This window comes from Pseudomonas sp. JDS08PS003, from assembly GCF_045013505.1.
GTDB lineage: Bacteria > Pseudomonadota > Gammaproteobacteria > Pseudomonadales > Pseudomonadaceae > Aquipseudomonas > Aquipseudomonas protegens_B.
On sequence record NZ_CP120724.1, the window covers coordinates 3010410 to 3236471 of the forward strand.

A 226062-nucleotide genomic window follows, 5' to 3' on the forward strand; every position below is an offset into this window, starting at 1 on the left:
TTCCGCCCAGCCGCGCCACTGGTGGAAGGCTTCCAGCAACGACTGCTGGGGGTTGGGAATGACGAAGTCGATGATTGAGGTGGTACCCCCCGCCAGACCCGCCGCCGTGCCGCTGAAAAAGTCTTCGCTGGCCACGGTGCCCATGAAGGGCAGTTGCATGTGGGTATGGGGGTCGATGCCGCCGGGCATCAAGTATTGGCCGCTGCCATCGAGCACTTCGCAGCCCGCGGGAATATCCAGATTGTTGCCGATGGCGCGAATCACACCCGCTGCGCAGAGTACATCGGCCTTATAACTTTCATCATGGGTAATAACGGTGGCGCCACGGATCAACAGAGACATTCCGAGTTCCTCGCAGGCATGACCGACTTGTGCCGGTTCTAACTTTTTTATTGAACGCGCTGACAACTTAAACAATCCTGTCAGCGGTGACAGGATTAGAAGCTAGTCGCACTTCAAAGAAACAGCAAGAATATTTTTTATAAGCTTATACCAAAGATAAGTTATTGAAATATAACGATTAAAAATAGAAATTCGCAAAATGGTGCAGCGCCTCACCATTTTGACGCACTTGACAGGATCGAAAAATAGTCGAGATTTCCTATGTCAAATCAGCTGCTTGAGGAGGCGCTGCGAAGACCAATAGATAACCAGGAAAATAACCGTGCACTGCTTTGGGTCCTGACCGAATGGACAACTTGCCAAACACCCGGCCTGAGTGAATTGGCAACTAACCGAGGACTTCAAAGTTAATTGAATAAAACTGAGTGGCATCAGTTGTTTACATGGATTTCGCACACTGTGCAGTAGCGAGTTCGGCAGTTGTTGGCATCTTTATTGAGTGCCGCCGCAGATCGCTGGCCAGGAGGGTGGAAGTCGTAAGTTCTCCGGCCATCGTCCGGCGCGCTGTTCCTGGGTGCGCCGGCCTGATGAGCAAAATAATCAGAACAACAGTGGAGCGGCCATGCAACAGATCAGATCCCAGGTGACCGAGCGCGCAGGCTTGTACGAGCTGGACGCCGGCAGCGACGTGCTCGACAGCCCCCGTTACAACCATGACATTGCACCGACCAAGGTCCAGGAACGCACCTGGAACAAATGGCACATCACCGCACTGTGGATCGGCATGTCGATCTGTGTGCCCACCTACACCCTGGGCGGGGTGCTCACCGCCTACTTCGGCCTCAGCGTCGGCGAGGCGCTGCTGGCGATCCTGCTGGCCAATATCGTGGTGCTGATTCCCCTGACCCTCAACGCCTTTGCCGGTACCAAGTACGGCATTCCGTTCCCGGTGCTGTTGCGCTCGTCGTTCGGCATCATCGGCTCCAATGTGCCCTGCCTGGTCCGCGCCCTGGTGGCCTGCGGCTGGTTCGGCATCCAGACGATGTTCGGCGGGCTGGCGATCCACCTGTTCCTGGGCTCGATCTTCGAGGGCTGGAAGGCCCTGGGCGGCACCGGTGAGGTGATCGGCTTCATGATCTTCTGGACCCTCAACCTGTGGGTAGTGCTGCGCGGCGCCGAGTCGATCAAGTGGCTGGAAACATTGTCCGCGCCGCTGCTGGTGGCGGTGGGCATCGGGCTGCTGGTGTGGGCCTTGCCCAGCGTGTCCCTGAGCGAGTTGCTGGCGATCCCGCCCAAGCGTCCCGAGGGCGCCAGCGTCACCGGTTACTTCATGGCCGGGCTGACGGCGATGGTGGGCTTCTGGGCCACCTTGTCGCTGAACATTCCCGACTTCAGCCGCTACGCGAAAAGCCAGAAGGACCAGATCCTCGGGCAGATCTTCGGCTTGCCGCTGACCATGTTCCTGTTCGCCGCCCTGGGAGTGGTGATGACCGCCGCCTCGGTGAAACTGGTGGGGGTCACCGTCTCCGACCCGGTGAGCCTGATCGGCCATATCCAGAGCCCGGGCTGGGTGGCCCTGGCCATGGCGCTGATCATCATCGCCACCTTGTCCACCAACACCGCAGCCAACATCGTCTCGCCCACCAACGACTTCCAGAACCTGGCGCCGAAGCTGATCGGCCGTACCACGGCGGTGATCCTTACCGGCCTGGTGGGGCTGGTGCTGATGGGCCACGAGTTGCTGAAAAAGCTCGACCTGCTGATTTCCGACGTCAGCCTGGAGACCGTGTATTCCAACTGGCTGCTGGGCTACTCCAGCCTGCTGGGGCCGATTGCCGGGATCATGGTGGTGGACTACTTCATCATCAGGCAACAGCGCCTGGACCTGGCCGGCCTGTACCGCGACGACGTTTATCCGGCGTGGAACTGGCACGGCTTCATCGCCTTCGGCGTGCCGGTGGCGCTGACCCTGATGTCCCTGGGCAGCAGCGCCTTCAACTGGTTCTACAGCTACGGCTGGTTCACCGGTTCGGCCCTGGGCGGGCTGATCTACTACGGCCTGTGCACTTGGCGCAGCCCCCAGGTGGCGACCGCCAAGACCCCAGCATGAACACCCAGCCAGCGCTCACGTGCTCACCACATACGCGCGGTTTTTTGTAGGAGCTGGCTTGCCAGCGAAGGCGTCGGCACGGGCGACGCACATCTTGCGGGCCCCTTCGCCGGCAAGCGGAACACCATCCGGCCTGCTCCTACCTATTGTTGCCAGGCCGTTATCCCGGGAGATTGCGTCATGCATCCCCCGACAAAATCAGAAGAAACGCCTGAGGAGATCACCATGAACGCTGCCGTCGAGGTTCTGCAATCCAGCCATCAGCACATCAACCGCGACCGCCTGTGGCAGTCGCTCATGGAACTGGCCAAGCTCGGCGCCACGGTCAAGGGCGGGGTCTGCCGTCTGGCCCTGACCGACCTCGATCGCCAGGCCCGGGATCTGTTCGTGAAGTGGTGCGAGGAGGCCGGTTGCACCGTCACCGTGGACGGCATCGGCAACATCTTCGCCCGCCGCCCCGGGCGCAATCCGCAGTTGCCACCGGTGATGACCGGCAGCCATATCGACACCCAGCCCACCGGCGGCAAGTTCGACGGCTGCTTCGGCGTGCTGGCCGGGGTGGAAGTGCTGCGCACCCTCAACGACCTCAAGCTGGAAACCGAAGCGCCCCTGGAAGTGGTGGTGTGGACCAACGAAGAAGGTTCGCGCTTCCCGCCGTGCATGATGGGCTCCGGGGTGTTCGCCGAGAAGTTCACCCTGCAAGACACCCTGGCCAAGACCGACGTCGATGGCATCAGCGTCGGCGCGGCCCTGAACGCCATCGGCTACGCCGGCACGCGCCCGGTCAGCGGGCATCCCGTGGGTGCCTACTTCGAGGCGCATATCGAGCAGGGGCCGATTCTTGAAGACGAGCGCAAGACCATTGGCATTGTCCTCGGCGCTCTGGGGCAGAAATGGTTCGACCTCAAGCTGCGGGGTGTCGAAGCCCATGCCGGCCCGACCCCCATGCACCTGCGCAAGGACGCCCTGGTGGGCGCTGCGGCCGTGGTGGCGGCGGTCAACCGCGCCGCACTCGGTCACCAGCCTCACGCCTGCGGCACCGTCGGCTGCCTGCAAGCCTACCCGGGTTCGCGCAACGTGATTCCGGGAGAGGTGCGCATGACCCTGGACTTCCGCCACCTGGAGCCGGCGCGCCTGGATTCGATGATTGCCGAAGTGCGCCAGGTGATCGACAACACCTGCCAAGAGCACGGCCTGAGCTTCGAACTGACCCCCACCGCGGACTTCCCGCCGCTGTATTTCGACCCCGTCTGTGTCGACGCCGTGCGCGGTGCCGCCCAGGGGCTGGGCCTGTCCCATATGGACATCGTCAGCGGCGCGGGGCACGACGCGATCTTCGTCGCCGAGCTGGGCCCGGCTGGGATGATCTTCGTGCCCTGCGAAGGTGGCATCAGCCACAACGAAATTGAAAACGCCGACCCCGACGACCTGGCCGCCGGCTGCGCCGTGCTGCTGCGCGCCATGCTCGCCGCCTCCCAATCCATCGCCCACCGCCAACCGTAGGAGCCGGCTTGCCGGCGAAAGAGCCCGTAAGATTTGCAGCGATGCTGCCGACGCTTTCGCTGGCAAGCCAGCTCCTACACGGGGCTTATGGTGTTTTACGAATCCGCCCACACCGCCATTCCCGTAGGAGCCGGCTTGCCGGCGAAGAGGCCCGCAAGACATGCATCGCCAGTGCCGGCGCCTTCGCTGGCAAGCCAGCTCCTGCATGGGGCATCGTCAGGCGCTTGGCTGGCGTACACTGGCGAACTTTTCGCACGGGATGCCGAATATGCACAGGATGGCGCTTTGTCTGGCCCTGGCTCTGAGCCTGGGTGGCTGTATCGATTACAAATGGGGTCACGATTGGAAGGCTGACCGCCTCGGCGGTTGGCAGGACGCCAGCACCGGCCAGTATGACCAGGGCACCTCGTTCAAGCTGGCCTGCGGGCCCGAACCGCTCTATGTAACGGTGACCTCCGCGCCGTCCCACCACCTGATGTCGCTGCTGTTCATTCCTCTGGTCCCCGCGGCCACCGGCGATGACAACCACCTGGACATCAAGGCCAGCCACCCAAGCCTGACGGCGTGTTCTTCGTCTGCTCAGAATCCCCTGGTGCTGAAGCTGGATAACCAGGTGATCGACAATGTCGAGTACCTGTCCCGTAACCAGGTGGGCTCCTGCCAGATAAGGCTTGACGCTCGCCAGTTGCAGGGCGAACGGGTGTCAATCGAGGTCAATCAGGCTGTGCTGCCTTGCACGGTGGCTCCTCTGACCCTGAAGAAAAACGGCTACTTCTGCCTGCGGCAAACCCAGTTCGGCGGTTCCGCGCCCTGCGGCCGTTAGCAGCGCGTAGATGCACGAACCTAAGCTAATTCCTAAAAAGTATTTATTTTCGATTTGTTAGATCGATTAGCTTTTAGCGACTTTCCTGTCTCCGAGAAGGTCCGCCCCCATGCGCCTGCCCTTTGCTTTGCGTCGTAGCTTGTCGATCACCGCCCTGGCCGGTCTGGCGCTGGGCATGGCCCTCAATGCCCAGGCCGACACCAACCTGCGTATCGGCTACCAGAAATCCTCGACCCTGCTGGCGCTGCTCAAGGCTCAGGGCACCCTGGAAAAACAACTGGCGGGGCAGGGCGTCAACATCACCTGGCACGAATTCACCAGTGGCCTGCCGCTGGCGGAATCGCTGAACGTGGGCAACGTCGACATCAGCGCCGATGTCGCCGACACGGTGCCGGTCTTCGCCCAGGCGGCCGGGGCCAAGCTGACCTATTTCGCCACGGAAACCCCATCGCCTGCGGCCCAGTCCATCGTCATCCCCAAGGATTCGCCGCTCAAATCCCTGGCTGACCTCAAGGGCAAGCGCGTTGCCGTGACCAAGGCCGCCGGCAGCCATTACCTGCTGATCGCCGCCTTGCGCCAAGCCGGGCTGAGCTTTGCCGATATCCAGCCGGTGTACCTGACCCCGGCCGACGGTCGCGCGGCTCTGGAAACCGCCAAGGTCGATGCCTGGGTCACCTGGGAACCCTTCGTTGCCAGCGCCGAACGCCAGCAGGGCGCGCGGGTGTTGCATGACGGCCAGGGGCTGGCCAGTTATCGCCGTTACTACCTGGCTTCCAACGATTACGCCAAGGCCCATCCCGAGGTGCTGAAGCAAGTGTTCGCCGAGTTGCAGAAGACCGGCGCCTGGGTCAAGGCGCACCCGGCCGAGGCGGCAAAACTGCTGGGCCCGCTGTGGGGCAACCTGGACGTGCCGACCGTGGAACTGGCCAACAGCCGCCGCACCTACCAGGTGGAAGTGGTGAAGCCGGAAGCCTTGGGCGAGCAGCAGAAAATCGCCGATGCCTTCTACCAGGAAAAGCTATTGCCCAAACCGGTGGATGCCCGGGCCGTGCAGTTGTGGAGCCCCAAATCGTTGTAAGTGACCGTTAGATCGCTTTCGCCTGTAGGAGCCGGCTTGCCGGCGAACAGGTCCCCCCCCTTTTTTCTTGTTCACCGCCGGCTACGCCATCCCGCGCCCGGCGTCAGGAGTTCCCGTGTCTGCCGTTCACCCCCAACAGGCCTTCGCCGTCCCGGCCCCGGCCGCCACTCCAGCGAACCACGCCGACGTGGTGCTGGAGCTGCGTCACTTGACCAAGACTTACGGCCGCCGCCGTGGCCCGTCCGCTCCGCCTGCGGTACAGCAGGTCAGCCTCCAGGTACGCCGTGGCGAGGTGCTGTGCCTGATGGGTACCTCCGGCAGCGGCAAGTCCACCTTGCTGCGGCATATCAACCGGTTGATCGAGCCCAGCAGCGGCGAGGTGCTGATCGACGGCCAAGCTATCAGCCGACTCTCGGCTCAGGAGCTGCGCACCCTGCGTTCCCGGCGCATCGGCATGGTCTTTCAGCACTTCGGTCTGTTGCCCCATCGCAGCGTGCGCGACAACGTCGCCTTGCCCCTGGAACTGCGCGGCGAACCCGAGGCCCTGCGCCATGCCGCGGCGGATCTGCAGTTACACGCCATGGGCCTGGACGGCTGGGGCGATCACTATCCCCATGAACTGTCCGGCGGCATGCAGCAGCGGGTCGGGCTGGCCCGGGCCCTGGTCAGCGAGCCGGACATTCTGCTGATGGACGAACCCTTCAGCGCCCTGGACCCGACTATTCGCCGCGACCTGCAAAGCCACTTTCTGCGGGTGGTGCGCGAGCGCGGCATCACCACCTTACTGGTGACCCACGACCCGGCCGAAGCCCTGCGCCTGGCGGACCGCATTGCCGTATTGCGCCACGGCCAGCTGATTCAACTGGGCACGCCCGAGGAACTGCTGGAACAGCCAGCGGATGCCGAAGTCGCGGATTTCTTCCAGGAGCACGGCGCCCGCAGCGGCACGCCCGTGGTGGCCGCGATTGCGCCGAGCAAAGCTGTGGCTGCACCGGCTCCGGTCAGCCCCGGATTGTCCTTTGCCCAGGCCCTGCTGTTGGGGCCGGCGGCCCTGGCCGCCAGCGGTCGCGGTAGCCTGTACTGGCTGGGCTTTGCCCTGGAACTGGGCGCTGCTGCAGCCTTGGGTCAGGGGCTGGCCACGGCCAGTTTCGCCTGGGCCGCCTTGGCGATCATCGGCTTGCTGTTCAGCCGTCTGTTGAGCCTGACCCTGGCCCGCCGTCCCAGCCGCCTGGGCCGTTCCGACTGGCGCTTGCCGTGGTTGGTGTTGCTGCTGTCCCAGGCCCTGGTGTTGTGGCGGGTACTGGCCGCCGATGCCTCTGGCCCCTGGCTGCAATTTCCCGCCGACCGCCAAGTGCTGCTGGGCACCGCGGCGGCCATCGACCAGTTGATCGGCTGGTCCCAGGTCACCTTTGAAAGCACCTTCGTCGGCGTGATAGTCGCCGTGCGCACGGTGATCGAAAGCATCGAAAACCTGCTGGGCTGGTTGCCCTGGCCAGTGCCGGCCCTGGCCCTGGTCCTGCTGGCCTGGCGCAGCGCCGGCGTCGCCCTGGCCCTGACCAGCGCCGCCGCCTTGCTCTACATCGGTCTGTTCGGCTTCTGGGAGCGGACCATCGCCACCCTGGCTCTGGTGGGCTCCTCGGTGCTGATCTCGCTGCTGATCGGCGTGCCCGCCGGCATCCTCCTGGCCAAGCGCGCCCTGGCCCGGCGCCTGATCACCCCGCTGCTGGACGTGATGCAGACCCTGCCGACCTTCGTGTACCTGATTCCGGCAGTGGCGTTCTTCTCGGTGGGCAAGACCCCGGCGGTGATCGCCACGGTGATCTTCGCCCTGGCGCCGATGATCCGCCTCACTGCCCTGGGGATTCAGGAAGTGCCCAAGACCGCTGTCGAAGCAGCCCTGGCCCACGGCGCCACGCCGTGGCAGATCCTGACCAAGGTCGAACTGCCCCTGGCCGCCGGCTCACTGCTGCTGGGGATCAACCAGACCCTGGTGATGAGCCTGTCGATGGTGGTAGTGGCGGCGCTGATCGGCGCCGGTGGCCTGGGCTACGACGTGATGACCGCGCTGCGCAACATCAAGGGCGGCGAGGGCATGTTGGCCGGCGCCGCGATCGTGTTCTGCGCGCTGATTCCCGATCGAATCATTCAAGCGACCCTGCGCCAGTGGGATCGCACTTTGCATCAATCATGAGGTGTCCCTTGAACAAGTCGTTTACCCGTACCCTTGGCGCCGCCGCGCTGCTGTTGGGTTTGTCCCTGCCGGTGCTGGCTAAGGACAAGATCGTCATTGGCGAACAGAACTGGACCGGCGCCATCGCCATCCAGAACATCCTCGGCGAAGTGATCAAAAGCCGCCTCGACGGCGACGTTTCCTACCTGGCCGGTGACGTGCCGGTGCTGTTCGCCGCCGCTGCCAAGGGCGACGGTTCGGTGGACGTACTGACCGACATCTGGCTGCCCAACCAGTCCGCCGCCTGGGCCAAATACGTCACCGGCGGTACCCGTTCCCTGGTGCCCAACAAGCAGCCGTACCTGGGGGTGCAGGGCTTCTACATTCCCGGCTACCTGCAAGACAAATACGGGGTGAAATCGGTCTACGACCTGCAAAAGCCCGAGGTGGCGAAACTCTTCGAACCCCTGGGCGGCGGCAAGGCGCAGCTGCTGGTGGGTCCGGCGGGCTGGGAGTCGACCTACATCGGCGAAATCAAGGCCAAGGACTTCGGCTTTGCCGACAAATTCGAGTCTGTGTCCACCGAAGCCTCGGTGACCTACGCCAAGCTCGCCGCGGCCTACAAAGCCCAGCGCGGCGTGGTGTTCTACGCCTACACCCCGGACTGGATCTTCTCCGCCTTCGACCTGCGCCGCCTGGATGAACCGGCATTCGACGGCTACGCCCAGGACAACAAGAAGGGCGACCCGCTGTACAAGGCCGATGGCTGCTGGAAATTCATCAGCCCGACGGTGGATGCCGATTGGCTGAGCAAGAGCAAGATCACCTGCGCCTACCCGGATGCACGGGTCTATGTCCTGGCCTCCAGCGCCCTGCAAAAACGCGCACCACGGATCGCCGCGTTCCTGGAGAACTTCAGCATCGAACCCCAGGCTTTGAATGACCTGATCCTCAAGATCGAAAAGGAACAGCAACCGGCGGCGCAGGCGGCCAAGGAATGGGTCGCGGCGCATCCGCAGATCGTTGATGGCTGGCTGGGTGCCAGCGGTGAGAAAGTGGGAGTGGCGCAATGAGCGGGGCGCCGGTGAATAGCCTCGAACAGGCGACCTTCGGCGCCGGTTGTTTCTGGGGCGCGGAAGCCGCGTTCCGGGCGCTGCCGGGGGTCGTGGACAGCCGCGTCGGCTACGCCGTGGAAGCGGCGGATGAAGCCTTGCAGATAGAAGTGGTGCAGGTGGATTTCGACCCGCAGGTGCTGGCGTATACCCGCCTGATCGAACACTTCTGGGACCTGCACGATCCGACGTCGGTGGACCGCCAGGGCGAACATGGCGGGGTGAAATATCGCTCGGCGATCTTCCACACCAACGCCGCGCAAGCCGAACAGGCGAGGGCGGCCAAGACCGCCCTGCAAGACTCCGGACGCCTCAACAAACCCGTGGCCACGGTGATCGTGCCCCTGGGCCGCTTCGACCTGGCGGATGAAGCGCACCAGCGTTACCTGGAGAAGAATGGCTTGAGCAGTTGCCACATCTGATCGTTTGCAGGTGCGCCGGCTTTTGTAGGCGCTGGCTTGCCAGCGAAGAGGCCCGTAAGACCGCCTTCGCCGGCAAGCCGGCTCCTACGCAACCCTCCACTGAATCACTTCCAGCACCGCGCAGCCTTCTCGTGTCAGCAGATGCACGCCGCGGGTGATGCGGGTCAGGTCGCAATCGCTGATGTCTTTCAGTTTCAGGGTGGACAGGCTGTCCATCAGGTCGCGAACCACGGTGAAACGGTGGGCGGCGCTGCTGGCCAGGTCGCTCAAGGGGGCTTCGGTATCGAGGTAGAACACCGGGTGTTCGGTGTCGTGGGTGTCGATGGGGGTAAAGCGGGGGAGGTGATGGTCAGTCATAGGTATGGCTCCTGCTCATAGAGCAATCACCTTGGTTGTCGACCGAAAGAGCTGGGGCAGTGGTACGCGAGCAGGTTGGCCGAGGAAAGGGCAACAGCACACCCTGAGGTGTCCCGCGCAGCACCGTCGTAACTCCTGATCGCGGGAACAAAAGCGACTGCCAGAATGTTTGAAAGTGGATGCGTTCCTATATTCGACCGGCCAAGGTCGCTCGCGGATTTTGCCGCGTGGGCGAACTATAGGGGGGATGCCAGAGCGGTGCAATTGGGCATTGAAGGTGATGTTTGAGTGGTTGTGTCGACTGTTGGTGGCTGGTTTTGATGGAGTACATATCCATTGCTGCGGGTGTTGCGGCTGGCGGTTTCGCCCTTACGGCGACTCACTTTGGAAAAGCCCCAAAGTAACCAAAGGGCTCCTGCCCCCGCATCCGGCGCCTCGCCTAGGCTCGGCGTTCCCTCGCTCCGGCATTGCTCCGGGGGCACGCCGCCACAGGCCATCCATGGCCTGATGGCGGCTAGCTCGGCATCCATGCCGAGCTGCCCCCTGCGCAATGCCTACGCTCGGCCTCCTGAAGGGGCAGGAAGATCAAAAGCAAAAGCAAAAGCAAGATCAAAAGCCCAAGCGCGTTGTACGCGCTTCCGTAGGAGCCGGCTTGCCGGCGAAGAGGCCCGCAAGACATGCGTCGCCCTGGCGGACGCCTTCGCTGGCAAGCCAGCTCCTACAGGGGGGCGGTGCACACCGATCAATCTCCAGGCCGGCCGGCAGGCCGCCGTCAGATTTTGCCTTTGCTTTTGATCTTGCTTTTGATCTTCCTGCCCCTTTAGACACGATGGCCGAACGCAGGCATTGATCCGTGGGTAACCCGGCAGGACGCCGGGTTAGCCGCACTGGGCCAGGGATGGCCCAGTGCGGCGGCCCACGGATCAATGCCGGAGTGAGGGCATGCCGAGCCTAGGCGAGGCACCGAGTGGAGGGGCAGGAGCCCTTTGCTTACTTTGGGGCTTTTCCAAAGTGAGTCGCCGTAAGGGCGAAACCCTAAGCGGCCGTAACCGCAGCAAAGGATATGTACCCAGAACTCGCGGTAAGAGCGAATCACTTTGGCAAAGCCGGAATGCCGGTCCAGCCCAGAATAACCAAAAGGCTCCTGCCCCAGCATCCGGCGCCTCGCTCCGGTCTCCTGACGGGAGAGCAAAGCCAAAGCCTGAACCCTCACCCTTTCAATCAAAACCCTCAAACGCCCTGCAAGACCCTCAACGCAGCCTGAGCCAAAAAGCCCGATCGGCTTTTCTGTTCCGGATGATGTTTCACATATTCATCAATTCGATTCAGCAAATAGCCCGGCAGCGTGATGTTGAGTTTTTCCGCCTTGCCCATGTAGCGAGTGATGTCGATATCAATCACGGCCCAAGTGCAGCCTTGATACTGGGGATTGGCGGCGTGGAGGGTCACTGTGCGCGCGGTGGGGATGGCTGCTCCTTCTTCGGCCAGTAATTCCAGGTGGCCTTCGATGGCTTCGCGGGCCATGGCCATGGCGTCGTCGAGGTCGTCACCGGCGGAGAAGCAGCCAGGAATATCGGGTACTTCCACACCCCAGGCGTGTTGGTCGTCACCGGGGAGAATGGCAATGGGATAGAGCATGGACTGATCCTCCTTCGGACCTGGGAGCGTCGAGCCTGGGTGGTTAGAGCCGGGCTTGTTTCAATATGCTGCTTACCGTTTTGGCCAGTAGATCTTTTTTGGGATGGGGAATGGTGACCAGGCCTGGCTTGGTTGGGTGTTTGAAGTGGTGGTGACTGCCCTTGACCCTGACCAGATACCAACCATCTGCTTCGATCTGGGCAATGAGTTGCCTGCTGTTCACATCGCTTTCAACTGCCTGTCGTGGTGGTGGGTATGATAACTACTTTTTGGCGCTCAACGCTATCAGCAACGGTTGGCGACGCATAGGGCGAGGCGGCAAACCTCACGCTTTTAGCTTGCCGCTTGCCGCTACAAACTTGACGCTGACTCTCCTCCACCCAACGCCACCACCAACCCCACACTCGCCTGCAACTCCCTGGTCTGCACCGCCTGCAACCCCCGTTGCGCCTGCAAGGCCGCGTTCTGCGCCGTCACCACATCCAGATAACTCACCGCCCCGGCCTGATAGCTGTTCATGGCCAAGGTCTGGGTATGCAGCGCCGCATTCACCGCCGCTTGCTGATCCAGCGCCTCCTGGCGCAAATCCCGCAGTTGCCCCAGGTTGTCTTCCACCTCCCGCACCGCCCTCAGCACCTGCCCACGGTAATGGGCGGCAGCTTCTTCGAACTCGGCATGGGCCTGGCGCTCATTGGCGCTCAGCCGCCCGCCATCAAAAATCGGCAGGTTCACCAACGGCCCCAAGGCCCAATAGCGATTACCCGCCGCCAGCAGATTGCCCACGCCCTGGGTCTGCCCACCGAGCATCCCGGTCAGGCTGAAATCCGGATACCAGGCCGCGCGGGCGATGCCGATGCCGGCATTGGCGGCGTACACCCGGCGTTCGGCGGCGGCAATGTCCGGCCGGCGCTGCAGCAGGGTGCTGGGCAGTTGCTGGGGAATGCCCGGCAGGCTCAGCAGTTGCGTCGAGGGCGCCAGGCTGAACTGGCTGGCCGGCGCCCCCACCAGTTCGCCAATGGCGTGTTCGGTGAGGGTGCGTTGGGCGCGCACTTCGTCCAGTTCCGCTTCGGCGCTGGCCAGTTGGCTTTGGGCCCGGGTCAGGTCCAGTTGCGAGGCGATCTGCCCTTGATAACGGTCGCGGGTCAGTTGCAGCGCTTGGCCGTAATCCTCCAGGGAGCGGCTCAAGATTCGGCGCTGGGCGTCCAGGCCATTGAGTTGCACATACAGGCTCGCCAGTTGCTTTTGCAGGCTCAGGCGCGCCGCCGCCAGGTCGTCGCCGGAAGCCTGTGCCTGGGCATCACCGGCCGCCGCCTGATTGCGGATCCGCCCCCAGAGGTCGAGGTCCAAGCCCAGGGCAAAACCGGCGGTGTTGCTGTTGTAGATCGACGGTTGCGTGCTGCCGCGCAGGGGGCGGCTGTCCGACTGACGCTGGCGCAACGGCTGGGCGCTGGCACTGATCTGCGGGAATAGCCCGGCATGCAACTGGCTGGCGTAAGCCTGGGCAGCGTCGTAGTGGGCCAGGGCCGCCGCGAGGTCCGGGTTGGCCTGGAGCAGGCGCTGTTGCAGGTCGTTGAGACGCGGGTCCTGGTACAGCAGCCACCATTGCTCGGCGATCATCTGGGGCGTGGCGGCCGGGTGCCAGGGGCCATCGCTGCTCTGTTCGCGATACTGCGCCGGCAGGTCGATGGGCGGCACTTGGTAGTGGGGCGCCAGGGAGCAGCCGTGCAGGGCCAGCAACAGCAAGGCGGCGAGGGGCTTAAGCCTTGGGCGCATGCTCACCTCCGGCGTCCGCCAGTTGCACAAGGTCGCCTTCGCGCAGGGCGTCCGGCGGGTTGTCGATGACGTGATCGGTGGTGTGCAGGCCCTGGTCGATCACCAGCCGTTCGCCCAGGTCGAGGCCGATATGGATGCTGAGCAGGTGCACGCGTTTTGCACGGTCGATCACCGCCACTTGGGTGCCCTGGGCACGGAAAATCAGGGCGCTGGCGGGGATGCTCACACCGTGGGTGTCGGCGGGAATTGCCAGTGTGGCTTCGGCGTAGTCGCCGGGCATCAGCGCGCCGTCGGGGTTGGCGGCGACGAACTGCGCCAGCAGGGTGCCGGAGCGCGGGTCGATGGCGGTGGAGTCGCCCACCAGTTGCGCGCTGAAGTGCTGACCAGGGTGCTCGGGCACAGTCAGCTGCGCCACCAGGCCGGGGCGGATGACGCTGGCGTAGTTCTGCGGAATCGGCACGTAAAGCCGCAGCTTGTGGGTGTCCGCCAGGTCGAACAGCTCCGGGTCGCTGTCGTTGTCGGCCTTGATCAACTGGCCGATGTCGGTGTGGCGCGCGGTGAGGGTGCCGGCAAACGGCGCGCGAATGGTCTTGTAGTCTTCCAGCGCCGAGAGCCGTGCATAGTCGGCAGCGGCTGCCTCGGCATTGGCCTTGGCCGCAGCGGCGTTGGAGCTTTTTTCATCGGCTTCCTGGCGCGATACCGAGTGGCTGGCCAAGAGGTGCTGCCAGCGTTCGGCGGTGGTCTGGGCCAGCCGTGCATTGGCCTGTTGCTGGACCACCCGTGCCCGGGCCTGGGCCACTTGCTGGTCCAGGTCGGGGCTGTCGATATGGGCCAGCACTTGCCCGGCGACCACCTTGGCGCCGATGTCCTGGGTCCAGTCCTTGAGGTAGCCGCTGACCCGGGCATGGATCGGCGCCTTGCTCCAGGCTTCCAGGTGCGCCGGCAGGCGCAGGGTGTCGCCCAGTACGTTGGGCTGCGGCTGGAACACCAGCACTTGGGGCACGGCGGCGGTTTCGGTCCAGGCGGCGACGGCCTGTTCATGCCGGGTACGCGCCGCCAGGCCGCTGGCCACCAGTAGGGCAGCCAGGCTCAAGCCACCGATGCCCAGCAGCATCAGGCGTTTGCGCGAAGGGGTGTGATCAGGCGACATGGGTGTTTTCTCCAGCAACAGCGGATTGGGGAGGGCGACCGTGGACCAGGCTGAAGACCACGGGAACAAAGATCAGGGTGGCCACGGTGGCGAGGAGCAGCCCGCCGATCACCGCACGGCCCAGGGGCGCGTTCTGTTCTTCGGACAGGGCCAGGGGCAGCATGCCGATGATCATCGCCAGGGCGGTCATGCACACCGGGCGAAAGCGCGTGTAGCCGGCTTCCAGAGCGGCCTTGAGGGCATCGCCGTGTTCTGCCAGGCGCTCGCGGCAAAAACTCACCACCAGGATCGAGTTGGCGGTGGCCACCCCCATGCACAGGATGGCCCCGGTCAGCGCCGGCACCGACAGCGAGGTGCCGCTCAAGAACAGCATCCAGACGATCCCGGCCAGGGCCGCTGGCAGCGCGGTGATGATCACGAACGGATCGACCCAGGATTGGAAGTTGACCACGATCAGCAGGTAGATCAGCACCACCGCCCCCAGCAGGCCCAGGCTCAGGCCGCTGAAGGCTTCGTGCAGGGCGTCGATCTGCCCGTGCAGGCTGACCGTGGCGCCCTTGGGCCGCAGGGCTGCGGCGTCGTCCAAGACCTTTTGCATGTCGTGGGCCACGGCGCCGAGGTCGCGGCCTTGCACGTTGGCGTACAGGTCCAGGGTGGGCTGGATGTTGTAGTGGCTGACCACCGCCGGGCTCTCGACCCGGGAGATGTCCGCCAGGCCACCGAGGATCTGCGACTGGCCGTTGCTGCCTGTCACCGGCAGCGCTTCCAGGGCCGGCAGGCTGTCCAGGCGGTACTGCGGGGTGGCCGCGACGATGGAATAGGACACGCCGTTCTTCGGGTTGAGCCAGAAGGTCGGCGCCACCTGGGAGCTGCCGGCCAAGGACGCCACCATGCTGTTGGTCACGTCACGCTCGGTGATCCCCAGGCCGTTGGCCCGCAGGCGGTCGACCTTGACCTGCAGTGACGGGTAGCCGGTGGACTGCTGGATCCGCAGGTCGGCAATGCCCGGCACATGTTGCAGGCGCCGTTGCAGTTCCAGGGCGTAGGCGCGGTTGGCCGCGTCATCGGGCCCGGAGATTTTCACGTCCAGCGGGGCCGGGGCGCCGAAGTTGAGGATCTGGCTGCTGATGTCCGCCGGCAGGAAGGCGAACTGGCTGCCGGGGAAGCTTTCCGGCAGGGCTTCGCGCAGCTGTTTCTCCAGGTCGGCGCTGGGGGCGTGGCCGGGCTTGAGGGTGATCTGGATGTCGCCGTCCTGGGGCCCGATGGTGCCGCTGTTGCTGTAGGCCATGTCGATGCCGCTCAGGGGGATGCCGATGTTGTCGATGATGCTGTCCAGTTGCTCGGCCGGGATCACCTCGCGGATGCGCCCTTCGATACGGTCGAAGGCCGCCGCGCTTTCCTCGATCCGCGTGCCCAGGGGCAGGCGCACGTGCAGGGCCAGGGCGCCGGCGTCGGTGGCGGGGAAGAAATCCTGGCCCAGGCTTGGCAGCAGGGCGAAGGAGGCCAGCACACAGGCGAGGAAGCCGAGGATGAAGGTCTTGCGTCGGCCCAGGGCCAGGTGCAACAAGCCGTGGTAGGTGTCGCGCACAGTGGAGAAACGCGCCTCAAAACCCTGTTGAAAGGCCAATAGTCCGCGCACCAGGGCATTGCGCGGCTTGGCGTGCTGCTCGCCCTCGTGATGGTTGATGAAGGCATCTTCCGGGTGATGCCCGGGGCCTGCCTCCGGCGTATGGGGCTTGAGCAGGTACATCGCCAGGGTCGGCACCAGGGTCCGGGAGAGGATGAACGAGCTGGCCATGGCGAAGATCACCGCCAGGGCCATGGGCCGGAACAGGTAGCCGGCGATGCCCTGCAACAGGAACATCGGCACGAAGACGATGCAGATGCACAGCAGCGAGACGAAGGCCGGGCCGACGATCTGCTTGGCGCCGTCAAGGATCGCCACCTTCACCGCCTTGCCCTGTTCCAGGTGCCAGTTGATGTTCTCGATGGTCACGGTGGCATCGTCCACCAAGATCCCCACTGCCAGGGCCAGGCCGCCCAGGGTCATCACATTCAGGGTCTGGCCGCTGAGCGCCAGCAGGGCTATGGCCGAGAGCACCGCCAGGGGAATCGACGCGGCGATGATCAGTGTGGAGCGCCAGCTGCCGAGGAACAGCAGGATCATCGCGCTGGTCAGCAGGGCGGCGATGATGCCTTCCTGGGCCACGCTGCCCACCGACTGTTTGACGAACACCGAGGCATCACCCAGCAGCGAGGTCTTCAAGGACGGCGGCAGGGTTTCATTGATCCGTGGCAGCATCTGGCGGATGCCATCGACGATGGACAGGGTGGAGATATTGCCGTTCTTCAGCGCCGGCATCAGCACCGCCCGGCGTCCGTCGACCCGCACGATATTGGTCTGCGGCGGTGAGCCGTCGCGCACGTGGGCCACCTGGCCGATGGTGATCAGCGCGCCGTTCACGGTCTTGATCGGCAGGTCGTTGAGTTCGTCGATGGCCTTCGGGCTGTTGTTCAGCAGCACCGTGTATTCATTGCTGCCGAGCTTGGCGGTGCCCACCGGGATGATCTGGTTCTGCGCCGCCAGGGCATTGCCCACGTCTTGCGCCGACAGGCCTTTGGCGGCCAGGGCTTGCGGGTCCAGGTCGAGGGTGATCTGGCGCTGCTTGCCGCCCATGGGCGTGGGCATGGCCAGACCGGGCAGGGCGCTCAAAGGCAGGCGGATATTGTTCTGCACCAGGTCGCGGATCTTCGCCTCCGACAGGGTCGGGCTGGAGAAGGCCATTTGCAGGATCGGTACCGTCGAGGCGCTGTAGTTGAGGATCAGCGGCGGGGTGATGCCCGGCGGCATTTGCTTGAGCACGGTTTGTGACACCGCCGTCACCTGGGCGTTGGCGGTGCGGATATCGACCCCGGGCTGGAAGAAGATCTTGACGATGCCCATGCCCGGCAATGACTGCGACTCGATGTGCTGGATGTCATTGACCGTGGTGCTCAGGGAGCGCTCGTAGGTGTAGATCACCCGCCCGGCCATGGCGTCCGGCGACAGGCCGTTGTATTGCCAGACCACCGCCACCACCGGGATGCCGATATCGGGGAACACGTCGGTGGGGGTACGCAGGGCCGCCAGGGGCCCGATGATGCAGATGAATATCGCCAGCACGATGAACGTGTAGGGCTTGAGCAGTGCGGTCTTGACCAGCCCGAGCATGCCGAAAACCTCCGAGGGAGTGGGGTTGCAAACCTCGGCAGCCTGCAGCGACCCACCTAACACGCGGCTTTCAGCCAGGTGAAGGAAGTTTTAGGTAAGGCCTGTATTTCCTTTCATGTGGATTCATTTGTTCTTGCTTCGGGGCCTCGACACGCTTGATGGGCATCGACGCAGCCGATTGTCCTGGGCTTGCGTCGCACTCATTTCTGTTATTGGCGAGGTACGTTTTCATGAGACTCAAACCGCTGTTGCTGATTCCCGCCCTGGGTCTTGCCTGCTTGCTCAGCGCCTGCGCCGGGCCGATGCCCCAGCCCGATCCCAGTGAGGCCTGGATTGGCCTGGAGGAAGAGGCGCCCAACGACCTGATGGCCGAACGGGTGGACGGGAAGACGGTCGACGATGGGCGTTATTTTGAGGTCAAGCCCGGCGCTCATCGCCTGGACGTGACCTTGTTTGAAGAGAGCGTCGGCGACTCCAATCAACAAGACTGCAATGGCCATATCAGCTACAGCGGTTTCAAGGCCGGTGAGCATTACAAACTGGTGGAGTCGAGCCTGGGGACCGAGGTGTCGGTTCGCTTGTATGACGCCAAGGGCAAGCAGGTCGCCAGCACCCATGGCTTTGCGTGCATGCCTGGCTGACGGGGCTTTTTGCGTCACTGAAACAAGGACGTTTCGCTCAAGCTAAAGAGACGGGGCCGACTATAGCGGCACGGTGAGCCGGGTGATGATGGAGGCCTTTATCCAGGCAACCGGGCGTTCGTCATGAAGCAAGAGGCTGAAGCGGCCGTCACCTCCACCGAGGTGGCATTCAACGAAGTGGCGCTAATGATCACCGCCGCACGGCAGCGGGCGGTGCGGGCGGTGAATACTGAACTGGTGGAGTTGTATTGGCAGGTCGGGGCCTATATCAGCCGCAAGATAGAGGCGGCGGAATGGGGCGATGGCGTGGTCCAGCAATTGGCGGATTACCTGGCGCGGCAGCAGCCGGGGCTGCGGGGGTTTACCCGGCGTAACCTGTTCCGCATGCGTCAATTCTATGAGGCCTATCGAGGGGAGGAGAAAGTGTCAGCAGTGCTGACACAATTACCCTGGACCCAGAATCTGATCATTCTTGCGCAAGGTAAATGCGCGCAAGAGCGCGAGTTTTATCTGCGCATGGCCATTCAGGAGCAGTGGTCGACCCGAGAGCTGGAACGGCAGATCAAATCCGCGCTGTTCGAACGCACGCTGACTCGCCCGGCCAATGCCTCGGCAACCTTGAAGCAGGCCCGTCCCGAGGCCCTGAAGGTCTTCAAGGATGCCTACATGGTGGAGTTTCTCGGCCTGGCCCAGGGGCATGATGAAGTCGATCTGCACCAGGGGTTGGTGCGCCAGCTCAAGGATTTTCTGATCGAGATGGGCCGAGATTTCTGCTTTGTCGCGTCTGGCTATCCCCTGCAGGTTGGCGGGCGGGATTTCGTCCTGGATCTGCTGCTGTTCCATCGTGGATTGAATTGCCTGGTGGCCGTTGAACTCAAGGTCGGGCGCTTCGAACCGGAGTACCTGGGCAAGCTGGACTTCTACCTGGAGGCCCTGGACCGCCAGGTGCGCAAACCCCATGAAAACCCGGCCCTGGGCGTTCTGCTCTGTGCCAGCAAGGATGACGAGGTGGTGGAATATGCCCTCAACCGTTCACTGTCGCCGGCGTTGATCGCCGAGTACCGGACCCAGCTGCCGGACAAGAAACTGCTGCAGGCCAAGCTGCAGGAGTTTTATGCCCTGGACACGGAGGCGCGATGAAGCTGGCGGCAAGTTTGTGCGGGCGTGTTTAAGTGCTTTGGTGAATCGGGTGAGCACCGAGGACCGCCCCCCAGCCGTTGCGTCTGCCCCTTGCTCAGTCTGGTTCACTGCCGAACCAGTCCGCCAGGCGTGCGCTGGCTTGCTGCTTGACCTCGGCGTTGATGTGGGCAGCCACGGCCAGCACTGAACTGGCCAGCAGCCCAAGGTCATCCACGTACCCAGCCCCGGGGATCAGGTCCGGGATGATGTCCACTGGCAGTATGAAGTAACCCAGGGCCGCGTAGATGGTGGCCTTGGCCCAGATCGGGGTTTGCGGGCGTTGCGCGGCGTAGTAGAGCCACAGGGCTTTTTGGATCAGGGTCCGGCCGATGCGCGAGGCGTAGCGGCCGATCTTGCGCCAGAGGCACTGTTCAAGGGATTGGGCTGTCGACATGGCGCGCTCCTGGGGGATGCAAGTCCAGGCCATAGTCGTCACCTGCGCCTCTGAACGGCAGAGGCCAATATTTCCCCGGTGGTTCTCCACGTAGGAGCCGGCTTGCCGGCGAAGAGGCCGCTCGTGGCGCCGCTATTTTTCCCTTGCAACGCCAGCGTCGGTGAGGACGCCTTCGCGGGCAAGCCAGCTCCTACGGGTGGCGGTGCGTATGTTGGTGTAGGAGCCGGCTTGCCGGCGAAGGGGTTCAACGGGATAGCCAGCCCAAGGCGCCAGCCGCCAGCAGCAGCCCGGCCAATATGCCGGTGAGGGCGAACAGTTGTTGCAGGCGCGGACCCGCCAGATGGCTGGCCACCTGGCGGCCCAGCACCAGGCCCACCACCGCGCCCAGGGCAAAGGGCGCACCCACGGCCCAGTGCATCACGCCGCTGAGGCTGGCGGTGACCACGCTGCCCAGGGACACCAGGGCAATCACCGCCAGCGAGGTGGCGACGATGCTCTTGCTGTCCAGGTTGGTGTAGCGGCTCAGGGCCGGGATGATCACGAAGCCGCCGCCGACGCCGAGCAACCCCGAAAGCAGTCCCGAGAGCATGCCGGTGAAGGTCAGGGCCCGGGCGCAGGGCAGGGTCCAGCGCAAACGACCCTGGACCGGGTTGAGCACACAAGGCAGGAACGCCGGGCGTGGCGCGACCTGGCCCTGTTTCAATTCCAGGCTGGCCTTGCGCAGGATGCGCCCGCAGGCATAAAGCAGCACCAGGGAAAACAGCAGGGCCAGGGGCAGGTTGGGCAGGCGGTGGGCCAGCCACAGCCCCAGCGGCGCCATGAGGATGCCAATGCTGGCGACAAACCCCGCCGCGCGGTAGCGCACGATGCCCTGGCGCAAGCCCAGCACTGCGCCGACGCTGGCGGCCAGACCCACCGCCAGCAGGCCGATGGGAGCAGCCTCGACCATGCTCAGGCCCAGGCCGAACACCAGCAGCGGCACCGCGAGGATGCCGCCGCCGGCGCCAGTCAGCGCCAGGATCGCGCCAATGACCGCCCCCAGCCCAGCGCCCAAGAGACTGTGTTCATTCATGTCTTCGGGGTGTCCGTGGCCAGGGTCGGTTGTGCCAGCCATTCATGGCCCTTGAGCATGCCGCGCCAGTACAGCGGCGGCAGAATCCGTTCCTTCAGCCACCAGGCGCGACGGGTCGCCTGGCGGCCGTCCAGCAGCCAGCGCGGGAAGCTCGGCGCCAGCTTGCCGCCGTAGGTGAATTCGGCGAGGACGATCTTGCCCCGTTCCACGGTCAGCGGGCAGGAGCCGTAGCCGTCGTACTGGGCCAGCCGGGTCAGGCGCTTGAGGGCCACCAGCACGTTGTTGGCCACCACCGGCGCTTGCTTGCGCGCCGCCGCGGCGGTCTTGGCATTGCTGGTGTTGGTGGCGTCTCCCAGGCCGTGGATATTGACGAAACGCTTGTGGCGCAGGCTGTGGGGATCGACATCGACCCAACCGGCAGCGTCGGCCAGGGGGCTTGCGCGGATAAAGTCCGGGGCGCATTGCGGCGGCACCACGTGCAGCAGGTCGAAGGCGCGCTCCAGGGTTTCCTGACGGCCGTCGGCCAGGGTGCGGACGAAGGTCGCGCGCTTGGCCGGGCCGTTCACCGCCACCAGGTTGTGGCCGAAATCCAGCTCGATGCCGTACTTCTTCACGTATTCCATCAGCGCCGGCACGTAGTCCGCCACGCCGAACAGCACGCCGCCGGCATTCAGGAAGCGCGGCTTGATCTGTCCCAGGCGGCCGTTGCGCCGCCAGTGGTCGCAGGACAGGTACATGGCCTTCTGGGGCGCCCCGGCGCATTTGATCGGCATCGGTGGCTGGCTGAACAGCGCCTCGCCCTGTTGCAGCTGCTGCACCAGTTGCCAGGTGTAGGGCGCCAGGTCGTAGCGGTAGTTGGAGGTCACGCCGTGGTTGCCCAGGGCCTCGGGCAGGCCGTCGATGGCCGCCCAGTCGAGCTTGAGCCCGGGGCAGACCACCAGTTGGTCATAGGCCAGCACGCGGCCGTCATCCAGCACCAGGGCATTGTTGTCCGGTTCGAACAGGCTGACAGCGTGCTGCAGCCACTTGACGCCCTTGGGCATCAGCGCGGCCATGCTGCGTTCGGTGGACTGGGCGCTGAACACCCCGGCGCCCACCAGGGTCCAGCCGGGCTGGTAGTAGTGGCTGCCGGCGGGGTCGATGATCGCCACGTCCAGGTGTGGGTCGCGGGACATGAGGCTGGCGGCGACGGCAATGCCGGCGGCACCGCCGCCGACGATCAGCACCTGGTGGCTGCCGTCGACGGCGCGCAGGGCTGGGTTGATGGGACGCATGGCAAGGTTTCCGTGTGGAGTAGTCGTTATAGGGTATTGAGGGGGATCTTCAGGTAGCTGATGCCGTTGTCTTCGGGCTCGGGAAAGTGCCCGCTGCGCATGTTGACCTGCACCGAGGGCAGGATCAGCACCGGCATGTCCAGGGTGGCGTCGCGGGCTTCGCGCATCTTCACGAAGCTGTCTTCGTCGACGCCCTGATGGATGTGGATGTTGTTGGCGCGCTGCTCGGCGACGGTGGTCATGTACTGCAGCTCGCGGCCGTTGGGCAGGTAGTCGTGGCACATGAACAGCCGGGTTTGCGGGGGCAGGGCGAGGATCTTGCCGATGGAGCGGTACAGGGTCCGAGCATCGGCCCCGGGGAAGTCGCAGCGGGCCGTGCCGTAGTCGGGCATGAACAGGGTGTCGCCGACAAAGGCCACGCACTCGTCGCCCACCTGCACCAGGTAGGTCATGCAGGCCGGGGTATGTCCCGGGGTGTGCAGTGCCCGGGCGCTGAGGCCGCCGATGGCGAACTCGGCGCCATCTTCGAGCAGCACGTCGAACTGGCTGCCGTCCCGGGCAAAGGCCGGCGCTTCGTTGAACAGCGCGCCGAAGACTTTCTGCACCCGGGTGATCTGATTGCCGATGGCCACCTGAGCCCCCAGTTGCTGCTTGAGGTAAGCCGCGGCGGACAGGTGGTCGGCGTGCACATGGGTTTCCAGGACCCAGTCGACCCGGGCGTCCAGCTCGCGTACCCGGTTGATCAGGCGGTCGGCGGATTCGGTGCGGGTGCGGCCGGATTTCGGGTCGTAGTCCAGCACGCTGTCGATCAGCGCACAGCGGCGGCTGGCCTGGTCCATCACCAGGTAGCTGATGGTCCAGGTGTGAGGGTCGAAAAAGGCTTCTACACGCAGCGTGTCGCTGATGATCATGGGGCACTCCAGGCAATGAAGGTGAGGGCAGTCTGCGCTGTCGCTCGTCCCTTGGACTGTCAATAAACGTGCCAACCCGTGACGCCCGGATTGGCTACCTGTTCATTGAAGTAGAAGGTTGCAGAGGCTGCCATCAGGCGTTTTTCGACGCGACTGCCAGCGGTATTTGGCAGTGATATGGCAGTTGGTGGCAGAGCATGGCAGAAAGCCGCGCCGTGCTTTAAGCTGCCGCCATTGCCCCGGAGTTGCCCATGTCCCTGATCGCCACCGACCTTGCCCAGCCGTCCATGGCTGCCCTGGTGTCCTACCTCGAACACGATCCGCAACCGACCATCGTCCTCGACACCGACTACAACATCATCGCCGCCAACACCGCCTACCAGCGTCAGTTCGGCGTGGCCGGCAAGCCTCATGTGGGCGCCAAGTGCTACCGCGTATCCCACCAGTTCGCCGTGCCCTGCGACCAGGCCGGGGAGCATTGCCCGATGCGCAAGGCTCATGACAGTCGGGTGCCGGAGCGCATGCTGCACATCCATCACACACCTCGCGGCCCGGAGCACGTGGACGTGGAACTGCGGCCGATCATTGGCGAGGCCGGCACCGTGGTGGCTTACGTCGAGCGCCTGAGTTCAGTGGCGGTGGCTTCGGTGCAGCCCCAGCAGAAGGGCCTGGTGGGACGCTCGCCGGCCTTCAACGAGGCCTTGAGCGCCCTGCAGCGGGCGGCCCCGGCCCCGATTCCGGTGCTGCTGCAGGGCGAGTCCGGCACCGGCAAGGAATTGTTCGCCCGTGCCCTGCACGATGGCAGCCCCCGGGCCAGTGGACCGCTGGTGGTGGTGGACTGCACCGGGCTTACCGAAAGCCTGCTGGAAAGCGAGTTGTTCGGCTATGAAAAGGGCGCCTTCACCGGGGCTCTGCAACGCAAGATCGGCCTGGCGGAAGCGGCCCATGGCGGCACCCTGTTTCTTGACGAGATCGGCGAGGTGCCCCTGGCCATGCAGGTCAAGCTGCTGCGCCTGATCGAGTCCGGCAGCTTCCGGCCGGTGGGCAGCCTGCGCACCGTGCACTCGGATTTCCGCCTGGTGGCGGCGACCCACAAGCCGCTCAAGGAAATGGTCGCTGCCGGCACCTTCCGCCAGGACCTGTACTACCGCATCAGCGCCTTCCCGATCCGCCTGCCGGCCCTGCGCGAACGCAGCGACGACCTGCCGTTGCTGATCGACAGCCTGTTGCGCCGCCTCGATCCCGGGGTGGTGCCACGGGTCGACCCCCAGGCCCTGGAGCAATTGCGCCTGTACACCTATCCGGGGAATATCCGCGAGCTGCGCAACATCCTCGAACGGGCGCGGTTGTTCAGTGATGATGGGGTGATCCGCCTGCAGGACCTGCCGGCAGAACTGCGCAGCCCACAGGCACCGGCCCCTGTGATTCGCCGTCGCGCCGGCAAGGACCTGGAACAACTGGCCCATGCCCTGGAAGTCTTCGACGGCTCGCGCAGCGAGTTGGCCAAGGCCCTGGGGCTGAGCGAGCGGACCCTGTACCGGCGGCTCAAGGCCCTGGGCTTGTAGTGGCGGGCAGGGGCGGGGAAGGCCGCCTCAGCCCTGGGCGGAGTGCTCCTTGCGGGGCAAGTCGCAGGCCATCACCCACATGCCGATCTGCTCCAGGTCGGTGCTGAACGGCACCTCGTCGACCTGCCGCAGGCCGGCGCTTTCATAAAAGCGCCGGGCGCCGCTGTTGCTCTTGAGTACGTCCAGCCACAGGCAGGATTCCCCGGCGGCGCTGGCCCGTTGCAACACATGCTCGAGCAGGCGCCGGCCATGGCCCTGGCCGGCCTGGGACTTGAGCAGGTAGATCTTCTGCAGTTCGGCCCCGGGCCGGCCGCTGCCCGGCGTCGGGCGCGCCCAGTTGAGTTTGGCGAAGCCGATGGGCTGGTGCTGCGCGTCCAGGGCCAGCAGCCACAGGTGCTGGTCCCGGGCCGCCAGGGATGCTTCGAGGTTGGCGGGGGAGAAGTCCTGGTCGAGAAACTGCTGCATGCCGTCACTCGTCCAGATCGCCGCAAAGTGTTCGCGGTAGGTGGCGCAGCCTATGGCCTGCAGTGCATCGATATCGCGGCTGTCGGCTTCACGGATGGTGATCATGCTTCACTCCTTGAGGGCGGTCGGACCGGGCGCAGCAGCTTAACCCTTCGCGCTGGGTGGCTCCAGTGCGCAGGGTTACGGTGCAGGGCACGATGGCGAGCGGCCGTGGTCGTAGTGTTCAGCCCCTTTTTTCCGGCGCGCGGCCTGTCCGCTGTGGCGCCGGGTCCTATTGGAGATGCCATGAGCCAGGCCGTACTTGCCACTGAAACCAATCGCCGCCAGTTGCAGCAGATCATCGCCGGTCTGTCCGACGGGGTGATCCTGATTGAGATCGACAAGGCTCGCAGCCTGCTCTGGGCCAATGAAGCGGCGCTGGCCATGCACGGGGTCGGCGAGGTCGGCGAGCTGGGGGCCAATGTCCGTGAATACGCCCGGCGCTATGCCTTGCGCTACCGCAACAATCACCCCCTGGCCCTGGAGGCCTATCCCATCAACCGGGTGGCCGCCGGTGAAACCTTCAGCGACGTGGTGGTGGAGGTGCAGGCCGAGATCGACGGCGAACCGCGGCACTGGGTGCACCGGGTGCGCAGCATGATCCTCACCGATCGCAGTGGCGCGCCCGAGTCCCTGGTGCTGATCCTCAGCGATGCCACCGACTGGGCCAGCGCCGAACAGCGCTTCGAAAAGACCTTCAACGCCAACCCGGCGCCGGCGGTGATCTGCCGCCTCAGTGACCTGCGTTACATCAAGGTCAACCAGGGCTTTGTGGAAATGACCGGCTATGCCCGGGATCAGGTGATCGGCCGTTCGGTGTACGAGCTGGATGTGCTGGAGGACGCCGAGCACAAGGACCTGGCCATCGAGCGCCTGGGCCAGGGCGCGACCATTCCGCAGATGCAGGCCGAGCTGCGCCTGCCGGACGGCGGCAGCAAGCTGGTGATCGTCGCCGGCCAGCCCCTGGACATCAACGATGAAGACTGCATGCTGTTTTCCTTCATGGACCTGGAGCCGCGGCGCAAGGTCGAGATTGCCTTGCGCCAGAGCGAGGAGCGCTTTGCCAAGTCGTTCCGCCTGACCCCGGTGCCGACCCTGGTGTGCAGCGCCGAGCAGCAGATCGTCGACGTCAACGAGGCCTTTCTCAACACCTGCGGCTACAGCAGCGAGGAGTTGCTGGGCAAGACCATTGCCGCCACCGGGTTCATCGCTGAAGCCGCGGCGGCCACGCAACTGTTCAATCAACTGGAGAAGGCCGGCAATGTCGATGGCCTGGACCTCAAGGTGCGCCAGAAGAGCGCCGAGCTGATCGATTGTGTGGCCTACGCCGACACCGTGCTCATCCAGGACAGCCCCTGTTACCTGCTGGTGCTGATGGACATCAGTGAGCGCAAGCGTTCCGAACTGGAGCTGGTGGGGGCCATCGAGGAGGTGATGCGCGACGCTTCCTGGTTCAGCCAGACCCTGATCGAAAAACTGGCCAACGTCAGAAGCCCGAAGACCCAGGACACCCCCGGGGTTTCCTCTGCCGACCTGACGGCCCGCGAGCGGGAGGTGCTGGGGCTGATCTACCAGGGGCTGGCGGACAAGGAGATTGCCGCCCAGTTGAAGCTGGCGCCCAACACCGTGCGCAACCATGTTGCCACCCTGTATTCCAAGCTGGGCGTGCACAGCCGTGGCGAAGCCGTGGTCTGGGCCCGGGAGCGCGGACTGTTTGTCGGCACGGCTGCGGGCCGGGGGCGCTGAGCCGGTGCAAATGCACCAGTGTGACCAGTGCAAATGCGCCTTCTGCGGGCGACGCGGCTTTTCTACGCTGTGATTCTGAGCAAGTCCCGCTACGGGCCTTGGCACTGCGAACCACAGCAAAAGGACAGCCAGCATGGGCAATCGACAAATCAAGGGCAGCGTTGGCGCGGTCGCCGGCCCCGGCGGGCTGGCGCGTCTACTGCTGGGGTGTCGCTGAGGTGCCGGCCGTGATCACCCAGGCCCGGTTACGTGCCTGTATCGAACAGCGGCTGGCGCCCTTGGCCTGCAGCTTCAGCAATGCCGGCGACGGCACTCTGACCCTGCGGGTGTTCGAGCCCGACAGTGGCCGGGTCGACCTGGTGGTGACCGGACTGAGCAGCAAGTCCCTGCACAGCGAGGCCGACATCGAGAGGATCATCGACGAGTTGCTCTACGAGCTGGACAGCAACTCCCTCAAGCAACTCGATCTTTCGTCCTGAGTCCGGTCCGGCCTTCAGCCTTCGCTGATCAGGCTCGGCCGGCAATCCAGGCTCAGGCGCGCGCCGCCCCGTTCGCTGCTGCCCACTTCGAGCTTGAAGCCGTGCAGGCTGACGATGGCGGCAACAATCGACAGGCCCAGGCCGAAGCCGCCCTGGGCGTTGCTTTCGTCCACCCGGTAGAAGCGTCGGAACACCGCCGCCCGTTCCGCCGGGGGAATGCCCGGGCCTGTGTCCAGGACTTCCAGGCGCGGGCTGCCGCCATCGTCGAGGCCGCGCAGTATCACTTCACCCCCCGGCGGGGTGAACTTGATCGAGTTGCTCAGCAGGTTGGCCAGGGCCTCGAACAGCAAGGCGCGGTCACCGGTGAGCCGGGGCAGGCTCGGCGGTACATCCAGCACCAGGGTCAGGCGACCTTCTTCGGCCAGGGGCAGGTAGAAGTCGTGCAGTTCCTGGAGCAGGGGCAGGGGATCGAGTTCGAGGAAGCCCGATCGCCGTTGCTGGTCTTCCAGTTCGGAGATGCGCAGCAATCCGCGAAAGCGCGCCATCAGGGTGTCGGCCTCGGCCAGCAACTGGTCCATTTGCAGGGCCTGGGGCGAACCTTCCTCGGCCTGTTGCTGCAGGCGATAGAGCTGGGCCCGCAGGCGGGTCAGCGGGGTGCGCAGGTCGTGGGCGATGTTGTCGCACACGCCCTTGACCTCGTGCATCAGCCGCTCGATGCGTTCGAGCATGGCGTTGACGATGGCCGCCAGCATGTCCAGTTCGTCACGCCGATCCGACAGTGGCAGGCGCCGGGTCAGGTCGCCGGCGACGATGGCCTCGGCGCTGGCTTGGATCTGACGGATGCGCCGCAAGGGCCGGCGGCGCAGCAGGTGCCAGCCGGCGACCCCGGGAATGATGGTCAGGGAAATCCCCCACAGCAGCGCGTGGAGAATGATCCGGGTCACCGCGAACAGCGAGCCGTTGTCGCGCACCAGCACCAGCCAGCGGCCGTCCCGGGTGTGGGTGGCCACGGCGTCGCAGCTGTCCCGGGGCAGGCTCGGGTCGTCGGAGTCGATGCAGTTCTTCAGCTCGTGGATCTTGCCGTCCAGGGGCAGGTCGTCGGGGATCTGGCGGATCGGTCCGCTCAAGGGCCGGCGCTGTTCGTCGAACAGGCCGTAGGCGTCGATGGCGCGCATGTCGAAGGTCATGCTGGTGGTCAGGGCCTCCACCAACTGGTCGCCTTCGAAGCGGGCGAACAGGTGCTGGCGCTGCATCAGCGAGTGCTTGGCCAGGCTGTCCAGGTAGGTGGAGACTTCGTAGTACAGCACCCCCATGAGGATGCAGCTCCAGGCCACGAACAGCGTGCTGTAGAGCGCCAGCAGGCGGCTGCTGGAAGAGCGCCAGCCCTTAGAGGGGTTCAGCAATGACATAGCCCGAGCCTCGCACGGTGCGGATCAACGGGGTCATGCCGGGCGGGTCGATCTTCTTGCGCAGGCGGCCGATGTGCACGTCGATCAGGTTGGTCCCCGGGTCGAAGTGATAACCCCAGACCTCCTCGAAGATCATCATCCGCGAGAGGATCTGCCCGGTGTTGCGCATGAGAAATTCCAGCAGTTTGTACTCGGTGGGCAACAGGCTCAGCAACTGGTCGGCGCGGGTCGCTTCGCGGCTGATCAGGTTCAGCTCCAGATCGGCCACCCGCAGGCAGGTGTCGAAGTCCTTGACCGTGTTCTTGCGCCGCAGCAGCACCTCGACCCGGGCGGCCATTTCGTCGGAGGCGAAGGGCTTGGTCAGGTAATCGTCGCCGCCGGCCCGCAGGCCGCGCACCCGCTCATCGACATCGGAGAGGGCGCTGATCATCAGGATCGGCGTCGACACACCGATGGTGCGCAGGGTGGTGACAATGGCCAGGCCGTCCAGCTCCGGCAGCATGCGGTCCAGGGTGATCAGGTCGTAGTCGCCGCTCACGGCGCGCACCAGGCCTTCGCGACCGTTGTCCACCCAGTCCACGTCAAGGCCGTGGCTGCTCAGTTCGGCGACGATCTCCCGGGCCGTTACGGCGTCGTCTTCGATGGTCAGAATGCGGGTCATAGGCGTTACCTGCTTAGCGGTTCGTGACACAGGCGGGCATTTTGCCAAGAAACTGTGGCCGGGATTCTAAATAAACTTTCATCTGGCTTGGCGTCTGGTCCGCGCAGCCCGAGTCAGGGGTGTTGAAGCTTGATATCATCCGGCCACTTTTTTGCCAGGAGGCGTCACCATGAGTGCCCTGACTCGGGTCGGCTGGAAGCCCTTTGTCGTTGTATGCCTGATGCTGCTGTGCAGCGCGGCGGCCCAGGCGGCCAATCAACCCTGTTCCGGAAACAAAGGCGGCATCGCCCGTTGTGACGGCGAGCTGTTCCTGTGCAACGACGGCTCCATCAGTGCCTCGAAGAAGAACTGCGCGCTGATGTTCGGCCAGCGCTCCTCCACCCCCCGCGCCGAACCGCTGCTGCGCGATGCTCAGGGTTGTACCTGTGGCAGCGGCAGTTTCTGTACCGGACCGCGGGGCGGGGTCTACTGCCTGACCCCCAGTGGCAATAAAAGCTACAAGCGGCGTTGAAGCCCCGATTGAGCTTCTCTGTATCAAGGTGTCATGCAATGAAATACGCATCACGTTTCAAGGGGCTGTTGTGGCTGGTGGTGGCTAGCCTGCTGTTGAGTCTCGCCGTGGATCTGGCGCTGCGCCTGCCGGGCTATCTGCAGGCCTATGCCGCCGATCCCCGCTATGCGCGGTGGATGCTGGGGTATCGCGCCCTGGACGTCTTGGTCATTGCCCTGATGGCGGCGATAGTGCCGGGCATCATGCGGCTGCTGGATTTTCGCCGGTCCGCCTGGCTGGCATTGCCGCTCTTTACCTTGTGGGGGCAGGGCATCGCGCAATTGACGCTGGCGGGCAACCTGCTGCTGGCGCTGTGGGTCCTGGGCCTGCTGGGGCACTGGTGCTATACCCGGGGCCGGGAGCTTTACCTGAGCAAGCGCGCCTGAGGGCGCCGCCGTGCAGAACGCCCGCCACAAAACCCCCTGGCCGGTAAAATGCACGATCCAGGTGTGGCAATTAATCGCAAGCCATTGAAATACATCGGTTTATAAAGTTCGTGCAACTGGCACGGTGACTGCACTTATCCCTTCGAGACGTGTAACACCCTCTTTCATGCCTGGAGCAGAACAACAATGAACAGACCCTCTGAACACCTGCTCGCCACTGCGGACGCCTCGAGTCATTACTCGGGGGTGTCCTGGGCGGCGATCTTCGCCGGCGCCGCGGCGGCTGCAGCCTTGTCCCTGATCCTTTTACTGCTGGGCTTCGGCCTGGGCTTTTCCGCGGTTTCGCCCTGGGCCGGCAGTGGCATCAGTGCCAAGGGGCTGGGTATCTCCAGCATTGTCTGGTTGGCCCTGACGCAGATTCTGGCCGCCGGGTTGGGCGGCTACCTCGCCGGGCGCCTGCGGGTGAAGTGGGCCAACCTGCACGGCGATGAAGTGTATTTCCGTGACACGGCCCACGGCTTCCTGGCCTGGGCCGTGGCCACCCTGGTGACCGCGACTCTGGTGGTGGGCTCGGTGACGAGCGTCATCAGCGGCGGCGTGCAGGCCGGTGCCCAGGTTGCTTCCGGGGCCGCCAGCGCCGCGACCCAAGTGGCCGGTCATGCGGCGGCCCAGGGCTCCCAGGACGATTACGGCTATTTCGTCGACAGCCTGTTCCGCGATGATCGCCCGGTGGCGGTCAGCGACGATGCGGCGCGGGGCACGGTGTCGCGGATCTTCGTGCGCACCTTGAGCAACGACGGTCAGCTCTCGCCTGAGGACCGCAGCTACCTGGCGCAACTGGTGGCCCAGCGCACCAACCTCAGCCAGGCCGAAGCCGAGCGTCGGGTGGACGAGGTGTACGCCAAGACCCAGCAAGCGGTGCATGAAGCCAAACAAGCCGCCCGAGAGGCCGCCGACAGTGCCGCCAAGGTGGCTGCCTGGTCGTCGTTGTGGATGTTCATCGCACTGCTCTGCGGGGCCTTCTTCGCCAGTCTGGCGGCGACCTTCGGCGGCCGTCGCCGGGATGCCGTGGTCTGGTTTGAAACCGACGTCCAGCCGCGCACCGTGGCCCCGACTCCCGTTCACTGACCCAGGAGAACTCCCATGCGCTCATTACTGTTGTGGTTCCTCGGTGTGCCGATCCCGGTGATTATCCTGATCGCCATTTTCGTGCACTAAGCATCGTCTTCGACGCGGGCTGCCCGTTGTCCATGCGCCGCTGCCGGCTTCTGCCGGTAGCGGCTTTTTTGTGGCCTGTGTCGCAAGTCTGAGAGAGGGGGGGCGGTGCTTGGGGGCGCACCGGCCTTTTGCTTGGCCCAGATCAATATTCCTGTCGGACAAAAGTACTAGATTGGCCCGCGCTCGGTTCTGACAGAGTCTTCGGAACCGCGGTGTTACCACGTCCTCGCCCCAGGATTGCGGGCGGCAGGATGCCGGTACCCCACTCACTTCTCACGGATGAACCGCAATGCGTCAGATAGACCGCAATTTTGATATTCAGCCGCTGCAGCATGCGGACATGACCATCAGTCTCAACGGCCAGCCGGTCACTGCCGCCCTGGGTGAAACAGTTCTCAGCGTGATCCAGGCCACCGGCCTGCGCCAGGTGGCGCGCAACGACCACGGGCAACTGGTGGGTGCCTACTGCGGCATGGGCGTGTGCCATTGCTGCCTGGTGCAGATCGACGGCCGTCACAAGCGCCGCGCCTGCCAGACCCTGGTCAAGCCGGGGATGCAGGTGCAGACCCTGAGCAACCGCATCAGCGAGACGGAGCCCACGGTATGAGCCTGAACCCGGTAATTGTCGGCGGTGGGCCGGCGGGCATGGCGGCGGCCATCGAGCTGGCCGAGCACGGCGTGCGCAGCACCCTGATCGAAGAAGCCTCGCGCCTGGGCGGCGTGGTCTTTCGCGGCCCGCTGCGCGATGGCGTGCAACTGGATTACCTGGGACCGCGCTACTGCGACATGCTGGCCAAGCTGCACGGGGATTTCGGCGATCACGAACAGATGATCGAGGTGCGCCTCAACAGTCGGGTGATCGGCGCCGAGGGCTTCGACAGCCTGATGCTGCTGGATGCCGACGAGCAGGTGCAGCAGGTGACCTATGGACAATTGTTGCTGGCGGCCGGCTGCCATGAGCGCAGCGTGCCGTTTCCTGGCTGGACGCTGCCGGGGGTCAAGTTGCTCGGTGGCCTGCAACTGCAGATCAAGAGCGGCGTGGTCAAGCCGCAAGGTCCGGTGGTGATCGCGGGCACCGGGCCCTTGTTGCCATTGGTGGCGTGCCAGTTGCACGCCTCGGGCGTGCGGGTGGCCGGGGTCTACGAGGCCAGTGCCCTGAGCAAGATCGCCAAGCAGAGCCTGGCCCTGCTGAACAAGCCCCAGCTGTTTCTCGACGGTCTGAGCATGCTGGCCTACCTCAAGCTCCACGGCATCCCCCTGCGCTATGGCTGGGGCGTGGTGGAAGCCCAGGGCCAGGATGCCTTGAGCGTGGTCACGGTCGCCCCTTATTCCGCCGACTGGCAGCCGGACATGGCTCAGGCCCAGCGCATTGCTGCCCAGACCCTGGCGGTGGGTTATGGCTTCATTCCCCGGACCCAACTGAGCCAGCAAATGGGCCTGGATCACGGCTTCAGCGACGACGGCTATCTGCGGGCTAGCGCCAACGCCTGGCAGCAGAGCAGCGAGCCGCACATCCACCTGGCCGGCGACATGGGCGGGATTCGGGGCGGTGAAGCAGCGATGCTTACCGGCCGCATTGCGGCGCTGTCGATCCTCATGCAGCGCGATGTACTGACCAACGAGGCGGCCTTGCAACGGCGCCAGGGCTACCAGCGCAAGCTGGCCTCGATCCTGCGCTTTCGCGGCGCGGTGGACCGCTATACCGCACGTGGCACCGGGCAGATAGACCTGCCCAAGGGCGACACCGTGATCTGCCGTTGTGAACACACCACCCGCAACGATATCGAGCGCGCCCTGTCCCAGGGCGTGCAGGACATGGCCAGTCTGAAGATGCGCACCCGGGTGAGCATGGGCGACTGCCAGGGACGGATGTGCGTCGGCTATTGCAGCGACCGCCTGCGCCAGGCCACCGGACGCAAGGATGTGGGCTGGATTCGCCCGCGCTTCCCGTTGGACCCGATTCCGTTTTCCGCCTTTGCCGCACCTGACCAGGAGGTCCCCGGACATGAGTAAGTATTACGACGTGGTGATCGCCGGTGGCGGCGTGATCGGGGCGTCCTGCGCCTATCAGCTGTCCAAGCGCAAAGACCTCAAAGTGGCGCTGATCGATGCCAAGCGTCCAGGCAATGCCAGCCGGGCCTCGGCCGGTGGCCTGTGGGCCATTGGCGAGTCGGTGGGCCTGGGTTGCGGGGTGATCTTCTTTCGCATGATGTCGGCCAACCGCAAGCGCGAGGCCCAGGGTTCGGCGGTGGTGGTGGACTCCAGCACTCCGCATATCCTGCCGCAGTCGTTCTTTGACTTCGCCCTGCAGTCCAACGAACTGTACCCGCGTCTGCACCGTGAACTGATCGGCTTGCACGGCATGGACTTCAAGTTCGAACAGACCGGGCTCAAGTTCGTCATCTATGACGACGAGGACCGCCTGTACGCCGAGCACATTGTCGGTTGCATCCCGCACCTGTCCGATCAGGTGCGCTGGCTCGACCAGGCGGCCCTGCGCGCCGCCGAGCCGAAGGTCAGCCACGAAGCCCAGGGCGCCCTGGAATTCCTCTGCGATCACCAGGTCAACCCCTTCCGCCTGACCGATGCCTACACCGAAGGCGCCCGGCAGAACGGCGTGGATGTGTACTTCAACACCAACGTCACCGGAGTTTTGCACCAGGGCAGTCGGGTCAGTGGGGTGCAGACCGCCGAAGCCGGGCTGTTCCATTGCTCGACCCTGATCAATGCCGCCGGTGCCTGGGCCGCCGAGCTGAGCCTGCAGGCCACTGGGGTGGAGATTCCGGTGAAGCCGGTGAAGGGCCAGATCCTCCTCACCGAACGCATGCCCAAGCTGCTCAATGGCTGCCTGACCACCAGCGACTGCTACATGGCGCAGAAGGACAACGGCGAGATCCTGATTGGCAGTACCACCGAGGACAAGGGTTTCGACGTCAGCACCACCTACCCGGAAATCAATGGCCTGGTACAGGGCGCGGTGCGCTGCATCCCTGAGCTGGCCCAGGTCAACCTCAAGCGCTGCTGGGCGGGCCTGCGCCCGGGCTCGCCGGATGAGCTGCCGATTCTTGGGCCGATGGACGGGGTCGAGGGTTACCTCAACGCTTGCGGACACTTCCGTACCGGCATCCTGACCTCGGCGATCACCGGTGTCCTGCTGGACAAACTGGTGAACGACGAAGCCCTGCCGCTGGACATCACTCCGTTCCTGGCCCGGCGCTTTGCCACGGCCACGGCCACGGCGAAAAAACTGCCCGAACCGGCCTGACAGATCCCCGCGGGGAACTGCCGGACCGTCGTAGGAGCTGGCTTGCCAGCGAATGCGTTTCCAAGAGCGCCACAAGGCTTACGGGTCGCTTCGCCGGCAAGCCGGCTCCTACGGTGAGGGCGGTGTGGAGGTCAGGTGGCGGGGGTGGCGAGGAACACCGGCAGGTGTTCGGCGTATTCGGTATAGCTGCGTACCGCCGGGAATTGCTCGGGACCGAACTGGTCCGCCACCATCATCTGGCTGAAACTCCAGGCCACCGCCAGGCTGATTCCGGCCTGGCTCAGGGAGCCGTCCCGGGGCAAGGGGCGTTTCTGCAGTTCCTGTTCCAGCTCGGTATAAGCGGCCTGCAACTGGCCGCCCACCCGTTCCAGCCAGGGTCCATGCTGTTTCTCGGCCGGGCGCAGGTTTCTTTCGTAGACGATTTGCACCGACTTCTCACAGGCCGCCAGGGCCAGGCCAATCAGCCGCAACTCATGCAAACGTTCCGGCAGGGCCGAGGGCATCAGGCTCCTGTGCGGGCCGGCCAGGGTTTCCAGGTAGTCGAGGATCAGGCTCGAATCCATCAGCACTTCACCCCCGTCGCAGACTAGGGTCGGCGCCTTGACCACCGGGTTGATGGCCTTGAACTGCTCGAAGGTGCTGAACACCGAGACCGAGTGGTGTTCGAAGGGCAGGTCCAGGCATTTGAGGCTGATGGCGACGCGGCGTACGAAGGGCGAATCGAGCATTCCTATGAGTTTCATCACGTATTTCCTTGTCTTGAACGGCACAACGGATGGGAACGGCGCGGCTAATGTAGCGGCATTGGTTTCGTGTTGAACAGGGCCACTTTGCTACTTGCGCACCAGTCACCGGTGCAGGCGCCATTCTGCCTCAGCCGGCTCCAGCGCCTAGCGCTTCCGAGGCCGCAGGTACCACCAGACCAGGCCCAGGGCGACGCTGAACAGGCCGGTCAGGGCTTGCAGCGATCCGGCCGGGCTGTCTGCCAACAAGCTGGCAAGCAGCCCGCAGCCGGCGGTCATGGCCATCTGGATAAAGAAGAACAGCCCCGAGGCGGTGCCCGCCACCGCCGCATAGGGTTGCAGGATCGCCAACTGGCAGGCGGGAATCGCCAGGCCCACCGAGAGCATCAGCGGCAGCATCGGCAAGACGATTGCCCACAGGCTGTCGGGCCACAGGCTGCGGGAGATCAGCAGCAGGCCGGCGCCAGTCAGGTTCAGCAGGCAGGCCCCGGCAATCAGGCGGTCGGCGGGGTGGCGTACCCCCAGGCGCTGGAACAGTCGGGAGCCGAGCAGGTAGCCGGCCACGGTGGCGGCGAACACCAGGGCGTAAGTGCTGGAGGACAGCCCCAGTTGGCGCTGCAACAGTGCCGGCGATTGCAGGATAAAAGGGAAATAGGTGCAGTACAGGCAGCCGATGACCAGGGAGTAACGCATGAAGTAGGCCTCGCCCAGCAGGCGCAGGTACAGGCGCGGCAAGCGTTTGGCGGCCACGGGGGAGAGCTGCGGCGGGCGGGTTTCGGCAAGGCGCTTGTACATCAGCAGCCAGGCCGCTGCGGCCACCAGGCTCAGGCACAGAAACAAGCCGCGCCAGCCCAGCAGCTGGTCGATCAGGCTGCCCAGCGGCGGCGCCAGCATGGGCGACAGGGCAATGCCCATGGACAACAGCCCGAGCAGTCGCGGCTGCTCCTCGGGCGCGCAGCGGTCGCGGACCATGACCCGGCCGATCAGGGTGCCGCAGCAACCGCCCAACGCTTGCAGCAGACGGGCGACCATCAGCACCTCGACGCTGGCGGCGAGCATGCAGGCCAGGCTGGCCAGCAGGAACAGCGCCGTGCCCGCCAGCAGCACCGGGCGCCGTCCATAACGGTCGCACAACGGCCCGCCCAGCAGCATCGACAGGGCATAGCCGAGCATGTACAGGCTCAGGGTCAGTTGCAGCTGGGCGTCGCTGGCCATCAGCTCGTCGGCCATGGCCGGCAGCGCCGGCAGGTACAGGTCGATGCTGATCCTTGGCAGGCAGACCACCACCAGCAGCAACAAGGTCCAGAGCCAGGGGGCGAGGGTGGGTTCAACAGCAATGGAGCGGGTCGTGGAGGGGCTAACGGGTGGCATGGCAGGCTCGGGGCAAGGGGGCACGGCGCTGAAATTAAGGTGTTTATGGTTTAATGCCGAGCACCGTTTAGAGTGCTTTTGACTGGACCACTATGAGTCGTGGAAAACACCCCGTGCCCCTCGACCTGCCCCTGCCACAGCGCATGGATGAAGCCCTGGGCAAGCAGGACAGCGCCTACGGCGCGTTGCGCCAGGCAATCCTGGAAAAACGCCTGCCGGCCGGCTGCCGCTTGCCCTCGACCCGCACCCTGGCCCAGCGCTGGGGCATGTCCCGGGGCACCCTGGAAGTGGTCTTCGACCGCTTGCGCAGCGAAGGCTATGTGAGCCGGGCCAGCGGTTCCGGGACCCGGGTCTGCGCGGTGGTGCCGGACCTGTATCTGAGCGCCCCGGCACGGGTGGCACCCTGCGCCGCCAGTGACAACCAGCCCTCGTATCCGCCGCTCGGCGTGCGTGCCGGCCAGCCCTTCGTTGCCCGGCTGGCCGATCCGGCGCTGTTTCCCCTGCAACGCTGGACCCGCTCGCTGACCCGGGCGCTGGGCAGTGCCTCGGCGCAATCGCTATGCGATGCCGACCCCGCCGGCCTGCCGGCGCTGCGCCAGCAGATCGCCGAGTACCTGGGGCAGCACCGGGGCATCGCCTGCCATGCCGGGCAAGTGATGATCACCACTGGCATCCGCCACGGCCTCGACCTGCTGGCCCGCAGCCTGCTCAATGCAGGGGACAAGGTCTGTATCGAAGACCCCGGCTACCTCTCGGCCCAGAGCCTGTTTGCCCTGGCCGGGGCCCGGTTGGTGCCGATCCCGGTGCAGGAAGAGGGTATCGACGTGACGCAACTGCAAGGCCACGGCGATGCACGCATGGTCTACGTGACCCCGGCCCATCAGGCGCCCCTGGGCATGACCATGCCGGTGTCCCGGCGCCTGGCGCTGCTGGAGTGGGCCCGGCACAGCGACACCTGGGTGGTGGAAGACGATTACGACAGCGAATTCAACTACCAGAGCGCGCCCCTGGCAGCCCTCAAGTCCCTGGACCCTGATGACCGGGTGATCTACTGCGGCAGTTTCAACAAGACCCTGTTCGCCGGTTTGCGCGTGGGTTTCATGCTGGTGCCCGAGGCGCTGCGTGCCCGGCTGCTGGCCACCTTGCAGAACACCGGGCGTTCGGTGGGGGTGATCGAACAGCTGGCCCTGGCCGACTACATCGCCAGTGGCGCCTTTCTGCGCAACCTGCGGGCGGCGCGCCAGGCCTATCAGGAGCGCCGCGACCTGCTGCTGGCGATCCTCGCCCGGGAGGCGGCGGGCTGCTACCGGGTCAGCGGCCAGCAAGCCGGGCTGCACCTGCTGCTGGAATTGCCGCCGGGCAGCGATGAGGCGGGGTTCCGTCAGCGAGCCGCGCAGCAAGGTCTGCTGCTGCAGGGGGTGATCGAGCACTGCCAGCAGGTGCGCCGGCCGGCGGCGGTGATCGTCGGCTACGCGGCCCTGAGCCTGGCGCAGATCCGTTTCAGCGGCGCGCGGCTGGCGGCCCTGCTGGTGGCCGAAGCGGGGCAAGAGCCAGAAACATGAACACCGACTGTCATCTGGCTGTCATCTCGCTCGGGCACCCTCGGCGCCCCGGCCTTCGGCCTTTGTGGATTACACGGACGTCATGATCATTGTCACCGCCGGTGCGGCCTATCTGGATATCGACGCCTACGCCGGTTGCATCGCCTACGCCGAGTGGCTCAACCTCAGCGGCCGCCCGGCTCGGGCCCTGAGCAGCGCCCCGCTCAACGAGAGCATCCCGGCCGACTTCCGCCAGCGCCTCAAGGGCCTGGACAGCCACGTCCCGGAGGGCGCCGATCAGTTCGTGCTGGTGGACATTTCCAATCACCTGCACCTGGACCCGCTGGTGGACCTCGCCCGGGTGGTGGAGGTCATCGACCATCACCCCGGGTTCGAGGCCTTCTGGGACGAGCGCCTGGGCAAATACGCGGATATCCGCCCGATCGGCGCCGCCTGCACCCAGGTCTATGAGCGCTGGCGCGATTCCGGGCTGCTGCCGAAGATCAGCCGCGACAGCGCGCAACTGCTGGCGGCGGGGATTCTCGACAATACCCTGAACTTCAGCGACCAGGGTTGTACTGCGGCGGACCGCCAGGCCTACGCGGCTCTGGCCGCGCTTGCCGACCTGGGCCCCGAGTGGCCTGAAGAGTATTTCAAGCAGTGCCAGCAGCAGATCGAAGCGCAACTGCCCGAGGCCCTGCTCAAGGACCTGAAGCTGCTCGAACCTTCCAGCAACCTGCCGCGGCGCTTTGCCCAACTGACCCTGTGGCAGGGCCAGGGCCTGCTGGCGCGCCAGCGCAGCCTGATCGAGCAGGTGCTGGGGCAGTGGGGCGATGACTGGCTGCTGAACCTGATCAGCCTCAGTGAGGGCAAAAGCTACCTGCTGACCGGCAGCCCGGGCAGTGCCCACAAGCTGGAGCGGCTGCTAGAGTGCAGCGCCCTGGACCGCGTGCATTGCCTGGCCCGGCCGATCCTGCGCAAGGAACTGCTGCGCAAGGAACTGCTGCGCAAGGGCCTGGCGCTCCAGGCCCCGTCCTGAATCCGGAGAACCCCATGGACCTTGAACAACGCTTGCAGCAGGTGCATGACGAGCAGAGCTTCCTCGACTTCGTCCAGGCGCTGATTGCCGACCGCCGCGAGGCGCAGCGCAGCACCGAGGCCGGCGCGGCCGACAGTTGGCACAACCATTCCATCGAAGACTTTCTCGACGGCGCCCACGCCTGGGCCGAGGCCACCGGCGTCGGTGCCACCCAGGGGCTGGTGGAGGCCTCGCCCTGGCAGCGTTTCGCGGTGTTCCTGTACTGCGGCAAGATCTACGAGTAGCACCGCTCGGGCGGGCTAGTCGTCGAAGCCGCCTTGCTCATGAATCTCGTCCACTTTCAATTCCAGGCGGTACGCCACGGCGATAAACAGCGCCTGGCACAGGCACAGGGTGGCGCTCAGTGAGCGGAAGGCGAAGGAGCTGCCTTCATTGACCAACAGCACGCTGTTGGCGCGCTTGGCCAGGGGCGACAGGGTGCTGTCGGTGATGATCAGGGTCTTGGCCTGGTTGTGCTGGGCAATGCGCAGGCAGTGCTGGGTCTCTTTGCCATAGGGGGTGAAGCTGATGGCGATCACCAAGTCGTTGGGGCGGATGCTGCGCATCTGCTCGCGGTAGCTGCCGCCCAGGCCCGACACCAGATGAATGCGCTTGTTGGTGTGCTGCAGGTTGTACACCAGGTAGTCGGCCACGGCGAAGGAACGGCGCACCCCGACCACGTAGATGTTGTCGGCATTGACTACCAGGTCCACGGCCTTGTCGAAAGCCACGTCGTCCAGTTCCAGGCCCAGGCGTTCGATGCCCGAGAGGGTGGCGTTCACGCATTCGCGAGCCAGGTCGCCACCGCTGGCTTTCTGCGACTTGTTGGCAATCATGCTGCGGATGCGCTGCTGGTAGTTCTGTACCGGCGTGGCCTTGTGGGTGTAGGCCTCGCGAAACAGCGCCTGCATTTCACTGAAGCCGCTGAAGCCGAAACGCTGGGAGAAGCGCACGATGGCCGAGGGATGCACTTCGCATTCCCGGGCGATGTCGCTGATGCGGTCGACCATGATCCGGTCGCTCTGCTGGCTCATGTAGCTGGCAATGCGCTTGAGCTGGCGTGGCAGGCTCTCGTATTCCTCGGTGATCAGTTGCAGCAGGCGTTCGGCATTGATCGGGGGGCTGACGAGGTCGCTCTCGGGCGTGCTCTCGGACAAGGCCGGCTGATCGGTGCGGGACATAGAAAATCCTTCTGGCTTGTGCTTATGGGAACGGCCTGTGGCTCCGTCCCCTGACAATAGGTGGGCAGTCGGCAGTCTACAGGCTAGGGGCCCATAAAATCTTCGGGCTGATGCCGGGCGGCGCCTTGCTGAAACGATGCACGACCTCTGGCTCAGGCTTGAAAAAGTTTAATGGAAAAAATATTCCACGTAAAAAACTTATAGAAAAAATATTGATTGGCGCCGAGAGACGTTTTAGTCTGCATCCACCAAGAGTGCTCGACGCCCTCCAGCGGCGGCGAGCACAGGCTGATAAAAATAACAGGAGCCAGCATGGGCCAGACTCGTTTTGCCAGTGGGCGTCAATTGGATCTGATTTGCCTCGGACGCCTGGGCGTCGATCTCTATGCACAGCAGGTCGGTGCGCGGCTGGAGGACGTCAGCAGCTTTGCCAAGTACCTCGGCGGCTCGTCGGCGAACATTGCCTTCGGCACCGCGCGCCTGGGCCTCAAGTCGGCGATGTTGAGCCGGGTTGGCGACGATCACATGGGGCGCTTCCTGGTGGAGTCCCTGGTGCGTGAAGGCTGTGACGTCAGCGCCATCAAGGTCGACCCGCAGCGCCTCACCGCCATGGTCCTGCTGGGCCTCAAGGACCGCGAAACCTTCCCCCTGGTGTTCTACCGCGAGAACTGCGCGGACATGGCGCTGCGCGCCGAAGACATCAACGAAGCCTTTATTGCCTCCAGCAAATCTTTGCTGATCACCGGCACCCATTTCTCCACCGATGGCGTCTACCAGGCCAGCATCCAGGCCCTGGACTATGCGCAAAAACACGGGGTCAAGCGGGTCCTGGACATCGACTACCGGCCGGTGCTCTGGGGCCTGGCGGGCAAGGCTGACGGTGAGACCCGGTTTGTCGCCGATCACCAGGTCAGCCAGCATGTGCAGAGCATCCTGGCGCGCTTCGACCTGATCGTCGGCACCGAAGAAGAATTCCTGATTGCCGGCGGCAGTGAAGACCTGCTGACGGCTCTGCGTACCGTGCGTTCCCTGAGCCGCGCAACCCTGGTGGTCAAGCTCGGCCCGCAAGGGTGCACGGTGATCCACGGCGAGATTCCGCAGCGCCTGGAAGACGGGGCGATCTACCCCGGTGTGCGGGTGGAGGTGCTCAACGTGCTGGGCGCCGGCGATGCCTTTATGTCCGGCTTCCTCAGTGGCTGGCTGGAAGACGCCAGCGATGAGCGCTGCTGCCAGTTGGCCAACGCCTGCGGCGGTCTGGTGGTGTCGCGCCATGCCTGTGCTCCGGCGATGCCGACCCGTGCCGAACTGGATTATCTGTTCAGCAGCCCGGTGCCCATTACCCGTCCCGACCAGGATCCGATCCTGCAACGCCTGCACCGGGTCAGCGTGCCGCGCAAAGCCTGGAAGCAACTGTTCGTCTTTGCCTTCGACCATCGCGGGCAACTGGTGGAACTGGCGCAACAGGGGGGGCAGGACCCGGCGCGTATCAGCGCCCTCAAGCAGCTGTTTATCCAGGCGGTGGAGCGGGTCGAGCACCAGTTGGGCGAGCAGGGCGTGGAGGCCGATGTCGGTCTGCTGGCCGACCAGCGCTTTGGCCAGGACGCACTGAATGCCGCCACCGGTCGCGGCTGGTGGGTGGCGCGGCCAGTGGAGGTCCAGGGCTCGCGGCCACTGGCCTTCGAACATGGGCGCTCGGTGGGCAGCAACCTGATTGCCTGGCCCCAGGAACAGATCATCAAGTGCCTGGTGCAATATCACCCGGACGACGAACCCTTGCTGCGCCTGGAGCAGGAGGCGCAGATCATGGGCCTGTACCAGGCATCCCAGGTCAGCGGCCATGAACTGCTGCTGGAAATCATCCCGCCCAAGGACCTGCCCGGCGCGCATCCCGAGGTGCTCTACCGCAGCCTCAAGCGCCTGTACAACCTGGGCATTTATCCGGCGTGGTGGAAGATCGAGGCACAGTCGGCCGAGGAGTGGAAAAAGCTCGACGAGCTGATCCAGGAGCGCGACCCGTATTGCCGTGGCGTGGTGCTGTTGGGCCTGAATGCGTCGGCCGAGTGCCTGGCCGAGGGCTTCCGGCAAGCGAGCCATAGCCAGACCTGCCGTGGTTTTGCCGTGGGCCGGACGATTTTCCAGGAGCCGAGCCGTGGGTGGCTGGCGGGGGAGATCGACGACGAAACCCTGATCCGGCAAGTCCAGGGCACCTTCGAACAACTGATCAACGCCTGGCGCAGCGCTCGCCCCCTGTAGGAGCCGGCTGGCCGGCCAAGAGGGTCTTGAGCCTGGTGCCAGGCTCGCCGGCGCCCTCGCTGGCAAGCCAGCTCCTACAAGTACAAGGCCGTTCTCCACGCTTTCATGAATAACAACAAAAGGTGCAGCCATGCCCGCCATCCGAATTGGCATCAACCCGATCTCCTGGAGCAACGACGACCTGCCGGCCCTGGGCGGTGAAACGCCCCTGAGCACCGCCCTGAGCGAAGGTAAGGACATCGGCTACGAAGGCTTTGAACTCAACGGCAAGTTCCCCAAGGACGCCAAAGGCGTGGGCGATGTGTTGCGCCCTTATGACCTGGCGCTGGTCTCGGGCTGGTACTCCAGCCGCCTGGCCCGGCGCTCGGTGGCGGAGGAAATCGACGCCATTGCCAGCCACGTCGAACTGCTGAAACGCAACGGCGCCTCGGTGCTGGTCTACGGCGAAGTGGCCGACTCTATCCAGGGTTCACCGGTGCGCCTGATCGAGCGCCCGCGTTTCCACAGTGAACAGGCCTGGCAGGATTACGCCGACAAACTCACGGAGCTGGCGCGCTTCACCCTGTCCCAGGGCGTGCGCCTGGCGTATCACCACCATATGGGCGCCTACGTCGAGTCCCCGGCGGACATCGACAAGCTGATGAGCCTGACCGGCGAGGAAGTCGGCCTGTTGTTCGATTCGGGCCATTGCTACATGGGCGGCGGCGAACCCCTGGAGGTGCTGCGCAAGCATATCCAGCGCGTCTGCCACGTGCACTTCAAGGATGTGCGCAAGCCGGTGGTGCAACTGGCGCGCAACAACCTGTGGAGCTTCCCGGATTGCATCGTCAACGGCACCTTCACCGTGCCCGGCGATGGCGACATCGACTTTGCCGCCTTGCTCGATGTGCTGCTGGCCGCCGACTACCACGGCTGGCTGGTGGTGGAAGCCGAGCAGGACCCGGCCGTGGCGCCGAGCTACGTCTACGCAAAAAAAGGTTACGACACCCTGCGGGCCCTGCTGGACGCCGGCCTGCAACGCAGGAGGACTGCCCAATGAGCCTGCTGGTTAAAAGCGCCGCCAAGGGCCGGACCATGGTCCAGCTGCAAGAGGGCGCCCTGGAGTATGTGGGGTTCAGTGCCTACCGCCTGAGCCTGGGGGAAAGCCTGCCGGTCAGCGCCGGCGACAAGGAGCTGTGCCTGGTGCTGCTCAGCGGCCGCATCGACGTACAGGGCGAAGCCCCCCAGGGCGCCTTCCAGTGGGACAACCTGGGCGACCGGCAATCGGTGTTCGAAGACAAATCGCCCTTTGCCGCCTACCTGCCGCCGGGCAGCCAGGCCCAGGTCACCGCCTTGAGCGACGTGCAGATCGCCGTGTGTGCCGCCCCGGGTGATGCCGCCGCTGGCCTCGGCCCACGGCTGATCCGCCCGGAGCAGTGCAAGCGCAGCGTGCGCGGCAAGGGCGCCAATACCCGCTATGTCTGCGACATCCTGCCCGACAGCGAGCCGGCCCATTCCCTGCTGGTGGTGGAGGTGCGCACGCCGTCCGGGCATTCCTCCAGCTACCCGCCGCACAAGCACGACACCGATGACTTGCCGCACCAGAGCTTTCTGGAAGAGACCTATTACCACCAGGTCAACCCGCCCCAGGGCTTTGTCTTCCAGCGGGTCTACACCGACGACCGCAGCCTCGACCAGGCCATGGCCGTGGAAAACAGCGACCTGGTGGTGGTGCCCAAGGGCTATCACCCGGTCAGCGTGCCTTACGGCTACGAGTCTTATTACCTGAACGTCATGGCCGGGCCGAAGCGGGTCTGGCAGTTCCATAACGACCCGCAGCACAGCTGGCTGCTGGATCTCTGAAACCCCGAACTCAGACGGCAACCCTTTACGGAGAACAAGAACAATGAACGATACCCCGGTAATAGGTCATTACATCGGCGGCCAGGTGCAGGATGCCGGTGAGCGTTTCAGTCAGGTGTTCAACCCGGCCACGGGTGTGGTCCAGGCCCGCGTCGCCCTGGCCAGCCAGAAGACCGTGGACGAGGCCGTGGCCTCGGCGCTGAAGGCCTTCCCGGCCTGGTCCGAACAGTCCTCCCTGCGCCGCGCGCGGGTGATGTTCAAGTTCAAGGAACTGCTGGACCAGCACCACAAGGAACTAGCGCAGATCATCACCCGCGAGCACGGCAAGGTGCTGTCCGACGCCATGGGCGAGGTGACCCGTGGCATCGAGATCGTCGAGTACGCCTGTGGCGCGCCGAACCTTTTGAAAACCGATTTCAGCGACAACATCGGTGGCGGCATCGATAACTGGAACCTGCGCCAGCCCCTGGGCGTGTGTGCCGGGGTCACACCGTTCAACTTCCCGGTGATGGTGCCGCTGTGGATGATCCCCATTGCCCTGATTACCGGCAACTGCTTCATCCTCAAGCCGTCCGAGCGCGACCCGTCCGCCAGCCTGCTGATGGCGCGCCTGCTGACGGAAGCCGGGTTGCCCGAAGGGGTGTTCAACGTGGTCCAGGGCGACAAGAGCGCCGTGGACGGCTTGCTCCAGCACCCGGACATCGAGGCGATTTCCTTTGTCGGTTCGACGCCGATTGCCGAGTACATCCACCAGCAGGCCAGCGCCCGAGGCAAGCGTGTGCAGGCCCTGGGTGGGGCCAAGAACCATATGATCGTGATGCCCGACGCCGACCTGGACCAGGCCGCCGACGCACTGATCGGTGCGGCCTACGGCTCGGCCGGCGAGCGCTGCATGGCGATCTCCATCGCCGTGGCGGTGGGTGACGTGGCCGACGAATTGATCGCCAAGCTGCTGCCGCGCATCGATCAACTCAAGGTTGGCAACGGCTTGCAGGGCGACAGCGACATGGGGCCGCTGGTGACCGCCGAGCACAAGGCCCGGGTTGAAGGTTTTATCGACCAGGGCGTGGCCCAGGGTGCGCAGCTGCTGGTGGACGGTCGCGGCTTCAAGGTGCCGGGGGCGGAGCAGGGCTTTTTTGTCGGCGCCACCCTGTTCGATCACGTCACCACCCAGATGAGCATCTACCAGCAGGAAATCTTCGGGCCGGTGCTGGGCATTGTGCGGGTGCCCGACTTTGCCAGCGCGGTGGAGCTGATCAACGCCCATGAATTCGGCAATGGCGTGTCCTGCTTCACCCGCGACGGCGGCGTGGCCCGGGCCTTTGCCCGCACCATCAAGGTGGGCATGGTCGGCATCAACGTACCGATCCCGGTGCCCATGGCCTGGCACTCCTTCGGCGGCTGGAAGCGTTCGCTGTTCGGCGACCACCATGCCTACGGCGAGGAAGGCGTGCGCTTCTACAGCCGCTACAAGAGCGTGATGCAGCGCTGGCCCGACAGCATCGCCAAGGGCCCGGAATTCAGCATGCCGACGGCCAAGTAACTTTCTCGACGCGATGGATTTTGGAGAACAGCCAGCATGAGCCAGCCCCTGCGTTTCGCCCTGAATCGTATGGTTGCACCGCGTTTGTCACTGCCGGAGTTTATTGACCTGGCGGTGACGCTGAAGGCCGATGCCATTGAGATCCGCAACGACCTTGCGGGCGTGGAAATCGAGGACGGCACGCCGCCGGAACGGGTCCGTGAATTGTGCGCGGCCCAGGGTATCAAGGTGTTGTCGATCAACGCCCTGTACCCCTTCGACGTGTGGAACGACGAGCGTCGCCAGCAGACCTTGAAACTCGCCGCCTATGCCCGTGCCTGTGGGGCCGAGGGGCTGGTGATGTGCCCGCTCAATGAGCGTGCCGACCCGCGCACTGAGGCCCAGCGCATCAGCGGTTTGCGCAGCGCTTTGAGCGAGCTGGCGCCGATCCTGCGGGATCACGGCCTGCTGGGGTTTATCGAGCCCCTGGGCTTCGAAGAATGCTCGCTGCGGCGCAAGCGTACGGCGGTGGATGCGATCCGGGCCATCGGCGGCCTGGACGTGTTCCGTCTGGTGCACGACACCTTCCATCACCACTTGGCCAGCGAGCATGAGTTCTTCCCCGAGCTGACCGGGCTGGTGCACATCTCCGGTGTCGAGGACCGCCAAGCGCCGCTCAACAGCATTCGCGACGGCCATCGGGTGCTGGTGGGCGAGGCGGACATCCTCGGCAATGCAGCGCAGATCGACACGTTGCTGAGCAGTGGCTACAGCGGCTACCTGTCGTTCGAACCCTTTGCCGAGAGTGTGCACGGGCTGGCGGATATCCAGCAGGCGATTGGCGCGAGCATTGCCCACCTGCAGCAATCCCTGACTTGACGCCGCCAGCGTGCAGGAGCCGGCTTGCCGGCGAAGGGGCCCTTGCAGAGGGCGCAAACATTGAGCGTGCTTTCGCTGGCAAGCCAGCTCCTACGGGAGTGTTGGCGACACATCAAAATTAAGGTGCAAACCATGAGTACGACACGCTTGACCATGGCCCAGGCCCTGGTGAAATTCCTCGATAACCAATACGTCGAGGTGGATGGGGTCCAGAGCAAGTTCATCGCCGGGGTCTTCACCATTTTCGGCCACGGCAACGTGCTCGGCCTGGGCCAGGCCCTGGAACAGGACAGTGGCGACCTGGTGGTGCACCAGGGCCGCAACGAGCAGGGCATGGCCCACGCCGCCATCGGTTTCGCCAAGCAGCACCTGCGGCGCAAGATCTACGCCTGCAGCTCTTCGGTGGGCCCCGGCGCGGCCAATATGCTGACCGCGGCGGCCACCGCCACCGCCAACCGGATTCCCTTGCTGTTGCTGCCTGGGGACGTTTACGCCAGCCGCCAGCCGGACCCGGTGCTGCAACAGATCGAACAGTTTCATGACCTGAGCATCAGTACCAACGATGCCTTCAAGGCCGTGAGCAAATATTGGGACCGCATCAACCGCCCAGAGCAACTGATGAGCGCGGCGATCCACGCCATGCGCGTGCTCACCGACCCGGCGGAAACCGGCGCAGTGACCCTGGCCTTGCCCCAGGATGTGCAGGGCGAAGCCTACGATTACCCGGACTACTTCCTCGCCAGGCGCGTGCATCGCATCGACCGCCGTCCGGCCACCGAGGCCATGCTCGGCGATGCCCTGGCGCTGCTCAAGGGCAAGCGCAAACCGCTGATTATCTGTGGCGGCGGGGTCAAGTATTCCGGGGCCAACCGGGCGTTGCAGGTCTTTGCCGAACGCTTTGGCATCCCCTTTGCCGAAACCCAGGCGGGCAAGAGCGCGGTGGTTTCCGAGCACCCATTGAACGTCGGCGGGATCGGCGAGACCGGCTGCCTGGCGGCCAACCTGCTGGCCAAGGACGCCGACCTGATCATTGGCATCGGCACTCGCTACAGCGACTTCACCACCTCGTCGAAGTGGCTGTTCCAGCACCCCGAGGTGGAGTTCCTCAACCTCAATATCAGCCCCTGCGACGGCCTCAAGCTGGATGGCGTGCAGTTGCTGGCCGATGCCCAGCTCGGCTTGCAGGCCCTGAGCGAAGCCTTGGGCCGCAGTGGCTATCGGGCGGCCTGGGACGGGCAGATCAGCGCGGCCAAGGCTCAGTTGGACGCCGAGGTGGACCGGGTCTATCAGGTGCAATACCAGGACCAGGGTTTTGTCCCGGAGATCAACGACCACATGGACCCGGCGGTGCTGCGGGAATTCATCGAGCTGACCGGCTCCTGCCTGACCCAGAGCCGGGTGCTCGGGGTGCTCAACCAGGCCTTGCCCGAGGACGGCATTATCGTCGCCGCCGCCGGCAGCCTGCCCGGCGACCTGCAGCGCAGCTGGCGCAGCAAGGGGGTCAACACCTACCACGTGGAATACGGCTATTCGTGCATGGGTTACGAGGTCAACGCGGCCCTGGGGGTCAAGCTCGCCGAGCCGGATCGCGAGGTGTACGCCCTGGTGGGCGACGGTTCCTACCTGATGCTGCATTCGGAGCTGGTCACCTCGATCCAGGAGCGGCGCAAGATCAACGTGGTGCTGCTGGACAACATGACCTTCGGCTGCATCAACAACCTGCAGATGGGCCACGGCATGGATAGCTTCGGCACCGAGTTCCGCTACCGCAACCCTTCGAGCGGCAAGCTCGACGGCGGCTTTGTGCCGGTGGACTTCGCCATGAGCGCCGCGGCCTACGGCTGTAAGACGTACAAGGTCAGCACTGAGGAACAACTGCTGGCGGCCCTGGCCGATGCCCGCACCCAGACGGTCTCGACCCTGATCGACATCAAGGTCCTGCCCAAGACCATGATCCACAGCTACCTGTCCTGGTGGCGGGTGGGCGTGGCCCAGGTGTCCACCAGCGAACGCACCGATGCGGCGGCCAAGATCCTTAATCAACGCCTGGCCCAGGCCCGGCAGTACTGATTGCTCTGCAACGCACAACAACAGGAGTATCTGCATGTCTTTGAAACTTGGTGTTATCGGTACCGGCGCCATCGGCCAGGATCACATCCGTCGTTGCAGCCAGACCCTGCTGGGCAGCCAGGTGGTGGCGGTCACCGACATCAACCTGGCGTCGGCGGCCAAGGTGGTCAGCGACCTCAAGCTCACGGCCGAGGTCTACCCGGACGGCCACGCGCTGATCAAGGCGGCGGACGTCGAGGCGGTGCTGGTCACCTCCTGGGGTCCGAGCCACGAGGAGTTCGTGCTGGCGGCGATTGCTGCGGGCAAGCCGGTGTTCTGTGAAAAACCCCTGGCGGTGACCGCCGCCGGCTGCCGCCGCATCGTCGACGCCGAAGTGGCCCACGGCAAGCGCCTGGTGCAGGTGGGTTTCATGCGCCCCTACGATTCGGGTTACCAGGCCTTGAAGGCGGTGATCGACAGCGGGCAGATCGGCGAGCCGCTGATGCTGCACTGTGCCCACCGCAACCCGCGGGTGGGTGAGAACTACAAGACCGACATGGCCATCACCGACACCCTGATCCACGAACTGGACGTGCTGCGCTGGTTGCTGGCTGACGACTACGTGTCGGTGCAAGTGGTGTTCCCGCGCAAGACCAGCAAGGCCCACGCTCACTTGCGGGACCCGCAGATCGTGCTGCTGGAAACCGCCCGTGGCACGCGCATTGACGTCGAGGTGTTCGTCAACTGCCAGTACGGCTACGACATCCAGTGCGAAGTGGTGGGGGAGAGCGGCATCGCCAAGCTGCCGGAGCCGTCCCAGGTGCAATTGCGCAGCGAAGCCAAGCTGTCCAACGCCATCCTGATGGATTGGAAGGACCGCTTTATCGCCGCCTATGACGTGGAGTTGCAGGCCTTTATCGACGGCGTGCGCGCCGGCCAGGTGGGCGGACCATCGGCCTGGGACGGCTTTGCCGCCGCCGTGGCGGCCGATGCCTGCATCGAAGCGCAGGGCAGCGGGCAGATCGTCAAGGTCGAGCTGCCAGAGCGCCCGCGCTTCTACGGCTAACCCCACCCTGTAGGAGCCGGCTTGCCGGCGAAAGGGCCTGTGGATGCTGCGCATGTCTTGAGGACGCTTTCGTTGGCAAGCCAGCTCCTACGAGGGCTGGCGTGAGGGAGGCGATGCTGGGGAGTGAATGGATGGAGGGTGTATGCGTATAGGTCTGGTGGGTTACGGCCATGGCGGTCGTCATTTTCATGCGCCGCTGATTGCCAGTCTGGCCGGTGCGCGTTTTGTCGGGGTGGTGACCCGCTCCGCAGAGCGCCGGCGCTTGCTGGCCGATGATCATCCGGGGGTTGCGGCGTTCGACAGCATGGGCCAGTTGGCGGAGGCCGGGGTCGATGCCTTGGTGATTTCCACGCCCCTGGATGGGCGCCCGGCCTTGGTGCTGGAGGCCATTGAACGGGGCATCGCGGTGGTCAGCGACAAACCCTTCGCCGCCGATGCAGCCGAGGCCGAAGGGATGATCCAGGCCGCCGCCGCGCGCCAGGTGCCGCTCAGCGTCTATATGAACCGGCGTTGGGATTCGGACTTTTTGACCTTGCGCAAACTCCTCGACAGTGGCGCGCTGGGTCGGATCACCCGCTACGAGTCGCGGGTCGAGCGCTATGCCCCGCAAGCCGTGGGCAATGCCAGTGGCGGTGGGTTCCTGCGGGACCTGGGTAGCCATCTGGTGGACCAGGCCCTGCAGTTGTTCGGGCCGGTGGCCCGGGTCTATGCCGAGCTGCAGTACACCCCTGAAGAAGCCGTGGTCGACCACGGCTTTTTTGTTTCCCTGACCCACGTCAGCGGCGTGGTTGCACATTTATGGGGCAGTTGCCTGCAGAACAGCCAGGGGCCGCGGTTTCGGGTCAGTGGCAGCGCCGGTTGTTACACGGTTGACGGCCTCGACGGCCAGGAGCAGGCGTTGGTGGCGGGTCGCTCGCCGAAAACCGAGGGCGAACGCTGGGGCGTGGAGGAGCATCGGCGCTGGGGCTGGTTCGAACAAGGGGATGAGCGCGAGCGCGTAACCTCGGAGCGAGGTGCCTGGCAGCAGTTCTATCAGCAGCTGCAACAGGCCCTGGAAGGCCAGGGCGCGCTGCCTGTCACGGCCGCCGACGCGTTGGCCACCACCCAGGTGCTAGACGCCGCGCGCTTGAGTGCGCAGCAGTCTCGGGTGGTATCGATGACGACGTTTTCCGAGGGAAAAACAGATTTAGAATAAAATTCTAAAATGAGTTGATATAGAAATTATTTTCCAATAAAGTCATTTCCAGGTTGCCGACTAGCTAGGTTCCGAACCCCTCAAGCACGCCTTGAGACCGGTGCGGGCCGACTAACAAAAACAAACAGGTACCGTCGATGAAAACCTTCAAATCTGTTGTACAGGCTGTACGTTCATTGTTTCGCCATCCTCACGCGCCAGCCGCCGTCCTGCCTCGGGCCAGCCGTTCTGCCGTCCTCCTGACTTGCCTCGGCTTTCTGTGCGAAGAGCGCAACGGTTCACTGGTGTGCTGCGTACCCGGTGCCCCGATCGTGCATCTGCCGCTCTGAGTTTTTCTGCGCTTTATCCATAAAACCTACAAGAATGTGGAGAAAGACCTGTTATGAACACCAAGATCCGTTTTGCCTCTCTTGCGCTGTCGATGCTGCTGGCCAGTGGCGCCGCGCTCGCCGACATCAAGATCGGCGTGAGCATGTCGCAGTTCGATGACACCTGGCTGACCTATCTGCGCGAGTCGATGGATCAGAAAGCCAAGTCCCTGCCCGATGGCGTCAAGCTGCAGTTCGAAGACGCCCGCAGCGATGTGGTCAAGCAATTGAGCCAGGTCGAGAACTTCATCAGCCAGAAAGTCGACGCGATCGTGGTCAATCCGGTGGACACCGCCGCCACCAAGAAAATTACCGAGGCTGCGGTGAAGGCCGGTATTCCCCTGGTGTACGTCAACCGCCGCCCGGATGACCTGAACCTGCCCAAGGGCGTGGTCACCGTGGCCTCCAATGACCTGGAAGCCGGGAAAATGCAGATGCAGTACCTGGCCGACAAGATGGGCGGCAAGGGTGACATCGTGATCCTGCTGGGCGACCTGGCGAACAACTCCACCACCAACCGCACCAAGGGGGTCAAGGAGGTGCTGGCCCAGTACCCGGGGATCAAGGTCGACCAGGAACAGACCGGGGTCTGGCTGCGGGACAAGGGCATGACCCTGGTCAACGACTGGCTGACCCAGGGCCGCAAGTTCGACGCAGTGGTGTCCAACAACGATGAAATGGCCATTGGTGCCGCCATGGCGCTGAAGCAGGCCGGGGTCGAGAAGGGCAGTGTGCTGATCGCCGGTGTCGACGGCACCCCGGATGGCTTGCGCGCGGTGAAGAAGGGCGAGTTGGCGCTCTCGGTGTTCCAGGATGCCAAGGGCCAGGCGGACGGTTCCATCGATACCGCGGTGAAGATGATCAAGCATGAGCCGGTGGAGCCGGCGGTGTGGGTTCCGTATCGGCTGATCACCCCGGACAACGTCGACCAGTTCAAGTAACGGCTCAGCTTCCAGAGCAGTTCCAGAAGAACCTGTTCTCGATCTAGCGAGCGCCGCTCAGGCAAGCCATGTTTAACGCCGCATGAGCTAAGCGCAGCAGATCGTGAACAGGCGCTAACAATAATAAGTGGCAAGGTGGCCTCGGGCAGCCTTGCCAATGGAGTACCTGATCATGTTCTCTCGCGCGACTGCCTCGAGCACCCCGCTGGCGGGTATCCAGCCTGCCGCCCCATCGATTGAAGAGCCCTATCTGCTGGAAGTCATCAACGTCAGCAAGGGCTTTCCCGGTGTGGTCGCCTTGGCCGATGTGCAACTGCGGGTACGCCCGGGAACGGTGCTGGCGCTGATGGGCGAGAACGGCGCCGGCAAGTCGACCCTGATGAAAATCATCGCCGGCATCTACCAGCCGGACGCCGGCGAGCTGCGCCTCAAGGGCCGGCCGGTGGTGTTCGAAACGCCCCTGCAGGCCCTGCAATCGGGCATCGCCATGATCCATCAGGAACTCAACCTGATGCCGCACATGAGCATTGCCGAGAACATCTGGATCGGCCGTGAGCAACTCAATGGCCTGCGCATGATCGATCACCGCGCTATGCACCGCTGCACCGCGCAGTTGCTGGAACGCCTGCGCATCAACCTCGATCCCGAGGAGCAGGTGGGCAACCTGAGCATCGCCGAGCGGCAGATGGTGGAGATCGCCAAGGCGGTGTCCTACGACTCCGACGTACTGATCATGGACGAACCGACCTCGGCCATTACCGACAAGGAGGTGGCGCACCTGTTCTCGATCATTGCCGACCTCAAGGCCCAGGGTAAGGGCATCATCTATATCACCCACAAAATGAACGAAGTGTTCGCCATCGCCGATGAAGTGGCGGTGTTCCGCGACGGTGCCTACATCGGCCTGCAACGGGCCGACAGCCTGGACGGCGACAGCCTGATCTCGATGATGGTGGGGCGTGAGCTGAGCCAGCTGTTTCCCCAGCGCGAGAACCCGGTCGGCGACCTGCTGCTCAGGGTCCGCGACCTGCGCCTGGACGGGGTGTTCGACAGAGTGTCGTTCGACCTGCATGCCGGGGAGATCCTCGGCATCGCCGGGCTGATGGGCTCGGGGCGGACCAATGTCGCCGAAGCCCTGTTCGGCATCACCCCCAGCGACGGTGGCGAGATGGTCCTCGACGGCCAGCCCCTGCGCATCAGCGACCCGCATCAGGCGATCGAGAAGGGCTTTGCCCTGCTGACCGAGGATCGCAAGCTCAGCGGGCTGTTTCCGTGTCTGTCGGTCCTGGAAAACATGGAAGTGGCGGTGCTGCCGCATTACGCCGGCGGCGGTTTTGTCCAGCAGAAGGCTTTGCGTGCCCTGTGCGAGGACATGTGCAAGAAGCTGCGGGTCAAGACTCCGTCCCTGGAGCAATGCATCGACACCTTGTCCGGGGGCAATCAGCAGAAGGCCCTGTTGGCGCGCTGGCTGATGACCAATCCGCGAATCCTGATTCTCGATGAGCCGACCCGGGGCATCGACGTCGGTGCCAAGGCCGAGATCTACCGCTTGATCTCCTTCCTCGCCAGCGAAGGCATGGCGGTGATCATGATTTCCTCGGAGCTGCCCGAGGTGCTGGGCATGAGCGACCGGGTCATGGTCATGCACGAAGGTGAGCTGATGGGCACCCTCGACCGCAGCGAGGCGACCCAGGAACGGGTGATGCAATTGGCATCAGGGATGTCGCTGGTGCACTGATTTTTCAATCGATGGCGGCCGGCGGCGCGTTGATTCGCCGCGGCCAGGCACTAACTAAGGTGAGTGGTTATGAACGTGATGTCTGAAAACAAACCGGCCGCGGCGCCCGCTAGAACGCGCCGGCGCTTTCCCACTGAACTGAGTATTTTTCTGGTCCTGATCGGCATCGGTCTGGTCTTCGAACTGTTCGGCTGGATCGTGCGTGACCAGAGCTTCCTGATGAACTCCCAACGCCTGGTGCTGATGATCCTGCAGGTGTCGATCATCGGCCTGCTGGCCATTGGCGTGACCCAGGTGATCATCACCACGGGCATTGACCTGTCCTCGGGCTCGGTGCTGGCACTGTCGGCGATGATTGCCGCCAGCCTGGCCCAGACCTCGGACTTTTCCCGGGCGGTGTTTCCGTCCCTGACCGATTTGCCGGTGTGGATACCGGTGGTGGCCGGGCTGGGGGTGGGCCTGCTGGCGGGGGCGATCAACGGCAGCATCATCGCCATTACTGGCATTCCGCCCTTTATCGCCACCCTGGGCATGATGGTTTCGGCCCGCGGTCTGGCCCGCTACTACACCGAAGGCCAGCCGGTGAGCATGCTCTCGGATTCCTACACCGCCATCGGTCACGGGGCGATGCCGGTGATCATCTTCCTGGTGGTGGCGGTGATCTTCCACATCGCCCTGCGCTACACCAAGTACGGCAAATACACTTACGCCATCGGCGGCAACATGCAGGCGGCGCGCACCTCGGGGATCAACGTCAAGCGCCATCTGGTGATCGTCTACAGCATCGCCGGGCTGCTAGCGGGGCTGGCCGGGGTGGTGGCCTCGGCGCGGGCCGCCACCGGACAGGCGGGAATGGGCATGTCCTATGAACTGGATGCGATTGCCGCAGCCGTGATCGGTGGCACCAGTCTGGCCGGTGGCGTGGGGCGCATCACCGGCACGGTGATCGGTGCGCTGATTCTTGGTGTCATGGCCAGCGGCTTCACCTTTGTCGGGGTGGATGCCTACATCCAGGACATCATCAAGGGCCTGATCATTGTGGTGGCGGTGGTCATCGACCAGTACCGCAACAAGCGCAAGCTCAAACGCTGATGCGCCTGGCTGTTGCAGGCGCTGGCTTGTCGGCGCAGGGGTCCACAAGATGGTTATTCGCCGGCAAACCGGCTTCTACGGGGGGTGAGAAATGGGGGTAAAAGGCTCGAATCCGCCGTCCGGTACTGCCGTTTGTCTTCTAACAGACCTGCTCGTATGGAATTTTTTGTTATAAAAGCACTCTGACAAGCGCCACCAAAGCCCGCAATTGCGGGCTTTGTGCGGTTTGTCGGACAGATTCGCTGTCATTTCAGTTGCTGCGCCCTCAAACCGGCCTTAGACTGCCGCCCCTCGTAAATTGAGTGCCGGGTGGCGCTTGGAAGGTATGGCGCCTTTCTGATGACCTGACGGGTCAACCGGAAACAGTTTGAATTCGCCTTAATGCACGTATTTTTTATAGAGAAATCAATGACCAAGGATAAGTTGCTGGCCATGCCGGCGGATGACTACATGAATGCCGAGCAGCACGCTTTTTTCAGCGACCTGTTGCAAGCCATGAAGGTGGAAACCCACGAGCGCATCGAGCAGAACCGGATCGCCATTGAAAGCCTGGACACCCCGGCTGACCCGGCCGACGCCGCTTCCGTCGAAGAAGAGCGCACCTGGTTGGTCAACGCCATTGATCGCGACCAGCGCATGCTGCCGCAACTGGAGCAGGCCCTGGGCCGGATCAGTGACGACAGCTTCGGCTGGTGCGACGACAGCGGCGAGCCGATCGGCCTCAAGCGCCTGCTGATCAGCCCGACCACCAAGTACTGCATCGAAGCCCAAGAGCGCCACGAGCAGATCGACAAGCATCAGCGTCAAGCCTGATCGCCAGCCCCCGCCACAGCGGGGGCTTTGTTTTTCCGGGTACGGCTCCATACCCGCTCATTCCCTTGATCTACTGCAAACCCCCGACTAAGGGACCATGGATAATGGCCTTCTAGTGGCGTCTAATGCCGAAAATAATTAGAACGATGTGGGGTGCTAAACATGTCAAGAGATGGATCTCTAGCGGTGCCGCTCGCGCAACCGCTGGCAACAACACCCGCCGCTGCCCGTTGGTGGGCGCCGACTTTGCAGAGCGCGGCCTTGATGGGCTTGCTGGGCGGCCAGGCACTGGGTGACTGGCCGCTGTACCTGTGCCTGCCCCTGGCGGTGCTGGTGGTCTGGCTGCCCCGGCTGAGAGGCCGCAAAGTGCCCTTGGCGCCGGCAACAACGGCCGACAGTGAACTGTCGACGCTGACCCGCGACCTCTCCTACAGCACCACCCATAACGCCCTGTCCGCTGCTGGCGTGGCCTATTCGGTGACGCAACTGGCGGGCAAGCTGCAATCCCAGCTGGATGCCGCGGCGCGCATCGTCGGCAACGCCGAAGTGATGATCAAGACCGAACAGGCCACCTCGCAACTCAGCCGGCAAGCCCTGGAGGCCGCCAGTGAAGCCCACGCCAGCAGCGCCGAAGGGCGCACGGTGCTGGGGGAGTCCATCAGTCGCATGCACTCCCTGAGCGAACGGGCCAGTGGCAGCCGCGAGCTGATCGAGGCCCTGAGCCAGCGCAGTGAAGAGATCCAGCGGGTGACCCTGGTGATCCAGTCCATTGCCAGTCAGACCAACCTGCTGGCCCTGAATGCGGCTATCGAAGCAGCCCGGGCCGGGGAACACGGGCGGGGTTTTGCCGTGGTCGCCGACGAAGTGCGCGGGCTGGCCGGACGCACGGCCACGGCCACCGATGAGGTCGGGGTGATGGTGGCCGATATCCAGCAACGTACCAGCGATGTGGTGGAGCAGATCCGCCAGCTGTCCGACGACCTGAACCTGGGGGTGGAACAGGTGGAACACACCGGCCGGCACCTGGACAACATCGCCCGGCTGGCAGCGGGGGTAGAAGGCCAGGTCAGCGAGATTGCCCGGGGCGCCGAGACCAACCGCGAACAGTTGGACAGCCTGTTCCATGCCGTGGAGCAGATGCGCAGCGATCTGGCGGTCAGCGATCAGCAGACCCGCAGCCTGGCCCAGGCCGCGGTGCAGATGGAAGGGCAGGCGGAAACCATCAGCGAACGTCTGGCGGCTGTGGGACTGGATGACTACCACCAGCGTATCTATGACCTGGCCCGTGAAGGCGCCCGGCGTATCGCCGAGCAGTTCGAGACCGATCTGGCGCAGAACCGCATCAGCCTCGACGACCTGTTCGACCGCCATTACCAGTTAATCGCCAACACCGATCCGGCCAGGTACCAGACCCGTTTCGACCGCTACACCGACCAGGTACTGCCGCCGATCCAGGAATCCCTGCTGCCGCGCCATGACGGCCTGGTGTTCGCCATCGCCTGTACCCAGGAAGGTTATGTACCGACCCACAACCAGGCCTTCTCCCAACCGCTGACCGGCGATCCCGTGGTGGACAACCTGCATAACCGCAGCAAGCGCAAGTTCGCCGATCGCACCGGCATTCGTTGTGGCAGTCACCAGCAACCGTTGTTGCTGCAAACCTATACCCGGGATACCGGCGAACTGATGCATGACTTGTCGGTGCCGATCTGGGTCCAGGGGCGGCATTGGGGTGGGCTGCGCCTGGGCTACAAGCCCGAGCAGGCGCCGCCCCAGCGCAAGGGCTGAGAGAACATTGTTACCAGGGGCGTAACACTGCTGTGCAGAATCTGACTGTTCCAGGCGCCGGGAACTGACTAGTATTCCCTATATTGTTAGGGAGCTAACTAATTCCCGGAGGTTCTCCATGCACAGCAAGGTTGATGTAGCAGTGATGATCGGCAGCGGTGTTCCCCCCATGCTGCGGGATCTGGGACGCAAGGCGTGCTGGGTGGTGCTGGTCAATGGCGAACAACGTGGCACTGCCTTTGCCAGCCGCGTCGAGGCCGAGGAGTGCCGGCAGGCCTGGCAGACGCAATTGGCGCAGTGCCGGTCCGGGCGCCATGCGCTCCAGCATTCGGCTTGATGCCTGGGTGGCGGGTAGCGTCTTGAACGGCAGGGGCGGATGTAGGGATTCAGGTTGTTGCAGGCAGGGCCCGAAGGCGAGTCGGTGGTTTTAAGTTAATCATCATGATGCTCTTAAACGGATCTCGCCTGGGTCACGGTGGCGCCGCTGGGTCCCTGGGCGGCGCGCTGGGGCGGGTATCAGGCGTTCAGGGCGCCCTGGTCGATGGCCAGCTTGAGGGCCTTGGCGGATTCCCTGGCCGCCGCTGCAGCTTCTTCTGAGGTCTTGAACCAGCGGTCGCGTTCTACCTGGTGGAAGGTGATCTGGGTCAGTGGGGGTTTGGCGCGCATGGCAATCACGGCCTGGAATTCGCCTTCGACTTCTCTGCACTCGCCACGAATGAAAAACTCGCCAATATCTAGTTCGGTCACTTCTAGCCTTCCCTTGGAGATGAGTGAGTGCTTGAACACCGCGTGCTGCGGTCATTCAACCAGTGGCGGAGTATGGCAGTTGTTAGGTGGTGACGGGCTGAGTTATGTCACCTTGCTCTAGGTAAAGATTATTCTGAGGTTCTAAGCTGAAACTTCCTATGCGCAAATCCTTATGCAGAACTCCGGCAATTCAGCCCACTGCATCAGAGTATTACTGGCTAGAATGTCCGGCCGTCGAGCACAGACTCCCGGCAACATTACCGGCTGATGTCCAACAGCGGTCTTTGTATGACTAGTCGCCCGACTAGTGCTCGGTTGCTTTAAATAGTCGAAATGCACAAAGTTGCTCTAGAATTACCTCTGCAACCCGAAGTGGCTGCCGATCTGGGGAATCATGATCAGGGTGTATCCGGCCAGCAGGCCGGTTTCAGTACCCACTCCAGTTAACGCGCCGCCACGCTTTGCGGGATGTCAGAGCCAACTCCTACAGCCTTCGACATGAGCCTGATGCATCGGCGAAATGCCCGTTGCTCAGCGCCGGCGTCAGCGTCGTGGCCAGGAGTGCCGGGTTCACTTGTGGGTTTTTTGGGTCACTGATTGGGTTGACTACGCCGTCATGGCGATTTTTTTGTGCTGTCCGTTTTTCCTCGGACGGCACCATTTTGAGTATCGGGGAGTGTTCCTTGGCAGTAAGTAATCTTGAAATGCATGCGTTGTTCGTTTTGGGTGATTTGCGCGCAAAGCTGGTCAAGCAGTTCCAATCTCGTTTTGTCTACATCACCGAACAGTCCGCCGAAGGCATCTACATCGCCGAGATCGATACCGAGTCCGCGTTGGTGGTGGACGACAAGCCTCGGCTGGAACTCAAGGTGGGCGATCATTTTCGCGCCGCCGTGCTGCCCAGCCGTGAAGGCGGCAAGCTGGAGATCCGCTTTCGCGAGATCAAGCTGACGGTCTATGGCTTGGGCGACTATGCCTTTGTCAGCAGCTCCCAGGGGCAGGGGATAGTGTTCAGGGAAGGTCACTCGGTGGTGATGGTCTTCGCCGCCAACGAGCAATTGCAGGAAGGCTTGAGCAAGACCCTCAAGGCGGTCAGCGCCAAGGCTGCCAAATTCCGCAAGGGCGAACTGGTGAGCTTCAAGGCCAGCGAGTGATGAGCCAGAGCCGCGCCGAGTTTCACCAGCAGCACCAGCAGGCCGCGTGTGACGAAGCTCAACGCCTGTTCGCCGAGAAGGCGCGCTTGCAGGGCGCCTGGCTGAACTGGGTCGCTGGCCAGTTGTATCACCTGCGCCCGGCGGCTTACGCCAGCATGGTGCGCCGCGAGTTGCAGCGGCTGCAGGAGCCGGCGGCCCCTTGAGGGGCGATCCGGGCCTGGCCCTCGGTTGAAAAAACGGAACCTCTACTACAGTCAGTTGACTGAATGCTTCAGGGGCCTGGCGTCTTTGCGCTGCGCGTCCCTATTGCCCTGGTTCCGACCCGAGAGGTGCACCCCATGAAAGGATTTCGAGCGCTGCTGGCCAGCAGCCTGTTGGCCCTTGCCGCCTTGAACGCGCCACCGTTGGCAGCGGCCCCCGCGCCGATTCACTTCGCCGACCTGAATTGGGAAAGCGGCAGCCTGATTACCGAGATCCTGCGGATCGTGGTCGAGAAGGGATACGGCCTGCCCACTGATACGCTGCCCGGCACCACCATCACCCTGGAAACCGCCCTGGCCAACAACGATATCCAGGTGATTGGCGAAGAATGGGCGGGTCGCAGCCCGGTGTGGGTCAAGGCCGAGGCCGAAGGCAAGGTGCTGGCCCTGGGGGACACGGTCAAGGGCGCCACCGAAGGTTGGTGGGTGCCGGAGTATGTGATCAAGGGCGACCCCGCCAAGGGCATCGTGGCCCTCGCGCCGGAGTTGCGCAGCGTCACCGACCTGGTGCGCTACAAAGATGTGTTCAAGGACCCGGAGAGTCCGAACAAGGGGCGCTTTCTCAACAGTCCGATTGGCTGGACCTCGGAGATCGTCAACCAGCAGAAGCTCAAGGCCTATGGCCTGGAGGACAGCTACGTGAACTTTCGCAGTGGCTCCGGCGCAGCCCTGGATGCTGAGATCAGTTCGTCGATCCGTCGGGGCAAGCCGATCCTGTTCTACTACTGGTCACCGACGCCGCTGCTGGGGCGCTTCAAACTGGTCCAGTTGCAAGAGCCGCCCTTTGATGCCGAGGCCTGGAAGACCCTGACCGACGCCGACAACCCCAACCCGCGTCCGACCCGTTCCCTGGCCTCGAAACTGTCCATCGGCGTGTCTGCGCCATTCCACAAACAGTACCCGCAGTTGGTGAACTTCTTTAGCCAGGTGGACCTGCCCATCGAGCCCCTCAACCAGGCCCTGGCGCAGATGAGCGAAAACCACAGCGCCCCCCGTGACGCGGCCCGGGCCTTCCTCAAGCAGCATCCTGACCTCTGGCGCAACTGGGTGCCCCAGGACATCGCCGCCAAAGTCGCCGCCGCCCTGTAGTAGGAGCCGGCTTGCCGGCGAAAGGGCCCGCAAGCCTTGCACCGTCCATGGCGACGCCTTCGCTGGCAAGCCAGCGCCTACGGCCGCCCTGACACCGCACGATATTCCCGTAGGAGCCGGCTTGCCGGCGAAGAGGCCCTCAAGCCGGTCAGAAACGGGTCTGCACCGCCAGTTCGAAGGTGCGTGGGGTGCCCAGGTAGTAAGCCGGGGAGACATGGGCGAACCTGCCGTAGACCTCGTTGGTCAGGTTGCGCACCCGGCCGGTGAGGGTGGTGTGGCTGTCGACCTGGTAGCGCAGAAAGCTGCCGTACAGGGTGTAGGCCGGTAGGGTCTGGGTGTTGGCGTTGTCGGCGTACACCGAGGCCACGTAGCGGGCATCGACGCCGGTCTGCCAGCTTGGGGCCAGGTCATAGGTCAGCCACAGGTTGGCCACCCGCTCGGGGACGTTGGTCGGGGTGTTGCCCTTGCGTGAGACCACGGCGCCGCTGGCGATCTTCTCGTTGAATTCGTCATATTCGGCGTCCACCCAGGCGAAGTTGGCCTCTGCCAGCAGCTTGGGGGTGACCCGCAGGGAACTGGCCAGTTCGATGCCCTTGGAGGTCTGCTGGCCCACGGGAATGCTGTTGGTCGGGTCCTGGGGATCGGTGACGGCAAAGTCCTTGCGTTCGATGCGGTAGGCCGCCAGGGTCGCCGAGCCGCGCCCGTCCAGGTAGTCGAACTTGCTGCCCACTTCCCATTGCTTGCCGGTGGACACGTCGAAGTTCTGGGTGCCGCTGGGCTGTTCGGCGGCCGTGCTGTATTGCACGTAGACGTTGGCGCTGGGCAGGAACTGCCAGGTCAGCCCCAGGCGCCCGGTGACCGGTTCCCAGCTGCGCTTGAGATGTCGCGGGTTGCTGGCGGTGATCACTCGGTGGTTGGTCACGTCCAGGTCGATGGCGTCATAGCGCAGGCCGCTGAGCAGGGACAGCTCGTCGGTCAGGGCCAGGCGATTTTCGATGAACAAGGCACGGGTGGTGACCTGGTTGGTCTTGTCCTTGACCCAGCTCTGACGGGTGCCCTTCAGGTCATAGAAGTACCCCGGCTGGAAATGGCCGGGGTCCACGCTGTTGTTGGCCGACACGTTCCACGGTGAGCTGGTAGTGCTGTTGACCTTGTATTCGAACCCTCCGGACCAGGTGGTGTCGAGGCCGAACAGTTGATCGTCATGACGCAGCTCGAACTGGTTGCCGTCCTGCTGGCCCTGGTGCCGCACCAGATAGGCGGTGGAGCGGTTCACCCGGCTGTTGTCGGCGTTGTACTGGTAGGTCTCCAGGTTGCGGTAGTCGCGCTGGCTGTCCAGGTGATAGAGGGTGTTGCGCAGGCTGGTGCTGGGGTTGATCCGGTAGTCGATGATCGAGCGCAGCCAAACCGTGCGCTGCTCATACAGGCCGTCGGCGACGTTGTAGTTGTTGAAGCGGTTGTGTTTGTCGATCTTCAGCTCGCCGGCCTTGGGATTGAGTACCGGGGTGCCCCAGTAGGGGCTGTCTTCGTGCTCGTCCTGATACTCCACGGCCAGGGTGTGGGACAGGTCCGGGGTCAGGTCGCTGAGCAGGGAGAACGCCAGGCTCCAGGCATCGCGCTGCTGGCGGTCGATGTAGCCGTTGCTGGTGTTGTGGCTGACATCCAAACGTGCGTAATGCTGCACCTCGGCCCCCGCCGGGCTCAGGGCGTGATTGACCCCGAAGGCGGTTTGCGTGGTGTCGTAGCTGCCGTAGCTGAGCAGGCCCTCGGCCGCCTGTTCGCGGCGGTCCGCCAGTTTGGTCACGTAGTTCAGCGAGCCGCCGACGGAGCCGGCGCCATTGATCAGCGACGAGGGGCCGCCCACCAGTTCCACCCGGTCATAGATCCAGGCGTCCACCGGCCGCGCCAGGCCGGTGGCGACGTTGATGCCGTTGAACATCTGGGTGATCTGGCTGCTGGTGAAGCCGCGGTAGGAGATGAAACCGCCGAATCCCGGCGGTGCGCTGGCGTTGACCCCGGGCAGGGCATTGGCGGCGTCCTGGAAGGTCTGGGCACCACGTCGCTCGATGTCCTGGCGGCTGGCTATCGCCACCGAGGCCGGGGTCTCCCGCAGGCTCAGGCCCAGCCGCGAGGCCATGCCGCTCGACTGCTCCAGGGACAGGCCGGGCTCCGCGTCCGTCTCTTCGGCATTGACGGTGGCCGGGGCCAGCTCGAGGCCGGATTTGCCCCAGGCGTTGACGGACAGGCAGGCCAGCAGGCTCGCCAGTAAAGGAAGGTGTTTCATGGGTGCATCCTGAATTCTTGACTAGGAAAAGGCCCACGACAGCGCGCCGCGCAGCAGCGCAGTGGGCGGGTTGAGCACGAGCAAGAATCAGGCGTGGGGCGGGGCCCGAGGATGGGCGGCGGGCCAGGTGAAACGGGCGGGAAGTTCGGGCAGGAACTGGCGCGCCAGCGGCGGTGCCTGGGGTTGGGGCAACAGCGCCAGGGTGACGCTGGAGTTCAGTGCCGGACCCATGCCGCCGGTGGAGCACAACGGGCAACCGAAGGCCTTGGACAGGGTGGGCAGGGAGTCCTGGTCGGCAGGTTGTTGCAGCGGTGCCTGGGTGTTGGGATCAATGCTGCAGAACTGCCCGCCGATGCCGTTGAGCTGCATGCCGAGCATCTGTCCGTGGCCGATGCTGCAGGCGAACACGTTGAACAGGACGCAGCAATAGAGCATCCAGGCAACGAGTGAGCGATCGGAACGGGTCAATTTCATGGGGCGGCACTTTATCATCGAAGGCGACGAACGTACTTACAAAAACGAGCAATCGGGTCCATTCTTCAGCGACATTTTCAACACGGATGTCTGAACATGAATCTTCTGCTTGCACAGGGGATGTCCGGCACTTTTCTGTTCATCAGCCTGATCCATCTGTACTGGGCCGCCGGTGGCAAGCGCGGCAGCGACGCGGTGATCCCCGAAGTCCCGGGGCCGGCTCCCGGGCAGAGCCAGCCGGCGTTCCGGCCACCGGCCCTGGCCACGCTGCTGGTGGCGGTGGGGCTGTTGCTGGTGGCGATGCTGGTGTGCCTGCGGGTCGGGCTCTACCTGCCGACCGTGACCCATCCGTCCCTGCAATGGGTGATCAGCGCCATTGCCTTGCTGATGTTCGCCCGGGCCATTGGCGACTCCGAGCTGGTGGGTTTCTTCAAGCAAGTGCACGACTCGAAGTTCGCCCGTCTCGACACCCTGTTCTATTCCCCGCTGTGCGTGGTGCTGGGGGCCGGGCTGCTGGTGCTGGCCTGGGCCTGAAGGGCCGCCAGCTCGCTGCAGGCGCTGGCTTGTGTAGGAGCTGGCTTGCCAGCGAAGGCGTTTTCGAAGTCGCTGCAAGGCTCACCGGCCTCTTCGCCGGCAAGCCGGCTCCTACCTAGGGTGGCAGTGCTCAGCTGCCGGTTTCGCTGCGTTTGCTGCTGACTTCCGCCGGCACATCGTCACCGGCCATGCGCTTGCGGAACAGCGCCGCCCGGGCCAGCAGCAGGGTGGTGACCGGCACGGTGATCGACAGCAGGATCGGGATCAGCCAGGCGTGCAGCACCGGCCCGGACTTGAGCGCTGAAAAATACAGGATCGAGGCCAGGGCCACTGTCCAGGAGCCCATGGTGGAGGCCAGGGCCGACGGGTGCATGCGCTGGAAGTAGCTCTTCATGCGCAGGATGCCCAGGGCGCCGATCAGGGCGAAGACGCTGCTGATCACCAGCAGCACGGCCACCAGGATCTCCACCCAGAGTGGCAGTTGCTCCAGGCTGTTCATTCGATCACCTCGCCGCGCAGAAGGAATTTGGCCAGGGCGAAGGAGCCGACAAAGCCGAACAGGGCGATCAGCAGCGCCGCCTCGAAGTAGGTGTCACTGGCGTAGCGGATGCCCAGCACCAGCATCATCAGCATCGCCAGGATGTACAGGTAGTCCAGGGCCAGGACCCGGTCCTGGGCCGAGGGACCCTTGAACAGGCGCACCAGGGTCAGGACCATGGCCAGGGAAAACAGGAACAGGCTCAACAGGATCGCATTGCTCAAGAGGACGCTCATTCGAAAATCTCCATCAGCGGGCGCTCGTAGGTCGCCTTGAAGTGCTGGATGAATTGCTCTTCGTCCTGCAGATCGAAGACGTGCAGCAAGAGGATGCTGCGGTCCAGGGACAGCTCGGACCAGACCGTGCCCGGCACCACCGTGGTGATGGTGGACAGCGCCGCCAGGCCGTTGGCGTCGCGCAGGTCCAGGGGGATCTTGACGAAGGCCGAGCGCACCGGTCTGCGCCCGTTGTTGAGCACGCCCCAGGCCACGATCAGGTTGGAGACCACCACATCGCAGCCCACCCGCAGCAGCAGGCGCAGGATGGTGCCGGGGCGGCGGATGCGGATCGGCAACGGCCGCAACGGGCGCATCAGCAGCGGTGCGAGAAAGCCCAGAATCGCCCCCAGCAGCAGATTGCCGGGGCTGATGGACAGGTTCAGCACCAGCCACAGCAGCCACAGCGCCAGGGACAGGAAGGGCGCCGGAAACAGACGCTTCATGGTTGCACCTCCGCCGCCTGGGTGGCCTTGGCTTCAGGGCTGAGCACAGTGCGGGTGCCGAGTACGGCCATCACATAGTGCTCCGGGTGGTTGAGGCTGTCGGCGGTGGCCTGGGTGAAGCGCAGCAGCGGCTCGGCCTTGAAACTGAGCAGCACGCAGAGCCCGAGCAGGGCCACGATCGGCACGCACTCCAGGCGCCGCAGGACCGGCGAAGGCCGCTCCTCCGGACTCCAGAAACGCTGGATGCCCAGCCGCGCAAAGGCCACCAGCGAGGCCAGGCCGGAGAGGATCAGCAGCGCCAGGAAGCACCAGGCCGCCACTGGGATCGGCGCACCGTCGCTGACCCCCAGACCCAGGGGATTGAGCAGGGCGGCGATCAGGTTGAGCTTGCCGATAAAGCCCGACAGTGGCGGCATGCCGATGATCAGCAGGGCACAGGCAATGAAGCTCAGGCCGAGGAAAGCCATGGTCCAGGGGATCACCTGGCCGACCACCACTTGTTGCTCGTCGTCGAGGTTGCTGCCCCGGGGCGGCGGCTGCGACCCCAAGGGCCGCGGCAGGACTTCGCCTTCGTCTTCCAGGGGAACTTCAACGGCCGAGCGCGAACGCTCGATCAGCTCGGCCAGGAGGAACAGCGCGCACAGCGCCAGGGTCGAGCTGAACAGGTAGAACAGCGCCGCACCGGTGAGCGCCGGCTGGGCGAAGCCGATCACCGAGATCAGGATGCCCGCCGATACCAGGATGCTCAGGCTGGCCATGCGCTCCAGGCGCTGGGCCGGGAGAATCGCCAGGGCCGCGCAGAAGATCGTCGCCATGCCGCCGTAGATCAGCCACTGGTTGCCGAAGTAGGCCGAGGCCCCGGCCTGCCCGGAGAACAGCAGGGTCCACAGGCGCAGTACGGTATAGATCCCGACCTTGGTCATGATGGCGAACAGTGCCGCCACCGGAGCGCTGGCCGAGGAATAGGCCGGCACCAGCCAGAAGTTCAGCGGCCACATCCCGGCCTTGGCCAGGAAGGCGATGGCCAGGATTGCCGTGCCGGCATGCAGCAGGCCGCGATCGGCTTCCGGCACCAGGGGGATCTTCATCGCCAGGTCGGCCATGTTCAGGGTTCCGGTGACCCCGTAGATCATTGCCGTGCCGATCAGGAACAGCGACGAAGCCAGCAGGTTGATGGTGATGTAGTGCAGCCCCGACGATACCCGCGCCCGTCCCGAACCGTGCAGCATCAGGCCGTAGGAAGCCGCCAGCAGCACCTCGAAGAACACGAACAGGTTGAACAGGTCAGCGGTGAGGAAGGCCCCATAGAGGCCCATCAGCTGGATCTGGAACAGCGCATGGAAGCTGGCACCGGCGCTGTCCCAGCGGGCCATGGCGAACAGCAGTGCGCTGACCCCGATGATCCCGGTGAGCACCATCATCAGTGCCGACAGGCGATCCACCACCAGGACGATGCCGAAGGGCACCTGCCAGTTGCTCGGCAGGTACACGCCGAAGGAGCCGGTAGCGCCCTGGACCTGGGTCCAGTACAGCAGGTACGCCGCCAGGGCCAGGCCCAGCAGGCTGGAGAACAGGTTGATCCGCGCCTTGAGCGGGCGGTGTTTCTCCCCCAGCAGCAACATGATGGCTGCCGTCAGCAGCGGCAGGAGGATGGGGGCGACGATCAGGTGGGACAACGAACTCATTCCTTGGGCTCCCGGCCGTCGACGTGGTCAGTGCCGGTCAGGCCCCGGGAAGCCAGGAGCACCACCAAAAACAGCGCGGTCATGGCGAAGCTGATGACGATGGCGGTGAGCACCAGGGCCTGGGGCAGCGGATCGGTGTAGTGCAGCAGGTCCTGGGGCACGCCGTCCTTGACGATGGGCTCCTTGCCGATGAACAGGCTGCCCATGCTGAAGATGAACAGGTTGACCGCGTAGGACAGCAGGCACAGGCCCATCACCACCTGGAAGGTCCGCGGGCGCAGTACCAGCCAGACTCCGGAAGCGGCGAGGACTCCAATGGCGATTGCGATGACTTCTTCCATCAGGCGGCTCCGCTCTTGATCAGGGATTTGGACTGGCTGGCCGGCTTGTGGGCCCGCACCGATTGGTGCGCCAGGGCAGTGAGGATCAGCAGGGTCGCGCCCAACACCACCGCGTAAACGCCAATGTCGAAGAACAGGGCGCTGGCGATGTGGATATCGCCGAACAGCGGCAGGTCCACATGCACCGTGTGGGTGGTGAGGAACGGATAGCCCCAGGCCAGGGCGCCCAGGCCGGTGGCCAGGGCGAACAGCAGACCGGTGCCCATCCAGCGCAACGGCCGCAGGCTCATCTGGGCCTCGACCCATTGGGTGCCCGCCACCATGTACTGGAGGATGAAGGCCACCGACATCACCAGCCCGGCGACAAAACCGCCGCCCGGCAGGTTGTGCCCGCGCATGAACAGGTAGAAGGACACCACCAGGGCAATCGGCAGCAGCAGGCGCACCAGCACCGCCGGCACCATCATGAAGCCCAGGGCGGTGTCGCTGGCCTGGCGTGGGTTGACCAGATCGGTGACCACGTCCGGTGCCAGCAGACGCTGTTGCGCCGGCAACTGCATGCTTTCCTTGGGCGGGCGGAAGCGTCGCAGCAGGGCGAACACGGTCAGGGCCACGGCCGCCAGTACGGTGATCTCGCCCAGGGTGTCGAAGCTGCGGAAGTCCACCAGGGTGACGTTGACCACGTTGGTGCCGCCGCCTTCAGGCAAGGCCCGGCTGAGGTAGAACGAGGAAATGTCGTTGGGAGTGGGGCGGGTCAGCATGGCGTAGGACAGCACTGCCATGCCCAGGCCCACGGCGATCGACAGGCTCAGGTCGCGCAGGCGGCGGATGCGTGCCTTGGGCACGCTGCTGGGCAGGGGCGAGACATCCTCGATCCGCCGTGGCAGCCAGCGCAGGCCGAGGAGGATCAGCACCGTGGTCACCACTTCCACCACCAGCTGGGTCAGGGCCAGGTCCGGCGCCGAGAACCAGACGAAGGTCACGCAGGTCATCAATCCGCAGACGCTGACCATGGTCAGGGCCGCCAGACGGTGGTACTTGGCCTGCCAGGCGGCGCCCAGGGCACAGGCGATGGCCAGCAGCCAGAAGGTCACGAAGACGATGGAGCCGGGGATCTTCGGCCGGTCGCCCCAGGTCAGCTGGCTGTAGAGCATGGGGATCAACCCGGCAATCACCGCTGCCAGCACCAGCACGAACAGCTGGGTCTGCAGGCGCTTGGTGCTCAGGCGCCGCTCCAGGCGCCGGGCCAGGCGGGTCATGCCCACCAGGCTGCGTTCGAACAACAACTTGCCGTTGAGACGACCCACGCCCGGCGGGTAGGCGAAACGGCCCGCCACCAGCGGCTTGTGCAGCAGCAGGTAGAGGACGATGCCGCAGGACATGGCGATCAGGCTCATGATCATTGGCGCATTCAGGCCATGCCAGATGGCCAGGCTGTACTCGGGCAGGGTCCCGCCCACGACCGGCAGCGCCGCAGCGGCCAGCAGCGGACCGATGATCTGCGCCGGGAAGATCCCCACCAGCAGGCAGGTGAACACCAGCAGTTCAACCGGGGCGCGCATCCAGCGCGGCGGCTCGTGGGGCGTGTGGGGCAGGTCGGTGGCCGGTTCGCCGAAGAACACATCGACGGTAAAGCGCAGGGCGTAGGCAACGCTGAAGGTCCCGGCGATGGTGGCGATCACCGGCAGGGCGATTTCCACCCAGGCGCTGGAATTGATGAACACCGTCTCGGCGAAGAACATCTCCTTGGACAGGAAACCGTTGAGCAGCGGCACCCCGGCCATCGAGGCACTGGCCACCATGGCCAGGGTCGCGGTGAAGGGCATCAGCTTGATCAGACCGTTGAGCTTGCGGATATCGCGGCTGCCGCTCTCGTGGTCGATGATGCCGGCGGCCATGAACAGCGAGGCCTTGAAGGTGGCGTGGTTGAGGATATGGAACACCGCGGCCACGGCCGCCAGGGGGCTGTTGAGGCCCAGCAGCAGGGTGATCAGGCCCAGGTGACTGATGGTGGAGTAGGCCAGCAGGCCCTTGAGGTCGTTCTGGAACATCGCGCAGTAGGCGCCCAGCACCAGGGTGCAGGCCCCGGCGCCGCTGACGATGTAGAACCATTCTTCAGTGCCGGACAACGACGGCCACAGGCGGGCCAGGAGAAACACCCCGGCCTTGACCATGGTCGCTGAGTGCAGGTAGGCCGAGACCGGCGTCGGTGCGGCCATGGCGTGGGGCAGCCAGAAGTGGAAGGGGAACTGGGCGCTCTTGCTCAGGGCGCCCAGCAGGATCAGTGGTAACAGGACCGGGTACAGGGCGTGGGCCCGGATCTTGTCTCCGGCAGCCAACACCTGATCCAGGTCGTAGCTGCCTACCACATGGCCCAGCAGCATGACCCCCGCCAGCAGGCACAAGCCCCCGGCGCCGGTGACCATCAGCGCCATGTAGGCACCGCGGCGGGCATCGGAGCGGTGATGCCAATAGCCGATCAGCAGGAAGGAGAAGAGGCTGGTGAGCTCCCAGAAGAACACCATCTGGATCAGGTTGCCGGAGATCACCAGGCCGAGCATGGCCCCCATGAACGCCAGGAAGAAGGCGAAGAAGCGCGGCACCGGATCTTGCGGCGACATGTAGTAGCGCGCATACAGCGCCACCAGGCTGCCGATGCCCAGCACCAGCAACGAGAACAACCAGGCGAAGCCGTCCAGGCGCAGCACGAAGTTCAGCCCCAGGCTCGGCAGCCAGGTATATTCCTCGCGGATAATTCCGCCGTCGGCGATCTGCGGGTACAGCAAAGCCACCTGGATGGTGCCAATGAGTGCCACCAGACCAGCCAGCAGAGATTCGGTGTTACGTGCGTTGTGCGGCAACAGGGCCGCCAGACAGCTGCCTATGAATGGCAGAAGCAGTAGAACTATCAGGGACATAGGCTTCTAATCTGCGGAAAAGTATGACGCATAATACGTGCCAGGCCCTCGATCACCAACCGCCATGCGCGGCCCGGCCCCCCTAAGAAATGTTACATACGCTTTCAAAGGTAGGAGAGAAATGCCTGATGCGCCCGTTCACCGGGCGCTGTGGGGCCAATGTCCTGCCCAGGTCAAATCACCACAAGGATCGACAAGGGTGCACACGATAAAAGGATCGGCCATGGGTCGGCTGTTTCGACGGGGCGGTTTCGCCTTGCTGTTCACTGCCTTCGGCGCCGGGTTGGGGATAGCTGTGGAGCATTATCTCGACCGCCCCGACATGCTCAAGACCCGCCAGGCGCTGATCATCGAAGGCCCGATGGGGGATGATCGGAGCTACCGGCTGCCAGCGGGTACGGTGCTCTATTTCGATCGTGCCTTTGCCGAGGGGCACGTGCTCTACCACGCCTATTTCTATTTCCATGGCGAGCCCGAAAATGACCGGGTGCTGTTGGAGCCCAAGCACAAGGGTTCGTTGACCGTCCCCACCTGGCTCTACGCCCCCGGCGACCCCGCGCTCTAGGTGCAAGACCGCCTTCGCCGGCAAGCCGGCTCCTACACGCTGTCCGCTGCCTGGTCGGTCAATGCCGGTTGATCGGCATCTGCGGCCCGGCCCTTGGGCTTCCATTCGCTGATGATCACCGCCAGCACGATCAAGGCCCCGCCCAGCAGCGCCAGTGCGGGCAGGCGTTCCCCGGCGATCCGCCCGACAATCCCGGCCCACACCGGCTCACCGGCATAAATCAGGGTGGCGCGGGTCGGCGAGACGCTTTTCTGTGCCCAGTTCATTGCCACCTGAATCGCCGCACTGGCGGCCCCCAGGCCCAGGGCGCTGGCCAGCAACAACCAGGAAAACCCCGGCAAGGCTTCCCCGGTCGGTAGCACCATGGCAAAGGCCAGCAGCGAGGTGACCGCCAGTTGCACCACGGTGACCCGGCGCACATCCACCCGCCCGGCAAAGCTGCTGATCAGGATGATTTCCGCAGCAATGGCCACTGTGCTGATCAGGGTCGCGATCTCCCCGGGGCTGAAATCCAGCGAGGCGCCGTTGGGCCCGGACAGCAGCATCAGCCCGGTAAACGCCAGCATGATGCCGATGCTCGGCAGCAGCCCCGGGCGCTTGCCCATGAACAGCCATTGCAGCAGGGGAACGAAGGGGACATAAAGGGCGGTGATAAACGCCGACTGGCTGCTGGGAATGCTTTGCAGGCCCACGGTCTGCAAGCCGTAGCCGAGCATGATAGCGGTGCCGATAAAGGTCCCGGCACGCAGTTCGAACAGGGTCAGCCCGCGCAGGTGGCGCAGTGAAAACAAGGCGACGATGCAGGCCGCCGCGGCAAAGCGCAGACCGACGAAGAACATCGGCCCGCTGACGCTCATGGCCTTCTGTACCAGCAGGAAGGTGCCGCCCCAGATCATGGTGATCAGCACCAGGACGACTTCGGCCTTGCTCAGTTTGAATTGCAATCCGCGGGAGGGTGTAGAGGTCATGGCCTTGCGTGCTACCTGGGGGGGACGCACAATGCGCCGAATGTTGGGCAGTATACTGCGCAGAACCAGGGAGTGAGCAATATAGTGCACAAAGATAATGTTCAGCGGGCTTCGGTCCTGCAACACGTCAGCCTCAATGTGCGACGCCTGCGTCATGCCGCAGGCTTGAGCCAGAGCGCTCTGGCGGAAAAGTCCGATGTCAGCCGGAGGATGCTGGTGGCCATCGAGGCGGGGGAGAAGAACGTCAGTCTCGGCACCCTGGACCGAGTGGCAGAAGCCTTGAACGTGGCCTTCAGCGACCTGATCCAGGCCCCGGATGCCCGGGACCCGAGCCGCATCAATGAACTGGCCTGGGCCGGTGCCATCCCGGGCAGCAAGGCGGTGTTGTTGGCCAAGGCCGAGGCCAGCCGTGAGGTGGAGCTGTGGGAGTGGCAGCTGGAGCCCGGCGAGGTCTATCACTCGGAATGCGATGCTAAAGGCTGGAGCGAGCAGATCTACGTCTTCGAGGGCTGCCTGACGGTGTTCTTTGGTGACACTGAACGGCGCCTGGAAAGCGGCGATTTCTTCATGTTCGCCAGTCATGTTCCCCACGGCTATCGCAATGACGGCGCCCAGGCCACGCGCTTCGTGCGCAACGTGGTGTTCTGATTGCCCTCGCGTGCAGGCCACTGTTGGCTGACCAACAGTGGTTGAACATTTTGCCTTTTTTCAGTTGATGAGCTTTCTCTAAATAACTCATTAACTTACTGATAATTAAAGAAATTATATTTAGGCACGACTCCTGCAATTGTCCTGATAGCGAGCACCTGAACGGTGTTCATCTTGATCTTCAGGACACGGAGTCGGCCCATGACAGTCCCAGCCCAACCCTCTTGCAGTGCCCACATCATCCGCAGCGATGCCGAGGCCATCAGCGTTGCCCGGGCCCTGGCCCAGCGCTTTGCCGTGGAGGCTGCGGTGCGCGACCGCGAACGGCGCCTGCCGGTGGCGGAGCTGGACGAGTTCTCTGCCAGCGGCCTGTGGGGCATCACCATTCCCCAGGCCTATGGTGGCGCCGGGGTGTCCTACGTGACCCTGGCCGAGGTGATCAAGATCATCTCCGCCGCCGATCCATCCCTGGGCCAGTTGCCACAGAACCACCTCGGGGTGGTGGACATCCTGTTGCAAACCGCCAGCCAAGAGCAGAAACAGCACTACTTCGCCAAGGTGTTGCAGGGCTACCGCTTTGGTAACGCGTTTTCCGAGGCCGGCAGCAAGCACGTCGGCGCCTTTGAAACCCAGATCCGCTTCACCGGCGACCAGGCGCGGATCGATGGCGAGAAGTTCTACTGCACCGGTGCCTTGTTCGCCCACATCGTGCCGGCCGTGGCGGTGGACGAGCACAACCAGGCCCACATCGCCTTTATCGAACGCCACAACCCCGGCCTGAGCGTGATCGACAGTTGGGACGGCTTCGGCCAGCGCACCACCGCCAGCGGCGGGGTCAGCCTCAAGGCCGTGCACGTGCCGCGCAGCGCGGTGATCCCGGCCCATCGGGCCTTCGACCAGCCCACCGCCGATGGCCCGATCTCGCAGATTATCCAGGCCGCGGTGGACACCGGCATCGCCGTCGCCGCCCTGGAGGATGCCAAGCACCATGCCCGCCAGTCCCGGCCCTGGATCGACAGCGGCCTGGATCACGGTTGGCAGGACCCCTTTACCCAAGCCGCCATCGGTGATCTGGAATGGCGGGTCCATGGCACCGAAGCCATCCTGGCCAAAGCCGCCCAGGCCATCGACCAGGCCTTGCTCAAGCCCGATGAAGACAGCGTCGCCCACGCCTCGCTGCTAGTGGCCCAGGCCAAGGTGCTGTCGGCAGAAAGCGCTTTGCTCGCCGCCAGCAAGCTGTTCGAGCTGGCCGGCACCCGCTCGGTGTCGGCCAAGTACAACCTCGATCGCCACTGGCGCAACGCGCGGACCCACACCCTGCACGACCCGGCCCGCTGGAAATACCACCTGATCGGCAACTTCCTGCTCAACGGCATCAAGCCGCCCCGTCACGCCTGGAACTGAAAGGAATCGGATATGAACGCATTGACCCACGCCCACCGCTTCCAGGCCGACCTGGCCCGCAGCAGCGATGACCTGCAACGGGCCCGCAGCCTGCTGCAGACGACCCTGGACTTCGTCCGCGACCAGGCCCGGCCCTGGGCCGGCAGCGGCCTGGACAGGGCCAGCGACGACCCGTATGTGATCAGCCGCTTTGGCGATCTGCAGATCCGCATCGAAGTGGCGGTTGCCCTGCAGGAGCGGGCCCAGCACCGGCTGCAAGAGGATCAGGACCCGGCGGAGATCGCCATCGCCCTGGCCGAGGCGGCGATCGCTGCCGCCGAGGCCCTGGTGGCGGCCGGCAACGCCGAATTCGAACTCACCGGCCAGCGCACCCCGCAGCCACAGGCCCTGCAAGACCCGCTGCGCTGGAAGTATCAACTGATCGGCAACTACCGCCTCAATGGCGTGCTACCTCAAGGTTTCAGGAGTGCTGCGTGATGTCCCGTGAAATTCGCCTCAATGCCTTCGACATGAACTGTGTCGGCCACCAGTCACCGGGGCTCTGGGCCCATCCCCGGGACCGTTCCTGGCAGTACAAGGACCTGGAGTACTGGACCGACCTGGCCAAGATCCTTGAAAAGGGCAAGTTCGACGGGCTGTTCATCGCCGACGTACTGGGCATCTACGACGTCTACAACGGCAATGGCGACGCGGCGATCCGCCAGGCGGCCCAGGTGCCGGTGAACGATCCGCTGCAATTGATTCCGCCCATGGCCCTGGTCACCGAACACCTGGGCTTCGGCCTCACCGCATCGCTGTCCTTCGAGCATCCATATCCCTTCGCTCGGCGCCTTTCCACCCTCGATCACCTGACCCGTGGCCGCGCCGGCTGGAACATCGTCACCTCCTACCTGGAGAGCGGGGCGAAGAACATCGGCCAGCAGACCCAGACCGAGCACGATGCGCGCTACGACTACGCCGAGGAATACCTGGAGGTCTGCTACAAGCTCTGGGAAGGCAGTTGGGAGGACGGCGCGATCCTGCGGGACAGGGAGCGGCGGATCTTCAGCGACCCGAGCAAGATCCACGAGATCCGCCACGCGGGCAAACACTTCCAGGTGCCGGGGATTCACCTGTGCGAGCCTTCGCCGCAACGCACCCCGGTGCTGTATCAGGCCGGTGCGTCGAGCCGGGGCAAGCAGTTCGCCGCCGAACAGGCCGAATGCGTGTTCGTTGCCGCGCCGTCCAAGGTCCTGCTGAAGAAGACCGTGGCCGACATCCGCCGCCGAGCGGCAGAGGCCGGGCGCGATCCCTCGAAGATTCTGATCTTCAACCTGCAGACGGTGATCCTCGGCGAGACCGACGCCCAGGCCAAAGCCAAGTTCGAAGAGTACAAATCCTGGGTCAGCTATGAAGGCGCCATGGCGCTGATTTCCGGATGGACCGGCATCGACTTCAGCCGCTTCAAGCCGGACGAACCCCTCAAGCATGTGCACACCAACGCCATCCAATCGGCGGTGGAGGCCTTCTCCACCGCGGACCCGAACAAGGTCTGGACCCCTCACGAACTGGCCGACTGGGTGGGGATCGGCGGCTTTGGCCCGCTGTTTGTCGGCAGTCCGGAAACCGTTGCCGACCTGCTTCAGGAGTGGGTGGAGGAGACCGATGTCGACGGCTTCAATCTGGCCTACGCACTGACCCACGAAACCTTTATCGATGCCGTGGAGCTGCTGGTGCCCGAGTTGCAGAAGCGCGGGGTCTACAAGACCGAGTACGCCCCGGGCACCCTGCGAGAGAAGCTCTTTGGCGCTGGTCCTCGGCTGCCGCTGAACCACCCGGGCAGCGCCTGGCGCGACCTCGGTACCCGGCTTCAGCCGCAGCGCGCCCGCGCCTGACCCCGGCGCTTCCCGTAGGAGCTGGCTGGCCAGCGAAGAGGCCCGCAAGAGCGGCGCCCGATTTACCGGCGCCTTCGCCGGCAAGCCGGCTCCTACAGAGATGCCGCCGACCTGCATGTAGGAGCTGGCTTGCCAGCGAAAGGGCCCCGTAAAGCCCGTCAATGTCCAGCCAGCGGTCCACCGCACGCTTTGCCAAGCCATAGAGGTCCATCCATGAGCGTGCATGAACTCAACCCCCCACCGATTGCGGATGCCCCCCCGTTCCCGGCCCGGCTGCAGTTGTCCGGCGCCCTGGAACAACTGCGCCACTGGGCCCAGGTCAGTCCGCTGGACAACGCCCTGCGCCACAAGCGCCATGGGCACTGGTACGCCTGGCGCTGGATCGATGCCCTGCGCGATGTCGAGCGTCTGGCCGACGGCCTGCGCCAGCAGGGCTTGAGCCGGCACTCAAGGCTGGCCCTGAGTGGGCTGTTCGAGCCGGACCTGCTCCTGCTGGCCCTGGCCGCCCACAGCATCGGCGCCCAGGTGCTGAGTGTCGCCGCTGATCTGCCCACTCCAGCCTTGCGCCAGGCGCTGTGGCGCCTGCAGCCGAGCCATGCTTTCGTGCAGTCGCGCCAGCAGGTCCTGAGCTGGGTCGCGGCGGGGCAAGGCAGCCTGGCTCCGCAACGGCTGATCGCCCAGCAATCCCTGCCCCGATTGCCCCCAGGCTCGCACCAGCCAGTGCTGTCGTTCAGTGAGCTGCTGGGGCCCCTCGAAACACCCCAGCGCCAGTTTTACTGGCGCCATCCACCCACGGTTGCCCAACTGTGGAGCGAGGAGGGCACAGAGTGGCAGGACGGCCTGACAGTGTTGCTGGATCAGTGGCTGAGCAGCGGCCACAGCCTGGCCTTTCCCGAAACACGGGGCTCATGCGCTCGCGACCGCCGCGAGGCGGCTCCCAGCGGCCTGCTGCTTTCGCCCTCGCGCCTGCAGCACCTGGCGGATGAAATCGAGAGTCGCCTGGCCCCGCCTGGCAGCTGGCGCCGGCGCCTGTGTGAATGGGCCATCGCCCACCCGCAACAGCCGCTGCCCCGGCTGCTCAAGCAACGGATACGCCGGCTGCTGGGTTTTGCTCGCCTGCAGTTCATCTGGCAGCCGCCCCAGGCCACGGCTCAACCTGCAACCCCGGCCTGGGTCGCCGAATTCACACGGAACATCGCATGACGCCAACCGAGCCCATCCTACTTTGGTACTGCTGGATGAACCTTCCATGGGCTTGGCGCCTATCATCGTCCAGGAGATTTTTCAGATCGTTGCCCAGCTTGATCGTGAGGCGGGAGTGAGCTTTCTGCTCGCCGAGCAAAGCATTAATCTGGCGCTCAACTACGTTTCCCATGCCTGGCTGCTGGACACCGGCCGGGTGGCCCTGCCCGGCACCGCCGAGCCACTGCTGGCCCGGGGCGATCTGCAGAACTTCTAACTGGGCAAACACTGCGCGTGAGTATTCCATGAGCCAAAACCACAGCGGACAGGCAAACCCTGCCACCCGTGATGCTGAAATTCTGATTGTCGGTGGCGGCCTCAGTGGCGCCTTGCTGGCGGCGCAATTGCTGCGCCTGCCGGGGCGGCGGCGGATTCTGGTGATCGAGCCCCGCAGCGAGCTGGGCCGGGGCGAGGCCTACAGCGCTGTCGAACTGGGGCATACCCTGAACGGTAACGCGGCACGGATGAGCGTCGATCCGGACAATGCCGACGACCTGACCCAGTGGCTGACCCGGTACATTGCCGACGGCGGCTGGCCGGAATCGCGCCTGCAGCCGGTGCCGGTCAGCGAACTGTTTCCACCTCGGGGGCTGTTTGGCGTCTATGTGCAGCAACGCCTGGCCGAGGCGCTGCAGTTGGGCCTGGAGCAGGGCTCCAGCCTGAGCCACGTGCACGGCGAAGCGATGGACCTGGACACCGACAGTGACGGTGTCTGCCTGACGTTGGCGGACGGCCGTCAGTTGCGTGGAGGGGTGGCGGTATTGGCCACGGGCATGTTCCCGGCGGCGCGCACACCGCAGACCCGATCCAGCGGCCTCAACGCCGCGGCCCTGGACCCTTGGGACGTGGCAGCCATGGCCCGCCTGGACCCCGGCGCGCGGGTGCTGATCATTGGTTCCGGGCTGACCATGGTGGACGCCGTGGTGTCCCTGGAGCAGGCCGGGCATCGCGGGCCGATCGAAGTGTTTTCCCGGCATGGTCTGCTGCCTCATGTGCGACGTCAGCCGCCGGCCTGGGTGGACTTCCTCGCCGCCGACCTCAATCTGCGCAGCCCGCGACAACTGCTGCGGGAGGTGCGGCGCCAGTGCCGCGAGGCCCAGGCCCGGGGCATCGACTGGCAAGCGCCGCTGGACACGGTGCGGGTGCATATCGGCCGATTGTGGAGCCAGGCCACGGATGTCCAGCGACGCCAGTTCGTGCGCCACGTGCGGCCGTGGTGGGAGAGCCATCACCATCGCTCACCGCCCTTGAGCGCCGAGTTGGTGGCGCGTCTGCACGCCGAGGGGCGCTTGCGGATTCATGCTGCGGCCTACCAGGGACTGGAACCTTCGGTTGCTGGTCGCCTGACGATCCGCCTGCGTTATCGCGGCACCGAGCACAGCGAACGCCTGGAGGGGGACGCACTGATCAACTCCAGCGGCATTGAATATGACTGGCGCCGGGTCGCGCGGCCCTTGCCGCAGCACCTGCTGGCCCGTGGCCTGGTTACACCTGGACCCTTGGCCCTGGGCATCAGCGCCACGGCAGAGGGTGCCGTGCACAATGCCCGTGGCCAAGCGTCCGAGCGCCTGTTCGCCATGGGACCGCCGTTGCGTGGCCTGTGGTGGGAAAGCACCGCGGTCACCGACGTCGCCCTGCAAGCCAAGGCCCTGGCCGCCCACCTTGCCAGCCACCAACTGTAGGCGCTGGCTTGTCAGCGAAGAGGCCTGCAAGATCGCCTTCGCCGGCAAGCCGGCTCCTACAGTGTCACCCAGCGCTGTTCCTGGGCGGCAATGCGGATCGCCGCCGCCAGTCGCTCCACTTCCCAGGCTTCCTGGAAGTCCGTGCCGTCGCGCCCCTGTCCACTCAGGGCCATGATCAGTTCCTGCACCTCCAGGGTCTTGAGTTCGTTGTAGCCCAACTGATGCCCCGGCGCCGGGCTGAAGGCCGCATAGCCCGGCAGCTCGGGCCCGGCCAGCAAGCGCTGGAAACCCTTCTGGCCGACCCGGTACAGGCGCAGCTCGTTCAAGCGCTCCTGGTCGAAGGCGAGGGTGCCCAGGGTGCCGCTGATCTCGAAGCTCAGGTGATTTTTGTAACCATGCTTGATCCAGCTGCTGCTCAACGTACCCCGGGCACCATTGGCGAAACGCAACAAAGCGTGGACCTGATCATCCACACCAATGTGGCGCCGTTCCTGGCTGCCGGCGTGGGTCGGTCGTTGCTGATGCACCGTCTGCACATCGGCGGACACCGCCTGCACCGGCCCCATGAGAAAGCGCGCCATGGCCAGCAGGTGGCTACCCAGGTCTGCCAGGGCGCCCCCGGCGTGCTGCGGATCGCAACGCCAGGACCAGGGCGAGTCCGGATCGGCCATGAAGTCCTCGCTGAACTCCCCCTGGAAACTCACCAGTTGCCCCAGCTCGCCCTTGCCGATCAGCTCACGGGCCAGGGTGATCATTGGATTGTGCTGATAGTTGTAGCCGACCCGAGTCACCACCCCGGCCGCCTGGGCGGCGTGGTGCATCTGCCGGGCTTCTTCGACGCTGATGGCCAGGGGCTTTTCGCAGTACACCGCCTTGCCCGCCGCCAGGGCCGCCATGGCCATGGGGAAGTGCAGGTGGTTGGGGGTGGTGATGGCCACCAGATTGACCCGGGGATCGGCGATCAGACGCTGCCAGTCACTATGGGCGCGAGCAAAGCCCCAGGCCCCGGCGCAGTGTTCGGCACGCTGAGCGTCGGCATCGGCCAGCGCTGCCAGGTGCAGGCGCACCGGCAGTTCGAACACCGCGCTGACATTGCGAAACGCCAGGGCGTGGGCCCGGCCCATGAAGCCGGTCCCGATCAAGCCAATGCCAAGTTCATCCATAGCCGCACCTGCAGAATTATTGTTTTAGGAGCGGCTAGTTATGGAATAAATATTCTTTAATTGCAATTGCTGGAATTAAAATTTTGACGGACGCTGTAGACGCCGGCTTGCCGGCGAAAGGGGGCGCTTGGGTTGCGCCGGGTTCAAGGCCCTCTTCGCTGGCAAGCCAGCTCCTACAGAAATGAAAAAGGCAGCCCGGAGGCTGCCTTTTCGGTAGTGCAAGCGGGCCTCAGGAGAGGAAGCCCCCATCCACGTTCAGCGAAATGCCCGTGGTGTAGCTGGAGGCGTCGCTGGCCAGGTAGAGCACCGCGCCGGCCATTTCGCTCGGGTCGGCCACGCGCTTGAGGGGGATCTGCGCCAGGGCGGTCTTGAGGATCGCGTCGTTCTTCACCAGGGCCGAGGCGAACTTGGTGTCGGTCAGGCCCGGCAGCAAGGCGTTGCAGCGGATGCCGAACGGCGCGCATTCCTTGGCGAAGACCTTGGTCATGTTGATCACCGCGGCCTTGGTCACCGAGTAGATGCCCTGGAAGATCCCCGGCGAGATGCCGTTGATCGAGGCCACGTTGATGATGCTGCCGCCGCCGTTGTCGCGCATCAGCTTGCCGGCTTCCACCGACATGAAGAAATAGCCGCGGATATTGACGTCGACGGTCTTCTGGAACGCCCCCAGGTCAGTGTCCAGGACGTTGCAGAATTGCGGGTTGGTGGCGGCGTTGTTGACCAGGATGTCCAGGCGGCCGAACTGCTCGCGAATCCCGGCGAAGACCTGGCTGATCTGCTCCATTTCACCGATGTGGCAGGCAATCGCCGTGGCCTTGCCACCGGCGGCGATGATGGCGTCGGCCACGTGCTGGCAGCCTTCGAGCTTGCGGCTCGACACGATCACGTGGGCCCCTTGCTGGGCCAGGAGTTTGGCGATGGCCTCACCGATGCCGCGGCTGGCGCCGGAGACGAAGGCGATCTTGCCGTCGAGGTCGAACAACTGAGTCTTGGACATGGTTTTTCCTTGCTGGGCTGTCGAGCGCCGGGGCGCGGTCAGAGGCTGGATTTGTCGATGACCTGCAGGCTCATCTGCTCCAGCAGTTTGTTCATGTGAATGAACTGCGCGAAGCGTTTGTCCTGGGTCTGGCCGTGGTAGAAGCGGTAGTAGATCTGCTGCACGATGCCGGCCAGGCGGAACAGGCCGTAGGTGTAGTAGAAGTCGAAATTGCCGATCTGGATGCCGGCGCGTTCGGCGTAGTAATCGACGAACTCCTGTCGCGTCAGCATGCCCGGCGCGTTGCTCGGCTGGCGACGCATCAGTTGCACCGGCGCCGGGTCGGCGGCCTCGATCCAGTAGGCCAGGGTGTTGCCCAGGTCCATCAGCGGATCGCCCAGGGTGGTCAGTTCCCAGTCCAGCACGCCGATGATCTGCATCGGGTTGTTGGGGTCGAGGATCACGTTGTCGAACCGGTAGTCGTTGTGGACGATGCTCGATGTCGGGTGGTCGGCGGGCATCTTGTCGTTGAGCCAGGCCTTCACGGTTTCCCAGTGCGGCGCATCAGGGGTCAGGGCTTTCTCGTAGCGCTCGCTCCAGCCCTTGATCTGACGCTGCACGTAGCCTTCGGGCTTGCCCAGGTCGCCCAGGCCGCAGGCGTTGTAGTCGACCCGATGCAGTTCGACGAAACGGTCGATGAAGCTCTTGCACAGGGCTTGGGTCTTGCCGGCATCCAGGCCCAGTTCCGCCGGCAGGTCGGACCGCAGGATGATGCCCTTGACCCGCTCCATGACATAGAACTCGGCGCCGATCACCGACTCGTCGGTGCAGTGCACATAGGCCTTGGGGCAGTAGGGGAAACCATCCTTGAGCTGGTTGAGAATGCGGAACTCGCGGCCCATGTCATGGGCAGACTTGGCCTTGTGGCCAAATGGCGGGCGGCGCAGGACGAATTCCTGGTCGGGGTATTCCAGCAAGTAGGTGAGGTTCGAGGCTCCGCCCGGGAACTGGCTGATCTGCGGCGTGCCGCTGAGGCCGGGAATATGCGCCTTGAGGTACGGATCGATCAGGTTGGCATCGAGCTCCTCGCCGGAGCGAGTACGGGTGGATTGGTCTGTAAGCGCCATGCTTATCCCTTCTGCTTATTCTGGAGGCCAGAGATTATTGACTAATCTAATGCGCCTACCGGCCCCTCACAATCGCGGCGGGCCTTTATAGGTGCGCGTGTTGCTGGACAATCATTGCTTTTGATACAAGCGTTTGAATTTGCCCCTGTGTTTCTACGACCCGGTGGCATCAAGCCCCCGTAGGCGCCGGCTTACCGGCGAAGGGAGCGTCATGACAGGCGCAGGGTGGGAGGCGGCTTTCGCTGGTAAGCCAGCTCCTACACAAGCCGACAGAGGTTGTCCGCCCCACGAGCATAGGCGTTGCCCGGGGACGGGTCAGTTCGGTGCCGGCAGCGTTAGCGGGGTCAGCAGGGGCAGACCCTCGAAGTGGGCCAGCAGGTTCTTGCCGACCATGTCCACGGTGTCGCGGCTGGCCTGGGGCGAAAGGCCGGCGACATGAGGGGTCAGCACCACATTGTCCAGCGCCTTGAAAGCGTCCGGCACTTGCGGTTCGTCATCGAACACGTCCAGGGCCGCGCCGGCAATCCGCCGCTGTCTCAGGGCCTGCAGCAGGGCGTGGGTGTCCACCACGCTGGCCCGGGCGATATTCACCAGGAAGCCTTCGGCGCCAAGGGCCTCCAGCACCGGCTGGTCCACCAGGTGCCGGGTGTCGGCGCCGCCCGGGGTGGCAATCACCAGGGCGTCCGAGTCTCGGGCCAGTTCCACCAGGGTCGGGCAAAAGCGGTAGGGCTGGTCCGGCCGGGGCTGGCGGCTGTGGTAACTCACGGTCATGTCGAAACCCAGGGCACAGCGCTGGGCGATGGCCTGGCCCACGGCGCCCAGCCCGAGGATGCCCAGGCGCATGCCGGCCACGGAAGGGCGCAGGACTTTCGGCCATTGCCCCTGGCGCACGGCGGCATCGGCCTGGGGGATGCCCCGGACCAGCGACAGCAGCAGGGCCAGGGCATGGTCGGCCACGGACGAGGCGTTGACCCCAGCACCATTGGTCACGGCAATCCCGCGGTTGCTCGCTGCTTGCAGGTCCACCTGCTCATAACCGGCACCGATCACGCAGATGATCTGCAGTCGGGGCAGGGCGTCGATTTCCGCCGCAGTCAGCCCCAGTGGGCCGCGGGTCAGCACGGCGTCGATCTGTGGGGCGTGGGTCTTGATGGTCTGGGCCCGTTCGGCGGGAGTGGGGGCCAGGATCAGGTTGAAGCCCAGCGCTTCGAGCAAGGGCAGGTAGGCGTTGACGTTCTCGACCAGGACCAGGACGGTGGCGCGCATGACGGTTCCTCAGCAGTTAATGGGGCAGGGGCTGGCGCAATTGAAAGATGTTGCCTTCCGGGTCGACGCCGTCGCAGACCCGCGCGCCCTTGAATTGCCATTCACGCTCGGCTTCGTACAACCGGCCCCCGGCGCTGGCGGCCCGTTGCCTGGCCTGATCCAGATCGTCGACCTGGAACAGCGGCTTGCATGCGCTATCGCTGCGAGGCAGTGGCGGCTCTTGCACGACAATGCGCGCAGCAATCGCTGGAGGCACCTGGACCAGAGTCAGCTCGAAGCCCTGATGGACCAGTTGCTGGTAATCCGCTTGTTGCTCGGTGATGGGCCAGCCCAGCAGGTCTGCATAGAAGTGGGCGAGTGACGGCGGGTCAAGACTGTAGAGGATGCAGCCGGCGATCGTGGTGGCGCTCATGGAGGATTCCATACAGGCAGGGACGAAGGCTCAAGGGTGCGGGTTGCGAGGGGTTTTGGCAATGCTCGCCGGCACCGTTCCCGGGAGGAATCACGCCATGTTCGGCGTGCCCGGGGCGGTGTGGGGGCGATGGGGTCAGAAGGTCACATCGGCGGTTGTGGCCAAGCGCACGAAGGGGCCGTTCAGGGTGGCGTTATGGTGGGCGATGATGGTTCTTGCGCCGATCAGCGGTGTGTCCATGCAGGTATGGGCGTCCTCCACCAGCACGGCGGCAAAGCCCAGGTCGCCGGCGGCGCGGCAGGTAGCATCGACGCAGTACTGGGTCTTCATGCCGACGATCACCAGTTCATTGACCTGGGCCGCCTGCAGGCGCTCCGCCAGCCCGGTGCCGACAAAACAACTGGGGCGGGTCTTGTCCAGCACGCAGTCCAGCTCTTCATCCACTTCCAGGGTCGGCAGCAGTTGCCAGAACGGGCTGCCGGCGGCAATCGGCGATTCGGCGGGGCCGGTATGGCGCACGGCGAAGATCGGTGCCCCGGCCTGGCGAGCACGGCGGATCAGTTGGTTGATGTTTTCCAGGACTTGTTCGCGCTTGTAGGGCTTGTCCGGTCCATTGAACAACCCGACCTGCATGTCGATAACCAGCAGGGCGGCACGCTTGGCATTGGATGAAGGCATCTTGTCTCTCCTTGTAGTGCCAGGTGGACGGAGAAACAAAAGGCCCCGTCCATTGCTGGCGGGGCCTTGGTTTTACTGTGCTTGCATCATCCCGCACAGCCACCACACGACCCGCCGTAGGCAGTCGTGGTGGTAGAGGTAGGGTTGAGCGCGTAGATATTCATGGGGTCCGATCATGCCGTCTGCCCGTGAAGCTTGTCAACGCAGCCCGGTAGGCGCCGGCTTGCCGGCGAATGGCGTCTTCAGGCGGGCGCCTTCGCTGGCAAGCCAAGCTCCTACGGAACCCGGATTGAGCGGGAGAGGGCCGGACCAGACGCCTCGCCACGGCGGAAAAATAAATCTGCACCGTATAAACCGTTCCTCAGCTAAGTCTATGCAGCGCCCTTGGAATCCCGGACAATCGCGCCCCCTCTGTTTCGGTCGGGGCTCTGTCTGTCGGGTATTCCGACGCGCCCTGATCGAATGGCAAACGACCGGAATGTGGAGATCCCACCGGATGAATGATCAGGCCAACAGCGTTGATCAACGCTTTGAAACGGCGACCCCAGCGACCCTGAGTAGCTGGAACCGCCAAGACACCACCTGGATGCTCGGCCTGTTTGGCACGGCCATCGGTGCCGGTACCCTGTTTCTGCCCATCAATGCCGGTATCGGCGGTTTCTGGCCGCTGTTGATCCTGGCGCTGCTGGCCTTCCCCATGACCTTCTATGCACACCGCGGTCTGACCCGCTTCGTGCTCTCCGGTCGTGACGGTGCGGACATCACTGACGTGGTGGAGGAGCATTTCGGCCTCACCGCCGGTGCCCTGATCACCTTGCTGTACTTTTTGGCGATCTTCCCGATCCTGCTGATCTACAGCGTGGCCCTGACCAACACCGTCGACAGCTTCATGACCAACCAGCTGCACATTGCGCCGCCACCGCGGGCGATCCTGGCCCTGGTGCTGATCTTCGGCCTGCTGGTGGTGGTGCGTTGCGGCGAGCAGGTGATCGTCAAGGCCATGAGCCTGATGGTCTATCCGTTCATCGTGGCCCTGCTGTTCCTCGCGGTGTTCCTGATCCCGCACTGGAATGGCGGCATCCTCGCCACCGTCAGCGATGTCCCGGCGCCTTCGGCCTTCCTGCATACCCTGTGGCTGGCGATTCCGGTGATGGTCTTCTCGTTCAACCATTCGCCGATCATCTCGGCCTTTGCCGTGGACCAGAAGCGCCGCTATGGCGTGCACGCCGAAGAGCGCAGCTCGCAGATCCTCTCGCGCGCCCATCTGCTGATGGTGGGCATGGTGCTGTTCTTCGTCTTCAGCTGCGTACTGACCCTGAGCCCGGCGCAACTGGCCGAAGCCAAGGCGCAGAACCTGTCGATCCTGTCCTACCTGGCCAACCACTTCCAGAATCCGACCATCGCCTTCGCCGCGCCGTTGATTGCCTTCGTGGCCATCGCCAAGTCCTTCCTGGGTCACTACATCGGTGCCAGCGAAGGCCTCAAGGGCCTGATCGGCAAGAGTGGCCGGCGTCCGGGGACGAAAACCCTGGACCGGGTCACCGCCGCCTTCATGCTGGTGATCTGCTGGGCCGTGGCGACCCTCAACCCGAGCATCCTGACGATGATCGAGACCATGGGCGGCCCGGTGATTGCGGCGATCCTGTTCCTGATGCCGATGTACGCCATTCGCAAAGTGCCGGCCATGGCCCGCTATCGCGGTCAGGCCTCCAACGTCTTCGTGACTTTGGTGGGGCTGGTGGCCATTACGGCGCTGGTGTACTCCCTGGCCTCGTGAGTTGTGCGGCGCGCTTGCGCGCCTTCGCTGGCAAGCCAGCTCCTACGCGACGCTCACCGCCTGGAGCCTCTTGCCGGCGAACAGGCCTTCAAGCCTGACGCAATCGCTGGCAACACAAACAACGCCGCCGGTGCTCACAGCACCGGCGGCGTTGTCGTTCAAGGCATTAACCAGGATCGTTTGCTGCCTTGAATAAAGGGCTAAGCTGGTGCTCTTATTGCTGCCAGGAACCTGCCCATGGTCATTCCCGCCCCTCTGGCTGCAAGCCTGCCCAAACGCGTTGATGCCGTTGGGCAACACCCCCTCGAATCTGGATTTGCCTTGTCACGGATGAACCCGATTGGCCACTGAACCCCTGACCATCCCCACCGCTGCACCGAAGCGCACCCGCGATCTGCTGGCCGGATTGTCCATCGCCGGCCTGTTGCTGCCGGAGGCCGTGGCCTATTCCGGTATCGCCGCCTTGCCGCCCCAGGCCGGGGTCATTGCCCTGTTCGCCGGATTGCTGTGCTACGGCCTGCTGGGCAGCAGCCGCTTTGCCATTGTCTCGGCCACGTCCTCGTCGGCGGCGGTGCTGGCCGCCGCCACCCTGTCCCTGGCTGAGGGCGACGTACAACTGCGCCTGAACCTGGCTTTCGCCCTGGTGCTGCTGACCGGGGGCTTCTTCCTCCTGGCGGGGCTGTTTCGCCTCGGCGGCGTCACCGCGTTCATTGCCAAGCCGGTGCTGCGGGGCTTCGCCTTCGGCCTGGCCGTGACCATCATCCTCAAGCAGTTCGCCACCGTCGTGGGGGTGCACTTGAGCACCGGCAACCTGGTGCGCTTTCTGCCGCAGTTGCTGGAGCAGTGGCCGCAGTGGAACTGGGCCGGTGCGGCGGTGGCGGCATTGGCCTTGCTGGTGCTGGCGATCTGCTCGCGGATTCCCTATGTGCCCGGTGGGCTGGTGGCGGTGGTGATCGGCATTGGCGCCGGGCAATGGCTCGACCTGCCGGCTCATGGCGTGGCCCTGATCGGGGTGATCGAACTCAAGCTGCAGGTGCCGAGCCTGCCGGACCTGCCCTTTGCCGACTGGCTGCGTCTGGGGGAGCTGGCGTTTGCCCTGGTGATGATCCTGTATGCCGAGTCCTATGGCTCCATCAGTTCCCTGGCGCTCAAGCATGGAGACCGGGTGTCGTCCAACCGCGACCTGCTGGCCCTGGGGGCTGCCAATCTGCTCTCCGGTCTGTTTCATGGCATGCCGGCCGGCGCCGGTTACTCGGCGACGTCCGCCAACGAAGCGGCCGGGGCCCGCTCGCGTCTTGCCGGGCTGACCGCGGCTGCGGTGATGCTGATCATCGTCCTCACGGTGCTGCCCTACATCGCCCTGACCCCGGAGCCGGTGCTGGCGGCGATCGTCATCTACGCCCTGGGCCATGGCCTGAGCCTGCAACCGCTGGGGCGATATTTCATCTGGCGCAGGGATCGTTTGCTGGTGATCTGTGCGGTCACCGCCGTGCTGGTACTGGGGGTACTCGATGGCATGCTGCTCTCGGTGGGGGTGAGCATTCTGTTGATGCTGCGCCAGCTGTCGGCGGCGGATATCCAGATCCTCGGTCAACTGGGCAGCGGTCATGATTTTGTCGACCTCAGCCGCCATCCCCAGGCGCGGCAGGTGCCGGGGGTGCTGATTCTGCGTCCGGGTGAGGCGCTGTTCTTCGCCAACGCCGAGCGCATCCTGGGCGGCGCCTTGCACCTGATCCGGCACGTGCAGGCGCCGATTCACAGTGTCATCCTCAGCCTGGAAGAGTCGCCGAACCTGGACGGCACCAGCATCGAGGCCCTGGACGAGTTCTTCCGCCAGGTCAATCAGGAAGGCAAGCACCTGGCCCTGGCCCGACTCAAGCACAGGGCCAAGGATGCCCTGGCGGCCTTGCCGTCGAGTACCCGCTATCAAGTGTTGCTCAGCGGTACCAGCGTCGACGATACGCTGCAGGAAAGCCTGCAGAGCTGGAGCGGTCAGGCTCAGGCCGGGCTCTGGCATTGAGCCTTGGCACTTGGGCGTACCACGCCTGGCCTCAGGCGCCGGGCCCCACGGCGAAATAGCGGGCAGGGGAGTCGGCCCGGGCGACAGGCATAAAAAAACGCCGCGTATCGTGGAATACGCGGCGTTCTTTTTTACAACGCTACAGCCTTAGGCTTGCACCACCGGGATGTTGGCGTTGGCGGCCGCTTCACGGAACTCGGCGATCTGGTCGAAGGACAGGTAGCGGTAGATATCGGCCGCCATGCTGTCGATCTTGCCAGCGTATTCCATGTACTCCTCGACGGTCGGCAGGCGACCCAGGATCGAAGCCACCGACGCCAGCTCGGCCGAAGCCAGGTAGACGTTGGCGCCATCGCCCAGACGGTTCGGGAAGTTACGGGTCGACGTCGACACCACAGTGGAGTTCGGCTCAACACGTGCCTGGTTACCCATGCACAGCGAGCAGCCCGGCATTTCCATGCGCGCGCCAGCCTTGCCGTAGATGCCGTAGTAGCCTTCTTCGGTCAGTTGGTGAGCGTCCATCTTGGTCGGCGGCGACAGCCACAGACGGGTTGGCAGCTGACCCTTGACCTGATCCAGCAGCTTACCGGCCGCGCGGAAGTGACCGATGTTGGTCATGCACGAACCGATGAACACTTCGTCGATCTTCTCGCCAGCAACGCTGGACAGCAGACGGGCGTCGTCCGGATCGTTCGGCGCGCAGAGCACAGGCTCGCTGATGTCGGCCAGGTCGATTTCGATGACTTCGGCGTATTCGGCGTCGGCATCGGCCTCCATCAACTCAGGGTTGGCGATCCAGGCTTCCATCGCTTGAGCGCGACGTTCCAGGGTACGTGCGTCACCGTAGCCTTCGCCGATCATCCAGCGCAGCAGGGTGATGTTGGACTGCAGGTACTCGGTGATCGACTCTTTCGACAGCTTGATGGTGCAACCGGCAGCCGAACGTTCGGCCGAGGCGTCGGACAGTTCGAACGCCTGTTCCAGGGTCAGACCTTCCAGGCCTTCGATTTCCAGGATGCGGCCGGAGAAGGCGTTTTTCTTGCCTTTCTTCTCGACGGTCAACAGACCCTTCTGGATGGCGAAGTAAGGAATGGCATGCACCAGGTCACGCAGGGTGATGCCAGGTTTCATTTTGCCTTTGAAGCGCACCAGGATCGATTCCGGCATGTCCAGCGGCATGACGCCAGTGGCGGCGGCGAACGCCACCAGACCGGAACCGGCCGGGAACGAGATGCCCATCGGGAAACGGGTGTGGGAGTCACCACCGGTACCGACGGTGTCTGGCAGCAGCATGCGGTTCAGCCACGAGTGGATGATGCCGTCGCCCGGACGCAGGGAAACGCCGCCGCGGGTCATGATGAAGTCAGGCAGGGTGTGGTGGGTGGTCACGTCGATCGGCTTTGGATACGCCGCGGTGTGGCAGAAGGACTGCATCACCAGATCAGCCGAGAAGCCCAGGCACGCCAGGTCTTTGAGTTCGTCACGGGTCATTGGACCGGTGGTGTCCTGAGAACCCACGGTGGTCATCTTCGGTTCGCAGTAGGTGCCAGGACGAACGCCTTTGCCTTCTGCCAGACCGCAGGCCTTGCCGACCATCTTCTGCGCCAGGGTGAAACCCTTGGTGCTTTCAACAGGGGCTTCGGGCTTCTTGAACAGATCGAAGGCAGGCAGACCCAGTTCGGCGCGAGCCTTCTCGGTCAGGCCACGGCCGATGATCAGCGGGATACGGCCGCCGGCACGGACTTCGTCGAGCAGGACCGGGGTCTTCATTTCGAAGGTGGCCAGGACTTCGTCGGTACCGTGCTTGCAGACTTTGCCAGCGTGCGGGTACAGGTCGATCACGTCGCCCATGTTCATCTTCGACACATCGAATTCGATCGGCAGGGCGCCGGCGTCTTCCATGGTGTTGTAGAAGATTGGAGCGATCTTGCTGCCGAAGCAGAAGCCGCCGGCACGCTTGTTCGGAACATAAGGCACGTCGTCGCCGAAGAACCACAGCACCGAGTTGGTGGCCGACTTACGGGACGAACCGGTGCCGACCACGTCGCCGACGTAGGCGATCGGGAAGCCGTCGTTGCGCATCTGCTCGATCTGTTTCATCGGGCCGATGGAGCCTTGTACGTCAGGAACGATACCGTCACGGGCCATTTTCAGCATGGCCAGGGCGTGCAGCGGGATGTCCGGACGGGACCAGGCGTCAGGGGCAGGGGAGAGGTCGTCGGTGTTGGTTTCGCCGGTGACCTTGAACACCCGCAGGCTGATCTTGTCGGCCAGTACCGGGCGGTTCTTGAACCACTCGCCGTCGGCCCAGGATTGCAGTACGCCTTGGGCGTGAACGTTGCCGTTCTTGGCTTTTTCCGCGACGTCGTGGAAGGCGTCGAACATCAACAGGGTGTGCTTGAGTTGAGCGGCGGCGACAGGTGCCAGCTCGGCGTCGTCCAGCAGGTTCACCAGGGTCACGATGTTGTAGCCGCCCTGCATGGTGCCCAGCAGTTCAACGGCGCGTTTCTTGTCGATCAGAGGGGAGGAGGCTTCGCCTTTGGCCAGCGCGGAGAGGAAACCGGCTTTGACGTAGGCGGCTTCGTCGACTCCTGGCGGAACGCGGTTGGTGATCAGGTCAACGAGGAAAGCTTCTTCGCCAGCCGGGGGGTTCTTCAGCAGCTCGACCAGGCCTGCAGTTTGTTCGGCGTTAAGCGGCTGGGGAACGATACCCAGTGCTGCACGCTCTTCGATATGTTTGCGGTAGGCTTCAAGCACAGTTATTACCCTCATCAGTGGTCCCAAATGGGTGTCCGGGACGCTCATCCCGAAATTGCCGTACTCATGCGCTGCGTGGCGTTGTGGGCCACTTAGCCAGAATTACCGACAATTCCTTACAGAAGCTGCTTTCAAAGTTTTACGCCTGCAGAACGGGGAGCTGATGAGGGTTGGCGCTGGATTTTTCCCCGCTGGAAAAATCCCTCGCCAACACCGCTCTGAAGGAACGACTGTGCTCGTGACGCTTTGAAAACAGCTTCAAACGGACATTGGCGCCTAAAAAGGCTGGCTGATTCTACGGCAAAAAAAATCTAAACGTAAGTTGGCGTATTAAAGTTTGAGGGGTGATCAATGTTAGACAAAGGGCTAACATGCCGGCCTGTTTTGTTTTTCCGCGTGCTGTCTATCTATGCCCAATCAGACCATCAAGACCCCCTGCGTCGGCCTCTGTTCCACTGTCTACGGTGACCTGGTGTGCCGCGGCTGCAAGCGTTTCCACCACGAAGTGATCAACTGGAACGGTTACAACGAGGAAGAGAAGCGCGCGGTCTGGCTGCGTCTTGAACAACTGCTGGTGCAAGTAATGACGGCCAAGCTGGAAGTCTTCGACCCGGCGCGCCTGCGCGAGCAACTGGAGCAGCGCAAGATTCGTTTCGTGCCGCACCAGTCCGAGTATTGCTGGGCCTACCAGCTGATCGCCCGGGGGGCGCGGGTGATCAACCAGCTCGACGCCTACGGCATGGTGCTGTTGCCGGAGTTTCGCGACTGGGGCCTGCCGGAGTTGCGTGACGCCATTGATCGGGAATTCTTCCTGCTGTCGGAAGCTCACTACCAGCGCTACATCGCCCCGGGCTTCCTCAAGGATGCCCTGGGCTGAGTGCCTCGCTACGCGAATGACTCCCACGCAAATGCCACTGTAGGAGCTGGCTTGTCAGCGAAGACGGCCGTCAGGGTGGTGCAAGGCTCAAGGGCCTCTTCGCCGGCAAGCCGGCTCCTACGGGGGTGAGGTTGATCGGGCTCTGTAGGAGCTGGCTTGCCGGCGAAAGCGTCGTCATGGATGGCGCAGATGACGCGATGGCGTTGGGGGGAGAGGTTCAAGCCTTGGCGGCGAGTTCTTCCAGGTGGTCCATGATGTCCGCCGGCTTGAGCACCAGGACGTCGCTGTCCAGAGAGTCGAGCACCACTTCGGCGGTGTTGCCGATCAAGGCCCCCGACAGCCCGGTGCGGGCCACGGTGCCGATGATGGTCAGCACGGCCCCCAGCTTGTGGGCCATATGGGGAATCAGCACGTCCGCCGGACCTTCCTCGATATGCAGGTGGCCATCGTCGATATCGAACTCGGCCTGGAACGCCTTGCACTCGTCGCGATAGCGCTTCTCGATGGTTTCCTTGAGCTGGAACACCGGGTCGGATGCCGAGAGCATCGGTGACGGATGGGCACTGATCACGTGCAGTTGGGCCTTGGCCAGGCTGGCGATGTCGAAACCATGATCGACGATGCTGGCATGCAGGGTGCGGTGCTCGCCGTCCATGTTGCCGACATCGATGGCCGCCATGACCACGCCACCGCCCCAGGGGGTAGCCGTCTTGACCAGCAGCACCGGGGTCGGGCAGTAGCGCAGCAGTTTCCAGTCCGCCGGGGTCAGCAGGACTTTCTTCAGTGGGTTGTCATGGGAGTGCTGCTTGATCACCAGGCCGCAGCCCTCGGCCTGCTGCACGTCGATGATGGTTTCATGCAGGCTCTCGTTCCAGGCCTGCTCGGTGGTGACGCTGTAGCCTTCGCCGGTCAGGCTGCTCTTGAGTACGCTGAGCAGCGCCGAGTGTTCGTGCTTCTTGTCGCAGACCAGCAGATGCAGGTGGGCCTGGGTGACCCCGGCAATCAGCTTGGCGCGCTTGAGGGCGAGACTTTCGCCAGGCGTGGGATCGATGACCACCAGGATGCTGCGGATACTTTGCATGATCGGGATCTCCAGGAGAGGGATGAACGGCTACCGTGCACAACTATAGTTGCTGGCGCCCGAGCCGGATGTTGATGCATATCAAGCGCGGCCGCTGGTGGTCTGCGACGTGGCCGGTATAATCGCCAGCCTTTCGCTGTGAAGCCTTATTTGTCTCGTGAGCCTCATGTTATCGATCACTGATAGTGCCGCCATTGCTCGCCTTGCTGTGGCGGATTGTTCGGAAATGCACCGATGAACTTCCCGGAAATTCATGACTTCCTCGGCTGTCGGACGCCCGACGCCTGGGTCCAGGCGGCCCTGGCCGACCAGGAAACCCTGCTGATCGACCACAAGAACTGCGAGTTCAAGGCCGCCAGCACCGCCCTGAGCCTGATCGCCAAGTACCACTCCCATGTCGACCTGATCAACATGATGTCGCGCCTGGCCCGGGAAGAACTGGTGCACCACGAACAGGTCATGCGCCTGATGAAAAGGCGCAAGGTCGAGCTGCGCCAGCTGCATGCCGGACGCTACGCCTCGGGCCTGCGCAAGGTGGTGCGCAGCCATGAGCCGGTGAAGCTGGTGGACACCCTGGTGGTCGGCGCCTTTATCGAAGCCCGCAGTTGCGAACGTTTCGAAGCCCTGGTGCCGCACCTGGACGAAGAACTGGGCAAGTTCTATTTCGGCTTGCTCAAAAGCGAGGCTCGGCACTACCAGGGCTACCTGAAACTGGCCTATCAGTATGGCGACGCCAAGGACATTGCCCAGGTGATCGACAAGGTGCGGGCCGCCGAGCAGGAACTGATCGAGTCCCCGGACCAGGAATTCCGCTTCCACAGCGGCGTACCGGCCTGGTAAGGCACAACCCTTGTGTCGCGGCCCTTGTGTAAAAGCAGGGGCAAATTGTTAAAAACTCTTAAAAGAATGAAACTTCGCAAAAAACCGTGCCAGGGCCCGGTTTTTGTGGGGTGCGTTAGCCTTTCTTTAACCTCTTGCCCTCTATAATGCGCGCACTCAAATTGTGCGTTCGCGAACGGGTAAGTATGGAAAACCTGGGTCTTGGCAAGGTCCTGTTGGTGGAAGATGACGAAAAGCTCGCCGGGCTGATCGCGAATTTCCTGTCCCAGCATGGCTTTGAAGTGCTGACGGTCCACCGCGGCGATGTGGCCCTGGCGGCCTTTCTCGAATTCAAACCGAAACTCGTTGTGCTCGACCTGATGCTGCCGGGGCAGAGCGGCCTGCACGTGTGCCGGGAAATCCGCGCCGTGGCCGATACCCCCATCGTTATCCTCACCGCCAAGGAAGATGACCTGGACCATATCCTCGGCCTGGAGTCCGGCGCCGACGACTATGTGATCAAGCCCATCAAGCCAGCGGTACTGCTGGCGCGTCTGCGGGCCCTGCAACGGCGCCAGGTGCCGGAAGCGGTGACCCCGCGCGGCGCCCTGGAGTTCGGCGTGCTGAGCATCGACCGCAGCAGTCGCGAGGTGCGTCTGTCCGGCGAGCCGATCGAACTCACCACCATGGAGTTCGAGTTGCTCTGGCTGCTGGCCAGTGCGGCAGGCAAGACCCTGTCCCGGGATGACATCCTGAACCGCATGCGCGGCATCGAGTTCGACGGCCTCAATCGCAGTGTCGACGTCTACATCAGTAAGTTGCGGGGCAAGCTCAAGGACAACCCGCGCGAGCCGGTCTGCATCAAGACCGTGTGGGGCAAGGGTTACCTGTTCAATCCGTTCGCCTGGGAGATTTGAATGCTGCGGCTGTTTCTGGGGCTCTACCTGTTCCTGGCCCTTGGTTTTGCGGGGGCCATGACCGCCGTACAACACATCTTCATCAATTACCTGGCCGCGGACCTGATCGAGTCCTACAACCGCGACGCGGTGCGCGGGCCGGCCTACAGCCTCAGCGAGCAACTGCGCCCCTTCGATGAAGCCGGGCGCAAGCATCAGTTGGAAATGCTCAAGCCTCATTACGGGCTGCTGCTCAAGCTGGTCAAGGCCGATGACCTGGACCTGAGTCAGCGCGAGCAGGCCTTGCTGGATTCCAACCAGCTGGTGGTCCGGGATGAGTTTACCGAGTTCATTGCCAGCATCGACGGCGGCGCCCAGTTGCTGAGCATCAAGTTGCCGGAAGATCCGCCCCTGACGCTGCTCTACAACATCGCCGCCTATGCCTTGCTCGGCGCGTTGCTGGCCATCGTCCTGTATTTCTGGGTACGCCCGCACTGGCGCGATCTGGAGCGCTTGCGCCTGGCCGCCGAGCGTTTTGGCGGCAATGACCTCAGCACCCGTCTGCATCTGTCCCAGCGTTCCAACATTCGCGACCTGGCCCAGCACTTCAACCGCATGGCGGCGCGCATCGAGGGCCTGATTGCCAATCAGCGCGAGCTGACCAACGCGGTGTCCCACGAGTTGCGCACGCCCATTGCGCGGCTGTCATTCGAGCTGGACCAGTTGCAGCAGCAACCGGACCCGGACGAAAACCGGGAGCTGATCGCCGACATGTACGCCGACCTCGGCGAACTGGAGGAGATGGTCTCCGAGCTGTTGTCCTACGCCAGCCTGGAGCACGGCGCGGCCACCATCAATCGCGAGGATATCCAGGCCCAGAGCTGGCTCGACAGCGTGGTCGGCAGCGTCGCCCTGGAGGCAGAAGCGGCGGGGGTGCAGTTGCTGATCCGCTCCTGCCAGGTCGAGTACGTGCGGATCGAACCGCGCTTCATGGCTCGGGCGGTGATCAATCTGCTGCGCAACGCCATTCGCTACGCCGACCGGCGGGTGGAGGTGTCCCTGGTGCGCCTGGAACATGGCTACGAAGTACGGGTCAACGATGACGGCCCCGGCGTGCCGGTGGACGGACGGGAGAAAATCTTCGAACCCTTTTCCCGCCTCGACGCCAGCCGCGACCGGCGTACCGGTGGTTTCGGCCTGGGCCTGGCCCTGGTGCGGCGGGTCTCCCAATGGCATGGCGGCAAGGTCGAGGTGGTGGATTCGGAGTGGGGCGGTGCCTCGTTTCGCCTGACCTGGGCCCATATCGACTGACGGCAGCTTCAAGTTTCAATCTGCAAGCAAGCGGCAAGCTTCGAGCTTGACCGCTTGTTGGTTGTGCGGCCGGTTTAGAAGCTGTACTCAAGCTGAGTGCCGAGCACCGTCTGCATGCGCCGATCGACGATCGGGCTGTCGCCGGCTTCCTTGCCCAGGTACTGCAGGGACAGCAGGGTCGAAAGCTTGGTCTGCTCGTTGAGGGGCAGGGTCCAGTTCAGGTCCAGGCCATTGCTCACCAGCCCGCCCTTGGCGCGGTAGGCGCTGAAACGACTGTTGGCGGCCTGGGTGCCGCTCACGCCGTACCAGGTCTGCATGTAGTCGGCATTGCCAAACAGGCTGTTGAGGCTGGCATCGAGGCTGCCCAAACGCCCCTCGTACAGGTTGGTGCCAATACTCAGCTCCAGCTGGCTGTAAGCCGAACCGGTGTCCTTATTGTCATTCTTCTTCACCGCGTGGGTCACCGTGGCTCCCAGTTCGAACGGGCCCAGGTCGTAACCCAGGTGTGCGCCGAACTGCGCGCGGGACTTGATCTCGCCCATGCCCTTGAGCCGCTTGGAGCCTTGGCCCAGGTGGTTCTTGTCGCGCCGTTCTTCGCTGGGGCCGACCCAGGTGCTGAACGACAGGTCGCCCCATTCATTGCCCCAGCCCAGGCCCTGGTCGGTGTTGAGGAAAATGCCATAGGGGCTGATGATCTCGCCGCCGAAAATTGGGGCCACGGTGCGCTCGTCACTGCCGCTGTAGCGCGGCACGCTGGCCACGCCGCCGCGCACGCCATATTTCCAGTCCTCGGCATGCAGCGCCGCAGACCCCGTGGTCAGGCCGAGAGTGCCCGCCCAAAGGGCGACGGTGGTGCAGCGTTTCAGGCTTTTCATAGTGCTTTAGAACCTCAGGTAGTTGGCGTTGTAGATACGTTTGAACGAGTAGCCGAGGACGTTGACCCCATTGACCTGGCGACGCACGGTGTCGCCCAGCCCGGGGCCATGGCCGGCAATCACTGCGTGGGCGTTGTCCACCGGCGCAAGGATGTAGTCGGTGAGGGTGCGGCCCTGTTGCAGGCTGCGGATCATCAGGAAACCGTCTTCCAGGGCGATGCTGACGCCGCTCATGGGGGCATTGGCTTCGTCATCGTTGAGGGCGTGATAGGTGCCGACCGTGGCCAGCCAGTTGTCGGGCAGGGGCACCGGGTCGATCCGCTCCCCCACGGCCAGTAGCTGGCCGTGGCTCTTGGCGGTGAACACCCGGTTGCCCTGAACGTTCATGACGTCCAGTTGCACCCGTCCCAGGTCGCCCAGGTCTTGCTGCCACAGGCCGAGGATTTTCTTCTGCGCCCGCAGCCAGCCGTGTTCATCGCGCAGCAACTCGAAGCGCGTGCCGGCCAGCTCGCCAAACAGCCGCTGGTCCTGGTCCTTGATGCGCAGCACGCCCCAGGCGGTGGCATAGAAGCCCGCCAGATGCTGGCGGTCGGCGGCTTCCGGCACCCGGCGCCGCTGGGTGGGCGGGTCAGGGTCTCTCCGGTCAGGAGCACTCTGGCCGGTGCCACTCTCGACCAGGGCATCCTGGCTGAGGCCCTGCTGAACGTCCTGCTGAGCCGGCCCGGGTCGCAGGCCTTCGGGGGCGCCATGGGCCTGCAGCAGCATGCGCAGAACCTGAGTCACCAACGGCTGGGCCAGGGCTTCGCCGGAGCCGGAATTGCTCATCACGATCACCGCCAGCTGCTGCTCCGGGAGCACGCTGATCCGGGCGTGGAAGTCATCGCCGGTGCCGCTGTGCTGCCAGGTGCGAATCCCCGGGCTGACCCACTCGTCGCCACAGGGCGAGAGAAACCAGCCCAGGCCTACCTGACAATCGAAATCCAGCGGATTGCCGGTGTTCTGCGGGCGCACCATCTCCTTGATCGAGGCCGGCGAAAGTAACGCTTGATGCTTGTAGCTCCCTTGGGCGAAGAGCATCCGCACGTAGTGGCTCAGGTCCCGTGGACTGCTCCACAGGCCTGCGGCGGACAGGTCGCGCACCAGGGCATCGTTGCTGCTGGCACCGTCTGCATAGCCTTGAGCGCGGTAGGGCTGGGCACGGCTGCCGCCGATGAAGCTCGACTGGCTCATGCCCAGCGGGCGCAGCAGGCTTTTCTGCAATTGCTGTTCGAAGTCCAGGCCGCTGCTGCGTTCCACGGCAGCGCCCAGCAGGGCGTAGCCCAGGTTGGAGTAGGCGGTCTGGGTGCCTGGGGCATTGTTCAGCCAGACCCCGCTGACCTTTCTCGGCAGCTCGTCGAGGGCGTGGGGCGTGCGCGAATCCCGCAGGTATTCGGCGGGCATCCCGGCCTGATGGCTGAGCAGGCGGCGCAAGGTCACGGCTTGGTCGGCGGCGTTCTGATCCTGGTGAAAGCGCGAGCGGACGTAGAACTCCTTGAGGGTGTCCTGCAGGGGCGCATCCAACTGTAAGCGTCCCTGTTCCACCAGTTGCATGACCGCCGTGGCGGTCAGCAACTGCGACAGGGCGCCGGCGCGAAACGCGGTGTTCTCGGTCACTTGCAGGCCCCGGGCCTTGTCGGCAAAGCCAAAACCCCGGGCCCAGATCAGCTCCTGGCCGTCCACCAGGGCGATGGACAGCCCCGGTACCTGATGCTCGGCCATCTCCCGGGGGATGTACTGCTTCAAGTAACCGATGATGCTGGCGTAGTCGCCGGGCGCTATGACCGGCGGCGCAGGCGGCTGGCCGTTGCAGCCAAGGCTGCCCAGCAGGATGCCCAGCAATGGCAGGCCGAGAAGTTTGGGGGACATGCAGCACCCGACCGGAAATTCGATGAGCGGATGCTAGGGAAGGGCGTCTGAGGAGTCTTTGGCAGCTTTGTCTGGAAACTGTCAAAGAGTGTTAAGCGAAGGTGGCCGCGCCTCGGACCGAGGCGCGGCTGGGGCGGGTTACAGCGCCAGGCTATGGATGACCTGGGTGGCGTCGTCGGGGTCGATGGCGCTGCGCATGCCGAGGGTCTTCGCCAGGCGGCGCATGCTGTAGTTGGCGGCGCTGTCCACCGAATACAGCTGCTGGAAGCCATTGGTACGGGCTTCGTCGATCAGGTGCTGCATCAGCAGGGCACCGAGGCCCTTGCCTTGCCATTCATCGGCGATGGTCACGGCAAACTCGCAGCGCCAGGGCTGGTCGTCCACCTGGGCGTAGCGGCTGATGCCGACTTCCCGCAGCTCGCCGTTGTCATGCACCAGGGCCACGTAGGCCACCCGTTGCGGGGTGCCCACATCCATCAGTTGATCCAGCAGCTGATCACCCACTTCCCTGATCTCGCCGAGGAAGCGCTGGTGCCGGGTGACGGGGGAAAGGTTTTCGATAAAGGCCTTTTCCCGCTCCCGGTCCTGGGGCCGTAGCGGGCGGATCAGCACGTGGCTGCCGTCGCTCAGGGCGTCGATCCAGTATTGGCCTTGCTGGGCCGGGAATGGCGGTTGGGCGAGGATATCGAGAGCGCTGCTGGACATGATCAAGTCTCCGGGGAAGCAAAGGGCAAGTGATTGCCACAAGCTTTACTCCGCCGGTGCTCCGGGCGCTTGACCGGCATCAATGTCCGCTGCTGTCGCGCCTTGGCTGGCGATCACCGGTCATTGTCCGATCCGGGGACTATCAGGTGGACGGGCAGATGGTCGATGCATCTGTGCTGCAGCGAGCCCAGCTACTGCTGGCCCAGGCCTGAACCGGCCGGGTTAGTATGGCCGCAGCATTTTTGCCGAGATCCGGAGCCACCGCCCATGAGTACCCTGGAACGCGCCATCGCCATTGCTGCCCGGGCCCATGCCGGGCAAGTCGACAAGGGCGGTGCGCCCTACATCCTCCATCCCCTGCGGGTCATGCTGCGTCTGTCCGAACCCCGGGAACAACTGGTCGCGGTGCTCCACGATGTCATCGAAGACAGCCCGGTGACCCTGGAAAAACTGCGTGGCGAAGGTTTCAGTGAAGAGGTGCTGCAGGCCCTGGCGGCGTTGACCAAGGTCGAGGGCGAGGACTATCCGGGGTTTATCCGGCGCGCGGCACAGAATCCTTTGGCGCGTCGGGTGAAGCGCGCGGACCTGGCGGAGAACAGTGACCTGTCACGTATTCCCGAGCCCAGTGACGATGACCGTCGGCGCCTGGAGAAGTACTGCCAGGCCATCGAGTACCTCGACAGCCTGGGTCTGCCCTGAGCCGCTAGCCCAGGGCCAGCGGCGCCGGGGCGTTCAGTTGCTGTAGCTGGAAAGGGCGACTTCGGCGTTGCGTGCCGGCGGCTTGCTGCCCCGGGTGCGCCAGTGCTCGATCAGGGCGCGGCCATGGGCCAGGCCGGCTTGCAGGGCAGCTTCGGTGCTGGCGTAGTCGTTGCCATAGGGCGGGCAGGCAAAGTGCACGGAAAAGCACGGGTGCTGGCCATGGCCGGTGAGGCGCCCGACGTAGCTGAAGCTGGCACCGGATTGATGTGCGTAGAGGCTCGGCGAACTCGGCTCACGGATGATCATCACGTAGATGTCGTGGTCGAATTGAGTGTCTTGATACCAACTGCTAGAAGAATCCATGGTCCACCTCCTTGTCCGTAAAGCGGCGCGGTTTTGCTGCGTCAGCGGGTTGTTCAGTGCAGTTCACGCCCGGGGGGCGTCCAGCAGTCCTGCGGGGTGCGTGAACACCCCGGCAGGCAGCAGTTTTTCCAAGGCCCGGGCGGCCCGCAGGACCAGTTCGTCACGGCCGAAGCGGGCGACGATCTGCAGGCCTATGGGCAGGCCGGCGGCGCTCAGGCCGCAGGGCATGCTCAGCGCCGGTTGGCGGCTGAAATTGAACGGGAAGGTGGTGGGCTGCCACATGGCGCTGATCTGCTCGGGCCAGTCGGGCGGCATCTGACGCTCCACGGCGAAGGGCTCGACCACCGCGGTGGGAGTCAGCAGCAGGTCGTAGTCACCGAGAAAGTCATGCAATTGTTGCGCGACCCGATGCCGCTCCTGCACCGCGCAGGCGTAATCCAGGGCATTGAGCTGGCGTGCGCGAACCTGGGCCTGCTGGAGGAAGTCGCCGACCAGGTGCTGGCGCTCCACCGGGATTTCTTCGGCCACGGCGCTGGCCACTTCCACCGGCCAGGCTCGCAGGTAATTCGCGGATGGCTGGCCGATGTCCGGCGACGCCTGGACCACGCTCGCCCCGGCCTGCTGCAGCAGCTGGGCAGTGGCCAGGCAACGGGCGGCAATCTGCGGATCGACATGGGCGGCATGGCCCAGGTCGGCGCTGAAGGCGATACGCAGGCCGCTGATGCCGTCCTCGATGCTGGATAGAAACTGGCCGGGGGCATGGGGCCAGGCGAAAGGTTCATCGGGCTCATGGGCGCTCATCAGCTCCATCAGCAGGGCGATATCCCTTACATGCCGGGCGATCGGGCCTTCGGCGGCCATGCCCCCCGGGTCGATGCTCGGGTAGGCGGACACCAGGCCATGGCTGGGCTTGAAACCGATCACGCCGCAAAAGCTCGACGGGGTGCGGATCGATCCGGCGGCATCGTTGCCGGTGGCCGCCGGGGCATAACCTGCGGCCACCCCTGCGGTGCTACCGCCACTGCTGCCACCGGCATGCAGGGCCAGGTTCCAGGGGTTGCGGGTGATGCCGGTCAACGGGCTGTCGGTCAGGGGTGTGCTGCCCAGTTCCGGCAGGGTGGTCTTGCCAATGAAGATCGCCCCGGCCTCGCGCAACCGCGCCACCAGGCTGGTGTCGCGGGTCATGGGCGGGCGGTCGGCCAGCGCCCTGGAGCCGCTACGGGTGTGCCAGCCCTGGATGTCGCTGTTGTCCTTGACCAGAATCGGGATACCGTCCAGCCGGCCCAGCGGTTGCCCGGCGGCCCAGCGCGCGGTGGCCGCCCGGGCGGCGGCGAGGGCGGCCGCGTCCTGGCGCTCGCAGAGGGCGTTGAGGTGCGGCTCATGGCGTTCGATCCGAGCCAATACGGCCTGCAGCAGGTCCACCGGGGTGAACTGCCGGGCGGCAAAGCCGTGCAGCAATGCCTCGATGGACAGCAGGTGCAGGGCCGGTGGGCTGGACGGGGATAACGACATGGGCAGCTCTTCTATCAAGGCCGTTTGGCGCCGGGGGCGGGCCAGCGGGCAAGGGTTGCGGATACGCCGCTGACGGCGGTCCGCAAACCCTTGGGGGTGAGAAACTCAGCGGCCACTGGTGACCTTGACCCAGGTTCGGGTCCGGGTGCGTTCGGCCTTGGCCGGCAGCGGTGCCAGGGGGTACAGGCGGGTCATGGTCTCGGCGCTGGGGAACAGGTCCGGGTTGTCCAGCAGCGACTGCTGGATGAACGGTTTGGAGTCGGTCACGCCGTTGGGATAGCCGACGTAGTTGCTGATGGAGGCGATGACTTTGGGTTCCATCAGGTAATTGAGAAAGGTGTGGGCGGTGTCCACATGCTTGGCGCCGGCGGGGATGGCCACGGTGTCGATCCACACCAGGGTGCCTTCCTTGGGAATGCGCATTTCGATGTGCACGCCGTTCTTGGCTTCGTTGGCGCGGTTGGCCGCCTGCAGGAAGCCGCCGGAGTAACCCACGGCCACGCAGATGTTGCCGTTGGCGATATCGCCCATCCACTTGGCGCTGTGGAAGTAGCGCACATAAGGACGCAGCTTGAGCAGCAGGGCCTCGGCCTTGCGGTAGTCCTCGGGGTTCTGGCTGTTGGGGTCCAGGCCCAGGTAGTGCAGGGCCAGGGGCAGCATCTCGGTCGGCGAGTCGAGGAAGGTCACGCCACACTGGCTGAGCTTCTTCAGGTTCTCTTCCTTGAACACCAGGTCCCAGCTATTGACCGGGGCATCGGTGCCCAGCAGTTCCTGGACCTTGTCGCGGTTGTAGCCGATCAGGTTGGTGCCCCACATGTAGGGGATCACGTAGCGGTTGCCCGGGTCGCTCTGCTCCAGCAGCTTCATCACCGCCGGGTCGAGGTTCTTCCAGTTCGGCAGTTGGCCACGGTCCAGGGGCTGGAAGGCGCCGGCGCTGATCTGCTTGCTGACGAAACCGCTGGAAGGCACCACCACGTCGTAGCCGCTGTTGCCGGTCAGCAGTTTGGCTTCCAGCACTTCATTGCTTTCGAAGATGTCGTACTTGACCTTGATCCCGCTCTGGGCCTGGAAGTCCTTGATGGTGTTGGGAGCGATGTACTCCGACCAGTTGAAGATGTTCACCGTGCGCTCGGGGGCGGCGTGGGCGCTGAAGCTGGCGCTCAGGGCCAGGGCGCTCAGGGAGCAGCTCAGGGCCAGGCGGGTGAGGGCGGTATGCAGCGATTTCATACGACAACTCCATGTCTGAAATGAGCGGGACCTTCCGGGTGGATCATTCTTGGCCGGATAGGTCCCTGAGAGAATGTTGGCAACGGTCAATAGGGGATATTTAGCGTCAATCTTCAGCGCAGTCCGAGAGCGGGCCGAGCTGGCCGGCCAACTGCCGGAAGCGCCCGGGAGCGACACCGCTCCAGCGTTGGAAGGCATGGCGGAAACTCGCGGTTTCCTTGAAACCCAGGGCTTCGGCGATGCGGTAGATGGGCAGGCTGTGCTGGCCCAGCAACTGCTGGGCCCGGGCATAGCGCAGCTCATCGAGCAACTGCTGATAGCTGGTGTCCTGGGCCCGCAGACGCCGGCGCAGGGTGCTGGGGGAACAGTGCACCTGGCGCGCCAGGCTGTCGAAGTCCGGCACCGCGTGCAGCTGTTCATTGAGGATGCGCCGCACCTGATCGATCCAGGTCGGCCGGGCGCTGAGCTCCTCGTTGAGGCGGATGCAGCGTTGCAGCATGTCGTTCTGGGTCACCAGATCCGCCAGGGGCAGGCGCCGGTCCAGCCATTCCAGGTCGAAGCCGATGGCGTTGCGCCCGGCGTTGAACTGCACCGGGCAGTTGAAGGCCTGCTCGTAGCTGTCCAGGTAGGATTGCGGGCCGTGCATCAGTTGCACCTGGCGCAGGGGCAGGGAGCAGCCCAGCAGGTCCTGGCAGGTGACCCGGTAGGACGACATGCAGAAGTCGGTGTTGAACACCTCAAGCTCGGTCTCGCTGTACTGGTCGGCGGTGAGCCAGGCCAGGCCGTCGCGAACCTCCAGGTCGAGGCGAAAGAAGGTGCCCAGCAGCAAGGGGTAGCGCAGGGCCAGGGACCAGCCTTCGCGCAGGGTGGCGCTGGTCAGCAGGGTCAGGCCGAACATGCCGTAGGCACTGATATGCAGGTTGCGCCCCAGCACCAGGCCCAGGTCCTGGCGAAAGGCCACGGCGTTGCTGAACACGCGCATTTCCTGGCTGATGTTGATCAGGCTGTTGGGCAGATCCAGGTCGGCCAGCTGGATGCCACTGCCTTCGAGCAGCACCTCGGGCGATACATCGCTGTCGCGAAAGGCGTCCAGCACCGCTTGAGTGGTGTGCAGGGTAGTCAGGCGAAGAGCGGCCATCGGCGATCTCAGATTGATATCGGGAGGCGTGACTTTAGGGGTTACGCGCGCGCGGTTCAATTGCCCCTATGCAGGAGCTCGGCGATGGGATTGTGCAGGCACAGCCCCAATGTAGGAACTGGCTTGCCAGCGAAGGCATCGGCGAGGGCAGCGTAAGGCTTGAGAGCCTGTTCGCCGGCTTGCCAGCGAGGGCGCGGTTGATGGCGGGGGAATGGGGCGATCTTGTGGGCGCTTTCGCTGGCAAGCCAGCTCCTACGGACGAGGCCGCGTGCATCTGTAGGAGCCGGCTTGCCGGCGAACCGCGCAGCGGCCAGCCCGCACCGGGTCAAGTGCGCGGTGTTCAGGCCGTCGGTACTCGCCACAGGTACCAGGCAGCAGTGGTGCGCCAGGGGCGCCAGGCGTTGCCGAGCTCGCGCAGCTGTCGGGGACTGGGCTGCTGTTCCAGGCCCTTGAGGCGGCGATAGCCCTCGCGCACGCCAAAGTCGTCCACGGGCAATACGTCCTCCCGCTCAAGGCTGTAGATCAGCAGCATCTCCACGGTCCAGCGGCCGATCCCGGGCAGTTGGGTCAGGCGTTCGATCAGTTGCTCGTCATCCAGACCACGGGCGCCTTCGGCATCGGGTACGCGACCGTCGAGGGTGGCCTGGGCGATGCCCTGCAGGGTCGCTACCTTGCGTGCGGAAAAACCGCAGCCGCGCAGGCGCTCAACACAGGTCACGCTGAGTTGCTCGGGCGTGGGGAAGTCCTGGCCGGGAAACAGCCCGCGCAGTCGGGCAAGGATCGCGTCGCCGGCCCGGGCGTGCAGTTGCTGGTAGGCCACCGCTCGTACCAGGGCCTGGTAGGGCTCGCGTTCCGGTCGCGGCTGGTGCCGGCAGGGTCCGATGGCGGCAATCAGCCGGGCCCAGTCGCTGTCCAGCGAGGCAAGAAAGAGTGCAGCGGTGGAGGACGCAGGCATGGGGTATCCAGGGCAAGTGGCGGGGCGAATGGCAGGTTAGCCCGGGGTCCCGACGCTTGCACTCTGTCTCTTGCGCTGAAACTCGCGGCCCGGGCCTTGCGCCCGGGCGCCGGGGCGTCAGTCCTTGGTCGCCGGCAGGTAGAGCCGCTCCAGCACGTAGTGCAGGGAAGCGGCCAGGGTTTGACCATGGCTGAGCTTTTCGAAGCTGTGGTAGTCCAGGGCCAATCCCGGCACCTGGGCCAGTTGCGCCTGCAACTGTCTGGCACGCTGGTCGGCCTCGGGCCCCGGTGGCTGGCGGGGGTTGCCCGGTTCGGCGCCGCCGCGCATCAGCAACAGTTGCGCACGATGGCCCTGCAGGCGTCCGGCCAGGCCTTGGGCTTGAGTCAGGATCAGGCCTTCGCCCCACCACAGCGAAGGACTCGCGGCGGCGTAGTGACGAAACTCCTGAGGCCGGGCGAACAGCGCCTGCAGCACCAGCAGGCCACCGTAGGAATGGCCCCACAGGGTTTGCTGCGTGGCGTCGATCGGCACTTGCGCCGCCACTGCCGGGCGCATGCGTTCGCGCAGCAGTTGCAGGAAGGCCTCGGCGCCACCGCTGGGTTGCCCGGTCAGCGGGTCTTGCTGCTGCGCCTGGCCCGGCTGCTGCGGGGTGTAGTCATAGGTGCGGGCGTTGCGCTCGATGCGCAGCGGGGTCTGGTAACCCAGCGCCACCAGCAGCGGCGCCGGGCCCCGGTCCAGGCGCTTGAGCTGCTCGGGGTCCAGAGCACCGATGGCAGCATTGCCATCGAGCATCCACAGCACCGGATAACCCTGTGGCGGCGGCGCCTGCAGCGGCTGGCCGATCCACAGTTGGTAATGCCGCTGGCCGTCGGCGGAGTCCAGTTGCAGGCTGCTGAAACGGTAGGGCAGGTCCTGGCGCTGCAGCAGGCTGCGGTCCATGCGCTGGTCCGGGGCGGGGGCGGCCAGGGCCGCTCCCGCAAGGCCCCAGGCCAGGACCAGGGGCAGAAAAAAAATTCTCATCAGGCGTTCTCGACGGGCTCTTGGTGATGGCTCTTGGTGATGGCTCAGAACGATGCGGTCAGGCTGGTGTACAGGGTGCGCCCGGGTTCGTTGTAGGTGGCGGCGCCGGCCCCGGCGATATTGTTCACGCCCTGGGCGTTGCCTTCACGGAACAGGCGTTTGTCGAACAGGTTGTCGACCCCGGCGGTCAGGCTCAGGTTGCGGGTCAGGGCGTAGGTACCGCTGACCCCGGCAATGGCGTAGGGCGCCAGTTGCTGGGTGGCGCTGCCAGTGACCCGGTCGCCGTGGTAGTCGTACTTCTTCGGCGTCTGCTGGCCGTACCAGGCCACGGTCGCCTGCAGCGACAGGTCCTGGGTGGCCTGCCAGTCGAGCATCGAGTTGAGGGTGTAGCGCGGGGTCACCGAGAGGTAGTCGCCGGTTTGCTTGTTCTTCGATTGCAGCATGTAGGTGAAGTTGTTGTTCCAGGTCAGCTGGCTGGCCAAAGGAATGGTCAGGGTGCCTTCCAGACCTTCTACCAGGGCCTTGGGCACGTTCTCCCACTGGTAGATCGCCGCGTTGCGGTAGGCGCCGCTGCCGCCGCTGGCCCGGTTCACCGGGGCCAGGCCGGATTCCACCTTGTTCTTGTAGTCGTTGCGGAAGTAGGTCAGGCCGGCCACCCAGCCGTCGGCCTTGTATTCCAGGCCCAGTTCCTTGTTGACGCTGGTTTCCGCCTTGAGCTTGTCGTTGCCCTGCAGGTAGCAGCTGGTGCTCTGGCCGTAGCAGCCCTGGCCGCGGCTGTAGAGCAGGTAGTCGGCGTTGAGCTGGTACAGGTTGGGCGCCTTGTAGGCCCGGGCGATGCCGGCCTTGAGGGTCAGGGTGTCGCTCAGGGCGTGGGACAGGTTGAGGGACGGGCTCCAGTTGTCGCCGACGATGCTGTGGTGATCCAGACGCAGGCCGGGGGTGAGCATGGTGCCCGGCTGCAGTTCGATGTTGTCTTCAGCGAACAGCGAGAAGATCTGCGCGCTGGACTGGGTGCTGCGGTTGCTGCTGCTCAGGCCGCCCACGGCGCCGCCTTCACTGGTGCTCTGGGTGTTGGCGCTGGGGTCGTCGAGCTTCTGCTGCGACCATTCGCTGCCCAGGGTCAGGGTCTGCTCGAAACCGGCGTGCAGCGGCAGGTTGACTTCGCCATGGGCGGTCAGGTCGCGCAGCACCGCGGTGTAGAACTCGCTGTTGCTGAAGATGCCTTCGGTGCCGCCGGCCAGGCCTTCGTTGATCCGCGTGTTGCGGGTCTTCTCGTATTGCAGGTAGGCCATGGAGCTGCCGAAGTCCCATTCGCCGCGATGGGTCAGGGCATAGGTTTCGCGGTAGCTGCGGTTGGTCTCGTGGCCCAGCAGGTTCTGCACATTCTTGTTGCTGTTGGTGTTCTGGGTATCGCCGGTGTAGAGGTTGCCCTGGCGGCTGAAGCCAGCTTCGAAGTCCAGGCTCTGGTCTGGAGTCATGCGCCAGCTCAACAGGCCGTTGAGGTCCTTGTTGCGTACGCCTTCGCGGCCGGCGGGCAGGGTGCCGACCTGATTGCCGGTGCGCAGGGATTCATGGCCGGCGTTGATGTCGGCGTCGTCGGAATCGGTCTTGGCCACGTTGCCGTAGACCCGGTAGCTCAAGGTATCGGTGAGCGGGCCGTTGAGGCCGAAGCTCATACGCTGGGTGGCGCCTTCGTCCTTGTGGGTCGGGAACGAGCTGTAGAGCGTGGCGTTGCCGTGGGTCTGGCTGCCGGCCTGCTTGGTGATGATGTTGATCACCCCGCCAGCGGCACCGTTGCCGTAGCGGGCCGCCGCCGGGCCGCGGATCACTTCGATGCGTTCGACCTGGTCGGCCGGCACCCAGTTGGTGTCACCACGGCTGTCGCGCTCGCCGCGCCAGCCGTAGCGCACCGAGTTGCGGCTGCCCACCGGTTTGCCGTCCACCAGGATCAGGGTGTTTTCCGGGCCCATGCCGCGGATGTCGATCTGCCGGTTGTTGCCGCGCTGGCCGCTGGTGGAGTTACCGGTGAGGTTGACCCCGGGCATGGTGCGGATGATCTGCGACAGGTCGTTGGCCGGCGGGCGTTTCTGGATGTCCTCGGCGGTGATCACCGAGACCCCGGGGGCCTGCTTGGTTTCTTCCTTGGCGGTGGCGATCACCGACTGCGGTTCCAGCTCCAGCACCGGCTGGGGGCTGCCTTCATTGGCGGCCTGCACGGCCTGGCTGAGCAGGCAGCAGCCCGACAGCAGGAAGGGGGCGAAAGGACGCATCGAGCGCATGGACATCGGTGATCTCCGGACAGAGGCAGAAACAGAAGATCACGAATGATAATGACTGCTATTTGCGAGTAAAGCGCATTAACTTTCTAAACACTTCCAGGTCATGGGGCTAGGCGGCGGGCAGTAGCAGGTGCATGCACAGCCCGGGGGTGCCATTGCTGGCCCAGATCCGCCCCTGATGCAGCTCCACGGCGCGCCGGGCGATGGCCAGGCCCAGGCCGAAACCGTCGCCCTGGGCCGAGTCCAGGCGCTGGTAGGGCTGGAAGATCCGTTGCAGGTCCTGCTCGGCGACCCCCGGTCCCTGGTCTTCCAGGCACAGGTGCCAATAGGCACCTTCGCGCCAGCCGCGCAGGCTCACCCAGCCGTCGGCGGGGGAATAGCGGATGGCATTGCGCAGCAGGTTTTCCAGGGCCTGGGCGATGCTGTCCAGGTGCACCTGGACCCGGCAGTCGGCGTCCAGCAGGCAGGGCAGGCGCTCGGCGTCCCAGGCGCTTTCGAAGCAGGCATCCTCGCGCAGCGCCTCCCAGATCGACAGCACCTGCACCGCTTCGGTGGGCAGTTGCGGACGTTCGGTGTCGAGCCAGGCCAGGTCCAGGGTGTCTTCCAGCAGGCGCTGCATGTCGGCGATTTCCCGGTCCAGGCGCTGGCGCAACTGCTCCGGCGGCAACTGGCTGTCATGGGCGATGCGCAACCGCGCCAGGGGCGTGCGCAGCTCATGGGACAAGGTCCGCAGCAGCAGGCGCTGCTGGGCCAGGCTCTGGCGCAGGCGCTCGGCCATGTGCTCGAAGGCCAGGGCCAGTTCCCCCAACTCGTCGTGGCGGTTCACCAGGGGCGTGCCCAGCCCCTGGCTTTCCAGGTCGTCGGCGCGCAAGGCATCGGCGCGGTCGCGCAGGCGGTTCAGCGGCAGCACCAGATGACGATAGAGCAACAGGCCGAGCAGGGCGGCGAGCAGGGTCGGCACCACGCCATGGCTGAGGAGGTGGGTCCAGGGTGTCAGGCCACTGGGCAACAGGCGCTCGGGCAGTTGCAGCACCAGACGGCCTTGCTCCGGGTGCTCGGGGAATTCGATGCTGACGTAGGGCAACTCGTCCTGCAGGCGCCGGCTCATGGGCCAGTCGAGCTTGCGCATGAAGGTCAGGTGGCTGGCGTCCTCGGCGGTCAGCGGCGTGCTGCCCAGGCTCTGCAGGCGATCGCCGATCACCGCGACCCAGGTGTCTTCCCGGGCCGCCAGTTGTCGCTGGAACTCATCGACCGCGGCCACGCCGCCCTGGCGCCAGGCGTTCTCGGCCTGCTGGGCGTAGCTGGCCAGGTACTGGCGGTCGGCGGGGTCGAGAAAGTAGGTGCTGCGTTCCGCCGACAGGCCCCAGGTCCAGATGATCCAGGTCAGCAGCAGGCAGAAGCCGATCTGCAGCACGGCCAGTTTCCACAGCAGGGGATGACGGCGCATCAGTGACGTTGCGCCTCCACCAGGATGTAGCCGGCGCCGCGCACCGCCTGGATCTGCAGGTGCTGCACCCCCAGGTCGGTGAGTTTGCGCCGCAGGTTGCACACGTGCACATCCAGGCCACGATCCAGGCGCGTATAGATGCGGTGCAGTACCTGCTGATAGAGAAAGGGTTTGCTCAGGGTTTCTCCGGGGTGCTCGCGCAGGGTCACCAGCAACCGGTATTCCGAGCCGGTCAGGCCCGCTGCGCGGCCCTGGTGCAGCACGTCCTGAGCCTGGTCGTCGAAGTCGAGGTCCGGGTCCTGGCGTGTGGCCTGCTGCTGTTGCACCCGGGCCATGCGCCGCAGCAGGGCGTCGGCGCGGGCGTCCAGTTCGGCCAGGCTGAAGGGCTTGGGCAGGTAGTCGTCAGCGCCCCGGGTGAAGCCGGTGATCCGGTCCTGCTCGGCCCCCAGGGCCGACATCAGCATCACTGGCGTGCCTTGTTCGTGGCGCAGGGTTTCCAGCAAGGCCAGGCCGTCCATGCCCGGCAGCATGATGTCCAGCAGCACCAGGTCGAAGTGACCGGCGCGCACCGCGGCCAAGCCCTGGCGACCGTCGGCGCAGGGGGTGACGGCAAAGCCGCGCTGGCGGAAATGCCGGTCCAGATCGTCGCGCAGTCTGGCGTCGTCTTCCACGAGGAGCAGGTTGGGGGTCATGGGGCAGAGCACTTGAATGGGGATATTTAATGAGAACGTTTTACATTTGCGAATATTGCAGCAATGCCCCTGGCTATGCAATTGCCACGATGGGCTGACGGGATTGAGGTCGCAATCAACTAAAAGTTGAATATTCAATGTTGTGTTGATATTTTTCCTGGCCGCTTTCCTTGGTAACCGCCCATGAACCTACCTTCCGATGCTCTTCTTGCCGAGCGCCAGCTGGTCTTGCAAGTGCTCAGCAGCACCTTGCAGATGCTTGCCAGTGTGGTCGGCCAGCATGTGGAAATCGTCCTGCATGACCTGGACCGCCCGGAATCGTCGATCGTTGCCATCGCCAACGGCCATGTCACCGGGCGCCAGGTGGGCGATCCGGTGCTGGTCGGGCCGCGCCAGGACCTGGGGTTTGCCGCGGTGCGACGCGCCCTGCAAGACCGCTCCGCGACCACCCCGCTGGTGCTGGAGAACTACCCGACCCTGGCCCCCGACGGCCGTGAGCTGCGCAGTTCCACGGTGATCTTTCGCGACCGCAGCGGGCAGCCTTTCGCCAGCCTGTGCAGCAACAGCGACCTGAGCGGCATTGCCGCCGCTCATGCCTGCCTCGGGCAGTTGCTGGGCCTGGGCAGTGCGCCTGCGCCGCGCCGCGACGAAACCCGCGACATGGAACAGTTGCTGGCCCAGATCATCCAGGGCGCCTGCCCGGGAAACGGGGCGCGCATGAGCAAGCAGCACAAGCTCGACGCCGTGCGCCAGATGCAGGAGCGCGGGGTGTTCATCGTCAAGGGCGGGATCGAAAAGGCCGCCGCGGCCCTGGGGGTGACCCGCTACACCATCTACAACTACCTGGAACAGATCCGCGCCCAAGGCGCCGAGGAATGACCGCGATGCAGCTCGATATCTTTCAAGTGGATGCCTTTACCTCCCAAGTCTTCGGTGGCAACCCGGCGGCGATCTGCCCCCTGGATGCCTGGTTGCCGGACGCGGTCCTGCAGCGCATCGCCCTGGAGAACAACCTGTCGGAAACCGCCTATTTCGTGCCCCGGGGCGAAGTGTTCGAACTGCGCTGGTTCACCCCCACGGTGGAAGTCGACCTGTGCGGGCACGCCACTCTGGCGGCGGCCTGGGTGCTGTTCGAGCAGCTGGGCGAGCGCCGCGACGTGCTGCGTTTTGCCACCCGCAGCGGCGAGTTGCGGGTGAGCCGCGAGGGCAGTCTGCTGTCCATGGATTTTCCCGCCAAGCAGCCCGAGGCGGTGGCGATTCCTCCGGCCCTGCTGCAAGCCCTGGGGTTGCCGGCGGCCGAGGCCCTGTACCGCACCGACGATTATCTGCTGGTGGTGGACGACGAATCTCTGGTGGAGGCGCTCAAGCCCGATTTCGCCGCACTGGCGGCCTTTGATGTACGCGGCATTGCCGTGACGGCGCCGTCCCAGGAATTCGATTTCGTCTCGCGCTGGTTCGGCCCGCGGGTCGGGGTCAATGAAGACCCGGTCACCGGTTCCGCCCATACCTCACTGGCGCCTTACTGGGCCGCGCGCCTGGGCAAGCGTCAGTTGCGGGCGCAACAGGGCGGGGCGCGCAAGGGCCAGCTGGAGTGTCAGGTGCTGGACAACGGGCGGGTGATCATCAGCGGCTACGGGGCCTTGTACCTCAAGGGCAGCATTTTCCTCTGAAGCGGTTGCGGCGCCGCTTTGCCATGCAGACCTGGCGCCTGCCGGCGGATTTGTCTCGGCGGTGCCGGCGGGAGTAGAGTCGCGGTTTTTTCGCCTGCTCAGGATGCTCCAGACCATGCAACGGACCCGCACCTTGCCCTGCCTTTCCAGCACACCGCTGCTGGCCTTGCTCTTTGGCCTGTGGGCCGGCACCGCCCAGGCGGCCAGCCTCAGCCAAAGCCTGTTGGACTGCCAGCCGGGGTTCTTCAAGGCCCTGTATCAGCAGCGCGCCGAGCTCGGGCAGGTGGTGAAGCTGGCGGAGAATCAGCGCCAGGGCATTGCCTGGATTCCGGTGGTGGAGCGCCGCGACAGCGCCACCGCGCTGACGGCGTTTTCCCGCCCGCTGCTGGATCAGGGCCTGCCCCTGACCGCCTACTACGACCGCCAGTTCGACTTGGGCGAGCAGGGCACCTTCCACTTCTGGGGCTTTGAAATCGATGCCAGCCGCGAGGCCGTCATGGCCGCGCTGCCCCAGGCCGGTTGGCAGGAGGCCGGCGAATACTTCATCTCCCGAGCGCAGATCAAGGCCAACGCTGCGGCGCCCTGGCAGGACAACCCGGGCGCCGCTTCGGGCATCGCCCCGGCGCCGGGTTCTGCGGAAAAGATCCTCATGCTCAGCGATGAAGACGGCAAGACCCGTCTGCTCTGCTCGTTGCAGGGCAGCATCGATCAGCCGCTGTTGGAGCAGGAGCGGCCGGACCTGGCCCAGGGAGCGGGCCGATGAACAAGCTGTTGAGCTTGAGCGCGGCGCTGGTGCTCGCCGGTTGCGCGCATTCGGGTACCCCCAAGGAGGCCCCGGCGCCGCAGCGTCCGGAGGGCATGTTCAAGGTGCTGGAGACCCCGGAGCTAGGCACTTACTTTGCCGCCAACTCGCTGGCCCTCTACCAGAACAACCCGAACCTGCGGCAGTTCTATCTGGTCAACAACTACGCCAAGCCTGCCGAGCTGGGCGGTGGCAAACCGCCGATCTACAGCTCCCGCGCGATCCGGGTGATCAACTGCGAGAAGGATGAGTCGGCGCAGTTCGGCCGGGTGTACTTCTCCGAGCCGTTCGCCCAGGGCGTAGAGGTCATGCGCAAGGAAGATCTTGCGCAATGGGCCGCATTCCCCCGTCAGTCGTTGATCGGGGAGCTGCGCAACATGGCCTGCGCGGTCGATCCTAGCCGGCTCAAGCTGGCTCCGGCACCGAGTCGGTGAGCGCAGTCAGAGACGTTGTTCAACCCGGCCAGGCCATGATCAGCTCGGCCTGTCCGGTATCGGGGTCGATGCCGTTGTCGATCACCTGGAAACCCTGCTGGCGGTAAAAGCCGATGCTCGGCAGGTTGGCGGCATACACCGCCAGTTCCAGGCGTGAGCGGCGCTGGCGGGCATCGGCCAGCAGTTGCGTACCCAAGCCCAGGCCCTGGTGCTGAACGCCGACGAAAATCGCTGCCAGTTGATCCTCATGCAGGCAGTAGAAACCCAGGAGTTGGCCGTCGCGTTCGATCACTCGGGTCTGGGCGTTGGGAATGTAGAGGCTGCGCATGTCCTCGACCTTGGAGCGCCAGAAGTCGGGGTCGACAAAGTGGTGGGCCTGGATTGAAGCGTCCAGCCAGAGTGCCAGCAACGCTTCCAGATCGCTGCTTTGATAGTCCCTGATCAGCATGTTTTGGGGGCCCGTCGAATTGAAGTGTGCGCCGCACGCTACTCAGGTAGCGACGGTCTGTCCAATTGTTGAGAGCCAAGGAAGTATTCGATGCTGGAAAGCAACCGCACCATCACCCTCTCAGGCGAGCAGGCACTGCAAGCCCTGGCGGAACTGGAGTTCGTCTTGATCTCGCTGCACAAGATGGGTGCCTATTACATGGACAAACCCGTGGCCGACTACCAGCGCGCCACCACCGATTTCATCGATGGCCAGCAGGTTACCCAGCGCCTGGCCCAGGTGCGCAGGATTCTCAGCGAGCCGTTCGACTGCACCCTGGGGGACGATCAGATGGATGACATCGAACGCCACATGGAGGGGCTCGAACTGTGGCAACCCGAGTAATCGCACGGCTGATACCCAGGGATTTTTCAAGGAGCCTGCCATGTCCCGGATAAGCATCGCCGTGGCGACACCCACCAGCAGCCTGGCGCTGGTGAAGTTTCTCCATCAGCGCCTGGGCCTGGCCCTGAGCGTTGCCCAGTGCCATCTGCGCCGTGGCGCCGAGGGTTTCTTCTACAGCGCCAAGCTGTTTCACAACGACCATGTGGAACGTGAGCAGGAACTGCGCGACATCCTCGCCTTCTTCAACAATGCCCAGGTGCCGCTGTTGATTGTCGAAAGCGACCCCGATGCGCAATGGCACGGGGTTGCGCCCGAACCGTTGCAGGACTGCGCGATGCCCCAGGAGCACTTGTTCAATCTGCTCCAGGCCTATGAAGAGGACTATCAGTAACGCCCGGAAGCGGGCCTGTGCCGCCCAACTGAATACGCGGTTTTCCTAAAGTTCTGGCCCCCGGGGTCGAGACGTTGGTGCTGTCCGTTCATCAATAAGGATATTTCGTGTTCAGAACCCTCCTCGGGGCCACCGCCCTCATCGCCACCCTGGCGCTGACCGGCTGTGTGTCCTACTACGTCACCGGCCCGCTGGGCGCGCCGTTGCATCCCGCTCCCGTCAGCAGCCCGCGCACCGCGCAAATCGCCGATGTGCAGGTCACCGCTGCCGGTATCGACGAAGCCACCCGCACCGCCATCAGCCGTTCGCTGACGGCTCAGCTGACCCCCTACGTCAAGAGCGCCGGCTACTTTCGCCAGCTCAGCGAATACCCCACCCGCCTGGGTGAGGGGGACGTGGTGCTGAAGTTCAACATGACCTCCCTCAAGGGCCATCGTGCACCCCATCCGGGCTACCTGCCCGGCGCCTTGCTGACCCTGACCGTGTGGATCTGGGTCAACGGTCCGATCTACGTCGATACCTTCGACCTGGCCGGCGATCTGTCGATTGTCGACCGCGACGGCAAGGAACTGGCCAGTGCCAAGGAGCAGCTCAAGTTCGAGCGCAACGTCGGCCTCTACGGGCGCGAGTACTGGGCCCCGACCCAGGGCGCCAAGCAACTCAACGAACTGGTTGCCAAATTGCTCGACAACGCCAGCGCCCGCTTGGCGCAACACTAGGATCAAGGAGAGTCACATGTTGGGTTCCATCAAGCACGCCCTGGTGCTCGCAGCCTTATTGCTGGGCGGTTGCGTGTCCTACTCGCAACACGAACTGACGCCGGTCAGCACCTGGCCGCCCGCTGCGCAAGTCGCTGAGCAAAAGCCCAGCGCCTTTGTGCGCACCACGGCGATGTATCAGGTCAACGGCGGCCCGGCCAATGCCGCCGCCGGCACTCCTGCGGCTGCCTGGGAGACCGTGGTGGCCGATGCCTACCGCCAGTCCGGGCGCTTTGCCCGGGTCAGCACCGACAAGGTCGAGTCGGACCTGTATGCCGAAGCCACCCTGTACAACAACGAACAGTTCAGCATGGCTTCGGCCATCATCACCGGCGCCACCTTCTTCGTGATTCCGTCCACGGCCAAGAACACCTTCACCCTGGAGACGGTGTTCAAGGACAAGGACGGCAAGGAGCTGGGGCGGATTCGCAAGAGCGAATCGGTGCGCACCTGGATGCAGTTGCTGCTGATCGTCGCCATCCCCTTCCAGCAGGACACCCGCGACGTGGTCCAGGCGCTGGCCCGCAGCACCCTGGATGAAGCGGTGCAGCGCAAACTGCTGTAAGCCTCGCGCCGCTGGCCGGGCGCAAATAAAAACGCCGCTTGCTCTGTTCAGGGCAAGCGGCGTTTTTCATGGGGGCGCAGATTGTCTCAGCGCTGCGCCGACCAGTAGGCATGCAACTGCCGCGCGGCGGGTTCGATGGCCGCGATCTGCTGGCGATGCTGCTCCAGGTCCAGATCGGCGGGCAATTCGAAGTTGTCCTGTTCGGCGCAGTCGATGATCAACTGCAGCGCCTGGACCTGTGGCGCCGGCATTTGCGGCCAGTTGCCCACGGCCACCCCGCGCAGGTAGCCGAAGCACCATTCTTCGGCCAGCAGCAGGTCCTGGCCCTGGTGCTCGGTCTGTTCGAAGCGCGCCTTGAATCCTTCGGGGGCGCTGCTCAACTGGGCGGCCAGGGTGTTGATGTGGCGTACGCAGAGGTCGATGAACTGCCGGCATTCCTCCGGGGTTTCCCAGCTTGGGTTTTCGCCGCCCCAGATCCCCGGGAACCATTCGGCGATGTCGACCTGGGCCGGGCCCGAGACCAGCGCGGTGAAGTAGCCATCCAGCTCGCAAGGGTTGAGCACCGAGTGGTCGTCGCCGTACTTGAGCAGAGTGTCTTCGATCACTTCGAAGTCGGCGGCGTTGAGAGGCGAGTTGGGCATGTTCGGAATCCTGAGAAAAAAGCTGCGGCGATTTTCCTGTTTCACGCCGCACGCCGCAAGCTCGAAGCTCGGCCGGCCCATCTCGTGGTTCGAGGAGGGTGCTCAGGTATCGCGCAGCAAGTCCTGGGCATCGAGCAGGCGGTAGGCGATTTCCGGGCGGTTCTCCATGGCCCGGCGGATGGCGGCCGGAATCGACTGCCGGGTCTTGCGGCACAGGCCGGGGTGCTCGGCCAGGGCGATGGTGATACCGCGCATGCTGCGCACTTCGTTGTCGCTGGGGGTGATTTCCACACGGACCCCCAGTTGCTGGTAGATCCGCCGCTGCATGTGCTCCAGGTCCGCCAGGTCCTTGAGATTTTCCAGGCGTTCGAGCAGACGCTTTTCCTCCTGGCGCGTCAGATTGAGGATGCGCAGGTCGGCTCCGGGGGTGTCCAGCAACTGCTCGCGCTCGCAGATGCAGGCGCCGGGCGGACAGGGTTGGCGGGTAGCTGGGCTGGGGTTCATGGTGATCCATCATAGCCAGCCAACATGGCCTTTGCCCATTGAGTAAAGGCCATATCATTGCGGATCACGATACTTGCCCACTATCTCCATCGAGGGTTTTGACTCGTGGCGATATGTTGCTTCATCAATCGTAGGCCCGCCTCAGTCCATTTCCTTGAGTATCGTGACACAGCCGACGGCAGCAGTGACGATACCGGCCGCACTGCCAATCGCGATGGCACTGGCCAAGCCAAGTATTGCGGTAGCGCCCTTGAGTAGCTGAGCAGCTGTTTGTACACGGCTGATGAAATCATCGACTTGCTGAATACTGGCCTGTATTCCCTCGACCGCTTCAGCTGCGCTCTGACCGATGAGAATTCCCACGCTGTTGGTGATGCGCTGGGCTTCCCGGGCCAGCCCTTTTCTCTGGTGGATGAGTTCGTCGGCGTTTTCCGGAGGCGGGTCGCTGTTCAGCAGTTCGTTGATCTTGTTTCTGGTATCAATCAACTTCAAAACATAAGCTGTTTTTTCTGCAATGAAACTTTCGTTAACTTCGGCCATGATTATTGCTCTCCTTCTTTTGTTGCATTAAATGCTTCGCGAAGCGAAGAGGCGCGATCAGAGAAATTCTTTATTTCAGCCAAGACTTCCTGTGTGTCCAGGTGATCAATGTTGACCATGAGTTCCCTGTGCGCCTTGATAAAAGCCGCAGTAGCTTCCTGGAATTTTTTTACTCGTTCAGAGGTGGCAGTTAGGCTGCTGGCTTCGTTGAGGGCGTACACTTCGGCATACAGTTTGCGAACCGGCATTCTGGCTGCCGCTTCTGAGGAACTATGAGCCTGTGAGGCCACTTTTAACGACTGGCCGAGGTTGTCGTATATTCCATGGGAGGCGTACATGTCAGTGGGGTAAACATAGTTTGCATACTGTTCCAAGCGGCTGCTGATAAGACTTATTCGCGCATGATTCTCATACAGCATGTTTTTGAGTTGCTGCTTTGTCTTCGCCTGCAATATAAAAGCAATGGAGGACTCCGCCAGCAGTGCTCCGGCTTTGACCTCGGCGCTTGGTTTGTTTTCATTAAGCTTTGCTGCAGCATCGGTCAGTTTGATCAGGGAGCCATCGAAGGTGCCTGATTGTAACTTCGACATTTTTCCTAAGGCCGCTGCATAGCCAGTTAGAGTGTCGGCAAGCGCGTTGAGCGTTGAGTCTCTTATATCTGTCCCTTGACAAATACTTTCGACTTCGGATTTCAAGCTGCTGGGGTTGTAGCCTGGAGCATTTTGGGGGTCAAGTTGTCCTAGGTATTCCAAAGTGTGAGAGGTTCTACACTGGTTCGAAGCATCTGTAATAAGTTTCTTTGCGGCGTCGCTGTAGGACAGGGTTGCTGCTGAAAAGTCGGTAATGGCCTGTGAGTGATAGGCGCATCCGCCGAGTTGGAAACACCATATAAAAAGAATCCAAACTAGAGGGCGAGGTTTCATTGTGGCTCCTTGCTCATAGTGATGAGCTATCCTGCGTGACCTGTGGAGGGCTTGATTCCCAAGTGCTGTTCAGCGTATTTGCAGGGGCTTCAACTCGGAAGACGTTGAAGCTCAGCGGGACGTCGGACTGGGAGCAAGCAGGCCGGCCAGTGCGCCGACAGCTGCAGAGCCAAGGGCGGTCATCATCTCCGGTATATCTATTTGTGCTCCATGGATAATGGAAAGGAGAACAGCGCCGGCAACTACGATCAGCACTGTACTGCCCAGCGACAAGACGACAATGCGATAAATCCAGCGGTCGGTTTGGAGTGGGGAGGACATCTCCGTAACGACTTCTTGAGCAAGTTTTGGCAATTCGGTTTGAGGGTTTTCTTTGACTCTCTCTATTAAAGTCGGATTGCTGACGATTTTGTTGGCGAGTGCTATTGCTGAGCGAATGGTCTCATCGTTCATGATATGGAGCTCCTTGGTGACAGGCTTCTGTTGTTTGCCGTGTTGCTGTCTAGTGTTTAGACTTTTTGGTGAGTGCCTGGTTGTTGTGTTTTTAATGCTGATAGTTAAAAAGTATTAAACAGTTTTGGTGTTGGCTTTGTTTTTTATGAGGTGGCTGAGCGCGCTTTATAGGTTTTTAGAGTAGCGCTGGAGTGGTGTTTGTCAAATGAGAGAGGGGCGATTAAGTTCTGAGGGTTATTGCGATTTTTTGGAGTGTAAGTTGTTGATGTGTTTGCGAAATTGTTTTGTTTAAAGGGGTGGGGGCTTGATTGATTATTAGCTTGCTATTTTATTTGTTTGAGGTGTTTTGGTTTTTTGTTTTGTTGGTTGAGTGGTGTGCTTGTTAATTATTTTTCTTCTTGGTTTGTTTTGTTAGTTGCGGTGATTTGTTAAGTTATCGCAAAACTTCATATAAGGATGTTAGTTTACTTTGGTCCTGGATTCTGTTCGCGGTTTGTCGCTGCCTACAGCAAGGTCCCCAAGACAATAGCGCTACCAGCGGCATCAGGTGGCCGAACGCCTTATCGCGCGCCTGGAGGAGGCTGGAGGTGTTTGGCTACCGCGTCCAACTGGCAGCAGGGACTAGCCGCGCCGCGCCATCAGCAGCACCGACGCCGCCCCCGACAGCAGCACCGCGCAGCCGCGATTGAACAGGCGCTTGCCCCGGGGTTCGGCGAACCAGCGACGCATGTGCAGGCCCATGTAGGCGTAGGCGCTGATGGCGATCCACTCCAGCCCCAGGAACAGCGCGCCCAGGATCAGGAACTGCGGGCCCATCGGCTGCGTCGGATCGACGAACTGCGGCAGGAAGGCGGTGAAGATCAGGATTGCCTTGGGGTTGCCCGCCGCCACCAGGAATTCCTGGCGCGCCAGGGGCCACAGACCGACGCGGATCGGTTCAGCGTCCCGTTCATTGTCGGGGTTGGCACGCCACAGTTGCCAGGCCAGGTACAGCAGATACCCCGCGCCCAGAATCTTGATGGCATGGAACAACAGTTCCGAGGTCTGCAGGACCACTGCCAGGCCGGCGGCGGCCAGGGCGATCATGGCAGCGAAGGCCAGCAACCGGCCGCTTCCCGCCAGGCAGGATTGGCGATAGCCGTAACGCGTGGCGTTGCTCACGGACAACAGGTTGTTCGGGCCGGGGGCCATGTTCAGGGCGAAACAGGCGGGGATGAACAGGCTCAGGGTGGCGAGATCCATACAGTCTCCGGGACAGCGCAAGGGGAACGGACCCACGCCATCGGCGACCGCGGGGCTGGCCGGGACGTTGTTGAGGCGGGGTCGATAAAATACGGGCCGCGTCGGGCAGGAGGCAAGTGTTCAGTTCGCAGTGGGTCAGCGGTTGGCCAAGGTTGAACGGGGTGGGAGCAGGGGCAGGAGGCGTCGACAGTGATCGGGCAGGGGCACGGCAAGTCCCTCTCCCCGTACCGACAGGGAGAGGGACAAGGCACTCAGTTGATATTGATGTAGGGGTCCCAGTCGCAGTAACCCACCACTTGATTGTCACTGTCGACAATCATGAAGGCCCAGGTGTAGGTGATGCTGCCTTGGCGCACGGCTTTGCCTTCCCAATAGAAATTCTTGACGCTCTGGGCGATGGGCTGCGCGGATGGATCGCCTTGATTGATGATCGGCATGGGCGTGTGGTTCAAGACCACCGGATTGATGTCTTGCACATAATTGGGGTTTTGTTGCGTCACTACCGGGGACGTCTGGGTGTACTGATACAGCAGTACCGAGTAGTACAGCCCCTCGGACAGGCTGGTGCTGCGCCAGCGGACCAGGTCGCCCTCCTTGAGGTTGACCGACAGTTCATCCGTACCTTCGCCGGCTGGGGAGTTGTTGCGTCTGGCCACCATATAGATCGCCTGACTGGAGAGCCTTACCCCGCTGGTGGTGAAGTTATAGAGGTGGCTGGGCTGCGTCGGGTCGCTTTTTTGCAGGTTGAACACTTGGCCGCTGTCGAATTGTTTGCCCTGGCTGTTGAGAATGGTGTCCACATCAATGGTGACCATGATGTCGATGATGTTGTCGTTCATGTCCAGCTCCCTGCTGTCGCGTTAGATGCCTGGAGTGCCCAGGCAAACAGGCAATCGAGTTTCCGGGCGCGGCCACTGAGCATCGGTACTCGGGTCCCGGTCTATCGGGCATCGGGCTTGATGCACTTCCATGAAGTCGCGAGTGGAATCTAGATCCTCAAGACGGTTAGTCAAATGGCCCACTCCAAAAAGAGCGAGTGCAAGACGAGCGGTGCAGGGCCAGGGTCAGGCGCTCGCTGCGGCGTCTTCAGTCAGGCCTGCGCCCCGGGATCGGCCGCGACGGTTTATCATGCTGCGCCGCTGCCCGTTGCCTGCCCGACAAGGGGCCGCTCTATTCGCCCACCGTGGAGGCGCCCGCCATGTCCGATCTGCCCAAGCCTGCTGCCATCCCTGAATTCCCCGTGTGCCACGCCCGTGGCGGCACCTCCACCGGACTGATCCTGGCCCGCGAAGCGCTGCCCCGGGACGAAGCCCTGGTGGAAGAACTGCTGCGCCACCTGATGGGCGTGCCGCTGCATGGCGAGTGGCCGGGCAATACCCAGATCACCGGCCTGGGGCGCGGCGGGCCCACCAGCAACAAGGTGTTCATCGTCGAACGCCGCCCCGGCGAGACGCGGATGATCAGCACCCTGGCGCAGCTGGCGGCGGGCAAGAGCGCCATCGACTGGAGCGTCAACTGCGGCAACATGTCCGCGGCCCTGCCGTTGTACGCCCTGCAGCGCGGCTGGCTGCAGCCCGGGGAGGGCGGCGGGCAGATCGAGATCTACAACAGCAACACCCAGACCACGATGTATGCGCGCCTGGGGTTCGCCAATGGCCGGCTGCTGAGCGACACGCAGATTCCCGGGGTCAACGGGGTGTTTCCCGGGGTCGACCTGTTTCTCGACAAGCCGGTGGGGGCCAAGACCGGCGCGCTGTTCCCCAGCGGCAAACGGGTGGACCTGCTGGACGGCATTGCTGCCACCTGCATCGATGTGGCGGTGCCCATGGTCATCCTTTGCGCAGCGGACCTGGGCCAGACCGGCGAGGAAACCCCGGCCGAACTGGACGCCGATCCGCCGTTCAAGGCGCGCCTGCTGAAGCTGATGGTGCAAGGCGGCCTGCGCATGGGCCTGCGCCAGCGCGACGGCCGCCTGATGAGCGCCGACGAGCTGCGGCGCAGCGAAACCATTCCGAAGATCTGCATCGTCAGCCCGGCGCGCCACGGAGGGGATATCGCCACCCGCTACTTCACCCCACAGAACGCCCACCCGTCCCTGGCGGTGTCCGGCGGCTGCTGCCTGGCGGCGGCGTGCCTGGCCGAGGGCACCGTGGCCCATGCCTTGTTGGCGCGGGCACCGGTGATAGGCGAGGAGCCGGGTGAATACCCGCTGGCGATTGAAAACCCCGCCGGGGTGCTGGAGACCCTGATCAATGCCCGGCAGGCGGCCGGGGAGCTACTGATCGACGGCGCTGCCTACCGGCGCAGCGCGCAGATCCTGTTGCAGGGCCGCACGCCGCTGTACAACGCCTCGGCGGAACTGATTGCCGCCTTGCCCCAAGGGCAATGACGGTTCAGCGCAGCTCCTGGCTTGCAGGGAGAAACTGCGGCACCTTCTGCCGCAGCAACTGGATCAGCTGCGGGTCCATGAAGTCGTAATCATCGGGAATGTTCAGGCAGACAATCTGCTGGTTGTTCAACTGCGCCTTGAAGCGCTTGCGCAGTTTTTCCCGGTGGCGGGTTTCCATCACCAGAATCAGCCCGGCCCATTGCACCAGCTCCGGACCCAGGGGCACTTCGGCATCGTGATAGAGCCCCGCCGACGCGGTCTGGATGCCCGGCCAGTCGGCGAACACCTGCTCGGCGGTGGGGCTGCGCAGCTTGTTCTGGCTGCAGACAAACAAGACATTGAGCATTGGGCCAAACTCCTTGGCACAGACGCCCGGCCCGTAAAGGGCGGGGCAAAGGTGCTGATTTTTCGGGGCTTTGGCCGCGCTGTCCAGCGACTTGTGACGGGGCGGGCGAATGGCGTTGGTCAGCGCAAGTTGCCCGCCAAGCGCCGAGGCTGCGAAACTGCCGGCCCCTTTACTCGCATCGCCCAGGCCATGTCCGCAGCCTTATTCACCTCACCCCATCTGGGCCTGGCCCTCAGGCGCTGGCGTCTGTTGCACCGGGTCAAACAGCAGCACGCCGCCGAGCTGTTCGGCGTGGCGCAGTCGAGCATTTCCCGCTGGGAAAACGGCCGGCAGGCCATGGAACCGGCAGAGCGCGCGCGCCTGGAACAACTGCTGGCAGCCAACCTCAGCGCCGCCGCCGATCAGGCCCTGGCGCGGTTGGTGAACGACAGCCCGCGCGCCGTGCACCTGGTGTGCGACCTGACCCACCGCCTGCTGGCCTGTTCGCCGACCCGCGCCGGGCAGTTCGGCGTGCCTTTGAGCGAGCTGCTGGGCCAATCCCTGTGGGGCTTCTGTACCGAGGAAATCATCCGCAAGGAGACCGCCCTGGATGACCTGGGCTGGCGCGCAGTACTGGCGCCGCCGTCTCTGGAGTTCTTCAGCGGCCGCAACGATTCGGCCATCGTGCCCATCGCCCCCAGCCAGTGTCGCTGGACTCGCCTCAACCTGTCCGACGGCAACGCCGTGCGGCTAGTGGAAACCCTCTGAAGCGCTTGTCGAGGCACGCCACGCATATTTTATCCGTGGACCGGTTTCTGCCTGCTGGCTAGTCTGGCAAGCCATCGCCCGCTGCCCACGGCGCGGGCCTCGTTCACTTGCAGCAGGCTTGTCCATGACCCCCGAACTTCTCAGCGGCCGTCTCGACTTTCTCCGTGAAGCGGAAAAACTCAAGGACGTGCTGCGCAGCGCCCACACCTCCAGCGGCCGCCAGGAAAGCACCGCCGAGCACAGCTGGCGCCTGTGCCTGATGGCGCTGCTGTTCGAAGACCAACTGGGCGAACTGGACCTGCTGCGGGTGCTGAAGCTGTGCATCGTCCATGACCTGGGGGAAGCCATTCACGGCGACATCCCGGCGGTGGCCCAGGCAGCGCACCCGAACAAGAGCCAGCAGGAACGCGACGATCTGCAATTTCTCGCCCGGTCCCTGGACGCCCCGGCCCGCCAACGCCTGCTGGACCTGTGGGATGAATACGAGGGCGCCGCCAGCGCCGAGGCGCGCACGGTCAAGGCCCTGGACAAGCTGGAAACCCTGCTGCAACACACCCAGGGCCAGAACCCGGCGGACTTCGACTACCGCTTCAACCTCGATTACGGTCGCCGCTACACCGACGCCAGCCCGTTGTTCCAGGCCCTGCGTCAGCAGATCGACATCGACACCCAGCGTTGCCTGGACGCCCAGCGCTAAGCAGTGGTTCACGATGTGCCGTGCTTGCCTTATGCGCCGTTGAACATGCCTGAGCGTCGCTCGCCAGAGGATGAGCAGGCTGCAGGGGGCAGGGCGCCCGCTGGGAGCCTGGCACGGGTCATGGTTTTTTTCTGGCAGGGTCATCAAGCGAAGCTATTTTTACCTTCGCTTGTCCTTCACTACGCTTTTCACACGGTTGTCCAACCCGGGGCCAACGTCGAGCGGCAGGTTTTCGATGACCGAAGGAGTGATCCATGTCCAATGAATCCAAGTGCCCTTTCAAACACACCGCCGGCGAAGGCACCCGCAACCGCGACTGGTGGCCCGGCCAACTGAACCTGAAGATCCTCCACCAGCACTCGCACCTGTCCGACCCCATGGCCGAGGACTTCGACTACGCCGCCGAATTCAACAGCCTGGACCTGGCCGCGGTGAAGCGCGACCTGCTGGCGTTGATGACCGACTCCCAACCCTGGTGGCCGGCGGACTTCGGCCACTACGGCCCGCTGTTCGTGCGCATGGCCTGGCACAGCGCCGGCACCTACCGCATCGCCGATGGCCGTGGCGGCGCCGGGGGCGGGCAGCAGCGCTTCGCCCCGCTCAACAGCTGGCCGGACAACGTCAGCCTGGACAAGGCGCGGCGGCTGATCTGGCCGATCAAGCAGAAATACGGACGCAAGATTTCCTGGGCCGACCTGATCGTGCTCACCGGCAACGTCGCCCTGGAATCCATGGGTTTGAAGACCTTCGGCTTTGCCGGTGGCCGCCAGGACGTCTGGGAGCCGGAAGACAACGTCTACTGGGGCAGCGAAACCACCTGGCTCGACGACCAGCGCTACAGCGGCGACCGTGAGCTGGAGAACCCCCTGGGGGCGGTGCAGATGGGCCTGATCTACGTCAACCCGGAAGGCCCCAACGGCAACCCCGACCCGCTGGCGGCGGCCCGGGACATCCGCGAAACCTTCGCCCGCATGGCCATGGACGACGAAGAAACCGTGGCCCTGATCGCCGGTGGCCACACCTTCGGCAAGACCCACGGCGCCGGCCCCGCGACCCACGTCGGGCTGGAACCGGAAGCGGCCGGCCTGGAAGAACAGGGCCTGGGCTGGCGCAGCAGCTTCGGCACAGGCGTCGGTGGTGATGCCATCACCAGCGGCCTGGAAGTGATCTGGACCACCACCCCGACCCGCTGGAGCAACGACTTCTTCGACCACCTGTTCGGCTTCGAATGGGAACTGAGCACCAGCCCGGCCGGCGCCCACCAATGGCGGCCCGTGGGTGGCGCCGGGGCCGACAGCGTGCCCGACCCTCACGACCCGAGCCGACGCCGCACGCCGTCGATGCTCACCACCGACCTGTCGCTGCGCTTCGACCCGGCTTACGAGGCGATCTCCCGGCGTTTCCATGAACACCCCGAGCGACTGGCGGAAGCCTTCTCCCGGGCCTGGTTCAAACTCACTCACCGCGACATGGGCCCCCGGGCCCGCTACCTGGGCCCGGAAGTGCCGGCCGAAGAACTGATCTGGCAAGACCCGATTCCGGCGGTGAACCACCCACTGATCGACGCCCAGGACATCCAGCAGCTCAAGGGCCAGCTCCTCAACTCGGGCCTGTCCGTGGCGCAACTGGTGTCCACCGCCTGGGCCTCGGCCTCGACCTTCCGCGGCTCGGACAAGCGCGGCGGCGCCAACGGCGCACGGATTCGCCTGGCCCCGCAAAAAGACTGGGAGGTCAACCAACCGCAGCAACTGGCCCAGGTGCTACGCGCCCTGGAAGCGGTGCAAAACGCCTTCAACAGCACCCAAGGCACTGGCAAGCGCGTGTCCCTGGCGGACCTGATTGTCCTCGGAGGTTGCGCGGCGGTGGAACTGGCGGCAAAAAATGCCGGCTACAGCATCAGCGTACCCTTCGCCCCGGGGCGCATGGACGCCAGCCAGGAACAGACCGACGTCGAATCCTTCGCCGTGCTCGAACCCGTGGCCGATGGCTTTCGCAACTACCTCAAGCCGGTTTCCGGCGTCACCGCCGAAGCCCTGCTGGTGGACCGAGCACAACTGCTGACCCTCAGCGCCCCGCAACTGACCGTGCTGCTGGGCGGCCTGCGAGTGCTGGGGGCCAACGTCGGGCAATCGCCCCACGGCGTGTTCACCACCAGACCGCAGACCCTGAGCAACGACTTCTTCGTCAACCTGCTGGACATGGGCACCCAATGGAAACCCCTGTCCGAGGCCCGCGAACAGTACGAAGGCCGCGACCGCGCCAGCGGGCAATACAAATGGAGCGGTACTCGGGTTGATCTGCTGTTGGGCTCCAACTCCCAGTTGCGGGCCCTGGCCGAGGTGTATGCGGCGGCAGATGCGGGTGAGCAGTTCGTGAAGGACTTTGTCGCGGCCTGGGACAAGGTAATGAACCTGGACCGGTTCGATTTGCGCTGAGAGGTTTGCAAACCGGGTAAAACCACAACGCCTCCCTAGGGAGGCGTTGTTGCAGAGCGCTCGCGGCCTTTCAGCCTAGAGCGCCGCCGATCAACCAGCGTCGCGCCCGCCCGACGCTCTACTTGGCCTTGAGATACTCATTGAGAAACGCCTGGGCATCGCCATAGCTGGACAGGTTGCTGTCATAGCCCACCTTCAGCGGCTTGGCCTCACCCGGCAGATGCAACTCGCCATAGCCCTCCTGAAGCAGCAGCACCACGAACTTCTGCCCGTCCACCTGAGTGAAGTAACGGGTGTCGCGATCGGTTTGCTCCACGCTCATTTTCTGAATGCGCATGTTCCAGTCGTGGTCGGCGTCTTCCACCTGCACCAGCGCCTGATGGGCGTTGCGCTCACCGATGCGCAGGGTCCAGACCTTCACCCCATGTGGCCCGGTGTAGGCCAGGATCTTGTCCGCCACCTGTGGCCGTTCCTCGGCCTGGGCCAGCCCGATTCCCAGTACCCACGCCATGACCCATGCGGCCGCCCAACGGTAATAAAGCTGCATCCTTCTAGCTCCTGAACATGAAAAAGGGGCGGTTATTGAAGCCGACCCGTGCGGCGCTGCCAAGCACCCAAGGCAACAGGCGGGATAAAAAACCTTCGCGCACAACCCACGCCGGGCCGCCCGCGAGTGGGTTACCATCCGCCGCCTCGGCGCCCCGCACGCGCTGGAGCGATGCACTGGCCGGGCAAGGCCGCCGGTCAACTTCCCGCTTCATCAGGACCCAGCCCCATGAGCCAACTCACCGCACTGATTGCCCAAGCCAAAGCCGGGCTTTCGGTCCAGCAAAACATTCCCCAGGAACGCTGGGAGGCCATCGCCACCCAGTGCGGCGCCGAGGAAATCGCCGAGATCAAAACCCGCATCGCCTCACTCAAGGCCGCCCGCGAAGCTGTCGAAGACTGGGACGGCGACACCCGCGATGACCTGTATTTCGCCATCGTCAACTTCACTCGGCTGCTGGAGTTGGCCAGCGCCCACGTACAAGGTGAATGAGCATGCCGATTGACCGCACAACGGATTATTTCGAGAGCAGCGAGGGCGCCGTGCGCCTATGGATAGAGCAGGGCAGTGCCATTCATCTCAAGGCCATCAGCCCGCACAACGACCCGGTGGAACTGACGGCAGAACAGGCCCTGGAACTGGCCCAGGCACTGCAACGTTTGGCCGGCCGCCTTGCTGACTGAAAGCAGCCCAAAGACCAGCGCCCACGCAACCAATTGGGCAACGCACACCTGAGAGGAACAGACCCTGTTTAACGAACTAGTGTTTTTGCACGAAGACCCTGACCAGGACTCCGCCTACCTCGGCGGCAACCCCTACCTGCCTGAGTCCATCCCTTGGCCCACCGACTCGATGGGCGCCCCCTTGCTGCACCTTGCCAGTCTGCCGGCCAGCTTTATCAATCGATACGTCGCAGGCATGCAATTGAATGACGAACTGGTGGTTTCGCTGTTTACGCCTTACTCAATCGTCAGCGATACCTACATCGACCAAGCCATGCAAGAGGGCGGCAAGGTGCTGGCCTACAGACCCGCGGCGCGACAGGTGGATGGTTACGGACAGCCCATCACCCCGGCGCGGCGAATCGAAGTGGTTGAAAATCCGGGGCAGGACAGCGACGAAAACGGCCTGGCCAAGATCGCCGGAATACCTGCCTGGATTCAGGGTCAAGAGGCACGCCCAGGCTTGAACTATGTGCTGCAGATCAACAACTCCCGGTTGAATAGGGCAGCGCCAGGGCACAAGGGCATTTTGGTCGGCGGAACCGGCTATTTGCTATTGAAGCGAGGCATTGATGACGAAGACCTGATGGCCGGGGCCCTGATCATCCAGAGTTCATAAGAAAGGGGGCGGGCCCTCAGCCCACGAGGGCAAAATCCTTGGGGTCGAAGCGCTCGCGGGTGTCCATCTGAATATTGCGCAGGCTCGCGGTTTGCTGCTGGCTGGCGTACAGCGACTCGGCAAAATAACTGATCAGCAGCGAACGCCGGCGCGCGCCGCTGTGGTTGCGGCTGGCCCCATGCACCAGATCGGCATCGAACAGCAGCACGTCCCCCGCACTGCCCGCCAACTGCACCACCCGGGATTCATCACTGAAATCAAAGGGCGCCAACCGCTCCCCGGGGCGATGACTGCCGGGCACGATGCGCGTCGCGCCATTGGCCGGCCCATAGTCATCGAGATAGACCAGCGCCGTGACCCGGTCACCGAGGCGCTGCTCCGACAGATCCCGGTGCAACACCTGATGACCGCCCCCCGCCAATGGCTCGCGGCCCTCCACCTGAGCCAGAAAAAAACCTTCCCCGATCAACTCCCCGGCTACCGCCAACAGCGCCGGCAAGCGACACACCGCCTGCACCCGCGCATCCAGATCCACCAGCGCATGACGCCAATCGTGCCCCCGAGGCACCGGCCATTGCTCGGGCCCAATCACCCCCGCCTCGAAAGCGGCCCGCAGCTCATCCAGCCAGTCGGCGGGCACTGCCTGACGCAGCAACTGGTAACCGTTTTGCTGGAGGTGTTCGCGGTCGATCATGAGGGGGCAGATGTCCTTATCCGAGGTGGGGGAGAGCATAACGGCTCACCTATCCGAGCGACATAACCGGCTACGGTTTAGCGGTTGCCGGACCCCGAGCAGAGCGCCTAGTCTGCTGCGGTCGCTGCAAAATCAGCGACCGGGCCTGAGAACCCGATCAGATGCAGGCACATTGTTGATCAGGGAGTTTCAATCATGTCTGCCGGTAATCTGTCTGAAATTTGCTGCTATTCCTTTCGCCTTTCTCCGCTCAATAGCCTCTGCTGCCAGACCCTGGCGGGAGGTGCACGATGAGCCATTCAAACTCCATCAAAACCCAAGGTTTTGTCACCTTTGGCCAATGTGCCGATCCTGAACTAACGTTGTTTCGCGTCAATGCGGATGTGCCTTTGCAGCAGGCGTTGGAGCAGGCCTCTATTTTTTTGTACTACGCCAAGAAACTTGCGCTGGATGCCGCTATGGAAGAGCAGGGCGAGCGCTACGCTTGGGCTTCGCACTTCCTGGCGGAAATGGGTAAGGCGGTGATTGATGATGTGTGTTTGGGGTTGGGGGGAAGAGGGGCCGAGGGAGGGGCTCTGAGTTAGAGCTATACCGTACTAAGTAGATAGAAGCGCCGCTTATTATTGATTGATAAACGGCGTCTTTTGTGATTCGAGAAGGTAGCTTTCGGTCATTAGCGGATGCTCAACGTTAACAAGAAAATATATTGGGTCTTTATAGATGTATCGAGCGTGTTGTTTGTCGGTCAACAATTAGGTCTTCAATTAATTTGTAAGTTGTGAAGGTTAGAGCTTTTAGGGGGGGTAAAGTGCAAGAGGAACAAGCTTTTTACAGATTGCCAGAAGAATCCTTTCCGGGTATTAGCTATAAAGAGCACGCGGAAGATCTTCGGGGTTTTAGGGCTTTAATTGATAGTTTGGGAATTAAAACCCACAATACTAGAATTTCTAGATACGTTCAGTATTTCGATGAGGTGGCCTCAGGCGGCGACATCAATGAGCAAAAAATATTCAAGAACGTGAAGGATGCAAGATTCAGTAGCCCCCTTGATTGGCAGCTATATCTTCTTAGAGAAGCTCACGAACTGATGTGGATATTTAGAGGTTTAAAAAAACATGCTCCAAAAGGCATCGAAAATAAGCTTGAGCAATTAGTTAGGGGTAGCGATTTCGCGGCTCTAGATACAAATACCGAGCCAAGAGACACACAGTTTGAACTGAGGGTTGCCAGCTACTTCTGTCAGGCAGGAAGCATGGTTGATGTTAGCACTGATACAGATGTAATTGCCATCGGAGAAGACCACGCTTATATCATCGAGTGTAAACGGATCGCTGGTATCCGTAACCTCAGAGACAATCTTATGAAGGCTAGGGAGCAAATAGCTTTGCGTATTCCTAGAACGTTAGAAGGGCGACGTGCCTTTGGTGTTATAGCGGCCGATGTTACAAAACTTGGATTTTTGCACAATGGTCTGACAATGGGGATGACAGCCGATCACACTAAAGACATCATCCAGAAAAAGCTTTTGCTGATTGCTCAGCAGGTAGAAAAACTGAAAATTTTTAATGGGTGCCCTGAAGTCGTCGAATGTTGGCTTCAAATTCATATGCCCGCAATCATCATGCATCCACCAGCAACTATAACAAGATTTTCTTCTTTTTCAGCAAGTAACCCTAAAGCTGATAGAAGAAGTAGGCGCGCAATAAAAGAGCTGCACTTTATTACTCAGGTCGTAAGGTCGGTAGATGATAGAGAAATTAAGCCAAAAAAACTGAAGCTTCGATCTTCAATTGAGGTGCCTGCTGGTACGGAGTTTTATCTAGAGTGTGAGTTAGTGAATACGGTCTTGTCCGGCGAAAAGTTTGAAGGCTACTCTCAAGAAAAAGTAATTGCCTCAATGAAAGCTAATGGCGTTACTCATGAGTTTACAGTCATTGAGCTTGAAATGGTTATGGGGAGGTTTACCTCAGAACAAATACTAAAGCTTCTCGCTAGCGACGGCCAAGAAAGAATAGAACTCATCCTGCAGATGTTTGCACAACGTTATCCATATGAGGGGAGTGCATATTAATTAAATGTAAGCTCATATTCCAAGAGGGCGGGCAGATTTATTCTCCCAATCCTGAACGTCAACTTTTAGATGACCTCTACCGGTGGCGACAGTCGCGATTCGGCCAAAAGCGGACGTTGGCAAGCGACTGCTACCGGCCAAAAGCGGACGATCCCTCGGAGCTAGTGCGATCAAATACAGTCGTCTGGTACCCAGGAAGCTCGAGGACAGTCGCTGACTTTTCGACTTGAAAGACCAAGGTTTAGCTCCGTTCAACAAGATCGACAATGCGTAAGTAACGTGAGTCCGCTTTCAGATCAGGCTGGGTTTCCGCGATCAGAGTGAGTACCTTCGGCAACTCGTATGAAGGGCGTGTGAGAATCTGGGGCGTAACTCTATTCATCAAATCCAGCGTTATCTCAGGGTATAGAACGGTAATCGGCCTTTCATCGTTTAACTCTTGAGTGAACCGGTAGAACGGATGTTCATTTGTCTCCACCGCCACCAAGAATTTCTTTACCGCTTCATATACTGCGGGGAAACTATTGCCGGTGTCATCAAGCATGCCTATCCAGGCTCTCATCGATGCTGCGGTCCTGTATCGGCGTTCTCTCGGCCAGCCCTTGTTGATTAAAGGGATGACGTGTTTGGCCCAACCGTCCTCATTTTCCTGTCCAACCTGACCCAGCCAGGAAATGAAACGGTTCCGAGTATCATCAGACATTGCTCGAAGGACCGAACGCATTTCGCCTTGTGAAAAACCACCAGGCTCATTCGGGTGAAATACATAGATGTAGCCTAACCATTCGGCGGCTCTTCTTGAGAGGTCGTGATCCCATGAAAATCCTTCGACCCACGGGAATAGGTGAAGCAGGAGCGGTTTAATGATCTCTCGCAACTGCCGTCGAGGCACTTGGTCACTATAAAGAAATCCGTTCCATGCTGGTTCCGAAGCTGGATGCTCGAACTCCAACATGGGAGCAAGTCTTTCCTCGGTCCAGACGGGATCTACGAGCATGAGCCAGTTCAGACTCCTGCTCGCTACTGATATGGCATGATCTGAGCCCTCGCCAGGTAAAGCTAAGAGGCGTTCGACACGAGACTTTATGTAACCTGGAAGTAGTGAGCCGGCGATCTCCTGACTCCCTCTGGGAACTGCGTGAAAAAGGGCCTCAGTACACATACCAATGGGGCCGTTGATCGCATGGTCAAATGTGCGTAAGGACTTTTCAATAACTTTTCCGCCTTGGCGGATTTCACCAAGACCACTCTTCGCTGCATCTGCTCCACCGCTCAAGATGCCTTCGACGATATTATCGTAGACCGCCCAACCAAGGTCAGCATTAAACTCAAGGATTGCCACCAGGTGCTGTTGGAGCCATCGGCTCAACGTGTGGTTCAGTTGGGTGATAACTGCATGCGGGAGCCGTGCTACTCGGTTCAAGAATACCCGTCTCAGCCTGGCTGTGGTGTCTGCAGGAAACTCATTAATCATGGAGGACCAGAACGCTTCTGGGTAATCGCCGGCCTTACCTGCAATCGTCAGAGCAGACAATGCCTTTCGCGGATTGACCTTTACTAAACCAGTAAAGGGTCGCTTCTCGGTGAAGCTGCCAAAGTCACGCTTCAGCTCTTCCTTTGCCCTGGAAATCACCTCGTTTACGGGAAGATCCAAGACTGCGTCTGGTTTCTCGTCCGTACCGACCCAGCCGGTATGAGAGCCGTGCTCGATTACAATCGAAGTCGCCCAAGCATCGCTCCAATCAAGAATACCTCCGATCATCTCGGCAAGCCGTTCACTGTGAGCGGTTGTAAGTTCACAACCTTGTAGTTCGAGATATCGAGCGTATCTTGCGGCGACCTTATCCCGCAGGTCATGGAATTCCCCGTCAGACCATTGAGTACGCTGGTCGGGGCCCGTCAAGATACGGTCTATAAGTTGATTCCGATTCACCTGAGAGAAATCTTTCCACCGGTCAACCAGTAGGAAAAGGAGCTCTCGGGTCACATTATTGTCCCAGAATGCCTCTTGATCTAAGAGCAAGACTTGCTCGGCAACCGAGTCGGCCTCGAAGATATCTACTTTGCTGTACGCATAGAGCTTGAGCTTTCGGAAGAAGAACCGCTCCGTTGTTGGCCAAGTCGTTGCGTGTGCCTTCCCCAGTTCTGGCCATCTGGCAGTCATCCGGTCAAAAAGTTGAACAAACCAAACTACGGTCTTCGCAGCATTCGTGGCATACGTTTTCCCGTCGACCTCACGTTTCGGATAGAAGGTGGGTGTACGGAAGTAGATGGTCTCGATATCCCCTAATAGGCCTGAGGCGACAGCAAACTGCTCCTGCAGGATGCTAAATACTTGTGGTAGAAGATCGTCGGGGATGTCTAACTCTTCTTTGTGCTTATCAAGGAACATGATTTCGAACTGGCCGAGATCGCGGAGATGAATGTCCTCCCAAGTTTTCAACGGAGGCCTAATCTGCCCCATGCCAAACGGTCGCTGTATCTTCAGTCGCGGCGTCGCAACCCTCCGAAATTCTCTTAGGACACCTGCAGTCCATCCCTCTGCACTAATCCGTGTCTTCAAGTCAAACCACTCGCCATTCCACTGACGATTGCGAGGGTCTCGATGGTGTTCGAGGATAAGATTCCAGATATGAAGAGCTCGATCGCTGAGAGCCTTTGAATGCTCCACCTGCCACTCGAGCTGTTGCAGAAGTCGAGGATGCAGACCGTTCTGACGGATAGTCCACCACGCCAGCACAGGGCTTTCGATCACCTTGCTGACCCAGGTGATAAGGTGGCCAAGCCTTATTGGCGTCGCCTCGAAACCTTCTGCCTGCCGCCCACCCAACCGATGAAACTCATGCGGATTATCGTCTTCGCTGCGCCAGACTAAAAGATTATCGTTGCTGACATCCTGTCTGCGATCATCTTCAGAAATATCGCACAGATCGTCATCAAGCCCGTAAGCAAGCACAGGGTTAAAACTCTCTGCATCAGCGCCAAAGTCACCACTTGGTTTGTCGGATCGTACATATGCATCCATTACACATACCCATTCAGGATGCGGTGTTGGATCAGCTTCCGAGAACAATCTCGCTCCCTGAACTGTACGAAGAACATGAGCAATTTGACCGCGCTCATGAGGGGTAAGGGCCTTCGGGTCCTGCTGGCTTTTAGCGATTATGGATGCACGCCAGCTGCGCGGATCATCGGCCCGTTCTGCCCAAGCTTCCATGCTCTTCCATAGGTCCGAGTGATCGGAATAGGCTATGGCTGTAACCCCTCGGTCACGCCACTTGGCTTCGATGTCCTCAGGAAGCCCACGATCAAATGCATAGAGTCGGGATCGATCATATTGGCCGTCATGGTTGAGGCCCTGAAGAAGATATTTGACAGGAGGATCTTCAGCCTGATAGCCGACTAAAACGACAGTATGACGTTCGAGAAGGTGCCTGATGAAGTTGGTGGCCCATCCTTCAGAGAGGTACGCACGTCCGAAGTCCGCACTGCTGAGCACGTAGGGATGATATTCAGAGGCTGCATCCACCAGTCGACCGTGAAGATACGTGATCCCCTCTATCTTCGATCCGAAGTTCAGATCGGGAAAAGCAGGCGGCACATGCCAGACCAGGTCCCCTCCCACCTGCCCTGCCTCGAACAATCGGTCGAAGTTTGTCGTGACAATTTGTGGCACGCCGCTCTGACTCGAAGAAATCCGCTTGATCAGATCGTGCTCACGTCCAACATCTTTGATTTGTAGAGCAGCACTTAGCCGCTCTGTGACCAGAGCGTTAACTTCATCCTTACCGTATTCAAGGTGGAGGAGGTTGAAGATTTGGTCGAGTGGGACATTCGCCGCAGATTGACCCTCCAACCATGGTCGAAACGCGACCATGATGTCTGAGTCGGCTGGCGGATCGAAGAATTCTATGACGTGCCGAGTAAGGCCGACGAAAGTAGGCATTCCAGATGGCAACGAAACTCCCGCACCACACAGGAATACGACGCGGCCAGCATCGCAGCGTTCCAGAAGGATATCTGGTATGGAGGGGCCATCAGGAAAGAATCTCATACGCTCAATTCATCAATACTTTTTAAGGTTGTCATACCGGAGCGACGCATATGCTTTCGACGGTAGGAATACTGATACCGAGTCGCCCAGTATAGACGTGCACCGACAGTGACTGCCGCCTATATCAGTCCCATGTAGATATTGTTCATAGGGAATACCTGATCCTGAAGGGTAAGGGCAAGAGGCTGCTTCTGGCCGTAAGCAGAGGTTGGTACTGCATACGACTAGGCTAGCTCTGGGTGAAGTGACAACAGGAGGGCAGATATCCTCCTCATCAATCTCAAAGCTGCTTATCCAAACGCTCTGTTTAAGGGACCAGTCATGACCGTTGAAATCATCGAGTTCAGAAAATTGCTAGAAGCCGGGCGGCGCTATCTGGAAGGCAGCGCCGCCCTCGCTGAGCTAAACGGTCGAATCAGCGCAACATTGGAGGCTGGACACTTCTGGGGAGCATCAGCGCCACTCATGGAAGTCGCCCGAGACTGGGAACACATGATTAACCGCGCCTGGAATGAGATGGGCGAGCAACGCGCTCCGCTGACCGAGGCCCAGTTCAGCGAGTGGTTGCGGCAGCAGTTCTACTTCCCAGTCCGTGACAGCTAGTTTTCAGTAAACGAAAGAGCGGTGCATTGCGCTTCCGCTCAGTAGCTTGTTCAAAACGTCGGCGGCGTAATCACCCACAACACCACCGCATCCTCCTCCCCAGGATTCCCATACTTATGCGGTTCCTGGCTTGAGAAACTAAAACTATCCCCCTCACTCAGCTGAAAATACCGCTCGCCCACCCACAGCTCAAAACTCCCCGACAGCACATACCCGGCTTCCTCGCCCTCATGGCTGTAACTCTCCTTGCTGTAGGTCCCCGGCGGAAAGCGTGAGTGCAAAAACTCCAGCTGCCGGGTCGGTTGTGGGGTCAGCAGTTGATCGATGATCCCGTTCTCATAATTCACCTGCAGCCGCTGTTTCTTGCGCACGACATAGCCCTGGTCCTCTGGTGCGGTCTGGGTTTCGCTGGCGAAGAACCATTGGATGGTCACGCCCAGGCTGCGGGCGATGTTGAACAGGGCGGGGATGGAGGGGTAGGCGAGGTTGCGTTCCAGTTGGCTGATGTAGCCGGCGGTGAGTTCGCTCTGTTGCGCCAGTTCGCTCAGGGTCAGGCCGCGGCGTTTGCGCAGGCCGCGGATACGGGTGCCAAGAAACTGTGGGCCGCCAGGGGCTTGGTTGTCGCTGCCGGGCTCGGGCGGCGTCTTGCTGCTTTGATTCATGGCGGGCTCCGGACCAGGTGAACGGGCGCATCCGGGCACCCGTCCTGCAAAAGCCCTGGAGTATAAAGCAGCCTCAAAGCGCCCAGGCGACTTTCAAGCCTTCATGGATGGCTTCTTCCACGGTGCGCGGTGCCAGGCAGTCGCCGATGCGTTGGAAGGGCACCAGGCCTTTGAGTTGCTGGCCGAGGTCGTCCACCGATTGGTGGCCTTGGCACAGGACGAGGCTGTCGACGTTTTCCAGCAGCATGGGTTCGCCGCTGGCGGTGTGTTGCAGGTAGACGGTGCTGTCGTCGCAGCCGTAGAGGCGGGCGTAGGGAATGATCGGGACCGCCAGTTTGTGCAGTTCGCCGGCCAGTTGGTCGCGCACGTACAGCGGCAGGTTTTCGCCGCAGTGGGTGCCGTTGACCGCCAGTTGCACTTGGTGCCCGGCGCGTACCAGGCGTTCAGCGATGCCGGGGCCAATCCAGTCGCAGCGCCAGTCGGCCACCACCACGCTGCGGCCCAGTTGCACTTCGTCGCGCAGTACTTGCCAGGCGTCCACCACTTGCAGGTCGCCGCCGCGTTCGAAGTTCGGCCAGTAGGGTTGGGCGCCGGTGGCGATGATCACGTGGTCGGGGTTTTCCCGTTCGATCAGGGCGCGGTCGACCCGGGTGTTGCGCAGCACTTCCACGCCGGCCAGTTGCATTTCCCGTTGCAGGTTGGTGCTGGCGCCGCCGAATTCGCTGCGCCGGGGCAGCAGTTGCGCCAGTTGGATCTGGCCACCCAGTTGCGCGCTGGCTTCGTAGAGGGTGACGCGGTGGCCCCGTTGCGCAGCCACCGCAGCGGCTTTCATCCCGGCCGGGCCGCCGCCCACCACCAGGATGCGTTTGCCGCGAGCGCTGGGTTTGGGCTGGCCGTAGAGCAGTTCGCGGCCGGTTTCCGGGTGCTGGATGCAGGAGATCGGCAGGCCCTTGTGGAAGTGGCCGATGCACGCCTGGTTGCAGGCGATGCAGGCGCGCACGTCGTCGCTGTGGCCGCGCTCGCTCTTGTTGGGCATCTGCGGGTCGCAGATCAGCGCGCGGGTCATGCCGCACACATCGGCCTGGCCCTTGGCGATGATGGCCTCGGCTTCCTGGGGCTGGTTGATGCGCCCGGTGACGAACAGCGGAATCGACAGCCCGGCCTTGAAGGTGCCGGCTTCCCGGGCCAGATAAGCCGCTTCCACCGCCATGGGCGGGACGATGTGCACGGCGCCGCCGAGGGAGGCCGAGGTGCCGGCGACGATGTGCACGTAGTCCAGTTGCCCTTGCAGCAATTGCACGGCGGCCAGGGATTCGTCTTCGGTGAGGCCTTCGGGGTCGCGTTCATCGGCGGAAATGCGCAGGCCGATGATGAAGTCGGCATCGGTGCTGGCGCGCATGGCGTCAAGGATTTCCCGGATAAAGCGCAGGCGCTGTTCCAGTTCGCCGTTGTAGCCGTCGCTGCGGCGGTTGACCCGCGGGTTGATGAACTGCGCCGGCAGGTAGCCGTGGCTGGCCACCAGTTCCACGCCGTCCAGCCCGGCCTGATGCAGGCGCCGGGCGGCGTCGGCGTAGCCCTGGATGATCTCGTCGATCATGGCCTGGTCCAGGGCCCGGGGCATGACCCGGAAGCGTTCGTTGGGCACCGCCGAAGGGGCGTAGGCCACGGCCAGCAGGCCGTCGGCGGACTCCATGATTTCCCGCCCCGGGTGGAAGATCTGCGACAGCACCACGGTGCCGTGGGCGTGGCAGGTTTGGGCCAGGCGCCGGTAGCCGTCGATGCAGGCGTCGTCGGTGGCCATCAGCACGTGGCTGGTGTAGCGCGCACTGTCGTGGACCCCGGCCACCTGCAGCACGATCAGGCCCACGCCGCCTTCGGCCCGGGCGCGGTGGTAGGCAATCAGCTGTTCGTTGACCAGGTTGTCGGTGGGCATCGAGGTGTCGTGACCGCTGGACATGATGCGGTTCTTCAGGCGTTTGCCACGGATCTGCAAGGGTGCGAACAGGTGCGGGAAGGCGCTGGTCATTGCGGTGACTCCAGGCGGGCCAAGGGCAGGGGAGCACGGCCTTGGCGTTGTTATTGTGGGCCTATCAAAATTTACCGCCAGTAAAAAATCAACTTGTTTTTTTACTGGCGCTTGCCGTAGCTTTGGCCTGCGCCCGCTTTTGGCGCGAACCTCACAACAATAAAAAAGGGCTGTGCCGGCGCCTGCCGGTGTGGCACCGCGACGAGGATTCACAGATGAAAGCGCTCACCCGCAAGCACGGTTGTTCTTTCCTGGCCCTGAGCCTCGCCCTGGGTCTGACCCTGGGCCAGCCGCTGATTCAGAACAAGGCCCAGGCAGCCCCCGACATGGTGGTCGTGGCGTACGGCGGAGCCGGACAAAAAGCCCAGGACGTGGCGTTGTTCCAACCCTTCAGCAAGGCCGATGGCAGCAAGCTGATCCAGAGCGAATACAACGGCGAAATGGCCCGCATCAAGGTCATGGTCGATACCGGCAACGTCGATTGGGACGTGGTGCAGATCGAAGGCCCGGACCTGATGCGCGGCTGCGAGGAGGGCATGTACGAGCCCCTGGACTGGAAGGCCCTGGGCCGTGCCGAGCAGCTGATTCCAGATGCCGCCCAGCCCTGCGGCTCGGCAGTGCTGGTGTGGAGCGTGGCCATTGCCTATGACCGCAACAAGCTGGCCAAGGCCCCAACCTCCTGGGCGGATTTCTGGGACGTCAAACAGTTCCCCGGCAAGCGCGGCCTGCGCAAACGCGCGGTGTACAACCTGGAGTTCGCCCTGATGGCGGACGGGGTCAAGGTCGAGGACGTGTACAAGGTCCTGGCCACGCCGCAAGGGGTGGAGCGGGCCTTCGCCAAGCTGACCGAGCTCAAGCCCTACATCCAGTGGTGGGAAGCCGGGGCCCAGCCGGGGCAGTGGCTGGCCGCCGGCGATGTGGTGATGACCTCGACCTACAGCGGCCGCATCGCCGTGGCCGCCCAGGCCGGCGCGCCGCTGGCAGTGGTCTGGCCCGGCAGCCTGTACGGCATGGACTACTGGGCGATCATCAAGGGCTCGAAACATGTGGATCAGGCCAAGCGCTTCATCGCCTTCGCCAACACTCCCGAAGCCCAGGTCAACTACGTCAAGCAGATCCCCTACGGCCCGACCAACACCCTGGCCGCGGCCAAGCTCGACCCGGCCCTGGCGCAGTGGGTGCCGACCTCGGAACAGAACCTCAAGGACGCCCTGGCGATGAACGTGGAGTTCTGGGTCGATCATGGCGAGGAGCTGGAAGAGCGCTTCAACGCCTGGGCCAGCAAGTAGCCCCAACGGGCTGGACGCCTGCGGGCGTCCGGTCCTATTGTTTGCGGGCTCTTTTTACCGGCCCCGTTTGCCCGCCCACCTGCCTGGAGGACTCCAACAATGAACAATATCGCTCCCAGCCCCCACGCCCTGACCGAGCGCAGCAGCACCGAGCAGCGCCTGCGCGAAGAGTTGGCGGCCTGCTACCGCCTGATCGCGCACTTTCGCATGACCGACCTGATCTTCACCCATATATCGGTGCGCTTGCCCGGGCCCGAGCATCACTTTCTGATCAACCCCTACGGCTTGATGTTCGATGAAATCACTGCCTCCAACCTGGTGAAAATCGACCTCAATGGCGAAGCCGTGGAGCCGTCGCCGTACCCGGTGAACCCGGCAGGTTTCGTGATTCACAGCGCCATTCATGGCGCCCGGGAAGATGCTCAGTGCGTGCTGCACACCCACACCAAGGCCGGTTGCGCGGTGGCGGCGCTCAAGTGCGGCTTGCTGCCGGTGAACCAGATTTCCATGGAGTTCTATGGCCGCGTGGCCTACCACGACTACGAAGGCGTGGCCCTGGACCTGGGCGAGCAGCAACGGCTGGTGGCCGACCTCGGCGACAAGAGCGTGCTGATGCTGCGCAACCATGGCTTGCTCACCGTGGGCGAGACCGTGAGTCAGGCGTTTCTGCGCATGTACTACCTGGAGAAGGCCTGCGAGATCCAGCTGGCAGCCCAGGCCGCGGGAGAGATCGTCCTACCGCCGGACGCGGTCTGCGCCCACACCGAACGCCAGTTCAACGACCCGGGGCGGCCGCTGCAGGAAGGCGAACTGAACGACCCGGACGCCATGCAGCTGGCCTGGGCGGCGCTGTTGCGCCTGCTGCAACGCGTGGCCCCCGACTACCGCGACTGAGCGCCCATGGCGCTGAAACAGGGGCTGGATGAGGCCGGGAAGCTTGCTGTACAGTCGTTCAGTTTTCGCCGTCCGGCCACCGTCCAAGGAACCCGCCCCATGAGCCAGGAAGCGCGCTTTTCCCGTCTGGAACCCGACCTGCGCAAGGCCGAGCTGATCGAGGCAACCCTGACCTGCCTCAAGCTGCATGGCTTCCAGGGCGCGTCGATCCGCAAGATTTCTGCCGAGGCCGGGGTCTCGGTGGGGCTGATCAGCCATCACTATTCCGGCAAGGACGAGTTGGTGGCCGAGGCCTATCGCTCCATCACCGGGCGGGTCATGACCCTGCTGCGCGAAGCCATGGATCAGGCCGCTCCCGGGCCTCGGCAGCGTTTGTCGGCGTTCTTTCGCGCTTCGTTCTGCGCCGAATTGCTCGACCCGCGGCTGCTGGATGCCTGGCTGGCTTTCTGGGGCGCGGTGAAGACCGCCGAGGCGATCAATCTGGCCCATGAACATTCCTACGCCGAGTACCGCAACGAACTGGCGAGCCTGCTGGGCCAACTGGCCGGGGAGCAGGGTTGGGAACCCTTCGACGCCGATCTGGCGGCCATCAGCCTCAGCGCCTTGCTCGACGGCCTGTGGCTGGAGTCCGGGCTCAACCCGGGGACCTTCAGCCCGCAGCAGGGCGTGCAGATCTGCGAAGCCTGGGTCGAGGGCTTGCTGGCCAGCCAGGGGCGTGGTTTCAGTGCTCGGACAGAGGGCTATTGATCAGTTGTTCAGTAATGGTTAGCGTGCGCAAGGCTTGATCTCCAATAAAAATAATCAGGAAACAGGCGATGACTCCTCGGGTATTGATCGTCGACGACGATCCGCTGATTCGCGAGCTGCTTCAGGCTTATCTCTCTCAGGAAGGCTACGACGTGCATTGCGCCGCCACCGCGGAGCAGGCGGAGAGCTTTCTCGGCCAGCACACGGTGGACCTGTTGATGCTGGACATCCGCCTGCCGGGCAAGGATGGCCTGACCCTGACCCGGGAACTGCGGGTGCGTTCGGAAGTGGGGATCATCCTGATCACTGGGCGCAACGACGACATCGACCGCATCGTCGGCCTGGAGTGCGGCGCCGACGACTACGTGATCAAACCCCTCAATCCGCGGGAGCTGGTGTCCCGGGCCAAGAATCTGGTGCGTCGGGTGCGCCATGCACGCCAGCCGCAACCCCAGGTATCGAGCCCGAGCCCGGTCAAGCAGTTCGCCGACTGGGCCCTGGACACCGACCGCCGTCGGCTGATCGATGCCGGGGGCGCTGAAACCCTGCTGACCCACGGCGAGTACCAGTTGCTCAGCGTGTTCCTGCGCAACAGCGGCCACACCCTGAGCCGCGACCAGTTGATGGACCAGATCCGCAACCGCGAATGGGTGCCCAGCGACCGTTCCATCGACGTGCTGGTGGGCCGCTTGCGGCGCAAGCTGCACGACGACCCGGCCGAGCCGGAGCTGATCATCACCATCCACGGTGCCGGTTACCTGTTCACCGCCAGCGTGGCCGCCTGAATTGCTGCGCCGTGCACTGGGTTTGTGCCTGAGCCTGTGCTTGATCCTGCTGGCCGGCCCGACGTTCGCTGAACCCCAGCCCGTGCTGCGCTATTGCGACTACCCGGTGTACCCGCCGATTTCCTGGAGCGACGGCCAGCAGGTGCGCGGGCTGGCGCCGACCCTGGTGCGGCAGGTGCTGGGGGACCTGGGTTATCAGGTGCAGGTGGTGGTGCTGGGCAACTGGAAGCGCTGCCTGCTGGATGCCGCCGCCGGCCGGGTGGATGTGGTGCTGGCCTACAGCACCAGCCAGCGCCAGCAGGACCTGTTGTTTTCCCGGGTGCCGGTGTTGCGCGAAGAAGTCGCGCTGTTCGTCAACCGCCGCCATTTGCCGCGCATCACGCACCTGCAGGACCTGAGGGCCTATCGCGGCGGCCTGCTGTTCGGCGAGAGCTACGGCCAGGATTTCGACCGCGAGGTGGTGCAGCACGGCAACATCGAATGGGTCTCCAGCAGCCAGCAGAACTTCGGCAAGCTGATCCGCCAGCGCATCGATTTCATCCCCCATGAACGTCGCACCGGGCAGCTGTTCATCGAGCAACTGCCGGGGGCCGAAGACATAGTCGCCTTGCCCCAGGCGGTGAGCGTCGACTACCTGCGCCTGGCGGTGTCGCGCCACTCGCCCCTGGCGCCGCGCATGGCCGAGATCGACGCCCGGTTGCAGCGTCAGGTGGACAGCGGCGCGGTGCAGCGCTGGCTTGGGCAAAGCCAGGACGACTACCGCGCCATGCTCAAGGCGCAACGGGAGACAGCGCCATGATCCCGCTGCGTTCCGGCGGCCTGTTGCGCCGCCTGCTGCTGTTTATCCTGCTGTTCAGCCTGTGTTTCACCGTGCTCGCCAGCAGCGTGCAGCTGTACTTCGAATACCGCCGGGAAATGCGCGAGATCGACAGCCGCATGGAGCTGATCCGCGCCGGTTACCTGGGCAGCCTGGAACGCAACCTGTGGGATCTCAACCAGGAACAGCTGACCGTGCAGTTGCAGGGGCTGGTGGACTTTTCCGATGTGGCCCGGGTGCATTTGATCAGCAGCGATTTCGACTTGCAGCAGGGCAGCGCCGAGTTGATCGGGCCGTTGCGGGTCGAGCGTTTTCCCTTGAGCTATCAACCGCCATCCGGACCCTTGCGCCTGTTGGGCGAGTTGCAGGTCAGCACCGACCTGGGGGCGGTGTATCGGCGCCTGTACGCCACCGGGCTGGCCAGCCTGTTGTGGATGAGCGTGTTTCTCTGCGGGCTGGCGGTGGCCTTGTCCGGGCTGTTCTACCGGCTGGTGACCCGGCACCTGCAAGTGATGGCGGATTTCGCCCGGCGCGTGGCGGCCGGCGAGCTGCACGAGCCCTTGCATCTGGACAAGCGCCAGCGCCCGGACGGCGACGAGATCGACACCGTGGCCCGGGCCCTGGACGACATGCGCCGGGCGGTGCTCGACGATGTGCAGCGCCGCGAAGCCGACCGTTTGGCCTTGCAGGACAAGCGCGACGAACTGCAGAAAATGGTCCAGCGGCGCACCGCCAGCCTGATGCACGCCAAGGACGAGGCCGAAGCCGCCAACCTGGCCAAGTCGCGCTTTCTGGCGACCATGAGCCATGAACTGCGCACCCCGTTGAACGGCATCCTCGGCATGGCCGAACTGCTGCGTCAGGCGCCGCTGGACCAGCAGGATCGCCAGCGTTTGCAGGCCTTGCATCAGGCTGGGGAAGGCCTGCTGAGCATCCTCAACGAAGTGCTGTCCTTTGCCCGGTTGGAGGAGGGCGAAAGCCGCCCGGAAGTGCGGGACTTCTCCCTGCGTCAGTTGCTGGAAGAAGTCACCACCCTGTTGCAGCCCCGGGCCGAGGGCAATCGCACCCGCCTGGAGTTGCACATCGACGAGCAACTGGCGCCGCGTCAGCAGGGCGCCGAGCAGTACCTGCGCCAGGTGCTGAGCAACCTGCTGGCCAATGCCATTCGTTTTACCGAAGACGGCTGGGTGCGAGTCGAAGTGCAGGTGCTGGAGCACGCCGCCGAGGGCCAGCGCCTGCGCTGCTGCGTGCGCGACAACGGCATCGGCATTGCTGCGTCGATGCGCGAGAAGATCTTCGAGCGTTTCGTCCAGGCCAGTGACGAGGTGACCCGGCGCTATGGCGGCACCGGCCTGGGGCTGGCGATCTGCAAACACCTGCTGCAGCAACTGGACGGGCACATCGGCGTCGACAGCGAGCTGGGGCAGGGCAGTTGTTTCTGGTTCGAGCTGCTGCTGGGGGTGGGTCAAGAGCCGTTGCCGTCGCCACAGCTTCAGGTGCCGGCGCAGGGTTTGAAGATCCTGGTGGTGGAAGACGTGGCCCTGAACCGCGAGGTGGCCAGCGGCCTGCTGCAGCGTGACGGCCATCAAGTGTGGCTGGCGGAAGACGGCGAAACGGCCTTGGCCCTGTGTCAGCAGCAAGCCTTCGACCTGTTGCTGCTGGATGTGCACTTACCCGGCATCAGCGGGGTCGAGCTGTGTCGGGACATCCGCCACCGCCCCGGGCCCAATCGGCAGGTGCGGATCTTTGCCCTGACCGCTAGCGTCCAGCCGTCTGTGGTGCGCGGTTATCTGCAGGCCGGGATGCAGGGCATTCTCGGCAAGCCGTTGCAACTGGAGGGCCTGCGTCAGGTGTTGGCCGGGGAAGCGCAGGTGCCGCTGGCCGACACTCAGCAAGGCTTGCTCGACCAGGGCTTGCTCGACACCCACCGCAGCCTGCTGGGCGAGCAGAAGTTGCAGGGCCTGCTCCAGGTGCTGGCCGACGCTCTGGATCAGCAACAGCCACTGTTGGCCGACGCCCTGGCCGCCGAAGACTGCACCGAAGTCCTGCACCTGGCCCATCGCCTGGCGGGCAGCGCCGATTCCCTGGGGTTCTGCGCACTGGCCCGGGAACTGCGAGAGTTGGAGGAGGCGGCGCAGCGGGCGGATCGCCCGGCGCTGGCCGCCCTGGCGGCGAGCCTGCGGTGGTCCTGGCAACAGTCCCGGGCCTTGCTGCAGCGCCTGTTGGCGGCCTGACGTACAAAATCCTTACGACTTTTTACATCTTCGATCCTGGCGTTCAATCCGAACTTACATGGCTTTCCAATAATCGCTTGAGCCGCGCCCGCCGCGGTCTTCGAAGCTTATTGGAGATAATAATAATGAAACGCCTGCAAGCTGCTTCCGCCTTCCGCCACACCCCTTCGCTCCGCGCCCCGCGCCTTACCTACTGCTGAGGTGCGCCATGACAACCACCACTGAACGTAAAGGCATCCACCTGACCCGCTCCTTGAAGAGCCGGCACATTTTCATGCTGTCCCTGGGCGGGGTGATCGGCACCGGGCTGTTCATGGGCTCCGGGGTCACCATCAACCAGGGTGGCCCCTGGGGGGCGATCCTCTCTTATCTGGTGGCCGGCTTCCTGATGTACCTGGTGATGGTCTGCCTCGGCGAGCTGTCGGTGCAGATGCCGGTGTCCGGTTCGTTCCAGGCCCACGCCACCCAATACATCGGCCCGGCCACCGGCTTCATGATTGGCTGGGTCTACTGGATGAGCTGGGCCACCACCGTGGGCCTGGAGTTCACCGCGGCCGGTATGCTCATGCAGCGTTGGTTCCCCGGGGTGCCGATCTGGTACTGGTCGGCGCTGTTCGTGGCCTTGCTATTTGGCATCAACGCCCTGGCCACCCGCGCTTTTGGCGAGGCCGAATACTGGTTCGCCGGGATCAAGGTGCTGGCGATCCTGAGCTTTATCGTGGTGGGCGCGCTGGTGATCTTCGGCGTTATCGACCTGCCCAGCGGCGCTCCGGCGCCGATGTTCGACAACCTCAAGGGCGACTCCCTGTTCCCCAACGGTCTGCCGGCGGTGTTCGCGGTGATGATGACCGTGGTCTATGCCTTCCAGGGCTGCGAGATCATGGGCGTGGCCGCCGGTGAAACCGACCAGCCGGAAAAAAGCATCCCGCGCGCCGTGCGCAACGTGGTGTTCCGGGTACTGATCTTCTACGTCCTGGCGGTGATGGTGCTGGCGGCGATCATTCCCTGGCAGCAAGCCGGACTGGTGGAGAGCCCCTTCGTCCAGGTGTTCGACATGGTGGGCATTCCCTACGCCGCCGACCTGATGAACTTCGTGATCCTCACGGCGATCCTCTCGGTGGGCAACTCCGGGCTGTATGCCTCCACGCGCATCCTCTGGGCCATGTCCAAATCCGGCATGGCGCCCAAGGCCCTGTCGCCCCTGAGCAAACAGGGCGTGCCCCTGCGGGCTTTGGCCATCACCCTGTGCTTTGCCCTGATCTCGCTGATGACCAGCTTCATTGCTGCCGACACCCTGTTCATGGTGCTGATGGCTGTGAGCGGCATGGCCGGCACCGTGACCTGGATCGTGATTGCCCTGGCCCAGTACCGCTTCCGCCGCCAGTTCCTGCGCGAGGGTGGACAGCTGCACCAGCTCAAATACCGCGCGCCCTGGTTCCCCCTGGTGCCGTTGCTGTGCATCGTGCTGTGCAGCTCGTTGTTTGTGTTCCTGGCCCTGGACGAAACCCAGCGGCCGTCGCTGTACTGGGGCTCGGGCTTTATCGCCCTGTGCTATGGCGCCTACTACCTGATGCAGCGCAAACGCCAACTGCAACCTGCAGCTGCCGTGTAGGAGCCGGCTTGCCGGCGAAGAGGCCCGCAAGACATGCAGCGCCTGGGCGGGCGCCTTCGCTGGCAAGCCAGCTCCTACAGCAGTCAGATACACCGTGCAGCTCCCCGTAGGAGCCGGCTTGCCGGCGAAGAGGCCCGTGAGACATGCAGCGCCTGGGCGGACGCCTTCGCTGGCCTTTGCGGTCATGGCCTCTGGCGGTTTCGCTTTTAGGGCGAGGCTGAAGGTGTACATATCCGTTGCTGCGGTAACGGCCACTTAGGGTTTCGCCCTTACGGCGACTCACTTTTTTCAAACGCCAAAAAAGTAAGCAAAAACGCTTGCCCCTCCATGGGCCCCTCGCTGGGGCTCGGGGTGCCCTCCCTCCGGCATTGCTCCGGGGGCCCGCCGCCAACCGGCCATCCATGGCCGGGTGGCGGCTAGCTCGGCATCCTTGCCGAGCTGCCCCCTACGCAACGCCTACGCTCGGCCGGCTGGGAAGGGGCCTGAAGATCAAGATCAAAAGCCAGAGCCAAGCGCGTTTTACGCGCTGTCCGTAGGAGCCGGCTTGCCGGCGAAGAGGCCCGAAAGTCATGCAGCGCCCTGGAGGACGCCTTCGCTGGCGTTTGCGCTCATGGCCTCTGGCGGTTTCGCTTTTAGGGCGAGGATGAAGGTGTATATATCCGTTGCTGCGGGTGCGGCGGCTGGCGGTTTCGCCCTTACGGCGACTCACTTTTTTCAAACGCCAAAAAAGTAAGCAAAAACGCTTGCCCCTCCATGGGCCCCTCGCTGGGGCTCGGCGTTCCCTCTCTCCGGCATTGCTCCGGGGGCCCGCCGCCAACCGGCCATCCATGGCCGGGTGGCGGCTAGCTCGGCATCCTTGCCGAGCTGCCCCCTACGCAACGCCTACGCTCGGCCGGCTGGGAAGGGGCCTGAAGATCAAGATCAAAAGCCAGAGCCAAGCGCGTGTTACGCGCTGTCCGTAGGAGCCGGCTTGCCGGCGAAGAGGCCCGTGAGACATGCGGCGCCTGGGCGGACGCCTTCGCTGGCAAGCCAGCTCCTACAGAAACGCACCCACCCTTAGCTTCAGGCCGGCCGCAAGGCCGCCGTCTGGCTCTTGATTTTGATCTTGATCTAAGCGCCCCGTTAACCACGATGGCCGAACGCAGGCATTGAGCCGTGGGTAACCCGGCAGGGATGCCGGGTTAGCCGCCATCAGGCCATGGATGGCCTGTGGCGGCGGCCCACGGATCAATGCCGGAGTGAGGGCATGCCGAGCCTAGGCGAGGCACCGAGTGGAGGGGCAGGAGCCCTTTGCTTACTTTGGGGCTTTTCCAAAGTGAGTCGCTGTAAGAGCGAAACCATAAGTGGCCGTTACCGCAGCAACGGATATGTACACCAAGAAGACAGCACCCTCAGGTTTTACGGCCGCTACGCACCCGAGCGGGCGCAAGCTCCCTCGCCACAAAAACCTCCCCCAATCGCACTTTTGTCGAGGCTTGTTCGAAGTTGTAACAACCCCCACGCATCAACCCCCAAAACCCAGATGTTTACCCAATAAAAACAAACAGATACCTCAATCAGCCGACCCAAAAGCCCCCCAGTCCCCCCAATTGCCGCCTTGTTGAACACTCGTTTAGTATGGCCCTCAAGTCACCCCCTCACGCCAACCACAATAATTCGAGGACGCCCATGACCTCTTCATCATCGCTGCTCAGCCGGATCGAAGCCGGCGTAGCCTGGATCACCCTCAACCGCCCGGCGCAACGCAACGCCCTGGACATCCCCAGCCTCAAAGCGCTGCACAGTCTGCTGGAAACTTGCAACAGCGACCCCAGCGTCCGGGCCGTGGTGCTGACCGGCAGCGGCCGCAGTTTCTGCGCCGGTGCCGACCTGGCGGAATGGGCCGAAGCCGAAGCCCGCGGCGCCCTGGAAAGCTACGGCTGGACCGAAACCGCTCACGCCCTGATGACCCGTCTGCACAGTCTGGACAAACCCACCATCGCCGCCATCAACGGCACTGCGGTGGGCGCGGGAATGGACCTGACTCTGTGCTGCGATCTGCGGGTGGCGGCGCAGTCGGCGCGGTTCAAGGCCGGCTACACCAGCATGGCCTACTCGCCGGATGCCGGCGCCAGTTGGCATCTGCCGCGTTTGATCGGCAGTGAACAGGCCAAGCGCCTGCTGTTTCTCGATGAGTTGTGGAGCGCCGAACGGGCCCTGGCCGCCGGTTTGGTCGGCGAGGTGTGCGCCGATGAGCAGTTGATCGCCAGCGCCAGTGAGCTGGCGGCGCGCTTGGCGGCGGGCCCGACTTTCGCCTTTGCCCAGACCAAGAAGCTGATACGCCAGGGCGCCGATCGCAGCCTGGCGCAGCAGCTGGCCGCCGAACTGGCGGCGGGACTGCTGTGCGGGCGCAGCGCCGACGGCGCCGAAGCCCTGCGCGCCGCCACGGAAAAACGTCCGCCATGTTTCCAGGGCATGTAGGAGCGGCCGGGCGGCGCTCCGTTTGCCGGCGAAAGGGCCCCTGGGCCATGCGCCCATTTTGTAGGAGCCGGCTTGCCGGCGAAGACGCCCGCAAGAACAGCGCCTCATTCAAGGGCCTCTTCGCCAGCAAGCTGGCTCCTACGGGAAGGTTTTTTCGCCAGGCCGTCCTGCCCGATCACTGGTTTTTTTGCACCGTCACTCACTCACAGGTAGCGCCATGAATTTCCAACTCAGCCAAGAACAAGAAATGCTGGTGGACGCGGTTCGCAGTTTTGTCAGCAAGGAGTTGCTGCCCCACGAGGAAGCGGTGGACCGCGCCGATGAGGTCAGCGCCGACCTCGCCGGGGAAATCCGCAGCAAGGCCATTGCCGCCGGCTTCTATGCCTTCAACATGCCGGAGGAGGTGGGCGGCGGTGGCCTGGATTACCTGTCCCAGGCGCTGATCGAGCGTGAGCTGGCCAAGTGTTCCTGGGCCCTGCATGTGTTCGTTGCCCGCCCGTCGAAGATCCTCATGGCCTGCACCGGCTCGCAGATCGGCGATTACCTGTTGCCCTGCGTGCAAGGGCGCAAGGTCGACTGCTTCGCCCTGACCGAACCCGGCGCCGGTTCCGATGCCAATGCGATCAAGACCCGCGCCGTGCGCGACGGCGGCGACTTTGTGCTCAACGGCAGCAAGCACTTCATCAGCCACGCCGGGCATGCGGATTTCGCCATTGTCTTTGCGGTCACCGGCACCTATGAGCACAACGGCCGCCAGCGCAACGCGGTGACTTCGTTCCTGGTGGATCGCGACACTCCGGGACTGACCATCCGCCGTGGCCCCAAGTGCGTGAGCAACCGTGGCTATCACACCTTCGAGATGTTCTTCGACGACTGCCGGGTACCGGCCGCCAAGGTGCTGGGGGAAGTGGGCAAGGGTTGGGAAGTGGCCAACGCCTGGCTCACCGCCGGGCGGGTGATGGTCGCGGCCAACTGCGTGGGGCAGGCCCAGCGCGCCCTGGATGCCTCCCTGCAATGGGCGGCGGACCGCAAGCAGTTCGGCCAGGCCATCGGCAGTTACCAGGGGGTGTCGTTCAAGCTGGCGGACATGGCCACGCAGATCCGCGCCGCCGAGTTGTTGACCCTGCACACCGCCTGGAAGATGGACCAGGGCAGCATGACCGACGGCGAGGCCGGCATGGCCAAGCTGTTTGCCAGCGAAGTGCTGGGCCGGGTGGCCGACGAGGCGGTGCAGATCTACGGCGGCATGGGCCTGATGGACGAAGGCCCGGTGGAACGCATCTGGCGCAATGCGCGGATCGAGCGGATCTGGGAAGGCACTTCGGAGATCCAGCGCCACATCATTTCCCGTGAACTGCTGCGGCCGCTGATGCGCTGAGCGCCCTGGAGAATTGCCGTCATGTCCCAGACCCTGCGTGACAATCTCAAGCGCCTGCTGGCCCCCCGGCATTTGGCCTTCGTCGGTGGGCGCAGCATGGCCCGAGCCCTCAAGCGCTGCGCCGAAGGCGGTTTTACCGGGCCCATGTGGCTGGTCAATCCGCAGCATGCCGAGCTCGATGGCGTGCCCTGTGTGGCCAGCATCGAACAACTGCCCTGCGGCCCGGATGCGGTGTTCGTCGCCACCAACCGCGAGCTGACCCTGACTTGCGTCGGGGAACTGGCGGCCAAGGGCGCCGGCGGGGCGATCTGCTACGCCTCGGGCTTTGCCGAAACCGGCGCCGAGGGCCAGGCCCTGCAACAGCAACTGCTCCAGGCCGCGGGCGACATGGCGCTGCTGGGCCCCAACTGCTACGGCCTGCTGGACTACCTGCACAGCGCCGCGCTGTGGCCGGTGGCCCATGGCGGTCAAACCGTGGAGCGCGGGGTGGCGGTGCTGACCCAGAGCGGCAACTTTGCCTACAACCTGTCCATGAGTGATCGCTCGCTGCCGGTGGCCTACATGGCGTCGGTGGGCAATCAGGCGCAGTTGGGCATTGCCGAATTGATGGACGTGCTGCTGGACGAACCACGGGTCACGGCCATCGGCCTGCACCTGGAAGGCCTGAAGAATGTGCCGGGCTTTGCCCGGGCGGCGCATAAAGCTCTGGAGAAGGGCATTCCGATCATTGCCCTGAAGACCGGGGTGTCGCAGATCGGCGCCGAGCTGGCCTTGAGTCACACCAGTTCGCTGTCGGGATCGGACGCGCTGTACGACGCACTGTTCCAGCGTCTGGGAGTGATCCGGGTCAGCGGTCCGGTGAGCTTTGTCGAGACCTTGAAGGCTGCCTCTTGCGGGCAGTTGCCAGCCGGCCCGCAACTGATGGCCCTGGCCTGTTCCGGGGGTGACGCCGGGCTGATCGCCGACTACGCCGAACGCAACGGCCTGCAGTTGTCCAAGCTGGATGCCGGGCAATGCGCCGAGCTGGCCGAGGTGCTGCCGGGCTACGCCAATCTGGTCAACCCACTGGATTTCACCACCGCGATCTGGGGCGATGCCCAGGCCTTGCAAGCCATGCTCGACACCGCCCTGCGTACCGAGGCCGACAGCGCCATGCTGGTGCTGGATTACCCGGCCGAGTTCACCGGCGAGCGCAAGGAATGCGACCTGCTGCTGGAGCTGTTCTGCACGGCGCTGCAACGCCACGGCAAGCGCGGTTTTGTCACTTCGGCCTTTCCCGAACTGCTGCCGGCCAGCGCCCGCGAGCGTTTGCACGGCCACGGCATTCCCGCCTTGCAAGGGGTGGAGGATGGCCTGGCGGCCTGGGGCCGGATCGTCGCCTATCAGCAGCGGCGTCCAGTGCTGCTGGCCCTGGGCGAATCGGCCCTGGTGCCGCTGTGCCCGACAGCCCTGCACGGCACTGGCGTGCTGCTGGACGAGTGGCAGTCCAAGCAGGCTTTGCGCGGCTTCGGCCTGAGCATCCCGGACGGTGTGTTGAGCACCCCCGAGCAGGCCCTGAGCGCAGCGGCCGCGGTCGGTTACCCGCTGGTGCTCAAGGCGGTCAGCGCGCAGTTGCCGCACAAGACCGAGGCCGGGGCGGTGGCCCTGAATCTGAAGGACCCTGAAGCGCTCAGCGCAGCCCTGCGCCTGATGCGCACGCGGATGGCCGAGCATGCGCCCGGCGTGGCCTTTGAGCGGGTGTTGCTGGAGCCCATGGCCGCGCCGCCCCTGGCGGAGCTGATTGTCGGCATCAAGCGTGAGAACGACTTCGCTCTGGCCCTGGTGATCGGTGCCGGCGGGGTGCTGGTGGAGCTGCTCAAGGACAGTCGCAGTCTGTTGCTGCCCACCACCGAAGGGGCGATCCGCCAGGCCTTGCTGAGCCTGCGTAGCGCCGCCTTGCTGCAAGGTTTTCGCGGGCGCCGCGAGGCCGACCTGCAAGCCCTGGTGGCGGCCATCGGCGCGGTGGCGAACTACGCCTGCGAACACGCCGGGCAACTGCTGGAACTGGATGTGAACCCATTGTTGGTCGGTGCCGAAGGCACCGTCGCGGTCGATGCGTTGATTCGCCTTGGCCAGGCTTGAGGAGAGAGACATGCACGATCAGACCTTGACCGGTGGCCAGGCCCTGGTGCGCCTGCTGGCCGGCTACGGCGTTGACACGGTGTTCGGCATTCCCGGGGTGCACACCCTGGAGTTGTATCGCGGCCTGCCCGGCAGCGGCATTCGCCATGTGCTGACCCGGCATGAGCAGGGCGCGGGCTTCATGGCCGACGGTTACGCCCGGGTCAGCGGCAAGCCCGGGGTGTGTTTCGTCATCAGCGGCCCAGGGGTGACCAACGTCGCCACCCCCATCGGCCAGGCCTACGCCGACTCGATCCCGCTGCTGGTGATTTCCAGCGTCAACCACAGCGCCAGCCTGGGCAAGGGCTGCGGCTCGCTGCACGAAACCCAGGACCAGCGGGCGATGACCGCGCCGATCACCGCCTTTTCGGCCCTGGCCCTGAGCCCGGAAGATTTGCCGGAGCTGATCGCCCGGGCCTTTGCCGTGTTCGACAGCGAGCGCCCGCGCCCGGTGCACATCAGCGTGCCCCTGGATGTGCTGGCGGCCAAGGTCGCCCGGGACTGGACCGGTGAAGTGCGGCGACGCCCCGCTCGCGGCCCGGCTGCGGCGGCGGACATCCAGCAAGCGGCGGACAAACTGCGCAAGGCCAAGCGGCCGATGATCATTGCCGGTGGCGGCGCGCTGCACGCCGCCGAGCAACTGCGGGCCCTGAGCACCCGGTTGGGCGCGGTGTTTTTCAGCAGTGTGGCCGGCAAGGGCCTGCTGCCGGACGAGGCGCCGCTGAACGCCGGGGCGACCTTGTGTGTCGAGCCCGGCTGGCAGTTGATCGCTCAGGCCGATGTGGTGCTGGCGGTGGGCACCGAGATGGCCGACACCGACTATTGGCGCGAGCGCCTGCCGCTTAACGGCGAGCTGCTGCGGCTGGATATCGACCCACGCAAGTTCAATGATTTTTACCCCTGCGCCGTGGCCTTGCAGGGCGATGCCCGGGCTACGCTGGACGCTTTGCTGCAAGCCTTGCCGCCACAGCCCAGAGAGGCCACGGCAGCGCAGCACGCAGTGGCCGGGCTGCGCCGGGCGGTGCAGGACGGGCAGGGGCCCTTGCAGCAGATTCATCGCTCGATCCTGCAACGCATTGCCGCCGAGCTGCCAGAGCACGGCTTCATCGCCAGCGACATGACTCAGCTGGCCTACAGCGGCAACTACCTGTACCCGACCCGGGCCACCCGCAGTTGGCTGCATCCCACCGGCTACGGCACCCTGGGCTACGGCTTGCCGGCGGGCATCGGCGCCAAGCTCGGTGCCCCCGAGCGTCCCGGGCTGGTGCTGGTGGGCGACGGCGGTTTTCTCTACACCGTGCAGGAACTGGCCACGGCGGTGGAGGAGCTGGACAGCCCGCTGGTGGTGCTGCTGTGGAACAACGACGCCCTGGGGCAGATCCGCGACGACATGCTGGATCTGAACATCGAGCCCATTGGCGTGCTGCCGCGCAATCCGGATTTTGCCGCCCTGGCCCGCGCCTTTGGTTGCAGCGTCAGCCAGCCCGCCAGCCTCGACGAGTTGCAGCAGGCACTGCGCAGCGGCTTTGCCCGCAACGGCGTGAGCCTGATCGAGCTCAAGCACGCCTGTGCGCGCTGACCATCCCTTTTTGCCTGGAGCCTGAGCATGCGTTTTTCTCAACTGACCCAACGTATTGCCGGAGACGGCGCCGCCGCCTGGGACATTCATTACCGGGCCCTGGCCAAACGCGAACGCGGCGAGCAAGTCTGGTTGCTGTCGGTGGGCGACCCGGATTTCGACACCCCCCAGCCCATCGTCCAGGCGGCCATCGACAGCCTGCAGGCCGGCCACACCCATTACGCCGATGTGCGCGGCAAGCGCGCCTTGCGCCAGGCCATTGCCCGGCGTCATCAGCAGCGCAGCGGGCAAGTGGTGGATGCCGAGCAAGTGGTAGTGCTGGCCGGTGCCCAGTGCGCCCTCTACAGCGTGGCCCAGTGCCTGCTGGACCCGGGGGACGAAGTGATAGTGGCCGAGCCGATGTACGTCACCTATGAAGCGGTGTTCGGCGCCTGCAATGCCCAGGTGGTGCCGCTGCCGGTGCGGGCCGAGGACGGCTTTCGGGTGCAGCCCGAGGCGGTGGCGGCGCGCATTACCGGCAAGACCCGGGCCCTGGTGCTCAACAGCCCGCACAACCCCACGGGCGCCAGCATCCCTCGGGCCACCTGGGAAGCCCTGGCGGCGCTGTGTATCGAACATGACCTGTGGCTGATCTGCGACGAGGTCTACAGCGAGCTGCTGTACGAGGGCGAGCATGTCAGCCCGGCCAGCCTGCCGGGCATGGCCGAGCGCACTGCGACCCTCAACAGCCTGTCCAAGTCCCACGCCATGACTGGCTGGCGCCTGGGCTGGGTAGTGGCGCCGACGGCCCTGGCCGCGCACCTGGAAAACCTCGCCCTGTGCATGCTCTACGGCTCGCCGGAATTCATCCAGGACGCCGCCGTGGTGGCCCTGGAGCAGCCCTTGCCGCAGCTGCGGGAGATGGCCGAGGCCTACCGCCAGCGTCGGGATCTGGTCTGCGACTGTCTGGCCGATTGCCCCGGCGCCCGGCCGTTGAAGCCTGATGGCGGCATGTTCGTCATGGTCGACATCCGCGCCACCGGGCTCAGCGCCCAGGCCTTCAGCCAGCGCCTGTTGGACGAGCAGGGGGTTTCGGTGCTGGCCGGCGAGGCCTTCGGCCCCAGCGCCGCCGGGCATATCCGCCTGGGGCTGGTGCTGCAGCCGGATGACTTGCGCGAAGCCTGCCGGCGCATTGCCCTGTGCGCCGAGCACTGCCTGCGCCGCCGCGTTGCCCCCGCCACTTTGCCCACTGTTTGAGGAGTCTTCATGAAGGTACTGATCGTTCACGCCCACCCCGAGCCGCAATCCTTCACCGCCGCCTTGCGCGACCAGGCCCGCAGCACCCTGGAGGCCCAAGGGCACCAGGTGCAGGTCAGCGACCTGTACGCGATGAACTGGAACCCGGTGGCCAGCGCCGCGGATTTTGCCGCCCGGGACAATCCGGATTATCTGGTGTACGCCCTGGAGCAACGTCTGGGGGTGAAGAACGCCAGCATCGCCGCGGACATCCAGGGCGAGCTGGACAAGTTGCTGTGGGCTGACCTCTTGATCCTCAACTTCCCGGTGTTCTGGTTCTCGGTGCCGGCCATGCTCAAGGGCTGGATCGACCGGGTGCTGGTGTCCGGGGTGTGTTATGGCGGCAAGCGCTTCTATGACCAGGGTGGGCTGGCGGGCAAGAAAGCCCTGGTGACCCTGACCCTGGGCGGGCGCGAGCACATGTTTGGCGAGGGCGCGATCCATGGACCGCTCGAAGAAATGTTGCGCCCTTTGCTGCGGGGCACTTTGGCCTATGTGGGCTGTGACGTACTGGAACCGTTCGTGGCCTGGCACGTGCCTTACATCAGCCAGGAAGCCCGAGAAGAGTTCCTGCACAGCTACCGGCAGCGGCTGGAGCATCTTGCAGACGAGCAACCGCTGGTTTTCCCCCGCCTGGAGCAATTCGACGAAGCCCTGCATCCCCTCCCAGCCTGAACGGCCCTGCGGTGGCCCGTCTCACTGCCCCCCGTAGGCGCCGGCTTGCCGGCGAAGAGGCCCGTAAGGCTTGCAGCGCCTGGGCCGACGCCTTCGCTGGCAAGCCAGCTCCTACAGCAGACAGATAGACCGTGCCGTTCCCTGTAGGAGCCGGCTTGCCGGCGAAGAGGCCCGTGAGACATGCAGCGCCTGGGCGGACGCCTTCGCTGGCAAGCCAGCTCCTACAGCAGTCAGATACACCGTGTAGTTCCCCGTAGGGGGGGATGGGGGATTGGAAAAGGTCGGGGGCTCAGAATCTCAGGGTCGCGCCGGTGGTGAGCCAGCGGTCGCGGTCTTCGGTCAGGTGCTGGCCAACGATCAGGTCCAGGTCCAGGTGCTGCCCCACGTGCAGGCGTGGGCCGGCCTGCCAGCCCTGTTCGCCGCCGCGCTGGCCATAACGCTCGGCAATCAGGGTCAGGCTCGGCATCAGGTCGTATTCCACACCGGTGCCCCAGGTCCAGCGATGGTTCTGCTCGCCATCGTCGTAGGCGTGGGTCCAGCCGGCATTGAGGTTCAGCCGCAGGCTGTCGCTGGCGCTGAAGGTCAGGGGCAGGGAGAGGTCGCCGCCGTCGAAGCTGTGGTTGCGGTTCAGGGCCCAGTGGGCAGAGCCGGCCAGGGCCAGTTGCAGGCCCAGGTCTTCGCGGTTCAGCAGTTGGACCTTGATCTGCGGACTGAGCTGGGTTTCGCCGTGATCATCGGCATGCTGGCGCTGCACCGCGGCGCCCAGTTGCACCCAGGGCAGTTGGCTGAAGGTGCAGGCCGGGGCAATCACGCTGTTGTGGCTGGAGCCTTGGTGCCGGGTGCTCTGGTACCAGACATCGACATTGCATTCCCCGGGGGCGTTGATGGCGCCGTCGTCCACCACGTAGGCGCCGCCGGCGGCCTGGGCTTTGGAGCACAGGGCCAGGGTGGCGGTGGCACCGGCGGTGAGGGCGAGGAACAGCAGGTTGCGTTTGAGCATGCGGCTTTTCGCGGCAGGCAGGGTGTGGCCCCAGGAGGCGGAACGCGAGGAGCGATGTGGGCTGTGCTTGGACATGGCGGATCTCGTTCTGTTGGGGCGCCGGACCGTTTGGTTGGGGAGCCGGCGCGGGTGGGTGCTGCGTGGGGTGTTTACTGGTCGTCGACCGAAAGGGTCTGGATGCCGCGGACCCGGGCCTGGGCCAGCAGCTCTTCGGTGTCTTCCCCGCCGGGCAGGGCGAGGACGATGTCCGGGCGGCTGTCGGCCAGCATGAAGCTGTTGCGCAGGCGCTCGGCGTGTTTGCCGTGCAGTTGCCAATTGGGCGGGTAGCGGACGATGTTGGCCCCGGTTTCCCGGGCCCAGTCCTCGATGTGGGCACCGAGGAACTGGCTGCCGCCGTGGATCACCACCCGCACTTCATGCAAGCGCTGGAAGGCTTCCAGGACCCGGCGGCACAGGCGGCTGTCGGCGTAGTAGCGACCGGCGCAGATCAGGACGCGCATGCAGCGTCCTCCTTGGACCCGGCCACGGGATGCTCGGCGCTCGGCGCGTCGGCCAGGGGCTCGCTGAGGTAGCCGTGTTCGATGTCGCGTTCACCGGCCCGCTCCAGGGCCGGGTAGGCCAGGGCGGCGATGTGATGGTGGACCCGGCGATAGTCGCGCAGCAGGCGCTGGAAGATGTCGCCGGATTCGGCCCAGGCGCTCTGGTCTTCCCGCAGTTTGCGAAAGTGCTCACGGCCGGCGGCGGCTTCCAGGCGCCGCACATTTTCCTTGCGTGCCAGCAGTTGGTGGGCGGTGGGCAGGTCTTCGCGCAGGAACACGGTGATGGCCAGGCTCAGGCTGTCCAGCAACTCCTGGTGCAGCGGGTACAGGGTGCCCAGCTCGAAGGCGGAGAAGGCTTCGCCGCGGCGCAGGCGGCGCACTGCCAGTTGCGCCAGGCTGGTGCTGAGGATGTCGCCGGCGTGCTCCAGGTTGATCACCAGCAGCAGGATTTCCTGGGAGCGGTCGGCGTCCTGGTCACTGATGCCTTCCTTGCCGATGTCCGCCAGGTAGGCGCGGATGGCTGCGCTGAGCAGGTCCAGGGACTGGTCGATGTGCCGCACCTGCTCGGCATGGACCAGGCTTGAAGTGCGAAACAGCTGCAGCACCCGGTCGAGCATGCTTGAGAGCATGTCGGCCATGCGCAGGGCTTCCCGGGCGGCGTTGGACAGGCCGATATTGGCCACTTCCAGGCCGGCTTCGTCCAGGTACAGCGGCATACCCGGGTCGGTGACCGGGGCGGGGGCCGGCAGCAGCCGGGTCAGCAGTTTGCCCAGGGGTTCGGTGAAGCCAATGAACAGCAGGCCGAGGATCAGGCTGAAGGCGCTGTGCAGATAGACCACCAGCAATTCCGCTGGCAGGGCTTGCACCGCATCCAGTTGGGCCAGGGCGGTGATCCAGGGCAGCACCAGGACCACGCCCACCAGGCGCACCAGCAGGTTGCCCAGGGGCAGGCGCCGGGCCACGTTGCCGCTAGCGCCGAGCAGGGACGGCAGGGTGCCGCCCAGGTTGACCCCCAGCACCAGGGCCATGCTGGTGGCCGGGGACAGCAGGCCGGTGCTGGCCAGGGAGGCGATCAGCAGCACCACCGCGACGCTGGAGTGGCACATCCAGGTCAGCAGCATGGCCACCAGCAGGGCCAGCAACAGGTCGCCGTCGAGGCTGGTCATCACCAGCTGGAACACCGGGGTGCTTTCCACCGCGCCCAGGGTGGCGCCGAGCATGCCCAGGGCCAGGAGCATCAGGCCCAGGCCGATCAGCGCGCAGCCGATGCTTTCAAAGCGCGAGTCGTCCCGCAGTCGGAAGCTCAGGAAACCCGCCAGCAGCACCACCGGGGTCACCAGCGACAGGTCGAGGCTGAGCAGCTGGACCACCAGGGTCGAGCCGATGTTGGCCCCCAGCATCACCGCCAGGGCGGGGGCCAGGCCCAGGGTGCCGGCGGCGGTAAAGGAGCTGGCCATCAGGCTCACCGCGGTGCTGCTTTGCAGTACGCCGGTGATGCCGACGCCGCACAGCAGCGCCAGCCAGCGGTTGTTCAGGTGTTGCCCGAGCCAGTGCCGCAGCGGGCTGCCGAAGCCTCGCAGCAGTGATCCGCAGATCATTTGCGAGCCCCAGAGCAGCAGCGCGATGGCGCCGGCCAGGTTGATCAGAAGAGTGGTGCCCGACATGAGTATTCTCCCGGGACTGTGACAGGTTCAAGCAATCGCCAGCCGCAGGGAGGCGCGGGTGATGGCGGCGCTGAAACCCAGCAGAAAACGAATTTCAACGGCGCTCAGCAGGCCCCGGACATACAGCCGGATGCTCACCCGGGTAAGCAGGCGGGCGCAGGCGCTGAGGCCGATCACCAGCAGTGCGCGCAGGGCGCGTTGCAACGACGAACAGGCTTTGAGGACCATGGCGATGCTCCTTGCAGGCGAACAGCGTCGCCGTCGGCGAGGCGCTGGCCGCGCCGACGGTGGCATCGTGAATCTTGAGTGTCTGGCGCATCCGGTCTGCACCGCATGCGCCAGGGGTCAGGCCCTTAGAACCACTGCTTGAAGCGGCGGATGTACAAGGTCTTCATGGTCTGGGCGACCACGCAGTAGGCGAGCAGGGTGCCCACCAGCCAAGGGAAGTATTCCCATGGCAGCGGCACCAGGCCGACCATGCTGCCCAGGGGCGAGAAGGGCACGTAGATCCCCAGCGCCATCACCAGGCCTGTGGCCAGCATTACCGGCAAGGCGGCGGTGCTCTGGATGAACGGGATCTTGCGGGTGCGCAGCATGTGCACCACCAGGGTCTGCGAGAGCAGGCCTTCGATGAACCAGCCGGACTGGAACAGGGCGGCCATTTCCACGCTGTTGGCGGCGAACACGTACCACATCAGGGCGAAGGTGGTGATGTCGAAGATCGACGAGGTCGGCCCGATCCACAGCATGAAGCGCCCGATGTTCTTGGCGTCCCACTTGCGTGGCTTGGCCAGGTATTCCTTGTCCATCTTGTCCCACGGCAGCGCCAGTTGGGAGAAGTCGTACATCAGGTTCTGCAGCAGCAGGTGGATCGCCAGCATCGGCAGGAAGGGGATGAAGGCACTGGCCACTAGTACCGAGAACACGTTGCCGAAGTTGGAGCTGGCGGTCATGTTCAGGTACTTCATGATGTTGCCGAAGGTCTCGCGACCCTTGATCACCCCTTCCTCCAGCACCATCAGGCTCTTTTCCAGGAGGATGATGTCCGCCGATTCCTTGGCGATGTCGGTGCCGCTGTCCACCGAGATGCCGACGTCGGCATCGCGCAGGGCCGGGGCGTCATTGATGCCGTCGCCGAGAAAGCCCACGGTGTGGCCGTTGGCCTGCAGGGCCTTGAGCACCCGGGACTTCTGCAGTGGAGTGAGCTTGGCAAACACCGTGCGCTCTTCCACCAGGCGGCCGAGCACTTGGTCATCCATGTGCTCGATGTCGCGACCCAGCAGCGGTTCGCCCGCTTCCAGGCCCACTTCACGGCAGATCTTCGCGGTGACGATGGGGTTGTCGCCGGTCAGCACTTTGACGGTCACGCCGTTGTCACGCAGGGCGGCGATGGCCGGGCCGGCGGTTTCCTTGGGTGGATCGAGGAAGGTCAGGAAGCCTTCGATCACCAGCTCGCGCTCATCGCTGGCGCTGTACTGGCTGCGGGTTTCACCCTTGGGCAGGTCACGGGTGCCCAGCAGCAGCACGCGGAAGCCGTCACGGTTGTAGTCTTCGGCCAGTTGCAGCAAGGCGGCGCGGCGCTCAGCGTCGAGGCTCACGGCAATGCCGTCCTGGCGCACCTGGGTCGCGGTTTCCAGCATCTCTTCCACCGCGCCCTTGCACACCAGCAGGTGGTCGCCGCGGGCATCGGCGAGGATCACCGACAGACGCCGACGGACGAAGTCGAAAGGCAGCTCATCGACCTTGCGCCAGGCGGCGGGCGGAGTGAAGTGCGGGTTTTCCTCGGCGAAGCTGACCACTGCACGGTCCATCAGGTTCTTCATGCCGCTCTGGTGGTGGCTGTTGAGCCAGGCCAGTTGCAGCACGGCATCACAGCGGCTGCCGCTGATGTCGACGTGGTGTTCGAGGATGATCCGGTCCTGGGTCAGGGTGCCGGTCTTGTCGGTGCAGAGCACGTCCATGGCGCCGAAGTTCTGGATCGCGTTGAGGCGCTTGACCACCACCTTGCGCTTGGCCATGGCCGCGGCGCCCTTGGCCAGGTTGGCGCTGACGATCATCGGCAGCATTTCCGGGGTCAGGCCGACGGCCACCGCCAGGGCGAACATGAAGGCTTCGGCCCAGTCGCCCTTGGTGAAGCCGTTGATCAGCAGGACGATGGGCACCATCACCAGCATGAAGCGGATCAGCAGCCAGCTGACGCTATTGACCCCACGGTCGAAGGCGGTCTGGGTACGCGAGCCGACGATGGAGCGGGCCAGGGAGCCGAAGTAGGTGCGCCCGCCGGTGGCCACCACCACGGCAGTGGCGGTGCCGCTGACCACGTTGGTGCCCATGAAGCAGATGTTGGGCAGGTCCAGCAGGTCTTGCTGGTCGGCGGCAACTGCCTTGGCGGATTTTTCCTGCACGGCCCCCAGGGTGTCGTATTTCTCCACTGGCAAGGCTTCGCCGGTGAGCACCGCCTGGCTGATGAACAGGTCGCGGGATTCGATCAGGCGGATGTCGGCCGGGATCATGTCGCCGGCGGACAGCTGGATGATGTCGCCCACTACCAGTTCGCGCATCGGTACTTCGCGAACCCGGGCCTGCATGCCCATCTGCTCGCGGCGCACTACCGCTGCGGTGGTGCGGACCATGGCCTTGAGGGCCTCGGCGGCCTTGGCCGAGCGGTGTTCCTGCCAGAAGCGCATCAGGCCGCTGGCCAGCACCATCACCAGGACGATGATCACGCCGGTCAGATCAGTTTCTTCGCCGGCTTGCAGCGGCAGCCAGAAGTCGGTGAAGAAACTGATACCGGTCAGGGTCATCAGCACATAGATGAAGGGGTTGTTGAAGGCTTGCAGCAATTGCACCAGGGCGTGGGGCGGACGGTCGTGGGCGACCTCGTTGTGGCCATCCCGTTGCAGGCGGCCTTCGGCGTCCAGTTCAGTCAGGCCAGCGGTGCTGGAGTTGACGTTGGCCAGGGTCACGGCCAGGCCGTTCTGGGCTTCGCGGGCGGCACGCATCGACAGTTTGTTGCTGTCGCTGGTGGCGCTGGTGTTGCGGGAAGTTGTGGTTTTTACAGTCATTTCGTGTGCTCCTGCCGCCTGACTACGGCACGACACACCGACAACTCAACTAATTAAAGACGAGCGAAAGTATGTCGAACCGCAGGTTAGCGATCGATTCGGATCTTGGCGTTTTTCAGGTTTTAACGTTCGCTGCCCAAACAATGAAGTTGAATGGGCAGCGAACCTACTACTGGCCTCTTCCATAACTTTCTCCAGCAAGTTTGATTAATTAGAAGGCAATAAGGCGCCGTCAAACTTCCAAGTAGGAAGTTTGTGTGAAAACAACGGAAAGTGACCGTTGATTTATGGGTAAGTGCGCGCCCCGAGGTACAGGCCGAAGATCAGTCCGGCCTGCTGCAAGAGCAGGGCCGCGCCCCGACTCTGCGGGTCCTGGCTGTCATCCAGACTCCAGCGTTGCTGCAGCTGGCCGGTCATGGGGCAGACGCGCCAATTGGCCCGCAGGGCGGTGGCGGCGTTGGGTGAGGAAGAGGAGAACGGCGAGCGTGCGAGAGCCTTGGGCTCACGGCACAGCTTGACCCGCATGGTCGCGGCAAAGGCGCGTACACCGGGCATTACAGAGGAAGTGAAGTGCATAACTTGTGCCTCGCGACCGGACTGGTTCCGGGGAGGCAAGTTACGTTGGAGCGTCAAGCCCTAGCGCAGCTTACCCGACCGCGGAGTCGAGTCCCGTCATTTTCAGGGTTAAGTGCCTGGCTCTGCGCAGCGGCAGTGACCAGACAGCGTCTAGATACTGTGTCCATTGGCTTCTTTAGTGAGTTGAAAAAAGGCCGGATTTCCCGGCCCGCGCAATTTACTCAGGAGGGCCCATCGAGTCAAGGCTAAATTGCCTTGAATCTCTGTTCCGTGATGAAGTTTCAGGCGAGGTTCAGCTTAAGGGATGAGTTCAGGTATCGAGGACTGGAGAATATATAAGGGATATAACGAAGAAGTGCTCATGACGGATGGGGCGTCATGAGCACTGAATATAATTTCGCGGATTATCAGTTCAGCAAGTGCCGGGATATATCCTTGTAAGTATTGCTGTCAGTGGCGGCCATCAGTTGCCGCCCATCCTTGAAGGTGCCGATGAAGGTCACTTCGTTTTCCGTGCCTGCCATCAGGTAGCCGGCGATGGCGCCCACTGGCCCCAGCAACATGGCGCCGGCAATGCCATAGCCAAGCGCGTCCTTGTTGGCGATGGGACTTTCAGTCGCGATTTCCAGGCTCTTGAAGGCCGATGCCTTGATCTCGACGCCGGCGCTGTTGAGCACGGTCTTGAGCCTGAAGGTGCCGTGCCGGTACTCGCCGGCACCCTGCAGGAAATCGCCCGATAAAACTTCAATGTTTGCCATGTTGAATCATCCTTATCCAAGCATAACGAGACGGACCATTGGGCCCCTCGTCAGCGGGGGCGTCAACGGAGTTGCGATGAAGGGTGCTACCGCCAGTCAGCGATCTTCATGTCCTGAGCCTCGATCAGGATCCAGCGCTCAATGCTGATCCAGATCAGGGCTGTGAAAGGTTTTAGCAGGCGAGGGCGGGTGGACCTCGATGTTCCGACCAGTGGCGGTCGCGGGCCGTGCGCAGCGGGCCGGGAATGGCGATGTTAAAAAATGTTAGATTGAAAAATCTCTTCACATAATCTGTTCATTGGTGGATGATCGTTCACAGCCAAAGCTCAACCTGATAACAACAGCAACAGGATGGCCAAGATGATCAATTCGCTCCTGCCTCTCTCGGCACCTGTCCAGGGTGCCCTGCACCTTCCGGGCTTGCCGTCTGGCGCTGCGCCTGTTGCCGCTGCCTGTGTTGCATTTGCCGGACCTGCAATCCGGATTTCCCTGTCCTGCCCGGTTCTTGCCCGGCGCCTGTCCGGCGCGGCACAGTCCTGGTCTATTTCTGGAGTCCCCCATGAATAACAACAATGTCGGTGTCATCGGTCTTGGCGCCATGGGCCTGGGCATCGCCCGTTCGCTGTTGCGCAGCGGTTTCAAGGTGCACGCCTGCGACGTCCGTGCAGCGGTCACCGAGCAGTTTGCCGCCGAAGGCGGAGTGGCTTGCGCCTCGGCGGCGCAACTGGCGGGCGCATGCGATGTGATCGTCACCGTGGTGGTCAACGCCGAGCAGACCGAGAGCGTGCTGTTCGGCGAAGGCGGGGCGGTAGCGGCACTGCGCCCCGGCAGCCTGGTGATCGGCTGCGCCACCGTGGCCCCGACCTACGCCGTGGACCTGGGGCAACGCCTGGAGGCCCTGGGCCTGCTCTATCTGGATGCACCGATCTCCGGGGGCGCGGCCAAGGCCGCCGCCGGCGAGATGACCATGATGACCTCCGGCCCGGCGGCCGCCTACGCCAAGGCCGAAGCCATCCTCGGCGGCATGGCCGGCAAGGTCTACCGCCTGGGTGACGCCCACGGGCTGGGCTCCAAGGTCAAGATCATCAACCAGTTGCTGGCCGGGGTGCACATTGCCGCCTCCGCCGAAGCCATGGCCCTGGGCCTGCGCGAAGGGGTGGATGCCGACGCCCTGTACGAGGTGATCACCCACAGCGCCGGCAACTCCTGGATGTTCGAGAACCGCGTGCCCCATATCCTCAAGGCCGACTACACGCCACTGTCCGCGGTGGACATTTTCGTCAAGGACCTGGGCCTGGTGCTGGATACCGCCCGGGCCAGCAAATTCCCCCTGCCGCTGTCGGCCACCGCGCACCAGATGTTCATGCAGGCCTCCAGCGCCGGTTTCGGCCGCGAGGACGACTCGGCGGTGATCAAGATCTTCCCGGGCATCGACCTGCCCGTGGCCAAGCCCGATGCCGTTTGAGGAGCCTGTGATGACGACTTCCAATCCACGCCCGCTACTGGGTTGCATCGCCGACGATTTCACCGGCGCCACCGACCTGGCCAACATGCTGGTGCGCGGCGGTATGCGCACGGTGCAGAGCATTGGCATTCCCAGCGCCGAGGTGGCCGCCGGCCTGGACGCCGACGCGGTGGTGATCGCGCTGAAATCCCGCACCACTCCGGTGGGCGAGGCGGTGGCCGAATCCCTGGCGGCGCTGCAGTGGCTGCGGGATCAGGGCTGCGAACAGATTTTCTTCAAGTACTGCTCGACCTTCGACTCCACGGTGGCGGGCAATATCGGCCAGGTCAGCGAAGCGCTGCTCAAGGCCCTGGGTGGCGATTTCACCTTGGCCTGTCCGGCGTTTCCCGAGAATGGCCGGACGATTTTCCGCGGCCACCTGTTTGTCCAGGACCAGTTGCTCAACGAGTCGGGCATGCAGCATCACCCGCTGACGCCCATGACCGACGCCAACCTGGTGCGGGTGCTGCAGGCGCAGACGGCACTGCCGGTGGGCCTGCTGCGCTATGACAGCGTGGCCCAGGGCGTGGACGCGGTGCGGGCGAAGATCGCTGAACTGCGGGGCAAGGGCGTCGCCATGGCGATTGCCGATGCGCTGTCCGACGCCGACCTCTACACCCTCGGCGCGGCCTGTGCCGACCTGCCGCTGTTGACCGGTGGTTCCGGGCTGGCCCTGGGCCTGCCGGAGAACTTCCGCCGCGCCGGCAAGCTGCGGGACCTGGATGCCGCGAGCCTGCCGTCGGTGGGCGGTGGCGAAGTGGTGCTGGCCGGCAGTGCCTCGGCGGCCACCAATGCCCAGGTGGACGCCTGGCTTGAGGCCGAGCGTCCGGCCCTGCGCATCGATCCCCTGGCCCTGGCGGCGGGGGAGCCGGTGGTGGCCCAGGCCCTGGCTTTTGTCCAGGCGCAGCAGGACACCGTGCTGATCTACGCCACCAGCACCCCGGAGCAGGTCAAGGCGGTGCAGCGGCAATTGGGCGTCGAGCGGGCCGGTGCCCTGGTGGAGAACGCTCTGGGCGAGATTGCCCAGGGCCTGCGGGACAACGGCGTGCGGCGCTTTGTGGTGGCCGGCGGCGAAACCTCCGGGGCAGTGGTCAAGGCCTTGGGAGTACGGCTGTTGCAGATCGGTGCACAGATCGATCCCGGGGTGCCGGCCACGGTCAGCAGCGGCGGCGAGCCCCTGGCCCTGGCCCTGAAGTCCGGCAACTTCGGCGGTCGCGACTTCTTCGCCAAGGCCCTGCGCCAACTGGCCGGAGGTCAGCCATGAGCCGCGAAAACGCCCTGCGCGAAGAAATCTGCGACGTCGGCCACAGCCTCTATCAACGGGGCTACACCGTCGGCAGCGCCGGCAACATCAGTGCGCGACTCGACGATGGCTGGCTGATCACCCCCACCGATGTCTGCCTCGGGCGCCTCGATCCGGCGGCCATCGCCAAGGTCAACCTGGCGGGGGAGTGGGTCAGCGGCGACAAGCCGTCCAAGACCCTGGCCCTGCATCGCCAGGTGTATGACCGCAATCCGGGCGTGGGCGGGGTGGTGCACACCCATTCCACTCACCTGGTGGCATTGACCCTGGCCGGGGTCTGGCGCGACGACGACATCCTCCCGCCGCTGACCCCGTATCAGGTGATGAAGGTCGGGCACATTCCACTGATCGGCTACCAGCGTCCGGGTTCGCCCAAGGTCGCCGAGCAGGTGGCGCAACTGGCCAACCGGGTGCGTGGAGTGATGCTCGAACGCCTGGGCCCGGTGGTCTGGGAAAGCAGCGTGTCCAAGGCCAGCTATGCCCTGGAAGAACTGGAGGAAACCGCGCGCCTGTGGCTGATGAGCCAGCCGCGACCGGAGCCCCTGGATCAACACGCCCTGGACGAACTGCGGGACGCTTTCGGCGCCGCCTGGTAATCACTGACAACGCTTCACGGCAAGCGGCCCCCGGGAGCGCCATCGGGCTCTCGTGGGGAGCGGCTTGCCGGTAAAAAACAATAACAACAGGACTTCCCGAGATGAATGACTGCATTGGCTTTACGGGTTCCAGCGTCACCTGCAACACCTGCCAACCACTGGGTGGAGGGCTTGCCCAATGAGCCCGCTGATTCTGATGATCACTGCCGGGGCCGGCATCGCCCTGTTGCTGTTCCTGGTGCTCAAGTACAAGTTCCAGCCCTTTGTCGCCCTGATGCTGGTGAGCATCCTGGTGGCCCTGGTGGCCGGGGTGAAACCGGCGGAGCTGGTGGCCACCATCGAAGGCGGCATGGGCAAGACCCTTGGCCACATCGCCATCATCATCGCCCTGGGCGCCATGATCGGTCGCATCATCGAACTGTCCGGGGGCGCCGAGGCCCTGGCCAAGACCCTGATCGAGCGCTTCGGCAACCGCCGCACGCCCCTGGCCCTGACCATGGCCGGCTTCATCATCGGCGTGCCGGTGTTCTTCGAAGTCGGGGTGATCATCCTCATGCCCCTGGCCTACGGCGTGGCCCGCAGTGCGCGCAAGCCGCTGCTGGTGTTCGCCTTGCCGATGTGCGCTGCGTTGCTCACCGTGCACGCCTTCCTGCCGCCCCATCCGGGTGCGGTGGCGGCGGCCAGCCAACTGGGCGCGGACCTGGGGCGGGTGCTGATGTTCGGCCTGCCGCTCACTGCGCTGCTGTGCTACGTCGGCTATCGCGTTGCCGGGCGCATGACCCGACGCAACTACCCGATGACCGACGATATCCGCGCTGAAGTCTACGGTCCTCACGTCACCAATGAAGACCTGGCGGCCTGGAACAACGGCGCCGAACAACCGGCCAGCGCCCAGGCAGTGGCCGCCGTGGCGCACATGGGCCTGGAAGAGTCCACCGGCAGCCTGGCGGCGAAACTGCCGCCGGCGCCGCCACCGGGTTTCGGCCTGATCGTCAGCCTGATCCTGCTGCCCATCGTGTTGATCCTGCTGGGCACCCTGGCCACGTCCTTGCTGCCACTGGAATCCACCCTGCGCGGCGTGTTGACCGTGCTGGGCGCGCCGCTGGTGGCGCTGCTGCTGGACACCTTGCTCTGTGCCTGGCTGCTGGGCTCGCGCCGCGGCTGGAGCCGCAGCCAGGTCTCCGACGTGATCGGCTCGGCGTTGCCCGGGGTGGCCATGGTGATCCTGATCGCCGGTGCCGGCGGGGTGTTCGGCAAGGTTCTGGTGGACACCGGGATCGGTGCCGTGGTCTCCGACATGCTGCGCACCACCGGCCTGCCGGTACTGGCCCTGGGCTTTCTGCTGACCATGCTGCTGCGCGCCGTGCAGGGCTCCACCACCGTGGCCCTGGTGACCACGGCGGGCATCATCGCGCCGCTGATCGCCACCCTCAACCTGAGCCCCAACCACATGGCCCTGCTGTGCCTGGCCATGGGCGGTGGCGGGCTGGCGATGTCCCATATCAACGATGCCGGGTACTGGATCTTCACCAAGCTGGCCGGGCTCAACGTGGCGGACGGCCTGCGCACCTGGACCGTGATCACCACCTTGCTCGGCACCCTGGGGTTCTGTATTACCCTGCTGATCTGGCCGTTTGTCTGACCTTGGATTCTAGGAGTTCACATGCCTCGTTTTGCTGCCAACCTCAGCATGCTCTACCCGCAACACGACTTCCTCGAGCGTTTCGCCGCCGCGGCGGCCGACGGTTTCAGCGCGGTGGAGTACCTGTTTCCCTACGACTACAGCCCCCAGGTGCTCAAGCAGCGCCTGGACGACCACGGCCTGCAGCAAGCGCTGTTCAACGCGCCCCCGGGTGACTGGGCGGCGGGGGAGCGGGGCATCGTTTCCCTGCCCGGGCGCGAGCAGGAGTTCCGCCAGGGGTTCGAACAGGCCCTGGAATACGCCGCGGTGCTGGGCAACTCACGGATTCACGTGATGGCCGGCCTGCTGCCCTCGGAAAGCGACCGCGCCCGTCATCACGCGGTGTACCTGGAGAACCTGGCCCATGCCACGGCCCAGGCGGCCAAGGCCGGGATCACCGTGCTGCTGGAGCCGATCAACACCCGGGACATGCCGGGGTTCTTCCTCAACCGCCAGGACCAGGCCCAGGCCATCTGCAAGGAAGTCGGCGCCGCCAACCTCAAGGTGCAGTTCGACTGCTATCACTGCCAGATCGTTGAGGGCGACCTGGCGGTGAAGCTGCGTCGGGACCTGGCGGGCATCGGCCATATCCAGATCGCCGGGGTGCCGGATCGTCACGAGCCGGACCTGGGGGAGTTGAACTATCCGTACCTGTTCCAATTGATGGACGAGCTCGGCTACGACGGCTGGGTCGGTTGCGAATACCGCCCCCGTGGCGACACCTCCGCCGGCCTGCAATGGCTGCGGGACTGGCAGGCGCGCTAAGCCTGTGCGGCCCCTTTGCGCCGAGCGCGCCAAGGGGCCTTTTCTCCAATAAAAAACAAGGACATTCCCCATGCAGCGTTTTGCCTGCAAGGCCGCGCTCGGCCTGATTCTTGCCCTGGGTGGCGCCTCCCTGGCAGCGGCAGCCAGCCTGCCGACGGCCACTGAGGGCGACTGGGTCGCCCCGCAGTTCAGCTTCCACAACGGTGAACAGCTCGCCAACCTGAAGCTTCACTACATCACCCTGGGCAACCCGAAGCATCCGGCCATCCTTTACCTGCACGGTACTTACCGGCCGGCCAGCGATCTCTTGAGCAAGGATTTTGGCGGTGAGCTGTTCGGCCCGGGACAACCCCTGGATGCCAGCAAGTACTACATCATTGCCACCGACGGCATCGGTGTCGGCCAGTCGAGCAAACCCTCGGACGGCCTGCGGACCCGCTTCCCCCAGTACAACTACGACGACATGGTCCAGGCCCAGTACCGGTTGGTCACCGAGGGGCTGGGGGTCAAGCACCTGCGCCTGATCATCGGCAACTCCATGGGCGGCATGCAGACCTGGATCTGGGGCCAGACCTGGCCGCAGATGATGGACGCCCTGGTGCCCATGGCTTCGCAGCCCACCGAGATGGCGTCGCGCAACTGGATGATGCGCCGCTTGCTGGTGGAGTCGATCAAGCAGGACCCGGCCTGGAACCAGGGCAACTACGTTGTCCAGCCACCGTCCCTGCGTCTGGCCAATGCCCTGTTCGCCACCGGCACCAGTGGCGGCACCCTGGCTTATCAGGCCCTGGCGCCGACCCGGGCCCAGGCCGACAAACTGGTGGATGAACGCCTCAAGGCGCCGCAGACCGCCGATGCCAATGACTTCATCTACCAGTGGCAGTCTTCGGCGGACTACAACGCCGCGCCGGGCCTGGGCAGGATCCAGGCGCCGGTGTTGGTGATCAACTCGGCGGACGATGAGCGCAACCCACCGGAAACCGGCACTCTGCAAGCGGCGCTCAAGCAAGTGAAAGATGCACGCCTGCTGCTGATTCCCGCCAGCGCCGAAACCCGCGGGCATGGCACCACCGGCATGGCCCGGTTGTATGCCAAGGAGTTGGCGCAGTTCATGGCCGAGACCGAGAAACCCCACTAACGGCCACTGCGGTCTCTGCATGGCGAGGGAGCAGGCTCCCTCGCCACGGACTGCTGGGGGTTATCGCTGACTCAGGACTGAGCCGGCAGCAGCAACTCCACCCCGTGCTTGCGAATCCCGTCCGCTGCGGCCGGCGCCAGGGCGGTGTCGCTGATGATGATGTCGAACTGCTCCAGGTCGGCGATCTTGTACATGCTGAAGGTGCCGTACTTGGAGCTGCTGGCCACCAGCACCACCTGGGTCGCCGACTGCATCGCTACCTGCTTGACCTCCACCTTCAGCGCCGACGGCGTGGTGATGCCGCGGCGCAGGTCCCAGGAACTGGTGGAGATAAAGGCCACGTCCGTCACCACTTGGCGCAGAGTCGCCACTGCCAGCCCGCCAACGCAGGAATGGTTGGAATGGTCCAACTGCCCACCGGTGTGGATCACCGTCACTTGGGGCGCGTCCAGCAACGCCTGGACCACGCCGAAATCGTTGGTCACCACGGTCATGCCCGACAGCGCCTTGATGTACGGCACGATTTCCAGGGTGCTGGTGCCGGCATCCAGATAGACCGTCATGTCCGCATGCAGCAGGCGCGCCGCCAGTTTGGCCATGGCCTGTTTCTGCGGCAGCTCCACCACGGCCTTGGACTGATGGCTGGGCTCGCTGTGCAACTGACTGGCGATGCGCACGCCGCCGGTGACCGAATAGGCCCGGCCTTCCTGTTCCAGCAGGGCGATATCGCGACGCACCGTCATGTGCGAGCAGTCGAACATCTCCATCAGCTGATGCACGCTGAGTACCTGATGCTTGCGCAACTGGCGCAGGATCTGCTCACGGCGCTGTTCCGGAATCATCGGGGCGTTGCTGTCAGTGGCGAGGTCCTTGGGACTGGGCATTGGGGCTCCGGATTGGCGGGTCGGCAAAGACAGAAATAGGCTCGTCATAGTAGCGAAACTCGCCGCGGCGGACGAGATTTACTGCCGTTCACGAGTCAGCAAATTCTATCTTGAGGCCGTCGTCAGCTGTCGCTTGAGCAGGCGGGTCAGGAGCGGCCGGGCCTTGCGGCGCCTGAACCGTGACGGGATATGCAGCAGGAAGCTGCGCCAGGGATATCCACCCGGATCGCGCTCCGTAGACAGCAGGTAATCGTGCAGGGCCAGGGCCCCGCGCTGCGGGCAGTCGAGTGCTGGCTGATGGGGCATGGGCAGCCATGGGAGAAGGCTTGTCATGGGCGACTCAATTCATTGATGGGGCGCTGCGGTCGATATGCCAGCGCTGTTTGAGCCGTTGCAGGCTGCCATCGCGTTTCATCGCGTCCAGGGCCCGCTGCCAGCGGGCTACCTGGGCGGCGTCGACTTTAGGGGAAAAGGCGATATAGGCGTCCTGGCGCATCAGCGGCATCTGGTAGCTCAACTGATCGAAGGGCAGGCCCGCTTCGGCGGCAAAGGTGCTGACGCTCATGGTGTCGGCCACCAGGTATTGCACCCGTCCCACCTGCAGCAGGCGAATCATGATCTCCGGGCTGTCCACGCCCCACAGGTTGTCCAGCCCCTGTTGCTTGAGGTAGCTGTAGACCAGCCACTTGCGCGGTACGGCAATCTGTCCCCGGGTCTGGTGCAGGTCGGTGACTGCGCTGTGGTCGCTAGTGCGGGCGTAAAGCGCGGTTTCGGTCTGCATCAGCGGCCCCACCCACTGATAGCGCGACTCGCGCTCGGCCGTGCGCAAAATGGTAAACACCGCGGTGTCTTCGGCCTCGCTGGCATCGCGCAAGGCGCGCAACATCGGCCGTTGCTGCACCTGCACCGGATCGCCGGTGCGTTGCGCCAGGGCTTGCACCACCTCCACAGCGAAGCCCGTCATGTGCTGGCCCTGCTGAAAGTGCAGCGGCGGATGATTGTCGGTCAGCATGCGCAGCTCTGCCATGGCGGCGAGGCTCAACAGGGACAGCATGACACCCAGAACCCAGTTCATCGCGATCCTTGAACAGACAAATGAGCAGAGCTTAGTACGCCCCTCTGAAAGGCGTCGCCAGAGAAAATCGGTCGTCATTGGTCGGCACACTGATAGAACAGGGTTTTCGTCTCTTCACACCAACGTCGGCGCAGCAGCCGACTTTCCGTCATCAAGGCCAGGGTCGAGTACAGCCGGTCTTCGGTCAGCCCGGGTCGCCAGGCGTTGTCGGTACCGGGCAACAGGGAAACCAGGCCTTGTTCCTCGAGGCTGATGCGCAGCCTTGGCTTGGCCTCGGTCATGCGGATGGCGGCGATGCCGAAGTGCTGGCTCAGCAGGTTGTTCTCTATCAGGTTGAGGACCAGCTCCGCCAGGCTGATCTGCTGCTTGCGCTGCAGTGACCGAGCCCAGTACTGCAACGACAGCCGAGCCTGGCCGCCCTGGTCCAGATAGGCGCTGTGCTGGGGGCAGGCGCTGAGGTCCTGGGTGATGGCTGCCACCAGAAACAGCAACTGCAAGGCCTCGCTGGCGGCTTGCTCGTCGTGGTTGTCGATGTACCCCTGCAGATTGTCGATGCGCTCGAACAGATCAAGTTCGGCCACCTGCAGCCCTGCCTCCAGCAAGTTGGCTGCCTGCGCAGACAAGGCACGGTAGTGCTCCAGAGCGGCGTGTACCGAGGTGTCGGCCTGCAGTGGGCTGGCGTCGAGGCAGAGCAGTCGGTCGCGCAGTTCCTCACTGCTGTGCAGGCCCTGGGCGATATGCTGTTCCACCCAGCCGAACAGGCTTTCAAAGGCCAGGCGCTGGGCTTGGCGCAACTGCAGGACCCGCCACAGCGCCTGGGTCGGGGCCAGCCCGGCCACCTGCTCGGCCGGGAAGTCGGACATCGGCAGCAGCGCCATGGCCCGACGCAGCGCCGGCAGGCTGGTTTCGCTGCCCAGCACCTGCAACGTGGCGCGGATCAGGTCGATGGAGCACTCTCGGTGGCCGGCCCTGGGGTTCTTCGCCATTCCCGCGGGTGGGTAGAACTCATCGCGAAATACCTGCGCTTCCTTGGCGCTCGGCCGATTGCGATCCCACTGCAGATGCACGGCGCTGGCCTGTTCGACGCTGCCCTGCTGGTCCTCAAGCGAGGTCAGCCATGGATAGAACGCCAGGGTACGCAAACCTTGATCCAGGGCTCGGGCCAGGGCTTCGCCGGCCTCGGTGACGGCGTAAGTGCCGTCGGGTTGCGGCCAGGCCAGGCCCAAGCCAGTGTCGGGCTTGAACGACGGACCGTACTGCACCGCATCGAACCAGCTGGGGCCGCGATGCCAGGCCTTGAAGTCCAGGGTGAAAGGTCCGTTGCCGGGCGGGCTGTACTGGCCATTGCCGGCCATGTAGGCACCTTCACCCACCAACTGATGGCTCCAGCCGAACAGCACCTCGATCTTTTCCCTGAACCGTTCGAAGCGTTTACCCACGGGCAGCTCGCCCGAATAGGGTTCGCGGTGCCGATTGAAGATCCACACCGCCCAGCACATCACCGAATACGGGCGAATCCACTGGGTGCGGTTGTTGATCCCCGGCATGAACTGGTCCATCAGTTCCAGGTTGGCTTGTCGCAGTCCGAGGTAATCCACGCCGCCGCTCTCACGCACGGACGGGGATACGAAAAAGGCGCGTTGAGGCAATGTGTTCATGGTTCGAGTGACACCATCAGGGCCTGGCAATACTGGCAGTGGTTGATGCGGCGTTGCTTCAGGCGGGCAAGGGCTTCGCGCTCCACCGGGGCGTAGCACCAGCGGGTGTTGGGGCAACTGCTGATGGTGCGATGGTTGACGCGGTAGTAACCCGGCCGGGAGCTGTGGGGGGAGTGGATGTGTTGCAGCGCGATGATCTCTTGCGGGGTGAAACGGTCCGCCGGCAGGCGTTGCTGACGGGCCTGTTGACGATCTTCGATGTAGCTGCAGAGTAGCGCCCGCAAGGTGCTGGTTTGCTGCACCGCGTCCAGGGCCGCCAGGGCTGCGCAGACCCCATGGTCCACCAGTTGTTGCGCCGCTTCCTGGGTGAACCAGCGTTGCGCCAGGTGCCGGGCCTGGACGAAGTCCACGGCCCCCTGGCCGTAGCGCTCCAGGTACTCATGCAACGTGGTGGTGTCCAGCGCCCCCAGGGTTGCCGGGGAAGCCAGCCTGCCCGGCAGCGCCAGGGTGGCGGCCAGGCCGTAGACCGCTTCGTCCACCAGCGGGCGATCTTCGGCGGCCAGTTGGGCGTGGTCCACGCAGTTGAGCCAGCGCTGGGCAAAATCCCGGGCATTGGCCGGCAGGTGCAGGCGACGCAAATAGAAGTCCAGGGCGACATGACACCAGACATACAGCAACTGGGCTTTCTTGCGGCTGCTCAGGCCCTTCAGGTTGACCAGGCTCTGCAGGGTCTGGTTGAACTCGTTGAGCAGGTTGGGAGAGGGCAGCGATTCGAGGTTGGGGTCCGACGCCGGATCGAAGTCGCTGTCGCGGTCTTCTCGACCACTGTCCAGTTCGATGATAGGTGCTGCATCACCGCGCCTCCCGGGTTCTTGCCCGGGTTTGGCGTGGTGCAGCAAGCCAGCGATGGCCTGGAGCAGCGCCCAACTGCCGTCGCGGCCGGCAGCGGCTTTGGCCACGGTCGGCAGCCAGTGGCGAGGGCGCTGGGGCGGCTGTGGCGCAGGCGGCTCAGTGCCGGCTGGCTCGTTGTCAGGCGAAGGGTGTGGCGTCGTGGCGGGCTCAGTGCTTATTGGCGCATCGGGCTCTTCAGGCAGTTTTTGCGCATGCACCACCAGGCAGTTGAGCAGAATCTGCAGATCGCCCTGGGCTTCGTTGCCCCCCAGCAGTCGGCCCAGGGCACCGCACAGGCTGCGAATCGGCAGGGGCATGCTCAGGTAGGCGTCGATGCAGACCCAGCCACGGGCACTCTGTGTTTCGCGCTGCAAGCGCAGTTGCAGCCCTTCGTCCAGTCTGGAGTCCAGGGCCTGCTGCAGCGGCCAGACGAAGCCGCCTTGGGCGGTCAGTTGCAGCGGCGCCACTTCGAGGACTTCTTCGGCGCACTCCAGGGTCGCCAGCCATTCTCCTGCCAGGGGTGGCTGACCGATCAGCCGGCCTTCCAGCTGTTGCTCTTGGTTGAGGCGGGCATAGACGCACAGGGCCGCCTCCTGGTCCTGGCGCTCGAAGGCATCGGCTTCAAAGTGCGGCGCCTCGACGGGCTCCCAGCATTCTTCGGTGGCGCGCTCGAGCTTGCGCAGCACCGCCACTTCCACGTTATCGGTGCTGTCCATGGAGGTCCGGGTGGCATTCACGCTGCCGGTCAGGGTCCAGCTGCCGGCGCCGCGCAACTCCAGCCATTTGGCGTGCAGCCGACGCTGGTTGTGGTCGACCCTGGGGGTCACCCAGTCGATCTCCACCGGCCAGTCCCTGGTCTGCTCCAGGGGAAAGGAGGAGACGCCGTTGCCCGGCACTCCAACGGTGAGCCGAGGGATGCCCAAGGTTTTGAGCAGATGGCCCAGGGACTGTGCATCGCGGCTGTGGAAGGGTGAAAGCAGCAGTAGGCTGTGCCAGCGCTGGCCTGCGGCGCGCTCGATCAATTGCTCGGTGATGGCGGTGTCCAGGGAGTGCAGCAATTCCACCGGCTGCGCTGGAGCCTGATCATGAAACTGCTGGCTGAGGGCCCGGGCCCGTTGAATGAAGGGCAAGAGGGCGCTGTCGTCGGCGATCTGCAGGCGCGGCTGGGTGCAGAGATTTTCCAGGAAGTTGGCGAAGTCGGCGAAGGCCCCCGGCTGCTCCCCGGCGCTGAGGACTTCCAGCACCTCGACATTGCGCCCGTGGCCACCAAAGGTCAGGTTGCCGCTGCCGATCATCAGCAGGTCTTGCTCCTCGCCGCGCAGGTAGGTGATCTTCGGGTGGAAAATACCGTCCTGGACCCGCACTGGGATCAAGGCGTAGTCCTTGCCCACATGCCGCGCCCGCAACTCCATCATCGAACCGCGGTAACCCTGGATATCCACCAGCAGGGTGACTTTTTCACAGCCGGCTTCGCGCAGTCGGGGCAGCACGTAGCTTTCGAAGTAGGTCAGGCTCAGGGCATAGGTGGTGAACAGCGCCTCTTTCCAGGGGCTGTTTTCGATGAAGTGCAGTTGCGACGGTCCGTTGGGGCCTGGGGGGTTCGGGGGGGACGCCATCGTGCTCTCCAGTCCATGGGTCGAGGCTCAAGTCGGTGGCTGATTATCGGGCAACGCCGCGCTGTTGCAAGTGTCGGTGATGTCACAGTGCTGGTATGGCTGGTCATGAGGCCGGGAAGGAGGGCGCAGAGGGATTTTTTTCATGAAGGCTTCGTGAGTGAGCAGTCGACGCAGGTATTCTTGCAAAGCCTTTTTTGAATGGAATCGACCCATGTCCGCTCCCTTTGTACGTCCACTGCGGGCCAGTGGCTTGCTGTTGGCTGCCCTGGCCTGTGCCACCGCTGCCCAGGCCAGCAGTTTCGACTGCGCCAAGGCCGCCAGTGCCAGTGAAAAGGCCATCTGCGCCGACCCCTATACCGCCGGGCTGGACAGCCGGCTGGGCAAGGCCTGGACGGCCACCCTGGCCGAGACCAAGGACCCCAAGACGCTGCGCCTGAACCAGCGTGAATGGCTCAAACAGCGCGACCAGTGCCAGGCCGACCTGGGCTGTCTGCGCAGCCAATATCTGAGCCGGCTGATGGTGCTGCGCTATGTGAATATCCCGTTCAACTGGCAGGGCACCTGGCAGCGGGTGTCGGTCAGCCCGTTCTACGGCGGTGAGCTGGTGATCCGGCGCAGCGGCGAAGATCGTCTGAGCTTCGACCTGTCGGCCATGGGCGGTGCCAATTCCGGTGCGCTCGCGGGCAAGCTGCAGCTCAAGGGCGGCGAAGCCCGCTACGGCGTCGAGGGCTGCAACCTGCGCTTCACCCCGCGCAACGGTCTGTTGCAGGTGACCCAGGAGGGCGACTCCTATGCCTGCGGTGCCGGTTCGGGGGTGTATTACGACGGGCTCTACGTGGCCTCCCGGCAAATCCTGGAAAACCAGTACGATTTGCTGTCCACCGCGCTGGTGCGCACCGAGGAGGAAGATCAGCGAGCCCGGAAGCTGCTGCAAAAGGACTACCAGACCCTGCTCGACAGCGGCTCGGTGTTCTCCCAGGACACCTCGGCCGAGCTCAAGGGCGCCGAGGTTACCGATATGTGGCTGCAGGGGCTGGCCAATACCAATGCGGCGATTTTCGTGCGGGGAACCCAGGGGCAGCTGTGGGTCGCGCTGTTGGCGGTGGTGGGGCCCAAGGATGAAGTACGGGTGCGCTACTACACCACCGAGCCGGAGTGGAAGCACAGCCTGCCGGACGTGGTGCAGAGCTGGTACGAAGAGCGCAGCAAGGGCACGCAGTTGCCCCTGGACATGATGCCTTGAGGCCGCAGCAGCCCCCGGCCCGCCAGCGATGAGGCAAGGGGGCCGCAGAAATTTCGCCGGGCGGATGCTGAAGCCGGCCGGTGCAACTGCTAGAGTCTCGGCCCTGGCCGCCTGGATGGCCGCCTGAAGGGCGCGGCATTGGCGCAAGACCCCGGCCTGCCGGGCAAATTCCATTGGTTGGTGACGCGAAGCCATTGCGAGCGTCTACGACTTAGCAAGTGACACTGCCGCCGCCGTTATCGGCGCCTGGCACATTGAAATTGGGAGATTGTAAATGGTCATCAAACCCCGCGTTCGCGGCTTTATCTGTGTGACGACCCATCCGGTGGGTTGCGAAGCCAACGTCAAGCAGCAGATCGATTACGTCACCCAGCAGGGCGCCATCGACGCAGGGCCGAAGAACGTACTGGTCCTCGGCGCCTCCACCGGCTACGGCCTGGCCGCGCGGATCACTGCAGCCTTCGGTTGCGGCGCCAACACCCTCGGGGTGTTCTTCGAACGCGGCAGCGTTGACGGCAAGCTGGGCACCGCCGGCTGGTACAACACCGCGGCGTTCCACAAGTTCGCCGAAGAAAAGGGCCTGTACGCCAAGAGCATCAACGGCGACGCCTTCTCCGACGCGGTCAAGGCCGAGACCATCGAGACCATCAAGCGCGACCTGGGCAAGATCGACCTGGTGGTCTACAGCCTGGCTGCTCCGCGCCGCACCCACCCCAAGACCGGTGAAGTGCTGAGCTCGACCCTCAAGCCTCTGGGCAAGTCCGTGACCCTGCGCGGTGTCGACACCGACAAGGAAATCGTCAAGGAAACCACCTTGCAGCCGGCGACCCAGGAAGAGATCGACGGCACCGTGGCCGTGATGGGCGGCGAAGACTGGCAGATGTGGATCGACGCACTGCACGAAGCCGGTGTCCTGGCTGAAGGCGCGAAAACCACCGCCTTCACCTACCTGGGCGAGAAGCTGACCCACGACATCTACTGGAACGGTTCCATTGGCGAAGCCAAGAAGGACCTGGACCACAAAGTCATCGGCATGCGTGAGCAACTGGCCGACCTGGGCGGCGACGCCCGGGTGTCGGTGCTCAAGGCCGTGGTCACCCAGGCCAGCTCGGCGATCCCGATCATGCCGCTGTACCTGTCGCTGCTGTTCAAGGTGATGAAAGAGCAGGGCAGCCACGAAGGTTGCATCGAACAGGTCTACGGCCTGTACAAGGACAGCCTGTACAACAGCGAGCCGGTGATCGACCAGGAAGGCCGCCTGCGCGCCGACTACAAAGAGCTGCAACCGGCGGTCCAGGACCGGGTCAAGCAGCTGTGGGACCAGGTGACCAGCGAGAACCTCTACGAGATGACCGATTTCGTCGGTTACAAGCAAGAGTTCCTGCGCCTGTTCGGTTTCGAGATCGAAGGTGTCGACTACGAAGCCGACGTCGATCCGGACGTGAAGATCAGCAACCTGATCCAGCTGTAATCCGCTTGTAGCATCAGCCAGCGCCCCTCCTTCGTGAGGGGCGCTGTCGTTTGCGCCACCCTATTTCCCGTAGGAGCCAGCTCCTGCACGGGGCGGTGGGCAATTGCGCAAGATCGTTCAAGCCAGGGGCGCCGGCAGATGGCACAGTCAGCGTCCGTTATCTGTGTGCAGGGTTTTATGTCCAGCGTTCTCTTACCCCGTGCCGCCTTTATTCGCGGCGCCATCGCCATCATGCCGCTGTCCCTGGCCACCGCGCCCTGGGGACTGCTGGCCGGTTCCATGGCCATCGAGGCCAATCTCACCCCGTTGCAGGGCCAGGGGCTGTCGAGCATCGTCTTCGCCGGTGCCGCGCAACTGGTGGCCATCGGCATGCTCAAGGGCGGGGCGGGGATCTTCTCGATCCTCTTGACCACCTTGCTGCTCACGTCCCAGCACCTGCTCTACGGCATGAGCATGCGCTCGGTGATTTCCCCGTTGCCGGGTCGCTGGCGAGTGGGCCTGGGCTTCTTGCTCACCGACGAGCTGTTCGCCCTGACCAGTGCCCACGACAAGCAGCAGTTCGACCGCTGGTACGCCCTGGGGGTGGGCCTGACCTTCTACGTGGCCTGGAACCTGTTCACCTTGCTGGGCATCGTGCTGGGCAAGAGCATTCCTGGCCTGGAACACCTGGGCCTGGACTTTTCCATCGCCGCCACCTTCATCGCCCTGATCACACCGCTGGTGCGCAATGTGCCCACCGTGGTCTGCGTCGCGGTGTCGTTGTTCTGCTCGGTGCTGTTCAGTTACTGGCAGTGGGGCTCGGCGCTGGTGCTGTCGGGCCTGGCGGGGATGGCCGCGGGTTTTGTCTGCAACAAACTGTATCGGGGGCAAGCATGATGGTCTGGGCAGTCATCTTCGGCATGGGCCTGTTGGTCTTTCTCAATCGCTACGTGTTTCTCGAGCCGCGCCTGCCGCTGCGCCTGAGCAGTAACGCCCGGCAGTTCCTCGGTTTCGCGGTGCCGGGCATGCTCACCGCGATCTGCGGGCCGATCGTGTTCATGCCCGATCACCAGTTGAACCTGCACTGGGACAACCCCTACCTGCTGAGTTCGCTGGTGGCCATTGCGCTGGTGATCTACACCCGCAATACCCTGGTCAGCATGCTGCTGAGCATGGGCTTCTTTTTTCTTCTGCGCTGGTGGCTGTGACGGGAGATTGCGGTAGCCTGGGTCGCTTTCGGCCCAGGCCGACTTTCAACCGCAACGGATGCATCGGATGAGCAACTTTCCCCACGATATCGACCTGGACACGTTCTGGGACCGGGCCACCAGCAGCAAGATCAACCAGCCAGCCGCCAGCCCCGCAGTGATCGCCGAGCTACAGGCGCAACTGGGCTATCGCCTGCCACAGTCCTATGTGGCCTTCATGAATCGCTACAACGGTGGCCGCCCGCACCTCAGCTGTTTTCCCACGGAGCAGGGTACTTCCTGGGCCGAGGACCACTGCGCGATCGACAGCTTCCTGAGCATCGGCTGCGACGGTGACTACTCCCTGGGCGGTGGCCTGGGCAGCCGCTTCATGATCGAGGAATGGGGCTACCCGGACTTGGGGGTGTACATCTGCGATTGCCCGTCCGCCGGGCATGACATGATCGCCCTGGACTACCGCGAGTGCGGCCCCGAGGGTGAACCCCGGGTGGTGCACGTGGACCAGGAGGGCGACTACGAGGTGACTGTCCTGGCGCCGAACTTCGAGGCCTTTGTCCGCGGCTTGGTGTCCTGGGAGGTGTATGACACCTCCGAGCAGGATTACCTCGACGACCTGGACACGGTGGCCAGCGCGCCGTTCTCGCCGCTGCTGAAGGAGCTGCTTGAGCACTTCCCGGACGTGCCTGACCTGGGGCCGCTGATCCGCCAGATCGCCCTGCGCATCGTCCAGGACAAGCGCTACTTTGCGTTGCACGCCGACCCGCTGTCGCACCTGCTGTACGACCTGCAGTTCTGGCTGTACCAGAACCGCCACCCGGTGCCCAACAAAGAGGCCTACCTGGAGGTCTATCAGGACATGATCGCCTTCGCCAAGGGCTTCGGCACTGGCGGCTACGCCCCGGATTTTATCCGCGACTGGTTTCGCGCGCGCCTGGCGGACGGTCATATACGCCAGGCGGCGGGCGGGTTTGCCCTGACCCCGGCCTACCGCGCGCAGTTGCTGGAACAATTGTCGGGGTTTCGCCCCGCCGGCCCACACACTCAGGAGCAGCCATGAGCGAGGAAAAGATCCGCATCACCGCCGAAAAGACCCTCTCCGACAACTGGTACGTGCTGAAGAAATACAGCTTCGAACTGCGCCGCCGCGATGGCAGCTGGCAGGCCCAGGAGCGCGAGGTCTATGACCGCGGTAATGGCGCGACGATCCTGCTGTACAACCTGGAGCGGCGCACGGTGCTGCTGACCCGGCAGTTCCGCATGCCGGCGTTCGTCAACGACCACAGCGGCTACCTGATCGAGACCGCCGCCGGCCTGTTGGACAACGCCAGCCCGGAGGTGCGCATCCGTCAGGAAGCGCAAGAGGAAACCGGTTGCCGGGTGGGCGAGGTGCAGAAGGTCTTCGACGCCTTCATGAGTCCGGGCTCGGTGACCGAACGGGTGCATTTCTTCATCGGCCATTACCAGGCGCAAGACCGCATCGATGAAGGTGGCGGCCTGGAGCACGAAGGCGAGGACATCGAGGTCCTGGAACTGGATATCGACCAGGCCCTGGGTATGATCGACAGCGGCGAAATCGCCGACGGCAAGACCATCATGCTCCTGCAGTACCTGCAGCTGCATGTGCTCAAGCCCCGCAGCCTGATGGTGCTGGTGGCCGGTCCTTACCGCTCCGGCACCGGCGACGACCCGGCGCTGCTGGCGCGCAATGTCGAGGCCATGGAACGCTGCGCCGCCCAGGTGCTGGCGGCAGGGCATTTCCCGGTGCTGGGGGAGTGGGTGGCATTGCCCATGACCCGGCTGGCGGGGTCCCAGGCGGTGGGCGATGAGGTCTACAACGCGCAGTTCCACGCCTATGCCGAACGCCTGCTGGAACGCTGCGATGCGGTACTGCGCATTGGCGGGGCCTCGGCGGGCTGCGATGCGATGGTGCAGATCGGCCAGCGACTGGGCCTGAGCATCTATCACCGGGTGGAGCAATTGCCGCCTGTGACGCCAAGCGCGCTCCGGGACTGATCCCGGCCGCGATTGGGGGGCGCGGGTGGTCGGATCGCTCGCTCGCGGTGGCCGTCAGCGCCAGCACGGCACCTGCTCCCAATCTCTCACCCATCCCCCTCAATACACCCGCAGCCCTCCGGCACCGGGCTTTTTCAGGCCCGGCGGGAAAATACTGTCTATCGTCAATAGGCAAGCGCGAGCTTCGTCAAGGACTGCGTGGGGCAGGGCCTCATCGGTCAGTTTGTCGCCATGGCGCCTGGAGCAATATGGAAAATCCCGGTCTCGATCCTTCTCAAGGGCGCAGCACCTCCAATCAGGCGCTGACCCGTGCCACCCTGCTGGGATGCTCGGGGCTGCTGCTGGCGCTGTTCCTCTTCACCGGCGTGCTGCTGGTATACATCGCCCTCGACCAGAACCTTGCCGCCGAACAGCACAACCGTCTGGATATCGACAAGGCACTGCAATCGCTGGACAGCAACGCCCGCACCACGCTCAAGGACTATGCCCTGTGGGGCGACGCCTACCAGCACCTGCACCTGCAGGTCGACCTCGACTGGGCCTTCACCCGGCAGAACTTCGGTCCGACCCTGTACCACGATCTGGGTTTTGACGGCGTGTTCGTGATCAATCCGGCAGGTTTAACCGTGTATTCGCTGGTGGCTGGGCGATTGGAGTCGATGGATGCCCGGGATTGGCTGGGGGAGCAGTTGGCGCCTCTGGTGGACGAGGTGCGCCGGGCGGCCGGCGGCAAGGCCATCAGTCATTACCACTCCATCGCCGGGACGCCGGCGCTGGTGGTCGCCGACCTGTTGAGCCCGGGCAATGACCCGCAAGTGCGCGCCGACAGCGGGCCGCAGTCGGTGCTGATCTTTGTTGCGCGGCTGGACCCGTCGCGGCTGCAGGCCCTGGGCCAGGGGCTGGGCATCGAACAGTTGCAGGTGGCCGGCGCCGGACAGGCCGTTGTACTGCCGTCCCTGACCCTGCCCGATGGCGCCGGAATCCTGCAATGGCAACCGACGCGCCCGGGGCATCAGTTGCTGGTGCTGGTGATGCCGTTGCTGCTGCTGGCGGGCGTGCTGGCGGGCATCATGGCCGGCTTCCTGTTGCGCCGGGCCGGGGCGGCGGCCCGGGTCATGGACGATCAGGTCCAGGCCCTGCGGCTCAGTCGCAGCGCCTTGCAGGCCAGTGAGGAACGCTTTCGCGATGTCGCCGAAGCGGCGTCCGACTGGATCTGGGAGGTGGACCCGCAGTTGCGTTTCACCTACCTGTCCGAGCGTTTCGAGGCGGTCACCGGGCTGCCCCGGGAAGCCGCGCTGGGGCGGCCGATGAATGAGCTGCTGAGCTCCGAGCAGGGGTCACTGCGCAACTGGCTGGCGGCTCCGGAACGGCGCTCCCAGGCAATCGTGCAATGCGCCTACCTGGATGGCCACCGGCAGCCGCGGATCTGTCGCCTTTCGGTGCGGGCCATGGCCGCCGGGGGGTTCCGGGGCACCGCCAGCGACATCACCGAGGAGGTCGCCGCAAGGCGCCGCATCGAGTACCTGTCCCAGCACGATGCCCTCACCGGGCTGGCCAACCGTACGCGCATGCAGGAGTTTCTCGAAGGCAAGCTGTTGGCCCTGCCGACCTTGCAGGAGCCCTTGCTGATGCTCAGCGTCGACCTCGATCGCTTCAAGCCGGTGAACGACTTGCTGGGGCATGCGGCGGGCGATCAGGTGCTGCATGAGGTGTCCCAGCGCCTGGCCCAATGCCTGCGGGGGGAGGATCTGGTGGCCCGGGTCGGGGGCGACGAGTTTGTCCTGGTGGTCCCGGGGCAGGTCGCCCGAACCGAGATCGAAGGCCTGTGCCGGCGCCTGATCGGGCGGATCGAAGAGCCGTTCTACATTGCCGAGCATGAAGTCTTCATCAGCGCCAGCATCGGCATTGCCCGGGCACCGGTTGATGCCAGTCTGGCGGAGGAGCTGCTGCGTTTTGCCGACATCGCCCTGTATGAGGCCAAGGCGGCGGGGCGCAGTACCTGGCGTTTCTATGCCAGCGACATGAATGTGCGGATCATCGAGCGCCGCGGCCTGGAGCGCGACCTGCGTCACGCCATTGAACAGGATCAGTTGCTGTTGCAGTTCCAGCCGCGCTATCGGCTGGCGGACGGGCAACTGGTGGGGGCCGAGGCGGTGGTGCGCTGGCAGCATCCCCAGCGTGGGCTGCTGGGTCCCGAGGTGTTCACGCCGATCGCCGAGGACACCGGGCTGATCCTGCCATTGAGCAACTGGGTGCTGCACGCCGCTTGCCGCGCGGCCCGGGCCTGGCCCGAGCGCCTGCTGCTGGCGGTTAACCTGTCGGCCACCGAGTTCCAGCGCGGGCAACTGGTGGCCAGAATCAGGACCGTGCTTGGCCAGAGCGGACTGACGCCCTCGCGTCTGGTGCTGGAAATGACCGACAAGGCATTGCTGGATGACGGTCGCCAGGTGCTGGAGATCATGCAGGGGCTCAAGTCCCTCGGGGTGCAGCTGCTGATGGACGATTTCGGCAGCGGCTACTCGGCGTTGCAGTACCTGCGGACCTTTCCCCTGGACGGCCTGAAGATCGACAGCAGCCTGGTGGCGGGACTGGGCGGCAATCAGGCCGGGCGCTCGATCGTCCAGGCCATCGTCGACCTGGGGCATGCCCTGAATCTGAAGGTGATTGCCGAAGGCGTGGAAACCCCGGAGCAAATCAAGGCGCTGCATGACATTCAGTGCGATGAGGCCCAGGGGCCGCACCTGAGTCCGCCCCTGGACAGCGACGCCTGGGTGAAGCTCTGCGCCGAACAGTCCCAGGCCAGCCGTTCCATTACCTGAGGCCGGGTTTCAGGGCAGATGGTCGGCGGCGAAATCCGCCTCCGAGCGGGCCTGCAAGCGTCCCTTGCGGCAGGCCTGCTGGAAGCGCTCGAAGTCCCGTTCGTTCTGCGTGGCATAGGCCTGGGCGTAGTGCCACAGCGCCTCGGCCAGGGTCTGGCTCTTGCCGATGTAGCCGCTGATCAGTGCCGCTTGCCCCGAGGCCTTGGCGTGGGCCCGGGCCAGGGCCCGGCCACAGATCCGCGCGTAGGCGGCGAAGGTTTCGGCGTCGAAGGTTTCCAGCTCTGCCGACACTTTCATGTCCCGCAGTTGGCGCACATAGAAATGGCGGCCGTTGGGGCCGGTGGTCCAGCCCAGGAACAGGTCGCTGGCGGACTGCATCAGGCGCTGGCCTTCCACCACCCGCTGGCCGTTGTGCCGCGGTCGCGAGCGCACCCGCACATAGTCGGCAAGCACCGAGCGGCGGGCTTCCTTGAACTGCAGGAACAGCGGTCGCTGCTGGTTGTCGGTGAGCAGCGCCACCAGGCAGCGGGTGCCGACGCTGCCCACGCCCACCACTTTGAAGGCCAGGTCGCAGGGGGTGAAGCGCGCCAGCAGGTTACGCCGGTCGGCCTGCAAGGTGCCGCGATAGTCGGCCATGAAGGTGTCGTACAGCGGTCGCCAGTCTTCCAGGCGCATCCAGTCGTCGTCCGGGTCCAGCAGGCTGGTGGTGTTGTGCAGGTGGAAGATCTCCGGCAGATCGTCACGGATCAGCAAGCGCCCCTGGGCATCGCGTTCGCTGATCTTGGGCAGCAGATGGGCGTGGGTACGGCGCTCGGCCTTGTCCATGGCCCGTTGCACGTGCTCCAGGGTGGCGCTGTTGGCCCGGGCCTGATGCAGCAGGTCTTCGTAGGTCAGGGCGTCGTACCAGATCTCCAGGGCGCTTTGCTCGGCGCAGGTGGCCATGCTCCGTTGATAGGCCCCCACCAGCTCGCGACAGACGCTTTCCTCCACCGCTGCACCATGGCGCAGGTCCCGGGCGGCAATCAGGAAACTGGCCACCAGGCGCTTCAGGTCCCATTCCCAGGGGCCGGGGTGGACCTCGTCGAAGTCGTTGACGCTGAATAGCAGATTGCGCTCCGGCGTGGCGAAGCCGCCGAAGTTCATCAGGTGGCAGTCGCCGCAGATGGTCGAGCGCAGGCCCATGTCCGGGGTGGTGGCCAGGTCATGGGCCTGGAGCAGAGCGTTGCCGCGATAGAAAGTGAAGGGCGACACCAGCATACGGCCGTAGCGCAGCGCCACCAGGGACTGGACCCGGCCCTGGCTCGAGGCCTCGATCAGCGGCAGGGGGTCGCGCTTGATCTGGCCGGGGGCGCTGTGGCTGTTGCGGGGGCAGTGCTTGCGTGCGTCCTTGCCCTGTTTGATCGGGTCGTTGGGGCGGCTCATGGCAAGGTCCTGTGGGCGGGTGAGGGAAGGGCGCGGGCGTGCCCGGTTCAGGCCGGGTCCGGTCGATGGGGAGCCTGACGGATCGGCAGCTCCACGCGAAAGGTGCTGCCCACGCCCAACTGGCTGCGGACACTGATCTGTCCGCCGTGTTTCTGGACGATCCCGTAGGACAGCGACAGGCCCAGTCCGGTGCCCTGGCCCACCGGCTTGGTGGTGAAAAAGGGGTCGAAGATCTTCTGCAGGTGCTGCTCGTCGATGCCGCAGCCACTGTCGGTGACTTCCAGCCACACCCGATCGCCTTCCACGCCGTTGCTCAGGGTGATGGTGCCGCGTTCGGGGCCTATGGCCTGGGCGGCATTGACCACCAGGTTCATCACCACCTGATTGAGCTGGGAGGGCAGGCACTCGATCTCTGGCAACGGCTGATAGTGCTTGATCAGGTCGGCCTTGTACTTGAGCTCGTTGGCGACGATGTTCAGGGTCGAGTCGATGCCCTGCTGCAGGTCCGCCATCTGCCATTGCTGGTCACTGTCGACCCGGGAGAAGTTCTTCAGGTCCTTGACGATCTGCTCGACTCGACCGATGCCGTCCTTGGATTCTTTGATCAGCAACGGGATGTCCTCCTGGAGAAAGTCCAGGTCGATGCTTTCCCGCAGGCTTTGCAGGCGCTTGCGCAACTCCGGCGCGGCGATGGCCTCTTCACTCTGGCGATAGGCGGTGAGCATCTGGCCGATCTGCTCCAGGTAACCCGCCAGGCTGCCGAGGTTGGAGGCCACGAAGCCGATGGGGTTGTTGATCTCGTGGGCGACCCCGGCCGCCAGTTGCCCGAGGGAGGCCAGCTTCTCCGATTGCACCAGCTGGTTCTCCAGTTGCTTGCGCTCGTCGATTTCCTGTTGCAGGGCTGCCCCGGTCTGTCTCAGGTCCTCGGTGCGCTGTTCCACCAGTTCCTCCAGATGGTGCATCTGCAACAGCGCGCGGGCGGTCATCTCCCACTTGCTGGTGAGGGTGCTGGCCATCTGCTGGACTTCGATATTGTCGAAGGGCTTCTTCAGGATCAGCAGGCGGTTGTGGCCTTGCAGGCGCTCCAGCAGGTCCTCCCAGGAATAGTCGGAGTAGGCGGTGCACACCACCACTTGCAGGCGTGGGTCCTCTTGCCAGAGGCGCTCGATGGTCTGGGCCCCGTCCCAGCCCTGGGGCATGCGCATGTCGACGAAGGCCAGGGCATAGGGGCGTTGCTGTTCCAGTGCCTGGCAGACTTTGCTCAAGCCTTCCTGGCCGCCGTAGGCCGAGTCCAGTTCAAAGGGCTGTTGCCGGGGCTTGGCCTGGGCGCCGAACAACTGCGCCTCGAGGTCATCCAGGTGGTTGTCGTCCGCCGGGGGCGGGGTGAGGATCTTGCGAAAGTCATCGTGGATCGATGGGGTATCGTCGATCAGCAGAATTCGGCGGTTGCTCAGCTCGTCCATCATTGGCCCTCGGCGCTGATCAGCGGTATGTCCAGGGTAAAGGTCGCTCCCAGTCCCGGTCCGTCACTGTGCACGCTGAGCTGTCCGTTCATTTCCATGGCGGCCAGGGCGCAACTGTGCAGGCCGAAGCCGTGCCCTTCCTTGCGGGTAGTGAAACCGTGGGCAAAGATCCGCGTCAGGTTCTCGGCGGCAATGCCTTCGCCGCGGTCCTGGACCTGAATGCGCAAGGTCCGGTCATCGATCACATGGGCACTCAAGGTCAGGGTCCGGGAGTGCTCGTCGAGATCGGACATGGCGTACTTGGCGTTGCTGATCAGGTTGATCAGGATCAGCAGCATGCGGTGCTTGTCGCCCATGACCGGTGGTACGTCGGTGTAGTCCTTGACCACCGTGACCTGATGCCGGGCCAGGGCGCCGGAGTTCATGCGCAGGGCGTCCTCGATCAGTTCGCTGACCCGCAAGGGCTCGATCAGCCGCGAGGCCCCGGCGTAGGACTGCTGGGTGGCGACGATTTCCTTGATGTGGTCGACACTGCGGCCGAGCTGGGCCAGTTCCTCGCTCATGCCCTGTTGCTCACCGGCGATGGCTTCCACCAGTTGGTTGAGGTAGCCGGGGAGCAACTTGCCCTTTTCGTCTTCACTGAGAAAACGCCCGAGATCGTCCGCGTGCTGGTTGATCAACTGCATCGCCTTGCCCAGACCCTGAGCCCTGCTGGAGCGTAGTGTGCGACTGAGGATCTCGCTGGAGATGTTCACGCTGTTGAGCACGTTGCCGACGTTGTGCAGGACGTTGGTGGCGATTTCCGCCATGCCGGCCTGGCGCGCGGTGTCCAGCAACTCGCTCTGGGCCTCCTTGAGTTCCCGGGTGCGTTCCTCGACCCGCTGCTCCAGGTGTTCATTGGCGCTCTGCAGGGCGGTGTTGACCCGGCGGATGACGGCAAAGCTGCTGATCAGGCGGATGGCCAGATAGAGGATCAACAGCACCAGCAGCACCGAGAATGCCAGCAGGTACTGGTGGGACTTCTGGTCCTGCAGGTCGGACTGGAGTTGGTCGCGGTTGAGCAGGCGGGTGATGTCGTCCAGGCGTTCGGCCACCGGGATCGAGGTGAGCCGCTCCAGCAAGTCATTGACCACCGGCTGCTCGCGCAGGATCACCGAAACGTGGTTGCTGAGGATCTCTACCGGCTCGTGCATGGCCTCGGGCAGGCGTTCCTTGTTGACCGCCAGTTTGTTCAGCCCCACCAGGATGTCCGCGGCCTTGTCGTCGCTGGAGACCTGGGCGAACTCCAGGCTGCTGAGCAGCAGATCGTAGGTGTCGATGGCAATGTTCTGCTGCGCCAGCCGCTCTTGATCATCGAGGCTGGCCAGCCGGCGCTGGATGTCGTCCTCGGCGGTGGGCAGGAACGCCAGGGAATTGCGCAGTACCGAGTTGTGGGATTTGAACCGCTCCACCAGGCCGGCCTTTTCCTGGAAGGCCTCGAGGAACGCCTGATGACTGGCCTGCCAGGCTGCCGGGTCGCTGTGGCCCTGTTGCGAGAGCTGGTCGAAGCGTCGCCACAGCTGGTTGATCTGTTGCACCGGTAGCACCAATGGATCGTAGTCGTGGGTAATGGCAATGCGCGCCTTGAGCACCTCGGTTTCCCATTGGGCGTTCAACTGCTTGATGTGGCCGATCAGGTCCCGGGACAGGGCAAAGTTCGCGGACTGGCCGATCATCGTCTTGAAGTAGAGAAACGCCAGCGCCAGGACCAGGCACAGGGCCACCAGGGTCAGGGCCGTGGAGGGCAAGCGGCGGGGCAGCTTCATAACGGCTTGCCCTGCCATTGTCCGGTGAGGGTCTGGAGAAACTTGACGATCAGGCGGGTGTCCTGGGGGTTGGGGGTACGGCCCAGCTGGTACTTGAACATCACTTCCACCGCCTGCTCCAGGGTCTTTGCCGAGCCGTCATGGAAGTAGGGAGCGGTGACCGCCACATTGCGCAGGCTGGGGACCTTGAACACGTTGCGGTCCTGCTCGTCGCCGGTGATCAGGAAGCGCCCCAGGTCGGCGTCGGTGGGGTTGCCCCGGTCGGCAAAGTAGTCATTCATCACGCCGAATTTCTGGAACATGTTGCCGCCGATATTGACCCCTTGATGGCAGGCGATGCAGCCGTAGTCCTTGAACCGCTGGTAGCCGTACTTTTCTTCCTGGCTGAGGATCTCGGTGTTGCCTTGCAGGTACTGGTCGAAGCGCGAGCCTGCACTGAGCAGCGTCCGTTCATAACTGGCCAGGGCGTCCTGCACGTTGGCCGCAGTGATGGCATCCGGGTATAGCTCGCCGAAGGCCTGGCGGTAGCCGGCGTCGTCGTTCAGGGTGCGTACCAGGTTGGGCCAGTTGTTACCCATTTCGATGGGGCTTTGCACCACGTTGTCGATCTGCGCCTGGAGGGTGTCGACGCGACCGTCCCAGAACTGGCGAAAGTTCAGCGCAGCGTTGAACACGCTAGGAGTGTTGACCCGGGTGAGCTGACCCTTGATGCCCTGGGACTTGTCCAACACGTCGGCCCCGCCCTGTTCCAGCCGATGACAGCTGGCGCAGGAGAGGCTGTTGTCCAGGGACAGGCGCGGTTCGTTGAACAGCCGACGGCCCAACTCCACCCGTTTGGGGTCGAGGTTGGGCACTGTAGGCAGGGGCTTGAGCGGTTCGTCCAGCGGCGCCGGGAAGGCCGGCGGGGCGACACCGAGCAGGGCCCAGAGCAGCAGGCCGAGGAGGCTGTGCAGGCGGCGCCGGTGTGGCGTTGGCGGCTGTTCAGTGGTCATGACCGGTCACCTGGGCCAGGGACGCCTGGGCCCGCAGAAGGAGGGCAAAATCCTCGGCGGGCAGGGCCTTGCTGAAGTAATAGCCCTGGCCTTCCTCGCAGCCCTGTTGCTTGAGGAACGTCAGTTGCTCCAGGGTTTCCAACCCTTCGGCGATGACGTTCAGGTTCAGGTTGCGTCCCAACTGGATAATCGCACTGACCAGGGCGGCGTCCTTGGGTTCGTTGCTCAGGCCCTGGATGAAGGACTGGTCGATCTTCAGCACATCCACCGGGAACTTGCGCAGGTAGCTGAGGCTGGAATAACCGGTGCCGAAATCGTCCACCGCCAGGCTTACCCCCAGGGCTTTGATGGCTTGCAGGGTGGCGAGGGTGGCTTCGACGTTCTGCATCAGCACCCCTTCGGTGATTTCCAGTTCCAGCAGGGTTGGGTCCAGGGCGCTGTCCAGCAGTGCGCCCTGCAACTGCTGGAGCAACTGCGGTTGCCTGAAGTCGCTGGCCGAAAGGTTGACCGACAGGCGGATCGGCACCAGTCCCGCTTGCTGCCAGGTACGGGACTGGCGGGTAGCCTCGCCCAGTACCCACTGGCTGATCCGGTTGATCAGGCCGCTGTCTTCGGCCACAGGAATGAACTGGGCGGGGCTGATCCAGCCCCGTTGCGGGCTGAACCAGCGAATCAGCGCTTCGGCGCCCACCACTTGGCCCGAGGCCAGGTGGATTTTCGGCTGATAATGCAAACACAGCTCCTGGCGCTCCAGGGCCTGGCGAATGCCCGATTCCAGGTGTTGTCGTTCCCGGGCGCGGTGGGTCATGTCTTCGGTAAAGAAACCGTAGCCCCCCGGTGCCTGCTCCTTGCTGTTGCGCATGGCCATCTCGGCCTTCTTGATCAGGCTCAGGGCATCCTGGCCATCTTCGGGGTAGAGGCTGATTCCCAGGCTGGCGGTGACCCGCAGGTCGTGCCCGGCCACATCGTGGGGCTGGCTCACCGTTGCCAGGAATTTTTCCGCGACGCTACGGACCTGGGGCGGTGGCTCCTGATCATGGAGCAGCACCACGAATTCGTCGGAACCGTAGCGGAACACCGAGTCCGATTCCCGCATGCCGTGCTGCAGGCTGTGGGCAATTCTCTTGAGCAGCTCGTCGCCTGCCGGGTAGCCCAGGGCATTGTTGATCCGCTTGAAACGGTCCAGCCCGAGGAACATCACCGCCAGTTGTTGCCCATAACGCCGGGCCCGGGCCATGGCCTGGCCCAGGCGATCGCCGAGCAAGGTGCTGGAGGGCAGACCGGTAAGGGCGTCGTAGTGCAGCAGGTGGGAGACCTTGAGCAGTTCCGCGACCCGCTCCTCGATGGTGCGCTGCAGATCGTCGAGCTTGTGCCGCGCATCCCGGGCCATCTGCCATTTCCAGGTCAGGGCACTGGCCATCTGGCGGATCTCCAGGCTGTCGAAGGGCTTTTTCAGGATCAGCAACTGGTCGCCGAAGGCCAGGCGCTCGGCCATGGTTTCCCACGAATAGTCCGAATAGGCGGTACACAGCGCGATCTGCAGGTCCGGGTCGACCTTCCACAACTGCTCGATGGTTTCCAGGCCATCCCAGCCCGGCGGCATGCGCATGTCGATGAAGGCCATGGCATAGGGCATGTCTCGGGCCAGGGCCGACTCGACCATGGCCAGGGCCTCGCGACCCTGGAACGCCGAATCCAGATTGAACTCCAGGGGGGGGCGGACGTTGACGCTGCCGAACAACTGTTCTTCGGCCCGGCTCAGGGCCAGGCTCTGTGAGGGCATGAGGATCTTGTGGAAGTCTTCGTGAATGGAGAGGCTGTCATCCACAATCAGCACCCGCCGGTTGACGCGCGCAGACGGCGACTCCGAGGGATCTTGCGAACTTGTCTGTGCGTCGCAGCCAGCGTTCATTGACTTTCCCTAGTGTTCTGAGCGTGCGTCCAACGCTGTGAGCATAGTCACTGGAAAACGCGGCGTAAGAGGTTTTTTTCGACGGATATCCCCGGGTGCAAATGAAAAAAATAGCTAGGATTGTCTGGGCTGCAGCGCAGTTGGGCGGTTGCCTGGCCGTGCTGTCCGGGGAACGAGATGCAGGACAGGGAGAACCATCATGGAAGAGTCGCAGCCCGCCGAGCCAGGTCAGCGTCCATGCCTGCTGTTGGTGGATGACGAAGAATCGATTCTCAACAGCTTGCGGCGCCTGTTGCGCAGCCAGCCCTATGAAGTGCTGGTGGCGGACAGCGGTGCCAGGGCCCTGGAGATCCTGGCCCAGCGTCCCGTTGACCTGGTGATGAGCGATGCGCGCATGCCCACTATGGACGGCGCCACCTTGCTGGCCCGGGTGCGCGAGGGCTACCCGGCCACCCGCAGGATCCTGCTCACCGGCTACGCCGACCTGAGCACCATCATCAAGGCCGTCAACGAGGGGCAGATCCACCAGTACCTGAGCAAACCCTGGAACGACGAAGAGTTGCTGCTGATCCTGCGCCAGACCCTGGATCACCAGCATGCCGAACGGGAGCTCAAGCGCCTGCAGCAACTGGTGCTGGCACAGAACCGCCAGCTCAAGGCGAGCAATGCCGATTTGGAAAAGCGCGTTGCCTCCCGTACCTCCGAGTTGCAACAGACCGCCGACATGCTGGACCTGGCCTATGAGGAGCTCAAGCACAGTTATGTGACCGGCACCGAGGTGTTCTCGCTGCTGGCCAACCTGCGCCTGCCGGCGGACAAGCAGACCAACCGCAAGATCATCGAGCTGATCCGCGCCTGTTGCGCAAGCCATGGCCTCGACGAAGCCTCCAGCCGCGACCTGACCATGGCCGCCGCCTTGTACAACATCGGCAAGCTGAGCTGGAGCGACGCCATGCTGGGCGCCCCGTCGGACCTGTTGCGGCACACCGACCATGAGCGCTACCGGGCCTATCCCTCGCAGAGCGAGTCGCTGCTGATGACGCTGGAGCCGATGCAGGATGCGGCGCGGCTGATCCTCCACCATCAGGAACGCTGGGATGGCAGCGGCTTTCCCCAGCATCTGCGGGGCGAGGCGATTCCCTGGGGTTCCCGGCTATTGAAGCTGGCAGTGGACTTTATCGAGTTGCAGTGCGGGTTGATTCTGGAGCGGCGCATGAACAGCGACGAAGCCTTGCTGTTCATTCGCAAATACGCCGGCCGCCTCTATGACCCGAACATGGTGGAAGGCTTTGTCCAGGTCTGTGCCGCCTACCTCAATGACGTGACTGTCGATGATCCGACGGTCCGGGTGCTGGGCACCCGCGAGTTGCAGGCGGGGATGGTCCTGCGGCGCAACCTCAATGCTGACAACGGCATGCTGTTGCTCAATGCCGGCAAGGTGATCAGCGAACCGCTGGTCCAGAAACTGATCGCCTTTGAAGCCATGGAAGGGGGGCACTACAGCATCTTTGTCAGCGTGCCTGACGTCGAGGTGGCGTCCCCGGGCATCGAGCGCTGATCGCCGCCCTTGATCTGTGCCTGGTTGTTCCGTCATCTTTCGCACTGCGCGCCGCAGACCTTGGGTTGCGGGTGGGTGCAGGCCCCCGGTTCGTTACGCGGCGCGGTGGATTTTTCAGGAGTACCACGATGGATGCGGCAACACTGTTTCTCTACATCGTCACCGTCAGCGCGGTGATGATCACTCCCGGGCCCTCGATGCTGCTGGCCCTGAACAACGGCGCGGTCCACGGGATGCGGGTGGCCGGCTGCGGGATCGCCGGTGCGGCGCTGTCCGACCTGCTGCTGATCGGTGCCGTGGGTTGTGGCCTGGGGGCCTTGCTGCAGGCCTCGGAGTCGTTGTTCGTGGTGGTCAAGACCTGCGGCGCGGTCTATTTGCTGTATCTGGCCTGGGGCTTGTGGCGGGCGCCGACCCAGGCCCTGACGAACCGGCTTGATGGCGCCTCGGCCAGCGGTCGCTCGGCGTTCCGCCGGGCCTTGCTGGTGGGCTTGTCCAATCCCAAGGGCTTGCTGTTCTTCTCGGCCTTCGTGCCGCAGTTCGTGCGCCCCGACCAGCCGGTGGCCGAGCAGTACCTGATTCTGGCCCTGGTCAGCGCCCTGGTGGACTGCCTGATGATGAGCCTGTACGCCTTTGGTGGCCGTCGCGCCATGGCGAGCTTTTCCGCGCGGGTCATGGGCTGGGTCAATCGCAGCTGTGCGGGCATGCTGGCGATATTGGCGGTGGGTGTGGGCCTGTACCGCCGCAGTGACAGCCCGGCACTCTAGTCGCTCAATGCCGCTGCGCCTGACCGGTGTTGCCGGGGCACGGCGCGGCGAATGTCATGTTCCTGCAACCCCGGCATGCCAAGAAGGTGAAGCTGCGTTCCGGCAGTTCCACCCCGATGGCGGGGCCAGGACGATCCGATTCCCCAAGGAGAGGTAACGATGAGAAAGTTTTTTGCCCTGATGGCGGCCCTGGTGCTGACCCTGGGGATGGTGGGCATCAGCGACGCACGTCAGCCCAAACAGCAACGGGACTCGGTGGCGGGCACGTTCGACTACTACCTGCTGACCCTGTCCTGGTCACCGACCTTCTGCCTGATGCATCCGGAGAACGAACAGTGCTCGGGCAAGGGCTATGGGTTTGTCCTCCACGGGCTGTGGCCGCAATACGCCAAGGGCGGCTGGCCCGAGTCCTGCCCGCCCTTGACCCCGCTGACCCAGCAGGAGCGTGCCAAGGGCCTGACCCTGTTCCCCACCGCCAAACTGATGAACCACGAATGGACCAAGCACGGCACCTGCAGTGGCCTGGGGGGCATGGGTTACCTGGACGCGGCGGACAAGGCCCTGGCGACGGTGCAGATACCTGAAACGCTGCAGCCTTCGACCACGGTGCGTTACTTGGAAGCCACACAGATTGCCCAGCAGTTTCGCCAGAGCAACCCGGGGATCGCCGAAAATGGCATCGCCATTCTCTGCAGCGGCCCCGAGCTTTCCGAAGTCCGGGTCTGCCTGACCAAGGACCTGGATTTTGGCCCTTGCGGCAAGGGCGTGAAAAACCAGTGCCGCGCCGGCCAGATCCGCATCCCGCCGATCCGCTGAGAGCGTCCGCGCGCCGCCGCGATCGGCGCCGACGGGGCATCGAGATTGTCGTACCCCCGCTCCTACGGGCCGCAGGCACGGCAATTCCGATGATCCGTAGTCAAGGCAAGCCGGCCAGCAGGGTTTGCAGGTGTGTCGCGGTGGCCGCGCTGCAATCCTGCATGGGTGCCCGCAGTTGAGGCTCGATCAGCCCCTGATGGGCCAGCAAGGCTTTCACGGGCGCCGGATTGGGCTCGGCGAACAGCGCTTGAATCAACGGCACCAGTTGCCGGAAGGTGGTCCTGGCAGCGTCCAGTTGCTGGTCCTGGACCTGTCGCTGCAATTGCACGAACAGCTCCGGACGTATATGCGCTGCCGCCGCGATGGCTCCGCTGGCCCCCAGGCACAGGGCGCTGAACAGTTGCAGGTCCTCACCGCACAACACTTGCACCGTGCCACTGGCCAGCAGCGCCAGGGTCTTCTCCAGGTTGCCGCCGCAATCCTTCACCGCTGCGATCCGCGGGTGGCGGACGATGTTGAGCAAGGTGGCCTTGTCCAGGCTGACCCCGGTGCGGTAGGGAATGTCGTAGACAATCAGCGGCACGCTGGAGGCGTCGGCGACGCTGTGGAAGAAGCTTTCCAAGGCCGCCTGGGAGGGCCGGATGTAATAGGGCGCAGGCACCAGCAGGGCTGCCACCGGGCGCTTGAGGATCTCCGTTTGCAGGCTCAGCAGCGATTTCAGGTTGTTGCCCGCCAGGCCCATGATGACCCGCCCGGCGGGCGCCTGTTCGAGCACGGCGTCGAGTACCGCCAGTTGCTCATCCTTGTCCAGGGCCGCGGCTTCGCCGGTGGTGCCGCAGACCACCAGCCCGGCCACACCGCTTTCCAGCAGATGGGCGCTCAGGCGCCGCAGGGCGGCAAAGTCGATGGCGCCGTTGTGAAAAGGCGTGACGATAGGGACCCAGATACCTTGAAACGATGACATGCGTGTTCTCCTGATGGTTGACCGTCGGGTCGTCGTCAGAAGAGTAGAAGGGCGTTAAGCAGGGGGAGGGTGTCCGTAGCGCTTGATGTCCTGTCAGCTCATCTGACGGGACACAGCGCCCCGGTCACATGAGCGACTGTTTCTTCGATTTAGAGTTGCAAGCCACCCAGGCTCCGGCCTTGGCCAACAGGCCAATGGCGCGAGAATCGAGGGTAAGGGCTTGGGACATGGTTCAGCCAGACTCTGAAATCAGGCGCACAGTTTTAAAAGCCGGCGCGGGGTTTGTCAATCCTCGGTGCTGGCGCTTCATGACCCGCCAGGGTGCTGTGATCCTGGGCGCTGAGCCGGTACAGCAGGCTCGGTGGCTGTCCGGGAAAATCCTCCAGCTCACCGTCCACCGTCATCCCCAGCCGTTCCAGGGCCCGCCTGGACGGCAGGTTGTCGGGCCGCACCAGGCCGGTGACTCGGGGCGCCAGCAGTTCGCTGAAGGCCAGTTGCAGGGCCGCCTGGGCCATTTCGTTGGCGAAACCCTGGCCCCAGGCTTCGGGGATGAAGCGAAAGTACAGGTTCAGCCCGGCTTCATGCCCGAAGTGCGCCCGCATGAGGCCGCCGAAGCCGATGATCTGTTGCGGGGCATCCAGTCGGGCGATCGCCCAGTAGCCGAAACCGTACTGCTGCCAATGGGCAATCCAGCTGTGCAGCCGGTCGCTGGTGGCTTCGGCGCTGTCGGGGCCGTTGGGGTTGAAACGGTGGGTCTGCGGGTTGCCGTGGATGGCGCAGGCCTGTGGCAGGTCGGCGAGGGTCGGTGGACGTAACAGCAGGCGCGTGGTGCGGGTGGTGGACGACGACATGGACAAGGCTCTTTGCTTCAGAGGAAGTGGAGCGCCAGGCGGCACGTGGTGGCCATGCCTGTGCGGGTGGCCCCGGAGAAGGTAGGTGATCGGCCCGGACTTTGCCATTGCTGTCAGGGCACGGCCCTCAAAGCCGCGAGCCGGGCGCATCCGGCACAAAACACCGCTTGCTCTTGGTGCCGGTTCAGTCTGGCCAACGGTACAGGCTGGCGGGATAGCCTTGGGCGATGATCGGCGTCGGGTTTTGCCCCGGGAGCATGGCCTGCCAAAAATCCCGGGCGGGCAGGTTGGCGCTGAAGTGCACCACCTGCCAAGGCCCCTTGTAGTGCTCGAACAGCTGTTGTGTCACCTGTCGACCGATGCCCAGGCGGCGAAGTCGTCGAGCGATGAACAGGTAGCCGAGGTTATACCGGGCATCGCTGTCGCAGCGTTGCTGGTCGACGACGGTAAAGCCGGCCAGTTCCCCTGCCACCAGGATCAGCCAGGGATGAGTGGCTGGGTGGCGCCAATAGTCGTCCAGGGCCTGGATGGCGTACAGCCCCTGGGCTGCAAGCTTGAGTGGCAGCCACTGACTGAGTTCATAGAGATAGAACTGCATGAGGTTTTCCAGACAGGGCCAGTCGTCGCGAGCGGCCGGGCGCAGTTCAAGCTGGTCCATCAAGGGCGACTCCAGCCCCGATCAGTCCGAGGCGCAGCGGGTGGCGGAGAAAGGGGATCTGCAGTTGATTAATGGGTGCATGAACGCTTCAACGAATGTGTGCCCCATGTTCGCAACAAGGCGTTTTCTACGGCGCTGAGTATGCTGGAAATAATACTTCTCAATAACTAGAAAGCTAGCTTTCTATTGTTGAGGTAAATGTTGATGTAAGTCATGAAAGTCTTTAATTCGGGCCGTTCAAGTTGAGTGGCTTGATGATTTTTTCACACCTTGATTAATGCTCGAACCTAGACTTGGGCCGACTGGATCGATACTGGCCATTGGCACTAATTCACTTGGCTCAGGGAAGTTCTGCGGGTAAACGGCCATGAACCAGATGGCCTCGTCGATTTCCGAAGTCTCGGTGCATATCCACGACACTGCCTCGGCCGCCGATCAGGTCAACAACCTGACCCAGGTGGGTTCCCAGGAAGCCCGGAAACCCGGGTGGTGATCGAGAAACTGGCGGACACCGTGGATGCGGTCAGCCACTCTGTGGAAGGCCTAGCCGACGAGGTACGGGCCCTGGCCTCCAAGACCCAGGAGTCCACCCAGAGCATCCAGCGCATCATCATCACCTTGCAGGAAGTGGCCACCCAGGCTGTGGAGGTGGCACGCCAGGGCAGCATCGAGGCGCGTTCCGGCGTGGCCCAGGTGATCAGCACCCAGGAAGCCCTGAATGGCATCAACTCGGCGGTGGAGCGCATTCACCAGATGAGCCAGCAAATGGCTGCCGCGTCGGAGCAGCAAGCCCATGTGGCCGAGGAAATATCCGAGCAGATCACCAATATTGCCCGGGTCTCGGACCAGAACGCCGACATCGCTGTGCACTCTTGCTCGGTAGGCGGTGATCTGGAATCTACCGCTCATGAACTTAATGCCTTGGTGACCCGTTTCAACAGTTGATCGCCAACGGCAATCAGCAACTTTCATCTAATCGCCAATTGATCCAGTTGATCAGGGCAGGGGGGCTGTCGGTGGTATGTGACGTGGCCCATGTTCGCCATGTATCCCTACCCCAAGGCAGCGGCCTGGACAATTACCTGACAGCGCTGACCCGGGTCGGCGAGCAACGGGTGGAGATCATCGTGCGAGGGCAGTTTTCTTCAATACCGGCGGTGTGCCTTGGCCTAACTTGTCCCGCGGTTGTTCCGACCAAGACAAGAGAGGCAAGCAATGAGCGTAGTGTTTTCCATGGCGGCCTTTGCCCTGGCCGCGTCTATCACCCCGGGGCCGGTGAATATCGTGGCCCTGGGCAGTGGCGCGCGGTTTGGCTTCAGGGCCAGTTTGCGCCACGTGGCCGGGGCCACCCTGGGTTTTGTCCTGTTGCTGGTGCTGATCGGCCTGGGGTTGCATGAACTGTTGCGCCAGTGGCCGCTGTTGACCCAGGGCATTCGCCTATTCGGTGTGGCCTTCCTGTTGTACATGGCCTGGAAGCTGGCCCGGGACGATGGTCGCCTGGATACCGACGCTGCAGCCCGGGCGCCGTCGGCCTGGTACGGCGCGCTGATGCAGTGGCTCAACCCCAAGGCCTGGCTGGCCTGCGTGGCGGGCATGGGCGCCTTCGCCGCCGACGGGGACCTGGGCCTGGTGTGGTTGTTCGCCGGGTTGTATTTGCTGATCTGCTACCTGTCGATTGCCTGCTGGGCCTATGCCGGCAGTTGCTTGCGGCATTACCTGAGCAACCCGGCGCAAATGCGTCTGTTCAACCGCAGCATGGCCGCGCTGCTGGCCGCCAGTGCGGTCTATCTGTGGGTCTAGCGTTGGCCGCGGTATTGACCTGGAGTGGCCGCCAGATGCTGTTTGAAGGCCCGCTGGAAATGCGCCTGATCGGCAAAACCGGCCTCCAGCGCCACTTCGGCGATGGGTGCGCCGCTGCGCAGGCGGGCCTGGGCGAACTGCACCCGCTGGTTGACCAGAAAGGCGTGGGGCGGCATGCCGAATTGCTGCTTGAAGGCGCGGATCAGGTAGGACGGGGAAAGCTCGGCGACCCGGCAGATATCCTCCAGTCCCAGGGCTTGGGTGCAGTGCTGACGGATGTACTGCGCCGCTTGCAGCAGCTTTGCATTGCTGACCCGTGGCGGCCGCTCGGCGGGGTTCAGGCGTTGCTGCAGGTCGCTGAAGAAGATCACTGCACAGCTGTGCTTGTGCAGGGGCTCGGCGTCGGGGTCCACCAGGGTCAGGTACAGCTGTTCAAACTCGGCAAACAGCTGGGGGTCCTGGCTGTGGGTTGCGCTGAACGGACGAAAGTCCAGCTCCGGGCTGAAGCCCAGGTCGTGCTGCAGGGCGGTGAGCCAGGGCGTATCGACGTACAGCATGCGGTAGGACCAGGGCAGGTCGTCGATGGGATTGCAGGCATGCACCACCCCGGGGTTCATCAGCACCACGGTGCCGGCGCTGACCCGCCAGCGGGATTGCTCGCTGAGGTAGGTGCTCTGGCCGGCGGTGATACTGCCGATGGAAAACTGTTCATGGGCGTGGCGGCTGTAGCAGACCTTGCGGCCATCGGCGATGGTGCGGGCCTCGATGAACGGCAAGGCCGGATCGCGCCAGAACTGCGGCGCCTGGTCGGGGGGCAGGGCAGGTTTCATCCTGAAGGTTCCATCAGCGGGAGCTGGCGCTGAGTGTATTAGCTCTTGCCGTCAAAGGCCCGTTGCAGTGGGTCGATATCCAGTTTTTTATCCCCGGCAGGGCCTGCATCATCCGTTGCGAGCGGCTTGGGTCGGGGGCGCAGATCATCTGCGCCTGGTGGTTGAACCACAGGCAGGGGGTGAGGGTTTGAATGCGCGGCATGGTGTCGGTCCTCTGCGGGTTGATCACGCTGGAACAAGCGTAGTCAACCCGGCACAGGGGCGGTGCACCGCAGATCGGCTGTCGGGCGCGGCCTCAGAAGTCCCAGCGGGTGGTCAGTTGCAGGCTGCGGGGTTCACCGTAGAAACCGGTGCCGAAGTTGCCCAGGCCCGTGTAGTACTGCTTGTCGAACAGGTTCTTCACATTCAGGGTCGAGCTCAGGTGCGAGTTGAACTGGTAGCGGGCCATGGCATCCACCAGGTAGTAGCTGTCCTGGGTGATGCGTGAATCGTGTCCGCCATTGACCGGATCGTTGGGATCGGGCTGGAACACCTTGCCGAAGAAGTCGCTCTGCCAGTTGACCCCGCCCCCCAGTGTCAGGCGTTCCCAGGCTCCGGACAGGCGATACGTGGTGAACAGTCGGGCCACCTGTTGTGGCGCGGTGGTTTGCAGGACCGAGCCGTAGACATAGTCGTTGTTGGCGTCCCGGGTGTGGTTGTAGCTGTAGCCGGCGGACAGGTTCCAGCCCTCACGCAGCTCGCCGGCCACCTCGACCTCGAAGCCTTTGGTGGTGGAGCCTTCGATCGGCTTGTAGATGCCCTCGGTGCCCCAGCCGCTGACCAGTTGCGCGACGTTGTCCTGCTCGATGCGAAACACCGCGAAGCTGGCATTGACCCGGCCGTCCAGGTACTCGGCCTTGATCCCCGCCTCGTAGCTGTCGCCTTCCACCGGGTCGAGCAACTTGCCGTTGACGTCCTTGCTCATCTGCGGCTGGTAGATGTTGGTGTAGCTGGTGTAGACCGAGTAGGTGTCATTCAGGTCATAGATCAGCCCGGCATAGGGGGTGACCACACCTGTCTGCTGATAGCGCAGGCGTACGTCGGCCCTGGTTGGATCGATGTAGTGGGTGTTGTCGATGCCCTTGAAGTCGCTGACCCGAGTACCGAGGATCACCGCCAGGTCGTCGGTAGGCTTGAGTCGGGTGGCCAGGTAGGCGCCGGTCTGGCGCTGGAGGATGTCGTTGTCGCCGATCTTCGGGATGTCCGGCTTGGCGAACTCGCCGCGCCACTGGTAAATGCTGCCGCCCACCGGCGGGTACACCGAGCCGTGGACCGGGATGTCCTGCTTGGCGTTCATCAGCATGAAGCCGGCGATCAGCTCGTGCTCGCGGCCGAACAGGCTGAAGGGCCCATGCAGGTTGATGTCCAGGTTGTCCTGAATCTGCTCGCCCTTGAACTTGCCCATGTACATGAACATGCCGTCGCCGGTGGTCGGGTTCGGATTGCCGCCGCTGGCAGAGCCCAACAGGGTGTCGTGCTGGCGGCGCAGGCGGTCGTAGCTGACCTTCAGGGTCCAGTCATGGGCCAGTTGCTGTTCCAGGGAGGTGAACAGGGTCTGATTGTTGAAGTCGCGGCGGCTCCAGTCGGTGGCCGGGTTGAACGAGCGCGAGAAGCGGGTGCGCGAGCCGTCGCTGAAGTACATCGGGAAGCCGGTCCAGGTGGCGCCCCGGGAACGGGTGTTCTGCTGGTCGAGGCCGAAGGTCAGCAGGGTGTCCGGGGTCAGGTCGGCTTCGAGAATGCCGTAGGCGATGTCCTTGGTGTTCTGGTAGTGGTCCAGGTACGAGCTGCGATCCTGATAGACCCCGACAAAGCGCCCGCGCAGGTTGCCGCTTTCGGTCAGGGGCCCTGAGATATCGCCTTCGCTGCGGTAATTGTCCCAGGAGCCGACGGTGCCGGTGACCGAGGCCTTGAACTCTTTCGTCGGGCGTTTGCGGATCAGGTTGACGGTGGCCGAAGGGTCGCCGGAGCCGGTCATCAGGCCGGTGGCGCCCTTGATGATCTCCACCCGGTCGAAGGTCGCCATGTCGGTGCTGGTGGTGCCGTAGTCGTAGACCCCGTCGTAGGTGGCGTTGACGCCGTCGTACTGGAAGTTGGTGATGGGCATGCCGCGGCTGGAGAACTCCCAACGCTCGCTGTCGTAGTTCTGCACGCTGACCCCGGGGGCCCGGCGCAGGGTATCGGCAATGCTGCTGGTGCCCTGGTCGTCCATCTGCTGGCGGGTGATCACGGTTACCGATTGCGGGGTTTCCCGCAGTGACAGGTTGAGGCCGGTGGCCGAGGCGCTGGCGCCGGTGGTGTAGCTGTGGCTGTCCTCGGTGACGGCGCCCAGGCCCTGGGCCGAGACCTGGGTGGTGCCCAGTTGCAGCGGGCCGCTGTGGGCCGGGAGAGCTTGCAGCACATAGCCGCCGCTGACTGCCTGGGCTTGCAGGCCGCTGCCTTGCAGCAGCTGTTGCAGGGCTTGCTCGATGCTGTAGCGGCCCCGCAGACCGGGACTCTGCTTGCCGGCGGCGAGGTCATTGTGGCCGGCGACAAAGACCGCGCTCTGTTCGGCGAAGCGATTGAGCACGGTCACCAGCGGGCCGGGGCCGATGTTGTAGGTCTGGCGCTGGCTGTCCGCCTGGTGGCTGGCGGGATTTTCGGCGGCCTGGGCCCAGGGTGTGGGCAGGCACAGAAGGGCGCTGCACAGGGTCAGGGGACGCAGGGGCAGGCGCAGGCGGGGACGGCTGGGTGTTGGCATGAGGTTCCCTTGTGGATCGGCAATGTGAGAGCTGTTGCCGGGTTAACCGAACCAGAAAGACAAAAGGGAACCGGGATCTGAAATTTTTTTCCCCGAGGGTTCAGGCGCGCGGTTCAAGGGTCACCCACCAGGAGGCAAGACGTTTGACGCGCACCGGCAGGGCGGCCTCCAGCAGCGCCAGGGCCTGGTCCGAGTCGTGCAGGGGAAAGGCCCCCATCACCGGCAAGCGGCCAATGGCCGGGTCACAACCCAGGTGCCCCGGGCGATAGCGTCCCAACTCATCGAGCAGGTGCTCCAGCGGCAGGTTGTCGGCCAGCAGCAGACCGCGGCTCCAGGCCTCGCGGGCCGCGCTGGCGCCCAGCAGCGGGCCCAATGCATGGGCGTCGAAAGCCAGTTGCTGGCCGGCGTTGACCACCTGCACCTGGCCCCCTTCGGCGTTGCGTACTTGCACTGCCCCGGCGTAGACATTGAGCAGGGTGCGTTGCGCGTCCCGGCGCACGCTGAAGCGAGTGCCCAGGGCCTGCAGCCGTCCGTGCTCGGTGTCCACCATGAAGGGCCGCTGCGGGTCCTTGGCCGTATCGATGAGGACTTCTCCCTGGTGCAGCAGCAACAGGCGCTCCAGAGCGCTGTAGCGCACATCCAGCGCACTCAGGGCATTGAGCCAGAGGTGAGTGCCATCGCTGAGGCGGGCATCGCGAACTTCCCCGGTGCCGGTGGCGTAGTCTGCTCGCCAGCGGCCCAGTGCCTGGGGCAGCGGCGTGCCACGCCAGGTGCCCCAGCCCAGGCCGATCAACAACAGGCCGCCGAGCACCTGGCGTCGCGCCAGCGCCGGGCGCCGGCCACCACGCAAGGCCTGGCCAGCGGCTTGCTGGGCTGCGGCGTCCTGCAACGGCAGCAGGCGCTGGCTGACCCGCTGCACATAGCCCCAGGCCTGGCGGTGTTCCGCGGTTTGCTCGAACCAGGCCTGCCAATGACGACGCTGCTCGTCGCTGACGGCTTCGTCCTGCAGTTGCACGTACCAATGGGCGGCCTGTTGCAGGCTGGCGTGGCTCAACCGGTTGCCGGTGTGTTCGCTCATGCCGTTCTACTCCACCAGCAGGCCGTCGAGTTCGGCCTCCAGCAGTGCGCAATGCACCAGGGCCTGGGCCAGGTACTTCTTCACCATGCGCTCGGAGACGCCCAGCTCAACGGCAATCTCTCTGTAGGGGCGGTCGTGCAGTTGCGCCAGGATAAAGGCCTCGCGCACCCGCTGGGGCAGGCGGCCGAGCATGGCGTCCACTTCGTGCAGGGTCTCGACGATGATTGCCCGTTGCTCCGGGGATGGTTGCAGCGCCTGGGGCCGCGCCGCCAGGGCCTGGAGCCAGGCCTGTTCCAGTTGCCGGCGGCGCCAGTGATCGATGCACAGACCTCGGGCAATGGTGGCCAGGTAGGAACGTTGCTGGACCTCGCCATCGAGTTGGGGCGGGCGCTTGAGCACACGGACGAAGATCTCGTGGGCCAGGTCGGCGGCGTCCCAGGCATGGTTCAGGCGTCGCCGCAGCAACTCGTAGAGCCAGCGGTGATGGGCGTCATACAGGTGATGGACCAAAGCGGGGCTGGCGGGCGGCGTCGAGGGCAAGGGTGTGGTCCGGTGGCAGGCTGGGTTGTAAATGGGAATTGATCGCGATTAAAGCAAAAGCCCGAATGCCCTGCAAATGATATCGATTCGCCCTTGTGTGCTTGCCGCTGGGGCCCGAACCCTGGAAAAAGGCATCAAGTCTGGCGCCGTGGAGGCGATAAAGCACTCAGGACCCCTGTATTCAATGCTTGCTGACAGGGGTTTCTTCAGTGGTATCTTCGCCTGCATCCCATTGTCATGGCTGGGCGCCGCAACCCGCTTGCCAGGTTGTGACAGGGGCCGTCTGCGGGGTGGCGGGCATGCAGTGGCAGAGGGGAGAGGCTGATGCGGCAACCGGGGTTCAAGCTGTTTTTCACCCACCGCCTGGCGCTCCTGGCGGGCGCCGAGTCCTTGCGTTCGATACGAGAAGGCCTGCTCTGGCTGTTGCCCTGTCTGCTGGTTTCGGCGGTCTTCCTGATATTGGCTCAATGCGCCCAGGCCCTGGGTGCTCCCAGTGCCCTGGTGGACCTGCTGGCCGGGCTGCACAACCACATCAGTTCGATCATTCCCTTGCTGGTGGCGGCGTCCATCGGCTACATGCTGGCGATCCAGTACCGCTTGCCCCAACTGCCGGTGGCCTTTCTCTGCCTGTCCCATGTGGTGATCGCCATCTACCTGCTGCGGGACTATCCGCTGGCGTCGGCGACATTCGTGCTGTTCATCGCCATTGCCTCGCCTCTGGTCAATGTGCCGACCATGGCCTGGCTGCATCGCCGACGCTGGACCCGGCTGGTGGACGAGGGGCTGGTGGGGCACAACCTCAAGGGCACCATCAATATGGTGCTGCCGGGGGTGCTGACTTCTTTGGTGCTGGTGGCGGTGCTGCAGTCGCTGTTGCAGGTCCACGACTTTGCCTACGTGCAGGGCCCGATCGACATCGACAGCCTGGACCATCCCTACCTCAACGCGATCCTCCTGACCTCGACCAACTCCCTGCTGTGGTTCTTCGGCATTCACGGCACCTACGCCATGCAGCCGTTGATGGAGGTAATGGATCAGGCGGTGGCCCTGAATGCAGCCGATCACGCCGCCGGGCAACCCCTGCGCTATGCCCTCAACACGGGCTTGCTGGGCTGCTTCGCCTTTATCGGCGGTTCCGGTGGCTCCCTGGCCCTGGTGCTGGCGATCCTCGGTTTTTCCAGGAACCGTTCCATGCGCCTGCTGGCGCTGGCGAGCCTGGCGCTGTCGCTGTTCAACGTCAACGAACTGCTGCTGTTCGGCCTGCCGATCATCCTCAACCCGCGCCTGCTGGTGCCGTTCATGCTGGTGCCCATGGTCAATGCCTGCCTGGCGCTGCTGGTGGTGCAACTGGGCTGGGTGACCCCGGCCCTGGTCAGCGTGCCCTTTACCTCACCGGTGCTGCTCAATGCCTACCTGAGTACCCAGGGCGATTGGGCTGCGGTGCTTCTGCAACTGGTGCTGCTGGGGGTCGGTACGCTGATCTACATGCCTTATGTGCGCAGCATCCAGCGCCAGGGCGAAGGCAACGAGCAGGTGTACCTGAAGACCTTCGACACCACCTTCCGCGGCCTTGAGGAGCGGGGCCGGCTGTTCGAGCTGGACCCGGTGGTGGCGGCCTACAAGCAGGCGGCCCAGCAGTCCTTGCAACTGGCGCGTATCCAGCAGTTGAGCGAGTACGACTTCCATCTGGAGTACCAGCCCCAGGTGGCCAAGGGCAGTGGCCTGTGCATCGGCTGCGAGGCCCTGATCCGTGCCCGGGACCGCGACGGCCAGGTGCAGTCGCCCTGGGAACTGCTGCAATGGTTGGGGCAGGCGGGGCTGATGCCCGAGGTGGATTTCTGGGTGGCGTCCCAGGCGGTGCGCCAACACCTGGCCTGGAGCAAGATCGGGTTCGAGTTGCCCATCACCATCAATATCTCCAGTGCCACCCTGGCCTCGGCGGAGCATGGCCAGCGCCTGCTGGAGATTCTGGCCCGGGCCCATGGCCAGGTTTCGGTGGAGATCACCGAAGACGCCCTGGTGGGGGATGCGCTGCTGACCCAGCAATGGATCGGCAAGCTGCATGCATTGGGCGCACGTGTCTATATCGACGACTTCGGTACCGGTTTCTCGGCCTTGAGCTACCTGCATCAGTTTCCGGTGGACGGGATCAAGATCGACCGCAGCTTTGTCCTGGCCCAGCGCGAGCCCAAGGGCGCCCAGGTGCTCAACGGTCTGCTGCGCTTTTGCGAAACCCTCAAGCTCAAGGTGGTGGTGGAAGGGGTGGAGACCCGGGAGCAACTGGACTTTTTGCAGTCCAGTTCGGAGTTGATCATCCAGGGCTGGTACTTCAGCAAGTCCTTGCCCGGGGAGCAGATTCCCGGCTTTGTCAGCCAGCGGGCGCGCAGTGCCCTGGCGGCCAGCGAGGACTGAGCCGCAGCTTCAAGGGGGCGACTTGCTGAAGGCCGGGTGATGCGGGCGCGGCAACGCCTGCCAGGCGCTCGCCTGGGCCTGGTCGGCAGCGCACAGCCAGAGGCCCTGGTGTTCTTGCAGGGGGGCGGCGGGCAGGCGCAGCAACTCGGCCAATCCCAGGCTCAGGCCTCGACCCGGATCGGGGTCGTCCGCCGCTTCCCAGTCCCGTTCGAACAGGCGCAACTCCAGGTCCTGCCCATCGAAGTGCTGGAACAGCGGTCGATGACGCAGCCACTGGGGCGCGATCCGCAGGCTGCGTTCCTCGACATCCAGCAACAACAGCTGCCAGGCGCGGTAGCTGTCCTCGACGTCGAGCTGCAGCCGGGTCAAGGCCAGGTAGCGGGCATCGGGGGACCAGATCATCGACGGCGCGAGGTTCGCCAGGGCGCAGCCGCTGGCGGTGAGCAGGTGAGCACCGAGTCGCGGGCTGGTTTCCCGCAACCAGCTGTCGGCGTATTCGGTTTCACTGCCGAACAGCCAGGCGGCATCCCGGCCTCCGGGTGCCGGCTGGATAAAGTCGCCCTCGGCGATGGCGGCCTGGGGGCGATCCACCAAGCGCCAGTCGGCGATCGGCAGCAGTTGCTGCTCGGTGACCGCAAAGCGCTGGCGTTGATAACAGAGCTGGGAATCGTCCCGGTCGGTACAAAACGCCGCAGCGTGGTCCGGCGCGGGCGCGCTCTGATTGAAGCGTTGCAGGGGGCTGCCGGACAGCCCCTGGTCGAGGCGTCCGACGATGACCGCGAGGCTCAGTTGGCCATCGCGAAAATCCAGCAGGCGCGCCGCCAGCAAGGCCGGGCTGTGCAGCAGGCGTTGCTGCTGCAGGTCGGCCACCACCGCTCGGCCACTGACCTGTGGGGCCTCGGCAAACGGCAGCAAGGCCAGGTAGCGCTGGCAATCGGATACCCGGTGATCCAGCAGCCAGCGCCCGGGCAACTGCCAGTCGCCGATCCGGCAGGCGTAGGCGCCCAGGCCCTGATCGTCGTCAGCCAGCCAGCTCAGCAGCGCCCGCTGGCCGCCCAGCATCGGCGCCGACTCGATCTGGCTGTCACCGCGCAGGCCGGCACTGTCCAGAGGTTGCAGCACCTGGGTGCGGGCCAGGGGCAGTTCGGCCACTTGCAGGCGGCCTTGGGGGTCGTGGCCGCTGCCGGTCTCGGTGTCGCTGTGGATGCTGTGCAGGCGATAGCCGAAGCGGCCCCGGTCCGGTTCGGCGCAGTCCAGGTAGGCGCCATGGCGCAGGTGCTGTGAGTCCAGGCTCAGTAACGGGCCGGTAGAGAAGGACGGCTCCGTCGGGCTGGCGACCCAGGGCGCGGGCAAGAGTCGCCAACCCTGGCCTGCTTGCCACAGCCAGCAACCTTCTGCGTCCGCCTGATCCTCTTGGCGGGCCACGCAGGCCAGGGACCGGCCGTCGGCGCTCCAGCAGCGCGCAGCATCGGCGCGAATCAACAGGCCGCTGGGCTGGCCGTCGAGGCTCAGTCGATAGGGCGCGGCCTGCAGGGGTTCCAGGGGCTGGGGCAGGTCTCTGACACTGGCGGGCAGGGCCAGTTGCGCCTGGAGTCGGTGGCGCGCGTCCGGGGAGGATTCCTCGAAGCATTGCCGGGACAGGGCCGCCATCCAGTCGCCGGGTTCCAGCCAGAGATCGGCGATGGCCACCAGTTCGACGGATTCGGCGTCCTGGAGCAGTGCAGCCAGGCTGGCGTGGCGCGGGCCATTGTCCACCAAGGGGCTGTGGCGTCCGCTCAGGGTGTCCTCGGCGAAGGCGTCCAGCTCCCAGAACTCGCCGTGGTCGCAGCGGTACAGCCGGCGCAACGAGCGGTCGAGGATCGCCAGGCCCCACTGTTGGCGCGAAGGCAGCGGGGCGGCGAAATAGCGCCCGTCACTGGAGAACCGTGCCGAGGAACCCAGCCCTTGCAACAGCACACCGTCCGGGAACAGATAATCGCAATAGGTGGGGCCGCCCATGGCGATCTCGCCGTGGTTGAACACCCGGATCGGCAGGCCTTCCGGGGTTTGCTGCGGTTCGCCGCCACCCCAGGCGCTGACGGCAGTGGCAGGAGGCTGCACCAGGCCCAGGCGGCGTTCCAGATGGCTGACCGCTGCCAGCCCGGCAAAGATGCTGGCGAAGGCTGCCGCGATGTCCCAGTACGCCGGCAGGGCCCGGCCCAGGCTGAAACCCAGGCCAAACGCCGCACTGATCATCAGTCGGGCCATGGCGCGAGCGGTTCTGAGCCAACCCAGGCGCGCCGCCAGGGCCATGCACGCGGCACAACCGAGCACCACGGCCAGGGCCTGGGGCGGGGGCAGCAAGGTGACGAAGAAAATCGGTACCAGCAGGGCGCACAACTGCCAGAGCAACTCCAGCAACAGGCGCGACAGGCTTTTCTCGGGCGAAACGCGAGAGGTGGAGGGCAACGAAGACATCCTTGTGCGGCAGAGGGGCTGGGGATGCCAATCTACGCTGGCGGCGGGCAAAACGCAGCTGGGAATTGGCGGTCATATTGACTTGGTTGGTGTCTTAATGACCTTTTTCGATCGTTGTCAAAAAGACTGTTCAAGACCCAGGTCCCCAGTTTGCGGCAGGTCTGGCGCTGGCATGAATCGTGATGGGGATGGGTTATATCGCCACTGATTGGCCGAGGAGCCCCACGATGATCCGCTACTGCAATTGGCCACTGTCTGTCCTGAACCCGGGGAGGGCTGCCTGTGTCCTTGCCTGAACGTTGGCGGCAATGGGCCGCACAGCCGTTGTGGAGCCTGGGCTTCCGGCCGTTTTTCCTGACGGGGGCCGCCTTCGCTTGTATCGCCCTGATGGGTTGGGGCCTGTGGCTGCACGGTGGCTGGAGCGGGCGCCAGCCGGTGGGCGGGATGCTGGCCTGGCACCGCCACGAGATGCTGTTCGGTTTTTCCGTGGCCATCATTGCCGGGTTCCTGCTGACGGCGGTGGCCAACTGGACCGGGCGTCCGGGCCTCAGTCGCACGCCGTTGATCCTGCTGTGGCTGGTTTGGCTGCTGGCGCGGCTGGCTTGGTGGCTGCCGGTACCGGCGCCACTGTTCCTGGTGCTGCAAGTGGCGTTCATGCCGGCGCTGGCCGGGGTGGTGGGGCACGAACTGTGGCGCGCCGGCAAGCGTGACAACTACCCCATCGTGCTGATCCTGGGGCTGCTGACGGTGTTTCAGGGGCTGGCCTTGTGGGGGCTGCTGGGTCACCAGGAGCTATGGCAGCGGCGCGGCGAACTGGGGGCGTTGTGGCTGGTGGCGACCCTGATGACGGTGATCGGTGGCCGGGTCATCCCGTTCTTTATCCAGCGCGGGCTCAATCTGCCGCCGACACCGGCCGGGTCGCCCTGGCCGACCCGACTGTTACTGGTCGGTAGCCTACTGGCGGCCCTGTCCATGGCCCTGGGCGGCGGTGACGGGCCGCAGCTCTGGCTGGCCCCGTTGTTCGTCCTGCTGGCGGCCTTGCATCTGTGGCGCCTGTGGCGCTGGCACCGGCCGGGCGTGTGGCGTCTGCCGTTGCTCTGGTCGCTGTACCTGGCGTACCTGTGGCTGGCCCTGGCCACCCTGGGCATGGCCCTGTGGCACCTGGGCTGGCCGCTGCAACAGAGCCTGGTGACCCATGCTCTGGCGGTGGGCGGCCTGGGCGGGTTGGTGCTGGGGATGATCGCCCGGGTCAGCCTTGGCCACAGCGGTCGGCCGCTGCAGGTGACCCGGGCCATGGCCGGGGCTTTTGCCTTGTTGTTCCTGGCGGCGGTGTGCCGGGTCCTGCTGGTGCCGTTCAGCAGCTTGGGGTTGGGGCTCTCGGCGGTGCTGGGGGCGCTGGCGTTTGCCCTGTTCGTTGGCGGATATGCGCGGATTCTGCTGACGCCACGGCTTTGAGAGGCATCAATCAGGGACATCGAGCAACATCGCTACAAGGGAGGCAGTGGTCAAACTGGACTACGCTTGCGGTCTTAGCCGCGAATGGAGTCAGCGATGTTGTACCCAAGCAAACCCAACAATGAGGCCCTGCGAGTTCAGACCCTGAGGGAGCTGAATGTCCTCGATACTTCGCCGGAAGAGCGCTTCGACCGCCTGACCCGGCTGGCCAAGCGCCTGTTCAATGTGCCGATCGCCCTGGTCAGCCTGGTGGACACCGACCGGCAGTGGTTCAAGTCCTGCGTGGGATTGAGCGCCACGCAAACCCCGCGGGACATTTCCTTCTGCGGCCACGCGATTCTCGGCGACCAGATCCTCACCGTTTGCGACGCCGAACTGGACGAGCGTTTCCATGACAACCCGCTGGTGATCGGCGAGCCGGGGATTCGCTTCTATGCCGGTTGCCCATTGACCGTGCCCAACGGCAGCAAGTTGGGCACCCTGTGCCTGATCGACGTCAAGCCCCGGGACCTGGACGACGAGGAGCGCACCCTGCTGCGGGACCTGGCGCGCATGGCCGAGCAGGAGTTGGCTGCGGTACAGATGGCCAGCATGGATGAGATGACCCTGCTGTCCAATCGTCGCGGCTTCGAAGCCCTGGCCCGACACGCCCTTGGGGTCTGTAAGCGCCTGGAGAAGCCGGCGACCCTGCTGTTTTTCGACCTCAACGAGTTCAAGCAGATCAACGACAGCTACGGCCATGCCGAAGGCGACGGGGCATTGAAGACCTTTGCCGATGTGCTGCGCATTGCCTTTCGCGAGAGCGATGTGATCGGCCGCCTGGGCGGCGATGAGTTCGTGGCCCTGCTGACCGCTGCCGATCACGTCGAGACTTCGGCGATCATGGCGCGCCTCGGTGAAATCCTCGATGAACGCAACGCCACCCTGAAACGCGGCTACGACATCCGCTTCAGCGTGGGGCAGATCGAGTACGACCCCGAGCGCCACGCCGGTATCGAAGAACTCTTGGCCGATGCCGACAAAGCCATGTATCTGCACAAGCAGGCCGGCAAGCGCGCCCATTGAGTTTTGCAGCAGACAAGCCCCGGACCCTGGAGCGGGGCTGCGACAAAAGGATATTGCATGCCGCTACTCGCTGCGTTCCATGAGCGGTGGCTCATATCCTTCCTCGATGTTCACCCCGGCGGCCCTGGCTCGAGTTTCCGCTTGCGAACGACGTTGCAGCAGTGCTTTCAACTGAGCCGGTAGCCGTGTTTTCCATTGTGCTCGTTGTTCCTCGGCAAAATCGCCGGCCCAGAACGTATCCAGTGACATCAGGTTTATGCTGATCAGGTAGACACCGGTTTCCAAGGGTGCGCTTTTCGAGTCGTAGCGCAGGGCTCGGACATGGGCAATGTAGTTGCCGTGATAGAGATACCAGTCATAAAACGTAGAGACGCCGAGCCATTCTTCAAGGCTCATTTCACGGTTGGCATCGAACAGCGGGTGGCTGAGCGGGTTGGTACCCAAGAGACTGTTTTTCCAGTCGAGTTTATTCAGTTCAGAACCGGGTATTCGTGGGTCCGAAGGGTAGTAGTACTTTTGCCATCCAGCGCTCTTCAACTCCCTGATGAGGCGATAGATCAGGTCCTTGTTTTGCTGATGGGGGCTGTTGTCCGGCAGGCCGCGAAGGTCGATGTTCAATGCCTGGATGTTGCTCGATGCCTTGCCATCAACGGCAATGCTCAAACCGGCTACCTGATCCAGCTCAAGAGTGCCCTCAGGCTCAGAGAGGCTCAGGTTCAGCAGCACGCCTCGCCGATCCGCTTCATACCAGCACATGTCGAGCGCATCCAGGCAGTCGGCGGTAAAGCTCACCGGGCTGTTTTTGAGGAATTGAGCAACCGGTGCGCCTAAACGGATATGAAGGCTTGCGAGGTTGCCCGGAGTCTTATTCGGGTCTTTATCTTGTGTGCTGTCGCAGCCGGCTAGAAAGATCAACAGCAACAGATAGCACCACTTCATGTTGGACTGTTCCCACGGGCGATCTTTGCGGTTTCATTTTCCATATGATTTTTTACGTCGAGCATCCGTTCCTGTTGCAGATTATTCGGCGCTTGCCGGAGCCAGGAAGGCGGCTTCCAGTAATTGCCGTGTGTACGGATGTTGTGGGAGGGCAAAGATGCTGCGCGCGTCGCCCTGTTCCACCACCTGGCCGTGCTTGATCACCATCAACTGGTGGCTCAGGGCCTTGACCACCGCCAGGTCATGGCTGATGAACAGGTAGGTCAGGTTGTACTTGCTCTGCAGCTTGCGCAGCAGTTCCACCACCTGGCGCTGCACGGTGCGATCCAGGGCTGAGGTCGGCTCGTCCAACAGGATCAGCCGCGGCTTGAGCACCAGGGCCCGGGCGATGGCAATGCGCTGGCGTTGGCCACCGGAAAACTCATGGGGGTAGCGGTGCCGGGTTTGTGGGTCCAGGCCCACCTCCTCGAGCGCTTCGATGATCGCTTGTTCCTGCTCCTGTTCGCTGCCGATCTTGTGGATGCGCAAGCCTTCGCCAACGATCTGGCTCACGCTCATGCGCGGGCTGAGGCTGCCAAAGGGGTCCTGGAACACCACCTGCATTTCCCGCCGCAGCGGCCGTACCTGTTGCTGGGACAGGGCGTCCAGCTGCTGTCCCTCGAACCGAATCCCGCCCTGGCTGGAGATCAGGCGCAGGATCGCCAGGCCCAGGGTCGACTTGCCCGAGCCGCTTTCACCGACGATGCCCAGGGTCTGGCCCTGGGGCAGGCTGAAGTGGATGCCGTCCACGGCCTTGACGTGATCCACGGTGCTGCGCAGCAGGCCTTTCTTGATCGGGAACCAGACCTTGAGGTTGTCCACTTCCAGCAACGGCGGGCCGATCGGGTTGTTCGCCGGGGTGCCGCTGGGCTCCGCCGCCAGCAGTTCCCGGGTGTAGGGATGCTGCGGCGCACGGAACAGATCCTCACAGGACGCCTGTTCGACGATGCAACCCTTCTGCATCACGCAGACCCGGTGGGCAATGCGCCGCACCAGATTCAGGTCGTGGCTGATCAGCAGCAGCGCCATCCCCAGGCGTGCCTGCAATTCCTTGAGCAGTTCAAGGATCTTCAACTGCACGGTGACGTCCAGGGCCGTGGTGGGTTCGTCGGCAATCAGCAGCTCCGGCTCGTTGGCCAGGGCCATGGCGATCATCACCCGTTGCCGCTGGCCACCGGACAGCTCATGGGGCAGGGCCTTGAGGCGCTTGTGGGGTTCGGGGATGCCCACCAGTTCCAGCAGTTCCAGGGTGCGCTTGCTGGCGACCTTGCCGGTCAGGCCCTTGTGGATGCCCAGCACTTCGTTGATCTGCTTCTCGATGCTGTGCAGCGGGTTCAGCGAAGTCATGGGCTCCTGGAAGATCATGGCAATGCGGTTGCCGCGAATGTGGCGAATGGTCTTCTCGTTGAGGGTCAGCAGGTCATGCCCGGAGTAGTGGATGCTGCCGGACGGATGCTGGGCCAGGGGGTAGGGCAAAAGGCGCAGGATGGAGTGGGCGGTCACCGATTTGCCGGAGCCGCTTTCCCCTACCAGGGCCAGGGTTTCGCCGCGCTTGATGTCGAAGCTGATGCCTTCCACCACCCGCTGGCGATGCTCGCCGGCCACGAACTCGACAGCCAGGTTGCGGACTTCGATCAGATTGTCCTGGGTCATGTCATTTCCTCGGGTCGAAGGCATCGCGGGCGGACTCGCCGATAAACACCAGCAGGCTGAGCATCAGGGCCAGCACGGCAAACGCGCTCATGCCCAGCCAGGGCGCCTGCAGGTTGGATTTGCCCTGGGCCACCAGCTCGCCCAGGGACGGCGCGCCGGGGGGCAGGCCGAAGCCGAGGAAGTCCAGGGCGGTGAGGGTGCCGATGGCGCCCGTGAGGATGAAGGGCATGAAGGTCATGGTGGACACCATGGCATTGGGCAGGATGTGACGGAACATGATGGCGCCGTTCTGCATGCCCAGGGCCCTGGCCGCGCGCACGTATTCCAGGTTGCGCCCGCGCAGGAACTCGGCGCGCACCACGTCCACCAGGCTCATCCAGGAGAACAGCAGCATGATCCCCAGCAACCACCAGAAGTTGGGCTGCACGAAGCTGGCCAGAATGATCAGCAGGTAGAGCACCGGCAGCCCGGACCAGATCTCCAGGAAACGTTGCCCGGCAAGGTCTACCCAGCCGCCGTAGAAGCCCTGCAGGGCGCCGGCGATGACCCCGATGATCGAGCTGAGGATGGTCAGGGTCAGGGCGAACAGCACCGAGATGCGAAAGCCGTAGATGACCCGGGCCAGCACATCACGGCCCTGGTCGTCGGTTCCCAGCAGGTTGTCCGCCGAGGGCGGCGCCGGCGCCGGCACCCGCAGGTCGTAGTTGATGCTCTGGTAGCTGAAGGGGATCGGCGCCCAGAGCACCCAGGCATCCTTCTGCGCCAGCAGCTCGCGGATATAGGGGCTTTTGTAGTTGGCCTCCAGGGGAAACTCGCCGCCGAAGGTGGTTTCCGGGTAGCGCTTGAGGGCCGGGAAGTACCAGCCGCCTTCGTAGTGCACCACCAACGGCTTGTCGTTGGCGATCAGTTCGGCGCCCAGGCTGAGGATGAATAGCACCAGGAACAGCCAGAGTGACCACCAGCCGCGTTTATTGGCCTTGAAGCGCTCGAAGCGCCGACGATTGAGGGGGGACAGGTTCATCTCAATGCTCCCGGCTGTCGAAGTCGATGCGCGGATCGACCAGGGTGTAGGTCAGGTCGCCGATCAGTTTCACCACCAATCCCAGCAGGGTGAAGATGAACAGGGTGCCGAACACCACCGGGTAGTCGCGGTTGATCGCCGCCTCGAAGCTCATCAGGCCCAGGCCGTCGAGGGAGAAAATCACCTCCACCAGCAGGGATCCGGTGAAGAAGATGCCGATGAAGGCCGAGGGGAAGCCGGCGATCACCAGCAGCATGGCGTTGCGGAACACATGGCCGTATAGCACGCGACGCTGGGTCAGGCCCTTGGCCTTGGCGGTGATCACGTATTGCTTGTTGATCTCGTCGAGGAAGCTGTTCTTGGTCAGCAGGGTCATGGTGGCGAAGTGGCCAATCACCAGGGCGGTGACCGGCAGCGCCAGGTGCCAGAAGTAGTCGAGGATCTTGCGCCCCCAGCTCAACTGGTCGAAGTCGTTGGAGGTCAGGCCGCGCAGGGGGAACCAGTTGAAATAGCTGCCGCCGGCGAACACCACGATCAGCAGGATGGCGAACAGGAAGGCCGGGATTGCATAGCCGACGATGATCGCCGAGCTGGTCCAGACGTCGAAGTGGCTGCCGTGGCGGGTGGCCTTGGCGATCCCCAGGGGGATCGACACCAGGTACATGATCAGGGTGCTCCACAGCCCCAGGGAAATGGACACCGGCATCTTTTCCTTGATCAGGTCCACCACCTTGGCGTCACGGAAGAAGCTGTTGCCGAAATCCAGGGTGGCGTAGTTCTTGATCATGATCCACAAGCGTTCCGGCGCCGATTTGTCGAAGCCGTACATGTGCTCGATTTCCTTGATCAGGGCCGGGTCCAGGCCCTGGGCGCCGCGGTAGCTGCTGCCTGCCACCGAGACTTCGGCACCGCCGCCGGCGATGCGGCTGGTGGCGCCGTCGAAACCTTCGAGCTTGGCGATCATCTGCTCCACCGGGCCACCGGGCGCGGCCTGGATGATCACGAAGTTGATCAGCAGGATGCCCAGCAGGGTGGGGATGATCAGCAGCAGTCGGCGAACGATATAGGCCAGCATGTCATTGCACCCTGTCGGCCGCGGCCGCCTGGTCCGGGGCCGGTTCTACGGCGGGCTTGGCATCGGGTTTGATCCACCAGGTGTTGATGCCGATGTCGTACTTGGGCGCGACTTTCGGGTGGCCGATGTGGTCCCAGTAGGCCACGCGCCAGGTCTTGATGTGCCAGTTGGGGATCACGTAGTAGCCCCATTGCAGGACCCGGTCCAGGGCCTTGGCATGGGCCACCAGGCTGTTGCGCGAGTCGGCGTTGATCAGGCTTTCCACCAGGCTGTCGATGGCCGGGTCCTTGAGGCCGATGTAGTTGCGGCTGCCGGGCTTGTCGGCGCTGGAAGACATCCAGAACTCGCGTTGCTCGTTACCCGGGGAGTTGGACTGGGGGAAGCTGCCGACGATCATGTCGAAGTCCCGGGAACGCACCCGGGTGATGTACTGGGACACGTCGACCCGGCGGATCACCAGCTCGATCCCCAGGTCGGCCAGGTTGCGCTTGAACGGCAGCAGCACCCGTTCGAACTCGGTCTGGGCCAGGAGGAATTCGATCACCAGCGGCTTGCCCTGGGCGTCGACCATCTTGTCGTCGACGATGCGCCAGCCGGCTTCCTGCAGCAGTTGGTAGGCCCGGCGTTGCTGGGCGCGGATCATGCCGCTGCCGTCGCACTGGGACGGCGCGAAGGCCTCGTCGAACACCTGCTCGGGAATCTTGTCGCGCAAGGGTTCGAGGATGGCCAGCTCGTTGGGGCCCGGCAGGCCGGTGGCGGCCATCTCCGAGTTCTCGAAGTAGCTGCGGGTGCGGGTGTAGGCGCCATTGAACAGCTGCTTGTTGCTCCATTCGAAGTCCAACAGCAGGCTCAGGGCATGACGCACCCGCACGTCCTGGAATATCGGCCGGCGGGTGTTGAAGACAAAACCCTGCATGCCGGTGGGGTTGCCGTTGGCGATCTGTTCCTTGATCAAGCGTCCCTGGGCCACGGCCGGGATGTTGTAGGCGTTGGCCCAGTTCTTCGCGCTCATCTCCAGCCAATAGTCGAACTGGCCGGCCTTGAGGGCCTCCAGCGCCACGGTGTTGTCACGGTAGTAATCGCTGGTCATCACGTCGAAGTTGTAGAAGCCGCGGTTGACCGGCAGGTCCCTGGCCCAGTAGTCCTTGACCCGCTCGTAGCGGATCGAGCGTCCGGCCTTGACCTCGGTCACCCGGTAGGGGCCGCTGCCCAGGGGCACTTCCAGGTTGCTCTTGGCAAAGTCCCGATGTTCCCACCAGTGCTTGGGCAGGACCGTCAGTTGGCCGAGGATCAACGGCAGCTCGCGGTTGTTGCTGTGCTTGAACTTGAACAGCACCCGCAGCGGGTCTTCGGCGATCACCTGATCAACGTCGGCGTAGTAGCCACGGTACAGCGGCGAACCGGCGCTCATCAGGGTCTGGAAGCTGAACACCACGTCCTCGGCGCGAATCGGCTGGCCGTCGTTGAAGCGAGCCTCCGGGCGCAGGTAGAAACGCACCCAGCTGTTGTCCGGGGCTTTCTCGATCTTGCCCGCCACCAGGCCGTACTCGGTGAAGGGTTCGTCCAGGCTCTGGGTCATCAGGGTGTCGTAGATCAGACCGATGTTGAGCTCGGGCACGCCTTTGCTGATGAACGGATTGAGGCTGTCGAAGCTGCCGAAGCCGGCCATGCGGAAGGTGCCGCCCTTGGGGGCCTGGGGGTCGACGAAGTCGAAGTGCTGGAAGTTCGCCGGGTATTTCGGCGCTTCGTTGTACAGGGTCAGGGCATGTTGCGGCGCAGCCTGGGCACAGCAGGCGATGACGCCGAACAACAGGCCGCTGGTGCGCAGGAGCAGGGCACGCAGAGGCATCATTGGGTGTTCTCCAGGGACTTCAGCCACCAGGCATTCAAGCCCAGGTTGTAGGGCGGCGTGGTGACGAAGGCGAACCGGTTACGGTAGGCCAGACGGTGATGGTTGAGGTACCAGTTGGGAATCATGTAGTGCTGCCACAGCAGTACCCGGTCCAGGGCGCGGCCGGCGGCCAGTTGCTCGTCCCGGCTCTGGGCGGCCAGCAGTTGTTCCAGCAGGTGATCGACAATCGGATTGTTGATGCCTGCGTAGTTCTTGCTGCCCTTGACCGAGACCTGGCTGGAGTGGAAGTACTGCCATTGCTCCAGGCCCGGGCTCAGGGTCTGGTTGAGAGTCATGAGAATCATGTCGTAGTCGAACTGATCCAGGCGTTGCTTGTACTGCGCTCGGTCCACGGTGCGCAGGCGGGCGTCGATGCCGATGCTGGCCAGGTTCTCCACATAAGGTTGGAGAATGCGCTCCAGGTTGGGGTTGACCAGCATCAGTTCCAGGCGCAGTGGCTGTCCGGCGCTGTTCTGCAGGCGCTGGCCATTGAGCTTCCAGCCGGCTTCGGCCAGCAGCGCCAGGGCGCGACGCAGGGTCTGGCGGGGGATGCCCCGGCCTTCGGTGCGCGGCAGGCTGAAGGCCTGGGTGAAGAGGTTGGGGGGCAGTTGTTCGCGGTAGGGCGAGAGCAGCAGCCACTCATGGCCCACCGGCAGGCCCGTGGCGGAGAACTCGTTGTTGGGGTAGTAGCTCAGGGTGCGCTGGTAGGCACCGCTGAACAGGGTGCGGTTGGTCCATTCGAAGTCGAACATCAGGCCCAGGGCCTCACGCACGCGAACGTCGGCGAAGAGGCTGCGCCGGGTATTCATGAACAGGCCCTGGGTCTGGGTCGGAATCTGGTGCGCCACCTGGGCCTTGATCACCTCGCCGCGCGTGACCGCCGGGAAGTTGTAGCCATTGGCCCAGTTCTTGGCCTGGTGCTCGATGTAGATGTCGAACTCACCGGCCTTGAAGGCTTCGAAAGCCACATCGCTGTCGCGGTAGAACTCCACCTCGACCCGGTCGAAGTTGTTGAAGCCGCGGTTGACCGGCAAGTCCTTGCCCCAGTAGTCCTTGACCCGTTCGAACACCAGTTGGCGTCCGGGCTGGACCTGGGTGATGCGATAGGGGCCGCTGCCCAGGGGCGGGGTGAAGGTGGTGGCCTTGAAGTCGCGGTCTTTCCAGTAGTGCTGGGGCAGGACCGGCAACTCTCCCAGGCGCAGGATCAGCAGGGGGTTGCCGGCGCGCTTGAACACGAAGCGGATGCGCTGCGGGCCGAGGATGTCCACCCGCTGCACTTCCTGCAGGTTGGTGCGGTATTGCGGGTGGCCGTCCTTGAGCAGCAGGCGATAGGAAAACGCCACGTCGTAGGCGGTGATCGGCTGGCCATCGTGAAAGCGCGCCTCGGGGCGCAGGTTGAACACCACCCAGCTGCGGTCCTCGCTGTACTCCACGGAGCGGGCGATCAGGCCATAGCTGGAGGTGGGTTCATCGCCGGAGGGCGCGTAGAGGCCGGTGCCGACCATCAACGGCTCGTTGAGCTCGTTGACGCCGTATTGCAGGAAGTTCGGCGTGGCTACCGGGCTGATGCCCTTGAAGGTATAGGGGTTGAGGGTGTCGAACGTGCCAAAGGCCATGACCCGCAAGGTGCCGCCTTTGGGCGCCACGGGATTGACCCAGTCGAAGTGGGTGAACTTGGCCGGGTACTTGAGCGTGCCAAACTGCGCATAACCATGACTTTCAGTGATCGTTGCGCTTGCGGGAAAGCTCAAGGCCAGACTGATGAAGAACAGAAGGAGGGGACGCATCGAGTCAGAGATCCGATCCAGGCGGCTTGGGCTTTGTGCTCCGTACAGTAACAGCTTGTATCAGCAGGAAAAAGCTCGCTGGCGCGCGCTTTGTGCAATTGAAATCTCCTGTAGGAGCCGGCTTGCCGGCGAAGGCTGTTCGCCGGCAAGCCAGCTCCTACAGGGGCGGATTTCAGTGCGGCAGGTAAACCGTCAGCATCTGGCCGGGCTTGAGGGCCTGGGCCGCGCGCGGGTTCCAGCGCTTGAGGTGCTGCATCTCGACGTTGAAGCGCTTGGCCACGATGTACAGCGAGTCGCCTTGCTTGACCTTGTACTGGGTCGACTTCTGCTTGCCGCTGCTGGCGACAGTGGTTTTCTTGCCGGCGGCCTTGCGGGTGTCCTGCATCACCAGGGTCTGGCCGACCTTGAGGTTCTTGCCGCTGAGCTTGTTCCAGCGTTGCAGGTCCTGCACATCCACCTTGTTGGCCTTGGCGATCAGGGTCAGGTTGTCGCCGTTCTTGACCCGGTAGATGCGCTTGGGCCGCAGCGAGTCGCGGCCTTCATCGCGGTCGAAGACCGGCTTGAGGGAGCGTTTGCTGATCAGCTCTTCGGGCTTCATGGTGGACAGGCTGGTGGTCAGCAGCTGGGCCTTGGACGTCGGCACCAGCAGGTGTTGCGGACCATCGACGGTGGTGCGCTGCTTGAACGCCGGATTGAGCTGGAACAGCTCGTCCTCGTCGATGTTGGCCACCGCCGCGACCTTGGACAGGTCCATGCGCTGGTTGATCTCCACCACCTGGAAGTAGGGTTCGTTGGCGATGGGGTTGAGATTGACGCCGTAGGCTTGCGGGGCCAGCACCACCTGGGACAGGGCCAGCAGCTTGGGTACATAGGCCTGGGTTTCGGTCGGCAGCGGCAGGTTCCAGTAGTCGGTGGGCAGGCCGAGCTTCTCGTTGCGCTCAATGGCCCGGCTGACCGTACCTTCACCGGCGTTGTAGGCGGCCAGCGCCAGTAGCCAGTCGCCGTTGAACATGTCGTGCAGGCGGGTCAGGTAGTCCAAGGCCGCGGTGGTCGATGCGGTGATGTCGCGTCGACCATCGTAGAAGCGGGTCTGGCGCAGGTTGAAGTAGCGACCGGTGGCCGGAACGAACTGCCAGAGGCCTACCGCATCGGCCCGGGAATAGGCCAGCGGGTTGTAGGCGCTCTCGATCACCGGCAGCAGGGCCAGTTCCAGCGGCATGTTGCGCTCTTCGAGACGTTCGACGATGTAGTGGATATAGAGGCTGCCGCGCTCGCCGGCATTTTCCAGGAAGGAAGGGTTGCTGGCGAACCACAGGCGCTGCTGTTCAATACGCGGGTTGACGCCCAGGCCTTCTTGCAGTTGGAACCCTTGGCGCATGCGTTCCCAGACGTCCTGGGGTATTTGCGGGCTTGGCTGGGTGCTCAGCCAGATGGGTTTCTGCTTGATGCGGGCGTTGAAATTCTGTGTGTGTGTCGCGTCGCTCTGCGGGGCATGGCCGGTGCTTTGGCAGCCCGCAAGAGTCGCTGACACAGCTACCGCGATGGCCTGGGCCAAGCGCGTCAATGCGTCTGAACTGATGGAATAACGAATAGATGACGACATTGGCTGGAAGTAAGTTCCGGGCAAAAATGTCGGGCGATTCTAGAAAGCACCCGGGGTGCGGTCAACCATTCAGAATTTTTGTGCCAATAGTTAGCCTGCTTAGAACTTATCTTTCCAGGCCCTCAGGGCCGCAAAGACCGCACTCTGCGACGGGTTATCCTGGCCATTCCGTTCGTCCGCTTTTTGTTTAACGGATGTTTCACCGGTACGCAAAAAGGGGTTGGTCAGTTTCTCCAGGGCCAGGGTCGATGGCAGGGTCATGTGCCCGTGCTCGCGCATTTGCGTGACTTTTTCCAGGCGCTGGGCGATGTCCGGATTGGCAGGTTCCACCGCCTGGGCGAAGCGCAGGTTGCTCAGGGTGTATTCGTGGGTGCAATAGATCAGGGTGTCGTCCGGCAGCGCGGCGAGGCGGCTGAGGGACTGGTGCATCTGCTCCGGGGTGCCTTCGAACAGACGGCCGCAACCGGCGGCGAACAGGGTGTCACCACAGAACAGCAGGCCGTGGTGGTAGTAGGCGATATGCCCCAGGGTGTGGCCCGGCACGGCGAACACTTCGAAGTCCCAGCCGAGGATGCTGGCGTGGTCGTTGGCGTCCAGGGCCACGTCGCGCCCGGGAATCTTTTCCTGTGCCGGGCCGTAGACCGTGGCGCCGCTGTGCTGTTTCAGGCGCTCGACACCACCGACATGATCGTGGTGATGGTGGGTCACCAGGATGTCGCTCAGGCTCCAGCCCGGGTGCTGTTCCAGCCAGGCCAGTACCGGCGCCGCATCCCCGGGATCGACAACTGCGCAGCGCTGGCTGCGATGATCTTGTAACAACCAGATGTAGTTGTCGGTGAAGGCGGGCAGGGCACTGATCTGTATCATCTTCGGATTCGCCAAGCGGAAAACATTGGCGCATCTTAGAGCTTCTTGGCGTGTTGGAGAATGCAATGACCGATAAAGCCTTCGCTCAGGCAGATCCCGACTGGCTGGCCCTGATCAGTGCGGCCCGGGACTGGTTGTCCGGCCCTCTGGGGCAGTTTCTGCTGGATGAAGAACGACGCATGCTTGAAGAGGAGCTGGGGCGTTTCTTCGGCGGTTATCTGGTGCACTACGGACCTTCGGCGCAGACCCCGCCGGCGGCGCCCCAGGTGCAGCGCAACGTACGCCTGGGCGCGCCATTGCCCGGGGTCGAGATTGTCTGTGAGGAACAGGCCTGGCCTCTGAG

The 226062-nt window shown here is 63.9% G+C and carries 203 protein-coding genes and 1 pseudogene (2 of these 204 running past the window's edge); 108 read left to right on the top strand and 96 right to left on the bottom strand.

Annotation, left to right across the window (positions count from 1 at the left end; all coding sequences use genetic code 11):
• Nucleotides 1-342, bottom strand: the beginning of a protein-coding gene (gene hydA, locus P7C00_RS13885; protein WP_404939519.1) for a dihydropyrimidinase. Its footprint begins 1098 nt before the window's first position; 342 of the gene's 1440 nt are visible here — the first part of the coding sequence; its start codon is at nucleotides 340-342; its stop codon lies beyond the left edge, outside the window.
• A 622-nt stretch (nucleotides 343-964) separates the two neighbouring features.
• Here hydA and P7C00_RS13890 point away from each other — a divergent pair.
• From P7C00_RS13890 to msrA, 7 genes are all read left to right on the top strand, one after another.
• Nucleotides 965-2452 (top strand): NCS1 family nucleobase:cation symporter-1, encoded by a 1488-nt coding sequence (locus P7C00_RS13890; protein ID WP_404939521.1) that lies wholly within the window; start codon nucleotides 965-967, stop codon nucleotides 2450-2452.
• Between the two features lie 225 nt (nucleotides 2453-2677).
• Nucleotides 2678-3955: a Zn-dependent hydrolase gene (locus P7C00_RS13895; RefSeq protein WP_404939523.1), complete on the top strand. Its 1278-nt coding sequence runs from the start codon at nucleotides 2678-2680 to the stop codon at nucleotides 3953-3955.
• A gap of 268 nt (nucleotides 3956-4223) precedes the next feature.
• On the top strand, nucleotides 4224-4778 hold the full coding sequence (locus tag P7C00_RS13900) for a hypothetical protein (RefSeq protein ID WP_377707678.1): 555 nt from the start codon (nucleotides 4224-4226) through the stop codon (nucleotides 4776-4778).
• Between the two features lie 109 nt (nucleotides 4779-4887).
• A complete protein-coding gene (locus tag P7C00_RS13905) occupies nucleotides 4888-5856 on the top strand; it encodes an aliphatic sulfonate ABC transporter substrate-binding protein (protein WP_404939525.1) in 969 nt (322 codons plus the stop codon).
• A 115-nt stretch (nucleotides 5857-5971) separates the two neighbouring features.
• Nucleotides 5972-8047 carry an ATP-binding cassette domain-containing protein gene (locus P7C00_RS13910; RefSeq protein WP_404939527.1) on the top strand — a complete coding sequence of 692 codons (2076 nt, stop codon included), beginning with the start codon at nucleotides 5972-5974 and terminating at the stop codon, nucleotides 8045-8047.
• Entirely contained in the window at nucleotides 8044-9099 is a 1056-nt protein-coding gene (locus P7C00_RS13915; RefSeq protein ID WP_161758161.1) for a glycine betaine ABC transporter substrate-binding protein, read from the top strand. The genes P7C00_RS13910 and P7C00_RS13915 overlap by 4 nt, the downstream gene beginning before the upstream one ends.
• The gene (gene msrA, locus P7C00_RS13920) at nucleotides 9096-9560 is read left to right on the top strand and encodes a peptide-methionine (S)-S-oxide reductase MsrA (RefSeq protein WP_217438425.1); all 465 of its coding nucleotides are present in this window, start codon (nucleotides 9096-9098) and stop codon (nucleotides 9558-9560) included. The genes P7C00_RS13915 and msrA overlap by 4 nt, the downstream gene beginning before the upstream one ends.
• An 84-nt stretch (nucleotides 9561-9644) precedes the next feature.
• Here the strand turns inward: msrA and P7C00_RS13925 are convergent, their stop codons facing one another.
• The 6 genes from P7C00_RS13925 to P7C00_RS13950 form a co-directional block, all read right to left on the bottom strand.
• Nucleotides 9645-9917 (bottom strand): hypothetical protein, encoded by a 273-nt coding sequence (locus P7C00_RS13925; protein ID WP_404939529.1) that lies wholly within the window; start codon nucleotides 9915-9917, stop codon nucleotides 9645-9647.
• 1230 nt (nucleotides 9918-11147) lie between these two features.
• Nucleotides 11148-11555, bottom strand: coding sequence for a type II toxin-antitoxin system HicB family antitoxin (locus P7C00_RS13930; protein ID WP_102864418.1), 408 nt, complete (start codon nucleotides 11553-11555; stop codon nucleotides 11148-11150).
• A gap of 43 nt (nucleotides 11556-11598) precedes the next feature.
• Nucleotides 11599-11778 carry a type II toxin-antitoxin system HicA family toxin gene (locus P7C00_RS13935; protein ID WP_092315415.1) on the bottom strand — a complete coding sequence of 60 codons (180 nt, stop codon included), beginning with the start codon at nucleotides 11776-11778 and terminating at the stop codon, nucleotides 11599-11601.
• A gap of 128 nt (nucleotides 11779-11906) precedes the next feature.
• The gene (locus tag P7C00_RS13940) at nucleotides 11907-13328 is read right to left on the bottom strand and encodes an efflux transporter outer membrane subunit (RefSeq protein WP_404939531.1); all 1422 of its coding nucleotides are present in this window, start codon (nucleotides 13326-13328) and stop codon (nucleotides 11907-11909) included.
• On the bottom strand, nucleotides 13312-14478 hold the full coding sequence (locus tag P7C00_RS13945; protein WP_404939533.1) for an efflux RND transporter periplasmic adaptor subunit: 1167 nt from the start codon (nucleotides 14476-14478) through the stop codon (nucleotides 13312-13314). Before P7C00_RS13945 ends, P7C00_RS13940 begins: the two co-directional genes overlap by 17 nt.
• On the bottom strand, nucleotides 14468-17689 hold the full coding sequence (locus tag P7C00_RS13950) for an efflux RND transporter permease subunit (RefSeq protein WP_404939535.1): 3222 nt from the start codon (nucleotides 17687-17689) through the stop codon (nucleotides 14468-14470). The genes P7C00_RS13945 and P7C00_RS13950 overlap by 11 nt, the downstream gene beginning before the upstream one ends.
• A 230-nt stretch (nucleotides 17690-17919) precedes the next feature.
• Here P7C00_RS13950 and P7C00_RS13955 point away from each other — a divergent pair, with 230 nt between their 5' ends.
• Nucleotides 17920-18330 (top strand): hypothetical protein, encoded by a 411-nt coding sequence (locus P7C00_RS13955; RefSeq protein WP_404939537.1) that lies wholly within the window; start codon nucleotides 17920-17922, stop codon nucleotides 18328-18330.
• A gap of 123 nt (nucleotides 18331-18453) precedes the next feature.
• Complete coding sequence (locus tag P7C00_RS13960) at nucleotides 18454-19470, top strand: YhcG family protein (RefSeq protein ID WP_404939539.1); 1017 nt, start codon at nucleotides 18454-18456, stop codon at nucleotides 19468-19470.
• 94 nt (nucleotides 19471-19564) lie between these two features.
• Here P7C00_RS13960 and P7C00_RS13965 read toward each other — a convergent pair whose 3' ends face one another.
• The 4 genes from P7C00_RS13965 to P7C00_RS13980 all read right to left on the bottom strand — a co-directional run bounded on the left by P7C00_RS13965 (nucleotide 19565) and on the right by P7C00_RS13980 (nucleotide 23160).
• On the bottom strand, nucleotides 19565-19903 hold the full coding sequence (locus tag P7C00_RS13965) for a YkvA family protein (protein WP_346632607.1): 339 nt from the start codon (nucleotides 19901-19903) through the stop codon (nucleotides 19565-19567).
• 244 nt (nucleotides 19904-20147) lie between these two features.
• Nucleotides 20148-20975 carry a sulfite exporter TauE/SafE family protein gene (locus P7C00_RS13970; RefSeq protein WP_346632608.1) on the bottom strand — a complete coding sequence of 276 codons (828 nt, stop codon included), beginning with the start codon at nucleotides 20973-20975 and terminating at the stop codon, nucleotides 20148-20150.
• Complete coding sequence (locus P7C00_RS13975) at nucleotides 20972-22249, bottom strand: FAD/NAD(P)-binding oxidoreductase (protein ID WP_346632609.1); 1278 nt, start codon at nucleotides 22247-22249, stop codon at nucleotides 20972-20974. The genes P7C00_RS13970 and P7C00_RS13975 overlap by 4 nt, the downstream gene beginning before the upstream one ends.
• A gap of 26 nt (nucleotides 22250-22275) precedes the next feature.
• Complete coding sequence (locus P7C00_RS13980) at nucleotides 22276-23160, bottom strand: MBL fold metallo-hydrolase (RefSeq protein ID WP_346632610.1); 885 nt, start codon at nucleotides 23158-23160, stop codon at nucleotides 22276-22278.
• A gap of 251 nt (nucleotides 23161-23411) precedes the next feature.
• Here P7C00_RS13980 and P7C00_RS13985 point away from each other — a divergent pair, with 251 nt between their 5' ends.
• Nucleotides 23412-24725, top strand: a complete 1314-nt coding sequence (locus tag P7C00_RS13985; RefSeq protein ID WP_346632611.1) for a sigma 54-interacting transcriptional regulator — start codon at nucleotides 23412-23414, stop codon at nucleotides 24723-24725.
• Nucleotides 24726-24752: 27 nt separating this feature from the next.
• Here P7C00_RS13985 and P7C00_RS13990 read toward each other — a convergent pair whose 3' ends face one another.
• Nucleotides 24753-25295: a GNAT family N-acetyltransferase gene (locus tag P7C00_RS13990; RefSeq protein WP_404939541.1), complete on the bottom strand. Its 543-nt coding sequence runs from the start codon at nucleotides 25293-25295 to the stop codon at nucleotides 24753-24755.
• A gap of 180 nt (nucleotides 25296-25475) precedes the next feature.
• On the opposite strand from P7C00_RS13990, the gene P7C00_RS13995 reads away from it, so the two are divergent.
• A complete protein-coding gene (locus tag P7C00_RS13995; protein ID WP_346632613.1) occupies nucleotides 25476-26975 on the top strand; it encodes a helix-turn-helix transcriptional regulator in 1500 nt (499 codons plus the stop codon).
• Between the two features lie 218 nt (nucleotides 26976-27193).
• Complete coding sequence (locus P7C00_RS14000) at nucleotides 27194-27454, top strand: DUF1652 domain-containing protein (RefSeq protein ID WP_346632614.1); 261 nt, start codon at nucleotides 27194-27196, stop codon at nucleotides 27452-27454.
• A gap of 14 nt (nucleotides 27455-27468) precedes the next feature.
• Here P7C00_RS14000 and P7C00_RS14005 read toward each other — a convergent pair whose 3' ends face one another.
• Both P7C00_RS14005 and P7C00_RS14010 read right to left on the bottom strand, forming a co-directional pair.
• Complete coding sequence (locus P7C00_RS14005) at nucleotides 27469-28863, bottom strand: sensor histidine kinase (protein WP_404939543.1); 1395 nt, start codon at nucleotides 28861-28863, stop codon at nucleotides 27469-27471.
• Nucleotides 28841-29524: a response regulator transcription factor gene (locus P7C00_RS14010; protein ID WP_346632616.1), complete on the bottom strand. Its 684-nt coding sequence runs from the start codon at nucleotides 29522-29524 to the stop codon at nucleotides 28841-28843. The genes P7C00_RS14005 and P7C00_RS14010 overlap by 23 nt, the downstream gene beginning before the upstream one ends.
• Before the next feature lie 169 nt (nucleotides 29525-29693).
• On the opposite strand from P7C00_RS14010, the gene P7C00_RS14015 reads away from it, so the two are divergent.
• The 6 genes from P7C00_RS14015 to hcnC all read left to right on the top strand — a co-directional run bounded on the left by P7C00_RS14015 (nucleotide 29694) and on the right by hcnC (nucleotide 34943).
• A complete protein-coding gene (locus tag P7C00_RS14015) occupies nucleotides 29694-30035 on the top strand; it encodes a hypothetical protein (protein WP_346632617.1) in 342 nt (113 codons plus the stop codon).
• 38 nt (nucleotides 30036-30073) lie between these two features.
• On the top strand, nucleotides 30074-30460 hold the full coding sequence (locus P7C00_RS14020; RefSeq protein WP_346632618.1) for a hypothetical protein: 387 nt from the start codon (nucleotides 30074-30076) through the stop codon (nucleotides 30458-30460).
• 186 nt (nucleotides 30461-30646) lie between these two features.
• Entirely contained in the window at nucleotides 30647-31588 is a 942-nt protein-coding gene (locus P7C00_RS14025) for a hypothetical protein (RefSeq protein WP_346632619.1), read from the top strand.
• 379 nt (nucleotides 31589-31967) lie between these two features.
• Complete coding sequence (hcnA, locus tag P7C00_RS14030) at nucleotides 31968-32285, top strand: cyanide-forming glycine dehydrogenase subunit HcnA (protein WP_102864437.1); 318 nt, start codon at nucleotides 31968-31970, stop codon at nucleotides 32283-32285.
• Nucleotides 32282-33691 (top strand): cyanide-forming glycine dehydrogenase subunit HcnB, encoded by a 1410-nt coding sequence (gene hcnB, locus P7C00_RS14035; RefSeq protein ID WP_346632620.1) that lies wholly within the window; start codon nucleotides 32282-32284, stop codon nucleotides 33689-33691. The genes hcnA and hcnB overlap by 4 nt, the downstream gene beginning before the upstream one ends.
• The gene (hcnC, locus tag P7C00_RS14040) at nucleotides 33684-34943 is read left to right on the top strand and encodes a cyanide-forming glycine dehydrogenase subunit HcnC (RefSeq protein WP_346632621.1); all 1260 of its coding nucleotides are present in this window, start codon (nucleotides 33684-33686) and stop codon (nucleotides 34941-34943) included. The genes hcnB and hcnC overlap by 8 nt, the downstream gene beginning before the upstream one ends.
• Before the next feature lie 131 nt (nucleotides 34944-35074).
• Here hcnC and P7C00_RS14045 read toward each other — a convergent pair whose 3' ends face one another.
• Together P7C00_RS14045 and P7C00_RS14050 are read right to left on the bottom strand one after the other, a co-directional pair.
• Entirely contained in the window at nucleotides 35075-35686 is a 612-nt protein-coding gene (locus P7C00_RS14045) for a glutathione S-transferase (protein ID WP_346632622.1), read from the bottom strand.
• Nucleotides 35687-35833: 147 nt separating this feature from the next.
• Nucleotides 35834-37057, bottom strand: a complete 1224-nt coding sequence (locus P7C00_RS14050; RefSeq protein ID WP_404939547.1) for a multidrug effflux MFS transporter — start codon at nucleotides 37055-37057, stop codon at nucleotides 35834-35836.
• Between the two features lie 92 nt (nucleotides 37058-37149).
• Between P7C00_RS14050 and P7C00_RS14055 the strand changes: the two genes are divergently transcribed.
• From P7C00_RS14055 to P7C00_RS14065, 3 genes are all read left to right on the top strand, one after another.
• Nucleotides 37150-38619 carry a PLP-dependent aminotransferase family protein gene (locus P7C00_RS14055; protein ID WP_404939549.1) on the top strand — a complete coding sequence of 490 codons (1470 nt, stop codon included), beginning with the start codon at nucleotides 37150-37152 and terminating at the stop codon, nucleotides 38617-38619.
• An 82-nt stretch (nucleotides 38620-38701) separates the two neighbouring features.
• Nucleotides 38702-39637 (top strand): bifunctional oligoribonuclease/PAP phosphatase NrnA, encoded by a 936-nt coding sequence (locus P7C00_RS14060; protein ID WP_404939551.1) that lies wholly within the window; start codon nucleotides 38702-38704, stop codon nucleotides 39635-39637.
• 14 nt (nucleotides 39638-39651) lie between these two features.
• On the top strand, nucleotides 39652-39921 hold the full coding sequence (locus P7C00_RS14065) for a hypothetical protein (RefSeq protein WP_346632626.1): 270 nt from the start codon (nucleotides 39652-39654) through the stop codon (nucleotides 39919-39921).
• 15 nt (nucleotides 39922-39936) lie between these two features.
• Here the strand turns inward: P7C00_RS14065 and P7C00_RS14070 are convergent, their stop codons facing one another.
• Nucleotides 39937-40857 (bottom strand): MurR/RpiR family transcriptional regulator, encoded by a 921-nt coding sequence (locus P7C00_RS14070; RefSeq protein WP_346632627.1) that lies wholly within the window; start codon nucleotides 40855-40857, stop codon nucleotides 39937-39939.
• 152 nt (nucleotides 40858-41009) lie between these two features.
• Nucleotides 41010-41171, bottom strand: coding sequence for a hypothetical protein (locus tag P7C00_RS14075; protein ID WP_404939553.1), 162 nt, complete (start codon nucleotides 41169-41171; stop codon nucleotides 41010-41012).
• Here P7C00_RS14075 and iolC point away from each other — a divergent pair.
• From iolC to P7C00_RS14145, 14 genes are all read left to right on the top strand, one after another.
• Nucleotides 41170-43110, top strand: a complete 1941-nt coding sequence (gene iolC / locus P7C00_RS14080) for a 5-dehydro-2-deoxygluconokinase (protein WP_404939555.1) — start codon at nucleotides 41170-41172, stop codon at nucleotides 43108-43110. The two genes, P7C00_RS14075 and iolC, sit on opposite strands and share 2 nt — an antisense overlap.
• 130 nt (nucleotides 43111-43240) lie before the next feature.
• Complete coding sequence (gene iolE, locus P7C00_RS14085; RefSeq protein WP_346632630.1) at nucleotides 43241-44149, top strand: myo-inosose-2 dehydratase; 909 nt, start codon at nucleotides 43241-43243, stop codon at nucleotides 44147-44149.
• Nucleotides 44146-44952: a 5-deoxy-glucuronate isomerase gene (gene iolB / locus P7C00_RS14090; protein ID WP_346632631.1), complete on the top strand. Its 807-nt coding sequence runs from the start codon at nucleotides 44146-44148 to the stop codon at nucleotides 44950-44952. The genes iolE and iolB overlap by 4 nt, the downstream gene beginning before the upstream one ends.
• A gap of 43 nt (nucleotides 44953-44995) precedes the next feature.
• Nucleotides 44996-46495: a CoA-acylating methylmalonate-semialdehyde dehydrogenase gene (locus P7C00_RS14095; protein WP_404939557.1), complete on the top strand. Its 1500-nt coding sequence runs from the start codon at nucleotides 44996-44998 to the stop codon at nucleotides 46493-46495.
• Between the two features lie 36 nt (nucleotides 46496-46531).
• Complete coding sequence (locus P7C00_RS14100; protein ID WP_346632633.1) at nucleotides 46532-47353, top strand: TIM barrel protein; 822 nt, start codon at nucleotides 46532-46534, stop codon at nucleotides 47351-47353.
• 132 nt (nucleotides 47354-47485) lie between these two features.
• Nucleotides 47486-49423, top strand: a complete 1938-nt coding sequence (gene iolD, locus P7C00_RS14105; RefSeq protein WP_404939559.1) for a 3D-(3,5/4)-trihydroxycyclohexane-1,2-dione acylhydrolase (decyclizing) — start codon at nucleotides 47486-47488, stop codon at nucleotides 49421-49423.
• Nucleotides 49424-49457: 34 nt separating this feature from the next.
• Nucleotides 49458-50468, top strand: coding sequence for a Gfo/Idh/MocA family protein (locus P7C00_RS14110; protein ID WP_404939561.1), 1011 nt, complete (start codon nucleotides 49458-49460; stop codon nucleotides 50466-50468).
• Nucleotides 50469-50610: 142 nt separating this feature from the next.
• Nucleotides 50611-51663 carry a Gfo/Idh/MocA family oxidoreductase gene (locus P7C00_RS14115; protein WP_404939563.1) on the top strand — a complete coding sequence of 351 codons (1053 nt, stop codon included), beginning with the start codon at nucleotides 50611-50613 and terminating at the stop codon, nucleotides 51661-51663.
• A gap of 382 nt (nucleotides 51664-52045) precedes the next feature.
• The gene (locus tag P7C00_RS14120) at nucleotides 52046-52972 is read left to right on the top strand and encodes a sugar ABC transporter substrate-binding protein (RefSeq protein WP_346632637.1); all 927 of its coding nucleotides are present in this window, start codon (nucleotides 52046-52048) and stop codon (nucleotides 52970-52972) included.
• 172 nt (nucleotides 52973-53144) lie between these two features.
• Nucleotides 53145-54710 (top strand): sugar ABC transporter ATP-binding protein, encoded by a 1566-nt coding sequence (locus P7C00_RS14125; protein WP_346632638.1) that lies wholly within the window; start codon nucleotides 53145-53147, stop codon nucleotides 54708-54710.
• A gap of 69 nt (nucleotides 54711-54779) precedes the next feature.
• A complete protein-coding gene (locus tag P7C00_RS14130) occupies nucleotides 54780-55802 on the top strand; it encodes an ABC transporter permease (protein ID WP_346632639.1) in 1023 nt (340 codons plus the stop codon).
• Nucleotides 55803-56210: 408 nt separating this feature from the next.
• Entirely contained in the window at nucleotides 56211-56615 is a 405-nt protein-coding gene (locus P7C00_RS14135; RefSeq protein WP_123723309.1) for a TraR/DksA family transcriptional regulator, read from the top strand.
• 162 nt (nucleotides 56616-56777) lie between these two features.
• On the top strand, nucleotides 56778-58403 hold the full coding sequence (locus tag P7C00_RS14140; protein ID WP_346632640.1) for a methyl-accepting chemotaxis protein: 1626 nt from the start codon (nucleotides 56778-56780) through the stop codon (nucleotides 58401-58403).
• 118 nt (nucleotides 58404-58521) lie between these two features.
• Nucleotides 58522-58740, top strand: a complete 219-nt coding sequence (locus P7C00_RS14145; protein WP_346632641.1) for a hypothetical protein — start codon at nucleotides 58522-58524, stop codon at nucleotides 58738-58740.
• A 179-nt stretch (nucleotides 58741-58919) separates the two neighbouring features.
• On the opposite strand, the gene P7C00_RS14150 is transcribed toward P7C00_RS14145, so the two are convergent.
• On the bottom strand, nucleotides 58920-59150 hold the full coding sequence (locus tag P7C00_RS14150) for a hypothetical protein (protein ID WP_102864456.1): 231 nt from the start codon (nucleotides 59148-59150) through the stop codon (nucleotides 58920-58922).
• Nucleotides 59151-59833: 683 nt separating this feature from the next.
• Between P7C00_RS14150 and P7C00_RS14155 the strand changes: the two genes are divergently transcribed.
• The 3 genes from P7C00_RS14155 (at nucleotide 59834) to P7C00_RS14165 (ending at nucleotide 61653) form a co-directional block, all read left to right on the top strand.
• A complete protein-coding gene (locus P7C00_RS14155; protein WP_404939565.1) occupies nucleotides 59834-60304 on the top strand; it encodes a hypothetical protein in 471 nt (156 codons plus the stop codon).
• Nucleotides 60304-60507, top strand: coding sequence for a hypothetical protein (locus P7C00_RS14160; protein ID WP_404939567.1), 204 nt, complete (start codon nucleotides 60304-60306; stop codon nucleotides 60505-60507). The genes P7C00_RS14155 and P7C00_RS14160 overlap by 1 nt, the downstream gene beginning before the upstream one ends.
• Before the next feature lie 135 nt (nucleotides 60508-60642).
• The gene (locus P7C00_RS14165) at nucleotides 60643-61653 is read left to right on the top strand and encodes an ABC transporter substrate-binding protein (RefSeq protein ID WP_346632643.1); all 1011 of its coding nucleotides are present in this window, start codon (nucleotides 60643-60645) and stop codon (nucleotides 61651-61653) included.
• Nucleotides 61654-61801: 148 nt separating this feature from the next.
• Here P7C00_RS14165 and P7C00_RS14170 read toward each other — a convergent pair whose 3' ends face one another.
• Nucleotides 61802-63937 (bottom strand): TonB-dependent receptor, encoded by a 2136-nt coding sequence (locus P7C00_RS14170; protein ID WP_346632644.1) that lies wholly within the window; start codon nucleotides 63935-63937, stop codon nucleotides 61802-61804.
• Nucleotides 63938-64024: 87 nt separating this feature from the next.
• Nucleotides 64025-64411 carry a DUF2946 domain-containing protein gene (locus P7C00_RS14175; RefSeq protein WP_346632645.1) on the bottom strand — a complete coding sequence of 129 codons (387 nt, stop codon included), beginning with the start codon at nucleotides 64409-64411 and terminating at the stop codon, nucleotides 64025-64027.
• A 96-nt stretch (nucleotides 64412-64507) separates the two neighbouring features.
• Between P7C00_RS14175 and P7C00_RS14180 the strand changes: the two genes are divergently transcribed.
• On the top strand, nucleotides 64508-64945 hold the full coding sequence (locus P7C00_RS14180; RefSeq protein ID WP_346632646.1) for a DUF3995 domain-containing protein: 438 nt from the start codon (nucleotides 64508-64510) through the stop codon (nucleotides 64943-64945).
• 130 nt (nucleotides 64946-65075) lie between these two features.
• Here P7C00_RS14180 and P7C00_RS14185 read toward each other — a convergent pair whose 3' ends face one another.
• Genes P7C00_RS14185 through P7C00_RS14210 form a run of 6 tightly spaced genes read right to left on the bottom strand, consistent with a single transcriptional unit; the run spans nucleotide 65076 to nucleotide 71148 of the window.
• A complete protein-coding gene (locus tag P7C00_RS14185; protein ID WP_346632647.1) occupies nucleotides 65076-65444 on the bottom strand; it encodes a Na+/H+ antiporter subunit G in 369 nt (122 codons plus the stop codon).
• Entirely contained in the window at nucleotides 65441-65719 is a 279-nt protein-coding gene (locus P7C00_RS14190; protein ID WP_346632648.1) for a K+/H+ antiporter subunit F, read from the bottom strand. The genes P7C00_RS14185 and P7C00_RS14190 overlap by 4 nt, the downstream gene beginning before the upstream one ends.
• Nucleotides 65716-66204 (bottom strand): Na+/H+ antiporter subunit E, encoded by a 489-nt coding sequence (locus tag P7C00_RS14195; protein WP_346632649.1) that lies wholly within the window; start codon nucleotides 66202-66204, stop codon nucleotides 65716-65718. The genes P7C00_RS14190 and P7C00_RS14195 overlap by 4 nt, the downstream gene beginning before the upstream one ends.
• Nucleotides 66201-67889, bottom strand: coding sequence for a monovalent cation/H+ antiporter subunit D (locus tag P7C00_RS14200; protein ID WP_346632650.1), 1689 nt, complete (start codon nucleotides 67887-67889; stop codon nucleotides 66201-66203). Before P7C00_RS14200 ends, P7C00_RS14195 begins: the two co-directional genes overlap by 4 nt.
• Nucleotides 67886-68230, bottom strand: coding sequence for a Na+/H+ antiporter subunit C (locus P7C00_RS14205; protein ID WP_011060906.1), 345 nt, complete (start codon nucleotides 68228-68230; stop codon nucleotides 67886-67888). Before P7C00_RS14205 ends, P7C00_RS14200 begins: the two co-directional genes overlap by 4 nt.
• Nucleotides 68230-71148, bottom strand: a complete 2919-nt coding sequence (locus P7C00_RS14210; RefSeq protein WP_346632651.1) for a monovalent cation/H+ antiporter subunit A — start codon at nucleotides 71146-71148, stop codon at nucleotides 68230-68232. Before P7C00_RS14210 ends, P7C00_RS14205 begins: the two co-directional genes overlap by 1 nt.
• Before the next feature lie 223 nt (nucleotides 71149-71371).
• Between P7C00_RS14210 and P7C00_RS14215 the strand changes: the two genes are divergently transcribed.
• Nucleotides 71372-71713, top strand: a complete 342-nt coding sequence (locus P7C00_RS14215) for a hypothetical protein (RefSeq protein WP_346632652.1) — start codon at nucleotides 71372-71374, stop codon at nucleotides 71711-71713.
• Nucleotides 71714-71745: 32 nt separating this feature from the next.
• Here P7C00_RS14215 and P7C00_RS14220 read toward each other — a convergent pair whose 3' ends face one another.
• Complete coding sequence (locus P7C00_RS14220; RefSeq protein WP_346632653.1) at nucleotides 71746-72771, bottom strand: DMT family transporter; 1026 nt, start codon at nucleotides 72769-72771, stop codon at nucleotides 71746-71748.
• Between P7C00_RS14220 and P7C00_RS14225 the strand changes: the two genes are divergently transcribed.
• From P7C00_RS14225 to P7C00_RS14255, 7 genes and pseudogenes are all read left to right on the top strand, one after another.
• Nucleotides 72766-73329 (top strand): XRE family transcriptional regulator, encoded by a 564-nt coding sequence (locus tag P7C00_RS14225; RefSeq protein WP_317072960.1) that lies wholly within the window; start codon nucleotides 72766-72768, stop codon nucleotides 73327-73329. The genes P7C00_RS14220 and P7C00_RS14225 overlap by 6 nt on opposite strands.
• Nucleotides 73330-73530: 201 nt before the next feature.
• The gene (locus P7C00_RS14230; protein ID WP_404939569.1) at nucleotides 73531-74733 is read left to right on the top strand and encodes an SfnB family sulfur acquisition oxidoreductase; all 1203 of its coding nucleotides are present in this window, start codon (nucleotides 73531-73533) and stop codon (nucleotides 74731-74733) included.
• A gap of 12 nt (nucleotides 74734-74745) precedes the next feature.
• Complete coding sequence (locus tag P7C00_RS14235) at nucleotides 74746-75210, top strand: acyl-CoA dehydrogenase (protein ID WP_346632655.1); 465 nt, start codon at nucleotides 74746-74748, stop codon at nucleotides 75208-75210.
• A complete protein-coding gene (locus P7C00_RS14240; RefSeq protein WP_404939571.1) occupies nucleotides 75210-76607 on the top strand; it encodes an LLM class flavin-dependent oxidoreductase in 1398 nt (465 codons plus the stop codon). Before P7C00_RS14235 ends, P7C00_RS14240 begins: the two co-directional genes overlap by 1 nt.
• Before the next feature lie 213 nt (nucleotides 76608-76820).
• Entirely contained in the window at nucleotides 76821-77810 is a 990-nt protein-coding gene (locus P7C00_RS14245; RefSeq protein WP_346632657.1) for an AMP-binding protein, read from the top strand.
• Nucleotides 77811-77826: 16 nt separating this feature from the next.
• Nucleotides 77827-78066: pseudogene (locus tag P7C00_RS14250) on the top strand (ABC transporter ATP-binding protein); the annotation flags it as partial.
• 28 nt (nucleotides 78067-78094) lie between these two features.
• Nucleotides 78095-79531 (top strand): FAD/NAD(P)-binding protein, encoded by a 1437-nt coding sequence (locus P7C00_RS14255; RefSeq protein WP_404939573.1) that lies wholly within the window; start codon nucleotides 78095-78097, stop codon nucleotides 79529-79531.
• Nucleotides 79532-79587: 56 nt separating this feature from the next.
• On the opposite strand, the gene P7C00_RS14260 is transcribed toward P7C00_RS14255, so the two are convergent.
• The 6 genes from P7C00_RS14260 to P7C00_RS14285 form a co-directional block, all read right to left on the bottom strand.
• Nucleotides 79588-80694, bottom strand: a complete 1107-nt coding sequence (locus P7C00_RS14260; protein WP_404939575.1) for a Gfo/Idh/MocA family protein — start codon at nucleotides 80692-80694, stop codon at nucleotides 79588-79590.
• A gap of 229 nt (nucleotides 80695-80923) precedes the next feature.
• Complete coding sequence (locus P7C00_RS14265) at nucleotides 80924-81691, bottom strand: SDR family oxidoreductase (protein WP_102879735.1); 768 nt, start codon at nucleotides 81689-81691, stop codon at nucleotides 80924-80926.
• Between the two features lie 38 nt (nucleotides 81692-81729).
• The gene (locus P7C00_RS14270; protein ID WP_346632660.1) at nucleotides 81730-82797 is read right to left on the bottom strand and encodes a phosphotransferase family protein; all 1068 of its coding nucleotides are present in this window, start codon (nucleotides 82795-82797) and stop codon (nucleotides 81730-81732) included.
• 315 nt (nucleotides 82798-83112) lie between these two features.
• Complete coding sequence (locus tag P7C00_RS14275) at nucleotides 83113-84063, bottom strand: 2-hydroxyacid dehydrogenase (RefSeq protein ID WP_404939577.1); 951 nt, start codon at nucleotides 84061-84063, stop codon at nucleotides 83113-83115.
• Between the two features lie 16 nt (nucleotides 84064-84079).
• Nucleotides 84080-84475: a VOC family protein gene (locus tag P7C00_RS14280; RefSeq protein WP_404939579.1), complete on the bottom strand. Its 396-nt coding sequence runs from the start codon at nucleotides 84473-84475 to the stop codon at nucleotides 84080-84082.
• 135 nt (nucleotides 84476-84610) lie between these two features.
• On the bottom strand, nucleotides 84611-85153 hold the full coding sequence (locus P7C00_RS14285; RefSeq protein ID WP_346632663.1) for a cysteine hydrolase family protein: 543 nt from the start codon (nucleotides 85151-85153) through the stop codon (nucleotides 84611-84613).
• A 496-nt stretch (nucleotides 85154-85649) separates the two neighbouring features.
• Between P7C00_RS14285 and P7C00_RS14290 the strand changes: the two genes are divergently transcribed.
• Together P7C00_RS14290 and P7C00_RS14295 are read left to right on the top strand one after the other, a co-directional pair.
• Nucleotides 85650-86930 (top strand): serine/threonine transporter, encoded by a 1281-nt coding sequence (locus tag P7C00_RS14290; RefSeq protein WP_123725153.1) that lies wholly within the window; start codon nucleotides 85650-85652, stop codon nucleotides 86928-86930.
• 340 nt (nucleotides 86931-87270) lie between these two features.
• The gene (locus tag P7C00_RS14295) at nucleotides 87271-88950 is read left to right on the top strand and encodes a SulP family inorganic anion transporter (RefSeq protein WP_346632664.1); all 1680 of its coding nucleotides are present in this window, start codon (nucleotides 87271-87273) and stop codon (nucleotides 88948-88950) included.
• Between the two features lie 147 nt (nucleotides 88951-89097).
• On the opposite strand, the gene acnB is transcribed toward P7C00_RS14295, so the two are convergent.
• Nucleotides 89098-91707: a bifunctional aconitate hydratase 2/2-methylisocitrate dehydratase gene (gene acnB, locus P7C00_RS14300; protein WP_404939984.1), complete on the bottom strand. Its 2610-nt coding sequence runs from the start codon at nucleotides 91705-91707 to the stop codon at nucleotides 89098-89100.
• A 409-nt stretch (nucleotides 91708-92116) separates the two neighbouring features.
• Here acnB and P7C00_RS14305 point away from each other — a divergent pair, with 409 nt between their 5' ends.
• On the top strand, nucleotides 92117-92584 hold the full coding sequence (locus P7C00_RS14305) for a DUF1289 domain-containing protein (protein WP_346632665.1): 468 nt from the start codon (nucleotides 92117-92119) through the stop codon (nucleotides 92582-92584).
• 217 nt (nucleotides 92585-92801) lie between these two features.
• Here the strand turns inward: P7C00_RS14305 and P7C00_RS14310 are convergent, their stop codons facing one another.
• Nucleotides 92802-93665 (bottom strand): universal stress protein, encoded by an 864-nt coding sequence (locus P7C00_RS14310; protein ID WP_346632666.1) that lies wholly within the window; start codon nucleotides 93663-93665, stop codon nucleotides 92802-92804.
• 234 nt (nucleotides 93666-93899) lie between these two features.
• Here P7C00_RS14310 and P7C00_RS14315 point away from each other — a divergent pair, with 234 nt between their 5' ends.
• From P7C00_RS14315 to P7C00_RS14325, 3 genes are all read left to right on the top strand, one after another.
• A complete protein-coding gene (locus P7C00_RS14315) occupies nucleotides 93900-94505 on the top strand; it encodes a tRNA isopentenyl-2-thiomethyl-A-37 hydroxylase MiaE (RefSeq protein WP_317072973.1) in 606 nt (201 codons plus the stop codon).
• Between the two features lie 185 nt (nucleotides 94506-94690).
• Nucleotides 94691-95401 (top strand): winged helix-turn-helix domain-containing protein, encoded by a 711-nt coding sequence (locus P7C00_RS14320; RefSeq protein ID WP_346632667.1) that lies wholly within the window; start codon nucleotides 94691-94693, stop codon nucleotides 95399-95401.
• Nucleotides 95402-96691: an ATP-binding protein gene (locus tag P7C00_RS14325; RefSeq protein WP_346632668.1), complete on the top strand. Its 1290-nt coding sequence runs from the start codon at nucleotides 95402-95404 to the stop codon at nucleotides 96689-96691.
• A 74-nt stretch (nucleotides 96692-96765) separates the two neighbouring features.
• On the opposite strand, the gene P7C00_RS14330 is transcribed toward P7C00_RS14325, so the two are convergent.
• The 3 genes from P7C00_RS14330 to P7C00_RS14340 all read right to left on the bottom strand — a co-directional run bounded on the left by P7C00_RS14330 (nucleotide 96766) and on the right by P7C00_RS14340 (nucleotide 100176).
• Nucleotides 96766-97566, bottom strand: coding sequence for a MipA/OmpV family protein (locus P7C00_RS14330; protein ID WP_346632669.1), 801 nt, complete (start codon nucleotides 97564-97566; stop codon nucleotides 96766-96768).
• Nucleotides 97567-97572: 6 nt separating this feature from the next.
• Complete coding sequence (locus P7C00_RS14335; RefSeq protein ID WP_346632670.1) at nucleotides 97573-99471, bottom strand: serine hydrolase domain-containing protein; 1899 nt, start codon at nucleotides 99469-99471, stop codon at nucleotides 97573-97575.
• A gap of 138 nt (nucleotides 99472-99609) precedes the next feature.
• Nucleotides 99610-100176 carry a GNAT family N-acetyltransferase gene (locus tag P7C00_RS14340; RefSeq protein ID WP_346632671.1) on the bottom strand — a complete coding sequence of 189 codons (567 nt, stop codon included), beginning with the start codon at nucleotides 100174-100176 and terminating at the stop codon, nucleotides 99610-99612.
• Nucleotides 100177-100443: 267 nt separating this feature from the next.
• Between P7C00_RS14340 and P7C00_RS14345 the strand changes: the two genes are divergently transcribed.
• Nucleotides 100444-100875 (top strand): GTP pyrophosphokinase, encoded by a 432-nt coding sequence (locus P7C00_RS14345; protein WP_404939581.1) that lies wholly within the window; start codon nucleotides 100444-100446, stop codon nucleotides 100873-100875.
• Between the two features lie 33 nt (nucleotides 100876-100908).
• On the opposite strand, the gene P7C00_RS14350 is transcribed toward P7C00_RS14345, so the two are convergent.
• The 9 genes from P7C00_RS14350 to P7C00_RS14390 all read right to left on the bottom strand — a co-directional run bounded on the left by P7C00_RS14350 (nucleotide 100909) and on the right by P7C00_RS14390 (nucleotide 111508).
• Complete coding sequence (locus P7C00_RS14350) at nucleotides 100909-101238, bottom strand: hypothetical protein (protein WP_402895538.1); 330 nt, start codon at nucleotides 101236-101238, stop codon at nucleotides 100909-100911.
• A 63-nt stretch (nucleotides 101239-101301) separates the two neighbouring features.
• Complete coding sequence (locus P7C00_RS14355; RefSeq protein ID WP_404939583.1) at nucleotides 101302-102750, bottom strand: amidase; 1449 nt, start codon at nucleotides 102748-102750, stop codon at nucleotides 101302-101304.
• Between the two features lie 105 nt (nucleotides 102751-102855).
• The gene (locus tag P7C00_RS14360) at nucleotides 102856-103977 is read right to left on the bottom strand and encodes a polyamine ABC transporter substrate-binding protein (RefSeq protein ID WP_404939585.1); all 1122 of its coding nucleotides are present in this window, start codon (nucleotides 103975-103977) and stop codon (nucleotides 102856-102858) included.
• A gap of 106 nt (nucleotides 103978-104083) precedes the next feature.
• Nucleotides 104084-105115: an AraC family transcriptional regulator gene (locus P7C00_RS14365; RefSeq protein ID WP_404939587.1), complete on the bottom strand. Its 1032-nt coding sequence runs from the start codon at nucleotides 105113-105115 to the stop codon at nucleotides 104084-104086.
• A 340-nt stretch (nucleotides 105116-105455) separates the two neighbouring features.
• Nucleotides 105456-106070 carry a DNA-3-methyladenine glycosylase family protein gene (locus P7C00_RS14370; RefSeq protein ID WP_404939589.1) on the bottom strand — a complete coding sequence of 205 codons (615 nt, stop codon included), beginning with the start codon at nucleotides 106068-106070 and terminating at the stop codon, nucleotides 105456-105458.
• A 117-nt stretch (nucleotides 106071-106187) separates the two neighbouring features.
• Nucleotides 106188-107090, bottom strand: a complete 903-nt coding sequence (locus tag P7C00_RS14375; RefSeq protein WP_404939591.1) for an alpha/beta hydrolase — start codon at nucleotides 107088-107090, stop codon at nucleotides 106188-106190.
• A 44-nt stretch (nucleotides 107091-107134) separates the two neighbouring features.
• The gene (locus P7C00_RS14380; protein ID WP_404939986.1) at nucleotides 107135-109369 is read right to left on the bottom strand and encodes a TonB-dependent siderophore receptor; all 2235 of its coding nucleotides are present in this window, start codon (nucleotides 109367-109369) and stop codon (nucleotides 107135-107137) included.
• A 109-nt stretch (nucleotides 109370-109478) separates the two neighbouring features.
• The gene (locus tag P7C00_RS14385) at nucleotides 109479-110816 is read right to left on the bottom strand and encodes a histidine kinase sensor domain-containing protein (RefSeq protein WP_404939593.1); all 1338 of its coding nucleotides are present in this window, start codon (nucleotides 110814-110816) and stop codon (nucleotides 109479-109481) included.
• Nucleotides 110816-111508 (bottom strand): response regulator transcription factor, encoded by a 693-nt coding sequence (locus tag P7C00_RS14390; RefSeq protein ID WP_404939595.1) that lies wholly within the window; start codon nucleotides 111506-111508, stop codon nucleotides 110816-110818. Before P7C00_RS14390 ends, P7C00_RS14385 begins: the two co-directional genes overlap by 1 nt.
• A gap of 183 nt (nucleotides 111509-111691) precedes the next feature.
• On the opposite strand from P7C00_RS14390, the gene P7C00_RS14395 reads away from it, so the two are divergent.
• The 4 genes from P7C00_RS14395 to P7C00_RS14410 all read left to right on the top strand — a co-directional run bounded on the left by P7C00_RS14395 (nucleotide 111692) and on the right by P7C00_RS14410 (nucleotide 114414).
• On the top strand, nucleotides 111692-112387 hold the full coding sequence (locus P7C00_RS14395) for a transcriptional regulator (protein WP_404939597.1): 696 nt from the start codon (nucleotides 111692-111694) through the stop codon (nucleotides 112385-112387).
• Between the two features lie 5 nt (nucleotides 112388-112392).
• The gene (locus P7C00_RS14400) at nucleotides 112393-113178 is read left to right on the top strand and encodes a PhzF family phenazine biosynthesis protein (RefSeq protein ID WP_404939988.1); all 786 of its coding nucleotides are present in this window, start codon (nucleotides 112393-112395) and stop codon (nucleotides 113176-113178) included.
• Nucleotides 113179-113293: 115 nt separating this feature from the next.
• Nucleotides 113294-113941: a hypothetical protein gene (locus tag P7C00_RS14405; RefSeq protein ID WP_404939599.1), complete on the top strand. Its 648-nt coding sequence runs from the start codon at nucleotides 113294-113296 to the stop codon at nucleotides 113939-113941.
• Nucleotides 113938-114414 carry a surface-adhesin E family protein gene (locus P7C00_RS14410; RefSeq protein ID WP_346632683.1) on the top strand — a complete coding sequence of 159 codons (477 nt, stop codon included), beginning with the start codon at nucleotides 113938-113940 and terminating at the stop codon, nucleotides 114412-114414. Before P7C00_RS14405 ends, P7C00_RS14410 begins: the two co-directional genes overlap by 4 nt.
• Before the next feature lie 19 nt (nucleotides 114415-114433).
• On the opposite strand, the gene P7C00_RS14415 is transcribed toward P7C00_RS14410, so the two are convergent.
• Nucleotides 114434-114862, bottom strand: a complete 429-nt coding sequence (locus P7C00_RS14415) for an N-acetyltransferase (RefSeq protein WP_346632684.1) — start codon at nucleotides 114860-114862, stop codon at nucleotides 114434-114436.
• A gap of 90 nt (nucleotides 114863-114952) precedes the next feature.
• On the opposite strand from P7C00_RS14415, the gene P7C00_RS14420 reads away from it, so the two are divergent.
• The 4 genes from P7C00_RS14420 to P7C00_RS14435 all read left to right on the top strand — a co-directional run bounded on the left by P7C00_RS14420 (nucleotide 114953) and on the right by P7C00_RS14435 (nucleotide 116960).
• Nucleotides 114953-115246, top strand: coding sequence for a hypothetical protein (locus P7C00_RS14420; protein WP_346632685.1), 294 nt, complete (start codon nucleotides 114953-114955; stop codon nucleotides 115244-115246).
• A gap of 40 nt (nucleotides 115247-115286) precedes the next feature.
• Nucleotides 115287-115637, top strand: a complete 351-nt coding sequence (locus P7C00_RS14425) for a hypothetical protein (RefSeq protein ID WP_404939601.1) — start codon at nucleotides 115287-115289, stop codon at nucleotides 115635-115637.
• 107 nt (nucleotides 115638-115744) lie between these two features.
• Entirely contained in the window at nucleotides 115745-116356 is a 612-nt protein-coding gene (locus tag P7C00_RS14430) for a hypothetical protein (protein WP_404939603.1), read from the top strand.
• A gap of 16 nt (nucleotides 116357-116372) precedes the next feature.
• Nucleotides 116373-116960 carry a hypothetical protein gene (locus P7C00_RS14435; protein WP_346632688.1) on the top strand — a complete coding sequence of 196 codons (588 nt, stop codon included), beginning with the start codon at nucleotides 116373-116375 and terminating at the stop codon, nucleotides 116958-116960.
• Between the two features lie 86 nt (nucleotides 116961-117046).
• Here the strand turns inward: P7C00_RS14435 and P7C00_RS14440 are convergent, their stop codons facing one another.
• From P7C00_RS14440 to P7C00_RS14470, 7 genes are all read right to left on the bottom strand, one after another.
• Nucleotides 117047-117601, bottom strand: coding sequence for a UPF0149 family protein (locus tag P7C00_RS14440; protein WP_404939605.1), 555 nt, complete (start codon nucleotides 117599-117601; stop codon nucleotides 117047-117049).
• A gap of 102 nt (nucleotides 117602-117703) precedes the next feature.
• Nucleotides 117704-118105, bottom strand: coding sequence for a hypothetical protein (locus tag P7C00_RS14445; protein ID WP_346632690.1), 402 nt, complete (start codon nucleotides 118103-118105; stop codon nucleotides 117704-117706).
• A 141-nt stretch (nucleotides 118106-118246) separates the two neighbouring features.
• Complete coding sequence (locus P7C00_RS14450) at nucleotides 118247-118645, bottom strand: hypothetical protein (protein WP_404939607.1); 399 nt, start codon at nucleotides 118643-118645, stop codon at nucleotides 118247-118249.
• A gap of 2 nt (nucleotides 118646-118647) precedes the next feature.
• Nucleotides 118648-119568, bottom strand: a complete 921-nt coding sequence (locus tag P7C00_RS14455; RefSeq protein WP_404939609.1) for a hypothetical protein — start codon at nucleotides 119566-119568, stop codon at nucleotides 118648-118650.
• A 111-nt stretch (nucleotides 119569-119679) separates the two neighbouring features.
• Entirely contained in the window at nucleotides 119680-120021 is a 342-nt protein-coding gene (locus P7C00_RS14460; RefSeq protein WP_404939611.1) for a hypothetical protein, read from the bottom strand.
• A 621-nt stretch (nucleotides 120022-120642) separates the two neighbouring features.
• Nucleotides 120643-121263 carry a LysE family translocator gene (locus P7C00_RS14465; RefSeq protein WP_346632696.1) on the bottom strand — a complete coding sequence of 207 codons (621 nt, stop codon included), beginning with the start codon at nucleotides 121261-121263 and terminating at the stop codon, nucleotides 120643-120645.
• Nucleotides 121264-121514: 251 nt separating this feature from the next.
• Nucleotides 121515-122102, bottom strand: coding sequence for an AidA/PixA family protein (locus P7C00_RS14470; protein WP_346632697.1), 588 nt, complete (start codon nucleotides 122100-122102; stop codon nucleotides 121515-121517).
• Nucleotides 122103-122461: 359 nt separating this feature from the next.
• Between P7C00_RS14470 and P7C00_RS14475 the strand changes: the two genes are divergently transcribed.
• Nucleotides 122462-123652: a PrpF domain-containing protein gene (locus tag P7C00_RS14475; RefSeq protein ID WP_404939613.1), complete on the top strand. Its 1191-nt coding sequence runs from the start codon at nucleotides 122462-122464 to the stop codon at nucleotides 123650-123652.
• 4 nt (nucleotides 123653-123656) lie between these two features.
• On the opposite strand, the gene P7C00_RS14480 is transcribed toward P7C00_RS14475, so the two are convergent.
• Complete coding sequence (locus tag P7C00_RS14480) at nucleotides 123657-123998, bottom strand: low molecular weight protein tyrosine phosphatase family protein (protein WP_404939615.1); 342 nt, start codon at nucleotides 123996-123998, stop codon at nucleotides 123657-123659.
• A gap of 189 nt (nucleotides 123999-124187) precedes the next feature.
• Here P7C00_RS14480 and P7C00_RS14485 point away from each other — a divergent pair, with 189 nt between their 5' ends.
• The 3 genes from P7C00_RS14485 to katG all read left to right on the top strand — a co-directional run bounded on the left by P7C00_RS14485 (nucleotide 124188) and on the right by katG (nucleotide 127877).
• Entirely contained in the window at nucleotides 124188-124745 is a 558-nt protein-coding gene (locus tag P7C00_RS14485; RefSeq protein ID WP_404939617.1) for a helix-turn-helix domain-containing protein, read from the top strand.
• A 124-nt stretch (nucleotides 124746-124869) separates the two neighbouring features.
• Nucleotides 124870-125442: an HD domain-containing protein gene (locus P7C00_RS14490; protein ID WP_404939619.1), complete on the top strand. Its 573-nt coding sequence runs from the start codon at nucleotides 124870-124872 to the stop codon at nucleotides 125440-125442.
• A gap of 254 nt (nucleotides 125443-125696) precedes the next feature.
• A complete protein-coding gene (katG, locus tag P7C00_RS14495; protein WP_404939621.1) occupies nucleotides 125697-127877 on the top strand; it encodes a catalase/peroxidase HPI in 2181 nt (726 codons plus the stop codon).
• A gap of 118 nt (nucleotides 127878-127995) precedes the next feature.
• On the opposite strand, the gene P7C00_RS14500 is transcribed toward katG, so the two are convergent.
• Entirely contained in the window at nucleotides 127996-128424 is a 429-nt protein-coding gene (locus P7C00_RS14500) for a hypothetical protein (protein ID WP_404939623.1), read from the bottom strand.
• Nucleotides 128425-128652: 228 nt separating this feature from the next.
• Between P7C00_RS14500 and P7C00_RS14505 the strand changes: the two genes are divergently transcribed.
• From P7C00_RS14505 to P7C00_RS14515, 3 genes are all read left to right on the top strand, one after another.
• Nucleotides 128653-128916: a hypothetical protein gene (locus tag P7C00_RS14505; RefSeq protein WP_404939625.1), complete on the top strand. Its 264-nt coding sequence runs from the start codon at nucleotides 128653-128655 to the stop codon at nucleotides 128914-128916.
• 2 nt (nucleotides 128917-128918) lie between these two features.
• Entirely contained in the window at nucleotides 128919-129107 is a 189-nt protein-coding gene (locus P7C00_RS14510) for a DUF6360 family protein (protein WP_258379786.1), read from the top strand.
• Between the two features lie 181 nt (nucleotides 129108-129288).
• On the top strand, nucleotides 129289-129765 hold the full coding sequence (locus P7C00_RS14515; RefSeq protein ID WP_404939627.1) for a hypothetical protein: 477 nt from the start codon (nucleotides 129289-129291) through the stop codon (nucleotides 129763-129765).
• A gap of 16 nt (nucleotides 129766-129781) precedes the next feature.
• Here P7C00_RS14515 and P7C00_RS14520 read toward each other — a convergent pair whose 3' ends face one another.
• A complete protein-coding gene (locus tag P7C00_RS14520; RefSeq protein WP_404939990.1) occupies nucleotides 129782-130459 on the bottom strand; it encodes a phytanoyl-CoA dioxygenase family protein in 678 nt (225 codons plus the stop codon).
• 290 nt (nucleotides 130460-130749) lie between these two features.
• On the opposite strand from P7C00_RS14520, the gene P7C00_RS14525 reads away from it, so the two are divergent.
• Both P7C00_RS14525 and P7C00_RS14530 read left to right on the top strand, forming a co-directional pair.
• A complete protein-coding gene (locus P7C00_RS14525; RefSeq protein WP_145713827.1) occupies nucleotides 130750-131043 on the top strand; it encodes a DUF3077 domain-containing protein in 294 nt (97 codons plus the stop codon).
• Between the two features lie 224 nt (nucleotides 131044-131267).
• Nucleotides 131268-132530 (top strand): hypothetical protein, encoded by a 1263-nt coding sequence (locus tag P7C00_RS14530; protein ID WP_404939629.1) that lies wholly within the window; start codon nucleotides 131268-131270, stop codon nucleotides 132528-132530.
• A gap of 241 nt (nucleotides 132531-132771) precedes the next feature.
• On the opposite strand, the gene P7C00_RS14535 is transcribed toward P7C00_RS14530, so the two are convergent.
• On the bottom strand, nucleotides 132772-136584 hold the full coding sequence (locus tag P7C00_RS14535; protein WP_404939631.1) for an SIR2 family protein: 3813 nt from the start codon (nucleotides 136582-136584) through the stop codon (nucleotides 132772-132774).
• Nucleotides 136585-136905: 321 nt separating this feature from the next.
• On the opposite strand from P7C00_RS14535, the gene P7C00_RS14540 reads away from it, so the two are divergent.
• Entirely contained in the window at nucleotides 136906-137187 is a 282-nt protein-coding gene (locus P7C00_RS14540) for a hypothetical protein (protein WP_404939633.1), read from the top strand.
• Between the two features lie 50 nt (nucleotides 137188-137237).
• Here P7C00_RS14540 and P7C00_RS14545 read toward each other — a convergent pair whose 3' ends face one another.
• Together P7C00_RS14545 and P7C00_RS14550 are read right to left on the bottom strand one after the other, a co-directional pair.
• A complete protein-coding gene (locus tag P7C00_RS14545; protein WP_060838987.1) occupies nucleotides 137238-137849 on the bottom strand; it encodes a cupin domain-containing protein in 612 nt (203 codons plus the stop codon).
• A 73-nt stretch (nucleotides 137850-137922) separates the two neighbouring features.
• Nucleotides 137923-139875 carry an FAD-dependent oxidoreductase gene (locus P7C00_RS14550; RefSeq protein ID WP_404939635.1) on the bottom strand — a complete coding sequence of 651 codons (1953 nt, stop codon included), beginning with the start codon at nucleotides 139873-139875 and terminating at the stop codon, nucleotides 137923-137925.
• A 215-nt stretch (nucleotides 139876-140090) separates the two neighbouring features.
• Here P7C00_RS14550 and P7C00_RS14555 point away from each other — a divergent pair, with 215 nt between their 5' ends.
• The 13 genes from P7C00_RS14555 to P7C00_RS14615 all read left to right on the top strand — a co-directional run bounded on the left by P7C00_RS14555 (nucleotide 140091) and on the right by P7C00_RS14615 (nucleotide 157780).
• Nucleotides 140091-141164, top strand: coding sequence for an ABC transporter substrate-binding protein (locus tag P7C00_RS14555; protein ID WP_346632709.1), 1074 nt, complete (start codon nucleotides 140091-140093; stop codon nucleotides 141162-141164).
• A 99-nt stretch (nucleotides 141165-141263) separates the two neighbouring features.
• The gene (locus P7C00_RS14560; protein ID WP_337153335.1) at nucleotides 141264-142058 is read left to right on the top strand and encodes a class II aldolase/adducin family protein; all 795 of its coding nucleotides are present in this window, start codon (nucleotides 141264-141266) and stop codon (nucleotides 142056-142058) included.
• Between the two features lie 99 nt (nucleotides 142059-142157).
• Nucleotides 142158-142805, top strand: coding sequence for a TetR family transcriptional regulator C-terminal domain-containing protein (locus tag P7C00_RS14565; RefSeq protein WP_346632710.1), 648 nt, complete (start codon nucleotides 142158-142160; stop codon nucleotides 142803-142805).
• 68 nt (nucleotides 142806-142873) lie between these two features.
• Nucleotides 142874-143590: a response regulator gene (locus P7C00_RS14570; protein WP_346632711.1), complete on the top strand. Its 717-nt coding sequence runs from the start codon at nucleotides 142874-142876 to the stop codon at nucleotides 143588-143590.
• A gap of 1 nt (nucleotide 143591) precedes the next feature.
• Entirely contained in the window at nucleotides 143592-144389 is a 798-nt protein-coding gene (locus tag P7C00_RS14575; protein ID WP_404939637.1) for a substrate-binding periplasmic protein, read from the top strand.
• Nucleotides 144386-146641, top strand: coding sequence for an ATP-binding protein (locus P7C00_RS14580; protein ID WP_404939639.1), 2256 nt, complete (start codon nucleotides 144386-144388; stop codon nucleotides 146639-146641). The genes P7C00_RS14575 and P7C00_RS14580 overlap by 4 nt, the downstream gene beginning before the upstream one ends.
• Before the next feature lie 208 nt (nucleotides 146642-146849).
• Nucleotides 146850-148253, top strand: a complete 1404-nt coding sequence (locus tag P7C00_RS14585; protein ID WP_346632714.1) for an amino acid permease — start codon at nucleotides 146850-146852, stop codon at nucleotides 148251-148253.
• 1668 nt (nucleotides 148254-149921) lie between these two features.
• Complete coding sequence (locus tag P7C00_RS14590) at nucleotides 149922-150713, top strand: enoyl-CoA hydratase/isomerase family protein (RefSeq protein WP_346632715.1); 792 nt, start codon at nucleotides 149922-149924, stop codon at nucleotides 150711-150713.
• Nucleotides 150714-150930: 217 nt separating this feature from the next.
• The gene (locus P7C00_RS14595; protein ID WP_346632716.1) at nucleotides 150931-152091 is read left to right on the top strand and encodes an acyl-CoA dehydrogenase family protein; all 1161 of its coding nucleotides are present in this window, start codon (nucleotides 150931-150933) and stop codon (nucleotides 152089-152091) included.
• Between the two features lie 21 nt (nucleotides 152092-152112).
• Nucleotides 152113-154212: an acetate--CoA ligase family protein gene (locus P7C00_RS14600; RefSeq protein ID WP_404939641.1), complete on the top strand. Its 2100-nt coding sequence runs from the start codon at nucleotides 152113-152115 to the stop codon at nucleotides 154210-154212.
• Between the two features lie 10 nt (nucleotides 154213-154222).
• Nucleotides 154223-155830, top strand: coding sequence for a 5-guanidino-2-oxopentanoate decarboxylase (locus P7C00_RS14605; RefSeq protein WP_404939643.1), 1608 nt, complete (start codon nucleotides 154223-154225; stop codon nucleotides 155828-155830).
• A 27-nt stretch (nucleotides 155831-155857) separates the two neighbouring features.
• Nucleotides 155858-157066: a pyridoxal phosphate-dependent aminotransferase gene (locus P7C00_RS14610; protein ID WP_404939645.1), complete on the top strand. Its 1209-nt coding sequence runs from the start codon at nucleotides 155858-155860 to the stop codon at nucleotides 157064-157066.
• Nucleotides 157067-157075: 9 nt separating this feature from the next.
• On the top strand, nucleotides 157076-157780 hold the full coding sequence (locus P7C00_RS14615; RefSeq protein ID WP_404939647.1) for an NAD(P)H-dependent oxidoreductase: 705 nt from the start codon (nucleotides 157076-157078) through the stop codon (nucleotides 157778-157780).
• A 289-nt stretch (nucleotides 157781-158069) separates the two neighbouring features.
• On the opposite strand, the gene P7C00_RS14620 is transcribed toward P7C00_RS14615, so the two are convergent.
• The 7 genes from P7C00_RS14620 to P7C00_RS14650 form a co-directional block, all read right to left on the bottom strand.
• A complete protein-coding gene (locus P7C00_RS14620) occupies nucleotides 158070-158855 on the bottom strand; it encodes a hypothetical protein (protein ID WP_346632721.1) in 786 nt (261 codons plus the stop codon).
• Between the two features lie 74 nt (nucleotides 158856-158929).
• Nucleotides 158930-159280, bottom strand: coding sequence for a DUF2493 domain-containing protein (locus P7C00_RS14625; protein WP_253130548.1), 351 nt, complete (start codon nucleotides 159278-159280; stop codon nucleotides 158930-158932).
• The gene (locus P7C00_RS14630; RefSeq protein WP_346632722.1) at nucleotides 159268-160983 is read right to left on the bottom strand and encodes a Na/Pi cotransporter family protein; all 1716 of its coding nucleotides are present in this window, start codon (nucleotides 160981-160983) and stop codon (nucleotides 159268-159270) included. Before P7C00_RS14630 ends, P7C00_RS14625 begins: the two co-directional genes overlap by 13 nt.
• A 27-nt stretch (nucleotides 160984-161010) precedes the next feature.
• Nucleotides 161011-161211 (bottom strand): hypothetical protein, encoded by a 201-nt coding sequence (locus tag P7C00_RS14635; RefSeq protein ID WP_346632723.1) that lies wholly within the window; start codon nucleotides 161209-161211, stop codon nucleotides 161011-161013.
• A gap of 125 nt (nucleotides 161212-161336) precedes the next feature.
• On the bottom strand, nucleotides 161337-164048 hold the full coding sequence (gene mgtA, locus P7C00_RS14640; RefSeq protein WP_346632724.1) for a magnesium-translocating P-type ATPase: 2712 nt from the start codon (nucleotides 164046-164048) through the stop codon (nucleotides 161337-161339).
• A gap of 285 nt (nucleotides 164049-164333) precedes the next feature.
• Nucleotides 164334-164624, bottom strand: a complete 291-nt coding sequence (locus tag P7C00_RS14645) for a hypothetical protein (protein ID WP_346632725.1) — start codon at nucleotides 164622-164624, stop codon at nucleotides 164334-164336.
• 407 nt (nucleotides 164625-165031) lie between these two features.
• A complete protein-coding gene (locus P7C00_RS14650) occupies nucleotides 165032-165382 on the bottom strand; it encodes a hypothetical protein (protein WP_346632726.1) in 351 nt (116 codons plus the stop codon).
• Between the two features lie 559 nt (nucleotides 165383-165941).
• Here P7C00_RS14650 and ltnD point away from each other — a divergent pair.
• The 6 genes from ltnD (at nucleotide 165942) to P7C00_RS14680 (ending at nucleotide 172369) form a co-directional block, all read left to right on the top strand.
• Nucleotides 165942-166847 carry an L-threonate dehydrogenase gene (gene ltnD, locus P7C00_RS14655; protein ID WP_346632727.1) on the top strand — a complete coding sequence of 302 codons (906 nt, stop codon included), beginning with the start codon at nucleotides 165942-165944 and terminating at the stop codon, nucleotides 166845-166847.
• A gap of 10 nt (nucleotides 166848-166857) precedes the next feature.
• Nucleotides 166858-168150 (top strand): 3-oxo-tetronate kinase, encoded by a 1293-nt coding sequence (gene otnK, locus P7C00_RS14660; protein ID WP_346632728.1) that lies wholly within the window; start codon nucleotides 166858-166860, stop codon nucleotides 168148-168150.
• The gene (locus P7C00_RS14665; RefSeq protein WP_346632729.1) at nucleotides 168147-168785 is read left to right on the top strand and encodes an aldolase; all 639 of its coding nucleotides are present in this window, start codon (nucleotides 168147-168149) and stop codon (nucleotides 168783-168785) included. Before otnK ends, P7C00_RS14665 begins: the two co-directional genes overlap by 4 nt.
• A 178-nt stretch (nucleotides 168786-168963) precedes the next feature.
• Complete coding sequence (locus tag P7C00_RS14670; protein WP_346632730.1) at nucleotides 168964-170427, top strand: SLC13 family permease; 1464 nt, start codon at nucleotides 168964-168966, stop codon at nucleotides 170425-170427.
• Between the two features lie 21 nt (nucleotides 170428-170448).
• Nucleotides 170449-171231, top strand: a complete 783-nt coding sequence (gene otnI, locus P7C00_RS14675) for a 2-oxo-tetronate isomerase (protein ID WP_404939649.1) — start codon at nucleotides 170449-170451, stop codon at nucleotides 171229-171231.
• 70 nt (nucleotides 171232-171301) lie between these two features.
• Nucleotides 171302-172369 (top strand): alpha/beta fold hydrolase, encoded by a 1068-nt coding sequence (locus tag P7C00_RS14680; protein ID WP_404939651.1) that lies wholly within the window; start codon nucleotides 171302-171304, stop codon nucleotides 172367-172369.
• Nucleotides 172370-172440: 71 nt separating this feature from the next.
• Here P7C00_RS14680 and P7C00_RS14685 read toward each other — a convergent pair whose 3' ends face one another.
• The 5 genes from P7C00_RS14685 to P7C00_RS14705 all read right to left on the bottom strand — a co-directional run bounded on the left by P7C00_RS14685 (nucleotide 172441) and on the right by P7C00_RS14705 (nucleotide 178493).
• Nucleotides 172441-173253, bottom strand: coding sequence for a DeoR/GlpR family DNA-binding transcription regulator (locus tag P7C00_RS14685; protein WP_404939653.1), 813 nt, complete (start codon nucleotides 173251-173253; stop codon nucleotides 172441-172443).
• Between the two features lie 105 nt (nucleotides 173254-173358).
• Complete coding sequence (locus tag P7C00_RS14690) at nucleotides 173359-173586, bottom strand: hypothetical protein (RefSeq protein ID WP_404939655.1); 228 nt, start codon at nucleotides 173584-173586, stop codon at nucleotides 173359-173361.
• Between the two features lie 7 nt (nucleotides 173587-173593).
• Nucleotides 173594-174328, bottom strand: a complete 735-nt coding sequence (locus tag P7C00_RS14695) for a substrate-binding periplasmic protein (protein ID WP_404939657.1) — start codon at nucleotides 174326-174328, stop codon at nucleotides 173594-173596.
• 74 nt (nucleotides 174329-174402) lie between these two features.
• Complete coding sequence (locus P7C00_RS14700; RefSeq protein ID WP_404939659.1) at nucleotides 174403-175986, bottom strand: hypothetical protein; 1584 nt, start codon at nucleotides 175984-175986, stop codon at nucleotides 174403-174405.
• Nucleotides 175983-178493 (bottom strand): hypothetical protein, encoded by a 2511-nt coding sequence (locus P7C00_RS14705; protein WP_404939661.1) that lies wholly within the window; start codon nucleotides 178491-178493, stop codon nucleotides 175983-175985. Before P7C00_RS14705 ends, P7C00_RS14700 begins: the two co-directional genes overlap by 4 nt.
• 211 nt (nucleotides 178494-178704) lie before the next feature.
• On the opposite strand from P7C00_RS14705, the gene P7C00_RS14710 reads away from it, so the two are divergent.
• The 7 genes from P7C00_RS14710 (at nucleotide 178705) to P7C00_RS14740 (ending at nucleotide 187226) form a co-directional block, all read left to right on the top strand.
• The gene (locus P7C00_RS14710) at nucleotides 178705-179736 is read left to right on the top strand and encodes a lysozyme inhibitor LprI family protein (protein WP_346632738.1); all 1032 of its coding nucleotides are present in this window, start codon (nucleotides 178705-178707) and stop codon (nucleotides 179734-179736) included.
• Nucleotides 179737-180010: 274 nt separating this feature from the next.
• Nucleotides 180011-181207, top strand: coding sequence for an enoyl-ACP reductase FabV (fabV, locus tag P7C00_RS14715; RefSeq protein ID WP_404939663.1), 1197 nt, complete (start codon nucleotides 180011-180013; stop codon nucleotides 181205-181207).
• A gap of 177 nt (nucleotides 181208-181384) precedes the next feature.
• Nucleotides 181385-182083, top strand: coding sequence for an AzlC family ABC transporter permease (locus P7C00_RS14720; protein ID WP_402888557.1), 699 nt, complete (start codon nucleotides 181385-181387; stop codon nucleotides 182081-182083).
• A complete protein-coding gene (locus P7C00_RS14725; protein WP_346633056.1) occupies nucleotides 182083-182394 on the top strand; it encodes an AzlD domain-containing protein in 312 nt (103 codons plus the stop codon). The genes P7C00_RS14720 and P7C00_RS14725 overlap by 1 nt, the downstream gene beginning before the upstream one ends.
• Nucleotides 182395-182461: 67 nt before the next feature.
• Nucleotides 182462-183451, top strand: coding sequence for an SMI1/KNR4 family protein (locus P7C00_RS14730; protein ID WP_404939665.1), 990 nt, complete (start codon nucleotides 182462-182464; stop codon nucleotides 183449-183451).
• Nucleotides 183448-184407 (top strand): GDP-mannose pyrophosphatase NudK, encoded by a 960-nt coding sequence (gene nudK, locus P7C00_RS14735; RefSeq protein WP_346632741.1) that lies wholly within the window; start codon nucleotides 183448-183450, stop codon nucleotides 184405-184407. Before P7C00_RS14730 ends, nudK begins: the two co-directional genes overlap by 4 nt.
• A 248-nt stretch (nucleotides 184408-184655) precedes the next feature.
• Nucleotides 184656-187226 carry an EAL domain-containing protein gene (locus P7C00_RS14740; RefSeq protein WP_404939667.1) on the top strand — a complete coding sequence of 857 codons (2571 nt, stop codon included), beginning with the start codon at nucleotides 184656-184658 and terminating at the stop codon, nucleotides 187224-187226.
• Between the two features lie 9 nt (nucleotides 187227-187235).
• Here P7C00_RS14740 and P7C00_RS14745 read toward each other — a convergent pair whose 3' ends face one another.
• Genes P7C00_RS14745 through P7C00_RS14765 form a run of 5 tightly spaced genes read right to left on the bottom strand, consistent with a single transcriptional unit; the run spans nucleotide 187236 to nucleotide 194820 of the window.
• Nucleotides 187236-188648, bottom strand: coding sequence for a DUF2252 domain-containing protein (locus P7C00_RS14745; protein WP_346632743.1), 1413 nt, complete (start codon nucleotides 188646-188648; stop codon nucleotides 187236-187238).
• 47 nt (nucleotides 188649-188695) lie between these two features.
• Nucleotides 188696-190111: an ATP-binding protein gene (locus P7C00_RS14750; protein ID WP_346633057.1), complete on the bottom strand. Its 1416-nt coding sequence runs from the start codon at nucleotides 190109-190111 to the stop codon at nucleotides 188696-188698.
• Nucleotides 190111-191916, bottom strand: a complete 1806-nt coding sequence (locus tag P7C00_RS14755; protein WP_346632744.1) for a DAHL domain-containing protein — start codon at nucleotides 191914-191916, stop codon at nucleotides 190111-190113. Before P7C00_RS14755 ends, P7C00_RS14750 begins: the two co-directional genes overlap by 1 nt.
• A complete protein-coding gene (locus P7C00_RS14760; RefSeq protein WP_346632745.1) occupies nucleotides 191913-192908 on the bottom strand; it encodes a cytochrome c peroxidase in 996 nt (331 codons plus the stop codon). Before P7C00_RS14760 ends, P7C00_RS14755 begins: the two co-directional genes overlap by 4 nt.
• Nucleotides 192898-194820 (bottom strand): putative bifunctional diguanylate cyclase/phosphodiesterase, encoded by a 1923-nt coding sequence (locus P7C00_RS14765; RefSeq protein ID WP_404939669.1) that lies wholly within the window; start codon nucleotides 194818-194820, stop codon nucleotides 192898-192900. The genes P7C00_RS14760 and P7C00_RS14765 overlap by 11 nt, the downstream gene beginning before the upstream one ends.
• Nucleotides 194821-195019: 199 nt before the next feature.
• Here P7C00_RS14765 and P7C00_RS14770 point away from each other — a divergent pair, with 199 nt between their 5' ends.
• From P7C00_RS14770 to P7C00_RS14780, 3 genes are all read left to right on the top strand, one after another.
• Nucleotides 195020-196378, top strand: coding sequence for an HD domain-containing phosphohydrolase (locus tag P7C00_RS14770; protein ID WP_346632747.1), 1359 nt, complete (start codon nucleotides 195020-195022; stop codon nucleotides 196376-196378).
• A gap of 128 nt (nucleotides 196379-196506) precedes the next feature.
• Entirely contained in the window at nucleotides 196507-197142 is a 636-nt protein-coding gene (locus P7C00_RS14775; protein ID WP_346632748.1) for a LysE family translocator, read from the top strand.
• Between the two features lie 159 nt (nucleotides 197143-197301).
• Nucleotides 197302-197958 (top strand): ribonuclease T2 family protein, encoded by a 657-nt coding sequence (locus P7C00_RS14780; RefSeq protein WP_404939671.1) that lies wholly within the window; start codon nucleotides 197302-197304, stop codon nucleotides 197956-197958.
• Nucleotides 197959-198058: 100 nt separating this feature from the next.
• Here P7C00_RS14780 and dapA read toward each other — a convergent pair whose 3' ends face one another.
• The 3 genes from dapA to P7C00_RS14795 form a co-directional block, all read right to left on the bottom strand.
• Complete coding sequence (gene dapA, locus P7C00_RS14785) at nucleotides 198059-198922, bottom strand: 4-hydroxy-tetrahydrodipicolinate synthase (RefSeq protein WP_346632750.1); 864 nt, start codon at nucleotides 198920-198922, stop codon at nucleotides 198059-198061.
• Nucleotides 198923-199185: 263 nt separating this feature from the next.
• Entirely contained in the window at nucleotides 199186-199773 is a 588-nt protein-coding gene (locus tag P7C00_RS14790; protein ID WP_346632751.1) for a GNAT family N-acetyltransferase, read from the bottom strand.
• Nucleotides 199774-199957: 184 nt separating this feature from the next.
• Nucleotides 199958-200431, bottom strand: coding sequence for a GNAT family N-acetyltransferase (locus P7C00_RS14795; RefSeq protein ID WP_404939673.1), 474 nt, complete (start codon nucleotides 200429-200431; stop codon nucleotides 199958-199960).
• A gap of 367 nt (nucleotides 200432-200798) precedes the next feature.
• Here P7C00_RS14795 and P7C00_RS14800 point away from each other — a divergent pair, with 367 nt between their 5' ends.
• The 3 genes from P7C00_RS14800 to P7C00_RS14810 all read left to right on the top strand — a co-directional run bounded on the left by P7C00_RS14800 (nucleotide 200799) and on the right by P7C00_RS14810 (nucleotide 202231).
• Nucleotides 200799-200924, top strand: coding sequence for a hypothetical protein (locus P7C00_RS14800; protein WP_404939675.1), 126 nt, complete (start codon nucleotides 200799-200801; stop codon nucleotides 200922-200924).
• Nucleotides 200921-201376, top strand: a complete 456-nt coding sequence (locus P7C00_RS14805) for a methyl-accepting chemotaxis protein (protein WP_404939677.1) — start codon at nucleotides 200921-200923, stop codon at nucleotides 201374-201376. The genes P7C00_RS14800 and P7C00_RS14805 overlap by 4 nt, the downstream gene beginning before the upstream one ends.
• Nucleotides 201377-201646: 270 nt before the next feature.
• On the top strand, nucleotides 201647-202231 hold the full coding sequence (locus P7C00_RS14810; protein ID WP_346632754.1) for a LysE family translocator: 585 nt from the start codon (nucleotides 201647-201649) through the stop codon (nucleotides 202229-202231).
• Here the strand turns inward: P7C00_RS14810 and P7C00_RS14815 are convergent.
• The 5 genes from P7C00_RS14815 to P7C00_RS14835 all read right to left on the bottom strand — a co-directional run bounded on the left by P7C00_RS14815 (nucleotide 202228) and on the right by P7C00_RS14835 (nucleotide 207455).
• The gene (locus tag P7C00_RS14815) at nucleotides 202228-203061 is read right to left on the bottom strand and encodes an AraC family transcriptional regulator (RefSeq protein WP_346632755.1); all 834 of its coding nucleotides are present in this window, start codon (nucleotides 203059-203061) and stop codon (nucleotides 202228-202230) included. The two genes, P7C00_RS14810 and P7C00_RS14815, sit on opposite strands and share 4 nt — an antisense overlap.
• A 13-nt stretch (nucleotides 203062-203074) precedes the next feature.
• On the bottom strand, nucleotides 203075-203263 hold the full coding sequence (locus P7C00_RS14820; RefSeq protein ID WP_404939679.1) for a hypothetical protein: 189 nt from the start codon (nucleotides 203261-203263) through the stop codon (nucleotides 203075-203077).
• A 93-nt stretch (nucleotides 203264-203356) separates the two neighbouring features.
• Complete coding sequence (locus tag P7C00_RS14825) at nucleotides 203357-205837, bottom strand: TonB-dependent siderophore receptor (protein WP_404939681.1); 2481 nt, start codon at nucleotides 205835-205837, stop codon at nucleotides 203357-203359.
• A gap of 100 nt (nucleotides 205838-205937) precedes the next feature.
• A complete protein-coding gene (locus P7C00_RS14830; protein ID WP_404939683.1) occupies nucleotides 205938-206915 on the bottom strand; it encodes a FecR domain-containing protein in 978 nt (325 codons plus the stop codon).
• Nucleotides 206916-206921: 6 nt separating this feature from the next.
• Entirely contained in the window at nucleotides 206922-207455 is a 534-nt protein-coding gene (locus P7C00_RS14835; protein WP_346632759.1) for a sigma-70 family RNA polymerase sigma factor, read from the bottom strand.
• A 324-nt stretch (nucleotides 207456-207779) separates the two neighbouring features.
• Here P7C00_RS14835 and P7C00_RS14840 point away from each other — a divergent pair, with 324 nt between their 5' ends.
• Nucleotides 207780-209867 (top strand): EAL domain-containing protein, encoded by a 2088-nt coding sequence (locus P7C00_RS14840; RefSeq protein ID WP_404939685.1) that lies wholly within the window; start codon nucleotides 207780-207782, stop codon nucleotides 209865-209867.
• 9 nt (nucleotides 209868-209876) lie between these two features.
• Here P7C00_RS14840 and P7C00_RS14845 read toward each other — a convergent pair whose 3' ends face one another.
• The gene (locus P7C00_RS14845) at nucleotides 209877-212315 is read right to left on the bottom strand and encodes a hypothetical protein (protein WP_404939687.1); all 2439 of its coding nucleotides are present in this window, start codon (nucleotides 212313-212315) and stop codon (nucleotides 209877-209879) included.
• A 291-nt stretch (nucleotides 212316-212606) separates the two neighbouring features.
• Here P7C00_RS14845 and P7C00_RS14850 point away from each other — a divergent pair, with 291 nt between their 5' ends.
• Together P7C00_RS14850 and P7C00_RS14855 are read left to right on the top strand one after the other, a co-directional pair.
• Nucleotides 212607-213779, top strand: a complete 1173-nt coding sequence (locus tag P7C00_RS14850; RefSeq protein WP_404939689.1) for an NnrS family protein — start codon at nucleotides 212607-212609, stop codon at nucleotides 213777-213779.
• Between the two features lie 96 nt (nucleotides 213780-213875).
• Nucleotides 213876-214844: a sensor domain-containing diguanylate cyclase gene (locus P7C00_RS14855; RefSeq protein WP_346632763.1), complete on the top strand. Its 969-nt coding sequence runs from the start codon at nucleotides 213876-213878 to the stop codon at nucleotides 214842-214844.
• A 63-nt stretch (nucleotides 214845-214907) separates the two neighbouring features.
• Here the strand turns inward: P7C00_RS14855 and P7C00_RS14860 are convergent, their stop codons facing one another.
• The 8 genes from P7C00_RS14860 to gloB form a co-directional block, all read right to left on the bottom strand.
• Nucleotides 214908-215783: a hypothetical protein gene (locus tag P7C00_RS14860; RefSeq protein ID WP_404939691.1), complete on the bottom strand. Its 876-nt coding sequence runs from the start codon at nucleotides 215781-215783 to the stop codon at nucleotides 214908-214910.
• Between the two features lie 81 nt (nucleotides 215784-215864).
• Complete coding sequence (locus P7C00_RS14865; protein ID WP_404939693.1) at nucleotides 215865-217475, bottom strand: ABC transporter ATP-binding protein; 1611 nt, start codon at nucleotides 217473-217475, stop codon at nucleotides 215865-215867.
• A 1-nt stretch (nucleotide 217476) separates the two neighbouring features.
• Nucleotides 217477-218496: an ABC transporter permease gene (locus tag P7C00_RS14870; RefSeq protein WP_199009713.1), complete on the bottom strand. Its 1020-nt coding sequence runs from the start codon at nucleotides 218494-218496 to the stop codon at nucleotides 217477-217479.
• 1 nt (nucleotide 218497) lies between these two features.
• Complete coding sequence (locus tag P7C00_RS14875) at nucleotides 218498-219571, bottom strand: microcin C ABC transporter permease YejB (RefSeq protein WP_025128323.1); 1074 nt, start codon at nucleotides 219569-219571, stop codon at nucleotides 218498-218500.
• A gap of 1 nt (nucleotide 219572) precedes the next feature.
• Nucleotides 219573-221423, bottom strand: coding sequence for an extracellular solute-binding protein (locus P7C00_RS14880; protein ID WP_404939695.1), 1851 nt, complete (start codon nucleotides 221421-221423; stop codon nucleotides 219573-219575).
• Nucleotides 221420-223249, bottom strand: a complete 1830-nt coding sequence (locus tag P7C00_RS14885; protein WP_404939697.1) for an extracellular solute-binding protein — start codon at nucleotides 223247-223249, stop codon at nucleotides 221420-221422. The genes P7C00_RS14880 and P7C00_RS14885 overlap by 4 nt, the downstream gene beginning before the upstream one ends.
• A gap of 172 nt (nucleotides 223250-223421) precedes the next feature.
• A complete protein-coding gene (locus tag P7C00_RS14890) occupies nucleotides 223422-224852 on the bottom strand; it encodes a transglycosylase SLT domain-containing protein (protein WP_404939699.1) in 1431 nt (476 codons plus the stop codon).
• Between the two features lie 99 nt (nucleotides 224853-224951).
• The gene (gene gloB / locus P7C00_RS14895; RefSeq protein ID WP_404939701.1) at nucleotides 224952-225719 is read right to left on the bottom strand and encodes a hydroxyacylglutathione hydrolase; all 768 of its coding nucleotides are present in this window, start codon (nucleotides 225717-225719) and stop codon (nucleotides 224952-224954) included.
• Nucleotides 225720-225784: 65 nt separating this feature from the next.
• On the opposite strand from gloB, the gene P7C00_RS14900 reads away from it, so the two are divergent.
• On the top strand, nucleotides 225785-226062 hold the beginning of the coding sequence (locus P7C00_RS14900) for a methyltransferase domain-containing protein (RefSeq protein WP_404939703.1). It continues 481 nt past the right edge of the window; the window shows 278 of its 759 coding nt (coding positions 1-278); it begins with the start codon at nucleotides 225785-225787; the stop codon falls past the right edge of the window.

Excerpts from the sequence above, each read along its gene's own strand:
- P7C00_RS13890 (WP_404939521.1), top strand. The coding sequence starts at position 965 with ATGCAACAGATCAGATCCCAGGTGACCGAGCGCGCAGGCTTGTACGAG.
- P7C00_RS13895 (WP_404939523.1), top strand. The coding sequence starts at position 2,678 with ATGAACGCTGCCGTCGAGGTTCTGCAATCCAGCCATCAGCACATCAAC.
- P7C00_RS13900 (WP_377707678.1), top strand. The coding sequence starts at position 4,224 with ATGCACAGGATGGCGCTTTGTCTGGCCCTGGCTCTGAGCCTGGGTGGC.
- P7C00_RS13905 (WP_404939525.1), top strand. The coding sequence starts at position 4,888 with ATGCGCCTGCCCTTTGCTTTGCGTCGTAGCTTGTCGATCACCGCCCTG.
- P7C00_RS13915 (WP_161758161.1), top strand. The coding sequence starts at position 8,044 with ATGAGGTGTCCCTTGAACAAGTCGTTTACCCGTACCCTTGGCGCCGCC.
- msrA (WP_217438425.1), top strand. The coding sequence starts at position 9,096 with ATGAGCGGGGCGCCGGTGAATAGCCTCGAACAGGCGACCTTCGGCGCC.
- P7C00_RS13925 (WP_404939529.1), bottom strand. The coding sequence starts at position 9,917 with ATGACTGACCATCACCTCCCCCGCTTTACCCCCATCGACACCCACGAC.
- P7C00_RS13930 (WP_102864418.1), bottom strand. The coding sequence starts at position 11,555 with ATGCTCTATCCCATTGCCATTCTCCCCGGTGACGACCAACACGCCTGG.
- P7C00_RS13940 (WP_404939531.1), bottom strand. The coding sequence starts at position 13,328 with ATGCGCCCAAGGCTTAAGCCCCTCGCCGCCTTGCTGTTGCTGGCCCTG.
- P7C00_RS13945 (WP_404939533.1), bottom strand. The coding sequence starts at position 14,478 with ATGTCGCCTGATCACACCCCTTCGCGCAAACGCCTGATGCTGCTGGGC.
- P7C00_RS13950 (WP_404939535.1), bottom strand. The coding sequence starts at position 17,689 with ATGCTCGGGCTGGTCAAGACCGCACTGCTCAAGCCCTACACGTTCATC.
- P7C00_RS13955 (WP_404939537.1), top strand. The coding sequence starts at position 17,920 with ATGAGACTCAAACCGCTGTTGCTGATTCCCGCCCTGGGTCTTGCCTGC.
- P7C00_RS13960 (WP_404939539.1), top strand. The coding sequence starts at position 18,454 with ATGAAGCAAGAGGCTGAAGCGGCCGTCACCTCCACCGAGGTGGCATTC.
- P7C00_RS13965 (WP_346632607.1), bottom strand. The coding sequence starts at position 19,903 with ATGTCGACAGCCCAATCCCTTGAACAGTGCCTCTGGCGCAAGATCGGC.
- P7C00_RS13970 (WP_346632608.1), bottom strand. The coding sequence starts at position 20,975 with ATGAATGAACACAGTCTCTTGGGCGCTGGGCTGGGGGCGGTCATTGGC.
- P7C00_RS13975 (WP_346632609.1), bottom strand. The coding sequence starts at position 22,249 with ATGCGTCCCATCAACCCAGCCCTGCGCGCCGTCGACGGCAGCCACCAG.
- P7C00_RS13980 (WP_346632610.1), bottom strand. The coding sequence starts at position 23,160 with ATGATCATCAGCGACACGCTGCGTGTAGAAGCCTTTTTCGACCCTCAC.
- P7C00_RS13985 (WP_346632611.1), top strand. The coding sequence starts at position 23,412 with ATGTCCCTGATCGCCACCGACCTTGCCCAGCCGTCCATGGCTGCCCTG.
- P7C00_RS13990 (WP_404939541.1), bottom strand. The coding sequence starts at position 25,295 with ATGATCACCATCCGTGAAGCCGACAGCCGCGATATCGATGCACTGCAG.
- P7C00_RS13995 (WP_346632613.1), top strand. The coding sequence starts at position 25,476 with ATGAGCCAGGCCGTACTTGCCACTGAAACCAATCGCCGCCAGTTGCAG.
- P7C00_RS14005 (WP_404939543.1), bottom strand. The coding sequence starts at position 28,863 with ATGTCATTGCTGAACCCCTCTAAGGGCTGGCGCTCTTCCAGCAGCCGC.
- P7C00_RS14010 (WP_346632616.1), bottom strand. The coding sequence starts at position 29,524 with ATGACCCGCATTCTGACCATCGAAGACGACGCCGTAACGGCCCGGGAG.
- P7C00_RS14015 (WP_346632617.1), top strand. The coding sequence starts at position 29,694 with ATGAGTGCCCTGACTCGGGTCGGCTGGAAGCCCTTTGTCGTTGTATGC.
- P7C00_RS14020 (WP_346632618.1), top strand. The coding sequence starts at position 30,074 with ATGAAATACGCATCACGTTTCAAGGGGCTGTTGTGGCTGGTGGTGGCT.
- P7C00_RS14025 (WP_346632619.1), top strand. The coding sequence starts at position 30,647 with ATGAACAGACCCTCTGAACACCTGCTCGCCACTGCGGACGCCTCGAGT.
- hcnA (WP_102864437.1), top strand. The coding sequence starts at position 31,968 with ATGCGTCAGATAGACCGCAATTTTGATATTCAGCCGCTGCAGCATGCG.
- hcnB (WP_346632620.1), top strand. The coding sequence starts at position 32,282 with ATGAGCCTGAACCCGGTAATTGTCGGCGGTGGGCCGGCGGGCATGGCG.
- hcnC (WP_346632621.1), top strand. The coding sequence starts at position 33,684 with ATGAGTAAGTATTACGACGTGGTGATCGCCGGTGGCGGCGTGATCGGG.
- P7C00_RS14045 (WP_346632622.1), bottom strand. The coding sequence starts at position 35,686 with ATGAAACTCATAGGAATGCTCGATTCGCCCTTCGTACGCCGCGTCGCC.
- P7C00_RS14050 (WP_404939547.1), bottom strand. The coding sequence starts at position 37,057 with ATGCCACCCGTTAGCCCCTCCACGACCCGCTCCATTGCTGTTGAACCC.
- P7C00_RS14055 (WP_404939549.1), top strand. The coding sequence starts at position 37,150 with ATGAGTCGTGGAAAACACCCCGTGCCCCTCGACCTGCCCCTGCCACAG.
- P7C00_RS14060 (WP_404939551.1), top strand. The coding sequence starts at position 38,702 with ATGATCATTGTCACCGCCGGTGCGGCCTATCTGGATATCGACGCCTAC.
- P7C00_RS14065 (WP_346632626.1), top strand. The coding sequence starts at position 39,652 with ATGGACCTTGAACAACGCTTGCAGCAGGTGCATGACGAGCAGAGCTTC.
- P7C00_RS14070 (WP_346632627.1), bottom strand. The coding sequence starts at position 40,857 with ATGTCCCGCACCGATCAGCCGGCCTTGTCCGAGAGCACGCCCGAGAGC.
- iolC (WP_404939555.1), top strand. The coding sequence starts at position 41,170 with ATGGGCCAGACTCGTTTTGCCAGTGGGCGTCAATTGGATCTGATTTGC.
- P7C00_RS14075 (WP_404939553.1), bottom strand. The coding sequence starts at position 41,171 with ATGCTGGCTCCTGTTATTTTTATCAGCCTGTGCTCGCCGCCGCTGGAG.
- iolE (WP_346632630.1), top strand. The coding sequence starts at position 43,241 with ATGCCCGCCATCCGAATTGGCATCAACCCGATCTCCTGGAGCAACGAC.
- iolB (WP_346632631.1), top strand. The coding sequence starts at position 44,146 with ATGAGCCTGCTGGTTAAAAGCGCCGCCAAGGGCCGGACCATGGTCCAG.
- P7C00_RS14095 (WP_404939557.1), top strand. The coding sequence starts at position 44,996 with ATGAACGATACCCCGGTAATAGGTCATTACATCGGCGGCCAGGTGCAG.
- P7C00_RS14100 (WP_346632633.1), top strand. The coding sequence starts at position 46,532 with ATGAGCCAGCCCCTGCGTTTCGCCCTGAATCGTATGGTTGCACCGCGT.
- iolD (WP_404939559.1), top strand. The coding sequence starts at position 47,486 with ATGAGTACGACACGCTTGACCATGGCCCAGGCCCTGGTGAAATTCCTC.
- P7C00_RS14110 (WP_404939561.1), top strand. The coding sequence starts at position 49,458 with ATGTCTTTGAAACTTGGTGTTATCGGTACCGGCGCCATCGGCCAGGAT.
- P7C00_RS14115 (WP_404939563.1), top strand. The coding sequence starts at position 50,611 with ATGCGTATAGGTCTGGTGGGTTACGGCCATGGCGGTCGTCATTTTCAT.
- P7C00_RS14120 (WP_346632637.1), top strand. The coding sequence starts at position 52,046 with ATGAACACCAAGATCCGTTTTGCCTCTCTTGCGCTGTCGATGCTGCTG.
- P7C00_RS14125 (WP_346632638.1), top strand. The coding sequence starts at position 53,145 with ATGTTCTCTCGCGCGACTGCCTCGAGCACCCCGCTGGCGGGTATCCAG.
- P7C00_RS14130 (WP_346632639.1), top strand. The coding sequence starts at position 54,780 with ATGAACGTGATGTCTGAAAACAAACCGGCCGCGGCGCCCGCTAGAACG.
- P7C00_RS14135 (WP_123723309.1), top strand. The coding sequence starts at position 56,211 with ATGACCAAGGATAAGTTGCTGGCCATGCCGGCGGATGACTACATGAAT.
- P7C00_RS14140 (WP_346632640.1), top strand. The coding sequence starts at position 56,778 with ATGTCAAGAGATGGATCTCTAGCGGTGCCGCTCGCGCAACCGCTGGCA.
- P7C00_RS14145 (WP_346632641.1), top strand. The coding sequence starts at position 58,522 with ATGCACAGCAAGGTTGATGTAGCAGTGATGATCGGCAGCGGTGTTCCC.
- P7C00_RS14160 (WP_404939567.1), top strand. The coding sequence starts at position 60,304 with ATGAGCCAGAGCCGCGCCGAGTTTCACCAGCAGCACCAGCAGGCCGCG.
- P7C00_RS14165 (WP_346632643.1), top strand. The coding sequence starts at position 60,643 with ATGAAAGGATTTCGAGCGCTGCTGGCCAGCAGCCTGTTGGCCCTTGCC.
- P7C00_RS14170 (WP_346632644.1), bottom strand. The coding sequence starts at position 63,937 with ATGAAACACCTTCCTTTACTGGCGAGCCTGCTGGCCTGCCTGTCCGTC.
- P7C00_RS14175 (WP_346632645.1), bottom strand. The coding sequence starts at position 64,411 with ATGAAATTGACCCGTTCCGATCGCTCACTCGTTGCCTGGATGCTCTAT.
- P7C00_RS14180 (WP_346632646.1), top strand. The coding sequence starts at position 64,508 with ATGAATCTTCTGCTTGCACAGGGGATGTCCGGCACTTTTCTGTTCATC.
- P7C00_RS14185 (WP_346632647.1), bottom strand. The coding sequence starts at position 65,444 with ATGAACAGCCTGGAGCAACTGCCACTCTGGGTGGAGATCCTGGTGGCC.
- P7C00_RS14190 (WP_346632648.1), bottom strand. The coding sequence starts at position 65,719 with ATGAGCGTCCTCTTGAGCAATGCGATCCTGTTGAGCCTGTTCCTGTTT.
- P7C00_RS14195 (WP_346632649.1), bottom strand. The coding sequence starts at position 66,204 with ATGAAGCGTCTGTTTCCGGCGCCCTTCCTGTCCCTGGCGCTGTGGCTG.
- P7C00_RS14200 (WP_346632650.1), bottom strand. The coding sequence starts at position 67,889 with ATGAGTTCGTTGTCCCACCTGATCGTCGCCCCCATCCTCCTGCCGCTG.
- P7C00_RS14205 (WP_011060906.1), bottom strand. The coding sequence starts at position 68,230 with ATGGAAGAAGTCATCGCAATCGCCATTGGAGTCCTCGCCGCTTCCGGA.
- P7C00_RS14210 (WP_346632651.1), bottom strand. The coding sequence starts at position 71,148 with ATGTCCCTGATAGTTCTACTGCTTCTGCCATTCATAGGCAGCTGTCTG.
- P7C00_RS14215 (WP_346632652.1), top strand. The coding sequence starts at position 71,372 with ATGGGTCGGCTGTTTCGACGGGGCGGTTTCGCCTTGCTGTTCACTGCC.
- P7C00_RS14230 (WP_404939569.1), top strand. The coding sequence starts at position 73,531 with ATGACAGTCCCAGCCCAACCCTCTTGCAGTGCCCACATCATCCGCAGC.
- P7C00_RS14235 (WP_346632655.1), top strand. The coding sequence starts at position 74,746 with ATGAACGCATTGACCCACGCCCACCGCTTCCAGGCCGACCTGGCCCGC.
- P7C00_RS14240 (WP_404939571.1), top strand. The coding sequence starts at position 75,210 with ATGTCCCGTGAAATTCGCCTCAATGCCTTCGACATGAACTGTGTCGGC.
- P7C00_RS14245 (WP_346632657.1), top strand. The coding sequence starts at position 76,821 with ATGAGCGTGCATGAACTCAACCCCCCACCGATTGCGGATGCCCCCCCG.
- P7C00_RS14255 (WP_404939573.1), top strand. The coding sequence starts at position 78,095 with ATGAGCCAAAACCACAGCGGACAGGCAAACCCTGCCACCCGTGATGCT.
- P7C00_RS14260 (WP_404939575.1), bottom strand. The coding sequence starts at position 80,694 with ATGGATGAACTTGGCATTGGCTTGATCGGGACCGGCTTCATGGGCCGG.
- P7C00_RS14265 (WP_102879735.1), bottom strand. The coding sequence starts at position 81,691 with ATGTCCAAGACTCAGTTGTTCGACCTCGACGGCAAGATCGCCTTCGTC.
- P7C00_RS14270 (WP_346632660.1), bottom strand. The coding sequence starts at position 82,797 with ATGGCGCTTACAGACCAATCCACCCGTACTCGCTCCGGCGAGGAGCTC.
- P7C00_RS14275 (WP_404939577.1), bottom strand. The coding sequence starts at position 84,063 with ATGCGCGCCACCGTCCTGGTCCTGGTCGAGAACGTCAACGCCTACCTG.
- P7C00_RS14280 (WP_404939579.1), bottom strand. The coding sequence starts at position 84,475 with ATGAGCGCCACCACGATCGCCGGCTGCATCCTCTACAGTCTTGACCCG.
- P7C00_RS14285 (WP_346632663.1), bottom strand. The coding sequence starts at position 85,153 with ATGCCTTCATCCAATGCCAAGCGTGCCGCCCTGCTGGTTATCGACATG.
- P7C00_RS14290 (WP_123725153.1), top strand. The coding sequence starts at position 85,650 with ATGAATGATCAGGCCAACAGCGTTGATCAACGCTTTGAAACGGCGACC.
- P7C00_RS14305 (WP_346632665.1), top strand. The coding sequence starts at position 92,117 with ATGCCCAATCAGACCATCAAGACCCCCTGCGTCGGCCTCTGTTCCACT.
- P7C00_RS14310 (WP_346632666.1), bottom strand. The coding sequence starts at position 93,665 with ATGCAAAGTATCCGCAGCATCCTGGTGGTCATCGATCCCACGCCTGGC.
- P7C00_RS14315 (WP_317072973.1), top strand. The coding sequence starts at position 93,900 with ATGAACTTCCCGGAAATTCATGACTTCCTCGGCTGTCGGACGCCCGAC.
- P7C00_RS14320 (WP_346632667.1), top strand. The coding sequence starts at position 94,691 with ATGGAAAACCTGGGTCTTGGCAAGGTCCTGTTGGTGGAAGATGACGAA.
- P7C00_RS14325 (WP_346632668.1), top strand. The coding sequence starts at position 95,402 with ATGCTGCGGCTGTTTCTGGGGCTCTACCTGTTCCTGGCCCTTGGTTTT.
- P7C00_RS14330 (WP_346632669.1), bottom strand. The coding sequence starts at position 97,566 with ATGAAAAGCCTGAAACGCTGCACCACCGTCGCCCTTTGGGCGGGCACT.
- P7C00_RS14335 (WP_346632670.1), bottom strand. The coding sequence starts at position 99,471 with ATGTCCCCCAAACTTCTCGGCCTGCCATTGCTGGGCATCCTGCTGGGC.
- P7C00_RS14340 (WP_346632671.1), bottom strand. The coding sequence starts at position 100,176 with ATGTCCAGCAGCGCTCTCGATATCCTCGCCCAACCGCCATTCCCGGCC.
- P7C00_RS14345 (WP_404939581.1), top strand. The coding sequence starts at position 100,444 with ATGAGTACCCTGGAACGCGCCATCGCCATTGCTGCCCGGGCCCATGCC.
- P7C00_RS14350 (WP_402895538.1), bottom strand. The coding sequence starts at position 101,238 with ATGGATTCTTCTAGCAGTTGGTATCAAGACACTCAATTCGACCACGAC.
- P7C00_RS14355 (WP_404939583.1), bottom strand. The coding sequence starts at position 102,750 with ATGTCGTTATCCCCGTCCAGCCCACCGGCCCTGCACCTGCTGTCCATC.
- P7C00_RS14360 (WP_404939585.1), bottom strand. The coding sequence starts at position 103,977 with ATGAAATCGCTGCATACCGCCCTCACCCGCCTGGCCCTGAGCTGCTCC.
- P7C00_RS14365 (WP_404939587.1), bottom strand. The coding sequence starts at position 105,115 with ATGGCCGCTCTTCGCCTGACTACCCTGCACACCACTCAAGCGGTGCTG.
- P7C00_RS14370 (WP_404939589.1), bottom strand. The coding sequence starts at position 106,070 with ATGCCTGCGTCCTCCACCGCTGCACTCTTTCTTGCCTCGCTGGACAGC.
- P7C00_RS14375 (WP_404939591.1), bottom strand. The coding sequence starts at position 107,090 with ATGAGAATTTTTTTTCTGCCCCTGGTCCTGGCCTGGGGCCTTGCGGGA.
- P7C00_RS14380 (WP_404939986.1), bottom strand. The coding sequence starts at position 109,369 with ATGCGCTCGATGCGTCCTTTCGCCCCCTTCCTGCTGTCGGGCTGCTGC.
- P7C00_RS14385 (WP_404939593.1), bottom strand. The coding sequence starts at position 110,816 with ATGCGCCGTCATCCCCTGCTGTGGAAACTGGCCGTGCTGCAGATCGGC.
- P7C00_RS14390 (WP_404939595.1), bottom strand. The coding sequence starts at position 111,508 with ATGACCCCCAACCTGCTCCTCGTGGAAGACGACGCCAGACTGCGCGAC.
- P7C00_RS14395 (WP_404939597.1), top strand. The coding sequence starts at position 111,692 with ATGAACCTACCTTCCGATGCTCTTCTTGCCGAGCGCCAGCTGGTCTTG.
- P7C00_RS14400 (WP_404939988.1), top strand. The coding sequence starts at position 112,393 with ATGCAGCTCGATATCTTTCAAGTGGATGCCTTTACCTCCCAAGTCTTC.
- P7C00_RS14405 (WP_404939599.1), top strand. The coding sequence starts at position 113,294 with ATGCAACGGACCCGCACCTTGCCCTGCCTTTCCAGCACACCGCTGCTG.
- P7C00_RS14410 (WP_346632683.1), top strand. The coding sequence starts at position 113,938 with ATGAACAAGCTGTTGAGCTTGAGCGCGGCGCTGGTGCTCGCCGGTTGC.
- P7C00_RS14415 (WP_346632684.1), bottom strand. The coding sequence starts at position 114,862 with ATGCTGATCAGGGACTATCAAAGCAGCGATCTGGAAGCGTTGCTGGCA.
- P7C00_RS14420 (WP_346632685.1), top strand. The coding sequence starts at position 114,953 with ATGCTGGAAAGCAACCGCACCATCACCCTCTCAGGCGAGCAGGCACTG.
- P7C00_RS14425 (WP_404939601.1), top strand. The coding sequence starts at position 115,287 with ATGTCCCGGATAAGCATCGCCGTGGCGACACCCACCAGCAGCCTGGCG.
- P7C00_RS14435 (WP_346632688.1), top strand. The coding sequence starts at position 116,373 with ATGTTGGGTTCCATCAAGCACGCCCTGGTGCTCGCAGCCTTATTGCTG.
- P7C00_RS14440 (WP_404939605.1), bottom strand. The coding sequence starts at position 117,601 with ATGCCCAACTCGCCTCTCAACGCCGCCGACTTCGAAGTGATCGAAGAC.
- P7C00_RS14445 (WP_346632690.1), bottom strand. The coding sequence starts at position 118,105 with ATGAACCCCAGCCCAGCTACCCGCCAACCCTGTCCGCCCGGCGCCTGC.
- P7C00_RS14450 (WP_404939607.1), bottom strand. The coding sequence starts at position 118,645 with ATGGCCGAAGTTAACGAAAGTTTCATTGCAGAAAAAACAGCTTATGTT.
- P7C00_RS14455 (WP_404939609.1), bottom strand. The coding sequence starts at position 119,568 with ATGAAACCTCGCCCTCTAGTTTGGATTCTTTTTATATGGTGTTTCCAA.
- P7C00_RS14460 (WP_404939611.1), bottom strand. The coding sequence starts at position 120,021 with ATGAACGATGAGACCATTCGCTCAGCAATAGCACTCGCCAACAAAATC.
- P7C00_RS14465 (WP_346632696.1), bottom strand. The coding sequence starts at position 121,263 with ATGGATCTCGCCACCCTGAGCCTGTTCATCCCCGCCTGTTTCGCCCTG.
- P7C00_RS14470 (WP_346632697.1), bottom strand. The coding sequence starts at position 122,102 with ATGAACGACAACATCATCGACATCATGGTCACCATTGATGTGGACACC.
- P7C00_RS14475 (WP_404939613.1), top strand. The coding sequence starts at position 122,462 with ATGTCCGATCTGCCCAAGCCTGCTGCCATCCCTGAATTCCCCGTGTGC.
- P7C00_RS14480 (WP_404939615.1), bottom strand. The coding sequence starts at position 123,998 with ATGCTCAATGTCTTGTTTGTCTGCAGCCAGAACAAGCTGCGCAGCCCC.
- P7C00_RS14485 (WP_404939617.1), top strand. The coding sequence starts at position 124,188 with ATGTCCGCAGCCTTATTCACCTCACCCCATCTGGGCCTGGCCCTCAGG.
- P7C00_RS14490 (WP_404939619.1), top strand. The coding sequence starts at position 124,870 with ATGACCCCCGAACTTCTCAGCGGCCGTCTCGACTTTCTCCGTGAAGCG.
- katG (WP_404939621.1), top strand. The coding sequence starts at position 125,697 with ATGTCCAATGAATCCAAGTGCCCTTTCAAACACACCGCCGGCGAAGGC.
- P7C00_RS14500 (WP_404939623.1), bottom strand. The coding sequence starts at position 128,424 with ATGCAGCTTTATTACCGTTGGGCGGCCGCATGGGTCATGGCGTGGGTA.
- P7C00_RS14505 (WP_404939625.1), top strand. The coding sequence starts at position 128,653 with ATGAGCCAACTCACCGCACTGATTGCCCAAGCCAAAGCCGGGCTTTCG.
- P7C00_RS14510 (WP_258379786.1), top strand. The coding sequence starts at position 128,919 with ATGCCGATTGACCGCACAACGGATTATTTCGAGAGCAGCGAGGGCGCC.
- P7C00_RS14520 (WP_404939990.1), bottom strand. The coding sequence starts at position 130,459 with ATGATCGACCGCGAACACCTCCAGCAAAACGGTTACCAGTTGCTGCGT.
- P7C00_RS14525 (WP_145713827.1), top strand. The coding sequence starts at position 130,750 with ATGAGCCATTCAAACTCCATCAAAACCCAAGGTTTTGTCACCTTTGGC.
- P7C00_RS14535 (WP_404939631.1), bottom strand. The coding sequence starts at position 136,584 with ATGAGATTCTTTCCTGATGGCCCCTCCATACCAGATATCCTTCTGGAA.
- P7C00_RS14540 (WP_404939633.1), top strand. The coding sequence starts at position 136,906 with ATGACCGTTGAAATCATCGAGTTCAGAAAATTGCTAGAAGCCGGGCGG.
- P7C00_RS14545 (WP_060838987.1), bottom strand. The coding sequence starts at position 137,849 with ATGAATCAAAGCAGCAAGACGCCGCCCGAGCCCGGCAGCGACAACCAA.
- P7C00_RS14550 (WP_404939635.1), bottom strand. The coding sequence starts at position 139,875 with ATGACCAGCGCCTTCCCGCACCTGTTCGCACCCTTGCAGATCCGTGGC.
- P7C00_RS14555 (WP_346632709.1), top strand. The coding sequence starts at position 140,091 with ATGAAAGCGCTCACCCGCAAGCACGGTTGTTCTTTCCTGGCCCTGAGC.
- P7C00_RS14560 (WP_337153335.1), top strand. The coding sequence starts at position 141,264 with ATGAACAATATCGCTCCCAGCCCCCACGCCCTGACCGAGCGCAGCAGC.
- P7C00_RS14565 (WP_346632710.1), top strand. The coding sequence starts at position 142,158 with ATGAGCCAGGAAGCGCGCTTTTCCCGTCTGGAACCCGACCTGCGCAAG.
- P7C00_RS14570 (WP_346632711.1), top strand. The coding sequence starts at position 142,874 with ATGACTCCTCGGGTATTGATCGTCGACGACGATCCGCTGATTCGCGAG.
- P7C00_RS14580 (WP_404939639.1), top strand. The coding sequence starts at position 144,386 with ATGATCCCGCTGCGTTCCGGCGGCCTGTTGCGCCGCCTGCTGCTGTTT.
- P7C00_RS14585 (WP_346632714.1), top strand. The coding sequence starts at position 146,850 with ATGACAACCACCACTGAACGTAAAGGCATCCACCTGACCCGCTCCTTG.
- P7C00_RS14590 (WP_346632715.1), top strand. The coding sequence starts at position 149,922 with ATGACCTCTTCATCATCGCTGCTCAGCCGGATCGAAGCCGGCGTAGCC.
- P7C00_RS14595 (WP_346632716.1), top strand. The coding sequence starts at position 150,931 with ATGAATTTCCAACTCAGCCAAGAACAAGAAATGCTGGTGGACGCGGTT.
- P7C00_RS14600 (WP_404939641.1), top strand. The coding sequence starts at position 152,113 with ATGTCCCAGACCCTGCGTGACAATCTCAAGCGCCTGCTGGCCCCCCGG.
- P7C00_RS14605 (WP_404939643.1), top strand. The coding sequence starts at position 154,223 with ATGCACGATCAGACCTTGACCGGTGGCCAGGCCCTGGTGCGCCTGCTG.
- P7C00_RS14610 (WP_404939645.1), top strand. The coding sequence starts at position 155,858 with ATGCGTTTTTCTCAACTGACCCAACGTATTGCCGGAGACGGCGCCGCC.
- P7C00_RS14615 (WP_404939647.1), top strand. The coding sequence starts at position 157,076 with ATGAAGGTACTGATCGTTCACGCCCACCCCGAGCCGCAATCCTTCACC.
- P7C00_RS14620 (WP_346632721.1), bottom strand. The coding sequence starts at position 158,855 with ATGTCCAAGCACAGCCCACATCGCTCCTCGCGTTCCGCCTCCTGGGGC.
- P7C00_RS14625 (WP_253130548.1), bottom strand. The coding sequence starts at position 159,280 with ATGCGCGTCCTGATCTGCGCCGGTCGCTACTACGCCGACAGCCGCCTG.
- P7C00_RS14630 (WP_346632722.1), bottom strand. The coding sequence starts at position 160,983 with ATGTCGGGCACCACTCTTCTGATCAACCTGGCCGGCGCCATCGCGCTG.
- P7C00_RS14635 (WP_346632723.1), bottom strand. The coding sequence starts at position 161,211 with ATGGTCCTCAAAGCCTGTTCGTCGTTGCAACGCGCCCTGCGCGCACTG.
- mgtA (WP_346632724.1), bottom strand. The coding sequence starts at position 164,048 with ATGACTGTAAAAACCACAACTTCCCGCAACACCAGCGCCACCAGCGAC.
- P7C00_RS14645 (WP_346632725.1), bottom strand. The coding sequence starts at position 164,624 with ATGCACTTCACTTCCTCTGTAATGCCCGGTGTACGCGCCTTTGCCGCG.
- P7C00_RS14650 (WP_346632726.1), bottom strand. The coding sequence starts at position 165,382 with ATGGCAAACATTGAAGTTTTATCGGGCGATTTCCTGCAGGGTGCCGGC.
- ltnD (WP_346632727.1), top strand. The coding sequence starts at position 165,942 with ATGAATAACAACAATGTCGGTGTCATCGGTCTTGGCGCCATGGGCCTG.
- otnK (WP_346632728.1), top strand. The coding sequence starts at position 166,858 with ATGACGACTTCCAATCCACGCCCGCTACTGGGTTGCATCGCCGACGAT.
- P7C00_RS14665 (WP_346632729.1), top strand. The coding sequence starts at position 168,147 with ATGAGCCGCGAAAACGCCCTGCGCGAAGAAATCTGCGACGTCGGCCAC.
- P7C00_RS14670 (WP_346632730.1), top strand. The coding sequence starts at position 168,964 with ATGAGCCCGCTGATTCTGATGATCACTGCCGGGGCCGGCATCGCCCTG.
- otnI (WP_404939649.1), top strand. The coding sequence starts at position 170,449 with ATGCCTCGTTTTGCTGCCAACCTCAGCATGCTCTACCCGCAACACGAC.
- P7C00_RS14680 (WP_404939651.1), top strand. The coding sequence starts at position 171,302 with ATGCAGCGTTTTGCCTGCAAGGCCGCGCTCGGCCTGATTCTTGCCCTG.
- P7C00_RS14685 (WP_404939653.1), bottom strand. The coding sequence starts at position 173,253 with ATGCCCAGTCCCAAGGACCTCGCCACTGACAGCAACGCCCCGATGATT.
- P7C00_RS14690 (WP_404939655.1), bottom strand. The coding sequence starts at position 173,586 with ATGACAAGCCTTCTCCCATGGCTGCCCATGCCCCATCAGCCAGCACTC.
- P7C00_RS14695 (WP_404939657.1), bottom strand. The coding sequence starts at position 174,328 with ATGAACTGGGTTCTGGGTGTCATGCTGTCCCTGTTGAGCCTCGCCGCC.
- P7C00_RS14700 (WP_404939659.1), bottom strand. The coding sequence starts at position 175,986 with ATGAACACATTGCCTCAACGCGCCTTTTTCGTATCCCCGTCCGTGCGT.
- P7C00_RS14705 (WP_404939661.1), bottom strand. The coding sequence starts at position 178,493 with ATGGCGTCCCCCCCGAACCCCCCAGGCCCCAACGGACCGTCGCAACTG.
- P7C00_RS14710 (WP_346632738.1), top strand. The coding sequence starts at position 178,705 with ATGTCCGCTCCCTTTGTACGTCCACTGCGGGCCAGTGGCTTGCTGTTG.
- fabV (WP_404939663.1), top strand. The coding sequence starts at position 180,011 with ATGGTCATCAAACCCCGCGTTCGCGGCTTTATCTGTGTGACGACCCAT.
- P7C00_RS14720 (WP_402888557.1), top strand. The coding sequence starts at position 181,385 with ATGTCCAGCGTTCTCTTACCCCGTGCCGCCTTTATTCGCGGCGCCATC.
- P7C00_RS14725 (WP_346633056.1), top strand. The coding sequence starts at position 182,083 with ATGGTCTGGGCAGTCATCTTCGGCATGGGCCTGTTGGTCTTTCTCAAT.
- P7C00_RS14730 (WP_404939665.1), top strand. The coding sequence starts at position 182,462 with ATGAGCAACTTTCCCCACGATATCGACCTGGACACGTTCTGGGACCGG.
- nudK (WP_346632741.1), top strand. The coding sequence starts at position 183,448 with ATGAGCGAGGAAAAGATCCGCATCACCGCCGAAAAGACCCTCTCCGAC.
- P7C00_RS14740 (WP_404939667.1), top strand. The coding sequence starts at position 184,656 with ATGGAAAATCCCGGTCTCGATCCTTCTCAAGGGCGCAGCACCTCCAAT.
- P7C00_RS14745 (WP_346632743.1), bottom strand. The coding sequence starts at position 188,648 with ATGAGCCGCCCCAACGACCCGATCAAACAGGGCAAGGACGCACGCAAG.
- P7C00_RS14750 (WP_346633057.1), bottom strand. The coding sequence starts at position 190,111 with ATGGACGAGCTGAGCAACCGCCGAATTCTGCTGATCGACGATACCCCA.
- P7C00_RS14755 (WP_346632744.1), bottom strand. The coding sequence starts at position 191,916 with ATGAAGCTGCCCCGCCGCTTGCCCTCCACGGCCCTGACCCTGGTGGCC.
- P7C00_RS14760 (WP_346632745.1), bottom strand. The coding sequence starts at position 192,908 with ATGACCACTGAACAGCCGCCAACGCCACACCGGCGCCGCCTGCACAGC.
- P7C00_RS14765 (WP_404939669.1), bottom strand. The coding sequence starts at position 194,820 with ATGAACGCTGGCTGCGACGCACAGACAAGTTCGCAAGATCCCTCGGAG.
- P7C00_RS14770 (WP_346632747.1), top strand. The coding sequence starts at position 195,020 with ATGGAAGAGTCGCAGCCCGCCGAGCCAGGTCAGCGTCCATGCCTGCTG.
- P7C00_RS14775 (WP_346632748.1), top strand. The coding sequence starts at position 196,507 with ATGGATGCGGCAACACTGTTTCTCTACATCGTCACCGTCAGCGCGGTG.
- P7C00_RS14780 (WP_404939671.1), top strand. The coding sequence starts at position 197,302 with ATGAGAAAGTTTTTTGCCCTGATGGCGGCCCTGGTGCTGACCCTGGGG.
- dapA (WP_346632750.1), bottom strand. The coding sequence starts at position 198,922 with ATGTCATCGTTTCAAGGTATCTGGGTCCCTATCGTCACGCCTTTTCAC.
- P7C00_RS14790 (WP_346632751.1), bottom strand. The coding sequence starts at position 199,773 with ATGTCGTCGTCCACCACCCGCACCACGCGCCTGCTGTTACGTCCACCG.
- P7C00_RS14795 (WP_404939673.1), bottom strand. The coding sequence starts at position 200,431 with ATGGACCAGCTTGAACTGCGCCCGGCCGCTCGCGACGACTGGCCCTGT.
- P7C00_RS14800 (WP_404939675.1), top strand. The coding sequence starts at position 200,799 with ATGAACCAGATGGCCTCGTCGATTTCCGAAGTCTCGGTGCATATCCAC.
- P7C00_RS14810 (WP_346632754.1), top strand. The coding sequence starts at position 201,647 with ATGAGCGTAGTGTTTTCCATGGCGGCCTTTGCCCTGGCCGCGTCTATC.
- P7C00_RS14815 (WP_346632755.1), bottom strand. The coding sequence starts at position 203,061 with ATGAAACCTGCCCTGCCCCCCGACCAGGCGCCGCAGTTCTGGCGCGAT.
- P7C00_RS14820 (WP_404939679.1), bottom strand. The coding sequence starts at position 203,263 with ATGCCGCGCATTCAAACCCTCACCCCCTGCCTGTGGTTCAACCACCAG.
- P7C00_RS14825 (WP_404939681.1), bottom strand. The coding sequence starts at position 205,837 with ATGCCAACACCCAGCCGTCCCCGCCTGCGCCTGCCCCTGCGTCCCCTG.
- P7C00_RS14830 (WP_404939683.1), bottom strand. The coding sequence starts at position 206,915 with ATGAGCGAACACACCGGCAACCGGTTGAGCCACGCCAGCCTGCAACAG.
- P7C00_RS14840 (WP_404939685.1), top strand. The coding sequence starts at position 207,780 with ATGCGGCAACCGGGGTTCAAGCTGTTTTTCACCCACCGCCTGGCGCTC.
- P7C00_RS14855 (WP_346632763.1), top strand. The coding sequence starts at position 213,876 with ATGTTGTACCCAAGCAAACCCAACAATGAGGCCCTGCGAGTTCAGACC.
- P7C00_RS14860 (WP_404939691.1), bottom strand. The coding sequence starts at position 215,783 with ATGAAGTGGTGCTATCTGTTGCTGTTGATCTTTCTAGCCGGCTGCGAC.
- P7C00_RS14865 (WP_404939693.1), bottom strand. The coding sequence starts at position 217,475 with ATGACCCAGGACAATCTGATCGAAGTCCGCAACCTGGCTGTCGAGTTC.
- P7C00_RS14870 (WP_199009713.1), bottom strand. The coding sequence starts at position 218,496 with ATGAACCTGTCCCCCCTCAATCGTCGGCGCTTCGAGCGCTTCAAGGCC.
- P7C00_RS14875 (WP_025128323.1), bottom strand. The coding sequence starts at position 219,571 with ATGCTGGCCTATATCGTTCGCCGACTGCTGCTGATCATCCCCACCCTG.
- P7C00_RS14880 (WP_404939695.1), bottom strand. The coding sequence starts at position 221,423 with ATGATGCCTCTGCGTGCCCTGCTCCTGCGCACCAGCGGCCTGTTGTTC.
- P7C00_RS14885 (WP_404939697.1), bottom strand. The coding sequence starts at position 223,249 with ATGCGTCCCCTCCTTCTGTTCTTCATCAGTCTGGCCTTGAGCTTTCCC.
- P7C00_RS14890 (WP_404939699.1), bottom strand. The coding sequence starts at position 224,852 with ATGTCGTCATCTATTCGTTATTCCATCAGTTCAGACGCATTGACGCGC.
- gloB (WP_404939701.1), bottom strand. The coding sequence starts at position 225,719 with ATGATACAGATCAGTGCCCTGCCCGCCTTCACCGACAACTACATCTGG.